We start from the raw sequence: 230,686 nt of genomic DNA on the forward strand, positions 1-230,686 counted from the left end.
TCAGCTCAGCAATCAACAAAGGCCTGAAGAATTATGATGTGGGCATGCTCAAGGGAGCATCAATACTCCTGACCGCTTCGGATCTGAGGGTGGACCAGAGTTTAAATGGAGATGTCATCAATCAGCATATGAAACAGGTCGTTGCCGGTTGGTTAGGAAAACAGGGAGTGATCATTCGGGAAGAGCAAGAGGATGCGACGTACCATGTGCATTTAATCGTTGAGTCTATAGGGACGACCCAAAACGCGAGGTTGTTTGGGCTCCCGGCCACCCAGGCCACGATATTTCCCATAGCCACACCCGAATTGGCTATCTATAAACGTGTGCAAAGCCAGGGCTATGTGCGCTTTTATTTTGATATTTTCGAAAGAGCATCCGGTCGTTTTTTTGCCTCAACGGAGCCGCAGGTAGGATCGGTCACTCAAACGGTCTATACGGCCTTTTTCTTTTTCAACTGGAGAAAGACCGATATGGAGGCCCCTCCGATATTTGAAAACAATTAGAAAACAATGAGGGGCATGCCAACCTCACGACGAATTTGAAGCGATACCGATTATTTACCAGAAGATCACCTGGGAAGTCATGAGGGACAGGATCCGAGTGGCATTCCTCATCGAAACCTCCGACTTCCTGGGCTAAAAGGGGGAATACCTATTTCCACTCGCATCTACACAATGTGAGATGGAATATAGAAACGTCAAAAATGAAAAGGCAATTTGTATTTATTTGTGAGTGTGAATGAGGCTTAATGGTACAGTTTAACTGCACCAAAATTCAGATTTTTTAATTCCCGGCCGTGATGAAAAACGAGACCAACTTTTCATCGAAATTCTCCCAGGATACTCTACCCACCCTTGCCCCATCTAGCTTTGGGAATATCGGATCCCGTACGCACCAGCGAGCCTAATATTTCTTTTGCTTGCCTATGTTTTCCTCAAACAACAACACCCGACTCCGTGAGCAGTCAGGCTGACGAGAAGGTCAATGGTTGGATTTTGATTCTTTGGCTATTCCAGACAACGAACGCCATGCCGGGCATGGTGGCTGCATAAAAGCGTAGCGCTAGCTTAGCCACTCGCGTAGTTCGGTGGGATTGAGGGCTTTCGACCACAACCACCCTTGCCCCTTTTCGATCCCTATAGCACGCAGAAAGGAGGCCTGTTCTGCGGTTTCAACACCCTCGGCCACAATATCCACCTTCAAGATGGTGGCCAGGGCTGCAATCCCACGCACCAGTCGTTCCGCCGCAATATTTGTCCCCAACTGCCGAATAAAGGATTGGTCAATTTTAATGGTGTCCACTTCCAATCCAATGAGTTGTTGTAGTCCTGACTGACCGGTCCCAAAATCATCAATGGCAACTCGGGCGCCCAGTTGACGAGCCTGGCGGATGGCCTCCCGACCTTGCTCATTGAGTGCTTGCCGTTCAGTGATTTCTCCGGTGAGCTGCGGGAGATGGGGCATCAACCCTAATTTTTCCAGCACCGGCAGGATCTTGTTTTTGCCCATGACAATAGGGGGAAGATTCACGCTCACGGAAAATGTGGGATGTTCAATCAGCAAAGTGCCTAGATCCGCTTTAAGACACGTAAACATACAGGTGGTTAACTCTAAGGCTAAGTCTTCCTGCGATTCGAGCTCGTCAATGACCGGTTCTATGCTGGTCTCACAACCATCATCCGCTCGCCAGCGGGCAAGGGCTTCACAGCCAACGATTCGATTGGTGGAGAGATTGATGATCGGTTGATACTTGGCAAAAACGGAAGACCGAATAGTATGACGAGAAATAGCAGACATAAGTGGTAGGCGTGTGTTTGTCGAGGGATCGTATCCTAAAAAAACCAGTAATGATGCCATCACGGCTGATCAGCTCAGAGCCATGGTACCTTACCTCAGATAGGGAGGCTACGACGAACGGTCGCTTCTACTCGAACCCAGCACACACAATCAATCCTTGGGGTCATGCAGACACAACGCCTGCCTTGTTCAAACCGGTCTCTCAAACTGAGCTAGGAGCGTAAAGATTGACGTTGCTAACCTGATCGTGAAAATCAAATGGGAATCACTGAAGAATTTGGTCGGGGCGAGAGGATTTGAACCTCCGACATCCTGCTCCCAAAGCAGGCGCGCTACCGGGCTGCGCTACGCCCCGACTATTTTGCTAAATGGCGGTCTGCGGTGAGAAGACTCTTAGCATTGGTGACCGCTTGAGCTCGATGGCTGATGCGGTTTTTTTCTGCAAAGGTCATCTCGGCTAAGCTTTTTCCTAGTTGAGGAACATAGAATACTGGATCATACCCGAATCCACCTGTCCCATGAAACTCCTGGGTGATAATTCCCTCTAATATGCCTTCAACGGTTTCTGTCTGCCCATCAGGATTGGCCAGCGCCACCACGGTGATAAATCGGGCGGTTCGCTGGTCTGAAGGCACCCCATGTAATTCCTGCAACAGTTTTTTACAATTCTCTTCGTAGGTGGCATGCTCCCCGGCGTATCTGGCTGCATAGACCCCTGGACGTCCCTGTAACGCATCCACTTCCAATCCGGTATCGTCAGCCAAGGCCCAGTGTCCGGTATATTTTGCTGTGGCCACGGCCTTTTTGACGGCATTGGCTTGACAGGTGTCCCCGTCTTCTTCCACCGGGGGAAAATCAGGAAATTCATTTAATGTGAGGATAGGAATGCCCACATCATTGAGAATGGATTGAATCTCCTCAACTTTATGTCGATTTCCTGTCGCCAGGACTAATGAGTCGATGACCGGCATGGGGACCAACATTAGGAAATAGAGCCGATGAGTTCCTTCTGCAAGGTAATCAATTGTTGAATCCCTTCCCATCCCATTGCCAAAAACTCATCCAAATCTTTTTTCGAAAAGGGAGACTGTTCGGCCGTTCCTTGCACCTCGACCATCCGGCCATTCCCCGTCATAACTAAATTCATATCCACGTCAGCTTTGGAATCTTCGTCGTAGGCCAGGTCTAACAGGATTTCCCCGGCCACCTTTCCGATACTGATAGCCGCCAGATAATCCAGAAGCGGGCATTGCTTGATCAGACCTTTCTCCTTCAAAGTCGAAAAGGCATCAGCCAGGGCAATGTAGGCGCCAGTGATAGAGGCAGTCCTGGTTCCCCCATCCGCCTGAATCACATCACAATCAATCCAAATGGAGCGTTCCCCCATTTGACGCATATCCGTGACGGCTCGTAGGGCACGACCTACCAGTCGTTGAATTTCCAAAGTTCGTCCGCCCTGCTTGCCTTTGCTGGCTTCACGGGACATCCGGTCATGGGTCGAACGAGGCAACATCCCATACTCAGCGGTAATCCAGCCTTGCCCCTTGTCCCGTAAAAATGGGGGGACTTTTTCTTCTACTGAAGCCGTACAGACGACCTTCGTCTCTCCCATTTCAATGAGCACTGACCCTTCCGCATATTTGGTAAAGGGACGGGTAATTTTGACAGGTCGGAGTTCATCCGCCCGTCGATTATCTGTTCGCGAAATTCCAAGTGTCGGTAACATCATTCCTCACATTAAAAAAAAGGGTTTGAATTATAAAGAGGGCTCAGACAAAACACAAATGCGCCAGACACGTTAACCTCAGGAAGTTTAAAGAATGGCTGAGCTAATTGGATGGTGATAACGTACCATCTGCATTTTTATTTTCGTTAGCAACGGGAATCATTTCTTACGATTCTGAGTTATATACCAGCGAAAAAGCAGCAATCCCGCAATGACCAAACTCACCAGGACCACAAACACGTCTTCAGCAGGAAAGATATAGGGCATGAGTGCTAGGCTGCGGCCGGAATGAGAAGGATTTTCAGGTTTTCATTCATTGACTGAGATGGGGACTCATGATAGATTCGATTTCCCTGCCAGGCCACCATGCACGATATCCGAATCCTTAGCGACCAACTCGACTCTCTCCGCTCCCAACTCGGTGCTAGAGCCGACGATATTCCCTGGGAAACCGTCCAGACCCTAGCGGCACAGCGACGGGTGCTCATCACCCAAAGCGAAGAACTTCGCCACCAGCTCAAAAAAGGATCGGATCGAATTGGCGAACTGAAACGTACCAAACAACCCAGTGAGGATGCCACAACCGCTCTTCGCGACATTCGTGACCGCATCCAGACCATGGACGTAGAATTACGCACCACCGAAGAACAACTACAAGACCACGCCCTCAGAATTCCCAATATTCCGCATGAGTCGGTCCCGCCGGGGAAGGACGAACACGATAACGTGGAGGTGCGACAATGGGGCACGCCTCAGAAATTTCCTTTTGAAGCCCGGTCGCATCAAGATCTGGGTGAGGCACTCGGCATTCTCGATTTCAAACGGGCCACTAAAATTGCCGGAGCCAGATTTTGCGTGTCGATGGGCCTTGGCGCGCAATTGGAACGGGCCCTGGCCAATTTCATGCTTGATTGCCATATCCAAGAACACGGCTATACCGAAGTGCTGCCCCCCATGCTCGTCAACCGGCCCTCCATGACAGGCACCGGCCAGTTACCCAAATTCGCCGAAGATCTCTTTCATCTTTCTGAAGAAGATTTCTTTCTCATTCCCACGGCAGAAGTTCCCGTCACCAACCTGTTTCGAGAAGAAATCTTGGATTCAGACCAGCTCCCGATTCGCTTCGTCGCGTATACCTCCTGCTTTCGCCGAGAGGCCGGATCATACGGAAAAGACACACAAGGTCTGATTCGCATGCACCAATTTCAAAAAGTGGAGCTGGTCAACTTTGTCCAACCAGAGGATTCCTATGACCAGCTGGAACAACTGACCCAAGCGGCCGAATCCATTCTCCAAAAATTGGCACTCCCCTATCGTGTCGTCGCCTTATGCTCCGGCGACCTGGGATTTTCCGCCGCGAAGACCTACGATCTTGAAGTCTGGGTTCCCTCGCAGCAACGGTATCGAGAGATTTCATCCTGTAGTAATTTTGAGGCGTTTCAAGCCCGCCGAGCCAATATTCGCTTCCGCTCCAAAAAGGACAAGCCTCAATTCCTCCACACGCTCAATGGCTCAGGTCTGGCTATTGGTCGAACCGTGGTCGCAATTCTGGAGAATTATCAACAAGCCGACGGGACCGTAAAAATTCCCCCCGCATTGCAACCTTATATGAACGGGGTTAGCGTCATCAGTCCGGGTGCTATTCCAGCAGGAAAATGTTGATGTTCCCCAAACATGCATGTGATCTTCAGACTGGTGAAATGACACAATCTTTCCACCAACTCTCAACAAATTTGCTTAAGCCGGAGAGTTCACATTCCCGCCTCAGTCGGCTACTATAGGCTTGTATGGAGATGAGCGTGGTGAGATTCAAGTCATCTTCCTTTAAAAGGAGCCTCTTGTCGAGCAATAAGAGCTAGGTCCGCAATGAGGTGAGAGTCAGTCCTCCCAACAATCCTCAAGTTTTTGACTCTAAATGATTCGGAGGGGTGCTAGAGTGGTCGAATAGACCGGTCTTGAAAACCGGCGTCGTGAAAGCGACCGTGGGTTCGAATCCCACCCCCTCCGCCAGCCTTCGCCAAGGCTTCGGCTGGCAAGCCAGCACAGAAGAGAGCCAAAATTCCACCAAGTAAACTACCGAAGTAGAAAGGACGAAGGCTGTCCGCCGAAGCTTTAGCGAAGGAGGACACAACCACCCTTCCAAATAGAATATACCGTTCACTATAGCCTCAAAAAGGAGCACATATGTCGAAGACTCTTCCATCCTGGGACCTTCAAGGTCTCTTGCGCCATCCGACCAAAGACTTCAAGCGGATCACCAAAAAGCTTGACTCCCTGATTTCTGAACTCGAGGCCGTACGACCGCATTTATGCCCCGATATTTCTGCCGCCCGTTTCAAAAAAATCTGGGAGCAATACGAAACCGTCACCGAGCACATGACGACGTTGCGGGCTTTTTCGTCTTTATGGTTTTCGGAAAATACGAAAAATCAGGAAGCCCGGGCGTTTGACACCCAGGTACGGAACCGACTGACAGATTTTTCAAATCGACTGGTCTTTCTTGACCTCTGGTGGCAAAGCCTCGATCCCACCAACGCGGCCCGGCTGACCGAAAAAGCCGAGCGATTTCGATATCATCTTGACACCTTGACTCGATTCACACCGCATACCTTGAGTGAGTCTGAGGAACGAATTTTAACCATTAAAAGTACGACCGGTCGCCAGGCTCTCGAAACATTGTATGGCGTTACCACGAATAGTTTGACATTTCCCATGAAAATAAAAGGCCGGACTACCCGTCTGACCCGCGAACAACTCATGGGATATGTCCGGCATCCATTAGCTTCGGTTCGTCGAGAAGCCTACCATGCCCTCTTTAAGGTCTACGGTGAACACCGTGATGCTCTTGGAGAAATGTATAAAAGCCTGGTTCAGGATTGGGGTAATGAAGGTCTCACCTTGCGGCATTACGCCTCGCCTATGGCCGTGCGCAATGTCACAAATGATGTCCCCGAAAAAGCCGTTGATGCTCTGCTCAAAACCTGTCGAAAGAATGCCGTCATTTTCCAGGAATATTTTCGGTTAAAGGGACGGCTGCTGAAGATGAAACAATTTCAACGATACGATTTGTATGCTCCCTTCACGGCGAAGAAATCAAAATATTCATTTGCCAGGGCGAAAGAACTTGTGATGGAAGCCTATCAAGCCTTTTCCCCTGAATTGGCTCAACGGGCGAAGCAGGTTCTTGAAGAAAACCATCTTGATGCTGCGATTCGACCAGGGAAAATGGGTGGGGCCTTTTGCTATAGCGTCCTCCCGACACAGACTCCCTACGTACTGGTGAATTTTACGGGAGAGCCACGTGATGTCTCGACGCTAGCCCATGAACTGGGACATGCCGTTCATGCCATGATGGCAAAGGAGCATTCCATTTTCACATTTCATTCGTCGCTCCCTCTGGCGGAAACGGCCTCTGTGTTTGGCGAGCACCTGCTTTCGGATTTACTTCTCCAACAGGAAAAGGACCAGAAGGTCAAGGCGGGACTTCTTGTCGATCAACTCGACGATGCGTATGCCACCATTATGCGACAGGCCTATTTTGTTCAATTTGAACGGCAAGCTCATCAGATGGTTCAAAAAGGCGCGACCATTGATGCTCTTGCTCAAACCTACCTGGCACTCCTTCGTGAGCAATTCGGGCCTCGCTTACCCGTGGACCAGGAGTTTCAATGGGAGTGGCTAGCCATTCCCCATATTTTTGGCAGTCCGTTTTATTGCTACGCCTACAGCTTTGGCAGTTTATTAGTACTGTCGCTTTTTCAACGCTATCAAACAGAAGGATCCTCCTTCGTCCCTCGATATTTACAATTGCTTTCAGGAGGTGGGTCGGCCAGCCCACAAGACTTGCTCAAACCCCTACAGGTGGATATCAACTCCACGACTTTCTGGCAAGCGGGATTTACAAGAATCCAAGGACTGGTCAATGAACTGGAACGAAGTATGCCGTGAAGGATCTGGCTTCAAACGGGGTCAATCCGTGGGATTAAACAACAGTCAGTGTTCCCACTGATGGCCATGGTGACAGAAGAAAGCCGAACTGGACGACGCCCTGGGATGCCTTAGGAAATTCCTGCTTGGCGTTGAAGCCACCTGATGTAGCCAATAATCTGCGTGACATCATCGGCGGTCACGCCTTCGATCTTCGGCATGTTCCCGAACTTCCAATGGTGGGCTTTGACTCCCTGGGCCGCAGCCCGCTGAAAAGCAAAATCCGCATGATGACTGGGTTCATAAATCTTATGAACTAATGGAGGACCTTGACCCGTTCCCGAGGCTTGGGAACCATGGCAGGGAGAACAAAAGGCATTAAATTTTTCCTCGCCTTCTTTGAATTCTGTTGGAAGATCTTTTACTACCGATATTTGTGCGATGGATGCGGGAGCAGAAGATTCCCCGGCACTCGTCCCATTCTCAGAACAGCCAATAACAAACCAACAAAGAAGCCCTGCAAAACCCCGGAGAATTGTCCCTTTAGAATGATGGTTCATGTCCAAATTCCTTTACACCCATACTCGGTCACAATCAGACGTGGCCACAGCCTCATATTTATCCGGCCAGTAGCGGATCGGGAAGTTGGGCCTCTTGAAATCCCTCTTGACGAATCACGCAACTATCACATTGTCCGCACGGTTGATTATGTCGTCCTGGATTATAACAACTATTCGTCCATTGAAAAGGCACCCCTAAGGCATGTCCTTTTTGGATAATTTCACGTTTGGTCAAAAAGAGCAGCGGAGCGAGAATGTCGATCTGTCTACCTTCCAATCCCATTTGTGTGCCGAGACGGGCCACCTCCTTGAACGCCTCAATAAATGCCGGCCGACAATCCGGATAGCCGGAATAGTCACGAATGTTGGCCCCAAAAAAAATACTGGTGGCACCCAACACCTCGGCATAGGCCAGCGCCAAACTTAAGAAAATGGTATTTCTGGCCGGAACATAGGTGATGGGAATCTGCCGTTCACGATCCCGTGCGGGCTGATGGGCGGGAACCGGTATCTGATCGGTTAAGGCCGATCCCCCAAACGTTCGTAAGTCCAGTTGGACTATTTTGTGTTCTTTGACCTCAAAATATTCAGAAATTTTATGCGCACAATCAATTTCCGTTCGATGACGCTGTCCATAATCAATAGTCAGGAAATACAGCTCATGTCCTTCTGATTTGGCAATGGCGGCCGTCACCGTGGAATCCAACCCGCCACTTGCTAGAACAACAATTCTTGACTTAGGCATACGAGAATGTTCCCTGAACCCTTTTCCTCTCGCCTATCAGATGGCTAGCAGAGGGGTATAAGGAAAAATCAGTCACGGCCTCAGGTTTTGTTGGAAAGAAAGTTGAAGGCGCAAAACGCTTTTGTCGAATTGGATGAGTGTATGCCACTCCCAATTAGACAGGGTGAGAGAGCAGATGCAGCAATCCTTCTGATTATTGCCGCTGTTCCGATCGTTCAATTTTTTCCATCAGTTCTCGTTTGGATTTACACTCGACACACAAACGCGCAAACGGAAGCGCTTGCAAACGCTTTTCATTGATCTCGCCCCCACATTCTGCGCACACACCATAGGTGCCCTCATCCAAACTATCCAAGGCATCATCAATCAGTTGTCGTTCGCGATTTCGCATTTCTTGAAGCGAAATCCCCATTTCGCGATCCAAATCCACCAGCGCCTGGTCCCCGCTGTCCATCGCCGCTTCCAGCCGGCGTTGTTGTTCTTCTGTCACTGACTGACCAAGCTGTTGTTTGATTTCTTGAATCAGCGCTTCCCGTTTGGCCAAGAGAATTTCCTTTAACGCCACATGACGATCCTCTGTTTGAGCTTTCGCCGGCTTCCGCGGAGCAGGGGTTGCGGAAGTGGCTTTTGCTGTGGTTTTTTTCGTCCCGGCGGAGACCGTCGCTTTCGTTTCTTTCTTTACTGGTCTTTCGGCCATACTACATTCCTTTCTTCCTTCGAAAGTTAACCATTCTCTCACACGACTGGAGGATCAATGTCTGCGGACACCTTCCCCGTTGCATCATGCAATACGAGTAAAGTCTGTGTCCTTATTCATACGTAATCAGGGAGTGAATTTCACACCCGTTTAATTTGTTTCGTCCTTCAAGCCCAAGTAATTCCACTAAAAACACCACGCCGGCAATATCTCCACCCAGTTGCCGAATGAGATGGACTGTCGCCCCGGCCGTTCCTCCAGTCGCAAGGAGATCGTCAACCACAAGCACTCGCTCTCCCTCTTGAATCGCATCACGATGAATCGACAACGTCGTCGAGCCATACTCTAAATTATAATTGACCTCAAACACATCGGCCGGTAATTTGCCAGGCTTCCGGACAGGGACAAATCCGGCATTCAAGTGATACGCCAATGGGCTTCCTAAAATAAACCCTCGTGATTCAATCCCAACCACCCTGGTAATACCGGCATCCTGGTAGTGTCGAATGCATTCATCAATAATGGAACGAAAGCAAACAGGATTATTTAATAAGGGCGTAATATCATAAAAGAGGATACCCGGCTTAGGAAAATCAGGAACCTCTCGAATATGCGCTTTATAGTCCATAGATAAACTACTCAATCTTGATAAGACCTGTGGTTTCTTCTAACTTTTAGATCGGAATTATCCGATCCGCACCGCCCTCTATCCCTTACAGAAAAGTACGAAGGATTTGGAACCCTTCAGTTTGCCTGTTTGGGTCTTTCCAGTCAACTATTACCTGAAGAACTTGAGAGAGAGGAGGCCCTTTGTGGAGAGTTTGGAGAAAGGTCTGAACAGAGGCGTGTGGCCCCTCAACTTCCAATTCGACTTCTCCTCCAGCGCGGTTGCGCACCCACCCATGCAATGACCTCTTGTTGGCCTGCATTTGTACAAATGCTCGAAATCCGACTCCTTGAACTGTTCCACTCACACAGGCATGAGCCCGAACAATCTCTTCCATCTGCTCTTTCAGTTCCTCCTCAACCGGATACCGTGCGTCAAGATTTCTTTGCTGAATGGTGAGCAGCATAATCCTGTAGTAGCTGTTTTCCAACCCTCGTGGCTTCTCGGATACAATCAGGGATACCGATTCCATACATTCCTGCTCCTGTCACATAGAGACCTGGCGAATGAGCTAACTGTTCCTGAAGCTTCGCCAACCGGTCCCGATGTCCGAGCACATATTGAGGCATTCCCTGCTTCCATCGATAGACTTCTGTATAGGTCGGAGCGGTCGTGATCCCGACCAAAGACGTTAATTCTCCCCGAACACACTCCACAAGTGAGTCATCATCCTGCTCAAGAACCGACTCTCGCCCTCGACCACCGATGTAACAACGAATCAGAGTTTCGCCAGCCCTGCTCCTATCCGGCCACTTTAACGAAGTCCAGGTTGCCGCAAGCAATGGGCGTTGTTCTTTTCGGGGAACAACAAATCCGAATCCTCGAATCTGCGACCTAATGGATTCAGGGGGATAGGCCATAGAAATCGTAGCCGTCGAGGCATAGGGAATGCCATCTAACAGACTCGCTGCTTCAGGCTGAATGACACGAAGTAACTGAGCGGTCTGATAGGCCGGAGTGGCCAACACAACGGCATCAGCTGGAAGCCGATCTCCATTATCCAACATAACGTGAAATACGCCAGACTCAGGAGCCGGAGACTGAATTTCCTGACACTCGGCACCTCCAATTAAATCTACTCCACGTCTGCGCAATGCCTCCACTAAGGTTCGAATGAGCTCCCCTAATCCCCCTCGAAGCGACATAAACATCGTGGGAGTATCACCGGAGGAACGCGGGGCGGCTGGCGCGGCGCCGAGAGCCTTCCGCATTCCTTTAATGACACTGCCATGTTCTCGCTCTAATTCGCGAAATCGAGGAAAGGTCGACTCAATACTCAGTTCATCTGCATCCCCGGCATAGATGCCTGCCACCAATGGTTCAATGAGGTTCTCGAAGGCTTCGGTCCCAAACCGTCGACGAAAAAACTCGCCCATTGATTCGTCTGCCGGCCAAGGATTCCGCCTTGGCCAAAAGCGCTCGGCCGCCATCCGAAGCATTCCACCCCAGGACAAGAGTCCGCTAGAAACAAGGGTATCAACCCGTCGTGGCCGAAAGGCCAATAAGCCTTGTGGAAGTTCTCTCAAGGCACCCCGGCAAAATGAAAACGTTTGATTGTGTTGTGAGTTGGTAGAAATTAATTGATCTTGAAGCCCCAGGGTCCGGCACAATTCGAGCGCCCACGGCTTTGAAGTGAGAAAGGAGTCAGGTCCCCCTTCAATCAGATACTTGTCTGTGACATGTGTCAGAATTTTCCCACCCCATCTGGGATCTCGTTCAACGACTGTGCATTGTACGGCCGTCTGGGTTTTCTCAGCTTCTTCCATGATGGCATACGACGTGGCGAGGCCGGATATCCCTCCTCCCACAATAACCACTTGGTACGGTGTCTTCCTCATGAAGTCTCGAGCAATCAACGAGGAAATGCTAGAACGTGGTGAGAAATTGAAATAAACAGGTTTTCATGGAGGGATGGGGAAAAGCTGACAGGAAAAAGCACCTACGAGGAAGCCGTGGAAAACCGGCGAACACATTCAATGGCAAATTCAACGCTGTGCAAAGGGGTATTAGGAAGAATTCCGTGACCTAAATTAAATATGTGACCGGGTCGGCCGCCAGCTTGCTGCATAATATCCTTCACCCGACGCTCGATTTCTTTTTCAGGGGCAAACAGTACCAGGGGGTCCAAATTACCTTGAATACTCACATCAAACCCAATGGTCCTCCATGCTTCATCCAAACGAACACGCCAGTCGACGCCCATGACATCGCTTCCAGCCTTTCGCATAAGTGGAAGAAGCCCAGTCGTCCCTGTTCCAAAATAGATAAGGGGAATCCCTTCAACGCGTAGGGCTGAAAAAATATTTTGAACATGAGGAAGGACATATTCTTCATAATCGCCAGGACTTAAGCTTCCGACCCAACTATCAAAAAGCTGAATAGCTTGGGCGCCTGCTCGACTTTGCACCCGTAGATATTCCACGACAACCACAGACAGTTTGGACATTAATTGATGCCACACGGTTGGCTGCGAGAACATCAAATGTTTGGTTCGGGCATAGTCACGTGAGCTTCCGCCCTCAATGGCGTAACTGGCTAACGTGAACGGCGCCCCGGCAAATCCAAGTAAGGGGACTCGATTATCGAGGGCCTGAAGTGTCTGGCGAATGGCTTCCCCGGCATAAGCGAAGGCCTCCCCATCGACCTGACGCAGGTCCACAATGCCCATCTCACCTCGTATCGGATTATCAATAACCGGACCCTTCCCCTCAACAAATTCCAGGTTTAATCCCATGGCTTGGAGGGGCAATAAAATATCCGCAAAAATTATTGCCGCATCCAGATCAAAGCGATTAATCGGTTGAAGGGTGACTTCGGCAGCTAACGCCGGTGTTTTGCATACTTCTAAAATCGAATACTTGCGTCGGATAGCCTGGTACTCTTCCATGTACCGCCCTGCCTGACGCATAAACCAAACCGGGGTCCGGTCTACAGGCTGTCGCATACAGGCTTTTATAAATCGGTCATTCATGGCTGGCATTCTACGAAGGGAGAAAAAGTGAGTCAATCAATAACGTTCACAAAGAGATGCTGGTTGTCATTATGTTCGGCAGATTGTCTTTCTAATCAAAAATGATCTCCCTCTCTTACCTGTTAAATACGACGGGATACCACCAATCCATTTCCCTTCATGGTAAAAGAGTTGCCAGCTCTTGGCGAATTCTCTGGGCCTGACCCTCCACAACATCTCGTTGATCATCAGACATGACCCACGCCTCATCCGGTTGCAGTTCAATGCGATAATGTTGTTGATCAGTCGAAAACCATTCAAAGTAAGGATGAGGGTCAAGAAGAGGGTGCGGATCAAACGACATGAGACTGACTTTGCCTAGTTGAGGGATGGAAAAATCATATAGCGATCCTCCGGCTTGAGGATCATCTAAAAATCGTGGGTTTTGAAAACCCACGATTTTTCCGGCAATCTCTCCAACAAAATCCCCAACCAAATACACATCCACGGTTTCCAGTCCAGCTAAGGTGATTTGCCCAACGACCGATCCGACAATCCGATTGTCTAAAAAACCTTCCTTCACCCACCGGGCGTTAGCAAATGTTTCCGCCATAACAAATACTATTTAAAAAAGAAAAATCCCTCTCACGGACTGGTTGTACTGAAAGTCACAAAATCAGAACCCACGAGCTACGGTTTACATAAAGGACATTTGAGTTGGAGGGTGGCATCCGTATTTTCCAAATTTTCCAGAGCCGTATCCTTATCTGGATATTCGGTCCATCCGCCTTCCCAAAAGTCCGCCCGATGCGGGCCTGAAGGCACCTCCGGGCAACGATCCCGATGGATCATCGCTTCATCAAGTGATCGTTTCAGATGGATCCAATACCCCATAGTCGTGATGCTCCTTCACTGGATGGTACGCCGAGCCTGCCCCACAGGCACGATCAAAGATTTACGTGAAAACGACCTGTCAGGAATATTAACGAAGAGGGAGCCTGACCTGCAGGAATTCAGTTATCGACAAATTGCCATTCATCTTTATCTAAAAAAACTTTTTGCCCCGCATCAAGCTTGGCTTGCTGTTCCTTATCAAAAAACTGCATATACCGCTCAATGCGATCCGGATCGTCAATACGTTCCTCCTTGACCATTCCAGTGGGCAATTTAAATTTCCTAATTAACACCGACATGACTCATTCCTCCAAAATTTGACTGTAAAAAGACCAACGAAAAATTATAGTGAAATCATAAACTTGCCGTCAATATTTTTTTTGGACATTTCCATAGTCACTACGTTTATCCATTGGCCACGCCTAGGCATTCTTCGATATACTGGGGTCCTGACAGACTCGATATTAATCATGTTCATCGTATAATTTCAAAGGAGTCCGGTATGCCATTGTATGAATATGTCTGCGAAGGTTGCGATCATCGTTATGAGGCCATGCAAGCGCTTAGCGTTAAACCAGAAGAAACTCTTTGCCCCAAATGCAACACCACCAAAAGCCGACGCATCATGTCCTCGTTTGCGTCGAAAATTGTGGGAACACATAAACCAGGATTTGCAGAAGGCAAAGCGTATAACATGTTGAATGAACGAATGGATAAGTTTTCCAAACTCCCTCCTATTATGGGCCAACGCGCAGAGCCGACCGAGTCAAATTTTAACCCCCCAGCAGGAGAATAGGATGAGGCTTGGGCGGACATGTATAAAGCTGACCGCTCAAGGTATTCTATCCTCCACAATTCCCGCCCCTTGACATTTATTTCTATAAACCGGAAAGATGTGCCCGTTTTTTTATTCTTGGTCATATCGTAACCTGGTTTTTCGACCACTGGCGTGGCCGTTGTTTTTGGTAGGGATGATAAAAATTATGGCGGCCATCAGGCTTTGTAAATATAATGCGGTCAAGATAACTTCTCTGATCGGAATCGTTTTTCTCTGTGGACTGATATTTCCCTTAGGCCCGGTTCATTCCAAGGAATCTACTAAATCGGAACCTCCGGTTACGGATTCAGGGACGATTTCCGGAACGATTCTCATTGTTGGCAATGGACCTGAGCGATATCTTCTGGAAATTCTGGCTGCGGGGTTTGAGTCCCGCCATCCTTCTGTCTCCGTTGATATTTTCTGGCATCCTAATGCCAAACCAATCAGAACCATCGAACTTAATGAAGCTGATATTGGGATCACGGGCGAGGAGGTCCCTTCGCTCCGATCCACGGTCATTGCCAGAGACGGAATTGCCGTCTTAACCAATTTTTCAAACCCGGTAAAAGAAATGACTATCCAGCAAGTTGCGGATGTCTTTTCCGGGAAAATTCGTTATTGGTCTCAGGTCCATGAGGAAGCCCCTCAAACCAAAATTGTGCTAATCAATCGCACCCCTAATGAAAATATTCGACAAGGTTTCGAAAAAACATTACATATTCCAGATGGGATTCCGCGTTCCGCTCATAGGGCGGGAACCGAGAATGAAGCCATTAAAGCAGTGAGCGGAAATTTAGAGGCCATTACCTTTGTATCCATGACCCCAGCTCTCCGGGCCAAAGAAGATGGGATCGCGATAAATCTTCTGTTTATCAATCGGGTGGAGCCTGAAGTGCAAACCATATTGGACAATCGTTATCCACTCCAACGACCGGTGATGCTCATCACTCAATCCAGTCCCTCACAGCAGGTTCTGGCCTTTGAACAGTTTGCCCTTTCCCCAGAAGGCCAAAACCTAATGCGAAAAGGGAAATATTATCCACTTCTAAAGGACCAATAATTCGCGGAATCCCTGATTCGTTAGCTTATCTTCTGATACCATCTGGCCTCGAAAAATTCAGAACACGATCGGCACGGTCATGCATTCCTAAAGTTGAGACACGAACACTAGAATCGTATGTTAAAAAAAGTTTTGGTTGCCAATCGGGGAGAAATTGCGATGCGCGTCATCAGGGCATGTCGAGAATTCGGCATTGCCACGGCGGCGATTTATTCAGAAAGTGACGCCACCGCCATTTACGTCAAAAAAGCGAATGAAGCATATTTAGTCGGTCCGGGTCCTGTGCAAGGCTATCTTGATGCTCGACAGATTGTAGGATTAGCGAAGCGTATTCGAGCCGATGCCATTCATCCAGGGTATGGATTTTTGGCTGAAAACGCTGATTTTGCCAGGCTTTGTGAAGAGGCAGGCATTCTCTTTATTGGCCCATCTCCGCACTCACTTGAACTACTCGGCGATAAGGTCCAGGCTCGAGCACTGGCCATTAAAATCGGTGTTCCTGTTGTTCCCGGGACTGACGGCAGTGTTGGCACGTTGGAAGAGGCACTGACATTTTCCCATAAGGCGGGATACCCGGTCATGGTCAAAGCCAGCGCCGGGGGTGGAGGGCGAGGCCTTCGCGTCGTGCGATCAGACGATGAATTACAAGAGGCAATGGAAGCTGGGGCTCGAGAAGCCCTCGCCGCTTTTGGCAATGGTGATTTATTTCTTGAAAAATATGTGGAACGTCCACACCATATTGAATTTCAATTGCTGGCAGACAAAAACGGCTATGTGATTCATTTGGGAGAACGTGATTGTTCTATCCAACGGCGCCATCAAAAATTGATAGAAATTGCCCCGTCACTTGTATTAACCCCTCGTCTAAGAGCAGAAATGGGAGAAGCCGCCATCGCCATCGCTCGCGCCGCCCAATTCTATAATGCCGGCACCGTGGAGTTTCTGTTAGATCCCGATGGACGTTACTACTTCATGGAAATGAACCCTCGTATCCAAGTGGAACATACTGTCACGGAACAGATTACTACCGTTGATATTGTGCAATCCCAACTATGGATTGCGGCAGGGCGTCCTCTGGTCTTCGGGCAGCATGAGGTCAATCTCCAGGGCTATGCCATTCAATGTCGGGTAAATGCTGAAGATCCCCAAAATGGATTTCGACCATCATCGGGAAAAATTACCGCCTATTTGTCCCCGGGTGGTGTTGGAGTTCGGATTGACGGAGCGGTGTACAAGGATTATACCGTCCCTCCGTATTATGATGCCCTCCTCGCCAAGTTGACCGTTCATGGTCGGACCTGGGACGAAACTGTTCGCCGAACTCATCGCTCCCTTGAGGAATTTGTCCTGCGAGGTGTCAAAACTACCATTCCATTTATGGCAAAACTCATGGAAGAACCGGATTTCCGGGCCGGGCGATTTGATACCTCCTATCTTGAACGCCATCCCGAACTTTTTGAATATGAAGAGGCGGAAGAACCGGAAGATCTCGTCATTGCCCTATCCGCAGCTATCGCCGCATTTGAAGGATTATAACACCCTTTATGAAACGTTATGATCCATTGCCCATGTGAAAGGTCTCCTTATGTCACGAAAAACATCACACACCCATAAAAGCAAGAAGCCCAGTCGTCCGGTACCTACCCGGATGAAATTGGATGCCGCTCCGGCCCTGGATATCGAAGCGTCTCCGAAGCGGCAGGTCTTTTTAACAGATGTGGCTCTACGAGACGGACACCAGTCCCTTTTAGCGACGCGTATGCGCACAGAGGATCTCTTATCCGTTGCTTCAGAATTAGACGAAGTCGGATTTTGGTCATTAGAAGTGTGGGGCGGCGCAACCTTCGATTCGTGTCTCCGGTTCCTTAAAGAGGACCCTTGGGAGCGCCTTCGAGCCTTTCGTGAAGCCATGCCGAAAACTCGTCTTCAAATGCTCTTGCGTGGCCAAAACCTTGTGGGGTATCGACATTATGCTGACGATGTCCTTGAAAAATTCATCGAATTATCGGCGCAAAACGGTATTGATGTCTTTAGAATCTTTGATGCCCTGAATGACATCAGGAACATCAAACCGGCCATGGAAGTTGTGAAGGCCTGCGGCAAGCATATTGAAGCGACTATTTGTTATACGGTCAGTCCGGTCCACAGTCTGAATCACTTTGTGGAACAAGCTAAACAACTCGAGGACCTCGGGGCAGACACCATTTGTATAAAGGATATGGCTGGACTTCTTCCTCCCTTTGAAGCCTATGAATTGATCTCTCGCTTGAAAGCCACTGTTCGGGTCCCGATTCACCTGCACACCCATTACACTTCGGGAATGGCTTCCATGTCTTCTCTCATGGCCATTATGGGCGGGTTGGATATATTGGATACCGCATTATCCCCCCTCTCCGGCGGCACCTCTCACCCCCCGACCGAATCATTTATTGCCGCCCTTCGCAACACTCCCTATGACACGAAATTAAATCTTGAACAAATCGCCCCTGCTGCAGATAAATTACGCAAAGCCCGTAAACGCTATCGGCAGTTTGAAAGCGATTTCACCGGTGTGGATACGGACATTCTCCTCTCCCAAGTGCCCGGGGGAATGCTTTCGAATTTAGCAGCCCAACTGGCCGAACAAAATGCGCTGGGAAAAATCAAAGAAGTGCTGGAAGAAATTCCACGCGTGCGAAAAGATATGGGATATCCCCCTTTGGTCACCCCCACGAGCCAAATTGTGGGAACGCAGGCGACGCTGAATATTTTGACCGGCGAGCGTTATAAAGTGATTACGAATGAAACCAAAAACTATTTTCAGGGTTTGTATGGGAAACCACCTGGTACCCTCAACTCGAAGATTCGGCAAAAAGCCTTGGAGGGCGACGTGCCTGTAGCCGGTCGTCCCGCTGACAACCTTGATCCTGAGCTGGGAGATGCAACGCAGGAACTCGTAGGACGGGAAATGGCTGAAGAGGACATTGTCTCCTATGCGCTCCTCCCGTCCGTGGCCTTGCAATTTTTTGATGAACGGGAGCGAGGGGAACTCAAACCCGAACCCCTTCACGCCTCCCCGGAGAGTGGGCCGGCGGTGGCTCACGATCTACATTTAGCTCCGGTAGAATTCAACGTCACCGTTCACGGCGAAGCCTATCATATTCGCGTGTCGGGATCCGGCCAGACAGTAGACGGCGTGAAACCCTATTACATTAAAGTGAATGACAAACTTGAAGAAGTGTATCTTGAACCGATTCAAGAAGTCTTAGCCGGATCACCTGACCCTCCACCATCCCAGGCATCAAAGACGGAGAAACGTCCCAAGCCATCACAACCTGGAGACGTGACCACACCCATGCCCGGCCGGGTGGTCAAAGTCCTGGTGACAGAGGGTTCCACTGTCAACGTGGGTGATTCCCTGCTGGTAGTGGAAGCCATGAAAATGGAGAATCGAGTCCAATCGCCGATTGCCGGTTCCGTCATCACCATCTACGTCAAAGAAGGAGATGAAGTGAATCCTGATGAAACGCTGATTCATCTGGAATAATAATGCGGGGCTGTTCTCACTTTCGATTATTTCTCCTTTTCATGATCGTGCTAGGATGCTTGACGATTTTGGGCTGTTCTTCCCTCAAGACGCTCCCTTCCGGAATCGACTTGATCCAACGTGTGCCCTATCAGACCACCAGAGTCAACACCCATCGCATTGCCTATCTTGACGTTGGGCAAGGTCCGCCGCTTATCCTCATCCACGGATTTGGCGGATCGATATGGCAATGGGAGCATCAATATTCGGTTCTAGCCCAAACTCACCGGGTCATCATCCTGGATTTGCTCGGTTCTGGGCTCTCTGATAAACCCGATGATGCGTATACGCCAAAATATCTCGTGGAGTTTTTTCGCCAATTCATGGATGCCCTCAATATTTCACGAGCGACGTTAGTCGGAAATTCCATGGGAGCCGGGTTGGCGATGGCCATGGCCCTTGACTATCCGGAACGAGTGGATCGACTTGTGCTCATCTCGGGATTTCCCGCCCACGTTGAGAACAGCATCGCTTCACCACATTACCAACGCTTTCTCCACCACCGCCCTCCCATTTGGCTCGCAAAATTAGGAAACTGGATGGCCGGGAGAAGGACCACAGAATATATTCTCAAAGAAATTATCTATAATGCCGCACTCATCTCCCCTGCCATTATTGACCGTTCATTTCACAATCGACAAAGAGGCGATTTTCTTGTCCCTCTTTATTCATTGATGGACAATATCAAAACATGGGAGGGACAATATGGAAATAGGTTTCAGCAGATTTCTCATCCTGTCCTGCTACTCTGGGGAGATCAGGACCGAGTGTTTCCGCTCGATGTGGGTGAACGGGTAAAAGACCAATTACCTCATGTCGAATGGCATGTCATCCCGGAAGCGGGGCATCTTGCCCAGTGGGAAGCACCCACTATGGTGAATCAATTTATCCTCTCATTTTTAGAACGAGATTTCTAAAGGACACATCACTCAACCGGCTATTTATCCCACGCGTATCTGAGAAAATGGTATTTTTTATATAATACCGATAGCTTAACCCGGATCATCAAGTTGGATAGAAGGAGCATCATCATGCAAAAAATTTCCTCCATTATGTCGTTACTTTTTATCCTAGCGGCTTCCTCATTAGCTGGATGTTCCACCCTGAATGGGCAATCAGACCAGAATTTTTCCTATAAAAACATTCCGATTGATAAAGAAACCGCCAGGACAGGAGAAGGGTCGACCATTCTTTTTCGAGGTACCCCCTTGCCGCTGAGTGGTATGGAAGTGAAAGCCGGGGAGACTCTTCGTGCCGTCCCATTGGCAAAAGGTGACTTATCACTCGTGAACATCCATGAGTCCCAAGGGAAAGTCCGCATCATCAGTATCGTGCCTTCCCTCGACACGAAAGTTTGCGAACAACAAACACATTACCTGAGTGAAAAAAACAAGGGTCTTGATCAGCAGGTGTCACTGATAACCATTAGCGTCGATACGCCTTTCGCTCAAGAACGATTTGCGAAAGAAGCAGGAATTGCCAATGTTGAATTTCTGTCAGATTTTCGAGGTGGAGAGTTTGGCATCTCCCATGGATTACTCTTGGAGAGACCCCATGTCCTGGCCCGAGCCGTCATGGTTGTCGATGCGAATAATGTGATCCGCTATCTCCAGGTCACTCCCGATCTCGGCCATATGCCGGATATGGAGAGAGCCTTTCAAGTAGCGCGATCCGTGCTACAAAACTCGTGACACCACATACCTCAATAAACATTCACCACTCACTCTCATGACGTTTTCAGAACAATTACGAAATCGCGCCGCCCCTATTTGGGCTGCCCAGTTAAGGCATCCTTTCGTCGTGGCATTGGGGAAAGGCACGTTACCGGCAAAAAAGTTTCAATATTACATCCTACAAGATGCAAGGTATTTAGAAGAATTGGCCAGAGTCTTTGCTCTAGGATCGGCCAAAGCGACGGATGGAGATACAGCCCTCCGCTTTGCAAAATTAGTTGAAGATACCATTACCGTCGAACGAGGCCTTCATGAATCCTATGGAAAGCAATGGGCTCTTTCCGCCAAGGACATGCGATCCACCCCCCTTTCCCCGACGAATTATGCCTATTGTCGGCATATGAGAAGCGTGGCTCAAACCGGGACACTCGGTGAAATCACCACGGTGGCCCTACCCTGTGCATGGGTCTATTGTGAAGTCGGACAACATCTTTTAGGGAAAACAACACCCAAACGCTCACATCCGTATTATGAATGGTTACAACTCTATGGGTCACCCGAGTTTGCGGAAGTCACCCGATGGATGCGCGAAGTCGTCGATCGATGCGCCAAGACAGCAGGCCGGGCAGAAAAAGCCAGAATGGAAGAAGCCTTTTTAATTAGTTCACAATACGAATGGATGTTTTGGGATATGGCCTGGCGGGAAGAGAAATGGCCCATATAGGACATTACATTCCTTAATCTTTAAACAACATGACGTGGACAGCATTCACTGCTTTCAAAACTCTGCCCGTTCATTCACGCAATTTCTCCCGGTGACAACGCAAGCACATGAAAAAAGTCCAATTCCCCTTTCTTTATATTCTGGTGTTATTCAATGTATGTGCAGGGATTCAATTTCCGGTCCAGGTCAATGGACAACCTCACATTGCAAAAGGAATCCAACCCCTTATCCAACTGGAAGGCCAGTCCTTGCATCAACTGATCCCCAGGGATACCCGTCCCCTCCTCCTTCCAGAAGAACAGGAAGCATTTCTTCAGGAACTTGAAGGCCATCCACCGGATTGGCCCACCTTACAGAGCCCGGATCACACTGAGCAAAGCGAGCGTCTATTCCAACTGAATCGCGCTCGGGACGAGGCCCGCCTCATCCACAAAAATATCCTTCAAAAACCCATTGCCTTTCTATGGTCAGGCTTTCTCCGGCAATATATGCCGGAATACGAGGGATATTCCGTGGCCTTAGGTCCAGAACTCACATCGACATCGTGGGGTATTGTGCGCTTTAAGCCTGTGGGCTTGCCCGACTATTTGGTGGCCATCCCCTCTCTTGAATTGGTTACGCAAATTCGGCGTCAGCAACAAAATGGTGAGCAAATTGCCATCGGCATCCTTTTTTTGGGTACTCTGGTTGCCGATGAATCACTTATCTATAGCTTTTCTCATGATCAGAAGGGGGACGGAATGATTTTACCCGTCGTCCAAATCGAGGATGTAAGGTATTTCCTCTTCCCCCCGAATCCAGCATCATCACATTAATCCACTGTTAACAAAGGACGTGTCAGATTTCTCCAACCCAAGCCATATCTAAACCATTCGTGCTATTAAAGTATTGGGGGCCAGTCGTCCTCTATGCTCTTGTTATTGTATATCTCTCCTCCCAATCCAATCCTGCCCAACAACTCCACATCCCTTCATTTCTTTTTAAAATTAATGATAAAATTTTACATGCCTGCGAATATGGCGTACTCGGGATTTTGCTCTATCGGGCATTCAAATACACAACCCCGATGGCTGGAAATATGGGCCTCGCAATCATCTGCGTCATCGCATTCGGGATTTCCGATGAAATTCATCAGTGGTTTGTCCCCCAGCGTCAGGCCGACATTTGGGATCTCGTCGCCGATACCTTTGGCGCCGCCTTTCTGATTCTTGGATGGGTGCTCATTACCGAGAAAGGACGAAAACGGCTGACTATCTTCAAGTAACACTCACCCAGCACCATGGCACAGTTGTTACCAAACTGATATCCGCACTCAACAAACAGACAGCATCACTACATGAGGAAATCTATCAAGAAATCCCCAGATGACCGGATGGCCATTCTCGGCAACCAGAATGGAGTCACCTATCTTTTCGTCATGATGCTGGTTGTCGTCATGTCCATTGGAACGATGGAAGTCACCCAACAGTGGTCGGTTATAATGCAACGGGATCGAGAGGCCGAACTACAATTTCGTGGAACTAGTATTGCAAAAGCCATTGAGCGATTTGTGGCGGACTGGGAAATTCAGAAAAGCACACGTCCCAACCAATGGCCGCGAACGCTTGAAGAATTAACGAAGAAGTCACCAAAACGGTATCTCCGGAAGGCCTACGCTGATCCCATAACCGGAAACAAATTTGCGTTGATAAAAATTGGCCAGGAGATACATGGAGTCAGAAGTACCAGCACCGATACCCCATATAATCAGAATGACTTCAAGGGTGCCAAAACTTACCAAGCCATCCGCTTCGAAGCCAAGGGAAACACCAACTGCCAGATCAATCCGCTCAATCCTAATGCGCCAACCAACTGTGCCCCTGCGGCCAACACACTCCCTTCTGGAGAACCTTCCCTAGGGAATACCCCTTCGACAAATTCCCCGATTCAATCTCCATCTACAGAAGCCCCAATCGAGGAAACTTCACCTTTACAGTAATCCTGAACCCATTCGAGCCCGCAGGGACGGGACTCAATATTGACGAAGGGATATCCGATACAGAAATTAGAGTAGCTTAAAGAAACGAGCAAGTAACTCTAGCCCGTATTTGACAAATATGCTAGGGTAAGGAGGATTTGTGAGATCTTCGTCTTACCCCCCCAGTCATTCTCATTACATATAGTGAAGGATATAATGCCTAGAATTAAGCCGTTTTGCGTGTTGGCCATGGTTTTTATGATGCTTCTGATGTCCTGCACTCTTCGTGAAACCCAGCTTGGGGATGAACTTGAACAAAAAGGTGATTTTGATGGAGCCGTGGCGGCTTATCGGGACGCCCTGAGGAAAGACCCCTTCAATAAAGAAATTGAGGATAAATTCCAATCGGTTAAAATCCGTGCAGCAGATCAGCATTTCTCCCGTGGAAGGCAGATGTTAAAAGAGCGGAAAATCGGTGACGCCCTTCAAGAATTTCAAATGGCTCTGGGGTTCGATCCACAGAACATTGAACACCATACGGCCCTCAACGATGTCTGGCGTTTAAAGACCGCTCATCAAAACTTGTTGGATGCCAAACACATGGAAGGTCTTGGCCGATATGACGAAGCCATGACGCTGTATGAATCATCTGTGGAATTCGACCCCTCCCTGTCAGAGGCGGTTGAGGGCATCACGAGAGTGGTCCAATTACAGAAAACCACCCAAGCCATCGGTGGCTCGGCGGAACCCGTGACCCTTCGGTTTCAGAATACCCGTCTTAAGCAAGTTTTTGAAATTTTGGCGAGAACCGCCAATATCGATATTTTATTTGATAAGGATGTGCGGGATGATCTCGTGACCATTTTCACCAAAGACACCCCCTTCGATGAAGCCCTAAATCTTATATTAACGACCAATCAACTGTTTGCCAAACGCGTCGGGCCTGACCGACTGTTGGTCATCCCCGATACCAAGCAAAAACGGGAACAATATGATGACCTGCAAATCCGCACGTTTTATCTTTCCAATGCCAAGGCCAAAGATATCGCGAATCTTCTCCGGACGATACTGGAAACCAAGCGCGTCTATGTGAATGAACCGTTGAACACCGTGGTCATACGAGACGAACCGGCCAAGGTCAGCCTGGCCGAGCAGATCATCCTGGCCAATGATCGTAGCGACTCGGAAGTCCTGTTTGAAGTGGAAGTCCTGGAAGTCAACCGTACCAACAAACAAAACCTGGGCTTACAGTTTGCCAAAGAAGCCGGATTTGGTATTTTCCCGCCCGGCACTGAGTCTCCGTTATCTCCCGCATTTTCTCTTCCTTCAACATTTTCGTTCAAACAATTAACAGACATTGGTCAGGAATCGTTTATGTTTCGGTTTCCCAGCAGTGTCCTACTGAATTTTTTCAAACAGGAATCTCAGGCCAAAACCCTGGCTTCGCCTAAAATCAGAGTGCTCAATAATCAGAAAGCCTCCATCAATGTCGGGGACAAACAACCGATTCTTCTGTCCACCACGAATGTGTTACCAGGTCAGGCATCCACAGGTGCAGTTCCCACCACTTCGACCGTGACCTCCATTGAATTTAAGGATACGGGCATCAAACTCACCGTCGAGCCGACCATCCACTTGAATAACAGCATTTCCCTGCGGTTGCAGATAGAAGTCACACGCCTGGGAGCCAGGGAAATACTTCAAACATCTCCCTTAATTACCCAATTCAAGTTTGGAACCCGTACTGCGGACACCGCACTCAATATGCGGGATGGTGAGACCGTCGTGCTCGGCGGGCTCCTTTCAGAGGATGACACAAAGACGCGGGATAGCGTTCCCGGGGTCGATGACATTCCCGGCCTTGGTGACCTCCTCAGTAACACCAATAAGGAAAAAATTACGACTGAAGTCATTTTGGTGATTACCCCCCATATCGTCCGAAACGTCCAACCTCAGCAGTTAGCGAAACAGACTCTCTGGTCCGGGACGGCCAATCAGTACACCACCAAGCCGCTGTTTTCACAACCAAACCCGGCTGTGGCCCTTATGAACACCCAGGACTTCCCTACAGAAATGACCAATTCTTCGGACTCGTCCGCATTTCCGCAAAATCCGCAATTCACTGAGGGCAAGACGCCCACCCAAGAATCTGTAGAACAGGATACGGCAGAGGCATCTCAGCCGATGGCCGATGAACCTCACCTTCAAATACTACCGTCAGCCGCATCGATTAAAATGGGGGAAGAAATTTCCGTTACTCTTCAAGGGGAAAATTTCTCCAGTACCGGAAATTCGTCTCTCACGCTATCGTATGATCCGGCCGTTGTGACTTTTAAAAATGCAGTGGAAGGTCCCTTCTGGAGCAACCAGTCGGTTCCCTCCAGTCTCACGGTTTCTGTCGTCCCCAATATTGGTAAAATCGTGCTCCAAATGGGGCAACAAGGAAAGTCTGTACAAGGAAGTGGCTCGCTAGCCACGGTGGTATTCGAAGCCGCAGGAGCTGGGAATTCAAACATTGATATTCAACAAACAACGGTCTTGGGAGCCAATGGCCAACCTATCCCGGTCATGGTCCAACATGGCAGAATTTTGGTGGAATAAATCCTCGCCAACTCAAGGCGGGGTAACCTTAATCGAACTATTAGTCACGTTGGTCATTATGTTTATATTAGCCTCCGTCGCCCTACCCATTGCGAAAATCAGCATTAAACGATCGCAAGAGTTAGAGCTGCGCCATACCTTACGAACAGTACGAAGCGCCATTGATGCGTTTCATCTGGATTGGGCGAGAGATGGGACCGTTCGTACAGGGAAGCTCTGCGTGGAAAACGTGACGTCATGTCAGGAGGCCACCGGAGCGACCGGCTATCCTAAGACGCTGGAAACACTCTTGAAGGTTAAATTAACAGGGGAGAAAGCCCAACTGGGTGAGGAATCGGAAATTAAACGGTACCTCCGGAAAATCCCATTTGATCCAATAACAGAGTCCACCGAATGGGGGCTCCGGTGTTTCCAGGATGAACCAGACGAAACGCGGTGGTGCGGGGAAGATGTGTTTGACATCTATACCACCAGCGAAAAAAAGGCAATTGATGGGACCCCCTATCGTGAATGGTAATGACCCACTTTGTAGTTATTGGCAAAAAGGGCTACACTTTACTTGAACTCATGATTGTTGTGGCAATCGTGGGGATTCTCGTTTCCATCGCGATTCCCACGTTTCAACACACGGCAATCAAAGCCAAGGAAGCGGCTCTGAAACAAAATTTATTCACAATGCGAGCGGTCATCGATCAATTTTATGCGGATAGAAAGGAATATCCCGCAACCTTGGAGGACCTGGTGGAAGAGAAGTACCTTCGAGCCATCCCGGTAGATCCATTTACCAGGTCCTCGACCACATGGTCCGAAATTTATGAAGAACAGGAGGAGGGCGAGGACTCTCCTGCTGGAATTTTTGATATTAAAAGTGGGAGTAACGGCCAGGCGCTGGATGGCACTCCCTATACAGAATGGTAGGTAGCATATGAAACGTAATAGTTGGACACACATGGTACTGAGCGGCACATTTATCCTGGCCTTAGGCGGGTGTACTCAGAAATTGACGAAACCGGTCGCGGTCGATTCATCAATAGGGCATGCCTCCCAGCCTTCTCAACATCAGATTCTCCTTCAGGAGGCTAGAACCGAAAACGAAAATTTACGGGCTGAGATTGGGGCAATAAAAGTTCTCATGGCCAAACAAGCCGGTGAATTGCAATCGCTACGAGGCCATACTCAATCCATTCAGCATCGAGAACAGGATCAAGGGGTTGAACTGCAACACCTTCGTGGAGAACTTCTGAACTCTCAAGCGGAGCGGGATGAACTGCGAAGACACAACATGGAACTTGAAGGCCGGGTTGCCGGTATTCCGGACACCACGCAACTCATGGCAGACATTCAGACCCTCAACCAATCTTTTCACCAGATCATGACAAGCATAAAACAGCTTTCCACTGATGTAACTCTTATTAAACAACAAATCCACAAGCCCTCAGGTAAGGGACAGCCTCTTCAAACGAAATTCCCAATCTCCCAACCACCGGTCTCTTCCGGAGATAAACGCATGCCAGATTCACAGGGACAGATCGTCATTCAAAGTGGCGACTCACTCTGGAAACTCTCGGAAATGTATCAAGTCTCTATAGCCCAATTACGCGAATGGAATGATCTCGATTCTGATGTAATTATGACCGGGTTGAAAATTCAGGTCACCTCCCCGACAGTCCCCCAGTTGAAATCGGTAAATACCTCGAGTAGTCCAAATAAGGTGCCGACTTCCCCTGCTATCCAAGAGCCCCTGACTGAACCGGTACATGAAACCATTCCCCTAAAGGACAATCGTGTGGAAAGTGTCCCTGAGCCAAAACATATACTCTCGCTTGGCAATCCCCATTCGCCTGAGTCACCCTAGTGCCCCGGTTTCATTACAAAGCCGCTCGTCCGGATGGAACGATTATTGAAAACGATGGGGAAGGCGAATCACCTCGAACCCTTCGCTCTCAACTCGAGGCACAAGGACTGCTTGTTCTTGACCTGGCAGACTCTGGCACCAGAAAGATCGTCTCAGGTAAAAAACGGCAACGCCCTTTAGCGCTCAGAGATTTCCTGATTTTCAACCAGGAATTTTTAGCGTTACTCAAAGCCGGATTACCCATGTTACGGTGTTTTGATCTCCTGGCAGAACGGAACACCCAAGGGGGATTTCAACAAGCCTTACAATCGGTCCGAGAGCATATTCGAGGAGGATCGGCCATTTCTGAAGCCATGACCCATCATCCAACCTATTTCCCCGAACTCTACCAGGCCTCACTACGTGCCGGAGAACAGGCAGGCAATCTGCCGGAAGTCCTGAGCCGATATATTGCCTATTTAAAAATGCTAATCGGAGTTCGAGAAAAAGTCGTCAAAGCCACTATTTATCCCGTATTCTTATTGGGATTTGGACTCCTGGTGACCATCGGCCTGTTATTTTTTGTCCTACCCTCATTTGCGGAAGTCTATAAAGAAAGTCGCGTGGAATTGCCCTGGGCCACTCAGCTCCTGATTGATCTGACGCAATCGGCTACCCAATGGCTGATGGGACTTCTAATCCTCATGGGACTTGGGGGCATCGTAATCTATTGGTGGAAAAACACACCTCAAGGTCAATGGCAAATACATTGGTTATATCTCCATGCGCCAATACTTGGTCCCTTGTTTTTGAAGAACCAGGTCATTCGTTTGGCCAGAACGCTGTCAACCATTCTTGGAGGTGGAATCCCGTTGTTATCTGCGCTTCAGGTAACAGCGAAATCCATGCCCAATAAAGTCTTTGCCCAAGCGCTCCAATCAGTCATTGTTCATGTTCGAGAGGGTACCAGCCTCTCATCGGCATTGAAAAAAGAGAATTTTCTCCCACGCCTCACTCTGGAAATGGTTGAAGTGGGAGAAACCACCGGTTCACTTGAAGCCATGCTCTTTGAGGTCGCGGAGTTTCATGAAGGGGAATTGGACTTTCAATTATCCCGACTCATGACTTGGATCGAACCTATGTTCATTATTCTGATTGGGGTTATTTTAGGAGGAGTGGTGATTGCCCTCTATCTTCCTATTTTTCAAATGGCAGGGGCCGTGTAACGACCAAGTGGCCTTAACGAAAGAATACCCATGACCACACCCGTCAAACGCATGCCATTCGAAGACCTCTTGGTGGAAAAGGGTCTCATCCGGGAACGGGATAAGGAGACTCTGCTCGAAACCGCACGCACGACGAACCAGACCATTGCGGCCATTTTGTTGGAACAAGGTACGCTCACGGAGGAGGTGATCGGCCAGGCTTTGGCTGATCAATATGGATTGCCCTGGAACAACCTCAAGGAATTTCGTATCCCCTCATCGCTGATGGAGTCCATCCCGGTCGAACTCATGCATCGGTATGAATTTGTGCCCATCGAACAAGAAGGCCCGATTCTGACAATCGCAATCGCCAAACCACAGGACCTGCGAATCATTGATGAACTGGAACACCAATTGGGATTTGAGTTGCGATTGGTCGTCTCGTCTCACTCAGCCATTCTTGAAGCCCTGGGCAATAGCGAAGGCAACAGCCAGGTGCTCACGCGCATCAAAGCCGAACTGGATCCGGTCCTGATCAAAGAAGACGAGAAAGGGGAGGAAGTCCTATCCGTTGAACGGATCACCAAGGACCTCAGCCCGGTAGTCAAACTGGTGAATACGATTATCTTAACCGCCCTGCAAAAGCAGGCGAGTGATATACATATTGAGCCCACCGAGCGCACGGTCGATGTGAAATTTCGTATTGACGGAGTTCTCTATTTAGCGATGGAACCATTTGATACCGGCATTCACCCCTCTCTTATTTCCAGACTCAAAATCATGTCCGAACTGGATATCGCGGAACGTCGTACGCCGCAAGATGGCCGGTTTAAATTACTTCTAAATCACCGAACCATTGATTTCCGGGTTTCCATTCTTCCAAGTGTGTACGGGGAATCGGTGGTCATCAGAATTCTGGATAAACAACATATTTCGGCGGGCGTCCAAGGGCTGCGCCTGGAGGCCCTGGGGTATACCGGCGAGGATCTACGGCGTTTCCGCCGAGCCATCATTCGACCCTATGGCATGGTCCTAGTTACCGGCCCCACGGGAAGCGGAAAAACCACAACCCTGTATGCCGCTATCAATGAGGTGCACTCCGATGAAGATAAAATTATTACGATAGAAGACCCGGTGGAATATCAATTAAAGGGGATCGTACAAATTCCAGTCAATGAAAAGAAGGGGCTCACGTTTGCCAGAGGGCTTCGATCCATTTTGCGACACGACCCTGATAAAATTATGGTTGGAGAAATTCGGGATGTAGAGACGGCACAAATTGCCATACAATCGGCTCTCACGGGGCATTTAGTCTTTAGCACCGTGCATGCGAATAATGCCTTTGATGTCATTAGCCGGTTTGTGAATATGGGCATTGAATCGTATAATTTTGTCGCTTCCTTGAGTTGCATTCTCGCCCAGCGTCTGGTCCGATCCATTTGCCCAACCTGCCGTGTGCCAATCCAGATTCACCCTGAGCAATGTGAAGAATCCGGCATTGAGTATGAGGACGTCAAACACCTGACCTTCTATGAAGGCAAAGGCTGCAATGAATGTCACGGCTTGGGCTTCCGCGGCCGAAAGGCCATTACAGAATTCTTAGATATGACCGATTCCATCAAGGAAATGATTTTAAACGAGAAATCCATATCTGAAATTCGCACGGCTGCCATGGCCCAGGGGATGAGCACCTTACGGCAAGCAGCGCTTGAAAAAGTCTATCGAGGAGAAACCACGCTCAAAGAAATTAATCGGGTCACTCCGATCGAGGAAATCTGATGCATTTTTTTCCCATTTCGGCACCCACCGTGGCACTCTCCATTTGTGAGGATGGGTTATGCCTGGTGGAAATCAAAAAATCTTGGCGAAAGAGGTCGCTCCGGCACATCGCCCGACTCCCGCTCTCGCCGGAAGTCCTCACCCTCTCATCGGCAAAACCCAACATTGCCAATCCGACTGAATTTCTCACTCAACTTAAGGCACTGGTCAAGCCCTATCGTCGCCCGCTCTCCATTGCACTCAGTCTCCCCGACATATGCGCCCGGACTAGCATTTTTGATTTTGCATCCTTCCCCACCAAAAAACCGGAGCAAACGGCACTGGTGAATTGGCGTTTTCAACAGGACCTTAAACTCGATACCTCCCAATCGCGCCTAGCTTTTGGCCTCTACGTGCCTTCATCGGTCAGGGATTCCTCCCCAGGCAACAGAGGCCAGGTCCGAGTGTTAGGCACGGCTATTCGCCATGAAATCATTGAACAATATGAAAACATGTGCTTAGAAGCCGGCCTGATCCCAACTTCTGTGGGAATGTCGGGGCTCGATATCTTTGATCTGTACCGTCACAACATCCAGGACATGCTCACGGCTGAAAATCCCTCTCAGGCCTCCGCGCCCCCAGTCGTTATGTTTCTCTTCATAAGTCATTGGGGGTTTACTTTTTTAGCTTGTCAGGAAGGCAGTCCACGCTTCGTCCGCACGAAAGCTCTTGGCATCAAAACGGAAGCCCATCACTCTAAAGATTCTTCCGTGAATCCTGAGGCTAAGGAGGACAGGGAAACCAGAGAACATTGCACAACAACGTCAGAAGATCTGATTTCTAACGCACCCCAAGAATCCGACACTGGGAATAATCCCTATTCTTCGTACATTGCCATGAAGGTAGAAAAGGAAATCCTGGCAACACTGCAATATTATTTCGAGATGTTTCCCATCTCTGCCACGGCATCTTCTCCGGTTAATCTGTTCATGACAACCGATCTGCCCTACGGACAGAGCCTTATGCCGCCTCTCGACCACATTCAACAGTCCCTGAAGGCCAGTGGAGGACATGAGCCACAAATTCGAGTCACCTCGCTTTCTCATGCCTCACATTTTCATTTATTAAACAGGCACCTGGCGGCGAGCAACCGGGAAGAAGTGGCATTGCCAGGCTATGCCAGTCTGATGGTGGCATGATGATTCCACGTGTACATAGGAATTTGTCTGCACCCGGCATTCATTTTCTTCAATTGTCCCAACTCGGGCTCACCCTCCTCACAGCCGGGACACTCGCTCTTACCGCTTCATTCTGGTGGCAGGGAAAGTCATTACATGAACAGATTGATATCCTAGAAGACCAAGCATCCAGTATCAAGACGGCCAACAATCAATTGGTCTCTCAAGCCAGGGTGGCGGGGCTTGATCTTTCGCATCAGGCCATTCGAAGCATTCCATCAAAAGTCAATTTTGTGAAACAGGTTCGTGAACGGGTTGGATTTTCCTGGACGCAATTACTGACCGATCTGGAAACAGCCGTTCCTTCGGATATTACCGTGAACTCGGTGTCTCTCGATGAAAAAACCGACACGATTCTTCTTCAAGGATCGGCAGCTTCCCTTCCAGATCTCAACCGGCTCATTCATCAGCTAGACAAGCACGCAGCCTTTCAGAATGTCTTGCTATCGCAGCATTCCACAAAAAACACCAAAGAGGATCAAGGTGGCTCCCATAGCGTGTTTACGCTCACAGTCACGTATGATACCCGACACTCGACCTCTCACCTGACAGGAGTTTCCAGGCAACGATGAATTCCTTTCAGATTATACAACGATCAAAAACGACGATTCGGATCACAAAATTTTTAAGTCCGTTGTTCATCGTGACAATCCTTGCAGGACTGTCATCGGTCGGGATGTTTGCTTTCATCTTTTACCCGGCCCAGGACCGTTTTGAACATATCACAGCTCTGAATCAGGCTTCCCTGCACACACAAAAAACCATGCAGACGGCCAGGCAGACCCAGACCATTCTATCCACCATATGGAACGCGCTTCCGGATTCCGGAGAGTTCACAGATTTAAGTTTAGACATTGCCGATTTAGCAAAACGAAATCGCGTACAAATTCCAGGTATGGGATACGACTTCAAACCCCTCCCCCATAAACTGGCCACAAAAGGCACGTTTGCGTTTGAAGCCGTAGGACCCTATGAGGCTATTCGTAAATTCATTTTCGAACTAGAGCAACGCTGGCCCTACCTCTTTATTGAAAAACTGTCCGTTGAAACATCTAAAAAACAGAAAGGGGTCATCTTTAAGCTAAAGGTCTCTACCTTTCTGAAAGAATTCCCTGAACCGGTCAAAAAGACGAAAGCCTAATGACAAATCAACGAAAATGGCTAATGTTGGGGGGCTTACTATTGGCTTGGGGAATGGTGACAATCTTCCAATTGTGGGATTCGGAGCCAACAGATCCCATGCTTCACTCTGCCACGTCCGAAAACCCACTTCCACCACTTAAAGATTTGAAGTTAGACCCGGATTTTCCTAATCCTCGACAAACTGTCACGTTCTCTCTCCCTCGAAATATTTTTGCACCTCTGGGCATGGCCCAGATCGCCCGACAAGACACAAACAAAGCCACCACCTCTCGCCTCGCCAAGGCGGCACCCTCCCCGACGCCACCTCCACCCCAACCGCCGCCCCCAGGTCCTTCTTTTGCCGATCTTGCAGGACAGCGAGCCAGGGAACAACTCAACCAATTCCGGTTCCTGGGGTATTTAACCAAGGGGGGGGAAAGCCAGGCCTTCCTCACCAATGGGCAGGCCATTTATATCGTCAAACAGGGAGAGATCTTGGACGGTCGTGTGCAGGTGCACAGGATCGAACCAGAAACCGTGGTCCTGTCCACCCAGGTGTGGGAAACCGGCTCTCATGTTCAGGCCACCATTCCCTTAACACCCGACACCAGCGGGTAATCGGCTTCATAGCGTTTTCCCCTCGCATATTGGTATCCTTTTCCCATTATGTTTGAAAGTCGCAGTGTTTTTTTTCTTAGGAATCCTCCGGACACCGCCTTGTGGTGGCTTGTTGGAGTGTTGGCATACTGTGTTCTATGGGTATCTCCAGTCTTTTCAGCGACTTATGACTGTCTCGATGAATCCGGGGCACGTGTATTAACAGACAACCCGGTCCAACTATTCAACTGCACGCAATTGCCATCACAGAGCTCGACTCTCACCAATCAAACACCATCCACGGTTCCAACACTTCAAGCTACCACCAAATCCATTCCTAATCAGGCACCTCCTGACACACAGATCTCTATCGGCTTGTCCTCCCTGGATGGGCATGGGGAGAATCAGGATGGGCCTTTCAATGAGGATATCACCATCCCCCTCACCAAAAGTGGAGGATCATTCATCGTTCCGGTCGTGTTGAACCAGGAACGATCGGCCCAACTTATTGTGGATACCGGTGCCTCCATGACAGTCCTTTCAAATCAGGTCGCCATTGATCTCGGAATCCTTGGAACCACCGACAATGAACTCTTGACCGTCAACACGGCCGGGGGGTCAGTCCAAGTCAACATGAATTATCTCTCCTCAATCTCGGTAGGAACGGCACAAGCTACCAATGTCGCCGTCGCCCTTCACGATCTTCCCGATATTCCGGAACACATTGAGGGTCTTCTCGGCATGTCCTTCCTTAAACACTTTCTCGTGACGCTGGATGCGGAGCATGCTCAATTGATTCTCCGTCCCAAGCAAAAACCCTAATCTCATATACCGTCGTTCCGGGATGTTCAGAATCTCCGGGTCTGTGTGGCATAGCTGTTGGTGTTAGGCGAAAGAGGGGCAGGTTATGAATTTCTGCGTGAACGATGCCCAAACCACAAAGAAGACTCTTGAAGGTTTTAAATATTCAGTCTTCCCATTCACACATGGGTAAAAAAAGCAACCGGAGAACATTCAAGGAGTGTTGAAAATGACTCGTCCCGTAAAGCACTGAGACCTCTCGAAGAGAAGGCCGCAGACACTTGGACAGACAAAACTGAAAAGGAATTTACGGGTTGGAAGAAACCGGAGGCAGAGCCCCTAAATACGGGAAGGCACCAACCTGGATCAAGGAAGAATCGGACTGAAGACGAAAATCCCCGTTTTCAGGACTGACAAATCCGGGAGCAAATTGTACATCGGTTTTCCCTGCCCTATCCGGAGCCGGCGTGGGTGGAGTTCCGGTCATGACATAATCCCCCTGGTTGCTGGACAAGGCGTTAAAGGCCAGCGTGGTGTGACTCCCCGGAAAAAATAAAAAACCTACTGCGCTCTGACTAATAATATTTCCCTGCACATCGGCTTGCGCATCGTCATGAAAAGCAGCCCCACCTCCATTTTGAGCCAGGGTATTTTGAATCAACCGGGCTTTGGACTGATCAGTCATCAACACGGCCTCATAAAGGCTTCGGGTTATCACATTCTGTCTGAGGGTCACATCAGAGTTGCCTCCGATAGCCACGCCATGGTCATTATGGTAAATCAGATTGCCGGATAGGGTGCCTGTAGAATCCGCAAATGCCACACCTGTTGTTTCACTGTCACCAATCACACAGTCTTCCAAAAGAACATCCTGCACCTGTTGACTAAACACCATGCCATTGACACGTATCCGTGTTAATCGCACGCCACTGCCATTAAAAATGCCAACCCCCAATCCTCCATGTTGAATCACGGACAGATCTTGAATCGTCACATTCGTTGCCCCATAGGGCCATTTGCCAATATGAAGAGTCCCGACACGCTTTTTTCCGGTCAGAACTACCAGGTCCATGCCTTCACCGATAATCGACAAACCCTCCTTGCTATGCACAGTAACGTCCTCGGCATAGGCTCCCTGTTTAATCAAAATCGTATCACCTGATGCAGCCTGATCAATCGCTTCTTGAATCGAGGTGAAATGCCCAGACCCATCCAAGGCAACCTGCCATACGGACGAGGCAATTGCCTCGGAAGGGGAAAGTTCCTCAGTATTGGCAAACGCCAATCCAGGCAGGACACACAGAAACAGGGCATAAAAAAAGAGAGCTGGTCGAAAGGTGGTCGGCATGTGTTGAACTCTCACGGTGTTAATTCCCCCTTGTCAAGCTCTTGGCAGTCGATCGGCTCACCCAAAGGAAAGGACTCTCATCGAGTCAATAACCCAAGGGGTTTGGAACGGTCAAGCAAATGTCAAAAATTTTCCTCATTTATTGTCGCTCCCAACCCCCTATGCTAAGGTTGGTTATGGTCGTTGTCGGGTTAACTGGAGGATTGGCATCAGGAAAAACGACCGTCGCCAAAATATTTCAATCACTTGGAGCCAGGATTATTGACGCCGACGAACTGGCCAGAGCCGTTGTCAAACCTGGAAAACCTGCTTGGAAGAATATCGTCAAGGAATTCGGGCCACAAGTGCTTGCCAAAGACCACACCATTAATCGCCAAGCTCTCGCCGAAATTGTGTTTAAATCCCCTAAGAAATTACACGTTTTGCAAGCGATCATCCATCCCCGTGTCGCCCGCGAACAGGCCAAACAGGTTAAGAACATGCGACACGAAAATCCTCATGCGGTTATGATTTATGATGCCGCGTTATTATTGGAAGCCGGTGCACACAAGCGTATGGATCATGTCATTGTGGTCACCGCCGACCGGACCACTCAACTCGCTCGCGCCTGCCGTCGTGATGGCCTGACCAAGGCCCAAGCCCTCCGGCGAATCAGACAACAAATGCCCCTTCGCCGCAAGCTTGACTATGCCGACGCCGTGTTGGATGGAACTTGGTCACGTACCCGGTTGCGCCATGCGGTCCAGTCATTGTATAGGACATATGACAGTGAGGCGAGGTCACGAACGACCCGTCGCAGCCTCAATACCCCATAGACCGTTCACCTACATGTCTAACTGTAAGGAGTTCACGCATGGTGCATGACGTCATTATTCTGGGTTCGGGCCCGGCTGGATTAACCGCCGCCGTCTATACCGCTCGAGCCAATCTTTCCCCCTTGCTCATTGATGGTTCGCAGCCTGGCGGACAATTAACCATCACCACCGATGTGGAAAATTTCCCCGGATTCCCCAAAGGCATCATGGGCCCTCAACTCATTCAAGACATGCGGGCCCAAGCCGAACGGTTCGGCACCCAATTTCGCCAGGGGCATGTCACCAGCGTAGATCTCCAGGTGCGCCCCTTTAAGGTCACGGTTGATGATGAAGCCACTCTGGAAACTCGAACTCTGATTATTGCGACCGGAGCCTCGGCAAATTTACTAGGCCTACCCTCCGAAAGCCGCCTCATGGGTCATGGCGTCTCGACATGTGCCACCTGCGACGGGTTCTTCTTTCGTGGCAAAGAGATTGCGGTCATCGGCGGCGGTGATAGCGCCGTAGAAGAAGCGACATTCCTGACAAAATTCGCTTCAAAAGTCACGCTCGTTCATCGTCGCGATAAATTGCGCGCATCAAAAATCATGCAGGACCGGGCCATCAACAATGAAAAGATCGCCTTTCAATGGAATAGTGCTCTTGAAGAGGTCCTGGGTGATGAGGTCGTGAAGGGAATCCGGGTCCGCAACGTCCAAACCAACCAGGTTGAAGAGATTCCGCTATCTGGCGTCTTCGTGGCCATCGGCCATACGCCGAACACCAGCTTGTTTACCGGACTCATCGATATGGACGAGCAGGGCTACATCCGCACTCAGCCAAATCGGTCTACCACCAACATCCCCGGCGTTTTTGCATCAGGTGATGTGCAGGATTCACATTATCGCCAGGCCATTACGGCTGCCGGATCGGGATGCATGGCGGCCATCGACGCCGAGCGATACCTAGAATCACTCCACTAATGCTTCATGTCCTAGTGCATTATCATGAACTCGCCCTCAAGGGAGGCAACCGGAAACATTTCGAATACCGGTTAGTCCACCATCTACGAGGGGCACTGAAACCCCTGGCACATGTGCATGTCGAAGCACTCCAGGGACGAATACGGGTGAGCTTCGAGGATGAGGCGGCATGGCCGCGCTTGCAGGAACAGATCAAGCGCGTATTCGGTATCGTCAATTTTTCTTTGACCAGAGCCGTGCCATTGGCCTACGACCAATCCGATCTCGCGGTTCTCAAAGATGCGATCGTTGCGCACCTGCCCACTCATCCTTATGCCACCTTTCGAGTCAGTGCCAAACGGGCAGACAAGCGATTCGTCAAAACCTCCATGGACGTGGAACGAGAAATCGGGGCCGCCGTCGCCGACCATACCGGCAAGCGAGTCAATCTTTCACACCCCGACATGACAATTTTCATCGAATTAGTCCCGCCCTACGCCTACTACTCCTGTCAACGAGACGCGGGACCCGGGGGACTACCGACGGGGACCGGGGGAAAAGTCATCTGCCTCATTTCCGGTGGTATCGATTCTCCAGTGGCATCCTATCGCATGATGAAACGTGGCTGCAAAGCCGTCTTTGTGCATTTTCACGGTCGGCCATATCTCTCACGGGTTTCTGAGGAAAAAGTCCGCGATCAGGTCGCGTTGCTCACGAAGTACCAACTTTCTTCCCGTCTTCATCTCATTCCCTTTGGTGATATTCAAAGCCAAATCGTCATCAACACGCCGCCACCCGTTCGCGTCGTGCTTTACCGTCGCTTGATGCTCCGCATCGCCACACGAATTGCCGAGCAGGAAGAGGCATGGGCCCTCACGACCGGGGACAGCCTGGGTCAGGTGGCGTCCCAAACCCCGGAAAATATTTCTGTCATTAACGAAGCGACGTCACTTCCCATTCTTCGTCCGCTTATCGGGATGGATAAACTGGAAATCACCCAACAGGCTCAAGCACTGGGATCATTCGAGACCTCCATCGAACCTGACCAGGACTGCTGCACCCTCTTTGTCCCAAAACATCCACAAACACGATGCCAGCTAACCCATATACTCAAAGTCGAGCAAGCCCTCGACATTCCCCAGCTGGTTCAGCAAAGCCTAGAAGGGAAAGAATTGGTCACTTTCTCCCATGCAGAGAGGATGGATCGAAGGGCGCCACAGTAGAATGCTGCTTCACCGGTTCAAACGATCGCACACCAGTGACGTTAACCGTCCATACTCTGGATAAACGATATGACCAGTCCTATTTAGCGAAATACGCGAATTCTATTTTCCAGTTTCAGCAAAACATAATTCTCCAACCGTCCTACATTGGAAAAACCATAACCAAAGGAAAATCTTCAGTGAGGAACACGTGAGCATCATGCCTCCTACTATCCTGTTTACCTGGCTCTATCGGGTTTTTTTCGGGTTACTACTAATTCAAGGCCTATGGGAACCAATAAACCACAAGCTGTACCCTGGACTACCTTCCGCCTGGGCCGAACCACACAACATTTCGGAGGAAGACACTCACCACAAGCACACCGTCCACCATCCGGACGCTGCTCCCCAGGTCGGACAATGGGAAGGCTCCCCGGAAGGGATTGCCTATAGCGAATTCAACCATGCGTTCGTTGGAGTCGGTGTCATTCTGATGGGTCTCAGTGAATGGCAAAGAGTACTGGGCTGGCAGGCATTCATGTGGGTTCGTTGGCTCTTGCCGGGTTCACTGATTGGATCAGGAATCTTCCTGTTAATCTGGAGCGATCATTTGGCATGGCCCATTGGCTCATGGACATTAGCCGAAACCTTATCCGGAAAAGATCCTGAAATGCTGCAACATAAAATATTCGGCATCCTGGCCCTGGCTGTCGGCCTGGTGGAAGGGTTCCTTCGGGCTGGAAAATTTTCTCACATGTTCTGGCGATCACTTCTGCCGAGTTTTGCCCTGGTCGGTGGCTTTATGTTGTTTCGCCACATGCATGGCCTCCATCCAGGTGGCCACGACATTCAGACTCACCATAACATCATGGGCACATTGGCTTTAGCAGGTGGGCTAGCCTGGTTTGTCGGCGAGTTCATACCCCGATCCCAGGCCGCGTTGCAGACGACCTCCCGCGTCAAATTTGGATGCAAAATCCTCTGGGCTCTCCTGGTCATCACAATCGGCGTGCAATTACTTTTCTATTCTGAGTCCTAATGAGAGTTCCCTCCCTACATATCAATAAAGGAGAACCCACTCATTGATCAGCTTCTTACCGAATACCAACACAGCGAATGAGTGACATCATTCGGGGCGTGAATCAACGATTCGGACCAACCTCGAATTCAAGGGCAGTCTGATGAGCGACCAATACCCTACCGTATTCTCAAACAGTACTCCTTCACCCTGCATCCTCCCCACACCAAATACACAACGCCCCGCTCACCATGAGAATCAGGACACATTTCGAACGCCATGAATTTCCGGAATTCTCTCACCCAACCTCATGGTGTTCTGGGAACCAGTGAAAGGCCTGTGCAGTCTTCTCATTTTTGGGACGGTTTAAATATGGCGTGCGCCTTCTAAAGGACATCCTAAGCGCCATCAGCAGCGCAATACAGGCTATGGCAATTCCCGATAAAATGTCCGGGACGATATGAGTATGCATGAGACGGATCCGTGGCCGGGAATTAAAATCCGCCAATTCCGTTCGTAGTATATTCCAACTCACGAATGTAAATTTACCGCTTGAACAAGCCATAAAGAGAATGGTGAGATCTGAAATCGTTTTTTGAATTTACTCCTTCGGGGAGAGAGATTGAATGAGGCATAAGGAAATATTTTCTGGAAATCATCAGGAAGCGGCTTATGGTATTTGCACACGAAGCGAGGGATGAATTTCTTCTTCTCCGAGGAGTTCCAACCCGAATCGTGGATTCTCGGCCATTTCATGGACACTTCTTCTCCCCTGGGGAGCCTCGAATACTAACTGAACTGAGACCGACTGATTGGCTAATACCGTAACAGATTGATCAATGAAGGTATTGGCACCAGGGTGCCAGGCGGAAAGGGTGTATTCTCCAGGGGGGATATCACCAATTGCAAATTTCCCATCCCCTCCCGTGATGCCATAGTACGGGTTATCCACGACCAAACCCCAGGAGAACATATAAGGATGAAACCCGCATTGCATGACAAAGACATTGCGGCCTTTTCTGAGATGAATTGATTCCACCATGGGCTCCCCGGCCAGATGTTGATGCCCCAGGAACCCTGCGGCTTTATGAAAGGGATTCATCGGTAACGGCCGGTTAAAGAGGACCCGCGCACCGCGGGTGCGAGCCGTTTCATACCCCTGGATATCATGTTCGATGGGATCCATATTGACAACCGTAATTTCCGATTGATCCCGCACCACATTCACAAACGGGAAAAAATCACAGTCAATGGCCTCAATCCTTGTTGAAACATCCTTAAAGGGTTTGCCTTTTGAAACCTCCTTGAGCACAACGACGACATCTTTAAGAGCCGCGTCAGGCCCAATGACGAAATCCTCCACCAGACGCCAACCGGTTCCCGTCGAAATTCTCCCGCAATACACTGGATCAGGAATCGTGACCAAATTAAAAGCCATCGGCCGCGGTTTCCCTCCTTCAATGGTCACGGTTCCGGAAATCGCACCTCCATTGGAGACGTGGATCTCTTGATAGGCCCAGGACGGACCGACACCGAGAATCAAAAATATGGCAAGTACGGGTAATAATACGCGCATGATATTCCCCCAAAAGTTAGAGACCCCTTAAAATCCGGCAGCCGGCCACTACCGCCCTATTTAAAATTGTTTTTTCTGGCCACAGAAAAATCCTTGTGAACAGGTTAACCGTAAATGTCACAACTTCTTCATGGTTCTCCCGAGAGTTTTCTAAACCACCTGGTAAAGGTCGTTTCGCCTTTCCGAAGCTCCGTCAGAGCCTCAATAATTTCGGCCGGGCGGGGAGGACATCCGGGGATGCGAACATCAACCGGAATATGTTGATCCACCGGACCAGTCACTGCATAGCTTCCTTTGAAGATTCCACAATTGATTGCACAATCACCTAAGGCGATGACTAATTTTGGATTGGGCGTGGTTTTGTACACATCCTTCAGCGGACCTTCCATGTTCACCGTAACCGGACCAGTCACCACCAAGGCATCCGCGTGACGAGGAGACGCGGCAATATGAATTCCAAGGCGTTCGATATCATAGACAGAATTGGCTAAGGCATTCATTTCCATCTCACAGGCATTACACGAACCGGTATCCACTTCACGAATGGTGAGCGACTTTCGAAACAGTTCAGCCTTCTTTTGAGCTGTTGGCGCAACAGAGATTTTCTGTCCGGCAGGAGCAGGAGGATATTGGCCGGTCACTATTCCTGTTTTGAAACTTTTTTTGAGAATTTCAAACATGGTCTCTCCTCATTTTTGCGGGTCAAATCCCTAAGCCGTCCAGTGGAAAATAGGGCTCCCCCGTCGTTCTTCCATGTCATCACGGTGGTTGGTTTCCCTGCTTCCCACCCATTCCCCTACCCTCCACACTGCACCTCTTGCAATGTATTACAAATCATTCCCCGCATAAGACAGACTGAAGCTTTTATTAATGAGAGGAAAGTCTGGAATAATATTCCCAATCACTGCCAATTGAATCGCCGGCCAATTGACAAAGGAAGGATCACGGACCTTACAACGATGAATCCCTTCGTGTTCCCCCGCCATGAGGAAACACACAATTTCACCACGCCATCCTTCAACAGCAGAAAGCGCCCACGCTCCGGGATCAGGAACCACCTGGCGACTACCCTTTAGCGGGCCATCAGGGAGGGTACGCTGAATCTCTCCAATCAATCGAATCGATTCGTGGATCTCTGCCATCCGAACCTGTACCCTGGCCCGTACATCCCCATTTATAGAACCCGCCACACGGACGGACAGCTCATCATAGGCTGCAAAAGGCCGATCTCTTCGAAGATCCCGGTCAATCCCCGACGCCCGGCCAACCACACCCACTACCCCATGGTCCCAGGCGGTCTGTTTCTTAACAATACCCGTGTTCTCAAACCGATCGATCAGCGAAGCATTGACGGCGATAATCTGTTCCAGTTCGGAAAAATCTTTTTCAATACGTTCAAGTTCAGTCACGGTGTCGGATAATTGAACCGCCGGGGGATCGATCCCCACTCCTCCCACGCAGTTCACCCCTCGAAGGAACCTGGAGCCCGTCAGATGGTCGTTCAATTGCATCACCCGTTCTTTCAATCGACTGCAGTGGGCATGGGCCAGCGCATAGGCCGTGTCATTGCAAATACCTCCCACATCACCAATGTGGTTGTGGAGCCGCTCCAATTCCAGGAACAAACTCCTGAGATATCTGGCCCGTCGAGGCACATGAATGTCCATTAACGATTCCACAGCCTGGCAATAGGTCAGGCTATGCCCAAAGGTCGTGTCCCCTGAAATTCGCTCGGCCAATACCACGCCATCGGACAGCGTCTGTTGTTCGAACAGCTTTTCCACACCACGATGTTTCCAAAAATGTTGGAGATCGAGGTGCATAATCGGTTCTCCTGCCACAGTAAACCGGAAATGTCCGGGTTCAATGATTCCCGCATGAATGGGGCCCACCGGCACTTCGAAAACGCCTTCCCCGTGAATAAAATGACCATCAACCGATCCGGGAGGTTGGCGCCATTGCAAGACCGAATTGCATGGGAAATTTTTGTGTAAGGGGTGAACCCCTTTGGGCCAGTGATTGTGCCGGACCAGACGCCGAAGATCCGGATGCCCTTGTGCGATGAGGCCGAACATATCCCGGATTTCCCGCTCATACCAGTTGGCCGCATGAATTTTGGGTGTGATGGACTCAAAGAGCCGTTCGTCCCCCAGAAGATCCGTGGAGACAATAAGCCAGTCCTTGGAATCACCGAGCGTAAATAAGTACCAGAGTTCGTAGCGCACCTCACGAGGACGGTGATCGACAGCCCATAGCAAGGAAAGAGTTCCTCTGAATTCCTCATTGATATGAATATATCGGGTAATCGGCAAAATTTGATTGGTGTTCACATGGACCACAGGAACACCGTGGTCGGTGGAGACACGGTTAATCGCCGGACCGAATATGCTTTGTAAATGTTCAACTGGTTGAAATACCGTTTCCATGTTTGGTTATCTTCCTATCACCACGTCGGTGGCCCGTTGTAGGAGAGTTTCAACCTGTGCGGGAAGAGAAAACCCCATCCACACCAACGCGAGGACGGATAAAGCAAGAGGGAGTTGTCCGATGTGCCAGGCCTCCCCTTGCCTGACCCCTGCAGGTGGGGTGCCCCATACCATGCCGGTCAGCCTGTAGATAAATCCTCCGAATAACGCCACCGCAAACAGTGCGATTATCATGATGATTCCCAGGCTCCGAATTTCATGTGATACGGTAATGGTCAGAAATCGCCCCAGATGAAACGAATCAAATTGAAAAGTCATTTGCGCCAGTGAAGTAATCACTAACAGCTCACTGTTAAATAGTGAAAACGGGGGCATCCCCACCAAAGCCAAGCCACCGGCGAGAAAGGCGATTGCGGTAATGGGTTGGACTTTGGCCATGCCCTGAACCTCATGAATCTGTCTGGTTCGATAACGGCGAAAAATATTGCCGACGGCAAAAAATCCCAGTGATTTGGCCAATGCATGGTTAAGGAGATGCCACAGACCACCGAAGGTTCCTAGTGGTCCCCCAATACCAAACCCCAACATGGCCAAACCCATATGCTCGATACTGGAATAGGCAAAAAGCCGTTTGTAATCGCGTTGAATCAGGATAAATAGCGCTGCCGTCCCAAACGAGACCAATCCGATTAAAATCAGGAGGTTCCCTGTAAATCCCGGCGAGACGGCCTGATCCACGATGGATTTACTCCGCAGGACAACATACACCGCAACGGTTTCCAGGACTCCGGCCAGCATAGCTGTGACCGGGGCAGGCGCTTCACTATAGGCCTCAGGCAACCAGGTATGCATCGGGACAAGACCAATCTTCGTGCCGTACCCGACCAGAATAAAGATGAAAGCCAACTTAAGGACGTGTCCATCCATCTGAGCAGCCACGGGCAACAGGCTGGTCAGATTCAATGCGGCGTTTTCTTCCCCAAGCACACGAATTGACGAATAATAGGTCAGGACCGTTCCGAACAAATCGAGGGCAATGCCGACCGAGCAAAGGATGAGATATTTCCATCCGGCCTCCAAGCTTTCCCGGCTTTTAAAAAATGTAATGAGGAAGACCGTTGCCAGGGTCGTCGCCTCTACGGCAACCCATTGCACACCCAGACTGTTCGCCAGGGTCGCGACGATCATGGCAAACAAAAATACGTGATACAGAGGGAAAAAAGTCCAGAGACGATGAGGTTGAACTAACTGTTGAATAGCCTCATCATCAAAATACGACCACAGATAAATCGAACAGGAAAAACCAATACCCACCACGATTGAGAGAATGAAAATCGAGAGGCTGTCAATAAACACCACATTTCCGAGTGCCGTGAAGGATTCATCACGAACTACGGTTGCCCAAAGAACCAGAGCGGCTACCACCAGGATGACCATAGTCATCACGTTCAAGCCGTGAAGCAGACGAATATTTTTGATGAATAGACTGAGTGTTGCGGCGACAACCGGCGCAGCCAGGACCATCAGCGTCACATGGTTCTCGTCCGGCATTTAGAAATACTCTCCTTCCGCATGAAAAAATGGCAGAATCGCCCCGATAAGATCATGAAGGCCGGCAGGGACATGGAGCCCTAAAAAAATCAGGGCACCCAGATTCACTGCAATCGCGGCGGTCGAAAAGGCCCGGCACCGTGGCCCCACGGTGGAGGTGGCCGTTTCCATGGGCACACCGAGGACCATTCTCAAAATTTGAAACAACAGCGTCGCAAAAGCCAGAGTCAATACAGCGAGGAACCCATATGCGATCGATGGGGTTGTGTTCATGGCGTTCGCAGCGATCGTGATTTCACTCACAAACAATCCGAAGGGGGGCATGCCGGCAAGAACAAGCCCTGCGACGAATAAGGCCACTCCCGCAACTGGATGCTCACGTAGCAGGCCAGGGACACGAGCGATAAACTTATGTTCATGCGTAATCAGGACAAGGCCAGCGCCATAAAACGCGGCGGATTTTGCCAAGGCATGATTCAGCAGATGCCACAATCCTCCAAATACTCCCAAGCCCCCCAGACCAAAACCAATTAATGCGATACCGATATGCTCGATACTGGAATAGGCTAGCAGTCGTTTGAAATCTTCTTGAAGCAACAGGACAATCGAGGAGAGCGCGACGGAGAAAAATCCAAATCCCAGGAGCAAGGTTCCTGTGAAATCCGGCCCCACAGCCTGATCGGTCAGGATCTTGAACCGGAGAATCGCGTAGATCGCCATGGTCAACATATTTGCGGAAAGCATTGCACTAACGGGAGTGGGGGCTTCTCCATGCGCATCGGGTAACCAGGTATGCATAGGGACCAGACCCGCCTTGGTCCCGTACCCAACCAAAATGAAAATAAAGGCAATTTTCATCACGGAAGGATCGAGTTGGTCCCCAACCTCATACAGTGTTGTCCAGTGTAGCGCTTCTTCGGTAATCCCAAGGAGCTGCTCCGAGGAGTAATACACGAGGATTGTCCCAAAAAGGGCCAACGCGATACCGACTGAACTGAGAATCACAAATTTCCATCCCGCCTCAAGACCTCCCATGTTCCGCTCAAATCCGATCAGCAAGGCGGCCGACAAGGTCGCTCCTTCAATGGCAATCCACATCATCCCAAGATTTTCAACATTGACAGCCAACAGCATGACCCCCAAATACAGATCGAAAAACATAAAAAATTGACGAAACCGTTTAAGCGACATGTGCCCACGGTCATACTGCTCCCCCACATACCCTACGGCATATAAGGTTCCCGTCCCTGCCACGATCCCGATCACCAAATCAAACCATGCGCTGATGGCATCGACATGCAGAAAGTATAAAAAAGAAACAGGTCCGCTCAGGGACACCTCATCGACCAATAATATTGACGAAACCACCATGATGCCGGCTTGCACGCAATGCAGGACGTCCAACGTCTGCCGATGACGTACGACAAGCCCACTGACGCCAATCAAGAACGGAGTCGCAATGAGAAGAATTATCGGCCAAATCATAAGACTTACTCTTTGAGGGCCTTCATTCGGCTCGTATCCACACTGCCGAAGGTCTCCTGAATCTGATGGGTATAAATACCCACGATCAAGCCGGCGACCAACACATCGAAAAAGATTCCCAACTCCACCATTAACGGCATCCCATAGGCGGCAGCGGTAGCTGCGAGAAATAGCCCGTTTTCCATCACGAGAAACCCGATCACTTGGGTGACGGCTTTTTGCCTGGACACCATGATAAAAAATCCGATCAGCACGATGGCCAGGGCAATCGCCAAAGAATCTTGAGTCAGAAGGAAACCGAGATGAACAATCGGTTGAGTAATAAAAAATGCGAGAATCACCAATCCCCCGCAGATCAACAAACCCGTTGGAATGTTGACATACATGCTGACCTCGCGCTGAACATTTAATTGCCTCACGATCTTCTTTAAAATCCGTGGCAGGATAATGGCTTTAATGGCGATAGTGAGTATTGCCGCCAGGTAAATATGGTGGATGCCGGTCAAATACGCCACCAGCGTGGCGGTCACTGCCAAAAATCCTGACTGCAACGCGAACAAGTCCACGCACGCCATCAGGCGCCGTTGTGCGACGATGGCAAAACACGTCAGCAACAGGAGGGCCGAGCACAGATTGACCAGGTACGAACCGATATTGACCGGGAGAGTTGGCATGTCAGACCCGCAGGATATAAAAAAACACCAAAGCTAATAATGACAGAATAAAGGCTGCCCCAAGTAATTCCGTCACGCGAAACAACCGCAATTTGGCAAACATACATTCAAACACACCAATCACAACGGCCAACCCCACCACCTTCCCCACAAAGACCAACACCCCCAAGCCCAGAGCTGACGGGGACAAGGTGGTGGCAATGCCCCAGGGCGCAAAAATGTTGACCAGCAAGGTCAAAAAAATCATGAGTTTCATTCCGGCTGCCCACTCAACCAGGGCCAGATATCGCCCGGAGTATTCCAAAATCATCGCTTCATGAATCATGGTCAATTCCAAATGCGTGGCCGGATTATCCACGGGCACTCGGCCGGTTTCGGCCAGCGTAATGATAAACAGAGCCACCAAGGCCATTAAATGAGGCGGAGGATCCAGCACAATACCCTGCAAGATCGCCGTCTTGTACACGATGGCGCTGATATTGGCTGAGCCCGCCGTGAGGGCCACGGCAAATAAGGACAGAATCAGGGCCGGTTCGGTTAGCGAGGCGACGATCGCTTCGCGACTGCTGCCCATTCCACCAAAGGCGGATCCGGAATCCAGGCCCGCCAGCATCAGGAAAAAGGTCCCTAGGGCCAGAAGATAGACCAGGGCAATAATATTTCCCGCAAAATTGAGCGGCATGGGCGCAATGATGGTGGGCACAAGCAGACTGGCAGCCAAGGTTGAGGAAAACAGGATGTATGGCGTAGCTGGAAAAATCCACGAGGCTGTTGTAGAGATCACCGGTTCCTTGCAAAAAAGTTTGGCAAGATCCGAATAGGGCTGGAACACGTTCGCTCCATGTCGACATTGCATGTGGGCTTTCACTCGTCGAATGACCCCCACGATCAAGGGAGAAAGCCCTAAGACCAGAAACATTTGCAGAATAATCAGCAGGAAATCTATTGCGCTCATGAATACGCCCTATCCCATTACCACCAGTAAAACCACCAACGTCACAAAAATATAAGCCAGGTACAAAGACAAATTTCCTCCTTGGATCACCCGGGAACGATCAGCCAGGGTTGAAAAGAATTTCAGGATTGGATGATACAAATACTTGAGGAAAATGGGTTCGATGGAAAATTCGAAATGTCTCTGCTTGGCAAAATAATGCGATTCTTCAAGAAATTCTGTTTCGAGTTTGACCGTCGGTTGATAAATGGTGCTAAACACCCGTTTAATGGGCTGCACGAAACCGGTTGCGGTGTATTCCATTCGTGCGGTCACATTCAACCCACACCCCCATGTTTTATAAAACCGGGTTTTCCCTTTCCCTCCCAGAACATAGGCGAGCCCCCATCCCAATCCTGTGAGACCGGCCAGGATAATCGCCAGAACTGGAGTGGAGAGACTTGAAAACTCTCCACTCACCGGTGCGAGTGTCCAACCACCCATTTCAAACATCCTCCCGGCAATTGATATCCCCGCAAAGGGTTCACTCACCCGATCCAGGAGGGGCACCACGACTGCAGGGGCCAATCCTAAAACCAGACAAAGGCCGGCGAGAATTCCCATCCCGACGCGCATAGGGACATGAACCTCTTGAGCTTTTCGTGCGTGGGGGCTTCGCGGAAGGGCCAGGAAGGAAATCCCAAAGGCCTTAACAAAGCACGCCAGAGCCAACGCGCCAGTAAGCGCAAGCAAGGCCGCAGCGATGGGAAGCATCAATTTCAGAAAAAGAGAGGGGAGTTCCAAGCTTAAAAAGAGCCCCTGAAACACCAGCCATTCACTGACAAATCCATTCGTCGGCGGGAGGGCCGAAATGGAAACGGCCCCAATTAAGAAAAACAGGCCCGTCCAGGGCATCCGTCGAAGGAGTCCCCCATATTCTTCCATGTTCCGGGTGTGGGTGGCATACAGGAGTGAACCCGCGCCCATAAAGAGCAAGGCCTTAAACACCGCGTGATTGATCGTGTGGTACAGCCCGGCGATGATTCCCAATGCTGCCAGATGGGGCATGTCATAGGCATAGAACACCATGCCTGTTCCTATTCCCATTAAAATAATGCCGATGTTTTCGACGCTGTGAAAGGCTAAAAGACTCTTCAAATCATGTTCCATCAACGCATACATCACCCCGAGAAGGGCCGAAACCGTGCCCACCAACAAGACCACAAATCCCCACCACCAGGGAAACGGTTCGCCAAGAAAATCAAAATACATCCGAAGGAGGCCATAAATCGCCGTTTTAATCATGACACCCGACATCAACGCAGAGACATGAGATGGTGCGGCGGGATGGGCATAGGGTAACCAGACATGAAGTGGCACAATGCCCGCTTTGGTTCCAAAACCGATGAGGGCTGTCCAAAAGACCAGGGTCCGCAACCCTTCCGGCAGGGCTTGGTCGGCGCTTCGAAATGCCTCAAAGGCAAACGAACCCGTCTCCTGGTAAAACATGAGAAACGTCACCAGAATAAATGCCGTGCCCACATGGGTCATAATTAAATAAAACAATCCAGCAAAACGGACGTCCGGTTTTTCATGCTCCGATACTACGAGAAAATATGAGAGGAGGGACATCAATTCCCAGACGATTAAAAAGAAGAAGGCATTATCCGCCGTGACCACCAACAACATGGATAGAAGAAACCCGTTATAGAGAAAGCCGAGAAGACTGACAGGAATACGTCCGTAAAATTCCCGGACGTAGCCACTGGCAAATACCGACACCGCCAACCCCACAATGGAAATCGTCAGGACAAAAAAGGCACTGAGGGAATCGAGCCGGAGAGAAAACGTCAGAAGAGGAATCGAAGAAGACCAAAACCAAACCAGCGGCTCAGAGGCCAAAAGCCCAATCAGACCAAGGGCTATCCCCAGGCCACAGGCCACGGACGCTGATCCATGCGCAATCACATTCTGAATATGCGGTCGACTTGGGAAACAAAGTGGGAGAAGCATCCCACACGCATAAGCCAACAGCAGAGCCAAAAACAGGATTGTCGTCATGCCTTGATTACGGTGTCACTTTCAGTGACCAAACGGGCAAGCGGAAGTGTCAAGACAATTGGCCTCACCTGATTGAGAGAATAGGAATATCCTAAGGAATGTTGGTCATCAGATCGTTTCATGACCGTCGCATAAAGAGACACATGCTTAAAGGAGAAACCACCAAATTTCTTGGTGAGTAGACGTTGGGTGCAAGGGGGTTTTGGTTTCCTTGAAGGGGTGACCCACGCAAAAATTTATTCGGGATTGGGGAAATATCCACGCTAGGAAAGAAACAACATGCTGATGGCCTGAGTCGAAGTTTGGCGTTCTCACTAGTATCTGTTTAACCGTCCCCTCAAATTCTCTAATGGTGTTTTGACTTTCATGCACACATCCATGTCAGTGCAAAAGCTATACCTTGAATATTTATTCTGTTCTTGCTCCCAGGTTCTTGGAAACACGGCAAAAGACCCTAGAAATAGCTCGAAGTCGGTTAAGGAATTTTAAAGAAACAACGCATTTCCGCATCTCTTCTGCAAACTTTGCAGGTCTTGGGTCAAGATGATTCCTCCAGCTAACGTGCAACATATTTCCAGCCATGCCACCACACCAATAGGAATGCATGTGGCCTTCAAATCGATACAAGGTTCCAACAAGGCTTTCGTCAATAGGAATCGACCTCCTCCTGTGCCCATTGCCTTTCCTTCAAAACGACCACGACAGACGTAGTCCACATCGCCATATACGCAAAAAACCAGTGAACCCTTAATCCATGTAAATTCTATCTTCCTGAAAAACTTCTTCAGTCATGATGCAAAATTTGCACATCTATAGTTATGCCTATTCATCAAAACTTGGTAAAGATTAAAGGCTTTTCAAAATACCTTTCTCCTAAGGCGATCTTCCTCATGCAACTTTTGCATGAACACCCTGCTTGAAAGGCGAGTAAAAAATCATCCAATCCGAAAAATTTGAGGAAAAGCTCAGTTCTCCTTCAATAAACGATGTTCGACGTCTCATATGGCATTTGGCATGTCCATTGCTCAGCCTAAGGTTCAAACACTGTTATGAAATCCACATGACCATGCCAAAGCCCAAAATAATATGAAGAGAAGGACATTGGGGGGAAATAGTTCAACGCAAGCACATTAACTATGATGACCGGGGGGAAGGGATGTCGTGCTACGGGGTTATCTTTGAAACTCTAACGAATTGAAATACCAATAGGAGAATATTTCAGGAAATATCCTTGTCCAACCAACACTGCTCTTGTGTATATCTTTATTTTCGATACGTTCTGTCAGGGTACCTGCAGTTTGCGATTAAGGTAATGCAGAAATTCCAAAGTGTGACCAACGATGAATGTTGTCATTCACTTCATAACCTTTGTTCTGCAAACGAGGTCACATTCCTTTGAAGATCTCTGAATAAGTCATGCCTTGGATTGCCAATAAAAGGTTTTGGGATATGGCCGTCTACTATTCTGCCAAACATGTGCTGGTCGTTGACGATACCCTTTCCATCCGGCGATCGATTTGCAAAACCCTGCAGGCAGAAGGGTGCGAATGCCGTCAGGCTGTGAATGGAACTGCGGCTCTCGAATAACTCAAAAATGAGCATTTTGATTTGGTACTCACGGATTACCACATGCCGATCATGGATGGAATGGAATTCCTGATCAGTTGACTGAGCAGCAAAACTCAGACGACTCTCCGCTGGTCACCATGATGCGCAGTGATTGGGATGAGACCCTACAAAAGCAGGCAATGAAGGCTGGCGCGTGCCTGGTACTCAAAAAAACCTATGACCTTCAGCAATTGGTTGCTCAGGTCATGAAGGTTCTGGGATAAAAACCTGATCTATAAGAGATATGCCGCAATAATCAAAAATGGGCAAGAGACCCAAAAGACCATGAAACCGCTTCTTCGTAATCCTGGAATGACCTCATTTATCTCAGAAAGGGAAAGGCCATGTTCTCAACTCTAAACATGAACCCCTTGTATGAAGCCTGGGTCAATAGTCAGGAGACTATACTACGGAGGTTGATCAACAGAAAATGTACGGTGATCCAATATCGATATTTTCTCGTGTTTCTCCTAATAGCCAATCGACGGTATGGAAAGGCCAGGGAAGAATGTGAGCGCATCCTGAAAATCTACCCGAATGACCTCATGGCCAGAGCTGTCATTGACAACTTTCGGATGAGAGCCCGTGCCCATGTGCCGCGAAAGCGGCATCGCCGCAATCAATATATCCCACGGATTAAAAAATGCGTCAGATGTTTTCCGGATCATGAATAAAGAATTTCGGGAATTACGCTTTTGTATCCCGATATGATTTCGAACCCACCCACCGATTCACTCCTCCATGACCACAATATCGACCATTGCGCCTCTCTTGTTCCTTGGCTATGGTAAATGTGAAGGATAGATAAGGATTCCACAGGAGTTTCTTGAAGGAATCAGAAAAAAAAAGAGATTAAGAATGTTCCGTCCTCACCCTGAAACACCACTTATTCACAATCTCCTCATTCGCCAAATCGTGCCCATTCTTATCATTGTGGGGGTAGTAATTGGCGTGTTATTGGTCTTTAGTCTTGAGCATCAAAGTATGGTGGTGGTTGGCCTCACAGAAGGCAAAACCGTATCCTCGGAATTAAATGCCGCAGTCGGACAATCCCGTCGGGATTTAATCGCCATCACACTTCTGCTCTTCATCGTCGGTGGGGTTGGTATTTCCGCAGTCGTCACCTATCTGCATTACGCCAACACCAAACAAAACCTTGAAGAGGTCAAGGGGCTCGCCCGGCACATATTGGAAAGTATCCCGACCGGTGTGTTAACAGTCAGTGAGGATGGAGTTCTTACCGCAGCCAATCCAACAGCTGAAACCATTCTTGAGCGCCCTGCGGCTTCTCTATTGGGCAAACATTATGAGGTGGTGTTTGGGGAAGGGCATCCCATTCAGGTGCTCCTTTCCCAAATCCTCCACCATGGCGGATCCATGCATTCGAAAGAGATTACCTTCGATTCCAAAAATGGAGAGATACGAACGATCCGCATTACCAATGTTGATTTGACGGAAGATAATGGCAAACCGGCAGGAATGATTTTTCAACTACACGACGTCACAGAGTGGCTAGCCCTCGAAAAACAGGTGAACGAAGCCCAAAGATTGACTGCGCTTCATACGTTGTCAGCTGGTGTCGCCCATGAACTCCGCAATCCTCTCAGCGCCTTGGATCTCAATCTTCATTTACTTGAAGAAGAACTCCGAGAGACAACCGACTTGTCCAGTCGCACCAATGACTATTTCCAAGTACTGAATACCGAATTGAACCGGCTGTCGACAATTTTGGACAATATCATGCGATATGCACAATCACGGCCTGCTCAATTTCAGAAAGTAAACATTCAGTCCCTCGTGTCGCACGTCACACAGTTATTACAACATGAGGCCCAGGACAGGGATCAGCAGCTTCAGGTTTCAGTACCCACGAACCTTCCGGATGTCCAGGGTGACGAAACGCAGATCGCACAGGCGCTCATCAATATCGTAATTAATGCGTTCCAGGCCATGTCGGCAGGTGGGGTCTGCCGAATTATCGTCCAGGAACGTGAACGACAAGAGCGTCACTGGGTAGAGATCGCCGTTCACGATACCGGACAAGGTATTGATCCTCAATCGCTTGTCCATATCTTCGATCCTTTTTACACGACAAAGGAAACCGGGACCGGCCTTGGCCTGGCGGTCGCACATCGGATTTTACAAAATCACGGCGGTCGCATTGACGTGGCCGCTCTTCCCGGTGATGGCACGTCGGTCACGTTGAGCTTACCAGTGGTGATGAATGCCCCTACCATCCTCCTGGAGGGTGCGTGAAACAAGACACTCGCATTCTGGTTGTCGATGACGAAATCAATATTCGTAATGCGTTGGTGACGATATTGGAGAAGGCTGGTTATCGCGCCCAGGGCGCAGACTCCGCCGAATCCGCCCTGACTCTGATGAAAGAGTCGCCCAGCAACCTTCTTATTACGGATGTAAAAATGCCAGGTATCGGTGGAATCGCTCTCGTCCCACAAATAAAATCCCTTTGGCCAGCCACCGAAATCATCGTCATCACGGCCTATGGTTCTATTGAGACGGCTGTGGAAGCCATGCGGTTGGGGGCATATGATTTCCTCACCAAACCCATTGACCGCGATCGGTTTTCGATTGTGGTTCAAAAGGCCCTGGACCGCCACAGGCTTGCAGCCGAAAATCAGGATTTACGTCACCAACTCGAGACACGAAAACGAATCGAGGAAATGATTGGCGAAAGTGAAGCGATGCGTCGCATACACCATGTTATTGGAATGGTTGCCAAAAACGACGTCACAGTTTTAATCGGCGGCGAAAGTGGAACAGGCAAAGAGTTGGTGGCACGCGCCATTCATCAACAAAGCCAGCGGTCCCATGAACCTTTTATCACCATGAATTGTGGTGCCCTTCCCGAGTCTCTTTTCGAAAGTGAATTATTTGGATACGAAAAAGGGGCATTTTCCGGGGCGGTTGGAACCAAGCCGGGGCGATTTGAGTTGGCCGATGAGGGAACGCTCTTTCTGGATGAGTTGGGGGAACTCCCCTTAAAAGCCCAAGTAGATTTTCTACGGGTCTTAGAGACCGGTGAATTCCGGCGGCTTGGAGGAAAAAACCTGATCACCGTCAATACCCGGATTATTGCCGCCACCAACCGTGATTTGGCTCATTTGGTCGAAACCGGACAGTTCCGTGAAGATCTTTTCTATCGTATAAATGTGGTGCCGATTCATCTGCCGCCCTTGCGAGAGCGTCGTGAAGATATCCCTGTCCTTCTTGACTATTTTCTCAAGGAATTTGCACAGAAGCACCGGATTCCACTCAAAAATCTTTCTTCCGCTTCGCTGAGATTTCTCGTTCAATACCACTGGCCTGGTAATATTCGTCAACTCAGGAATGTCATTGAACGTCTGGTCGTCACGGTGAAGGAGCACTCCATTCAGCCCGATCAACTTCCAGATGAAATTCGAACAAGTGTCAATCCCGCAAACAGGATGGTGATCTCCCTCGGAACCCCTCTCGAGGACATTGAACGGGAAGTCATCCGCCGAACACTCGTGGAAGTCACCCATCACCGTGAACAGGCTGCGAAACTCCTCGGGATCAGTGTGAGATCGCTCCAATATAAAATCAAAGAATATGGGATAGAGGAGTAGAACCCCTAAGCCCACAAGCGGAACCAGGACAAAAGGAGGAACCTGATCTTTTAGGACTTGCGTATAAAAAGAACTAAACAATGGTGACCTCGGGATCGCTTCCTGTGTGGTTTTAACATCGCTAAAGACCTCCAGACGTTCCACAGTACGAAAAGGGATGATTGATGCCCGGGAAGAAATCCACGCGAAATATTTCGTCGTTCTTTCAACTTCACAGCGCAAAAGCAAGAGCAACAACTCCCGATCCATTTTTACCTCATGTACCTGTGCTGGGGGGCTCTGTTACCCGGATTTGCGGTAATAGGTGGCATATGCTGTTTACCCAGATGCACGGGCCCCATCCGAACAGCCATCACATACAGAATCACCCCACTATCATGGGTTCCTTGTCCTTGCTTGCTGGGGGACAGACCTGGTTCGGTAGAGCGTACCTGTCCACGTTATAGGTCTCCGCCCATACCCCATAAACATTGCCGTGTGGAGATTAAGGATGTAGCGGACGAGGCCGATAATTCCTAAAGATACACCAGGAGAGAACTGAGATGGAAAAAAGGCAGACCAACATCAACATGGCATATTTATGGAAAATGTTGCTCTAGAAAAGCAAAACCAAATTTCCGGAAAAGTCGTGGTCGGCGGATTCGGAATGTTGTTCGTATTAGTCGTTGGGATGGTTTTGGCCTTGGCCACCGGCATAATGGAGACCTTGGGCTATGAATCTCGTAACATCAAGGGAAATGGAATTACCAATACTCAATCAGGCTACTCATGGGGCCTTAACACATTTTATTTTACAAAAGGCCAGGAATTTTTCGCTGAGTATGAGACGGTGATACACAAAGGGTCCCTCACCATCCACCTGTATAAAATTGGAACTGCGCCATCTGGCGACACGCCCTACCATAAGATGGTTTCTCAATCCGGGAGAGGCACAGTAACATTTCCCATACAGGAGAGTGGCCTCTATCGTATTTCGTTCAGCGGATCGGTATTGGGAGGGACTCAAAATGAGTGGGGTTATGATTTGTCTTATCAGATTCATTGGGGCATCCGGTAAGACAGTATGCCTGGAAGAGAGTACCTACTCTCATTGCCATTTATCGGCCTCCCTTTTTCCCTCACAAGCTTCCTCCAAAATATTGTGAATTTTCGTCCTTCACGGTAACCTACCTTTTACAGCTTGTTCCCCACTTCAATCCCTTCAATATTATCCTCTGACCTTCTATGCCGCAGGAAACGCGCAATCTCACCTCTCAACCCTCATTTTTTGACTCAGACTTTATCATGAACCATGAACTGCCTCCGCTTGAGGAAGCTGCGGCAAACGGACACATCCGCATGTTTTGTGTGCCGATCAGTTCCAGTTCGGCGGGACCCACGGGCCTAGACAAATATCAATGGGCTTGTCCACCACAAGAACCGTTGGATCTATTCTCAGAACGAGAACAACATGCGGCCCTCATGATAATTTCCCAAACCCTCGTAGAGACATTTCAAAAGTAGGGGGATGTATCGCAGTTCATTCCCAGGCCGATCAAAGTCATATCTCCATCACCAGTAGAGATCCACCCAGTACCCTCACTCCCCCTGTGCCCCTGCGGATATTTCCCGGACCGAAAACTTTGAATCAAGACGAAACGGCTCCCCTTGGCATGCTGTATGGCGTGCCCTCCGAGCGTCCACACTTTCAGGAACGGCCAGAGTAGCTTAATTGTCTGAAAACCACTGTCGTAGGGGGATATTCCCCGTGCAATTATCGGTTCTAAACAAGACAAAGGTCTCAACCGTCTTCAACGTCAGATTCCACAGGACGCCCATCTGTTTGCTGGCCAGATCTTTTTGGAAGCCGTACTCACGACCTGATTAAACCCGGTACAAGACGAATTCTCTTTGCAGGAGGAAGCGAATCTGCTGGAAGAAACGTTTGTTTTTTCGTATCTCAAGCCACAGTGACCGATACCGGATCTGCTCGATCCGGCATTGCTCCGGACTCTGGAGGGGCATACAGGCTGGGTCAGCAGCTGTGCCATTGATCCGATGGGCCGCTGGGTGGTCTCAGGGACCGGGTATGGAGGGATTCGGGTGTGGAAAATAGCCAGTGGAAATCTTATTGCATTACATCGCGTCATTGGCCAGTGAATTCTGTGGCTTAGGTTCCCAGTCGCCTACAGCTTGCCACTGTGGGCGCCAGAGATATCACTGATATTGAATTGTTTCCTAATCCAAGGGGGGAATAATTTCCCGCCGGTAGTCCTTCTTTCGTTTTCCAACGAATCTTCAAAGCTTAGAGGAAGCAGAACTAGACATCCTGAGTAAGTTGGGGAAGACTACATTGTTTTCCTCAAACTGTGTTCTGTTCCTCCATATTTGATTTTCAGCTCCAACCCTACCAGTATATGATCCTCACCCGGCACTCAGGCCGAGTGCATAGGCCTATCAAGGAGATCAAATCATGGCAGATACCCGGATGGAATCCTTATTCAATGAGCAAAAATGGGAGGAACTCCAGAATCTTTTAACAGACAAACCCTCCCCCGAAATAGCCGAAATGCTCTCTACCATGGCGAAAACCCATCGCGTCCTTCTTTACCATGCGTTGCCTTTCCCCCAATCGTTTGAAGTGTTTTCCTACCTAGAGCCGGACATTCAGGATTCTCTCTTAACGGAATTAACCGATCAAGAAGCGCGCGAACTCTTAGCGAAGCTTCGTCCGGATGATCGTACCGTTTTGCTCGAAGATCTGCCTCGTCAGACCACCATGAGACTGCTGAATCTCCTCAGCCCTCCTGACCTGATCGAAGCAAGAAAACTTCTGGGATACCCTGAAGAAAGCATCGGACGTCTCATGACCCCTGACTTTGTCTCCGTCCTCCCAAGCTGGACAATCGAACGGGCTTTACAACATATTCGACGAAAAGGAAGAGAAGCTGAAACAATTGGCATCATTTACGTGACCGATGCTCAAGAGAAACTGTTAAATGCCTTAGGATTGGAGCGATTAGTCTTGGCCGCTCCCTCAGCCACCATTGAAAACATTATGGATCATTCCTTTGTGGCCTTGGCTCCGGAAGAGGATCGGGAAGAAGCCGTGAGAATCATGCAAAAATACGACCTGTTTGCGTTGCCGGTTGTCGACACCAATGGGGTACTCCTCGGCATTGTCACAGCCGACGATGTCTTTGACGTGGCCACGGAAGAAGCCACCGAGGACATTCAGAAAGGGGCGGCCGTTGAACCACTCAAGATGAGCTACCGTGAGGCGAGTGTCTGGGGTCTGTATCGAAAACGGATTCCCTGGCTCATCGGGTTGGTTCTGGTGAATCTGGGCGCATCTGTGGTGCTTGCCGCATATGAAGAAATTCTAACCTCGGCCATAGCCCTCGTCTTTTTCATTCCATTGTTAATGGCCAGTGGCGGGAATACCGGAACTCAAGCCGCCACATTAATGGTCCGCGCCTTGGCCACTGAAGATGTCAAAGGCAGCCAATGGATAAAGGTTTTGGGCAAAGAATTCGGCGTGGGAAGTCTGTTGGGCATTACCATGGGAATGGGGGTGGGTCTCATCGGCGTTGGCCGAAGCGATTGGAGTATTGGACTCGCTGTCGGATTAGCCACGACGGCTATTGTCCTCGTCTCCAATCTGATTGGCGTCTTGTTTCCTGTCGCGTTGAATTTTTTCCGAATCGATCCTGCCGTTGCAAGTAGCCCCATGGTCACCTCGACTGCCGACGTGACCAGCCTTCTTCTCTACTTTTCCATTGCTACAGTTATTATTGGTGGGGGCACAGGATGGTGGATGTAAGAAGAAAGCCTTTCCATCCAAAGTCATTTCGAAAAAGATTGTCTTCTTTTCCCACATGGCCCCATACAGGATCGAAGGTTCTCCCCTCACTAAAGATCTTGACTGGATTTCCCCTACTTATATTTGTGTAATGGAGCTTGATCGCTTTAGTCTGAATCATTCCGATATGTTGGTTGGCACATTCCCCTCTTCGTCTTTGTTGCCTATCCAACACCAGGTACATGAACCATGAAAAAACTGTACGTCTCGCAAAGCCTCATCGACGTGGAATCCCGAAAAGAACTGTTGGATCAGGCCCAGATACCGTCCACGATCAAGAATCAACGCTCAGCGATGTTGGGAGGGGAAGTGCCATTTGTTGAGGTCTTCCCGGAACTGTGGGTGCTGAAGGACGAGGATTTTAACCGGGCCAACAGATTACTTGAAGACTGGGAACAAGCTCAGCCTCTCGAAGCAACGCAATGGACCTGTTCCGGATGCGGAGAATTGCATCAAAAAGAATTTACTACATGCTGGAAATGCGGCCTGGAAAGACGGTAAAAGAATTCAGCCGGGGCTCGCCAAGGCTATATAGGTTCCAAGTGATTCCAGCATTCTGCGCTCTTGGCACACACATGACAAGTTCCATAATGGATCTTGCTAAATTCCGGCGGTTTAACCTTGCCCCACATTCTTGGCTGTTGGCTCAGGAGGCAAGCCTGGTTTAAGCTGAACCAAGGCTTCATGTGTGCCTTCAATCTCTACACGTGGATTTCTGTTTTTTACATTCCCATGTCTTCCACAAAGGTAATCAACGGCAGCATTCTTATTTTTTTGCTTCTTGGGCTGCCTCCTCTGGGTATTGTGCTATCTGGCCAACCTCTTCCCCAGGATTTGGCTCTATTGCCCATTCCTCTACAGTCAGGAAACGCCTCTCTTTCCTGGCCGATATTTGGACTCCTGGCCCTGCTCATTTCCGCAACGGTTACCCCGTTTCTTTGGCGTTACGGGAAAACCCGGTGCCACAGCCCATACAAATCCGGTTCTACCAAAAAGTTTCCCTGGTGGGGTTGGATGGCCGTAGGATGGACGACTCTAGCTTCAATCCTCGCGTGGACACGTTTTTCCTGGTTCCAGGAATGGCAGCCCTATACGTTCCCCCTGCTCTGGCTTGGCTACATCGCGGTCATCAACGCCTTATGCTTTTCTCGAACCGGCAGGTGCATGATCACGCATCAGCCCGCTTATCTTTTCAAACTCTTTCTCCTCAGTGCAGGCTTCTGGTGGACGTTTGAATATCTCAATCAGTATGTACAGAACTGGCACTATGTCGGTCTGGTACCAACTCAACCGCTTCTGACCTATTCCTGGTTCACTCTTTCATTTTCGACGGTTCTACCCGCCGTTCTGGGTACCTATGAACACCTGTCTTCCTTTTCCTGGATAAGAGCACCATTTGAAAACTGGCTGGCCATCTCTTCAGTCAATGAATCGCACACCGGATGGCTGATGTTCAGCCTTGGTTGTTTCGGGCTTCTGATGATTGGGATTTGGCCCACGCTGCTGTATTCTCTTCTCTGGGTGAGCCCGCTTCTGATCATGTTAGGAATACAAATAATTCGGAGGGTTCCAACCATCCTGTCCCCATTGGCCAAAGGAAACTGGAGTCCCGCGATTCTTTCCGCTCTGGCAGCTTTGGTCTGTGGAGTATTTTGGGAGATGTGGAATGCCTACAGCCTTGTCCATTGGGAATATTCAATTCCCTACGTCCACGCAGTCCTAATGGGGGAAATGCCGATCCTCGGGTATGCCGGCTATTTACCGTTCGGCCTGGAATGTCTGACGGTCGCAGCCTTTTATCTGGGAAATCTGAATTTCCGAGGTGAGACCTATAGAGGAACTCCCTATTCCCCATAAACCGCTCATACACCTGGATCGTATGGACTAAAATATCGGATCGGTATTTTTTACAACCTGGTTTTCTTTTGACACCCTGACATCTCTCAACCATATATAATGGGAAAAGAAGAAAGAATCAGGAGACAGCAAATAATGAAGTCGCCTCTACGGAAAGCGTTTTGCCCATCTTGTGGTAGCCCTTTCGGTAATTTTCTGGTTTTTCAGATGATGGCCGCACCAGAGAGTTTTGTTAGGTGCCGACAGTGTAGACATATAATTTATTTATCCGGCTCAATATACTTTTTGTTCTCAATGACCACAGCATTGATATGGTTAGCGATGGTTGTGGTTACCATTCTACCTATTCAAATTTTCTTTGCCTCTGCCCCTGAGTGGGTAAGAACTATGCTGCTTATCGTTGGAGGAATTGGTGGATTTTTTATTAGCGAAATTTTAGGTTCTCAAGTCATTTTACGATGGATAGCCAATCAAAAAAAATGAAGTCTCTTAAATATCTCCAAAAGATCGTTGAGATTTTCACTCTCTTTCGACTACCGCGCCGAACTCCGTGCTCAGGCGAACAGATTATTATCAACTGGTGCAGGCCGTAACAGACTGTTCTGCAATACTACCCCATATGCCGTCCTCAGATTCATAACGGTGTTCATACCCTTTAAAGGTAATGGCCACAGAAAGAGATTGAACGGTTTTTTATGAAAAAGTTTCACTCGACTCCTGGCGCATCCATCCACAAAGCTTCGTTCCTCCCTCCGGCGATCGAACCGGCTTCCACCTCAACCGCGGCCATCATCGGTTCATTTCCCAAAGGGTCGATGACGTCTCCACGACAGGTCCGGAACTGGTTGGCATTTGAGAAAGAATACGGGGGACTCACAACAGACGCTCTCTCCTCCCACTGCATCAAACAGTTCTTTAATAATGGAGGAAAGGTCATTTGGGTGGTACGCATTGGAACGAGACCGATCAAAGGCGTGTCTCCATTTCTCCGAGGCCTTTCCCTTCTCGACCGGATAGGGAGTTTCAATATTTTGTGCATTCCTCAAACCGAGCAACTTCCGGATACCCATGCGGTCAAAGTCATGCAAGCAGCCATTGCTCTTGTTGCCAAACACCGTGCGATGTATGTCCTGGATGTCCCCCAACGCGATGCCCCCCGACAAACGGTCAGAGCTCTGACAACCTGGGTAAATCATCAATCAAACATTCACCATCCGAATGTGGCCATGTACGTTCCGCGTGTCCAAGTCCCCCAGTCACTTAAAAACGCAACTCAGCAGACCATCTCCGCCGGCGGAGCCATGGCTGGGGTCTTGGCCAGAACCGAGCAACAACGAGGAGTATGGAAAGCCCCTGCAGGAACGGAGGCCATCCTTCATGGCGTTCAGGATATCGAACAGACACTGACGCAATCGGAAATGGGGCAACTTACTAAGATGGGAATCAATCCTATCCGGCAAACATCTCCGTCACAATTTGTCGCGTGGGGGGCAAGAACCCTGTCACCTTCCAGTGAGTGGCAATATCTTTCGGTCCGTCGTCTAGGGTTGTTTCTGGAAGCAAGCATACAACAGGGATTAGGGTGGGTGGTGGGTGAACCGAACGACGAACCCCTGTGGGCTCACATCCGCCAAGCAATTGAAATATTTCTCCAATCACTCTTCCGGCAGGGAGCTTTTCAAGGACAAAAAGCCCATGAAGCCTATTTTGTCAAATGCGGACGGGATACCATTTCGGCCTCTGACCAGACTGCCGGCATCGTCAACATCATGATAGGATTCGCACCACTCAAACCAGCTGAATTCATGATTCTTAACATCCAACAGAAAGCCAAACCTTTTGGCGAAGTCTGATTCCCCCTTTTTCACGGGAATTGCGGATCCCCTGTTTTTTAAGGTTCGAAAATATGGGAAATAACGGTGCTTGCCCAAACAGGATTCAGGCTGCAATCTCAACCGAATCCCCTACCGATAAGGCAAAACCAAACAGTCCCAAATAGTGCGCGGTAAAGACGACCTGTCTTGAAGCATCCCCTTCGGTATGAAAATGTTCAGAAACGAAGAAGGGAAACCAGAAGCTGGTCGTAATGACGACTCGTGGATAGGCTTCCTGATCGGAGTCAGAACGCCACACAGTATAGGGGGCATCGACAGCATCCAAAGCTCGACGAACGTGATCCTGCCCCGGCTCCAATTTCAGAAAAAACGGCTGACTCGACATCATCACATGGGAGTACCAGAACGTGGCATTCTCAAGACAGGCGGGTTGACTGGACACATTGGACACATACCCGACAATCACCGCCACCAACAGCAGGAGGATTTTACGCCACATTCTGATTCATTCTTTCTCGATGCCTATTGATTGTAGATATTCTAGAAGCCCAATCTTTCCCCACCCATGGCAGCTCATGCCAAAGGAGGCTCTCCGATTGTAACGGTCAGATGAGAAAAAACTTAATGGGGATTAACTGAAAATCCAGGGGAGGAGCAAAGGTCAAAGTCCACTATCTACGGAGTAACGACTGACAAATCCCTTGCATATCCACTGGAAGATCCACTGAATATTCCTGAAGTATCCCGGATACGGGATGCTGAAACCCCAGTGTGCGTGCATGAAGCATCACCCGTGGAATGTCGATTTCCGTGACCCGACAGACGTGCTGACCGCCATACGTCTCATCCCCCAAAATCGGGCACCCTAGAGACGCCAGATGAACTCGAAGCTGATGTGTCCGCCCAGTGCGGGGTGATAACGTCACCTGTGAGGCAAGGTCACCCAATTTTCTCACAGTCCGATATTCCGTGATGGCCCGTTGTGGATGCGCGGTATTGGATGAAACCTTTTTCGGTTCTCCCCGATCCCGACCGATGGGCAACTCGATCACTCCCTGCTCATTCCGGGGTGCCCCCCAGACGAGTGCCTCGTACGTTCGATCGATCGAGTGTGCTTCAAACTGTGCCGCCAGCATACGATGGGCATGATCGGTCTTGGCGACCACCATCACTCCGGAGGTATCCTTATCCAGTCGGTGCACCAGTCCTGGTAGCGTCGGTTTCCCATTGGACATTTCTGTATCACCAGGATTTGGAAAATGGGCCAACAGCGCATTGAGCACGGTGCCCACCCAGTTGCCTGACGTGGGATGCACCACCACTCCCGCAGGCTTGTTCATCACCAGAAGGGCTTCATCTTCGTGAAGAATTTCCAATGGCATGGCTTTCCCATTGACCAGGAGCGGTCCAGGCTGGGGAACATCCATCGTAATGTGATCGCCTGGTTGAATGGTGTGACTCGGTTTGACCATCCTGTCATTGACACGGATCCGTCCCAACTCGATCAATCGTTGCAATCGGGAACGGGATATGTCCCGCTCCCGATTGACTAAAAATTGATCAAGGCGTTTGCGGGCTTCACCCGCCGTCACGACAAATTCAGTAATCATAGGAGTCAATCAGAATTGGTGAACGAGTGGAAGATCGGACGTATGGCTATGAGCACCATGCAGAGACCGATTAGTCCACCAGTCGTATGCGGTCACCGCAGTGGATCATACCGCCCTGCGTGACTGAGGCATACACTCCAACATTGCCGGAATTGTGTTGGACAGCGGTACGAAGAATCCCTGTGTCCTTCGGAAGGTCTCCTTGCGCTAATGTCGTCATCACGCAACGACCGCAGGAGCCGGTGATCTTCAGGCGCACCTCGTCCCCAATACCCAGTGTATGATCGATCCAGCCTTGTTCGATAAACCCTTCCTGCCCATCCCCTGCAGATTCCACTACCAGGTTCGGACGAAATCGCGGCTCCTCGAACCGCCCTTCCGGATACGCACCACGAAGCTGGTTGAGCGTGGAAGTGGTCAGTAGATGCACCATGGCAGCGTCGAAAAACGTGCCGGCCGGAAGCGAGAAATCCGTCACCGTGTCCCGCTTCTCCCGGCCATCCATATCGGGCCAGTATTCTTCCGACTGGGGTATCCAGGTTCCAGCCATGGCTGATTGAACTCCGGTCACCCGGCCCTCTTCGATGACTGCCAGTGAGACCTCACGGTTCAGGGCTTGAGAGAGGGCCTGAGATAAATCCTTTTGCTCGCTGGTGACAATCGTGCCATCTGGCAAAGTGATGCGGACGCGAGGCACCAATTCATTGTCACTGACTCCCTCCATGAGGCTCGATTGAAAGGCAAAAAGATTCGGCCATTTTTTGGGATTTTTGGCGGTGGCCACTTTGCCATCGGCCCCATCCAGAATGGCGTAGACCCGATCTCCTTGAAGTCCATGGGCGGTGACCTGAGCAAGGGATAAGGCCTCTCCCCTCATCGACTTGACTGGATAGCGCCACAACGACTGAACGACTCCTATTTCGGTTTGCGAAACATTCCTCACGTTGAATTCTCCTTGTTGAATAGTAACCTCCCGGCACGATGACACAGCCCTTCACAGATATCGCTGACTCTGAAGCAAGGCTCCTAATGCTCTCTATAAGGCTAAGCCAGGATACTTGGGAGGATGAGACACATCCCCCCAAGAATATCACAGAGCGAATTACCCCAGGTAGAGTTATGGAATTTCGACAATATCGGACTTCATGGATCCGAGCAACCCGAGTAGCTCCTTCTGTTCCGCCTGCGGAACCTTGAATGTATCGAGGGCAGCAACCAGGTCCTCCACCATCGCCGTAAAGTCGGCATTGCTGATGCGCATTCCCGCATGCGTCGTCTTCATATCCCTGCCCGTATAGGTGCAGGGTCCACCAGTCGCTCCACAGACTTGATCCACCAGATGTCCCTTCAGTTTCGGGATATCGGTAGTGGCAAAGCGACCGTTGATGCGCTGATCGTCGGCAACATTGCCGACAAATTCATCGATAACGGCTGTGATAGCCGGCTTTCCTCCTAACCGGTCGTACAACGATGCCGTCACTTTTCCTGACGGGGTTTCAACCGCTGAACAGGCAACCCCACTCAGGAACAGCCCGACAGCTAACCCGAGATACAGACCCTTCACACAGACACGCATACCATTTTCTCCTTTCGTTGCTAACTGAGAGCCGGTTCAGACGATTTTTCGCAATCCGTCTCACTTCTGTAAAATTAAGTTATTCGGCTTAAAGACTGGCTTTCACATCACCCATGGACGCACCAAAATTCACGTGAAACACCTGCCCATCTAAGACCAGCGCCGGAACAGACTTCACCCCTGCCGTTTCGGCCTCACCCACCCGATCAGGTTTTTGCGCAAAATGCACGATTTCCAAATCGTATTGCTGACGATCAATGGCCTGAGTCACCATGGTTTCCGCAGAAACACAGACCGGACACCCTGCATGATAAAATACGGCTTTCTTCATACCCTGCCTCCTTTTGAAAAATGTAAATTAGTATTGAGTCGAAACTATATGGAATTTAGCAGCGATATTTTCATTTGTCAAATCTGTATCGAGGCGATACAATTGGCCTATGAGCGCCCAAGAAGCCAATGAGGTCTTAGAGCGATTGTGCAACCTGCAACGGATGGAGGCACGGGCGTTTGGTCTGCGTTACGGATTACAGCCAGTGCAGATGGAAGCCCTCACATATCTGACGCAATGCAACCGCTATTCAAATACGCCGCAAGCCGTAGCGGAGTATCTGGGACTCACGAAGGGAACCGTCTCACAATCGCTCAAGGTCTTAGAGCAGAAGGGATTCCTGCGGAAGCAGGCGGATAATGAGGACAAACGAATCGTACGCCTTGCGCCGACTACCAAGGGGAGCAATCTCAGCAAAAAGGCCCTTCTCGCCAGAAGCCTGGAACCGGCACTGGCGATGACGGACCCCATGAAAATCGCTGAACTGACTTCTGCTTTGCGCTCAATCCTGCGAGGGATGCAGCAGGCCAATGGACGAAAAGCCTTTGGTGCCTGCCACACCTGTCGTTTCAATGAAGATCATGGGAAGAACGGGTATGTCTGCGGTTTGACACGAGAACCATTAAGCATGCAAGACGTTCAATTGATCTGCCGCGAGCACCAATATCCGCAGTAGCACATCTTGCACCACATCATCTGGGATCGCCCCCCATACAGACGGGTGTCCAAAACCACATCCTCTCCCCCTCTTGTGTGCCGACTTCAAATGCTTCCTGCGGCATCCGCGTATTTCCGGCTATTCGGAAATCGTCTTGAACAGTTTGACCGGGGCCCGTTTTTTCCGCATGCGAATATTGAGCATTTCCACCGTGACGGAAAACGCCATCGCAAAATAAATATAGCCCTTCGGGACATGCACCTCGAACCCCTCCACCATCAGGGTCACACCCACCAGAATGAGAAATGAGAGGGCAAGAACTTTGATGGTCGGATGCTCATCGACAAAATCTCCAATCGCTTTTGCAGCCATCAGCATCACGAGCACGGCCAGGATAATGGCGATCGCCATGAGAGAAATCTGATCAACCAGACCGACCGCCGTAATGACTGAATCCAGTGAAAACACAATATCCAAAACCGCAATCTGGACGAGAACCATTCCCAAGCTGGCCGCTACAGTTACGTGCCCGCTCTCTTCTTCCAGCCCTTCCAGACTGTTATGGATTTCATGCGTAGCTTTTGCCATGAGAAACAGCCCACCGCCGACCAAAATAATATCGCGCCCTGAAATCGCCTGGGTGAACACGGTCACTAACGGTTCGGTGAGTCCCATGACCCAGGAAATTGAAAACAGCAATCCCAGGCGCGCCACCATGGCAAGGCCAAGCCCTGCTCTTCTGGCAAACGTCCGCTGACTCTCGGGAAGACGTCCGACAAGGATGGAGATAAAGATAATGTTATCGATCCCCAGGACAATTTCTAACGCGGTTAACGTGCCTAATGCGATCCATGCTTCAGGACTTGTCAGCCATTCAAACATCAGATTCTCCTCTTTTTTCTTGTGACCATCGAAGGTGTTGAGCCATAGCCGTATTCCTGCACGACGTTACACGACCGTACAGGATCCGCAGGTATGAACATGCGGGCTTTTTTTATAGGGTGGATCTTGATCACTTCTTGGTTCGTAAACAGGAAACATTGCTGACGGGTCTTCTCACGATGAGCTGTCCTAAGCCTGACATTCTCGAAAGCCGTCCATAGATGACACGATAGAGCCCCACATTCAGCATGAGAGATATTTGAAAATATTAATATATAAATTAACTAGTTACGAGATTCACACTCGACGCAATTTGAGTGTATCTCTGGCCGACCACCATCCTTGACACCTCTCATGTCGCTATGTAACCATTGGTTACGTGACGCCTGAAACCTTTAAGCACATTCGGCAACGCCTCGGTTTAACCCAAAACCAACTCGCTGAACGCCTCCGCACCACCCGCATGACCATTACCCGCTATGAGTGCGGGATGCGCCGGATTCCTGGAGTAGTCGAAGCCATCCTCTCCCACCTGGACTCTCCGACACAAATTCCCATGGCCGGTATCGTCGCTGCCGGCAACCCGATTGAACCCATACCCCAAACCGAACTGGTGGAGGTTCCACCCTCCATGCTGCGAACGGGAGATAATTTCGCATTACGCGTGAAAGGTGAATCGATGCGGGATGAAGGCATTCTCCCCGGCGACCTGGTGATTGTACACAAGCAAAAAATGGCGCGAAATGGACAAACTGTGGTCGCGCTGGTGAATCAGGAGGCGACGATTAAGAAATATTACAATAAAGAAGGGCAGATAGAACTGCATCCGGCAAACGTGACCATGGCTCCCATTCTGGTGACCCCGCAGGATGAATTTGCGATTGAAGGAGTGGTGATCGGGGTCATTCGGCATTGTGGCTAGATGAAAAATAATGGATCGTCAGATTGTCTGTTTATGTATTCCTCGATTCGAAGTGGCCTTGGCGCGCCTCGATACCCCCTCTTTACGCACCAGACCTGTCGCCGTGGCTTCTGCGCATGCGTCCCGCGCCATCATCCGTGAAGTTTCCCCCGAAGCCGAAGACGCGGGAGTGATACCGGGACTTCCGGCCGACCGGGCCAGACGACGCTGTCCCTCACTTCAACTCGTGCCTCCCAACCCTACCCGTGTTGTCCAAGCCCATCATGCCCTCGTGTCGTTCATGACACCGATCGCACCCGTTTGGGAGTCGTTCAGGCCGGGACATTTTTATTTGGATTTGACCGGGACCACTCGACTCTTTGGCCCAACCCGTGACACCACGATGCGCTTAGAGCGCGATGTCACATCACGGCTTGGGCTCCAAGCCGTCGCCGGTATCGGAACCAACAAACTTGTCGCACAAATGGCCAGTTCCATCCTCACGCCGCCTCAACTCTGTGATGTCCGGGCAGGCTCCGAACAGGACTTTTTATCGCCGTTACCGGTCTCAATCCTTCCCGGCCTACGAGGCCCTGGAGGGACTGCACTCCAGACACGTTTGGCCGATTTGAATCTGCAGACCATCGGCGATGTGGGCGACGTGAGCTTGGAAGCCTTGGAAGCCGTCTGCGGTCGATGGGGCCATCGGCTCTACCAGTGGGCACGCGGGATTGATTTCTTGCCGGTCGTGGCTCCTGAGACCTCGTTATCGTTGACTCATTCCTATCGCTTTGAGCCGGATACGATTGACCAGGACCGGCTCCTTGGAGGCCTGTCGTGTCTTCTGGATGCTCTCTGCCATGATCTACGTCGGCAACAGCGCCTGTGTCATCGCCTCAGACTGACACTACTCTCTAGTGATCAGCTCATGGTTCACCGCTCATCTATCTTATCCACACCCACACATTGGGAGGTTGATATGTTTCCATCAGCTCAGACCTTATTGCGTCGTTGCTTTCAACGACGCGTGCGTGTTCGCTCACTGACCATTCGAAGCAATAGCTTTCGTCCCCCGCCCGAACAACTGTCGCTCTTTCCATCACAGGACCAGGAAGAACCTCAGGCACCACCCCGTCCCCATCGCTTGGCATTAGCCCTTGATCGTTTGCATACCCGGTTCGGCATGAAAGTCATTCAATGGGGACGCTCACACATGGCCTCTCGTTTAGATTAAATATCCGAATCTTGAGGAATTCCCTAGCGATGCTCTCGCCTATCTGGCGAGAGCATCGCCTTTTTTATGGCATTGCTTAACATGAAAAACAATCAATGGATAATAGGCTTTTTACATTTTTAAACACTAAAATCTAAACAATAGTATTAATTATTAAGTTACCCACAGATAGAAAAAATAAAGCCTTACTTTCATCAACAAGTTATCAACACACACATAAAGTAAAGTAATACTTTAATTAAAAAGGCGCGCAATTAATCGTCGAAGCCCTACTTCTCATGTCAGCCTTTGTCCATTTACACGTTCATTCGGAGTACTCCCCGATGCAAGGAGTGTCCACGTTGGAAGCTTTGTGCCAGACGGCAAGTGGACAGGGAGCCGAGGCACTCGCCCTGACCGATACGAACGGACTGTACGGCGCCATTCGCTTTATCGAAGTCGCCCAGGCCCATGGCTTACACCCGATCCTGGGAGCCGAACTGACCCACAACCGGCACCGCGCCGTGCTCCTGGTCAAAGATTCTTTTGGCTATACCAACCTCTGCCGCCTGCTCTCCCAACGCCATTGCAATGCTGACTTTGACGGCATCGCCTCAGTTCAGGAACACCGAAAAGGACTGATCATTCTCTCTGATGACCTTCCCGCACTGACCGCTTGGAAACGTCACTCACCTAAAGATCTATACGTAGAACTCTCGCCTGGCGCACTCATGCACCAGGCCCTGGCCTTTAGCCGCCGCACACACATTCCTCCCGTCGCGACCAATCGGGTGCATTTCGTGACCCCGCAGGAGTTCCCTCTCCATCAAATCCTTCGCGCGATCGACTTGAACACGACTCTCTCTCAATTACCGCCGGACGCCTGCTGTGCACCCAACCATTGGTTGGTGCCGCCTGCGATACTGGCTCCCCAGTTTCCCCATGTGCCTCACGCGATGGCCAACACCTCGAAAATCGCGCAGCAGTGCCAGACCGAGTGGTCGTTCAAAGAGACGATTTTTCCGAATTTTCGCCAACTCTCCGACCCACATGCCTTCACTCTGCTACGCGAGAAGACCTACAACGGAGCCCGATGGCGGTACGGTTCACTGACATCGGTCGTGATCGATCGAATCGAACGCGAGTTGAGCGTCATCCAGGATAAAGGCTACGCCCATTATTTTCTGGTAGTCGACGAGATTGTCCGCCAGGCGCCTCGCACCTGCGGCAGAGGATCGGCTGCGGCATCCATCGTGTCCTATTGCCTGGGCATTACCCATGTGGATCCCATCCGTCACAATCTGTTTTTTGAACGATTTTTGAATCCCGGGCGTCACGATCCACCGGATATCGACGTGGATTTTCCCTGGGATGAGCGGGACCGCATTATAGATTTTGTCTTCGCGCGCTATGGCAGCCAGCAGGCCGGCATGGTGGCCAATCAAAATACGCTCGCGCTCCGAGCAGCCGTGCGGGAAGTCGCTAAAGTCTATGGCATGCCTCCGGCGGAAATTCAGCAGATGAGTCGACTGCTGACCCGCCTCCCGCTCACCGATTTGCCGGCTCAACAGTCCTCCGCATCCCCTTGCCCCCAATCTGGAACCCGGCAGCCTCCCCGTCCTCCTACCAGTCGAGAAAATGGAAAACCTCGCGCTTCCCCATCCACAACGTCTTCAATGCCACCTAATGGCAAAAGACCACATTCACCCCTTGATGGAGTCTCGGCGTTCACCGATTTGCGCGAGCCATGGCCGGAAATTGTCAGACTCGCTCTTCAACTTCAGGGACGCTTCCGTCACCTGTCGCTGCATTGCGGGGGTATCGTGATTGTCCCTGACGACATCCGCCGCTATGTGCCGGTGGAAGTGGCGGCAAAGGGTATTCCGGTCATTCAATGGGAAAAGGATCAAACGGAGGATGCCGGCTTGGTCAAAATCGATCTCCTGGGCAATCGGTCTTTAGCCGTCATTCGGGATGCTCTTGCGGCAATTGCGGAACATACCGGTCGACACATCGACTATGCCACCTGGGACCCGTTAACCGATCACCGGACGCAACAGTTCATTCAACGAGGCGAAACGATCGGGTGTTTTTATATTGAATCACCCGCCACCCGCCTGCTTCTGAGAAAACTCTGGACAGGCATGCCCGCCGATCAGCGCGCGCGCGCCGACGTCTTTGAGTATCTGATCATCGTCTCATCATTGATTCGTCCAGCCGCGAACCGGTTCATTCAAGAATTTGTCCGGCGGGCGCATGGCGGTGCTTATCGACCCTTGCATTCGTTAGTGGAAGACGTGCTCGTGGAAACCCACGGCATCATGGTGTATCAGGAAGACGTCACCAAAGTGGCCATGGGCCTGGCGGGGTTTTCCGTAGAAGATGGCGATCAACTCCGGAAAATCCTCAGCAAAAAACATAAAGAACGACGACTTCGTGATTATCAACGTCAGTTTATCGACGGCGCGCGCGCGCGCGGGGTGGATGTCCGGACCATTGAGCAGGTGTGGGCCATGACGATGAGTTTTGCGGGCTATAGCTTTTGCAAGCCTCATTCAGCCAGCTATGCGCAGGTGTCATGTAAGTCAGCCTATCTCCGTGCCCATTACCCTGCTGAATTCATGGCTGCCGTCATCAGCAATCAGGGTGGATTTTATTCCACCTTCGCCTATGTATCAGAAGCCCGCCGGATGGGGCTGACCGTTCTCTCCCCGGACGTCAATGCCAGCACATGGGCATATGAGGGAGCGGGAACGACCATTCGAATGGGCTTGATGCAAATCAAAGGCATCGCACGAGGATTTATTGATCGGCTTCTCGAAGAACGCCATCGCCACGGCGCGTTTCAGTCGTTGCATGATTTTCTGTGTAGGCTCGCCCCCGAGCCGGCACAAACGCGTCTATTGATTCTGGCAGGTTGCTTCGATGCCATTGCCGGTGAGGTGACTCGCCCCGGCCTCCTCTGGCGGGTCTATGCCAATCATCCAAGCGGCGGAATCTCCTCACCCAGAGCAGTGACACCACACGCCACCCCACTGTTGCCTGCGGCCCGTCTGCTCCCGATTCCCCACGAATATGCCACAGACCGGCTGATCCAGCATGAGATTGAGCTCTTCGGCTTTCCGCTCCGTTGCCATCCATTAACGCTCTACGCGAAACACTTACAAGACCTGCAGATCACCCGCGCGACTGAGATGGCCATGCATATCGGCCGTCGGGTGAAGATGGTTGGCTGGCTGATCACGGAAAAAGCCGCATCGACCAAACACGGCGAATCGATGGAATTTATCACGCTCGAAGATACCACGGGGCTCTATGACGCCACGCTGTTCCCGAAAATATTTCAACGATACGGACCGTTACTGACAAACGACCGGCCACTTCTTCTGGAGGGCTTGGTGGAGGAAGACTTTACCGCGACAACACTGACCGTGCAGCATATGCAAGTGATCGGTTACCCCCCCTCATCTGTCTAAATATACATTCGACCATTCAAACATGGACCGAACGTTACGGGCTCAGGAAAAGCCACAACAGATTATCACCCTTGGCCAACGACGGAGAATTTGTGTACAGACAGAGAAATTAGTGATCAGGAGATATAACAGTCGGCGCAGGCTACCTCGCCCTTGAACGAATAGGTGAGGACATTGAATGCGGTTAGGATTCTTCTTTCTTTGGCGGGTCGAACTCTTCCAGCGGCTGAAAATTCAGTGGGAGTTGAAATAAATAGTCGGTCACCGGCCGCAACCTCACATGTCGGTACTCCACGCTCCAGCTCCCGTCCTTCCTGGTCAACTGCATCGGGAACTGAATGTCGGTGGCGAACCATTGGTAGTAGACATCGGTCTGATCGCCCTCCTTCACTGTCACCTCGTATAAGATCGTCGGGTGGCCTTCGCGCGTCTCCCTTCCAATCTCTTCCCGCGAGACTTCCCCCTCCAGATGCTCGCTCAATTTCGGTTCCTGTGCAGGATCATAGGGGAGGGTCTTGAAGTGCCTCACTCGCGAGAGGAGCAGCCAGATCACCTGTTTGTCTTTACGCACAATGGTGACGTTGACCGGACCCATCGACTGGTGCTCTAACCGCCACCGGTCATCCCGATAGTACAGGTTGGCCTTTTGGGTCTTCCGCCCAACCTTCACGATCTGATCTGCAGTAAATTCCAATCCCCACGCCTCAAGGCCTGAGAAAATACTACTCGCAATCAATACTCCACTAAGGATCCAACAACGCATGCATTGATTCTAGCATATCAAGGCTGGTGCCTCAAAAATAAATAGACCATTTCCGAAGATTTTGAAGCGGTATTTTTTCCATTCAGACAAGAAAACAATCAGGGTGCAAGCGACTGATTCTTGTTTCACGTCTTCAGAATAAAGCATTTCTTCCATGACATCCCCAACAACCATCTGGTGCCACGACTCTCCCCCTTCCAAATTGTTCATTCCCACTACCCTGATTTCAAGAGATGATTGATTTTGCCGTGAGCACACTGTGCGATTTTGATCCAATAAGTGCTCGATCCGCCTCTAAGAAACCCCTTCTCACCGTGATATTTTTACGATTGGTTCATGACCAGAAACAATTCTTGGTCGCGTTATAAGGAATAGAGGAACTCATCCCTGCCACTATGTCAATATTTATGATTACAAAATTTTCCGGCAGAGATTCTGACCTGTTCTCAGATGTAACAACTTTTCAAGTTAAACAGCATGGGCTGCTCATTTTATCCCGCTCAATGATGGACAGATTAGAAAGTGTGTACCCTTAGAAGATGATTTTCGAGTTCTTTTCAAATTCTCAAAACGTGTCATTCCACCAATGAAATATCAGAATCTTGTGCTAATACCTCAATGCCGGTTCTTTGGGCCTGGAAAATGCTATTCATAATGAAGAGCCCGGCAGCAAGCTGACGGGGTTTCTTCATTGAGATGCCTTAAAGAAAAGATGAGATCTGTCATCACACCACCCAGTATGGCAACCACGCGTATTTTTGAATTATAGGCATCGCCTGAAATTCCAAATTCTTTGATGGAGGAAACAGTTATGTATGAGGACTATTTTTTTCGGGAGGATCGCGGGAAAATCCTCCTTGAACGAAGGAATGAATCTCAAACACATTTAGTCCGTTCGTGGAGGAAACAACCCCCATCTTTCACGGAACGTATAATTTTAATTGTTTTTGGGGTATTGTTTTTTATGTTTGCTACGTTCTATCTGGAATTCAGGGCCACGCCGGAAAGCCTGTCGGCATATCATTGGATTTGGCAATAGGCGTTTAAAATTTTGTTGGCTAAGGATGGGGGAAGGCCCCCATCCCTTGAGTTAAAACGAAGGGCACGCAGAGATGAACAAGGTCCATTGGGCAATTTTTTCCTCTCATGTATGACCAAGGAAACTCCCATAAAAGGAACAAGCCCAAAGGTCCCCTTTACTTCCTGAGCCGCCTCCACGCGCTGCATATTTTTAATCCATTTCAACCGAAAAGGTATTCTTCATTTAACACTCATTCGATTTTCAATCAGGCCCACTCCCTCCACCTCTCTCGATAAAAGGATCGCATGGTCAATTTGCCTCATTTCATCCACGAACCCGCTGAGTTGAACACGATTTTTAAATGTTTCGACATGAACATCGGTACCCGACACCAGGGGACATCGGAGAAGAGCGGTCTTCACTTTCGTCGTAATGACGCTATCATCAAGGAATTCTCCCGTGCTTTCATGAAGAGGACTGCTTGCACACCCCATGGACATCATCATGAAAGTGATCCCACCGATAACCAGGCCATTTTGCATTTTCTACGGTTCCTCGTAGTAAAAACCTTTGATATTCAAGTTGAACTCATCGTGACATGGTTCATTTACTTGATGGACAGATTGTTTTCGACTGCCTGGACCCCACCGACCCGCCGTGCCAATTGTACAGCCTGATCAATTTGCTGAGCGTCATTCACAAGACCGTTTAATTGTACCCGACCTTTGAAGGTCGTCACATTGATATCCGTGCCAGACACTTCGGGATCACTGAGAAGAGCGGTTTTGACTTTGGTCGTGATGACACTGTCGTCAATATGTTCCCCGAAACTTTCCTTTTGAGGACCACCCGCGCATCCCACCGCCAAAAATACAAAGAAAAGACAAACAACCATTTTCATCTTGATTGAATATTTCATAAACCTTTACTCCTTATTTTAAATTCATTCGTGAATGAAACAATTCATCAGAATGTCTCGTTGAAAGTTTGTAAGATCAGTACTCCTTCGTTCCTTCCCTGTTCCTCGATAAACAGGTTACCGCTTATCGACCGGGTTATCCTTCATGCGTCCGTCATTAGACCGGCTGGATGCGTTAATCGAACTACCAAAGAAATTACTTCGGGCATCTTGAAATCTTTCTCGGGCACCCACAAATTTGTCCCGTGCCTCTAAATACCGATCGCGGTCTCGGCTGAATTTTTCATAGGTTTTATTGAACCGATGCTCTTCCTGTTCATATATGGATCGCGATCGATCAAATTTTGCCCTGGCTTCGTTGTACCGCATCCGGTCATTCATAAATTGATCAACATTTTCATTGAAATTGTCCTGTGCTTCTTCATACCGATCAATGTCCCGTTGGGCTTCCCCTAGTTCCTGCAGGGAAGGCCCCACGTCCGAAAATGCTGCCGAATCTTTCGAGGATTCAGATTCTTGAGCAGAGGTAGACGTCCCCCACATACCCAATGAAAGCACCAGAAACATGGTGAGCGACCAAACTGACTTCGACGTATGCATTTTCATAAAACCTCCATCCTTGACATTTATGGTTAATTCCGATCGGGGAATGACACTGTGTACACCCTATGAGTACCACGGGGGAATGTTCAGACCAACTGACAGAAACCCTTGCTTTCCCGGTCTTTAAAAAAGATCCTAAAAATGGAACGGCATCGTATAATGCCCGTCTACACGAAATGGGAGGGATTCGTAAGAGGCAGGGAATCGTGACGTGTCATCACCATGACCCGACGGTTTTTTCAAAACGGAGCTAAATGGTTTGGATAGACAGTGGATGCAGGTCGGCGTTAGTGGATTTTTACCGCATGGGGGCATACAAAAAAAGACTTAATTCAAGAATCAGATTGGTCATTTCCTCTCTTTCATCTGAATGAGAAAGAGCGGGATTTGACCAGTGGGGCGACTAAATGGGGTTTATACACTCGGGGCGATCATTTCTGGGATTATTCACGAGTTGACTGACGGAGTAGGCTTCCATCTCTTCGGGAGGAAATGGTCTGAGCAACGTATTGACTCGCTCAACAGCTTGCACAGTTGGATCAAGCCAGTCAGCAAAGTCCTTGGAAGATAATATAACCGGCATACGATGATGGATAGGTTCCATCACCGCATTTGGAGTTGTCGTAATAAGTGTGCAGGTTTCCAAAGTATCCGCCTCGTTTTGCTTCCACTGTTCCCACAAGCCTGCGAACGCAAAGAGCCTATGATTTTTGAAGCGAACGTAAAAAGGTTGCTTTGTTTTCCCTTCCCGTTTCCATTCATAAAAGCCGTCGGCCAAGACCAGGCAGCGCTGCTGTTTAAACGCTTTGCGGAAGGCTGGCTTCTCCGCGACAGTCTCTCCGCGAGCATTAATCAACGTATTTCCGATGCCGGGATCCTTGGCCCAGGAGGGCACCAGTCCCCATTTCAATTCCGTACATTCTCGTTGTCGAGTCTCAAGATTGGTGCGTACACAGGCTATGAACTGCGAGGGAGCGATATTATAGCGAGGACCCATTGGGGGGACGACCTGTAGCCCCAATTGTTTCGCCAAATGCTGAAAATTCTCTTTGCGTGTGAAGCGACCGCACATAATTGGGTCCTATGAAGTTTCCGGTTGAACCCAACCCTACAAAAAAATGGGAATAAATGGAAGAAAATTCATAAAGGCCGCCATTAACGAAAAAGAGTCGAGGGTCTGTTTCACGGTTATTCAACTCGACCATATGTATGTGGGATGACTGAACCTCGTTTTTTCTTTAACCAATCATGGATGTTAAATTCCCTGGTTCCTGATATCATTCTTTTCATCGCGGTTGTTGAGATTTTTTTGAGCGTAATTTTTCCAGGTCACAAACTATCTGTTATTCACGGATGTGGAACCAAAAAATACAGGACCATGTTTTCATTTTCCAGGAAACTGCAGCAAATACCTCTTCATTGCGAAAGATCACCGGAGGCCCCAACGATGACCGACCAGGAACACATTCGCATCTTTGATTCCCAGGGGGAGGCCTACAAGCAGGCCTTTCAAATTTTCTTAAATCATACCGACCAAAAACGGAACGCAAAGCGTTGGCTGCAGCAAGCCATAAACAATCTGCCGGGGCGACAGGTGTTTGTCGATGCCGGGGCCGGGAACGGCGAACTCACCCGCGCCTTCACCGACGCCTTCGACCGCACCATTGCCATCGAACCAAACGCCTTTCTGCTGAATCAACTACAACAGGCCATTCCCACTGCAGAAGCGATAAGTCTGCCAATACTGTCCGCCCAGCCATCCACCCCTGGCGATTTGGTGCTCTCCTCCCATACATTTTATTACATCCGTGCCGATGAATGGCTCGCGCACCTCGAACGCCTCGTATCCTGGATGTCCCCGACGGGCGTCACCATCATCGTCCTCCAGAATCGCGAGAGCGGCTGCATGAACATGTTTCATCATTTCTTCTCCCACAGGTTTGAACTCCGCCGGACCGCCGAACAATTCCGGGCCAACCACGGCAACCAGTACGAGGTCATGACTACCCTCGATCCGGCACATGTCGACACCCCCGACCTCTCCACCACCTATGCCGTCGCCGAATTCATGCTCAATCTGCTCGAAATCGAGCATGCTCCCAGCCGAAAAGACGTCGAAGCCTATATTGAGGCCCACTTTGCCATTCCCGGTGGAGGCTATCGCATTCCCGTACATCAAGACTTCCTTCAGATCCGAGCCAAAGGGCAGGGCTGCGGCAACGGTCAGTCGCCCGGTTAAGTAGACACAGTCGGGTGATGTAAGATGGCAGGATCGGATCTTTTTCGGGTTACGTTGGCCTCAAAGTAACCAGTCCCCATTTACATGTAGCCTTCACTAACTTTCGAGTGTATTTGATGTGAAACGTGGAACCCATTCCCTATTTATTTTCTCCGGTTCATCTTCTCTTTGAGGGAGATGTGGAACGCAGAGCGGAAAACTTGAAATGATATTTCAAGCCACATCCCGTTTGAGGGTCAAGGCCGGCCTTCTGGTTGGAAACCAAAATGACCAGTCCGGGATAGGCCTTCAACTTTTTCAAAAAATAACTGACTTCGATATTCGCATACCCCTCAGCGGTATCTCTCACCTCACTCCGTTTCCCAAACAAGGCATCAGCTTCGTCAAACAGCAAGACCGCCTTTTTGTTTTCAGCAGTCTTCAGCGCGCGCGCCAGATTCTTTTCCGTCTCCCCGATATACTTTTTCACGACCTTGTTGAGATTCACGGGATAGATCGGAAGTCTTAACTCTTTGGCCACGATTTCCGCTGCTATCTTTTTTCCAGTGCCACTTGGACCCGAAAAAAGGGCCAGAGTTCCTTGAACGGTCTCATCTTTTTTATTGCGAAAGAGAGCCACCTTAAACCTGCTCCTGAAATCCCGAGCCATTTGTCTTAAGAGGCCAATCTGCGCCTTTGCAAATTTTAGATCTGAGCCGGTTCCAACAGGAACAAGTGTTTTGGGTTTCGATGGTGGACACGGATTGGCCATAGCTCCCCTTCAATGACGCTTCAGAGCAAGAAAAAGAGAATGCTCTCTCAACGCCAAACTATTTCTGTAAAAAATAAAAAAAATGGCGTTGAATGGCCATTCTCGCTCATTTCCTTTCCGGAATGCTAATAACGTTTAAGTGCCGGGTTTCGGCCAGGCAGCCGAGGTCTCCTTCGGCAGGGCTCAGGACAGGTTTTTTGTTTCGGCAAAAGGACCCAAACCAGCGACGCCCCGTTCGGCCTCATAAGATTGGGCGGATGCAGGGAAAAAGGCGGGCCAACTCGCCAAGCTCAGACAAGGCCCGCCAAGAAAAAGAGCATCCTCCCATGGAGCCGAACGGCAGGCTTCGAACAATAGAAAAAATGGAGACCACAGAAAAATCCATATTACTAGATATCCTATATTGGCTTGACTCCAAGACGGGAATGCTCGGGAAACAAAGTGGAATCACTATAAACCCCTTGTCTGGCTGACCGTATCACGTCATCTTTTTGAATGTGTTGGGGGATAGGTGATCCTTTTTGTTTCGGCTTGGTAAAGCAGAAAGAGGAGAGTCAGCGGCGCAGAAATACGAAGCGCACTTGTTTACATGTCCATGTTGATGCGCAGGTTAATCGTCCGAAAGGCCATGGTCGTAGAAATGTGGAATGGCGATACCCTCAAACTGGAACGGGGGATCAATGACTTCAATGCTCCCTTGTGCTCGTATTGGGGAGGGGTATACGGACGTAAGGAATACAAGGGTCACGCCTTCAAGAAAATTGGTAAAATGGTTAGCTGTTAACTGCACTTCTTCAAGGAATTTTTGCAGCGCGGCTGATTGATCACCTTGATTGGCGGAGTTGAGTACTGCTGTGTTCACGACAAGTTCAGAGGCCAAAGTCATATTGTTCCCAACGGTGCCACCTAGAACCACCTCGAAATTCGGATCGTCAGAGACCTCCAACCAATGGTGCTCAAACTCCTCAGCTGCATAATGAAAGGCGAAGGAATTGCGGACGCGGTGGATCAGGTTTGACTTGCGGAAGTAAGCCTTCAGGCTTACAAGTGCTTCCTGAGCAGATGGATGCAAAGACGCCTCGATCCGTTGCGAAATTTTTGTACCAAAAAACGACGTATTCAGTGCATTCCACGCTTCGAGTAGCTTGCCGGCAAGTAGACGGGCATAGAGTTGCGCCTGCACCCCGTTGACTAAGCTTTCGATTGGAGTTTTCGCTTGGTTTTGCAAACACCACGCAAACACCTTATGTAGCGAATTGAGCTCGTTCTGCATATGTCCAGCCAACAGAAAGAACGCGCGCTCAGCTTCGGGCAGCTGTTGTAGGGCAGCTCGTGGCAAACGCATTCGATAAATCTGCATGTTGCCTCCCCTTCTATATTAAAATGCCTAACTCCTGAATTTAGCCTACCCGCGAAGCTTCTGGAAATCGACGGTACGACTGACCTTGTTGGTGCTTTTCTTGATCTCAATAACCAGATAGTTCTGTTTCTGCCCACGAACGTGAGCCACAATGTCAGGGAACACAGTCTTACCCTCTGTGTCCTCTGCGTCCGGACGCAGACCAAGATGGCCGATGCGCTTTGGCTTAATTCCTTCTCTGTTGTACTCACAGTCAACGGAATAGTCGATTAGCTCTTGCTGCAAATACATGCCAAAACGGTAGGAGATAGAGCGTTCATTGGCATCGACCTTGAGCAAGTATACATCCTTGGTTAGAAGCTTTTGCAGCGCGACAATAACGTAGCGGCCAGGTGCGCAGACTTCCAGTTGCTCTATGACTTTGCGAGAAATTGTTATTGATGCTTAAAACCTGACGATCTCAATGTAGGGGATTCTTTAACAAGGAAGGAACAATGTCAAGAAACACTTGATGGGTATTGGTACAAATGGTTCTGAGGAAGGGAGGGATTATTTAGAATGTATGGTTCTGGCCTTACAGCTTTACGATGTGCGTCAGAAATCTTTCTTGGGGTTTGCCAGTAAAAAGCGCTGGTAGGTGAAAGCATCGCAGGTGCCTACCCAGCTCTCGTGTCAACGTGATGTTCTGTGTTACCGGGTTTCGGCCCGGCAGCCGAGGTCCTTTTGTTTCCGCAAAAGGACCCAAAATCATTGACGCCCCGTTCGGCCTCAGTGGATTGGGTGGATGCAGGGAAGAGGGCGGGCCAACTCACCAGACTCAGACAAGGCCCGCCAAGAAAAAGAGCATCCTCCCATAGAGCCGAACGGCAGGCGTCGGACAATGGGAGAAAGAGAAACGACAGGGAATTCCAAAGACAAGGTGACCTATATTGGCTTGACTCCAAGAGGGGAATCCTTGGGAAATAACTTGGAATCACTATAAACCCCTTGTCGGGCTGACCGTATCACGTCATCTTTTTTGAATGTATTGAGGATCATGTGACCCGTGTCGATTCGGGTGGATGCATCAGAATCTGGGGCTGGGAAGCGGTCCCAAACGCGGACGCCGTTCAGAAGGGGCGCTTAGGCGACGTTCCGCTACAAGCGGAAATTCCCCTGTCTTAGTCATAGTGTGTCCACATTCTGATGATTTTGACGGTTTTGATGTCGTCGAGAACTTGGTAGACGAGACGATGTTGAATATTAATTCTTCGGGAGCATGCTCCCGCAAGGTCACCGAGAAGCTTCTCATAGCGCGGTGGGGTTTGGTAGGGATCTTTGGACAAAATCCCAAGGAGCCTTTCTGCTTGGGGTTTAAGACCCGCCCGCGAGACCTTTTTCGCATCGCGCCGGGCCTGATTAGTATAAACAAGCGTCCAACTCACCAATCAAGGTCCGGTTTGCACTTCGCAACCGGGGTTTTTAATCCCTTGGCAATCGATTCGCGCATGCCAGGGACCGACGTGAGATACAGCGTTTCCTGAATGGCACGCCAATCCTCTTCCGATACGAGGACCGCGGAATGGCGTTTACCGGCAATTTGAATCGGTTCATGGGAATCCGCTATATCGTCAAGCAACGCGTAAAGTTGCTTTCGGGCTTCCGTGGCAGTGATGCTTGTCATCGTGATTTCTCCATTAATTTGCGTACGATTTAACGTACGACATTTTGCCAGATGCGTCAAGTTCATATATTGGTCAACAGAGTCCGCAGCTGAGTGGGGGGCGGAGCACCATTTGGCCATTCACAGCTGTAACCATTCCAGTCTTGCGGTATGCCGACTTGATTCCCTTTGGCTCCACCTTTTCAAAAAAAAGCGCTAACAGTTTTGTTCTTGTCTGACAAATTATTGATTCCGTGTCTGGACAGTCTTATTCAATCAGGAATTTCAGGGCATCCACAGGAGCGGATTTTAATGAGGGGGATTTTTTAAAAAGGGACAGCAAAATATCAAAATTTTTTAGCGGTATTTTAAAATGATTGAAGAAGGGAGGGATCCTTCAGAAAAAAACACCACGCCGGTACAACCCGCCTAAGCTTCATCCTGAAGAGGAAAAGATTCTCTCCACAAGGAAACGCTTCCCTTATATTTCTCCACAATACATCAGGCGATATCCCCTTCTGTTATCCCTACCTGTCGTCAGTAGAGATTTTCCCCTTTTTGCATTTGAATAGAAGTGAAATATCTCTTTATCTCACGCTATACAATATACCTGGTCTGGCACCATTTTAGGGTAGCTTTATGGTGAATCTGTGGCTATAATCCCAAAACTTTTCGGGTACTGTGCACTGTTAGTGGGCTCCATCTCAACGTCCGCTCATGCCAATTTTTTCAGTTGCAGGCCCAATTTCTACACAGTGTTTCGTAACATAGTCCGAAGTCACATTTAATAGGATGTGATTATTGATTGTCCGTGATTTGTGATGAAGCATCCGATTGATCACGCACAAGGTTATTTTCTCTACCAAGGAGAATCATGACATTGAGATTGAAACTCTTCATCGTCCTTTTTAGTATTACGCTAATAAGTGCGGGCGGTCCTCTTTATGCAGCAGTCTCAGGACAGATTTCTCTCAAAGATGGCACCATTCTCCAAGGCAAGATATTTGGCATGACGAATGGTGTCCTCCGGGTGAGAGCGTCGGCGAGTATGCACAATCCTATTCCGCTTCGTTGGAAAGAGGTGACAGGGTTGACGACTGAAGAGCCGGTCAGGGTGGTTCTGGATACCGGCGAGATTTATGAAGGCCGACTCCAATTGGCTGAGTCCGGGACAATCCAGGTGTTGAGAGACCAGGACTCGGATCCCCTGATGATCACCCTTAATTCCGTAAAGGCTATCAAAAGCTCAAAAGAGGAAGCCATGGCGGGTGAAGAGAGTGAAGAGTTAGATGAGATCACTCTCAAAAATGGCATACATCTGGTCGGAACCATTGACTCTATGGAAGACAAAGCTCTTACTCTCAAAACTGCTTATGCGGGGGATATATCGGTTCAGTGGGATGAGGTAGAACAACTCCAATCCCGAACACCGTTTTCTGTTCAAGTTTTTGAAGAGGAGAAAGATTCCGATGGAGATGGTTTTCTCAAAACCTCCCGTACGACTATGAACGCGTTAGGCGGAAGTGGAGGTTTATCGCCGGCGCGTGTGAAGACCATCAATATTCCAGAACTTCGCTATAAAGGAAACTTCGACCTGGGAGGTAACCGCACGAAGGGGAATACGGACACCACGGCTGTGAACGCCTCAACCGACAATACGGTGTGGACAGAACGACACCGTGGCCTCTTGAGCGGCAAGTATGCCTTTGCCCAGGCGGATGGAGATAACACAGCCAAGAATGCCAGAGGCACACTAGGTTATGATTATTTTTTCACCAAAAGGTTGTTTGCCAACAGTTACGAATTCCTCGAATATGATAAGTTTCAGGGATTGGATCTCCGGAGTACGACCGGCCTGGGTCTCGGGTATCAATTTTTCGATACCCCAAGCCATAGCTTAAGTGGGTCCATTGGTCCGGCATTTGTTTACGAAAAATTTCAAGAGACCGGGACGACCAAAACCGCTACCGCTGCGTGGGGAGTGGATTGGACTTATGATCTGATTTCAGATCGATTACGAGTGTATCACCGCCAAAAAGGATTTCGCGATCTGGGAGTAGGGGGAAGTACCGCTCTGCGGTTGACAGCGGAGCAAGGAGCTCGCATAGAAGTGTATGGAAATTTGTTTTTGAAGGTGGCGTTCGAATACCGGTATAACAGTGACCCGGAGCCGGGGAAAAAGAAATCGGATGATGCGTTCATCTGGGCATTGGGGTATGAGTTTTCGAATTGATTTACGGTTAGTCTTCCGCCTTTCCTCCCAACCTCTGCGGACCACATCTGAGGCCGCCGGCACTCGGAAAATAAATCCATAAGATCCCTGCCTTGATCTTGATATACATCCGCTAATGTGGGCAAAACTCAAGAGTTCGTGGGTCCTTTTTTGACATACTTCATGAGAGAAAAGAACACGCCCAAGTTGTGTACCCCAGTGGCTTAACAAACTACACCGCCAGAGTTGCATCAGAACAAACTTCTGAAATACAAAGGCTATCCTCTGGAGTGAGGTGGCCTATCCAAATCTCAACGAAGTTCGTGTGTATGGGGGAGAGGATTCGTCAGCAAAACAAACCACATGGATTCGCTCTCTTAAATGGCGGGGCAGTTTACTGAAAAGCTCCACTTGTTGTTTGGCTCAACAATCATTGGCATCACCTGTTTTATCTGTAGAGTCGGGACAGATTCAATCGTCTGTTCCGGCCCCGGCTTTATCATAGTATTGTTCAGTGCGAATGGGACAGAGGCCTTTTTTTCTCACAATGGCCGTCGTGTCCCGTATCATGCCGCCATTTCCGCATAGATAAAACGTCACATTGCTCACTGATGCAATGTGGTTCTCCACTAATGTTGTCACTCTTCCGGTCGATCCTTTCCAAACATTTTGGGGACGGGAGAGAGTGGTCATAAATCTGAAATTGGAATACCGCTCTGCAAGGGTTCCCAATTCATCTTGGTAGTAAAGGTCTCGCTCGCTCCGCAACCCCCAAAATAACGTCAGAATTCCAGCTTCCGGCTGTTTTAGGAATGTGGAAATCATCGAACGAAACGGGGCGATACCGGTGCCGGTGGCCACAAAAACGAGGTCTCGTCCGGGTTTCTCTTCGAGATAAAACGACCCATTGGGCCCTTGAAATGTTACGGGATCCCCTTCATGAAGCCCAAACAAATAGCTGGAGGCCGGGCCATCGGGTACCCGGTTAAAGAGGAGATTGACCTGATGGGACTGACTCGGAGGCGAAGCAATTGAATACTGACGTGCAACATGCTGTTTCAAAACCGGATGCCAGACGTTCAGAGAGATCCACTGCCCGGCCTTGAATTCAATTGAATCCGGAGCGGTAAGGTTGAGTTCCAACTCCCGGACATCATGGGTCAAGTTCTTGATTCGACTGACATGGGCCTTAAACTCTTGCATAATTTCGGGATCCTGCCGTTTGAGCTCACTCTTTAGAGAGCCACATTACACATTACTAAACCAAAATCCCCATACAAAAATTTATGGAAAAATGCCGCGCTAAACACCAATGATGACAATTGTCCGTCATTGGCTGATTTCGCAAGGCAAAGAGCACTCATGCATCTGGAAATATAATAAGGGGAGAAAGAGATGAAACTCCCCTTAGCCAACTGGGCGGAGTTTCACTTCTCACCGGTTTCTTTTTGCCACACATGCCTTTTATCCGGTTTGGGATATTTGATGCTGATTCTTCCTTGGGTGCGTTTTATCCGATTCATGCAGGTTTTCTGAAGATAGCCCTCTATTTCGTGTCTTTTTGCTTATCTCACCCAAGCCCAGGTCGCAAGCATTTGGCTTCCCTACCGACAAAGGGTAATGAAAGGGAAGTTTGTCAAATAATTCGGCAGAGAGAAGGAGTCCTGACCATGACATTACCGGAAATAGGCGCTATTCAATTTCTGCAACCCGCCTCATCAGGAGGGGATCATTCACGAAAGCAGGTGACTGCCGTTAATTCTGATGAGGAGAGTGGCAAATCAAAAAGCCATCGGGAACGAGGCGTCGCCTCACCCATTCAGGACCAGGTGACCTTGTCGAAGGAGGCTCACGCATTAGCCACATCAAGGAACCCGGCCTCAAAAAGCAATTCATTTCAGCAGCCTCCATCTCCATTTGATCGCTGAAATTCCTGAAACTGCGATCGCCCGGCAAATGGGGCACCCCGTTTGCTGGCTCCGATCTTTGAACAAGGCTTGCCTCATGAGTCCATCATTCCCCTATCCTTAATGCCTTGACGATTTTCTCAATATATCCGGCCTGATTACCTGCGCTCGTATAGCAGTTCACAAGCTTGTTCGTACCCTTGAACCCATCCTTCCTGATACGCCTTCGCTAAACTTCGTCGAACCTGATCCATTTGATCTGAGCCTCGAATCGAACCTGGAACCGCCGAGCACACCATCTCCACGGCTATCTCCACAAGGCGCTCTTGACGTTGCTTGAACTCCTCAGTTACCAGCTCATCTACCACTTCCCGGCCTCGCTGAATGACAATTTTCTCCAGAAAGGTATCGTACCCCTGGGCACGAATGACCCGTTCCCGAATAATGACTAATTCTTCTTTGATTTTTTGTGTATTGCGTATCAACACCATAAAGAGTTGCTTGCGGGATTCTTCCCGGAGAGTTCCTTCCATTCGTTCCAGGACCACTGAAGGAGAAACGGATTCATCCGGCTCAGGTTCAGGATCTCTATCCCTCCGATGCGCCATCGGTTCCGCATAGCCCAGTCGCATTCGATCGTACGTTTTTCGGGCATCCAAATCTCCTAAGATTTCGTAGGCCGCATTGACTTCACGGATTTTTTGTTCAGCTTGACGATTCCCTCGATTGCGATCAGGATGATATTGAAGGGCTAAAGTGCGATACGCTTTTTTAATCTCATCCTGCGAGGCTTGAAGCGCGATTCCAAGAACCGCATAATAATCAACGACTGCCATTCACATGATTCCTTACAGGAGGAAATTCTTTTCCCAAGCTTTTGCACAGTTTCTTGGGAACATTCACTTTCACTGGCCCCTGCATCGGGTTTTTAAAAAACAATTTTTCTTTCATGACCATTTTTTCAAAATTCCCGTTCCTTGGAGTATGGATTTTTGTCCTGTTCGTTGGTATGGGTTATGCGCCTATACCGGCAATTTCTTCGGAAGCTACCCAGGAGTTCACAACTTCTGCGCCATCGAAACCCAGTCTCTTCTGGCCCCTTTCTCCTCCACTCACCTCCTCCACTTTTACCACATCACCCGAACAGGTCTCCATTGCCATGCTGCTGAGTAACCCGGCTTCCTATCATCAACGACTCGTGGCCGTTCGAGGAGTAGTCACCCAACCGGAGTTGCACATTGATGAATCCGAGTTAGTCATGCGCTTTGTCTTTCGCCTTGCCGATGGTGAACAATCCATTGTCATCTTTGGTGAACACGATCGGACGCAAGGTCCACCGTCAATTTCCTTGGATCTTTCCGTGGAAGTGATCGGAGTTTTTTGGAAAGAACGAGAATTGAATGGATCACACGTTATCAATACGATTGAAGCCCATACGGTCGCCCCCTATCCCTCCCTGATACCAGACAATGCTTGACCAGATCCGCTACAGGCATCCCTTAGCACGCCAAATATGGTTTCAACTGACGAACAACATCACCCGTGCCCGGTGACGGGGGAGGCTCAGACGGAAACTCTACCGCAAGCACCTCTCGAAGCGTAGCTTCCCAATTGCCTGATTCAAAGTCATCACGGGATAACTCCGCGCCCCGGCCGTACCGATGGGTATAGTCCACTAAACTCTGTTCGTCAATAAAATTCTTGCGACGGACGTAGACGAGGGCCGTTTTATCCTGGACTGCGGCAATCACGGTACCATATCCCGGCTTGGTCATAATGATATCTACCTGTTGACTGATCTCCCCAAATGGCATCTCAAGATTTTCTACACGATGCACACGGGCATAAGAAATCGAAGATGGCAGCCCGCTCACTAAAAAATGAAATCCGGACATTGCGGCCATCTGCTCTAGCGGAAGATGGTTGAGCGGTACACCCCCAAAGGCAATAAGAACAATCAATTCCTGATCTCCCACCTCCAAGGATTTCCGGAGATCATAACCATTCGGTTTCCTCACGAGAGCAGAAGGTCCCACATCAACTATCGAACGAAACGCCGGCATCTCGATACCGGGATGAAGACGGATGAGAGAGTCTGCCAACGCATAGCTGTTACGGATGATTTCGAGAATCACATGATGACCGGGAACATCGGCTTGCACATATGGCTCTAACACCCGATCCCAGGATAGCGAGGCAACCCCCACCACCGGACATTTCGCCTGGAAAGCGCCAGCGATGGCAAGAGGCGAAATATTCGATATCACCAGACTCGCCCTGGCCAATCGGATGGCCTGAGCTTCTTTCTCGACCCTGGACTTCCAATCTGTGTGAAATTCGGTGTAGGCCTCCCATGTGCGCACCACATCAATGTCCAAGGGCCCTCGCTGGACACAACCAACATCTTGTTGGACATCTTGCAACTCCCAGCTGACCTCCTGAAGATGCCGTTGAAAGAAATCAGCCGGTACTTTCGTGCGTAGAATCACATGCAGGTCATCTACCACCCCATCTAATTCATTCAGGATTGGCATTAATTGCGCCGCATGCCCAAAGCCATGGGCCGAGATCGAACACCATAGAACCGTCATCGTTTATTCTTCTCCCTTTAAGATCACCATGAGATAGTTTATTTTGATAAATACAAACCGGGGAGTTCACTTGCGAGAACAGCCTCAGAGTTCATAGAATCACCTCTGATTTTCTTTTCATGTCTTTTTTTAAATGCGTTGATCGGGGTGTTCCATGAACAGGAGTATACGATGTGCTTTTGGAATGCTGTGGACCTTCATCCTCCTGATGGTCCTGCTCAACGCATGTACCTCCCCGCCAAGAAAACACTCTCCCCCTTCTAGATCCTCGCTTCCGGCAATAACCGGAGAGTCACAGACCCCGGACCTGGAAAATCAATTATTGGCCACCGTTAAACATGCTGAAAGCTTAGGACCGGGGAACCCCCTGCTCTTAAGTAGTCTGTATAGCTTGGCCACCTATTACGAAGATCGGAAAGAATATGACAAAGCTGCTGTTCAATACGAACGGGCTCTTAAATTAAAAGAAGCCTCGAGTGGCCCAAACCATCCAGACGTGGCTGCCATTCTTCAACGATATGCACGACTGCTGCAAGCAGCTAACCGACAATCGGAGGCCGCGAATCTCCTTCTTCGTTCTGAAGCCATCCTCGCTCAAACCTCGACTCCTTCTTCCAGTCAATGAAATTTAGCCGGACGACGGCTCTCCAGGTCAGCATTTTTGACCCTGCTCTTTCGGAAAATTTTACCCAGTGTCCGCTTCCTTCATCCTGTTTCTAGGCTATTTTTTGACTTTCCTGCTACTTTTCCCTGTTTAAGTTTGGCACAAGAATTGGTTATATCCAGATGAGTTCTTCTAATAACTTGACCAAGGATTCATTCATGAAAAAGTCAGCACAGCCAGACCAACCCATCGGCAGGACAGCCAAAAACTCTCCCAAAAAGACCATGACAAAAAAGGCCTCCACGGAAAAGTATCCTCGTTGTTCTCGATGTGGGTCGAGAACAGTGCATTTAGAACAGTTGGAGCAGGAACTTCTTGTCACACTCAGCTTGCACTGCCTGATCTGTGGACATTACACCTTCCTTGGTCGCCCTGTGATTCGTTTATTACGCCGTCCTAATGTCACGATTCCAGACTCCATTACAAGGCCCGCAGGGGAATAGGGAATCATCCCCACCAATTTTCCGGCTTGTCATGACGATTTTGTTACCAGGACTCCGTGCGCACCGTTAGCGGAATTAGCCCTTCCTGTTCAAGGCCCAGTGTGAGCTGTCGGCAGGCCGTGACGCTGCCACATACGCGAAGATGCGATTGGGTGATATCCGGCACAATAGTTTGGAATGGTATAATATCGATTTGATCCTTCCCCTCCACGAATTGCGCTACTCGCAGGATTCGTCCTTTCAGATAGGCCCAGGCAATCGGCCAGGATCGAGTGAGCACTGGTTGATATCGAAAATGTTGGGGAAATTGTTGTTCAAGATCGGCCAACTCCTCATGAAGCATTAACTGACCCTCATGGCGAACACTCGCCACCAGCGTCATGTGGGCTCCAACTCTCGCCCCCTTTCGACCAAAATTGTTGGCTTTTAGATAACGGGCATAGGATAAAAATGGCGTAATTCCCGTGCCGAAGGCCACACAGACCATTCGCATCCCTTCCCATATCCCATCATCTTCCAAACGAAGATTCGCAGGCGTACAAACCTTGGTGTTTTCATAAACCAACGCGACGCCCCTTTCCTCGTCCAGTTGGAGGCGCACCTCCACCGTCTTTCCCTTCTCAAACCAGTCGGTTGCCATTTCTGATTGCCACCAGCCTGAGGTATCCGATTGCTCTCGATGAGTATAATTGATGAAGGTCTCCAACACGCGCGGCTCATTAAAGGAGGCGTTTGACCGTGTATACATTCGTCTTCGATACTTGCCAGTCCGGTCTCCCCAGGGCTTGGCGAGAAACGCTGTTCCTGGACGCATCGTATCCTGGATGGCATATATCTTTCCTGCTATCTCGATCTCCTCAGGCAGTGCTAACCGGACCAAGCGAATTTCTCCTGGATCAATGGTCCGTAATTGCTGAATCCGAGCGCCCACAACATGTTCCATGATCAGCTCATTCCTATATGAGAACTCTCAAAAAGTGCCGAGTAATTTCATAGGGAGAAGTTCACCGCCAATAGAGCAGAGTTAGCGATGTCATTGATTCTTCCATTTATATTCTTTAAAATTTCTTCTCGACCTGAGACCACCCAATATAATGGATCCAGTTTCTTCCATCTCCCCAAAAGTACAAGGAGAGAGGCCATCACTTCCTCCTAAAGTCACAATTTCGTCATCTCCTGATGAGAACAGCAATGTATCCGCTATAGCATCAAATCCAGCCAAAGATGAGGGACTATTATCTTTAACTCCGCCCCCAGAGGTCTTATCTTACCTCGAGCGCATGTCTCAGATTCCGGATGTTCGACAAGCCAGAATTGCACAGATTCAACAAGCCATTGACTCACAGACCTATGCTATTGCTGCTGAAAAGTTAGCAGACTCACTCATTCAGGAACTTCATCCTCACCCACAAGAAACTCGCCCGGCAACCAAGTCATAATTTTTTCGCCTCTTAACGGCCTAGTGCTTCACTCATTCCCATCCCGAGCTGGTGGAAAACTCTGTCGCCGCATGAGCACTTTTGGAGAATATTGTAAAGTTTTCAACCTGTTCCTGTACATTGTGGGTGGTATTTTTTTGTTATCCCTATATCATCTTGCGGGCTGAAGTTTGGGCTTGTAACATGACCTCACGCTACCGAAAAGGATCTCATGAATACGTCAAATTCCTACCTGGCAATAGGGTCAAACACAATTTGGTTGACCTTTTTCTCAACACCAGAGAAATTCCTAATCCAAACCTATTTATTGGGGCTGGGAGCCGATCACTCCCTCCTCTGTGCCCTGCCTAATGATCCGGCACTCCTCAAACTAAAATGTGGGACATCTTGTAAAGGTCGTTCATGTATCGATGGAGACATTTATGAATTTAAAACAGTCATCCAAGAAACACTCACATTGCCTCCGATCATTAGATTAGCTGCCCCACAAAACGTTTCACGACAACATCCTCGCACTTTTCCGCGTTTGACGGTCAATATGACTGGAGCCGTCCGGCCTCTCAGTGACAAAGGCAGAATCCTCGCTGTACTGCCTGTTCAGCTCTGCAATCTATCTCCAACGGGTTGTCAATTTCGTGTCTCCCCTTCCGCATGGCCACTCGTCTCTTCGGCCCATCTCCACATAAGTTGTCGTTTGCCGGGATTCGACCATTTTTCAAAATTTTCCGCATCTATTGAGTGGGTTGACCCCACAACGGAATTAGTTATTGGCACCAAATTTTCATTTAGCTCTCTTCAGGACCCCGCCAATCGAGATGTCATGGAATGGTTTACCTCTCAACAAGCCAGTCTAATCAACACCACTGCCTGACGCGCTATCAAGCCTCAATTGAACTCTTTCATTCCCCAAACAGAACCCGGGGCTCCCAATAACTTCCCATTCCAATCCCAAGGATTCTTACATGATTCATACTCTTTTCCTCTTTGCACGGCCTTAATAGCAAATCTACCAACCCTGTTCACAAGTCGAGTATGACAGACTGCCATTAACTGGTTGCCTGGATATAGGGTTTCTTATTACAATGACGCCTATTCCGGCATAATTTGTTTACGGTCTTTCATTCTGCAGTTTCAGATATTCTCTCTTTTTACCCAGGACGTGTCACATGGCAGAACCCATTAATAACCGAAACATTATCGATATTTCTCCACTTCCTACCCCAAAACAGATGCAAAGTTCACTGCCCTTGCCTGAAAGCACCGGACAAATGGTTCTTCAATCCCGGCAAGCCATTCGAGATATTCTTCACGGGCAGGACTCACATCGCCTGCTAGTTATTATTGGCCCATGTTCAATCCATGACCCGGATGCGGCCATCCTCTATGCCGAACGCCTCAAACTGGTCGCTGACCGCATTCAGGAACATGCCCTGATCGTCCTTAGAACCTATTTTGAAAAGCCTCGCACGACGGTGGGTTGGAAGGGCCTTATCAACGATCCCCATTTAGATGGATCCTGCGAAATTGGAGGAGGATTTGAACTGGCCCGTTCTATTTTACTCAGGATTAATAACTTGGGGTTGCCCTGTGCGACGGAGTTTTTGGATCCTGTCACACCCCAATATATTTCAGACTTAATCAGCTGGGCGGCAATTGGAGCACGAACCACCGAAAGTCAAACCCACCGGGAAATGGCCAGTGGTCTCTCCATGCCTGTTGGCCTGAAAAATGGAACGGATGGTGGGCTCCAAGTCGCTCTCAATGCCATGATTGCCGCACGACACCCTCAAAGCTTTATAGGGGTAAATGCGGACGGTCTCACTTCAATTATTAAAACAAATGGCAATCCAGACCGACACCTAGTTCTTCGTGGTGGCGGTGGCCGAGTCAACTATAACCCGGAAGATATTTCCGAGGCGGTGCGTTGTCTAACGAAAGAAGGCATTCGTCGCCCGATCATGGTTGACTGCTCTCATGGCAATTCAGAAAAAGATCATACGCGTCAGGTTCCGGTGGCTCGATCCGTGGTCGAGCAATTCACCAATGGGCAAAACGCTATCCTTGGCCTATTAATTGAAAGTAATCTGAAGCCGGGCAATCAAAAATGGGAAGCGGGGAAACCCCTGGAGTGGGGAATATCAATTACAGATGCCTGTATCGGGTGGGAAGAAACCGAACAGCTTCTTGATGATTTGGCTGAAACAATGGATAAGTCGGCTAAAAGTAAGATTTTGACTTCTTAACTTATTTGATACTCTTTAACGAATATCAAAGACCCTCTCATGATTCCTCCTGGCATGGTCTGACACCTGTCCTCAAATGATAAGAGTGCCATTTCTGCTGTCCCTTATTTATGGCAAAGCTTTGCATAAAAAGGTCGCAACGCGCCTCACGAGAATTTCAAGATAAAAATGCCTTTAATGGCGCCGGCAGGAACCGAACTTGAGATATGAAAGCTTAAGAATTTGAGGATAAATCGGGAAGAGGTTGAATTTTAGGACTGCCAGCTTCATGCGTATGCTCATGAGTATGGCAACCCAAATGGTGGCATAAACGTCGATTCCAAAACCCGGCCAGTGCGATCATGGATGCTCCAATCACATCAAGAACTATCTCCACACCCCCGCCTGATTCAAAAAAGAGATGGGCAGCCATTAACACCACGAGTCCGCCAGCAGTCAGAAGAGCAGGACGGCTATCTCGGTGCCTAGGATAGGTCGCCAACAATCCAAAACCTGCCAATAAGGCTATCACCCCTAAAAACATCCATTCGGTGGTATCCGCCCAAAAGGCTCCTAAAATTCCATCAAGACCATCCCACGAATGTGCGGCAATGACGGGAAGGGCAATCAATGCCAGAGGCGTTAACGCACAATGCACGGCACACACCAGAGAGGCGATAGAGCCAGCTTTTGAAAGTCTCGGTCCAAGAGTGTTGATCATATTATTGACATTGTGGACACAATCCCGTGAACTCCAACGTATGATCATCCACGATAAATTGCGTCTGTTGTTCAATCAATTTTGTGACTTTTTTTAATGGGCATAACAACAAGTCCACGATAAGACCACAGATCTGGCAACGAATATGATGGTGATGTTCCCGCCCTTCTTTCAGTTCATACCTTGAGAGACCTTCCTGATGAAGGTCCAATTGGAGAACCAAGCCCAGTTCTTTCAGCACGTGCATGGTTCGGTATACGGTCACCAAATCAATTGCCACTTTTTCCTGTTGCAATTGATCAAAAATTTCGTTGGCACTAACTGGTTGGCGAGTCCTTTGCAATAACGCCAATACCGCTTGGCGAGTACGGGTCATGCGTCGCCCGGTGGCTCGCAGATTCTTTTTGATGTTAGTTTCAGATTTTACCAAAAGATTTGAACCTTTATTGTGACTCATTGTTGCAAGTCTATTGCAAATACCATATCGGCAAATGATTGTCAATTACAAGACAGAACTTCAGGGGGCCGCTTAAATGGGAAACGCCCTTGTTGATAAAAAAAATACAAAAAACAAGAATAGCTAAGAACCAGGCCCACATGAATTGTTCGAAATTTTGAAAATTTGGGAGGAAAGACTGGAAGAGGGATGAGAGTGGAAAATTACAAAAAGTCAAATACACTCGTCTTAACTAAAGTCAGCAGGGTCAAGAGCAGAGAAGAGCAGGGAAATGAATTATTCCAGCAGCAAGTCTGCACGTCGATTAAATTGATGACATTGATGCTCATCATCGATCTCGCACAGAACCAAGGTATTCCCAAAAGAAACCACATCAAGACGTTTGCGTGAAATTCCTAGATCCGCTAGATATTCTTTGACGGCTCTTGCTCGTCGATCACCAAGAATCATGTTATAACTTTCTGTCCCACGTACATCGGTATGCCCCTCAATAGTGAGGCCATAATTCGGAAAGCGATTCATCCAATTAGCAGTGGCATCCAGACGGTCTTGAACTTCTGACGAAATCTCCCAACTATCAAAAGGGAAATACACAGTGGGGAATGGGTCTATTATGTCTTTTTCCTGAGATAATCCGTTCTTCGCGGCTTGAGAAATGCTCACCCGTTGGGTAAGACTCGAGGAGCCTTGAAGTTCCGATGTCGAAAGAGAGGTCATGGTGGCCTGGGGTGGCCCTGTAGTCAAGGTATCAAAAGTCTGATGATTCATCGAATATGATTCACAACCCCATGTGGCGCACACCATAAGGATCACAAGAAATCGTACTAACATATATACACTCCCTTCTTTTTCTCAATTTATTCGGTAAGCCACCCCCTAGACTTAAGATTTAAAGAAGATCGTTGTATTTAAATCGGACTATTTGGCCTCATTTACTAGAAATTTTAGCAGGAAAAGCTGCTTTCCTACCCTCGAATGATTTCACCAATTTTTTCAAAAATTGGCGACTAACAGAACTAGAAATTTGTTTCAATATACAGTGCCGAAAAGCACAAGGAAGGTACCCCCTTAGGTCGCAGAGGGTTAAGGTATGGTATGTACTTTCTCCCTAGGGGTGAGGCAACGAGTCATCCTTTAATTGGGTCGATACAAAAACCTGATTCATCATCGAAAGACCATCAAACACATTGGCGCCTAATAACTGAAGAGATCCGATAACGGCCATCCCGATTAAACTTATAAGTAGGGAATATTCTATCGCTGCCGTCCCCTGGTCATTGGTAAAAAAATTACCCATGCTCGCAATCTCCTTCTAAAACCACTTTTTGTTCTGTAGGCTTTGCTGTTTACAACTATAATGCAAACGGTAAACCGAATTCCCAGAACGCCTCGTTTGCATTACTTCCACTTACTTGTCTGAATTCTCTTCTCCCAGCTAGTCCTTACGAGGAAGAGTCCGAAACACCCGTGCCTTGCTCAGTTGACAAACACCTCGACACATCCCGGAAAGACGCAGGTAATTCCGCCAACATCTAAATAAAAGTTCCTCATAGTCAACAAAACAGATGCAAAATTTGTCAGCGAATATGACAAATTTGAAATAAAGGCCAAAAAGATCTAACAGATTATGGATTTTTCAAATAAGAGTAGATCAGAAATTGGAGGTATTCTTGATGACCAGTCGGAACAAGGCTCTAAGATAATCCCTGATCCAATAGTATCGAATTTTGACTATCCCAACTTTTTTGAATAGGAAGGTTCATCATAGGCTCATCGACTCGTTATGGTAGGGGTACTGCAACCCACGCCGGCAGCTAATTGGGATGAGTTCGAATGGTCTCACCAAGATTTCGGAGTTAATCGAAATTTTCCACCTCAAGAAGGCATTTTCAGAGGGATCCTCAGAACTTGTCTCCCTAACCTGCACGGTAGCAAAACCCGAGATGCCTGATTTGAGAGGCACAACAAAAAACCCTTAATTCTCTTCCAACCCCTTCAGACCTTATTATTGCGGAGAATGAAAAGAACGCCGTAAAATTCAAAGGTAAAAAACACTCCCAATATTATTGTTTAAAATTGCACTTATTTAGAAAAAACTGGCTTCACGATGTATGCATCAGGAGCAGAAAAGAAATTCCCTCATGACTCTGTGGTTCCGTCTGGGGGATATCCCTCTATCATGTTCACAGAAGGAGGATGCCATGTTAGTCCAAGAAGTCATGTCCACTGGAGTCGTAACCGCGTTCCCAACAGATTCAGTACGATCAGTCGTCATTAAAATGCTCAGCCGCCATTGCGGAGCAGTACCTGTCATTGACGAACATCAAAACTTAATCGGACTCGTCGCCCTTCGAGATGTCATGCTTCCCCTCTTCCCTAATTTTGGGGATTATATACATGACAATGTTCATAGCCGAGATTTCACGGAAATGGAGGAAGGATACCCGGACATCCTTCGAAAAAAAATCGAATCAATTATGAGCAAAAATCCCCTTACCGTAGCCCCACATACCCCAATTCTTGAAGCCGCCTCATTTATGGGGAGAAAACATTTTCGTCGCATCCCGGTTGCTGAAAATGGGAAGCTTCTGGGAATGATCAGCATTGGAGATATTAACCGTGGCTTGTTTTTCCAGAGAGGGTTTCTGGGTCAGTAACCTGAATCAATCGTCAAGCAGCTTCAAATATAAGATTAGGAACAACATGTGACAGAAAAATAAATCAAAGAAACAATCACGTGTCTTGAAGAGGATAAGAGCAAAAGCGATTTAACTTGGAGCGTCTCCGCTCTATCGATTATTTAGCACGTGGACAAATACCCTTGGAGACCCATCGCAAAAAGTTTTTAGTTATTCATTGTAGAACGAAATCCTGCCGAGGAAATAACAGAGAGTTCTGGACATTTCCTCATGACCTGATGAGCCAGCAATTCAGCTGGCTTCCCATGCATGGATTGATCCACCACAATCACATCAAATTAATCAGTATACTTCTTGAAAGACTGCAGAGCGTTTCAGGACCATTTGGAAATCGGTTTCTAGCCATCTGAGGGAAACTGATCTGCAACTTGTCCTGCAGTTATGGGACAGGAATGGCTTATTGAGTGCGGAAGTGAATGCGGAGTGAGACTTCACCATCAATTGGTTCATCTCCATCCATTTGAGGTAAGAACGTCCATTGTTTGAGAGCTGCCAATGAAGATTGAGTGAGTTCTCGATGCGTGGCAGGTTGAAGGATCACGACCGTCACCTCGGAAGATTTACTAACCAAAATTCGAGCTTTGAGCCAATCATCTAGGACCTGCCCATCTAAGGTGGAAGGAACCGTCGGCCAGGGCGTCAGCTGAGGAACCGGCCCGGCTTGCTGATCTTTATTGAGTCGTAGCCCATGGACATGGACGGTGTCGAGGGTTTCCACCTGTACGTCTTCCTCATGGTCAGATAGATGCGTTGCAGAATCAGATTCGGCCGTATAGGAAAGCGACGGACCACTCAGAAGCCAGAGCACGGACATGCAGAAACCAAGGTTCCGGAAAACGCTCATAGAATTACGCACCAAAGAAAAATTGTCCACGAAAGAAAAATGATCGAGGCATATTAGCATGTGCCACACCAAGCCCAATACTCCCCTCTCCATCATTTAAAAACACATGTTGGTCGAGCAGATTAATGACATCAAACCCAAGCAACAGTTTATACTTATCCCACAGAGGAAGCAGATGCTCAATGGAAAGATTATAAGTGGTATACGACGGGCTATGGGTGGCATTGGTTTTTCCTCCCCCGTCTGTTGTCCGCATCCCCGACCCAAATAACATTTGCCCAGTGATAGTTGTTTTCGTGAACGGACGATAAGTTAGGACAGCCGAACTGGTGACCAGTTGCATATGATCACAATATACTCCACTGCTGGAATTGATATCATTAATTTCTTCCTGCTCTAACAACATAAAACCTGATTGAAGCTTTTTCCCTCGACACTGGCCCCATGCGACATTCCCACGCCCATATAGATTTTCTAAAAACTTGGCTTTCACAGCCAAGTCGATTCCCCGCTGCCAACCGCGTTTAAACGCAAAATAATTAAGAAGCGGGGTTGTTCCGAATTGTCCGGCGTCGGATAAATTTTTACTTAATTTATAATAACCGGTCAATTCTATTGACAAAGAATCCCCCAAGGCATGGGCAGAACCGACCTCAAAATAATGAGCCCGTTCGGGTTTCACCGTGGTATTAGTCAAATTCTCTGGCTCCGCCGTAGTTCCAACCGTGTTCAGTTGAAGAAAAGGCACACTTTCTATATTTGGCGGAGTAAACAATCTCCCGTAGAAGGCATGAAAGACATGATTTGGAGTCATGGCGTATGTAGCACCTATCCGCGGACTCACCTGCATATCATTGGTTAACGCCTGGATTTGATCGAAGCGTACACCAAGATTAAAGGTCCATTGAGCCCAGGGAGTCCATTGATCCTGAATCCAGAATTCCTCGCGCCATCCAATGGTGCGATTATCGCCATTCCGAGAGATGACTCCCCCTACCGGATCACCGGCTTCATCTCTCAAAAATGCCGATAGCCGGGTTTTATTCACAGCTTGGGTCCTTTGAATCTGAAATCCCGTTTTCACTAAATGATTCGAATTTAATCGATGACTGTAATCAAACCGTATCCCTCCAGTATAGGCCCATCGGTCCTGATCTCCAGCCGAAAAAGGTTCGTCAGGATCTGCTGTATACGATAAGGCATTGAAGGGGTCGGTTGTGAATGTGGCTCGGGAATGCTGAAAAAACCCTGCCAGACTGAAAAACCGATCATGACTCCAATCCTGGCGCCAGACGAGCTGGGAATATTGATTATTCTCCTTTTGGTATTCATTTATATTTTGAGAATTAACCGGCTCAAAACCTGGATTCTCTCCTTGGATCAGTCCAACTAAGGTAGGATTGGCCGCTAGGCCAGGTTGAGTGGGAATCTCAAATTTGGCAATCGAATTCAGGAACAAGACCGTGACACTGTTCTGATTATCAATCTGCCAATCTCCACGGAAAAGGGATTGGTTTTGGTTACTTTGATCATGAAAAACGCTTTTCCCTAAAGTGGGAGGATTAATTCCTCTGTTTGTAGAGATAAAGCTATTCATCAGGTAATACCGAAATTCCGAGCCAACGGTTCCCCCATATTCAAAAGCAGGGTTCAGTGTTTCGTTTGAGCCACCAAAGAATTGCAATGAGCCAGAGTCGGGTTGGGTCCCGCTTTTCGTCGTTATGTCAATTACCGCCGCGGTTTTATTCCCGAATTGCGCTTCCGGCCCACCCAAAATAATGTCTGCGCGCTCCCAGGTACGTGGGGAAATGACATCCGTAAAGACAGAAGATACGGTATCTGGAACGGGGACCCCATCAATCCGAAATTGAAAATTAGCGTGATCCTGACGAATATGCACTTGCTTCAGTCCCCCGTCTACAGCACTGGGGAGGGTTAAAAGCAGATCATTAAGGGCAATATTATTCCCTCGGGGTAATTCCTCGATATCTTTCCGACTCACCGAATAGGATTCTCCGGAGAGACGACGCTGAATTGGAGGCAATGACGCCACAACATCAAGAGTGAGTTCCTGGCGATGTGCCAGGGTTAACTTGACTTCAAGGAAAGGATCATTTTCAATCTTAAGAATAGTGGACTCGCTCGATAAGTCTGACTGGGTTGCTTGAATAGAATAAATACCAGACTCAGGAGGAGCAAAAATAAACTCCCCCCCTTCATTCGACACCTGAGTATCAATGATGGTGCCTTCCTGATCGCGCAATTCCACCGTTACCTGAGGAACTCGGCGAAAATCCTCGTATTGCACTATACCGGTTACAATCCAGACTTTTTTGTCATTGTCTTGTTCCACAGCTTGGACAAGACCAACACCCATAAACGTCCCCAAACCGAAAATCCAGAGTACAAGGGCACACCACTCCACCCATTTATCATCCCCGATCAACATACAGAAACCTCCAGCATCTAATAATCAATTAGGCGTATTCTCCCCTTGCGTCATCACAGGCAACCCCCCGTTAGGGGGGCCGCGCAAGGATGAATCGACGGTGGAAGACCGTTGTAAAAAAGAAAATTAGGAGAAGAAGGAAGCTGGAGGACCGCGAGGGTTACCGAGGGGAATGGTGAGAGAGGGATACCTCTCTTCTCGATCAGGGGATAGGAAACCGGCAACTACAGAACAATGAGATAAACCCGAGGCATCCCAAATTAGGGAATTGGAAGTATGGTGCTGTACCCATTGGCACAAATCATCATCAGAATGTTGATGCCCATCATAATCCACCTCAGCAAATACATGATGGATTTCTAAGGCCTGCACAAACGGTATTGAACTCAACAATACCAAAGCAAGTGCTAGGGACAAGTTGATATTACATCGATAGGGAGATGGCGGCATTCGGATCATGGATTTTTAAAAGCCTTGCGGCCGAAAATACCAAATGGCCCTAGGAGAGTCAATATTAATTGCAACTAAATTGCAACAAAAATCTACTCGCCTACGGTAACTAGACTATTGCTTTACTTACAGCATGGGTCTGTGACCAATTTCCGACAACCGTTATAAAAAAAACAAAACTCTCTACACCACTCCATCGAGAAAACTAGAACCATTTCACTGTTCACTTCAGTCTTTAAGGCTATCCCCGACCCAACCGACAAACGTTCTGAGGTCCATACAAAGGAAAGAATCATTAACACATGCTCCTTCAACAAGGGATTTAAGCATTGGGGACTGCCAACAAACTTTTCATCACCTTTTTGGGAATAGCGATCGTGACAGTGGTGGGTAGCCAGGCAATTTTCAGTCGACTATCATTAGACCAATCCCCCTTCTCCATTCGCTTACCTTCATCCAAATCAAGCACAATAACTGCTGAATCCAATGATTCTGTGATTCCCCTTGAACATTTAGGAGGTGTTTGGGTGGCACGAGTGGAATTAAATGACTTCCATGAATCCAGACTCATTGTTGATACGGGGGCAACATATACGACCATTTCTGAAAATTTGGCATTTGATGCAGGAATTCGCTCAGATTTGGCAAATTCGCGGATTACCCTCTTTACTGTTGGGGGAAAAGTACAGGCCGAGTTAGGCATCGCACGAAAAATTCGTGTGGGAAATACAAGAAGGGAAAATGTCCAGGTAGTCATATTTACCATCCCGGACCTCCCAGACGGGATTGATGGCCTACTGGGTCTCAGTTTTTTTGATCATTTCCTTGTTCGTCTGGACCATTCCAACCAACAGTTACATCTCTCGCCAAGGACTTAGGCCTAAGAGCCCGGTCCATCTCTACCTTGATGTCCATTTTCCATCAATCTTGACCTAAGTCCCATCCCCAATCCTTGGTTTGAGAGTTTTATGGCCAGGTCATAAGCTCTGCTTCAGATCCTTCCCGACCATACAAAATACAGTTACCGCCCTTAGGATATCGAAAATCAGTTCTTGACAGTTCGCGAAGGCAGTATGGTAATACTACCTTTCCCCTAAACAGACAGGACTTAACCCATGCGCTTTTTCATTTATGCAGACAATTTGAATCCCACGCAGCTTAAACGACGTGCTCCTGAAGCACATTTTTTATTTAAGGCATACGTGCCAGACCACACCATCAAATTTGGGCGCTGGTCTAACCAATGGCGCTGTGGATTGGCCACTATTGCCCCTTCTGCTGGTGAACGAGTGTGGGGAGGGGTTTTTGAGCTTACCCCGGAGGATGTCCAGGAAATGGACAAGTTCGAGGGAGATCTTCCCGAAGGAGCTTTTCGTCATGTTGAAGTACATGTGTTCACTGAGGATGGAGAAAAGGAATTCGTCAGCACACATGTAGCCCAAAGCATTGGAAAATTTAAGGCCAAAGATAATTATTTAGATTGGATTCTCGCGGGAGTCAAGCATTGGAAGTTGCCGGATGAATGCGTGGACATGTGGGATTTGTTTCGCTCAAAATGAGCCTTTTATCCATTTATCATTGAATTTCCATTCACCTTTATTTTTTCATTAAGAAGGAGTTTCTATGCCAAAACCGAAGTATCATATTCTAGTGTGCACGAACTCCCGTCCTCCTGGGCATCCCAAGCCTTCATGTGGAGCTGCGGGCGCTCAAAATTTATTAATGGCACTTAATATGGGCTTGATTGAACGTGGGGTTCAACCTGGCGAGGTATTAGTCACCGGGACAACTTGCCTCGGGCCTTGCGAAAGTGGCCCAAACGTGGTCATCTATCCGACAGGAACTTGGTACTCCCAGGTCAAAGACTCCGATGTAGCGGTTATTTTAGATGAGCACATCAAAAAAGGAGAGCCTGCTGCACAGCTCAAACCGGATTCCGTTTGGGCTTAAGCCAGGTTTAGCCATTTTGTTAACCATGGGTGACCACCAACATCATGAAGGGCAAGGATCCCATACCGCCGCCCCATCTCACCTCACACACAAAACACAGGGAGCACCCTCTTTATCCTGCATGGTGGTCACCTGTAGTGATACTCGAACACCAGATTCTGATACCAGTGGAAAGTTAATCTGTCATCTTTTAAAAGAGCAAGGACACAGCATTGCAGAATACCGGATCATTAAAGATGAACCGACCGAAATTAAGGCCCTCCTTCTCCAAGCCATTGGTCAAGAGGCCATTCAGGTTATCATTATCAATGGCGGGACGGGTATCTCACGGCGAGACTCCACATTTGAAGCCGTTGATGACTTTTTAGAAAAACGACTTGATGGATTTGGGGAGATTTTTCGGTTTTTGAGTTATCAAGATATTGGATCCCCCGCCATGTTAAGTCGGGCCGTGGCGGGGACACATGGAAAGCTTGTCGTTTTTTCTATTCCAGGTTCTCAGGGGGCGGTCCGCCTAGCAATGGAGCAACTTATTCTACCTGAAATAGGGCACATAACTGGAGAGCTAACGAAGTAGGCAAATCTAGGCATCTTCTTGAAAATTCAGTTTTTTATCTTCATTATGGAACATTCAGAACACCTCTAACGCGAGCGGGGGAGGAATTTTACACGCTAGTAAACCATCTTTCCTTCCGCCACCATTACCACCTGCCCTCCCACTTTAATTTCCTTAATCACATCATCATCAGAAAAAACCTGCACCAAAATACGGGATGGCCGGTCAATTTCATACCCCTGCTCCATAACTATTTCGGTGGTTGGACCAACTTCCACGACTCCATTCTTGACTAAATAGGCACCAAGGGCGCCACTTGCGCTGCCGGTTGCAGGATCTTCTGAAATACCTATTGGATCGGCGAACATTCTGGTGTGAACAGTGGCGCTTTCCTCCACTGTCATCGTCGTGAAGATCATAATTCCATTGGCCCCAAAGCGAGCACAAATCTCTAGAACTTCAGAATGATCAACCTCCATGGATTTTGCGGCCGTCAAGCTTCGTATAGGCACAACGAGCACCGGCAATCCTGTCGAGACCACTTCAACAGGGAAAATTGTGTCGGCAATGAGCGATCTGTGAATTCCCAAAGCCTTGGCAATATCATAAATGGCTTCCGCCTGTGTGATGACATCGATAAATTGCGGAGAGGGTTGCGACATGATGACCTGTTCAATTTGCCCCTTCAGAACAATAAGGTCAAGCGCATACAATCCTAGGGTACATTCATAGAAAACTTTAGTCACAGGCTCCTGCAAGGCCAAATGTTTCATTGTTCCGAGAACATAGAATGTCCCCAAAATAGGATGGCCCGCAAACGGAATTTCCTGAAGAGGAGTAAATATTCTGACCTTAGCGGCAGCTTTGGGATCGGTCGGCGGTAGGACAAACACCGTTTCAGACAAATTCATTTCACGCGCAATTTGTTGAAACTCCCGTTCACTAAGCTCTCCCGCTGAGGGAAACACCGCTAAAGGATTCCCGCCAAACGGCTCACTTGTGAATACATCAACCTGATAAAATTGCAGCCAGTTTTTAGGAGAATCCATAATCAACTAGAGAAACATTTCAGGACGGATTAGAAACATGTCACACGAATTTCAAATCCACAAAACCTTACATGGTATTACATCGTACCCGAACACTTTTACTGCCCTCCCGTGACCATGCATTCTTCATACACTCGTTGCCAGTCAGGAACGCCCCTACCCCCTAACCTCGCATTAGTCATTTCTTCACATCTGAAAGAATCATTTTCATTTTTCTGCAGATTAAACGTCTCTTGGCTTTCCAGATTTCCGGAACACCCTATAGCCCCAAGTAGCAACAAAAAAAAGAAAAATCCTCTTAGTCTTTTCACCGGCATAATCTCAGAAATTTTTATTTGTCGGGTAGCTTTGGACCACCTACCCTCCCATCAAATTCCTTTACAAAACTTTAAGGCAATTTACACTATGGGCGCGATCGCTTCATACGAACGAACCAAGGGATTACGCACATAATCCTCCACATAGTTTTGCAATGATCCATTGCGATACAATCGATTATTGGCAAACTTAGTACTAATTTTTGGGAGAATCCTTATTTTCACTCCGGTCTTACTTACAAAGTCGTCAATGTGAACCCCCGCAATATCGCGACCTGGACCTCTTCCTGACTCCACAATACATTGAGGAACATAGATAAATTTTTCCTTTGTCAATCGTTTGGCTATGTCATTCAGGGTCAGCAAGACCGTACAATCAGAATCTCCTCCAAGCGTGGCATTCGGAACAGAGAGGAACCTGGCTCGATTTTTCCTGAACATGGCTAAAATCCGATACACACTACCCGCCATGACAATTGAATCACGCTTTTCCAATTCCAAAGAATCAAAGAGACTAACAATACGCTTCCGATTCAAAAAAGCCGTCACATAGGCTTCCGTATGAATTGTCGTAAAATTTGGAAGGTCCGCATCGTATATTTTTTCCGCTTCAACAGCAAGATATTTTCTACCTTGTCGCATCACACGAGCTGTTTCCTCTTTAATCCCGCCCACGGGCGTCAAACATCCCATCCACAGTACGCATCGAGAATTGATCCGGGAAATCGTTTCCGCATCTGTGGACATCGTATTTTTATCAAAAGCATAAAAGTTTGCCGAGGAAACCGCTGGGCCATCCAAGACCTTCATCAGATGTTTCACAGATGGAGCATGCGGCATCAGTTTTTGTCGATACTCTCCAAGGGTAATGACAGATAACTCAAAATTAATTCTTCCAGGGTATTGGTCAACCAACCGATGAATCTTGGGAACATGGACAAAACCAACCGTAAAAAATTGAATGTTTTTATCGGTAAATTTCAAAAAATCTTCGATCCACTCCATTGCCTTTGGATGAAGAAACAAATCGGTCCATTCCATGTATTCATTACCACCAAGGCACCAGAACTGAAGAGGATCCGTTGGCTTGGAGCTAATATAATTTAAAATGAACTGCCAGTCCTCTTGGGAGGTTTTTGGTGGGTCCAGCGTTTCTCGGTAGGAATGATCTAATTCATAACAAAACGCACATTTGACAGGACATTCTTTTCCTAGGCTCAATGGAATTTTTCCTGCATCCATTTCCCGCTTCAACACGTCCCGGTAATCGTGTCCGGCAAATAGCTTTGGAGCTTCTAATATTGGAAGTTCACGCAATATCGTCAACCCTTTCTAAAAAAGACCGACTGTGGGTAGCCTGAAATCCAATTGACAGTACCACTGCTCCTTTGAAACACTTGAGAATCTTAATCGGCCTGCTGAGTATTATAAGACCTTCTGATAAAAAATTCATACCTTCTCAAGGGATTCAAACTTTATGACCCTAGAATACGCACTGCTTCTCTTCAATCTAAGCGAGCCGTTTTCGCATGATGTCTTACAGCAACGCTATGAAGAAGCCAGGCGAATCTGGTTCCCATCACGTTACGCAGGCCTCACCAATAATCCAGCGAAATATATGGAAATGTACAAAAAGGGAGAGACCAAAACTAGAGAAATTCATGCAGCCTATCAAATTCTATCCGATCATCTGCGGAATTCCGGTTCCTCTCCACAAAAATATGATCACGGAGCAGAATGACTGACCACCCGGGACATTCCGGGCTCACCTTTTGAATTTTTCTCGGAGGGCGCATGAGACACAGGCCAAGTAATGAGACCTTGAACCCCATCGATTCGCGGTTCATCCTGCCCGGCTTTCATCGCATAGATCTGAGGTAGGTAATTCGTACCGAATTTAGAAATGTAGAGGAATACATGCTCACGAGCATTGACTCTAACAGCCCATGGTTCAAAGTCCTTCTGATAAAACTCCTCTGCCAATTGCATGGCCTCTAAACAAGTGATCCCACCAGGTTCCTTAAGCGTGTAATAGTAATCGAGAGGCATATCATACTCTTCCTGCTTATGAATGGTGATACCAAACTTATCGGGATTCCGAACCATTGGCGTATGCCGGTAGGCCACAAAATAGAATAATTCCACAGAATGAATATATCGCTTATTATCAAGAAGAAATTCCCGTGTCTCCTCCGCCTCATCTCGTGTTTCACCTGGAAATCCATAAAAAGCCATGACATGATTCCAGATCCCGGCTTTGGCAGCCTCCCGTAGATTGTTTTCAATCACAGCCTTTTTCGCATGCTTATCCATGAGCTCCAAAACACGCTCATTTGCTGATTCCATTCCATAATACAGGGTGCAACAACCTGCTTGAACGGCTTGCTTCCAAATTTCAGGATCCTGCAATGATTCCTCAAACCGGATTAAAGTCGTCCATTTTATCCCCACCTGCTCCTCAATCAACAATTGCGACACTTTTTTCAATAACGCGGGAGGATAGGATTCATCTGAAAATAAAAAGTGCTCTGCCTGATATTTTTCTTTCAATGCTTTGATTTCTCGGACTACATCATGCGCGGGTTTTCCACGATACTGGTCGAAATATCCCTGTCCATGATCACAAAAGGTACATCGTCCCCAGTAACACCCTCGTGTGGCTAGGTAAGGTAAAATTCGAACCGGGACGAAATAGGCATCCAACGGCAATCCCTCAAAGTCCGGAAGAGGCAAGGCGGTCGTCTTTTCTGTATATATTTCCTCATTCACACGAATCTCCCCCTCTTGATGCCACATCAAGTTAGGGACCTTTTCCCAGTCTCGTTCCCCCGCCAGAGCTTCCAGCAACCAAACCAACGCATGCTCGCCTTCATACAAAATGGCCGAGTCAAAGACTTGCGTAAAAAATTGCTTCCGTTTGGGAAGATCATCTTTTAACCGGGTAATCACGTTGCCACCCACCGTCACATGAATGTCAGGGAATTCCTCTTTAATCATTTTGCAAAAGGTCATGCCCGCCAAGAGTTGCATTTGGGTTCCGACGGAAACTCCTATCACTTCCGGTTTCTCTTTCTGAATGGCAGGGAGCACTAACTGGCGGCACACATCCCGATACACGTTGACAAGATCGTCATCCAGGCATGCCAACACTTCAGTCGAGACTCCCGAGCGATACCCCAGATTACTTTCCATGGGATAGAAGACGAGGGAAGCAGGAAAATAGGCTGCAGAAATAAATTGCATAACATCTCTAAATATTTTTAAGGCCCATTCCAATTTTTCTGCATCATAAAATGCCTCGCCTCTCACGATGACTTTGGCTTCAATAGCTCGTTCAGCCAATTCCATCACGTCTATAGCATCTTGGGATCTCAAACAGGCCAGTCGGTCTCGTTCAAAATCAGTCAATTCATTTCGGGCGTCCCGTTCGTTCAAAGTTCGTCGCTGCTGATCCATTCGAAGCTTGACCCAGATTAGAAAGGTATCACTAAAAAACCAGTCATACATTTCGATGTTGACATCTTTCTGTATCACCTCATGTCCATATGAGCGAAGAACGGCAGTTAGACTTGGCAGGGCAAGATAAGGAGCGGTTGGAACCCATTCCGGAGGAAAGAGCAACATCGTTTTAAAGGTCCGTCTGGATTTATCGACGGAACCACCACGCTCGATTTCAATTAAGGATTCAGTCATATGATCAACACTCCTGACATTAGACAGAGGCTAATTTCGATGAGGAATCATGTGAGTCGAGGCGAAATTGCAGAGAAGGTAATTTATTGGTTCCGAAGTGGGTCACGTATAAAAACACATATTCCCGAATAAAGATTTTCAAATCCCACCCCGCATAATGATTTTGTTCAAATTCTTCGAATACCCGTTCGGCATCCTCAACACTCAATCCTTCTTTCACCGTAAAATAATAATCCAAGGCCAAATCCCATTCCGGATTTTTATAATAGGTAATGCCGAATTTTTCAGGATTTTTCGCGACGGGAGTATGCTTGCTCAAATCAAAGGTACCAAATCCAATTGAATGGACGTGTTCTCGATTATCTTCTAAAAATTGGATAGAAAATTTCGCATCTTGGTATGTTTCCCCTGGGAACCCAAAAAACCCCATGACATGATTCCAAACCCCATGTTGGGAGGACAACTCCAAGCTTCGCTGGATTACCTCCGTCGTGGTTGCCTTGTCCATAAGTTGAAGCACACGCTCACTTCCGGATTCATAGCCCATATGGAGAAATTTGCATCCAGAAGTCTGGGCATCCGCCCAGACTTGATCCTCAAGAAGACTCTTTTCGAAGCGGATATGTGTGGTCCAGGCAATATCTAATTTCGACTCAATCAATTTCTTCGTAAGCTTCCTGAATAAGGCGGGTGGATAAGACTCATCCGTGAAATGAAAACTCCGGGCATGATACTTATTTTTCAAATAGGTGAGTTCTTCAATAATCTGCCAATCCCTTTTGGTCCGGTACCCTGCCGTATAACCCTCACCATGGTCACAGAACTCACACCGTCCCCAATAACATCCCCGAGTGGCTAAATAGGGAAGAATCGGCTCAGGTACAAAGTATTTCTCTAATGGCAATCCGTCGAAATCCGGGGGAGGCAACTCGCCCATATTTTCGGCGTAGGATTCGGAATTCACATGAATTCCCGCTGCATCTCTGAATAGTAAATTAGGAACATGCGATAAATCCCCATCCGAGCCTATGGCTTCCAACAATCGCAACAGGGCAGTTTCACCTTCATAGACAATCGCGCTGTCAAATAAGGCGAATAACTTTGGAGTATCTGGAAGCACTTCCCTCAGGCGGGTTACGGTATTGCCTCCAATGGTTATATGAATATCAGGGAATTGCTCCTTAATGAGTGCACAAAATGTCATAGAGGAAAACAATTGTTGTCGAAGAACAATTGAAATCCCAATGACATCGGGCTTTTCAGCTAGAATGGCAGGCTTCAGGATTTCCTCAAATACGTCCCGATAGACATTGACTTGAGTATCTTCAACGGCTTCCAGCACTTCGGACGACATAAACAGCTTATAGGATAAATCAGTTTCCATGGGAGGCATGCAGATTCTTGCGGGGGCATACACCAAGGATATTGTGGCAGTCACCTCCCTAAAGGTATTCATCACCCATTCCAGCTTCTCACTTTCATAAAACTCTTGGCTTCGAACAATTTCCTTTGCTTTCTCAGCTCTTTCAGCTAAATCGCTCATATAGCCTCGGGTACAATTGCAGAGAGCTAACTGAAGATCCACTTCCGCATCCGTTAACTCACGACTCTTCCCAATCTTTTTGAGGCGATCAAGTTGCTGAGGAACTTTTTTAAGAATGCGACGGAGGAAATCCCGACTAAAATACCAGTCGTACATTTCTAAATTAACATCTTTTTGAACGACATCATGACCGGCAGATCGAAGAAAAGCCGTTAGGGTTGGAAGGCTCAGATAGGGTTCAGAAGGATACCAGTCCGGGGGGAAGACCAACAGGATTTTGGCCTTACTGGATGACTCTTTAAAGTTGGTTGATCTTGGTAATTGAATTTTATCAGGGCGAATCAAACCACCTTTATCATAATTTATCCTCATTTTTACACCCTAGGTAAAATGGTTTACTCGCGATTAGGTCAATCAAACCAGAATGATGATAAACCTATTCATCTATATTCACATCTAAACTAACCCATTGATTTTAAATATTTTTTACATCAGATAGATTCACCATTCTAAGTCCTTGAAAAAACCATGGTCAAGGGCAATTGCATAGGAGAACCGTAATAGGAAAATTTAAAATATTTGACCGAATAATTATTTGACCGAATAATATCTTCATATTAAAATCACTTATCTGCCCTTGGAATTCCTTCCTTGTCTGGTAGCGTACCCTTCATCAACAACTCTTAAATTTCTTAGGATCCCTAGAAATGAGCCGTGAGGAAATGACAATGAGCAATACAATCATGCCTGGATGCCGGAATTGGATGTCGTACTTAATGGATTCACTAGTCAATGCTGGAACAATGCCCTCATGGGAAGCCCTCCAATATCTCGTGACTAACCTGCTAGGTGAGGCACCCAATCCGCATCTCCATCAAAGCAAATCCCCTTATGAAACCATACAACAATTCCTCCACCGTATTTATGGACCAATCGTTGAAGCCGCCTCCCGCACAGTTAATATTCCAGGCCAAGCCATGATTCATATGTTTACGGATATCAGTCTCATGGGAAAATCGGCAGTTTTGGTCGTGTATTTTCCAGGACAAAACGCTCCGCACCAATTGTTACTATTAGACTCGGTGCCAGCCTGGGACTTGGTATTTGAAAATTCCTCTGCGTTCGATAACTGGGCTGAAGAACGATATCAATGGATCGTGAAAGCCCTTCAGAGCATTGGACACCCCATTGAATCTTCCATGCTTGAATGCTCCGACACCCTCCAACCGATACTGGTCTAAAGACTAAGCATACTTGTTAGGGCACAGGCGGAAGAGCCAGGTAGGGCACAACTACTCCCATCTTGGGCCATTAAAGAAGGCTCAATTAAAACGCGACCATCCCAGGACAAAATTTTTCGTGGGGTTGCTTGGAAGGAAAGCACCAAAAATACAAGAAAGGGTCTCACTTAGATGGGACTTTCATTGCCGGCTACCCTAGCCAGACAGTCTTTCCTTCCATCAGACTTGACAGTCCAAGTGACGAGGCGCTATCCATGAAACCTTACGAAACATTATGAGGTAAATATGCCAATCAATGTATTACTTAAAAATTCACCGCGAGGAAGGGGCCCGGAACCAGACCAAGCCCGTTCAAAAGAATTCCAGAAACTACCAGAAGTGGAAAAGCGGGCAAAGGAAGCAGAGTTGGCAGCCCAAGAAATGCAGGACTTATGGGAATCTCAAGAGGTCGGAATTACCAAATGGTCGGGTGAACGGGGCCAACGATATTCTGATCCAGATTAGCACTTGTAGCTTTCAAACCAGCATCATCGCACTCCTCTTCCGGTTTTTTCCTTGAGGTTTTAATAGAACGATCCCGTAAAGTCAAAAGCTGCACACCACAATCCTCAAGTAGGGTCATACCCTAAATTTGAGGAGAGCCACCGTTCTACATCCGATACATCCATCCCTTTCCGCTTACCATAATCCTCGATTTGATCTTTCTTTAATTTACCAACAGAAAAGAATTTGGCTTGGGGGTGAGCAAAGTAGAAACCACTAACAGACGCAGTGGGATACATCGCGTACGAATCGGTCAATTGAATACCTACCGTTTTCTCTACCTGAAGCCAGTCAAACAGATGCTGTTTCTCCGTATGGTCGGGACAGGCCGGGTACCCGGGTGCTGGACGAATTCCACGATATTTTTCCTGAATGAGTTCGTCGTTTGTCAATTGCTCATCTTGGCCAAATCCCCATACCTGCCGGACCTCACGATGGAGCCATTCGGCAAAGGCTTCGGCCAAACGATCAGCCAAGGCTTTAGTCATGATGGCATTATAATCATCATGGTCTTTTTCAAAACGCTGACAAACAGCTTCGATGCCGATTCCGGCCGTAACCGCAAACCCACCAATATAATCAGCCATACCGCTGGACTTTGGAGCCACAAAATCGGCCAACGCATAGTACGGGTCACCTTTGGGTTTTTCTACTTGTTGTCGCAAGGTATGAAAGACCGATACCGCTTCCGAACGGGTCTCATTGGAATAGATGATGATGTCATCATCCTGACTGTTAGCTGGAAATAATCCATAGACACCTTTTGCCGTAAGCAGCTTTCCGTCCATGATTTCCTGCAAAAGCTTTTGAGCATCATCAAAGAGTTCTTTGGCTTTGGGCCCGACAACCGAGTCTTCAAAAATCATTGGATATTTCCCACGTAATTGCCAGGCGCGAAAAAATGGAGACCAGTCAATTAGGGGGACAAGGGTCTCGAGGGAAACATCCTCAAGAACTTTAATACCAATGAAACTTGGCTTAGCAATGCTCGTCGTTTCCCAATCGATGGCGAAACGCTGCTTTCTTGCTTCCTCCAGTGATACGAACTTTTTGGCCGTGTTTTTGGACAGATACGCATCTCGCGTTTTCCGTTGTTTTTCTTGAACTTCCTGCACAAATGCATCCTTCTCGTCCGGACTCATTAATTTGCGCACGACATTGACCGCCAAGGACGCATCTAAGACATGTACAACCGGGCTGGTATAGCCTGGCGCAATTTTTACGGCAGTATGGGCCTTGCTGGTGGTCGCTCCCCCAATTAACAGAGGGATAGAGAAACCTTCTCGAGTCATTTCTCGTGCATTATGAGCCATTTCATCCAACGAAGGTGTAATCAGTCCGCTGAGCCCAATCAGATCAACTTTTTCCTGACGAGCTGTCTGCAAAATTTTGTCACAAGGAACCATCACACCCAGGTCAATAATTTCATAATTATTGCAGGCCAGTACAACTCCAACGATGTTCTTCCCAATGTCATGCACATCACCCTTTACTGTGGCGAGCAGGACTTTACCCTGGCTTCTGCTCTCGCCTTCAACTTTTTCCGCATCCATAAACGGCAATAAATACGCCACCGCTTTTTTCATGACCCGCGCGCTTTTGACTACTTGAGGCAAAAACATTTTCCCCGCACCAAATAGCTCTCCGATCACATTCATCCCATCCATTAATGGACCCTCAATGACATCCAGAGGCTTATTGAGCTTCTGACGGGCTTCCTCCACATCAGCATCAATAAATTCAACAATCCCTTTAATCAAGGCATGGGCCAGACGTTCCTCTACTGTTCCCTGCCGCCACGCATCATCTTTCACAATCGTTTTGCCCTGTTGCTTGACTGTCTCAGCAAAGGTCACTAATTCCTCAGTGGCTTCTGACCGTCTATTCAACAGGACATCCTCTACTAAATTAAGGAGACCTTTGGGTATTTCTTCGTAGACTCCTAACTGACCGGCATTCACAATCCCCATGTCCATTCCCGCTTTAATGGCATGGTAGAGGAACGCAGAATGAATGGCTTCGCGCACTGTATTATTTCCACGGAATGAAAACGAAATATTACTGACCCCCCCACTGACTTTACAGAAAGGTAATGTGGCTTTGATTTGTCTAGTGGCTTCAATGAAATTCACAGCATAGGCGTTATGCTCTTCCATGCCTGTTGCAACCGTCAAAATATTCGGATCAAAAATAATGTCCTCCGGCGGAAAGTTGAGCTTTTCGGTCAAGAGACGATAGACCCTAGTACAGATTTCCACTTTTCGATCAAGCGTATCGGCTTGACCGGTTTCATCAAATGCCATGACGACAACAGCGGCCCCATAGCGACGAATCAGGTGAGCCTGCTCAAGGAATTGAGCTTCGCCTTCCTTGAGACTAATGGAATTCACCACACCTTTTCCCTGAATACACTTCAGGCCAGCTTCAATGACGGACCATTTAGAGCTATCAATCATGATTGGCACACGAGCGATATCAGGTTCGGATCCGATGAGATTCAAAAATTCCACCATGGCTTTTTCCGAATCCAGAAGGCCTTCATCCATATTCACATCGATAATTTGCGCACCCCCTTCGACTTGTTGACGCGCTATAGCCAAAGCTTCTTCAAGTTTTCCGTTTAAAATCAATTTTGAAAATTTTGGCGAACCTGTCACATTCGTACGTTCTCCAATATTGACAAAATTGGATTCCGGTCTGATGGTTAAAGGCTCAAACCCACTTAACCGAGTCATACGGGGAACATGCGTTTTTTTGTGCGGGGCGCAATCCTTGACCCCTTCGGCTATGGCCCGAATATGCTCGGGTGTGCTCCCGCAACACCCGCCGACAATATTGACCCATCCCTGGCTGGCGAAATCCCTGAGATCCGCGCCCATGCGTTCTGGTGTCTCATCGAACCCGCCAAAGGCATTGGGTAAACCCGCATTGGGATAGCAACTAATATAGATGGGCGCCACATTAGAAAGTTCCTCAATATAGGGCCGCATTTGTTTGGCCCCTAATGCGCAATTAATCCCCACACTCAAAAGATTGGCATGGGAAATAGAATTCCAAAAGGCCTCGATAAGTTGTCCTGATAACGTACGGCCACTAAGGTCCGTAATGGTTACCGATGCCATAATGGGCAATTGACGCTGAATTTCATCACAATACCGGGCAATTGCATAAAAGGCGGCCTTGGCATTTAGAGTATCAAAAATGGTTTCAACAATAAGAAGGTCAACACCCCCTTCCACCAAACCCCGCACCTGCTCATAGTAAGCTGCTTCTAAATCATCGAAGGTAACTGCTCGAAATGCTGGGTTATTCACATCCGGTGACATCGAGGCCGTTCGATTTGTAGGACCAAAAGCTCCGGCGACCCAACACGTCCGCCCAGGTTGTTCAGCTTGCACCCGAGCAACAGCCCGCTTTGCCACCTGCCCCGCCGCCAAATTCAATTCATACGCCAACCCCTCCATCTGATAATCAGCCAGAGATATCGAATTGGAATTGAAGGTATTTGTTTCAATGATATCGGCTCCGGCTTGCAGATATTGCACGTGGATATCTTCAATAATCTTTGGTTGCGTCAGAGTCAGCAGGTCATTATTCCCTTTGACATCACAGACATGGTTGGCATAACGTGTCCCGCGAAAATCAGATTCACTCAAATTATGGGCTTGAATCATGGTTCCCATGGCACCATCCAGCACAAGGATCCGAGATTCTAACGCCGCTTCTAGTGTGTTCATTCTTACCCCCTCATCAATCAAAATACATCTCAACTCACGGTCAACAACTGAGCCCTATTCCCTCATTTTCAAGCATCATTAATCTTGACTTCCAGGAATTTCAAGAAATAGGATGACAAATCTGCCATTCATCCTTTTATGACATTTTTCTTCTCACTTTGTAAAAGGCCTACTTCATGGGTAGCCTTTGCTATTTTGGCCTCCCTACTTTGTAGCACAGGGGGATTCTTATGGCCTACCCCCGCTATAGCCAAACCCTACTTCGAAGATGGTTATTTAGGTTTAACCCAGGAAGAACTACGCCAAACATTAGGAATACCGATGGCAGTTCGATCACGAAAGGCCGCCCTTCGTGTTTTCAGCTATTATACGTTCCCCGATTGGGAAAAATATTTCAAAAGTTTGGTTTCACCAGGAAATGGCGAGGATGTGTACACCTACGTTCGGAATGGTATCCAAGTTCGGTATTCCTTCGCTTATATTCCTGATTTAAATGAAGGCAAAACCATTCCAACCCTGTATGTGCAACGATGTGAAGTGGAATTTTCCCCTTCGGTTCCCCTAAAAAGCATTCCTTCGCTCGTCCCTGAATTTATCCCCCCAACAGAACAATCGGCCCCAACCTTTCGATCCAATCTCTGGGTCCTGATTTTTAAGGGTGAGCCTTCACGAGAGGCCGATTTCATCGTCAAAGAACAGGGAAAAAGAAATCTCGCATGGTCTCTAGCCTATCAATTATTTGCTATTAATGGAATTCCCAGCGTTCTTTCAATTGACACGCCGATCGACCGCCTCGAAATCACCACTCAAAGCCTTCAAATCGTGAGGACCCAACAACGATTAACCCATGAATCCACCCTCAATCCCTATTCACCTGAATTTCAGGAACGTCTTTCTCCTCCTTCGCCACCGATCAAATCCGTTCCTCAACCTCACTATGATGATTGACCTTCTACAAAGATTTTTTCATGGAACTTGACCACTCCTCAGCGTTACTCATATCGAAGATCCCGTTCTTCTCCTATTGATAAATATCCCTCGCCCCATTGATTGGGGTCTTCAATATTCCAATTATTGGTATCGCTTTCTAATTTCAATCGAATCCCCCAGTTGCCTCCAAAAACAATAAATGTTGAACCGGAACCGGAATCTTCTACCCTTTGGGCATAAGCAGGTCGGATTGGTTGATCAACATCCTCACACCACCCCGTCACCGCACACCATTCTCCCTGGGAAATCCGATCATAGGATTTCACGTGTGATACACTCCGAGGAGGCCCCAACTCCTTAAACCGTAGGAAATATGATCCTTCAAAATTGGGGTTCTGTTCAACTTCGAGAAACATACACCTTTTCCTTGACCCACCTTGAAATCCATTGCTAGAGTAATGAGTAAATTACCTTAATTATGATAACACACGAAAATATAAAAATTTCTCCTCCGTCTCTATCTGAAGATGGAAGCATTTCCCCCCAGGAGACTGAAGGGTTCTCCAAGCCGACAAGCAGCGAATCTCAAGTTACGCCATGGATCTGCCGACGCCCAGTTCGGATCACAATTTATGGGTTTTTGGTAGCCTTTGCGCTATGGATGCTCGGATGGGGTGTCGTACCTCGATTACTCGACCCAACCTTCGAACAGCACCTACAAGATAAATCTGTTATGGCTGGCATGAGTCGTGAGCAAGTAATGGATGCCTGGGGCTCCCCCTATCAAATGAATGTCAGCTATACGGAAAAAGGGATCAGACGAGAAGAATGGGTCTATGAAGACTGGCTGGATTCAAGCACAATTAAGCACAGATATCTCTATTTTGAAGAAGGGAAATTAATAGGAGGTTGGTATTGAGAAATGTGCTTGGCAAACAGATTCTGTGGTCAAGCACGACTCATCAGAAAAGGCCAGGGCACTCCCCTTTCTTATCTAACCCATGATTGGAATTTGCTTAAGGAGTTTCGGTAATTTGAGCTCGCCTTATCTTTCCTGTTCCTCCAGAAATAACTAAGACTCGTTTCCATTCACGGATTTGATAAATTCCCCAAGCATTTGGTTGCCCCTGGTAAAATGCCAGAGAATCTTCCCCTTTGGCACTTAAGTAAGTTGGCTCGGTAAATCCTTCATCCATCACATATTCCATTAGATTCTCTGCAGTGACCCCTTCGCCACGCAAAGTCACGTTTGCTAATAATTCTAAAATGGCACCAGGATCCGCAAGATTAATGGGTTGCATTGTTACTGACTCCTTTAATATGTGATAATATAATTTCATTACATAGGCACTTACCATGTCTACCATAATCCCATGCCTATTCAAAACCTACCTTTTTCTTTTCATGAAAATAGACCGTAATAAGGGATAACCCCTCAATATGAGAAAACTTTCACCAGAACAATTTCGTGATCGCATATTTGATGTGCTTCGCCGAAAACACCATTGGGCTACTCCATTTTTGGAAGGAAGCACGATCACCAAAGAAAAATTGAATATTTACTTTCATCAGGAATACGTCGTCTATGTTCGAGATTTCTCTGTGCTTCTTGCTCAAATTCTCGGGAAAAATCCTCCTTGGGAAGCTCGCCGGCTGCTCGCCACAATAATTTATGAAGAAGAAACCGGTGGGTTTTCACTTGGCCAGCCTCACCAGGAACTGTTTCTCCACATGATGAATGGACTTGGGTTTGATCGAGCTGGGTTTCGGGATGTGGAATTGTTGGCATCGAGCCGTGGATATCGAGAATGGTTGAATCAAATATGCCAAGAGGAAGATTGGTCGGTGGGAGCGGCAGTGCTCTCAATTTTCATTAAAGGGACTTCCAACGATCCGGAAGAAGTGCTTTATCCGAAGCCGGCACAAAACCAGGAGGAGATTGAAGATATCGTCCGAAAACATTATTTAAGTCAGTACCAAAGCTTATCGCCGGCATTTATGGATTATATTCGTGCACAACATATGTTTTCCGCAGGATCCCGCAAAACTGTCTATGACATGGTTACCCATCACACAGATGAAAGCAATGATCAGGTCAAAGTTCTCTCTCTCCTCGAAGAAGCATTGAACTTGTGGTCACGATATCAGGAGGGAATTGCGCGTGCCTGTGGAATTCGACAGATTTAAGCACCATCAACTTTCCTTCTCCATTGCTGTCCTAAAAATTCTAGATCCTTACTTCTGAACCACTGGTGAAGTGATCCAAGCATTTCTACAGGCATTCACTCCTTCATTACATCATTTCAAGCCGAGAGGATTTACCGGACGATGTCTGCTTATCGCTACCCTAACAACCTTCAACCTGCAGTGCTCTTGGACCCCTGAAGTAGAAACAGTTCTCCAGGACGGGCCCGAGTGCATTATTTCACTAAAAACATCCCACATTCTAAAGAAGACCCCCAGTCATCCAGCAATTCTTTCAGAGTCTCTTATCGCCAAAATTCTAAAAGGAATAGCCATTAGTCAAGAGGAAGGCATACTCCAACAAATCCTGCTTTCAACTCTTGACCCCATTCCAGCATTCTCTCCCTCACAAATAGATTTCTTGCCACATCATATATCCATGGCATTTTCTCAAGTCACCCCTGAGGAAGTTATCCATTTCAAGTGCCCACCGACCGATGAGCAGCTCTTTCCGGTCCAGGGAACGTTCGCCAACTTTTCTCCATCCTCTCTACTGGTGACGTTAAAAGATTCGAAACCCAACCCTGCCGTATCTCCAAAAATGCAACCTTCCTTTCGAAATGTCCAGACAACCTCTCTGACCTTTTCCCACCAGGAAGCTGTCATAAGGGTTGAGGAAGTCCAAGCTTTCATGACAGTTCCATCAACGTATCATAGGATTGCCATCAATTATCAAAATCTCGAACCCTCAAATCCAAACAACAAGGAGAATCAAGTAACCCAACCTGGTCCAAAGACAAGCCCTAATAATAAGGCTGAACCACCCATGACAATGGATTCACTGAATTCCCAATTACGAAAACTCCAAAAAATAGTGGACCAACAAGCTGAAGAAATTCGACGTCTTCAGGACAGTTCCTCTCGATAGAATAAATCATTTTCCTACATCCATTCATTTACTGCCATGAATGAATTCAATCCGGCCTGGGCATGACCTCTCACCCGAGCTCGGAGGAAAATTTGGTAGATTGGCATCAAAGGGCGACCTTTCTTGATGAATCATGGACCGCTTTTCTGAAGCGCCAAATAAAGCCCGGTCCATTGTGAGAAATGATAAGAGACAGTTGAGCCTGAGCCGTGCAATCCCAAAACTGGCGAAGCATTTCCAGGTCATTGTCGACATTCCAATTAAACCCCACTTGACGTAACACGCCATCTGAGAAAGCTAAGATGTCAATGACCACAATTCGACTGAAGGTTCCATGTAATATAAAGCGATAGAGCGTTCACCGCTCATTTCCCTTATGGATTCATCCTTCGTATTTCGCAACGGCAAAAAGGGAAGCTTCAGGGTGAGGAGCAGCCATGGGGGGAGACAAGAGACCATTCCCTAACAATTTCATCTATCCTGGCTGAATAGCTTGAGCAAGTTAGATATTAAGGACAATCTTCATGTCCTCATAAAACCTGGTTATGAATGGAAATATACTGATTCGTCTGAATTTCAAATTTGCATAATTTTGTTTATGACTGGAATATCTGCAGGAGGAAACTCATAGGAAATCAATTCATGCTTGCGAACCCAAGTAATTTCAGCGGATTCTAACGCTTGAGGAATCCCCAGAATGATTGAACAGGTATAAAAATACAGCTCCACCATTTTTTCCGGATACTGATATTGAAGAGAATGGAACCAAACAGGCTCACTAATCTCTACCCCTAACTCCTCCTTCACCTCTCTGCGCAGGCAATCCTCCAAAGTCTCTCCAAATTCTTTTTTTCCCCCAGGAAATTCCCAAAGCCCCCCTAAATAGGATTCCGGTTTTCTCCTTGACAGGAGAACCCTATCTTTCTGCCAGATAATTGCGGCCGCCACAACAATAGGTGGCAATTCCTGAGGCTCATTACTTTTCATCTAAAGAGACGGTAAGGCAAATATTCCGCATGGGACATAATAAACAAACCGGCTTCCTGGCCGTACACACCATGGCCCCAAAGTCCATTAACGCCTGGTTAAAATCATATCCTTTGCCTCGGGGAATGAGTTTTTCAGAGAGTAACCATAACTTCGCCTTTTGCTTCTTAGCCTCCCCTTTCCCAATAAATATCCGATGCAATACCCGCATCACATTGGTGTCTAAAATGGGCGCATCTTTATTAAAGGCAAAAGATCTGATGGCTCCTGCGGTATAGCGACCTATGCCTTTCAGGGAAAGGAGTTCCTCAGGTTTATGGGGAATAGCACCCCCATAACGCTCAATCGTCTCACAGGCAATGCCATGAAGACGATATGGTCGAATATTGTACCCTAGGGGATACCACGTCTTTCGAACATCCTCTGGCTGAGCTTCCGCCAGATCCTGCAGAGTGGGATATTTACCAAGGAACTCGTGGAATTTAGGAATAACCCTGTCCACTTGCGTCTGTTGCAACATTACCTCAGAAACCAAAATTTTATATGGATCGGATGTTCTCCTCCATGGAAGATCCCGACCGAATTCCCCATACCACGCCAGGAGGCGTTTCTGAAACTGTGCTTTTTTAGTTTTGGGAATGACATAAACAACCCTAACACTGGGATTAGATTTTTTTTTACCTGTTATTTTTTTCATCTTTGCCATCGACAAAAATTATTTTTTACAATTTGGATTTTAGCGACCATAGCGGAAGCCCTTCCCTCAATCATGCCGATTTTTTCATACCACGAAGGAATCAAAAATTAAACCAAAAATTCAATTTTAGCCAGCAGACCAAAAAGTATAATCCGTTACTTTAACTTTTACGGAAAACTCAAAACTCACAGAAATTTTTCTAGACAGGCGTCTTTAAGATCGGGTAATGTCCCGTCCACTAATTTGGATCATTCCATCCATTTTCATATGCTCTCCCTCCACATATCCCTTCATTTTATAAGGTTTGGCAGAATAGACGAAGTCCGATGAAATATCCGAATCTTTATTAGCGGTCAACCTTCAGAATCCCGGGTCTTTGTCCTACTATGCGGACGAATTCCGGACCAGGAACTACCCTTTCCCAGTCCCCCCATCATCAGGGGATCATTAAGATATTTTTCGGTTCACAATCTTTTCCCATTGTCACGCTGTGCATCCCCCACCCTACCGTCTTTGACGTTCCAGGGAATTTTCAACCATCTGTTTTGTTCAAACACCAAAAGGAGGTTTCCTATGTTTCCACACACTATCCCACTTTCCCAGTTTTTCCCAAGGAGTGCCACCGAAATTCAAAAACTTTCCCAAAGCACGATTGAACTCATTTCCGGGTTCTCAAAAAAAGGAGGACCTGATCCAACAGACTATCCCATTCTAAATTCGCTTCTTGGACAATTTTCAGGAGAAAACATCCACAAGGTATTTTCCGCTGATCAAATAAGATCCATTCGATCTGCCTTCGGAGAAGCCCTTTCCCCCGAAACCATTCAAGGGTGGGCGTACCATAAACCGTTAGGATATGCAGGAGATTATCAAATCATTGAAAAAATATACAATTACTACACATCTTCCAACCCTTCTTTAACAAAGTGGGACCAGTTTTTTCATTCCCAAAAAGCACCCAAGGCAGTCAGAAATCGATTATCTTTTTTCCTTGATCAATTATGGAGGACCAAAATGGAAACCCCTTCAATCAGCCATATTCTCAACCTAGCCTCTGGCCCTGGACGGGATATGTATGAAGCCCTCAAGGTTCTAGGGACCTCAAAACTTGAGATCGATTGCGTTGATCAAGACGCGAATGCCATTAATTATGCCAAGAACCTTTGTCGTGACTTCCTTGCTCACATTCACTTTACCCACAAGAATGTGTTTCGTTTTTCACCAAACAAAACATACCACCTTATTTGGTCGGCTGGTTTATTTGACTATTTCAATGACAATATCTTTAAGCGTACCTTAAAAAGGTTCTTCACTCTTCTGAAACCAAATGGGAAAATGGTCATTGGAAATTTCACGACTGACAATCCCAGTCGAGGCTATATGGAACTTTTTAAATGGGATTTATTTCATCGAAGCAAAACGCACCTTCGTAGGCTTGCGCAGGAATGCGGGTTTACAGAGAATCAAATTCGCATTGAACAGGAACCCGAAGGAGTCAACTTATTCTTGGTTATCATGAAGAATTAGTCAGCAGACCAGGTCCCCAACCTCATTTCGTAAACTGTAGGCAGAGCATCACTAAAATCAGTGGCCACAAAAAAGCGGGAATCCTTCACAAATGAGGATTCCCCTTTTTTGAGGAACAATGATGCAGAGACCGAGGACCTACCCTAGGCCAAGGCGCATGAGGTCGTTTACTCTAATACGGAATGCAGCACAACACTCAGATCCACAAGATTAAATGGCTTTGCCACTCTACCCTTGAAACCATATTCTTGATAATTGGCAAGGACAGGATCATTTGAATAACCACTCACCACAATAGCTTTGACTTGGGGGTCTATAGTTAACAGCCGACTGAGGACTTCTTTTCCTCCTAATCCTCCGGGCACGGTTAAATCAAGAATGACGGCTGAAAATGGAGAACCAACTTTCCACGCCTCACAAAAATCCCTCAAGGCTTCTTCCCCGTCCTTGGCTGTCTGGTAACTGTATCCACACGTTTCCACCATCTCACCAAGAACTTTCCGGATTTGAATTTCATCATCCATAATCAGAATTTTGCCTTGGCCCATTTTCACCCGCCTCTCAGGCACTTCGTAAGCCATTTTTGGGATGGGAATAGCGGGGAGAAATAAAGAAAAAGTACTACCTTGCCCGAGCGTTGAATTTACAGCCAACACTCCTCCATGATTCCTAACGATGGAGTAGGAGGTTGCAAGACCGAGCCCTGACCCTGTTGACTTTGTCGTAAAATATGGATCAAATATTTTCTCTAGATTATCCTTAGAAATCCCAACCCCTTTGTCCATAAATCGGATTTCAATCCATTCGTCATCGTGTAAAGCCATTGGTCCAAAACCCGATCGTTCGACCATATCTCCCTTAACATTATGGGCTTGAATGATACATTCCCCACCCTTTTCCATCGCCTGTCGGGCATTTATCACAAGATTATGAATCACTTGGCAAATTTGTCCTGCATCGATAGTGACTGGCCACAAATCATCAGCAATGTTAAAGATTGGACGAACATTGGATCCTGACAACACCAACTGGACATTCTCTTTTATGATTTCTTGCAAAAGGACCGTCTTTTTTACCGGAGCCCCTCCCTTAGAAAAGGTTAGAAGTTGCCGTGAAATATCTTGCGCTCTTAAAGAGGCATGTTCGGCCTCAGAAATCCGATTAAATAAAGGATTGGTTGAGTCCAATGAAAATTTCGCAAGCGACAGCTGCCCTAAAATTGCCGTCAGCAAATTATTGAAATCATGAGCAAGTCCACCAGCCAAGAGCCCAAGCGATTCGAGTTTGGCCCCCCTCAATCTTTCCTCTTCCCATTTCTTTCTTTCTGTCACATCCTGAGCAAGCCCAATGACCCGGTGAATCCTGCCTGATGAATCCTTCACTGGAAAGGTTCGGTTATGGACCCATCGGAGCTCATCGTGACGAGTAACAATTCGATATTCAATATCCAGGCATTTCACATCAATTCTTTTCAAGAACAGATTTTCAACTTTGGACTGATCTTCTGGAAAGACGATGGTCAGCCAATCAAACGGATTACTCATGAGTTTTTGGGGGTCTCCCCCCCAATGGCGTTTATAAGCGGGACTCACATAGACTATTTGTTGTAGGTCTACATCCCAGATCCAAAACACACTATCCACAGCTTCAGCCAATTGGCGAAATTTTTCATCACTTTCTCTAAAAGCCAATTCCGCCATGCGAACATCTGTCACATCACGACAGATCAACAATACGGTTGAAATATGTCCGTTAATTTTAGGCTCGGGGCAAAATCGAATTTCAAAATTTCTCAATCCCTGCTTAGTGGGATGGGAAATCTCCAGAGAATCTGATCTGCCATTTGCACAAACCGATTGAATTTTTTCCTCAAAAATATCTGCTACCTTTTGAGAGATCCCCAACTCGATGAGTTGCTTTCCCAAATACTTTTCTGGGGGAAATGGTTCCACGCTATCCCACCAACGATTTAAATACATCACACGATTTTTTCGATCAAATCGTCCGACAATATCGGGAAGATTGTCGGTCAAGGATTGAAGCTCCCGGTCCCACCGCTGCAGTTCCTCTTTAATCTGCTGGTGATGAGGCATTTCAATTAACGCACCGTGGCAGACTATTTCATTTTCAATACTCCCCTGGGATATCACACTATTTTCTTGAACCCAAATCACCCGATTCCCTTCACCGAGCATCCGATACTCTAACCGAATTGTCGCGGGCAAATTGGTGTGATTCTCCCAACCTCTCAAAAACATGTTCCGATCTTCCGGATGTATTCGACAAAAAAACGCTTTAGAATCTTGGATGAGTTGCTCAGAAGTTAGGTTAAGCAACGAATAGACATACGGGGTCACAAATTCAAACCTTCGGTCAATCCCCTGTTGAATACACCGATAGACAACCAGTGGCACCTGGTCAAATGCGGCATGCTCATTTTGCAAAAAACTATTCATAAACAAAGAATGACGCTATTTCAACGATCTGACTCAACGAAAGTCAGCTCTCAACTGTTCCTATTCTACCAATTTTTCTACGAAAAAAGAGGCCCAGACTCCGGGGACACCTTCACTGGCTTGAGAGGAATGGCGGGATTACGAAGGGAAGTCAAGGGATACACATTGTTAGAGGGGAGGCTAAGAGGCAGTTGGATTTGAAATCCGAGAATGCCACGCTTATTGGTCCACACCTGAAACCGTCCAGAATGGCGTTGAATAATTTGATGAGCGAGGATTAATCCTTGGGTGGCGGAAGGATCAGGCTCATAAATAGAGGAATCATCAAAGCCCCATTCCTCCATTGAAACCAGCTCCGAATCCATTACCGCTTTTTCAGCTTTCCACCACACCGAAACTTGAAGCCAATTCTGTCCCCTAACAAATCGATCAGCTTCTGTTTCAATTCGCAAAGTTCCAGACAATTTTGAGGGATCCTTTAAAAGAAATAACAGTCCATTGAAAATGGCCTGCATAAGCCCTTGTCGATCTATAGAGACCATCGGGACATCGGAACTAAAGATCTTCTCAATCATCGTCTTTTGGTAAGAAGGATTGCTTGCCACAAACATCAGACAGGAATCAATAATATCGTGAACATGGGTTTTTGCATTTAAGGAACCCGATAACGGCTTGACATATTCTCTGATTTCTTTTGTTAATGCATCTATCTTCGCAAGATCTTCTCCAACTATACGATGAAGCCTATCCATAAATTCTCCGTCATGCCGTCGCAATTCAGCCACTTGAACAAAGGCTTTAATCGAGACTAATGGATTATGAAGTTCTTGAGTTAATCCATTTGCCATGGCTTCAAGAGACCGTAGACGATCCACCTGGCAAAGCAAATTTTGAGATCGGTGAATTTCTTCTCGCAAAATGGCATTTTCTAAAGCTAGGGCGGATTCCTGAATAATCATATTCCAAAATGTTTTTCCACCCATCATCCGAATAGCTTCACTGGAGGTGGGGCCAAGCGCCAAAACTCCCAATAATTGGTTATTCCCAAAAATTGGATAAAACACCTCCAATCCGGCTTGTTCTAATATTTGAGCGATACGCATCTCTCCTTCATTGGAGTCTATTCCCTTTAACTCCTTAATGGAGACCCTTGACTGCGTAAATAGTAATAATTGTGGCAGATTATCGGAGATTGCCCATCCATTCTGGATAACAGGATGATCATGGGAAAATCCGAAGCTTGAAACAGCTCTATACCGATTTTCTTCGACCTGCAAAACAAAGAGAGCGGCTTTCGATGCTCCAGCACTCCTTCCAACGGTTTCTAGAATGGCCTGCCCCAAATCGTCAATATTTTGAATGTTTGCGACTTTCGACGAAAATCTGGAGAGAGCCTGAGTCCTCAATTCCCTGCCTTTGAGAATAGTTCTCGCGACGGCGCCTTTCGTGCCTACTTTCATCTGATAAACACCCACAACTGTCATGAGATGAAGCACAAGTTGCACGACTGAAAATCTGACATTAATGGCACCCAGGAGGGATTTCTGAGCAAGGAGCAGCATGGGGTAAACAGGCTGGGACACAAATAATAAAATAGCAAAATAGGACAATCCTTTTTCAACATACACCGAAAATTCCAACCAGTGAAACCGCAACAGGGTATAGGCTACGATTGAAATATATACCGCAAAACCAATCGTCCCGTAGGGCAGAATTTCAATCCCATACCAGAGGGGATAATTTGTCGCCCCACCAATGTATCCAATGCCAGAGCCGATGAGAAGATACAAAAACTGCCTACGACGCAATCCCTTTTCCCTCACATAGGCTTGAGTGAGAAGAAAATGAGCAAAGATTACAAGACCAACCCACCAAATCAAACAAAAATGAAAGATCAAGCCAGGCACACCCCAAAACGGAAATACAGAAATTTGACGGACACCTTCAATAAAAAAAGGCGTGAAATCGGTAAGAAGAAAAACCCCACCCAGAAGATAATTCCATTTAATGGTGCCACTAAAAGCAATTTCTTTCCCAAGTAAATACAGAACATGATGCAGGAAGGTGATGGGAATAAAAATGGCTCCTGCCATTAAAATGCGGAGATTGAGAAGCGCATAAAACTCTGAATCTGATACTTGCCAAGCAAAATACCCAAAACTCCATAAGGCAGTGGCGATTCCAAACAACCCAAAGGTCCAATGCCTGGGATCATAGGGAGCGCGAAAATAGACAAAGGATGCCAACCCGCTAGCGGCTAATCCATTTAATAATCCGCTGATGGCAAAAAATTCCACGGGTTTCGTGTTAACGAAGGAGTATGAACTTAAGGATTCCGCACCAGGAAAGAGGTCATCATGAAATAAAAGGCCGCACCAGCCTTGATGGGTCCAATTTGATTTTAAACCGTAACCTGAATGGCCAAAATGGTCAAGTATTCAGTATTTTGGACACCGGTTACGTTTGAATATAACAGCAGAAAAACTCAAAGCATTGTTGCTATGGTTTATAGGTTATGATCTGGGACAAAAGCCAAAACATAATATATTGGTCTTTCATGAAAACCGAAAATTCTCTCCTTATCACCGGCTAGCAAGCTTGATATGCTTATAACCTTCGTTTACCTCATCCTATCTAAGGGCACCCCTAAAAACTCACAGTTTCGGGACCTCCCTTCCCGTGCCTGCTTGAGCGATGGGCGGAATCCCCTGAGCATCGTGTGCATGCGAGGGCGGGGTTGTCTGGAAACCGTTTAAGGCCTTCCCCGCTCCCCGTATGAGGCCCCCTGCTGCCGACTGGCAACCGTAAGAAACGGCCCCCTTTGGACGTTATTACCCAGATTCTTACGTCCGATCTTTGGTCGAGCTCGCCCCCCACTCGTTCGAATGAGCGTGCCGTCCATCGCGGGCGCGTGGTGACCGAAGACCTGTTTGACGCGAACGAGCGTCCGCACTCGAGGCCGATTCCGGTCCGATGGCTTCGCCGGCAGAGGTTTGTCCCGATTGCCGTTTTCCTGCATATGGGAGCGGGGATCCGGGGTGTTGATCCAGACGTCGGGCTCTGTGAGCAATGAGCGGAATACGCCCCCCTCGCCTCCTCAGCTTGGCTCCGGGGGCCACCCGCGCTGGGAAGCTCTTGCCCCCTTTCATCGGCCCGGTTTCTACTCGGCTATGCAATTGCTTCTGAGCTCTTTGACGATTTTATCCCACAACTGGCGTTGGATTTTCTAAAAAACTATCCAACCCCGACCAGGCTGATCACGCTTGATCCGAGTCAATGAACGCGGTTTGCACGCGAGCAAAGGATTGAACCGGCTAGGACGATCGAATGGTGGGCCCAATTCAAAGCCCCCCAAGTCTCCGTGCCCAAGCATGTCCCTCGGACCAAAGCTCGCTTGGTGAATATGCTGATCGCGCAGGTGTTGGTGGCCTCCCGTTTCATGAGGGACTATCAGGCGGAGATTCCACGTTTTTCAAGAACCTCCCAGCGGCTGAGTGAATGCAGACGCTGTCGGGAGGGCTCAGCTGCACCATGATCCCTCGCTTGTGGGCCGAACTGGGGGAGGCCCTGGGTCTCTTTGGACCTCGTGGGGCCAGAAACGAGCCCAGTCGAGCCATGTGCAATTAACGGGGTAGAGTGGGAAATGATGTCACGGCAGGCTCTGTGTCGCAGGCAACAAGCACCTCCGGCAAGCGATTTGGTAATTGGCCTTTCAGTCGCTGAGACGCTGTGAATGGGCGAAACTTCATTTTCAACAATGTCGCGCCCGGTCGCAGCCGCACAACCACACACTGCGAGTGTTAAGGGCGAAATGGTTGAAGATCATTTTCCGCATGTGGCAGCACCAGGTGCCATACGACAAACCCTATCATCGGGCAAATATCAATCAGGCAGGACCTAATAGCCACCACATCATAAAAGGACCGAACAACCTCATAGGAGGTCTGTCATGGGATTCACAATAGTAAAGTGTTGTAAGGAAAATTTGAATGGAGGGGATGTACTTTAGGAATTCAAAAGATCATATGAAGAGAGTTGGGTCAAACTTGAAAGTGTGTGTGGATGAGAGGCGGCATTCGAAGAACGATCAATCAAGACAGCATGAAGACCAGCCTGTCGAGCCCCATCGAAATCCTCAATAGGATGATCTCCCACATGAAGAGCTTCTTGAGGGACTAACATGTGTTCATCAAGTGCATGACAAAAAATCCTTTGGGCCGGCTTTGCAGCTCCGACCAGGCTGGAAATGGTCACAGAATCAAAAAACGTATCGAGGCCAAGCCCACGGGAAACCTGAAAAAACCTGCTATCAAAATTGGAAATGATTCCAAGTTCAAATCCCTGACGCTTTAGATGACCTAAGACTTCATATGTATCAGGGAATAGTTGCCAATGGGTAGACTGCCCAAACGCTTCAAATACCTCTTCGAAAAAATCATCGAATCCCTCGAACATACCCACCCGATAAAAAACGGCATGTACGACATCAAACCACCATAACCGCTCACATTGTTTAAGTTTTTCCGGCCGCTCCACCGAAAAAACCGGAAGAGGCATCTCTCTCATCGTTTGCTTAAAAGCTACATTCAATGCCTGTTGGGTCTGTTCGGTGTCTGGAACGCCGTATTTTTTGGCATAGGTTAAATACACCTCCCCTACTGATCCCTTCACATCAAATAAGGTCCCTACCGCATCAAAAAAAATGACTTTTATGGGAGATGAACTCATTAGGAGTAAGATGAGTTACCAGAGGATCAAAACTAAAAGATCGGTGGACCGACCTTTGCCTCAAACCAAAGGTTTCATGAAGTTGTTCAATCAGAACAAACGCAAGGAAGGAAATTAGGAAGTGAGGCAATCTTCTATTAAAAATTCAACGACCACCACAAGAAATTAACCTATTATTTCTTTTTGCCTTTTTCGCGCCGGGCAACTTCCAAACCTTTTACCCGTTGTTGATTTTTTCGATGTTTTCTTCGCAAATCACGATCTTTTTGCCGACCACGTGGCATGAGCAATACTCCTGAGTTAATTGAGATTGTTAAGACTCCTGTGCCCCACTTTTACCATAGGCATCATGAGGGGAACAAGAGGTTGTATTTGCAGGGCCATAGAGCCCGTGATAACATCGGACTTTTTTCGCCCATTCAAGATACCATTATGGCATTTTCACAATTAGAAAAAACGTACAATCCCGGTGAAGTCGAGAACCGATGGGGGTCATACTGGATTGAACACCAACTTTTCCAGCCTGACCCAACCAACCCCGCCCTTTCCTTTAGTCTGGTCATTCCCCCGCCAAACGTGACGGGTTCCCTCCATATAGGACATGCACTCAATACGTCTATTCAGGACATTATCGTTCGTTGGCGACGCATGCAGGGATTAAACACCTTATGGATTCCCGGAACAGACCATGCAGGGATTGCGACCCAAAATGTGGTTGAACGGCAACTCGCGCAGGAAGGTCAAACACGAGAACACCTTGGGCGCCCAGCCTTCATCGACCGAGTTTGGAAGTGGAGACATCAATCCGGAGATACCATTATCGAACAACTCAAACAGTTGGGGGCCTCCTGCGATTGGACTCGCCTTCGGTTTACCATGGATGAAGGCCTTTCCCTGGCGGTTCGAGAAGTGTTTGTTCGCCTGTACGAGGAAGGCCTCATTTACCGTGGGGAACGCTTAATTAATTGGTGTCCTCGCTGCCTGACGGCCCTTTCCGACATTGAAGTTGAGCATGAACCAACAAAGGGAAAGCTCTATCACATTCGGTATTCCCTAGCTGACGATTCCACGCAATTTCTCATAGTGGCCACCACCAGACCAGAGACCATTCTGGGAGATACCGCAGTGGCCGTCCACCCTGAAGATCCTCGCTACCAGAAGTACATTGGAACGAAAATTCGGGTCCCTTTGACGACACGAACCATTCCGATTGTGGCTGATCCGATATTAGTTGACCGGGAATTTGGAACTGGGGCCGTAAAAATAACCCCTGCGCATGACTTTAATGACTTTGAAGCAGGCGAACGTCACGGGCTTCCACGCCTGGTTATACTTGACTTCCAAGCTCGTATGAGTCCCATGGGGCTCCAGGAAGCCCAAGCCAATCCCCCGCTTCAAGCGGAGCTCCACTCCAAGTCCGTGCAGGAAGCCCGGGCCATTGTGATAGAAGCCCTCGATAAACAGGAATTTCTCTCAAGGGTCGAAGATCACGCCATGGCCATTGGCAAATGCTACCGATGCAAAACCGTTGTTGAGCCGTATCTTTCCCCACAATGGTTCGTCAAGATACAACCCTTGGCGACTCCAGCTATCCAAGCAGTTGAAGCGGGTGACATTCGTATTATTCCCGATGAATGGAAAAATAATTACCTGGGCTGGATGCGCCAGATTAAAGATTGGTGTATTTCTCGCCAAATCTGGTGGGGACATCAAATCCCCGCCTGGTATTGTCGAAATTGCAACACAGACCATTTGCCAAAAACCAGCCAAGCTGGGGAAGCACCTGACCAGGAGGTTATTCCTCCCGCCCAGCCCACAAGGAGTTGCTTTATAGCTTCAGATGCTCAACCCATCGTATCAAGAACCCCACCTCAATCATGTCCAACATGTGGAGGGACCAACCTTTTTCAAGATCCTGACGTATTAGATACCTGGTTTTCCTCAGCTCTCTGGCCATTTTCTACCCTCGGATGGCCAGAAAACACAGAAGATCTGAAAACCTTTTATCCAACAGCGACCCTCGTCACGGGATTGGACATCCTGTTTTTTTGGGTTGCCAGAATGATCATGATGGGCCTGAAGTTTACAGGAAAAGTCCCATTTCGCGATGTGTACATCCATGCCTTGGTTCGGGACGCTGAGGGCCAGAAGATGAGCAAATCAAAAGGAAATGTCATTGATCCCCTGACCAAAATGCGCCAATACGGAACGGATGCGCTGAGGTTTACCCTGGCCTCAATGGCCTCACCGGGACGAGACATTAAGCTTGCCGAAGAACGCATCGAAGGATATCGAAATTTTGTCACAAAACTTTGGAATGCGGCGCGATTTATTCATCTCTACGCTGAGGGACCACGTGTATCACTCTCCACAGGACTCCGGCCTTTTCCGGATCGGTGGATTCTCAGCCGACTGAACCATACGATCCATGAAGTAACCAAAGCATTTGAAGACTATCGCTTTGACCAAGCCGCCTCCGCGCTCTATCAATTCATATGGCATGAATACTGTGATTGGTTCATAGAACTCGCCAAACCCTGCCTCCAGCAGGAAAATCATCCTGATGCACCCGCCACCCGCCAGACGCTCTTGGAAACATTTAAAATCATCCAACGACTGTTACACCCCGTGATGCCATTTATTACCGAAGAAATCTGGCAATCCCTCCCGCACGAAGGGATATCAATCATGACGCAACCCTTTCCCACCGAAAAACCGGAATGGGCCAATGCTGAAGCCGAACAGGCTTTCTTGTTTCTCCAAGCGTTTGTCAACACGGCCAGAACCGGACAAAACTTCCTGAATATTTCCTCCACTCAAACACCTTTGATCTACGGGGCGAGTACCCAGGCCAACCATACGGCCACGCTGACCTTTCTTGCGCCTTATATTGAGTCAATTCTCCGCTCATCGGTCATCACAGACCAGGGAATTCCTTCTCTCCGCACATTACAATTGCCTTCAGGTTATTTTAGTACCATCGGTATTCCCGTTCCCAGAGAGATTGACCTCCATGAAGTTGTCAAAAAAATCCAGAAACAAATTGGAGAAAAAGAGAAGGAAGTGCAACGACTTGGCAATCGGTTATCCTCTTCTGAATTCAGGGAAAAGGCAGAGCCTTCCGTAATCCAGGATTCAGAAGACCGTCGTACCAAACTGGTCGATGAGTTGGGAATTCTGAATATGACCGAACAACAACTGGCTTCAATGAAGACCTGATGAGCGCACCTTCTCTTGCCTCGCCTCCTCCCCTTTCCTCAATGCGGCGCGTAATCAGTGCTGCTCTGGAAGAAGACCTTGCCTACGGAGACCTGACCTCGACCCTTCTCATTCCACCAACCTTGTTAGCTCAAGCCGACATTGTCGCAAAAAGCCACATGGTCGTGGCAGGCGTGGCCGTTGCCAAGGAGGTGTTTCAAGCAGTCGATTCAACTATCGCATTCACCACGCATTTTGACGATGGAACAAGGGTGCCCCCATCAACCCCTGTCCTCACCCTCAAAGGGAAGGCACAGTCGCTCCTTCAAGGCGAACGTATCGCCCTGAACTTTCTCCAACGGCTTTCGGGGATCAGCACGCTCACCTTTCAATTTTGTGAGGCTGTTCGCGATTATCCGGTCGCAATAGTGGACACAAGGAAAACCACCCCGGGACTTCGGGCCCTAGAAAAATGGGCCGTCCGCCTAGGCGGAGGGAAAAATCATCGCTTCTCCCTTTATGATGGTATGCTCATTAAGGATAATCACTTAATGGTCATGGCATCCCAAGGTATGAACATCACCCAGACTTGTCTATGGGCCAGGCAACATGCCCCGCATGGCCTTCGAATTTGTGTGGAAGTCGAAACGATTGCTCAGGTCCGACAGGCCTTGAAGGGAAAAGCCGATGTCCTTTTATTGGATAACATGACCCCCGATCATGTCAGGCAGGCCATAGACATCATTCAAAAACAGGCCTTGGTTGAAGTATCAGGAGGCATGACCCTGGACAATATTCGAGAAATGGCAGAAGCCGGACCGAACTTCATCTCGATTGGAGCCCTCACACATTCCGCCCCGTCCATGGACCTCTCCTTGGACATGACTCCGCTTCGAACCAAAACCGTTCCTCAAAAGCGAAAATACCGAGCCTGACTTTTACTCTAACCCACTGTCGCATCTGTGTTATCCGCCCAAAAACTAGCCCGACTTCTTCCTTTAAAAAAAATTGGCGAGGCCCTTTATATTTTTGACGAGTTAGCTTCAACCAATGCATTTGCCATTGAAAGGGCCAGGGACCAGGCACTGTCTGGAACCGTCGTTCTGGCCGACAGACAAACCTCGGGGCGAGGTCGATTAGACCGGTTATGGTTTTCCCCAGGCAAGTCCAATATTTACGGATCTCTCCTTTTGGTTCCTGAAACAACTATTCAATATTTAGGATGGATTCCCCACATGGCCGGCGTGGCCATTGCCCAGGCACTTGAACAACAGACAGGAATTCGTATCGATCTTAAGTGGCCCAATGACTTATTAATAGGAGGACGTAAACTTGGTGGCGTGTTATGTGATTCCTTTCGGAATGCAGGACACCAGACATGCGTCGTGATCGGATTCGGGATTAACGTTAACCTCTCTCAATCCGAATTCCCCTCAGAACTCCAAACCAGTGCGACTTCCCTTCATATCCACTGCCATTGCCCTCTGGATAGAGAAGCTCTGATCACCAAAGTGATCACATCCTTGGAAGAAAATTGGGAAAACCTGAGGTCCAATGGTCCCCAATCTTTACTTGAAGAATACAACCATTGGTGTATTACCATTGGACACACGATTCAGGTTCAGTTCCCTGATGGAAGCCAACTACAGGGACTGGCCCATTCCATAGGAGAACATGGCCAACTCCGAGTCATCCCCTCCCCTTCCGATCCAAACGAACAATCGTCTAGGATGCGAGATATTCATTCAGGGGAAATCCTTCATCTACGCACAACCGCCCAACAATGACCCATCTCTGAAGGATGGCTCAAGAGAAATGGCAATTTTTTATGCTTTTAGCCATCGACATTGGTAACTCACAAATTGTGTGTGGCATTTTTCAGGGCAGCACGCTGATCTCACACTGGCGCTTATCCACCGACCATTCCAAGACCCCTGATGAATACAGCATAGTTCTTCGCTCCCTCCTTCAATTTCATAAAATCCTGCCGGAAGCCATTTCAGGCTGTATAGTCACGAGTGTGGTCCCCCCACTCACGCATATTTTTGACATGTTGGCCCAATCCTTACTTGGACAACAACCCCTTATGGTCACGAGCGCATGTCCTCATGGGCTCATCCTTCAATACAGTAATCCCGATGAAATTGGGACAGACCGTCTCGTCAATGCGGCTGCGGCCTTTGCCCGCTATCGACGATATCTGATCATTGTGGACTTTGGGACCGCCACCACATTCTGTATCGTCACCCAACTTGGCGAGTACCTAGGCGGAACCATTGCCCCTGGCTTAAAAAGCGCAGCAGATACCCTTCACACTAAAACAGCAAAGCTTCCCAAAGTTGATCTGGCTATCCCGGCCTCCGTAATTGGCAAAGACACAACCTCCAGTATGCAGGCAGGAATTATGTATGGATATGCTGGTTTGGTTGATGAAATCGTGAGGAGAATACAACATGAAATTGGAGATTCCCCGCTTGTCATTGCAACAGGTGGACTGGCTCAGACGATTGTTCCAATTTCTCGGACTATTCAGGAAGTTAGACCAAACCTTACATTAGAGGGTTTAAAGCTCCTCTATGATCGCATGACTCCTTCCTGTGGATAACTTTTCTCCCTATTTTCTATTGTTTTCTTTATACCAAAAATCATAAGAAATTTAAGAGGATGGGTTGACTTGCCAGAGGAAGTGACTATCTAACTTCGATAAGCAGCTTGAAATGTCTCTCTCTTCATATTGGTCATTCATGACGCAACAAACGGGAAAAGGTAAATCCATGTCTTCCACAGATGAAACAACTGAAGAAGTGACTGCAGAAGAAGTCGGTCCTCAAGAAGATCCAACGGAGGACACAACAGGAAATACTTCGGAATGTGGCGAAACGCCAGAAGAAGAACTCCAAATCTCCCAAGATAAATATTTGCGTCTGGCTGCAGAGTTTGAAAACTACAAACGTCGGGCGCAACGGGATCAAAGCGATTCGATACGATTTGGCAATGAATCATTACTGAAAAATTTGCTTCCTATTATAGACAATCTTGAGCGAGCTATTCAGTGCGCGAAAGATACAGGAACCAGCGGGCCATTACTGGAAGGGGTAGAGCTTACCCACAAACAATTCCTGGAGACCGTGGGTAAAGTTGGCGTTCGACAACTACGTACCACGGGAAATTCATTTGATCCTGCTATTCACCAAGCAGTGACCCAGGTGGAATCCGAAGGCGTGGATCCAAATACTGTCATTGAAGAATTTCAAAAAGGATATTTATTGCACGATCGCATCTTACGCCCGGCTATGGTAAGCGTAGCGAAAGAAAAATCAGAACTGACACAACCATGTTCTACGGAAGAATCTGGTGAAGAGGGAGGAATACAGGTATGAGCAAAATTATTGGGATTGACCTAGGAACAACAAATTCTTGCGTTGCTGTGATGAGTGGGGGAGATCCTACTGTCATCGCCAATTCGGAAGGCGCACGGACCACACCATCGGTCGTGGCCCTGACGGACAAAGACGAACGATTAGTCGGACAGATTGCCAAACGGCAAGCCATTACCAACCCAGAAAACACTATTTATTCGGTAAAGCGCCTTATGGGGAGAAAGCATTCCTCTCCTGAAGTCAAAAATGCAGCAAACCGGCTTTCCTATAAAACAGCGGAAGGTTCTAATGGCGATGCCCACGTCACCATTCGAGGAAAAAGCTATAGCCCAGCAGAAGTTTCAGCCATGATCCTTCAAAAAATGAAGCAAACGGCTGAAGATTATTTAGGGGAAAAGGTGACAGATGCTGTCATAACGGTTCCCGCCTATTTTGATGATAGCCAACGGCAAGCCACCAAGGATGCAGGAAAGATTGCAGGCTTAAATGTCTTGCGCATCATTAATGAACCGACGGCAGCGTCACTCGCCTATGGGCTCGATAAGAAAAAAGATGAACGTATTGCCGTCTACGACCTGGGTGGCGGAACCTTTGACGTTTCAATTCTAGAAATTGGAGAAGGGGTCTTCGAAGTCAAGTCCACTAATGGTGACACCTTTTTGGGCGGAGACGACTTTGATCTTCGTGTGATGGATTGGCTGGTTGAAGAATTCAAAAAAGACCAGGGAATCGATTTACGGAATGATCGAATGGCCCTTCAACGACTGAAAGAAGCGGCCGAACGGGCAAAGATCGAGCTTTCCTCCTCCCAAGAAACCGAAATAAATCTGCCCTTCATTACCGCCGATGCCAGTGGACCAAAACACTTGGTGCTTAAGCTCACCAGATCAAAATACGAGCAACTGGTGAATGATTTAATTGAGCGAACTATGGAACCCTGCAAAAAAGCCCTTGCCGATGCTGATATGACCACCAGCGACATCAATGAAATCGTCCTGGTGGGTGGGATGACTCGGATGCCAAAAGTCATTGAACGAGTCAAGCAATTTTTTGGGAAAGAACCTCATCGTGGAGTGAATCCTGATGAAGTGGTCGCAATCGGTGCAGCAATTCAAGGTGGAGTACTGAAAGGCGACGTCAAAGATGTCCTGTTGTTAGATGTCACACCACTTTCGCTCGGCATTGAAACACTAGGCGGAATCTTCACGAAACTCATCGAACGCAATACCACGATACCCACCAAAAAAAGCCAAATTTTTTCCACCGCAGCCGACAACCAAACCGCCGTGACCATCAGAGTCTTCCAAGGTGAGCGGGAGATGGCCAATGATAATAAGCTATTGGGACAGTTTGATTTAGTGGGGCTTCCTATGGCTCCAAGAGGCGTTCCCCAAGTTGAAGTCACCTTTGACATTGACGCAAATGGAATTGTGCATGTCTCAGCCAAAGATATGGCGACACAGAAAGAACAATCAATCAAGATCACGGCTTCGAGTGGATTAAGTAAGGAAGAAGTTGAGCGTCTCGTTAAGGAAGCTCAAAGTCATACCGAAGAGGACAAAAAGAAGCGAGAATTGGTTGAAGTCAAAAACCAGGCCGATACTCTTATTTATAGTACCGAAAAGAATTTAAGCGAACATGGAGACAAGATTGAGGAATCGGAAAAGTCTAATATCACCGAGGCAGTGGATGCACTCCGTAAAGCCATGGAGGAGACCGACCTGGAAGCGATAAAAACCGCCATGCAAAACCTCACCACAGCTTCGCATAAATTAGCTGAAGAAATGTACAAGAAAGCCTCTACTGACGCCTCGTCAGGTGGGACCGGACCGGAGGACGGCCCTGGACCATCCGGTGGCGAAAGTCCCGGCAATGAGGAAAAAGTTGTGGATGCCGAATTTGAAGAAGTTGATAAAGGCAAGAATTAAAAATTCTTCAAGCAGACTGATGTGCATGCTTAAACATTACGGCCAAATTTTTCCATCCTTTGGACAACACTGATGGCACAGACCGGAAAACGAGATTATTACGAAATTCTCGGGGTGGACCGCAATGCCTCGGAAGAAGAAATTAAAAAAGGCTTTAGAAAGCTGGCCAGGCAACATCACCCGGATTTGCATGCCGACCCCAATCACAAAAAAACAGCGGAAGAAAAGTTCAAAGAAGCCGGAGAGGCTTATGAAGTGCTCAGCGATCCAGATCGCCGAAAAAAATATGACATGTTCGGACATGCAGCCGCCGGGCAAGGAGGTGGAGCCGACGGGTTCGGGTTTGGAGGAGGCGGCTTCGGAGATGTGTTTGGGGATATTTTTGAAGATTTCTTTGGTGGTGGCAGAGGACAAAATCGAGCCGAACAAGGCAATGATCTTCAATATAATCTAGAAATATCTTTTGAAGAGGCCATCAATGGCAAGGAAGCCAAACTCAAAATTCCTCGTTGGGAAGTCTGTGAAACCTGCCATGGAACCGGTGCGAAATCCGATCAGGCCGTCAAACCCTGTTCTGCATGCCGTGGAGCTGGACAAATTCGTCTGCAACAGGGGTTTTTCACCATCAATCGAACCTGTGGGCAATGCCAAGGATCAGGACAAGTCATTGCGGACCCATGCAAAACCTGTAGAGGGCAAAGACGCGTTCACAAGGAACGGCTCTTGGCGGTGACCATTCCAGCTGGGGTCGAAACCGGCATGAGACTTCGCCTTTCCCACGAAGGGGAGCATGGGATGAATGGCGGACCCCCCGGTGACTTGTATGTGGCACTTAGTGTACGGCCCCATCCACACTTTCAACGAAAAGGCCAAGAGATCCTTTATGACTTACGCTTGGATTTCGTCACAGCGACTCTTGGAGGAAAAGTTGAAGTCCCAACATTAAATGGAACCACCATGGTGAAGATCCCCGGAGGAACCCAACATGATCAAATTCTCCGCCTCAAAGGATTGGGGGCCCCTGGGCTTAAATCCCAATCTCGTGGTGATCAACTGATTCGGACTAAAATAGAAATTCCTACTAAACTGACTCCAAAGCAACACGAACTCCTTACCGCGTATGCGGAGGAGTGCGGAATTTCTACGGACACACAAGGAGAAGGCCTGTTCGATAAAGTCAAGAATATGTTCGATTAACCTTCCTCTCATCTTTTCTCCCCATTACGTCTAGAACATATGCCAGTTTATTTCATCCATTCAACCCAGGTTGAGGATGAAAGGGTCATAATTGGCAACCCTTTATTCACCCATCTGTCAAAAAGTTTACGAACGAGACCAGGAGACCGGCTGATTCTCAATGATGATCGAGGTCGACGGTACCAGACAACAATCCATCAGATAACCAAACAGGCTATTTACGCCAATGTTCTAAGCATTCAAGAATCCTCACCCTCTTCCACTCCCCCCATTACCTTGGCACAAGCTCTTTTAAAAGGAGAGAAAATGGCCTGGGTTATCCAAAAAGCAACGGAACTCGGAGTCCATACGCTTGCGCCACTCGTGACAGAGAGGATCATTCCTCGAGTGTCTCCAGTACACGCACCCAAGTTCCAGGAAAGATGGGAACGCATTGCTTTGGAAGCAGCGCAACAAAGTGAGCGATGGAACGTGCCGACGATACTTCCCATTCAGACATTTCAGGAATTTTTACAGCGGGAAAATGGAGGGATACTAATCATGTTAGCTGAGCGGCGGGAGGACATTTCGCTATCCAAAATACTCTTACCACCGGAAATTCAAGGCGGAATCACCCTGTTCATCGGCCCGGAAGGCGGTTGGACGAAAGAAGAACGACAAGCGGCTCAATCTCTAAATGTAGTTTTTGCCACCTTAGGTAAGGGAATTTTGCGAGCAGAAACTGCCAGCCTGGCTTCATTGGCCATTCTCCAGGCCAGACTCAATTATCTTTGATGCCCGCGCCGGACAAGTCCACAATTAGGGTCGTGGTGACGCGGTTTCAAAATGAATTATTGTCCCATGGTCTCCCACGGCAAAACCATGAGAAAGATCAGGAAATGATTGAGCATATAGGGTTTCAGAGTTTAGTGGCTCAATTTCCTGCCAGGTAAATCCAGCGTCTTGAGTCTCCAAGATTGTCCCACGCTCACCAACAATTCGACCAACCAGTGAATTCAAAAACTGTATATTGACCAAATCAGCGGGCTTAATGCATGGACTTCCACAGGGTCGAGTGTGATCCACCCATACCTCCCCACCATTCAACGTTTGGAAGATGGCTCCCTGCGTCCCAACAGCCCATCCCGACACATTATCCGTAAACACAATATCAAAGAATGTTGCGGGATTATTGGTGGATTGGAGCCCCCAACTCTTTCCCCCATCAGTAGTGGCCAATATGACACCAAGAGCACCCACGGCCCACCCCCGTTTTTCATTCAGAAAATGGACGCCGAAGAGATCTGCCGTCGTACCACTGACTTGATCGGCCCAGCTCTCTCCCCCGTCTTCCGTGTGCAGAATTACCCCACGGGAACCAACCACCCACCCATGATCGGTTGTGAGGAAATCAGCCGCGTAAAGAGTTCCATTTGTCCCACTATCTTGTGGAATCCACTGTTTTCCACCGTCGACAGTATGCAACACTGTTCCGTTTTGTCCAAGAATCCATCCGTGCATCGCATCCGCAAAGGTCACCGCAGTCAATAAGGCGTTAGTCCGGCGTGGGTTCGACTTCCATGAGGCTCCGCCATCATCGGTATGGAGTACGGTCCCACCTGCTCCAACAACCCATCCCTTACTGGCGGTCAGGAAATGCACACCAAGAAACGTCACCTTGGTAGGACTTGATTGCAGGGAAAGAGCAGAGGGAGGCGATTGAGGAAAGGCTGGCTGAAGATTTACAAAAAAGCCTAAACTTGCAAAAACTCCCAACGCACACAGGCTTTTCACCTTTTGATTCCACGCATGGCAAGTTTTCATAAAATCATTGTTCCAAATCCAAATTATGCCATTAGTCATTACTGCGTTCGCCATTTTTTTCATTCCAATAACCCTTGTTAGGAAGGCCTCTTTGCAAAATCGTAAATGGCCCCGCAACGATCGAAATATACTTTTTAGGTGTACAACATTCTCCGGAATCCAGCATATCCCATGAACCCCGTTTAAGAATCAGTTCTCCTTTGCTCAGATCAGCCTCAAAACCTTTTGGATTTCCAAAACCATAGGACGGACGGCGAGGGACACGGATCGTGATCTCGGTATCGGTCCAAGTCTCGATGTGCGTGGCAACTCCATTCACCAATACCTCACTACGAGACACATCTTGCCCTAGCTCGTAGATTTTCCAGTCATGAGCATACTGGTTGAGCGATAAGCGAGTCGCTTCTGAAATTTTAAGGAATTCACCGAATCCTTTGCCCGTAATAGTCACGACCTCATCCAAACCGGCCTCTTTCGGAGAGTAGGAATGAATTTCCGGCTGAACAACAGTAAAAGTTCCGGCTTTTAGCGTCACAATCTCTTGTTGTTCACAACAGGTGCCATCAGTTTTAGGGATGGCTCCTCCGCGCTTTACAATCACCGGTCCACTTTTCGCGCTGTAGGGCACCCAGACATCGATTTGTTCATCAAGCCATCGGTGAATGACAGCAGGCACTCCCCCAATTTCCACCCCATTGCCCCCGGAAAGGAAATCAAAGGCATAGGCAGTGCTGCCGGCTTCTGAATATAATCCAAAATTTTTTCCCTTTATCGTCACAAGCGTCCCAATTGGTCCTTGAGCAGGATTCATCCCTGATACCTGACTGTCCAATACGGTAAAAGTTCCAATCTCTCGCTCCTTTCCTTCCCGTTGAAGCATCAGGAAACCTGATTGAGCATTTAACGGCACATGAGCCACGATGGTTCGATCAGACCATTGCGCAATGATCGCAGGCTTTCCCCCAAAAAATATTCGTCCATCTTCAGGGCGGCTTTCCCCAAATCCCTGACCGGACAATACGACCTTACTCCCGATCGGACCCTCAGTAGGATCAAAGGCAATAGGAGGAATCACCGTCAAATGGACGGCATTACTGACCGCATACTCGACAGGAGCACAGCACGAACCATCCGGTAATGGGTCGCTTGAGGCCAAACGCACTTCTACATCTCCAGTCTTAGCATTGGCCGGAATGAGAACTTCAATTTTGGTAGGACGCCACCGTCGAACCTCTGCGCGAATCCCATTGATTATCACTTGATTGACCCCGAACATGGTATTGGGATCACGAGATCCGGCAGTGTTGCCGAAGTGTTCACCAACAATCGTGAGCAAGGAACCCGCTTCGGCTTGTGAAGGATTCAAGCTGGAAATACGAACATCGGTGACGGAAAAAATTCCGGCTTCCCGTTTCGCTGAACCGTTTATAACCATCACCGGGCCGGAACGAGCCTGCAAAGGAACCTTGACCAGAATAAAATCAGGTTCCCAGGATTGAATGAGCGCCGAGGCACCCTGAAATTCTACTCGGTTAGCCTGAGTATTTCGGAATTCTCCAAATCCTTCCCCACTAATCGTCACTGTTGTGCCGGGAGGACCATCGGAAGGGAACATTTCAGCATGGGCTATGGATGAAAAAAGAAGAAAACCTAAAGCGACGCTCATGAGACTTCGAACTCGTTTCATAAGTACCAGACCTTGCTTAGAGATTCTAAAAATAAATTAGGTATGAACAATGGACTTCTTCATTCAAATCGAACCGGGAAGAGAAGCCAACCCAACTTCGTGGCTACCAACACAGGGGATGGAACCAAGTCAGAGCGGTTGCCCAAAAGACTATATCAAGCGATCTTTTCAGGCGTCAATTTTGTAGATCCGCTCAGGGAGAAAGATCAACATTCACACTTATATCATAAGATTTTTATGAAAATTCTTCGTTCGCCAGGCCCATCAGAGACCAATTGGGTAAGGGAAAAAGTCTCACACCACATTTAAATTTTTTCTACCATTTCAAAATGAATTTTCAGATAGGACAACCGCAAAGGAGGAAAACCTAACAATTTCAAAAAGCGAGCCAAAGCAAAGGGTGAAATTTCAAATGAGATTGCTACAGGATCAGGAGGGGTGATTCCTGACGAAAAGCATAGGCGGGCTTTGAACTTGTTAAAAGATGAATACGTTTTAAGGACCGGCTTTTGGGGGAAACACTTGAACGATCAATTCAAGTTCAATTGGAGCATGAAGAGGTAATTCGAAAGCCCCAAGGGCCAATCTGGCATGACGCCCGGTATCTCCAAACAGTTTGACTAACAAATCCGAAGCCCCATTAATCACCGTAGGCTGATCTACAAAACCTTCAACAGACGCCACATGCCCCGTGAGACGAACCACCTGATTGAGACACGAAAAATCTCCCATCATCTCCTGGAGAATGGCCAAGCCATTTAGCATGGCTAATTGAGCGGCGGCAGCCCCTTCCTTGACCGTCAATTCCCGCCCTAGTTTTCCAGGTTGTTCAATTTTCCCGTCACGGAAAGGCAGCACACCACTCACAAAGATTAAATCTCCTGCCTGACGAGCCGGGACATATGACCCGACAGGACAAGGGGCTTCTGGAAGCGTTAATCCTAGTCGGCTCAATGTTTCATGAATACCCATAAAATGACACAATCCCCCACTTACGATGCACGCTTACCGATCAATCGTCGTTGATAGATATCCACCGCTTTATTATGGTCCGCTAACGTGACAGAAAATTGATGACTCCCATCGTTCCGCGACACAAAATACACAAAATCAGTCTGAGTCGGATAGAGCGCCGCATGAATGGCCGCCAAACCCGGATTGGCAATGGGTCCAGGAGGAAGGCCGCGTACCTTGTAGGTGTTGTAGGGACTATCGACCGACAAATCGGTCTTCCGAATATTTCCATCAAATGATTCGAGAGCGTAGATAACGGTGGGATCGCTCTGTAAAGGAATACCTAGCCGGAGGCGATTATGAAATACCCCGGAAACCAATGGTCGTTCGGCTGCCAGCCCCGTTTCCTTTTCCACCACGGAGGCTAGTGTCAACACCTCCTGAAGGGTCATCCCCATGGCCGTTGTCCGAGCTTTGAGTTCTGGAGTCAGAACATCATGAAACCGGTTCACAAATGTTCGAATGATCGTCTCTGGTGGAGTAAAGCGAGAAAAATGATAGGTATCAGGAAAGAGATAGCCCTCCAGGGTTGGCGCATGAACATTCAGACTTTGAATAAATACCGGGTCACGACTTAATCGAAAAATATCCTGCTTCAAAGCAAGACGTTTGTAATCAAGGATGTCCGCAATTTGTGCCACGGTAAACCCTTCGGGAATAGTGATGGCATATTGATACACTTTACCTTTCACAAGCTTATTCAGTAATTCAGTTGGTTGCATTCCCGCATCCAGTTCATATTCGCCAGGAATAATATTTCGATCAACCCGTTGCACTCGCCCCAAAAAAGTGAAAAACCATCCTGATTTAATAAGGTGATGTTGATCGAGAATGTCGGAAACCTGTGTAAATGGAGTACCCGGTGGGATTTCGACGAGAACTGGCTGAGCTGGTCCACCAACGGGTTGATTCAGCCACATAAATCCAACCATGACCAGAACTACACCCGATAAGAGGCTTACTATTCTCCGGCGAACAAGGATCACGTCACGACGCCCTCTTTCCTACTGCTCCCGGTCGGTTCATGAGGGGGGGGACATTTCAAGCACACCATTTTGCTGAAGGAGTTTACTCCTCCGTCAAGGCACCTATCTGTGAGGCAACATAGTCATAGACGCTCTGCAACGCCACATCTAACTGTTCGGGTTGATTTCCACCCGCCTGAGCCATATCCGGTCGGCCGCCTCCAGAACCTCCAACGAGTTGAGCCACATGTTGAGCCACTTTCCCCGCAGGAATTTTGTGAGTCTGGTCTTTGCCCACAATGACCAACAACGAAACCTTTCCCTCTTTAACCGATCCCAGAACCAAAAGACCAGAAGGCACTTTGTGGCGGAGCTTATCGGAAAAGATTCGCAATTCCTGAATAGTCAGGCCATCAATCCGCTGGATAAGGATCGGCATCCCACCGATATTCCGAATTAAGGTTTCCTGACCAGCACCTTGCTGATCAAGCAATTTTTGTTTCGTGCGCTCTAGTTCCCGCTCAGTTTCACGAAGAGTTCCAACGAGTTTCTTGGCTTTTTCAACGACCTCATTTGGACCGGCTTTCAACACAGCGCCCAATTCTCTCCATTCGGCTTCCTGATGCTGAGTCTGAAGCACCGCTCCTTCCCCTGTGAGTGCCTCTATGCGCCGGACGCCTGCCGCAATTCCTCCTTCGGATAGGATGCGAAACAGGCCGACATCTCCGGTTCGAACGCAATGCGTTCCCCCGCATAATTCCTGACTAATAGACCCCATTTCTACGACCCGAACCCGCTCACCATACTTATCACCAAAGAAAGCCAACGCTCCACGACTCAGAGCATCCTGAATTCCCATTTCTTCAACCATAACAGGCAGGTTTTGACGGATTTGTTCGTTCACCAGTCCTTCGATTTCTTCAATATTTCTGGGAGTCAATCCTTTAAAATGCGAAAAATCAAACCGCAATCGATTTGGGGCTACCAAAGACCCATGTTGCTTCACATGGGGACCTAAAATTTCCCGCAAGGCAGCATGAAGAAGATGAGTCGCCGTATGGTTTCTCGCCGCATTCTGCCTCAATTGACCCTGTACCGTCGCGATGAGAACATCGCCAACATGGACAGATCCTTCGATGACACGGCCCTTATGGAGAAACCACCCCTTCGCCAGCTTAGTGGTATCCTCAACGGCGATTCTTGCCGACGGACCCACCAACGCGCCTTGATCCCCGACCTGTCCACCCCCTTCGGGATAAAATGGAGTCGCATCCAAGATACACTCCACCGTCTCACCTTGCTTAGCCTCCTTGATGACATGCTCATCCTGCACCAGAGCAAGGAGCCTCCCCCTGCCTTCCTGTTGGGCATAACCCACAAATTGCGTTAAAGGAAACTGTTCAAGAGCACTCACCAATGCGCTTCGAGAGTCCCCCTGGCTAAACCTCGCAGTTTTCCTGGCTCGATCACGTTGCGCCTCTAGTGCCTGTTGATAACCGTCATGGTCGATGGCTAGCCCTTCTTCCCGGGCAGCATCTTCCACCAAATCAAGCGGGAACCCGTACGTATCATACAACTTAAAGACCGCTTCCCCATCTAAGATTTGGCTCCCCTTTTGCTTCGCCTCCGTCAGGATTTGATTAAGAAGAGGCAATGCCTGTTCTAACGTTCCAATAAAGCGCGCTTCCTCACCCTGGACAATCTCGCAAACCGTATCTTTCATTGAACGAAGGTCCGGATAGACCGAATCCATGCGATCAACCACGGAAGGCACAAGGTCATATAAAAATTCCCGCTCCATGCCCAATAATCGACCATGCCGGGAGGCTCGACGCATGATCCGTCGCAAAACATAGCCACGCCCCTCATTCGACGGCAACACGCCATCAGTGATTAAAAATGTCATCGCCCGCAGATGGTCCGCAATGACTCGCATCGACCGATCAGCCGCCAAGGAAGCACCATACTCCTGGCTAGTGGCTTTCCCTATTCTTTCCAAAATAGGAAGAAACACGTCGCTATCATAATTTGAGGATACTCCTTGAGTCACCGCAGCTAACCGCTCCAACCCCATCCCCGTATCAATGCTGGGCTTCGGGAGAGGATGAAGAGTACCAGCCAGATCCCGATCAAATTGCATAAACACCAAATTCCAAATTTCGAGATATCGGTCGCAGTCACACCCAACGGCGCATGTCGGTCGACCACAACCGAATGCCTCTCCCTGATCAATGAGGATTTCGCTACAAGGACCACAGGGACCCGTCTCCCCCATTTGCCAAAAATTATCCTTTTCACCCAGACGAACAAGACGACTCTCTGAGATGCCCATTCGTGTGTGCCAAAGGTCATAGGCTTCCTGATCATCACGAAACACCGTCACCCACATTCGGTCCGCCGGCAATCCGGCAATCTGAGTGAGAAACTCCCACCCAAACGCAATCGCCTCTTCTTTAAAATAATCTCCAAAGGAAAAATTGCCCAGCATTTCAAAAAAGGTGTGATGGCGGCGGGTAAATCCCACATTTTCCAAATCATTGTGCTTACCCCCGGCCCGCATACATTTTTGAATGGAGACGGCCCGGCTATACGGTCGAGATTCCTCGCCCAAGAACACACCTTTAAATTGATTCATGCCCGCATTAGTAAACAAGAGAGTAGGATCTGCTTGTGGAATCAGCGGCCCGCTGGGAACCACGGTGTGCCCACGGGTCGAAAAATAGCTGACAAACGCCTGTCGAAGTTCAAGTGATGTTGCAATCATATCATTGGGTTTCGGTCAAGATGAATGTGCCACTCGGCCAGATCAGTCACGATCCCCTGTTGATTTTTTTCCACTAGAACTGGCAGGGGGAGATGATTCCTCTTTTTGTTGAGCCTCCACGGAGAGGCCATAGCTGTTTCGTAATTGCGTGTCGATATCCTTGGCAATATCCGGATTACTTTTCAAAAATGTTTTGACCGCCTCCCGGCCCTGCCCCAACCGTTCCTCCTTATACGAATACCAGGCTCCGGCTTTATCCACGATTCGACGCTCAACGCCTAAATCCACTAATTCCCCAACTTTAGAGATACCTTCCGCAAACATGACATCAAATTCGGCTTGCTTGAAGGGTGGGGCCATTTTATTTTTAACCACTTTCACTCGTACCCGACTCCCCATCACATCCTGACCATCTTTAATCGATTCAATCCGGCGAATATCCAACCGCACTGAAGAATAAAACTTCAACGCGTTGCCGCCGGTCGTGGTCTCAGGGCTGCCAAACATCACCCCAATTTTCATACGAATCTGATTGATAAACACTACCGACGCTTGAGATTTTGAAATGGCCCCGGTTAATTTTCTCAAGGCCTGTGACATCAATCTCGCCTGAAGCCCCATATGGGAATCGCCCATCTCCCCTTCAATTTCGGCACGAGGAACCAGGGCTGCAACTGAATCCACGACAATGATATCTAACGCTCCGCTTCGAACCAACGTTTCGGTGATTTCCAAAGCCTGCTCACCCGTATCCGGCTGGGCCACCAGCAGATCATCCGTCTGCACACCCAGCTTTCTGGCATAGGAAATATCCAACGCATGCTCAGCATCAACAAAGGCGGCCGCCCCTCCGGCCTTCTGAGCTTCAGCAATCGCATGCAAGCACAGCGTGGTTTTCCCGGACGATTCCGGCCCGAACACCTCAATGACGCGACCTCGTGGCAACCCACCGATTCCCAGCGCCATATCAAGCCCAAGAGACCCTGTAGAAATAACAGGAATATCATGAGGAACGTTGTCCGTCCCTAGCTTCATGATCGCCCCTTTGCCAAATTGCTTTTCAATTTGGGTCAGAGCTAAATCCAATGCTCGTTTTTTTCCGTCTTTTTGTGTTTCTTTTTGAGGAGTTACGCGTTCTGCCATTAGGTGTCCTTTTGTTCAATATCCCTGGTCGTGCAAAGTGGCGGCTATCTTACCCCACCCTCTCTAACAGGTAAATGGCTATCTTAACTTGAGAAATTTGATACTGCCTCATTTAATGGCACCGCCCACAGAGGAATATATTCCACACCGATCGTGGTCACATTACTGCGAAAAAGAGTGATCCGGGCAACAGGTAATATCCCAAGATTCTGAGGTTGTTCCAACAAGCCCGAATGAGTCAGTACCTTACCCACCTGAGAATTGTCATGTTTAATCCTGGCCAGGGTCAAATGAGGAACATAGGGCTTCTCCTCGGAGGGAAAGTCTAACGGGTCCAACGCGCCCTCGACCCCGGAAACAAGATTAAGCAAGGCAGGAATGTCTCCCGTGCATCCAATCCACAATATCCGTGGACGTCGAACGTGTGGAAAAACCCCCAGGCCCTGAATCTCTAATGTGAAAGGCGGCTGACTTTTTCCGATGGGCTCAAGAGCGGTCAAAACCTGGTCCACCATGCTAGCGTCAACATTACCAAGAAATTTCAGGGTGAGATGAATCGATTCAGGGCGAACCCAATTGACATGTGGCAAGAAGTTCTGAAGCTGTTGTTGAAACTCACTCACTTTCCGGCACAGGTCCAAGGAGAGTTCCACCGCAAGAAAAACTCTCAGACTATTCCGGTTAGAATGAAGCTTCATTAGCATATCGACGAATTAAATCCAAAACAGCCTGAGATGTCTTCAGTGTAATTTCCGCGCGGTCCCCATGAAACTGCCAACGATACCACCGCGGACCTTGCGGACCATCAATCGCGCCATATACCAGACCCACTGGTTTGTCTAGGCTACCTCCATCAGGACCGGCAATTCCTGTGACCCCCACCCCTACATTGACCCGGCTTCGCCTTCGTATTCCTTTGGCCATAGCCAAGGCTACCTGCGAGCTCACCGCCCCATACCGCCGAAGGGTCGATGCAGGAACCCCCACAAGTTCTTGTTTCGCTTCATTACTGTAGGACACGACTCCCCTATCCACATACAGCGAACTTCCAGGTACGCCGGTTAGGCGATGAGCCACTAACCCTCCGGTACAGGATTCGGCGACCGCAACCGTCCAGGAAAGACCTCGCAGAGCTTCTCCGACGATTTCCTCCATGGTGCGTTCACCTTCCGCAAAGAGCCATGGTCCTATACATTCACGTACCTGACGGACTAGGTCAGCCCATTCCGGAAAGAAGGGGGACCTTTCCTTCGCAAAAGATTGGGAGTCGCTGACCATCCAACAACTCACCGTCACCGTCACTCCCCTGGGCGAGGCCAGGAGGCCAAATTGGATAGGTCCATCTTCCCTCAAAACAGCACTCAATGCCTTTTGGACATCGGTTTCCGGTAATCCAAAGGTATGAAAGGTATGCAACCAATAGTGTCTTTTGCTCTTAAAAATCTTCCTGAGTATCGGTTGAACCTGATCAATCATCATAACTTTGGCTTCGCGAGGAACACCTGGTAACACAACAATGACCGTTTGCCCCTGGCGCATTAAAAAACCTGATGCCGTGCCCACGGTATTGGCCAACATCGTGGCTCCGGAAGGAAGAAACGCCTGTTTGACCAATATTGGCGTGACCGGTCTTCCAAATCGTCGATAGCAGGCTTTGAGATTGTCATACGCTCTTTTGCGTTTAATCAACGGACATCGAAAGGTTTCGGCTACAGCCTCTCGGGTACAATCATCGAGTGTTGAACCGAGTCCACCGGTCAAGACAATTACATGAGCGCGCTTCAATGCCCCACGAAGGGCTTCTTGAATCTCACCTTTCTGATCACCAACAGAGATCTTTTTCCGAACCTCAATCCCACATTCCGCGAGAAGATGTCCAACAAATACCGAATTACTATCGATTCGCCCGCCCAGAAGCAATTCCGAGCCCACGGCAATGATTTCGGCATGAAAAAGCTTCACGTTCAAGGGATTCCGTCAGATGGCATCAATCGGTTGTTTATTCATCCAATGACCCTCAAGGAATGTCAGCAAAATCCAGATCAAAGGTCACTTCGCCTCCCGCTCCAGGGAAAACCTTGATAGTGGTCTGAGCCAGGGCATCAAAAGCATCATAGTTAAAGGACGCCACAATCTTTGCACGAAATATGGGAAGTTCTTGGCTTTGGCTGATCTGGGAAGCTCTGGCATCAAACCGAATATGATCAGGCTTGATCAACCGATTTTCTTGTTTGAGCAAAAGATAGCTGTTATTGGCAAACGTGGGTGAATCCCCGAAAATTGCCACCACGACTTGCAAGGCTTTTTCGTCCAGGACTCGTTGAATATCCTCTGAGCCGGGATTTTCTCCTCGAAGAGCAAAATGACAGGACAACACCGCAATTCCATTTAATTTTGTCATAAGAAATCCCTGGGCCTGAGGAACATCAGAAGAAGACCCACCGAAATGCCGATACAATATATTGGGTGGAGTTCGACTACTTGCTCCCTCTTGACCAATATGAACGGCTTCAAGAATTTGGGATTGCGAGGGATCTGAAACAATGCCCCACACCGGAGAGGAAGCTAAAATGACCAATCCCACTTCAAAAAGCATCAAAAAACCGGCACATCTTATCGATCTACCCATAGTCCCCACAGGTTTGAGGAATAGTTGAAATAACAAGATTGGCATCAATAACCATGAACTACAAATGTTGCTCCCTCCGGACTAAGGCCCTACTCCGCACTCCTCCGTGTCCAAAAGGATCTTAACAGGCATCACGCAACGTGCGCATTGACAATATTGCGGTAGCGATGTTAAGACCTATTTTTTTAAGTGATTAAAAAAACACGTGTTTTCATTTCAGGGGAGGTATGAATATGGCCGGTGCCGAAGAGGCTGCCAAACAACAATTTGTCAATTTTGCTTTCTATAAAGTCGACCCTTTATGGAGACGTCTTCCCAAAGAGGTGCGGGACCAGGGCAAACAAGAATTTGTCCGCGCAGCGGAAGAATATACTGGTAAAGTCATTGTCGTGCCTTACACCACAACAGGCATTCGAGGCGATTGCGACTTTCTGTTGTGGCGAATTAGCTATGACCTGGAAATGTTTCAAGAAATGAGTTCAAAACTCTTGGCTACAGGCTTGGGGCAATACCTTACTACCCCGTATTCCTATCTTTCCATGACGAAACGATCCATATACGTAGACCATCATGTGCATGAGGGCCAGGAAAGTCGAAGATTGAAAATTTCTCCCGGCCGTGCGAAATATATCTTTGTGTATCCATTTGAAAAAACCAGAGAGTGGTATCTGCTCACCAAAGCTGCCCGCCAAGGCATGATGGATGAGCATATTGCAATTGGGCATAAGTACCCCTCGGTCAAACTCAATACCACCTATTCCTTTGGTTTGGATGACCAGGAATTTGTGGTGGCCTTTGAAACCGACTCTCCCCAGGACTTTCTGGACCTCGTCATGGAATTACGCTCTACCGAAGGCAGCCGTTACGTCAAACGTGACATCCCAATTTTCACTTGTATAATGAAAAGTCTTAAAGAAGTTGTCGAAACCGTGGGCGGGTAACCTATCTCAATCAATCTCGAACCGCATGTTCGAACAGCCACTCGGCACTACCCCAGGATAACTCTTTCAAACAGGTACCCTTACCGAAGGGTACCTGTAAATGCTTCCCAATATACGTCCCCTAATCTGAGGACGTAAATTATCACTGCTAGACAGAAAAACAGGAGGACGGAGCATTCGGTCATTTGATGGTTCATGACAAACACCGTTTGCTAGGTAATTTCTACTACACGCAACCTGGTTTTTTCACCTATCTTATCCTCTTACCTGCGACATCCAACAATTTAAAAGTTTCTTGGATTTTAGAAATTATTGGTTAGGCCCACGACCCCATTTTGACAGGTCTCAAAGCGGTGTGTTATCAAGAAAACCAAAGCCTAATTTTCATTTTTGGAGAGTCAGAATGGAAGGGGAAAAAGATGTTCTTTTCGTGCGCCGAGACAAAGATGGCGCAGTGACCTTATTTATTGACGAAGATTGGGCGGCAGAACGGGGGGTTGATCCATCGCAATTGGTCAAAATTGAAATCCCCAGAGAACTCTATGCCAACGGAACGGTACAGCAACTAAGGGAATACGCAGCCACATGTCTCGAATCTCTTGATAATGGCACTCCATAAAACTTTTAAGGTGAAAAATCCGAACTCTTGCACTTGAGTTCATTAATGCTTATGCCTACAACTCTACGTTTTGAACATATCGAGTCAGCCATTCAGACACTTCCAACTCAAGGCCGCACCATGCTGCAACTTCTTTTGTTGCAGTACCTGGACCTGAGTCCTGAATCCATCGCCTATATGGTCAACGATCAACCCGATTCCCGATTTCAGGCAGGCAACCAGCCAAAAGGGAACCCGCTCTCCCTGGAAGCCGAACGAAATATCACATCACGTGCGAACCAGTACAGGGATTACTACCGGCAAAAACGTGAGCGCCCAGGAATGCACATAGAATTCCTGACTCAAGAATTAAAAATCCTTGATAAAACCATTCAGATTGCAGAGCGGTTACTCACATCAGAATTTGGATTGACTCAGAATGGCTTGCAGGATGCTAAAACCCAAGCACCCTCGATCCTACTTCGCCAGGAACTCCGAAAATTAGATCGTGGATGGGATAATCAGGAACTGTCCACAAAGGAGTATCAGGCACAACGATTGGTCCTGGAATACCAGTCTTTATTGCGACGACGTGGGATATTCAGGCGTCGCCTGAAATTTGCTCAAAATGATTTCATCGTTTCAGGAAATTCCCCATTGCAGGATCACGAAATTGCCCATATATGGGGAATTCCTTTAGGGAGTCTCGTTGCCAGAAAGGTCAAAGCCCTTCAACAGTTTCTGACTGAATTACAAAAGCATCAGGACAAACACTCAGCGCCGGATGAGCCGTTGCAACCCATAAACCTATGGAAAGAAGCCCTTGACTTCTTGTCCCAGCGTCCCTTTGAAAAGTCAATGGTTGAATACGATGGCTTGGGAAAAACAGAGGAAGCGTTGCTTGATCAATTGCGAGCATTTGTCGAGGGAAGTATGTCAGAGCCTGAAGAATCCAAGTTTTGGACAAGTATTACCAAAGTAAATGATACGGAATTTTCCGGAACATGGCTTTCCCAAGCCCGTTCCATTTTAGCTTTCCAACGATTAAACGCTCTGCTCAATGATATGGATTTTTCAGATGAAGGATTGGAAGAAAGCTTACGTGTTAAAATTTACCCCCAACTCCCTGATGATCAACTGGCCCCCGAATCCGATGATAAACCTATTGAGCTTAGTGAAAAGGGTGTCGGTGTCTTGAATTATTTTGCAGGAGAACAGGACGATAAACGAAGGGGATAATTCTGGCCTTCAAGCCTTTCCCCGTATCCTTTCCCGCTAGATACCGTCCCCCGCCCCTAAAGTCGCTTTCATAACATCATTGGCCCATTCGGTACTGAGAAAATACTCATGGCGTACTACGTGGGGCTCAAATCGACTATCCTCAATCTGATCCCAATCTCCTCGTTCGTAAGACATCACGCAGGTTAAAATTTCTCCAAAGCATCCCTGCCGTTCGGTCAGAGCAAGCAGAACTTCAGACGCAAGAGGAAGACCTGCAAGAAGTTGTTTCATTTCACAATCAAAGTAGGCATCCAATACAGAAAATAGGCCAATGGTAAAGCCTTGGCTTGTGGACTCCCCTTGTAGCCGGCTCAACCCTTGACACATTCGTCCCCGGATCAGCGCAATGCGCATCAGTTCGCTTGGCTTTCCGCCGGTATTAGCCAGCACAAGCAAGGAGGCCCATTGCCGCATACGTTCGGTCCCTACCATCCCAACGGCTTGTCCAATTGAATTGACTACTCGAGGAAGGCCCACAGATGCAGAATTCACAAAACGAAGGAGCTTGAGACTCAGCGACAGATCATTTTCAACCAACGCCTCAAGATCTTCCATTTTAATATCGGGATCTTGCAATTTGGCCAATAACAGCACGATCGCCATACGATTTCCGGAAAGCTTGACTCCCTCCATGATCTGCGGTTTACAAAAGAAGTATCCTTGAAAATATTCAAATCCCTGTTCATAACAGAACGTATACACCTCTTGATTTTCAACTTTTTCTGCAAGCAATCGAACGGGATATTGCTTCAACACATCAATTTGCTCCAGAAGCTGTTCACTCGTTAAGGCCAAAATATCCACTTTCACAAAGTCAGTAACTTCTAATAATGCTCGGTGAGAATCCCGCACGATAAAATCATCCAGCGCGATTTTATACCCAAGTTGCCTAGCCCTGACAAGAGATTGGAGGACGAGGGGCGTTGGCTCAATGGACTCCAATACCTCGAGAACCACATTATTCTTTGGCAGGACTTCATAATTTTGACTTAAAAAGAAATTCGCTGTCAGATTGATGAACGCCTGACCCGTTCCAGCAATCTGGTCAATTCCCATCTCTAAAAACGTATTCACCATGACCCTGGCGGTAGCCTCATCCCCGTCAATCACTTGTGCACTATTGGCTTCACCATCTCGATATAAGAGCTCATAGCCAAAAACACCTTTTTCACGATCAAAAATGGCCTGTCGCCCAACCAGAACGGAGTGCTTGATGTTTGGAGCAGCCGTTAAAGTCATAAAAACCTTTCAAGGTTAAAAATCACCAACTTTAGAGGTATCCCCACGATTACCAGGTCCTCAAACGAATAAGTAAAGGAGGTGCTACACTGAATCCTGCGCACCACCACTAAAAAATTCAGCCAAAAATTTTGATCATTTCCAGAAAAAGAATTGTCCAAAGTTCTTCAGCTATGGTATAGATCTTTTCGTTCTTGGTGAAATTCGGCGGTGTAGCTCAGGTGGTAGAGCAGCGGACTCATAAGCCGCGGGCCGGGGGTTCAAATCCCTCCACCGCCACCAAGTTTCTTATTTCCCTTCCTCTCCCTTGATCCCAGGAAACAGCCGACGCTTCCCCGTTGGGACACATTAGGACACAAAAGTTATCCGACCGGAACGCGTTGGGTCGCATTCGATGAGGAATCTACGGGTGATGCCGAATGACGATTCTCAGCCGGCGCTTCATTTAATGGAACTTCAATGAATACCGAAGTTCCTTTAGACGGTTGACTGTGGATTTTCAAACGAGCCCCTATCTTCTTTGCCCGATTGACCATATTTCCTAATCCATGTCCTTGAGCCCGGACAAGATCAACTTCAAAACCCTTCCCATTATCTGACACCTCCACAACCGTGTCTGTAGCCGTCATCTTCGCAGACACCTGTCCCTTCTTCGCGTGCGAATATTGTATGCTATTTAGAACGGCCTCTCGTACAATATGTAGCAGCTGAGCACCCTGCTCGCGTGACAGTTGATCCTCACAAGAGGGATCGACATTGACCAGTATCGGGAATGAAGCTTCTTGACTCAAATCTTCTACCAGTGTCTTGAGTGCCACCTCGAATTTATTCCCCAACAGAACTCCGGCCTTGAGATTTTCCAAAAACCCCTTGAGCATCTCTGACATTTCGGCCACTTGATCAATAATGCAGTTGGTGGGACGCCCTACCTCCATAGCCATTTGAATTTTTTGCAAGGCGCGGGCGATACGTTCATAAAAGTGCAGAATAATGACATTTCGTTCCTCAATGACGGCTAATAGCTCCTTATTGCGTTCAAGCAGATACAGAAAGGGACCCAACCGCATGATTCCAGCTAACAATAATCCGGCGACAACAAAACCCAGCCATGTACTCACAAAATTCACTGGAGGAGGATTCAGTTCAAGGTAGGGAATGGTTATCCCATAAGTCTTCTGAATAGCCAGGAGCCCAACTGCCACACTTAAGAGATTCCATACCAGGGTATTTTCAGTCGAACGTACACGACGAAGAAGCAAAACAACCGTCAACCAATGCGTCAGACAGGTTGCGAGCAACATCCAAAACAAAAGTGTCTCACCATTCATCTAGCTAAGACATCCTTCCCCCGTAATACATAGACCTTCCTTCTTCACCTAAAGCGGGTTGACCCTCCCTCTATCGTGTTTGGTCACCCCCAATATTCTCGGCTATAGAACAGATTAAGGCAGTCAATAAAACCATTAGCGAATGCATTTCACAGCCTCGCTCTTCTTGTCGGAAATTTCCCAGACCATCTTAAGAAAACCATTCTTGAATAACCTTGATTTAGGCTTTCTGCTCTAGTGATCTCCTCCAATCCCATCTCCTTCTACAGACCCTGGTGCGCTGTCATTTCGTGATTCCTCGCCTCCTCCCTCTGAGGTATTTACCGGTAGGAGTCGGTCAGACAGACTCCTCACAGTATTGGGATATAGTGAGATGCGATTAGCCATAATTTTCTTCTTAAGCCTTCTCTTCTGGTCGGTAACCATCTCAATCGAGTATGGGAATCGGAACACAAACACCACTTTCACAGCCCAAGCCTGTTCAGGGGAAGTCAATGGAGACGTCCTCCTTGATTATTTACAGATAGGAAGAATTAAGGGAATAAGAGATAATGGCCGCATACTTACGGTTGGCCTCACTTCCGATTGGGCAACCCTTCCCTCAGACATTCAGCAGAAAACATATGAAGCAGTCGCCTGCTATGCCAAAACGCAACAGCGCAAATTACAGGTTATTGAAACTCCATAAAAAACCAACCGAAGACTCGGATTGAAGGAACTCAGGCAGGTGGACCGTGTCGATGCTGGAGGGACTCTCGATAATGTTCACTTAGAATCTCAGCTCGACCTTCATCCATAAGTACAAGCTGACGTTGATCGAAAACATTGGCGAAATAAAGATATGTCAGATGGGTTGTGGTCCCCAACTCGATATGCATTTCCCCTCTCTCACCATCTTGAAAAGTCGACTCCCGTTGAACGTGTTTGGAGGGAAGTCCTTCGTAGATGATTTGTGCAGAGGAATGGTGATTTTCGTAACAAGGCGCGGATTGATCCTCCCCAGCGTGAATCATGCCGCCCCAAAAGTCATGAACCAACTGTTGAAAGTCAGACTCGGTTATGTAGGTAACAGTTTCAACCAATTGATGTAATAGATCCCGATCCGCCCCAGCTCCAATAACCAGGCCTGTCAAACCGGAGGAATACTGACACAAACCCCAAGCAAAGATTTCCTTCCACAGTCCGAAGCGAAACATCCAGGACCCCATACTGGAGTGAACACCCGAAACACTGGCACTCACTTGATCTGTAGCCAACACCCGCCCCATCTTTTCGGCAGCAATCCCGATGCACCGATAGAGTGTTTCACCTGATGCCCGATATGGTTCCTCATTCCATCCAAGAGTCTCCACACCCTGTGTGATCCGGGCAACCTCATACAGGGGTCCATCGGTCACCTCATCATCCACTGACCGATACCGGCAGAAAACCGGCGAAGATATGGGAAACAAGCCTCTGGCACCTAACGCACGTTGAAAGAAAATACGCCGACCAAGATTCCAGGTTTTTTCAAAAAGGAGCATTCTCCCAATCGACCCTAATACCAACATCAAGGCATCCAAACGTCCCTGTACTCCCGTCAGAACTTCCAGCTGCTCCTGTCGTTGATGGTCATTGGCACGTTGAAACGTTTCCCAGGTTCGGCTTGGAAGCCCAGGCTCCCGTTCCGCTTGAAACAACGTATGCGTCGAAAGAATGAGATCGTAAGTTCCGGAAATCTGTTGTGGTGGCACATGAGAGATCTCAAAGCGAACATTTCTGATTTGTCGTTTTTCTGCCTCAAGACAAGCCATTTCAACCGATCGAGGCGATCGATCGATTCCCACAAATTCAACGTCAGGATGCTGTAGGGCAAAAAATATAGTTAGAATGCCAACCCCACAACCATAGTCCAAAACCTGTTGAGCCGGTGCGATCCGGCGACACACAGCGGTTCCTATCGTCAAAAAATATTGCAACCGCTGGGAATACAAAATGGGCATAAGATCCCGACGTGCCAATCCATCATAAAACTCAATGTCGCCCTTTCCGTTTTCTTCACGGTATCGATGTTCGATCAATCGTTGAAAATCGTGTAATTCCTCTTTAGAAAGCGTCTCCCGTTGCCAGCCATAGTATGACGCCTCATCACGAAATTCTCGCAACCCCCAAGACTGCAAATAAGGGAAAAGCTCCGCATGATATTCAGTATTTTCTTCCATTTCATATCCCATAATGAACCCGAGTAAGAAATTCACTCAAAAGAAAATTGAATACCGGAAACGATGGCAGACCGGAGGAACGGAGAAAAACGATCAAGGCAAACAACGGGATTTGACTAACGAAGGCATGGGAATATGCATAGCCAACACACCGGTACCGGCCATGCATATTTCATCAAAAAGCCGACTAGAACTTGGCAGATAACATCATCGCATCCTGGTAGGCCTGAGGTACTGGGTGTGGCTGTTGGAGTTGTCCAGTTCCCAATACCATATATTTTTCAATCGTGAGCTTGGAGAGAATAAGAGGACCTCGCCCTTGCATTCGAGTGCTATTACTCCCGATATCCGGACCAAGACCGAACTGAGGTCCTCCATGAAGGCGGGTCGAAGCATTTACCATAACGGCGCTCGAATCAACCTCTCGGACAAAGCGCATGGCCAGCTGATAATCCCGGGTCACAATCGTATCCGTATGTCCTGGGGCATAGGTCCCAATATGATCGATGGCCTCCTGACTATCCTTCACCACTTTAATATTCAGGGTCAAGGATTGATATTTTTTCCCCCAGTCGGTTTCCTCCGCCACCTTAATCCCTAAATGCCCGCTCATTTCCAAAACACCCAACATGGAAACCGTTTTAGGACAGCCATGCAAGGTCACCCGAAATTCCTGAAGAAGTCTTCGTGTTAATCCTGGCAATAAATGCCGAGAAACGCCCTGATGCACCAGAAGGGTGTCCATAGAATTCGCTTCGAATGGCGATTGAAGTTTGGCATTGACTGCAATCGTTTGTGCTAGGGGAAGATCAACATCCTGATCAACATACACATGACACAGACCTCCCTCAAAGCCAATGACAGGAACTCTGGACTGCTCCATGATTCCATTGCGCAAACCAGCGCTCCCTCGGGTAATCACAGCTTGAACGTATTGAGGATATCGCACCATTTCCAGGGCTGCCTCCGGGGAACTCCGGTCGAGAAACGTTAATCCCCCTTCGGGGACCCCATTGGAAACCGCAGCCTTCTGGAGATAGTGAACAATTGCACCATTCGTATGAAACCACTCGGTTCCCCCACGAAAAACGCAGACATTATTGGTCTTCATGCACATCCCAAACGACTCAACTGTCACCAGAGGACCCATATCCGACACCACCGCCACAATACCCAGGGGGGAACGTACCGTATGAACCTGCATGCCATCAGTAGTCAGCCAGGCATGACTCACTTCTCCGATTGGATCAGGAAGAGCCTGTAAATCTAACAACCGTTGCTGCATAAGGTGAATCGTGTCTTCTGAAATTCGAATCCGTTCTGACGCCTCACGATGGGCTTGTTGATCAGTTGCCTTGGAAATGCCAGCCAAATCTTTTGCATTGGCCTCTAAAATTTCCTGAGTATGATCGACTAAACTCTCGGCCATCGCCAGTAACGCCTGATTTTTCGCACTAGGAGATATGCAGGCCATGGGGCGAGCAACTTCCTTCGCTCCCTTCAGAAGCGCTTGCACATACAATTTCAGAGGTACTTCAACCATCCTTCGCACTCCTTCATCATAAAAATGTTTGAAAACCGGTTTGACTATAGCCATGAAGACTCATGGAGTCAAAAATTGCATTGATTCAAAAAGATTTTTTACATGTCCTTCCTTATATTCTACGATGCCCGCCGAGGGCCAAGCTCCCGTCGCATACCTATTAAAAGATAATCAGGGTTGAATTAGAATTTCCACCTATGCTAACCTCGTTTGGTTTAATGGAAAATTATTAAGCATCAATTAAATTGCATGAATGTCTCTTCACTTGGAACAGCCTGCCTGATAAGACAATCCGCCTTTATTGTCTCCTGCCGGTCCCATTTGAGCCAAATTACTGTTTTGAATTTCGTTAAAAAATCCACTGTTTCGTGTTAAATCAGTATATCTCTGAAAGGGGGTGGGAAGGTCCGTTATGGTCACGATTAAATCGTTATTAGAAGCTGGGGTTCACTTCGGGCATCAAACAAATCGGTGGAACCCGAAGATGAAACGCTATATCTTTGGGGAAAAAAACGGCATTTATATTATTGACCTCCAAATTTCTCTTCAATGTTTCCAAAAAGCCTACGAATTTACCCGAGATACGGTGGCTGCAGGGGAATCCGTCTTATTCGTGGGGACGAAGCGGCAAGCCATGGGCATTGTGGAGGAAGAAGCCAATCGTTGTGGAATGTTTTTTGTCAACCAGCGATGGCTGGGTGGCATGTTGACGAATTTCCAGACCCTCCGTCGCAGCATCAATCAACTAAAAAAACTCGAAGCAGCAGAAACCGACGGCACATATGAACGACTGAAGAAAAAAGAAATCGTTCGTATGAAAAAAGAGCAAGCCAAACTTGAAAAATATTTGAGCGGCATCAAAGGCATGAACGATATTCCTGGGTGCATTTATATCTTAGACACCCGTATCCAACATATTACGGTCAAGGAAGCCAATCGTCTTGGCATTCCGGTTATTGCCCTCGTGGACACCAACTGTGACCCTGAAGGCGTAGACTTTCCTATTCCTGGGAATGACGATGCTATTCGATCCCTCAAATTATTCACGGGACAAATTGCCGACGCTTGCATCGAAGGTACTGAAATTCGCCGGAAGCGACAGGAGTCAGTCGCAAATGGCGAGGGGTTCCTTCCAGACAACCCTGAACAAGGTCAACCATCCGTTGCGGCAAACCAGAATTCCCAGCCTGTCTAAGGATCCCGGGTTCATCAATTTGAACCGAAATTTATAATACAATACTCAGTAGGAGAGCATGCATATGTCTAGCTTGAGTGCCTTGGTGAAGGAGTTGCGAGGCAAAACAGGGGCAGGAATCCTTGATTGTCAAAAAGCCCTTCAAGACACAGAAAATAATGTTGAAAAAGCCATCGATCTGTTGCGCCAAAAAGGGTTGGCTGCTGCGCAAAAAAAGGCAGGACGAGAAACCAAAGAGGGCATTATCTCCTCCTATATTCATTCAGGATCAAAAATCGGAGTCCTGATCGAAGTCAATTGTGAAACAGACTTTGTTGCACGAAATGAAGAATTTCAAGCGTTCGTCAAAGAAGTGGCTCTACAAATCGCGGCCTCCCATCCTTTGTATATTAAACGTGAAGACGTTCCGGCTGACTTGATTGAACGGGAAAAAAATATCTATCTCGCGCAGATAAAGGAATCGGGCAAACCCGAAGCGAGTTGGGAAAAAATCATCAAAGGGAAATTGGAAAAATACTTTCAGGAACAATGCCTCCTGGAACAAGGCTTCATTAAGGATCCCAGCATCAGCATCCAAGATCTCCTTTCGCAGAAAATCGCAAAATTAGGGGAAAACCTCACGATCAGTCGCTTTACGCGCTACCAACTCGGCCAGGACTAATGTCGCTCAAATATCGCCGGGTTCTCTTAAAGATCAGTGGAGAAATGCTTGCTGGGGAACAAACCTACGGCATTCAGCCTTCCGTTTTACATAACCTCGCAGACGAAATTGCCGACGTCCTGACCATGAAGGTGGAAATCGCCATTGTGATTGGAGGTGGCAACATTTTCAGAGGCCTCGCTGCGAGTGCCTCTGGCATGGAACGAGCTTCGGCCGATTATATGGGCATGCTCGCGACCATGTTGAATGCTCTGGCTTTGCAAAATGCGTTAGAGAAAAAAGACGTCCCCACCAGGGTCTTATCGGCCATTGAGATGCGTCAGTTAGCCGAAAGCTACATTCGTCGTCGGGCTATTCGGCATTTGGAAAAAAAACGTGTGGTGATTTTCGCCGCTGGCACCGGCAATCCATACTTTACCACCGACACGGCCGCCGCACTCCGAGCCATGGAAATTGGTGCGGATGTGATCATGAAAGGCACGAAGGTTGATGGAATCTACGACGCGGACCCGATGACGACACCCACGGCAAAACGCTTTACGGAATTACCATTTTTATCGGTGCTCAATAAAAGCCTGAAAGTCATGGACGCTACAGCCATCACGCTGTGCATGGATAACGATCTGCCTATCATTGTCTTCAATCTGACGTCCTCAGGAAACATCAGAAAAATCCTTGAGGGAGAACCGATCGGCACCATTGTCTCCAAAAATGCACTTGTCACTTAACGTGGGGAATGATCATGAACGATCCAACCATTCTTAAAACTACTCAGCGAATGGAGGGAGCCATCGAGCACCTCAAGAGAGAATTCACGTCTCTCCGAACCGGTCGTGCTTCATTAGGACTACTCGACCATATTACCGTTGATTATTACGGGACGCCAACTCCCCTCAAGCAGGTTGCCAACCTCGCGATTCCTGAGAGCCGTATGATCACCATTCAACCCTGGGATACCTCCCAAATCCGGGAAATTGAACGTGCCATCATTAGTTCGGAATTGGGACTCACTCCCTCCAATGACGGAAAACTCATTCGGCTCCCCATTCCCCCATTGAGCGAAGAACGACGGAAGGATTTAGTCAAACTCAGTAAAAAATATGGGGAAGAGACCAAAGTACAGATTCGTGGATTTCGTCGTGAGGGCAATGACGAACTCAAACACCTTCACAAAGAAAGCTCACTGACAGAAGATGCCAAGGGCCGGCTTGAAACGGAGATCCAAAAACTCACAGACAAATTCATACAAGCCGTCGATGACCTCACCAAGAAAAAGGAGGAGGAAATACTCGCGATCTGAGGAATATTTGTGATACCGATCAGGCCACCTTCACCTTCCGACCTTCGACACCTTCCGCCTCCGATCACCGTTTCTATCCGTCTTGATGCGCTAACCAGAAATTTCCAACAAATCCGGCAATCGATCACTTCGTCGACAAAAGTTCTGGCCGTCATTAAAGCCGATGCCTATGGCCATGGGGCAATCCCTGTAGCTCAAACCCTGGAACACCTGGGCATCTTTGGATTTGGCGTCGCATCGGTCATGGAAGGCATAGTCCTTCGAGAACACCACATCCGCTGCCCCATCCTGGTCATGGGACCACTGCTACCGGAACATCTACCCGAAATTATTCGGCATCAGCTAACACCGGTGATTTCACGGGCCGAAATTGTTCAACAACTTCTGGAGCTACTTTCTCCTCGGGCCACCCCCTTTCCCATTCACCTCAAAGTCGACACAGGATTACACCGACTCGGCTTCGAAACTGATCAAGCCCTCTCTCTACTCACCGGACTATCACTCTCAACTCCTCTCATTGAAATACAGGGCCTCCTGAGCCATTTTGCTGATGCCGACAATCATGACCCCACATTAACCAATAGGCAAATCCAATCATTTCTGGCATTTATCGACCAGGCAAAGCAATTGGGGATCCAAAAACCCATTCTTCATATGGCCAATAGCGCAGGAATCCTCTTTCATCCCACTGCCCATTTGGGCATGGTCAGACCTGGATTAATGTTATATGGATACGCACCGCGGCAGGAGAGTTCGCCACAGTCCCTCCCGCTTGAACCGGTAATGCAAGCCACCACATACGTGGCCCATCTCCGCTCACTTCAGCCGGGCGAAATTGTGGGATATAATGCTTTGTTCCGCACACGGAGACCATCTCAAATCGCCGTCCTGCCGGTGGGTTATACCCACGGATTTCCCCGTCATCTCACCGGCGTCGGGCATGTCCTACTCAAGGGAGAAGCGGCCCCAATTATTGGAAAAATTTGCATGGATATGATGATGGTGGATGTCACGGACATCCCCCATCCAACTGTTGGAGACGAGGTCATGCTATTAGGAAAACAGGGAACGCGGGAAATAACAGCCGAAGATCATGCCGGATGGTTAAAAACGATTCCCTATGAAGTCTTATGCGGGATCGGAGGAAAGGCAAACCGGATTTACCTTCCCCACATTCCTGACTCTTCTCCGTCACCAGCACCAAAACCGTCAGCAAAAAAAATCCTAGAATGACCACCTAGCTGACGGATTCATTCCCCACACGACCACATTGACTCAGGCAAAGGGTTTAGCATCTTAGGTTTTCAACTTACGCTTTAAATGTTTCTCGACACTTGCCACCTTGCCAGCCAACCGGCCTTTCTTCCCACGCCGATAATCAACCTTAATCACACAAGAAATCCGAGGGCAATCCTTTTTCATTCTGGTATAGCAATCTTTCACGACGCGAAACACGTCATCCCACTCGCCTTCCAACACGGTTCCCATGGGATTGAGGCGATAATCCACTCCGCTTTTATCAATCAGGTCTAGTGACCGGGACACATATTTTCCGACACTCTCGCCTTTACCAAGAGGCGACATGCTAAATTCCAACAGCACCATTACCCACCTTCCTTTCCAACGGGTTCCACCTGCTCCTCACTGGACAACTTCCAACTATTGGGATACTCCATTTCCCCGGTCAATTGAAAACCATTGACCGCTTCCGCCAACCGCTCACGGCGCCGACGGTCGCTCACTTCCGTACTCTTTAGCTCTTCACGCAGGGCGCCCAACCAATCCAGGAACTGGTCAAATTCATCATCAAACAGCAATTCAAGATTTTGACGAAGCACCTTCGCCAGAGCCGGAGCGGTCCCGCTCGTACTAATCGCTATTCGAAGATTCCCCCGCTTGACCAGCGCAGGCATAATGATCGTCGAATATTCTGGCAAATCCATCGACCACACTAGACAGCGTTCCGTTTTCGCCAGTTCGAACAGGGACTTGACCAAATCCAGATCGTCCTTCAAGGCATTTATAATCAGCACAACCCCTTGAGCATCACCGGATCGAAAGGTTCGTCCCCGATGAATAATTTTCCCTGAGGCAGTCAATTTCCGCAAATCGACATGAAGGGTAGGACTCACTACCGTAACTTTTGCTCCGGCATCCAACAACCGATGCACCTTTTCAACGGCCTCTTCATCACCACCAATCACCATACATTGGCGACCATCCAAATCAAGTGTTACCTGAAACCCTGCATTCTTCGTCATGAATATCCTCCTTTAGAACCCGACACATCTTACCCAACATGCACCACAGGGGGAAAGGGTAAAATCCCCAATCCCATGGCCCACAAACTTGCATAGGTCGCAGGCGCCAAAACGCACGAAAAAGAACACGGAGAACAGGTCGAGAGAACTGAGAGACGGAATGCCTATTACAGGGGTGTTGAGAAACAGACAGGAAAAATCAGGCAGGGTTTATTCAACCGGATGCTGAAGACTTTCTGAACTTTGAATACCGAGAGACTCATAAATTTTCAAGGTTGCCTTCGATTTATTCAAGGTATAAAAATGAATACCCTTCACTTTATGATCAATCAGATCCACCACCTGTTCGGTCGCCCAATGAATGCCCACCCCTTCCGCATAAACATCATTCTCCGCTCGATCCATTGCCCGCAAAAGTTTTGCCGGAATACGGGCCCCAAGCGCCAGCTCAGACATGCGAGCCATGCCCTTCCTGGAAACAATCGGCATAATGCCCGCGATGATCGGTACTTTAATGCCCACAACTTCGCAACGTTCACAAAAATCAAAAAAGTCCCGATTATCAAAAAACAATTGGGTACAGATATAATCAGCACCCGCATCAACTTTTCGCTTCAGATTGTCCATTTCCTGTAACCGGTTGGGCGTACCGGGATGTCCTTCGGGAAATCCCGCCACTCCCACGCCCATTTCAGGAAACTGCTGCTTAATAAACCACACCAGATCAGACGCAAACTGAAAGCCATCCTCAGGAATCTCCACAGCCGTGCATCCCTTGGGAGGATCTCCCCGCAAAGCCATAATATTATGAATACCACTGGCCTGGTATTTTGAGAGAATCTGATGAATTTCCTGACGGCCTGAGCCCACGCAGGTTAAATGCGACACAATCGTCAGATCGGTTTCCCTTTTCAGTTTCACAACCAAATCATGCGTGCGTTCCCTGGTAGACCCACCAGCCCCATAGGTAACACTGACATACGCAGGCTTTAACGGCATGAGAGCGGAAATCGCTTCAAACAGTTCTTGAAACGTCCGTTCCGTTTTTGGGGGAAAAAACTCGAAACTAATCGCAGGATGATGCGTCCGCAACACCTCAGAAATATGCATGGTCATACCTTAAATCGCTCACCCACATTTGTCTAGTCTCTATCACAATTCCACCTTGGCATGAAAGGCAGAAAGAGGTCTCACACACCAACGAACGAGAATTGCGCCCACAAGACCGGTCAAAACCAGAACGGTCAGAAGATGAAACACCGTCACATTCCCAATCGCAATGGGAATCCCCTGCCCCTCTAGGGTGCTCAAAAACATGACATACCGGACCATCCCCATCAGTACCAGGGTGATCACCGTACAAATAATTCCTCCCCAAACCAGACCTTTGACATGCGGCACCATAAATGAGGCATTTAACAACACCATGGCCAAGAGAGCTGCCATCACACCTACGATGAAGAATGCAGAGGCCAAGCCGGCGCCATCAATCAGGCCACCTCTCGGCCCCTCACCCAAGACGAGAAACAACCAGGGACCGATAAACATTTGCGGAACCAGCCCCGCCAACATCCAACCAACCCCGTACCGAACCTGTCCATCGGAGGGGAGGAAGCGTGAACGAGAGATGGAGTCAGTGGCAACCGGCTCGCCTGACCATCCCAGCAGCCCCAGCAGGGTCACCACCAATCCCCCTGCAGCCAAACCGGCAAAAAGAAGATGGAGGCTTTTGGGAACCACTCGGGTCCAATCCACAGTCGACAATCCGAGTACAAACCATCCTCCAGCCACATGTCCTTCATGCGCCATGACATCCCATCGGGCTAACCATAGGACACCCGCTCCAAAAAACAGGACGCTCGCACATCCCAGCCAGACCATCCCCGAAGGCTTACCGGAACCATTTTTCTGCAGGCTTTTCCAAAGGCAGAATCCGCCCAACACAAAACCCAACATTTCCTCATAGCTCCACGGCCCCACGGCAATATGAGATTCCGGCAGAGGGAAACCAAGAATGGCCGGCACAAGAAGTCCGACAACTGAAGATATCACCAGCAAACCGACCGTCAATCGAACGACCAAGGAGTTAAGAACCTCCCGGAGCCCTCTTTGATAGGAATCGCCTTGCCAGCGACACAGCAACTCCGTCACGAGCAACAGAAGCGTCAATCCTAACGGCAACACCATCCGCCACACATCCAAGACCGCAAACAGCAGGAACCCGTCAACCATATCCGTTCTCTTTTCTTAACACATGATGAGAAAAAAATTAAAAAATTAGGCCATGCCGGATAAACAAGGATACTCTAGCAGGCTGTTGAAAAATTCAAAATTTCGCTGAGAGCGTTCGCAATCCAAAATTTTGTGATCTCCCATGAGCGAAGCAGGATGTTCAAAAAGACCCGTCCAGAATTGGCCTGAGGCTTATCGAAGAAAAGGCTGCTTCCGCTTGAACGGGCGAAGCGTACAGAGAAGTACGTGAGCACGGCCAAGGGGCGAAAACGCCGCTATTAACACCCTGCTAGGGAATAGAACACGTCCTGGAAGGCAAAGTCATCCTCATCCCTTCAAACGGTCTTCAAAACCCGACCTTAGTCTGGCGAGGCCTGGACAATCTGGAACCATCCCCGGTTATGAAGAAGGTGAACGGGAGTCTCAAAAAGGACGGATAGCCGGTGATCATTCAGCACATTCCCCTTAAGACCATCTTCCATGATCCGGCCCTGTTTCAACAACACAACCCGATCAATCTCCGGAGGAATTTCATGGACATGGTGCGTCACTAAAATCACCGTTCCTCCCCGGTGAATAAAATCTCGAATGATCTGAAGGTATTGAAAACACGCCTGCACATCCAGTCCGGTGGTTGGCTCATCTAGCACAAGGATCTGAGGTTCGTGCACCAAAGCCCGACCTAACAAGGCTCGCCTTTGTTCTCCGGTAGACATCTCCCCAAATGGGCGATCTCGAAGATGGTCAATCCCAAGCCTGCGCATCATCTCAGCGCTCTCGTTACGGTGTCGGAGACTGATGGTTTGGTGGTCATACACAGCCATACTAGAGAAAAACCCCGAAAGAATAATTTCCAACCCTGTGGTGTGGCCCGGATAGGCCTGTTGCATATCCGAGGAAATTATCCCAATCTGGGAGCGTAATTCCCACACGTTCCAATGCTCCTTCCCCATCAGCCGGACAAATCGATCCGGCCCGACGACCGGATACAGTTCCCTCGAAAGCAACTTCATAAATGTCGATTTCCCTGACCCATTGGGACCCAGGATGACGGTCGAACTCCCCTGACCAATTTCCAGGGACAGATCATGGAGGACAGGCTGAGTTCCCCGATACACCGTCGCATGGTGAATCTGAATGAAAGGGGATATTTTCGCACTCATCATGTCCTCCGCCATCCACACCCTCCTGCCACGGAAACAATCGACCAAGGCTCACAGACCACCAAGACACATGACGGTCTTCCACGAATCAACAGATTTCACCTCATGGGTAGGACACGGCATATCCCACCACATCCTCTTACCCGAAAAACAGGACAGCTAACCTTTAGCAAAAACAACCCGTCCCACACAAAGACAAATTGCTCCATTTTGAAAAAATGAACGAACAGTAAAATCCACATAACGCCCACAATCAGACTATGGTTCACCATGAACAGACACAACCATCACTGGCACATCAGTTGCTTCTGATATAAAAATTGAGTGAGAGTCCGTAAGCCGTACAGAACGGCCAACATTCACCAGGCTAGGTTTAAAAAAGGGAGGTCGAAATGAAATTGATGTCTTCAGGGTGCGCAATCGGGACCATGGCATTTGTGTCCGGAATTACATTGGGAATCGCAGCAGGCCTCTTGTGGGCTCCACAGTCCGGGAAACGAACCAGAGAAGACCTCCATGATCTGGCCTCCGATACGTTGGATCATGCCGAGGACTGGATAGACAATACCAAAGACACAGTTGACAATTTTGTCAAAAGAGGTAAAGCGGCCGTCATGGGCGCCTAATAGGTACAAAGCACTCAAGGGTTCAGAAGCTGTTCCGGGTATAGCAAACCATGAATGGAGAGAACACCCGGTGGAAAACTTTGTCGGCCTGAGTCGCCCGACAAGCCTGTCCCGGATGCAGTCGGATTGGCTCAGGCCATGATCCACGAAGGACCTCGCTTATCTATGCCATTCTCAATATGGGCACAGAGCCTTCCTCAGAGGTCTGGGATGACAAATGGGTGAAAGAGTTGCCAATGAGCATGTGTGTTCCCGACCTGAGTGAGGATACCTTTGTTTGGACACGAAACCCAGAAGACGCTTTGAAATTTGAATCCGAGGACACCAGAAAAAATCAGAAAAAGTCAAGGAACAATTTGCCCCTTCTAGACTCTTTCTACCCAGACGACTACAATTGGATCTCAGGAGTCTATCCCATTGACCTTCCGAGATTCTGATCTCTTGTGAACGTATTTCCACATTACAAGTTATTCGAGAAATTTTGAGCGTGATACCCCGCAGTGATCTGCCGTACAGTCACCAAGCCCAAGCTTATTTAATTCGCAGGAATGGCTCTTCGCAAACGGAAGGTTCCTCCAAAGGAAGTATCCACGAATCCGATAGGACATCAGACACGAAACCCATTCCGTTCCCCGACCACCCCAACAGATAAGGACATCCTATCTTGCTATGGCAGGCATAATACGCATCCCGTTTCATCAACGAATCGTCATTGGCGTCGAAATCGAAGCGTACAGTATTAATGTCACCGATCACAAAATCGGCAGACGCCTGTCCAAACCCCGGCCCGGTCTTTCCGAATCCGGAGAACGTTTTACCCGGGATGCCTCCATCGGCAGCGAATATAACAGTCGTCCCTTTAGCACGGTCAGAGAGAGCTTGTTTTTACTCAAGGCCGGTTTGCGAAAATACCTGCGCGGACTGTATCGGAGTCGGGAAGACGAACAGGACTATCGCGTGCCGTTATTTGTGGGAGGCTGGACGAACCGGTTTGCGGGCACCCACTTGCACATTTCTGTTGCCAATCGCAAACTCACCAAACAAGAAGCCACAGCCCTCAGTTGGCATCTCCATGACCAACTCCCCCTGCTCATCGCGACCGGAGCCAATTCACCCATATGGGACAAAAAAGTCACAGGGAAAGCCTCCAACCGGTTCCTTCGGGGAAATGCCACCTACTTCACGCCCACGAAACGAGGGGATCTCACTTCGGTCGATACCAGGGAGCTGGTCTATAGCAAAGGGCGAAAAACCAAACCGCCCACTTTGGAAATCAGGGTCTTCGATTCCAATATTCCGGAATTTGTCGTGGCGAATTTATGTCTGGTGAAAGCCGTGTGTTTGCGATGGCTCAGGGGGAAGGCGGCTGCCAATCGAATGAGCCATGCCGATTACCTCCTCGCCAGAACAGAAGCCGCGACCAAAGGCATGAAAGCCAACATCCCCTGGAAACGGGAATGGATCCCAGCTCCGGAATATTTGGATAGATTCCTCTGGGAACACCGGGAAGAAATCGATGACATGGATATTCCTGAAGAAATCTATGAGGTTCTCCGGCTGTTCAAACGCAGATATAACGGCACTAGGCTCATTCATGATGCAGTCGCCCTGGCCATTCGTGAGCACCCGCAAACCTGGCAACGGCGGTTTGCCAAACGCTATCGCTCAGGATTAGGCCACTTGCTCAGTGGCAACACCCTGCAGGATTTTGCCACTGAATTAGGGGTCCCCTTTCCCAGTACCGAACGAGTGTGGCTGGGCCGGAAGCGAGCCTCCATCGATGAGTAAACGTTTTCCCGCCCCGTTAATCGGCATCACCTGTGAAGCCGTATCCAACCGCAAGGACTTCGCCAACTACGATTTGTTATGTGATCACCGCTATGCCGCCGCAGTGACCGAAGCGGGCGGTCATCCGGTGTTGCTCCCGATTAATCACAGGGAAACCCTTCGCAACCGTTATCTGGAAGGCATTGACGGGTTGGTCATTGTCGGAGGCGACGATCTTGACCCAAGCTGGTATGGAGAACGCCCTAAAAAACGCACAAAAGTGGCGTTCAAAAACCGGTCAAAGTTTGAAGCTTGGCTCTACAAGGCTGGAAAAACACGGCGGTTGCCCATTTTAGGAATCTGCTATGGGATGCAGTTGATCAATGTCCTGGAAGGAGGAACCCTTCATCAACATATTCATCCACCTAAACAGGGCTATCATGTGGATCATGAAGGCAAGAAAAACGGGCTGCATCCCATCAAGGTCATTCAGGGCACACGATTGGCGACAATCCTCGGAAAGGGTCGAAAGGTGGTCGCCACCGAACATCATCAGGGCGTCCGGACCCTCGCTCCCGATTTCATTCCTGCCGCCATCGCCAGCGACGGACTGATTGAAGCGATGGAACATCCCAGGTACCCCCATATTTTTACCGTGCAATGGCATCCCGAACGACAACTACGAAGCCAAACCACACAAAAGCTCCTGCGGGCGTTCGTCCGATCCTGCCAACACTACCAACGAACAAGAAACCCTTAATCGGCCAGGTTCATCACCAATCGTCAAACACACAGATTCTACAATACAACAGACAATGAGCCCGAAATAAGATGGGAAAGAGTGTCAAACGCTATCGCGTGGTAATCTAAGAGGCCCCAACCCGACATGAAACATTGGTAAGGTGATCCGATAAGCCCGCACCACATGGTCATTTTGAGCCGGGGGCAAAGAATCTGTGCCCAAGTCAATCTGTCCCACCCCTCAGCGAGATCCTTCGATTCTCTCAGGATGACAAGAACGTTGCTGAATAGAACCATGGGACACACGTCTTCACCACATCCAATCAGCCATGTGGCAATTGGAATTCAGACGATTCTTTCCGGTATAAAAACGATAACTCGAATATTCAAAACATGATTTCCTGGCACCATCCCTGGAAACTCCAAGCCAAGGCCTCCCTCATCATCATCCTCATTGTGGGCGGGGCCATTCTGGTTACAGAACTCTTGCATCAATATTATGTGGCGGAATTGGCCAAAGATGTCATTCACTCCAAGTCTCTCGTCCTCCTTCGCCAAATCGGCGCACGCTTTCAATCAGAAAAGCATTTTCACAATGCGACATTGCGAGAGAAATACTTAAACGATTTGATGAGCCGGAATCCCGATCTCATCTTCCTCCGCGTCTATGGGAAAGGCACCAAGGCCGATGATCCGCCGATCCTGCTCACGCAAGTTGGGAACACCGAGGATACTTCATCCGAAATTCCGTTGATGGTCACCCACACCTTCCAATTTGAAGAACCCCAAGGCCGCTTTCACAATCAACCTGGCGATGATCGGCTCAAATTATCCACGCCTCTTGCCATACAGGGGAAAACCACCGGGGTCATCTATGCCGAATACTGGACCGGGCAACTCACCACCATCACGCGATTTTTCCTCAATTGGTCACTCATCATCAGTCTAATCATGGGATTCGGCATCGTGGTGGCGTTAAACTTCTTTCTCTATCGACATGTGATCCGTCCCCTTGGGCGGCTCAAAACCGGACTGGCTGAAGTCGAAAAGGGCCAATGGGCCACTTTGGTGTCCATCGAAAAAACAGACGAAATAGGCGATTTAGCCCGCCAGTTCAATTCAATGGCACAACAGATCCAAGAGGTCATGAGGGAAAATGCCTCATTGAATCAGGCGTTAGCCCAGGCACGGGATGTCCTACAAACCAGAGTGGAGGATGCAACAGCAGAACTCCGGCAACGGAACGAAGAGTTGGCCGCCGTCAACGAGCGCCTCTCCATTGCGCAGCGTGACATTCTCCGGCAACAACGGTTAGCCGTCCTGGGTCAACTGGTTGCCACCATTGCCCACAAGATCGGCACACCTTTAACAGCCATCTTCGGACACCTCCAACTTCTCCAGGAAGATCCACATCTTCCCCAGGAAGTCCTGGAACGAGTGCGAACCATGCTCAAACAAACCGATCGCCTCACCCACAGCATCCAGGACTTACTCACCTTCACCCGAACACCCACCATTTCCGTCGAACAGGTCTTCCTCCCGACCCTGATCGACCAGTCACTGTTATTATTTCGCCCGCTTCTCCAAGAGCACGGCATTCAAGGGCTCACCCACTTTTCGCCGGATCTGTGGCCAATTCAGGGAGATGCCTTTCATCTTCAGGAGGCCATCAACAACCTCATCGATAACGCCATCGATGCCATGCCGGACGGCGGGCATTTGACCATTCAAGCCCTAAACGCCGAAGATACCCCTCACGCGGGACCGGAGGTAATCGTCGACATTCACGATTCGGGACCGGGGATTCCGCGGGAACACATCGAAAAAATCTTTGACCCCTTCTTTACCACCAAAAGTGTGGGATCAGGAACGGGATTGGGGTTAGCCATTACCACCGAAATTATTCAATTACATAAGGGCCACATCACCGTGCAGAGCGAAGAGGGCCAGGGCACCCGCTTTCTCATTCGGTTGCCCGCCTGGAGGATCCCGGATCATGCATAAAGCCACCATTCTCATCGTCGATGATGAACCGGACACGCTGACTCTGCTTCGGGAAATCATGGAAAAAGAAGGCTATCAGGTGCACACCGCCACGAGTGGGCAAGCCGCCTTACACACCTTCGTCGATCAAACGCCGGATGTGGTGTTATCGGATATTCAAATGCCACACATGGACGGGTTGGCTCTCCTGGCCGAAACACGAAAACGCAGCCCCCTCACCCAGGTCATTCTCCTCACCGCCTATGGGTCGTTGTCCACGGCTGTGGAAGGCATCAAAGCCGGAGCCTTCGATTACCTCTCCAAACCGTTCGCATTGGAAGAAATTCGTTCCGTCGTCCGCCGGGCCTGTGACCATAAACACACCCTGGAAGAGGCTCGGGTATCGATTCAGCCACTCCTGCCAAAAGGAAATGGCATCAACCAGATACAAGGCAACAGTCCGCCGATGGTGGCCGTATACAAACTCATCGCCCGCGTCGCACCGACGGAATCCACCGTCCTCATCAATGGGGAAACGGGAACAGGAAAAGAACTCATTGCCCGTGCCATGCATGCCAACAGTCTCCGAAGCGACGGGCCGTTTATCGCCGTCGATTGCGGCACGCTCACAGAAAATCTTCTGGAAAGCGAATTATTCGGTCACGAACGCGGCGCCTTCACGGGAGCCATCACACTCAAAAAAGGACTCCTGGAATCGGCCAATCGAGGCACCTGTTTCCTGGATGAAATCGGCGATATCTCTCCAAACCTGCAAAGCAAACTCCTCAGAGTTTTGCAAGAGCATGAAATCCGCCGGGTGGGCGGCATGGAATCGATCAAAGTCGATGTCCGCATCATTGCCGCCACCAACAAACACCTCAAAAAACTCGTGGAATCGGGAAAGTTCCGGGAAGATCTCTACTACCGGCTCAACGTCGTCACGCTGCACCTGCCCTCGCTGCGGGAACGGGTCGAAGACATCCCCACACTCATCGACTACTTTCTCACCAAATATACGCAGCTCAACAATAAGGTCATCACCGGAGTGCACCCGCAGGCATTAGCCCTGCTCACCAACTATTCGTGGCCGGGAAACGTGCGTGAACTCGAACATACCATTGAACGAGCCGTGGTCATGACTCCACATTCCCTCATCATGTCTCACGACCTCCCGTTAGCGCTCGTCGCACCTCCCGCGCTACCCGACCAATCGCCATCCCACCCAGACTGGAAAACGCTCGGACAGCTCGAACGGGAACACATCCTTAAAGTCCTCGATGCGCAACAAGGCGACGAAAACCGCACCTCGGAACTCCTGGGCATCCACCGGAAAACCCTCCAACGCAAACTCAAAGAATACGGCCTCCGCTAACCTCAATCCGCCCTCCCCGTCATCCGCATCCGATATCCACCTAGGTTTCTCACCATAAGAAAAGGAAACCAGCAGGAAGCAAAAAATATAAAGAAACTTCACTGACCTATCACCTTCAGGTCAGCAAACTGGCCTGACGTTTGCTGGTGACCCTACTTCACCCTTTCCTTGCTCGAGATCATAGGGGGTAAGTTCAGGCCTTGCCTTCACACGTACTCCCAAACCCCTTCCCACCTTCCTGCTGATTCAGAATGGTTTCCCTTTCTCTGCGGGTTCTTCCGGGAGAAAAGTTTGAGCCCTTCGGCATGCCTCAGTCCAGGCATCGCGAGTTTGATCGCCCATCACCCATGAGCAGGCTGTCTTAGGCCAGATTGTTCATTAATCCCAATCCGCTGATGAGGACGAGCATTCCTCCTATGACCTGCTTGAACCACTGATCGTTTTTCAAAATCGCATTATGAAATTTGAGTCCGATCACATGGCCGATGGCTGCAATGGGGAGGAGTACAAGGGCGGTGAGCAGATGTAGCTCGACGCCGAGAATCACGAAGGTACTCATTTTAATCGTGACAATGGTAAACCAGAGAACGTACAAGGTGTTACGTAGTTGATTGGTCGCGACATTTTTCATGGTGACCGCAACCATCAGTGGTCCACCGGTCAGTGACGTTCCCGCCACATACCCACCAAGCGCAAGCAACAGCACGTCGCTCCAGCTCTTCCTGCTATTGATGGAAAGATTCAATAGCCACATCAATCCATACGCGAGTGAGATGGAATAAATAAAGATGAGCAGCCACGCAGTCGGCAACGTAATCAGGCCGAACACACCAATCAAGGTCGTGGGGATGACAAAAAGCGTGGCATGCCGCAAATAAGTCCAATCGACATCGTGAATACCGGTACGCAAGGTCAGAGAAGAAAAAAACAGGAGATGCGTTCCGATGACCGGCAACCAAAATAGTGGTTGGTCATAGAGAAACAGCATGAGTGGGAGTCCAAGCGCAGCACCACCGAACCCAAGCCCGCTGCGTACAAACCCTGTCCAGATAAACAGAACTCCCACGAGGAGTAGCTGAGTGATCGTGAAGTCAAAGAGGATGTTCGTCATGGATCGTGCGTTTACTGAAAAAAGCCGCCAACGGCCTTCCCTGCTTTCACGTTCGCCCCTGAAGCCAGCTTTGGCGCGCAAGCGCGCAGGTCGGTCGCCAATTTAGAGTGCCCACGTACTGTCCGAAATACGGGTCAAGTCAGTTTATACAGTTTATATCATGCGACACATCACAAATTTTTGCTGGAAGACTTCTCAACGTAACATTGTCAGATCTGTCATCCCCCACCGGCAAAGATGGTCACATGAAATTGTAGTGTTACAGGTCTATGGGGTCCGGCCGGGCATAGATCCTTCGCCACTGGCTCAGGATAACAACTTGGACTCGATGACTGCCGTCAGGAACGACCGAGAAGTGTAGATGGACTCACGCTTACTACTGGCGGAAATGACTGAGGCGAGAAAGATTAGGAATGCGGAATGAAGAGTAGAAGAGGGAGGGTCCTCGTCCAAGCGATCCTTTCATCCAGTTCCGAGTAAGCCCAATTTTTCCTTCTCTGGTCATGGCTTTGATTACCGCTTCTCTTTTGAGCGCCTGGCCTCTCGTCTCCTGAATTTCGGTGAACACCACCGTGAACGGCCCACGGTGTCTGGTATATTTGGCCCCCTTACCTTTCGAATGCTCCTTAAGACGGCGCGCCAGATCCACGGTGATCCCCGTGTACAAACTGGTATCGGCGCATTCCAACATATACACTGTCCAAGCCATCAACACCCTCCCCCTTCTCTTTTTGCTGCCCCCGTTTGCCTGTGAGTGACATGAACCCTACCCATTCGAGGCCACAGGGATCTCACCTGACAAATCGTGCTCTTCCCCCTGAACGACTAATCGTCAAGCAGCGGATGCCCCACCCCCGAAAAGATGCCGATCATGATTCCGGTCACAAATTGGGCATGCACGACATAGGAAACCTTTTTCAACTCCTGAGGAGAAAATCGCCATGGGAGGAAAACCCAAACACACCTTGCCACAACACCAGGGCCAGGACGGCTGGGACAAATAAAATGTCTGCATGCAGGCAGGCCGACCATCGCGAGGTGCAATAGGATGGCCGCAATGGCGGCAGTCGCCACATAGATGTGCGTGCTAATTAAAAAATTGAGGAGGGTTTTGAATGGGGGGATCGCCGATACGTCATACGCGTCCAGGACAAGTCGTTGCGCAATCCCACCCTGACCAACCGTCAATTTCACCAATGTTCTTCAATACATAATGCCCAGAGCCCAGACGCCGAGGGTCACGAAGACTTGCCCATTTCGCGCAGAAACGTTTCGTGCTCGGGATGCTCAGGTCGATTCGGATAGATGGAGAGGAAGTTTCGGACAAAGGACCCAAAACCATATTCACCTCGATCGGGCTGATGGAATCGAGCTCCCGTAGATCCCAAGTGAGGCAGCCCGACTCGCCAGGCTCAAACAACGCCCCCCCACTGTTGATCACGGCAGCATGGGTGACCGACCTGAAGGTGGTGGAGAGAGGAATTTATTTATTTTTTCTGCTACCCGATAAGGAAGGTCGAGAATAACAATCTGGACTTCCTTTGGGCGGACTGCAGGAACCTGTCCCGCCATTTCCATGGGAAAAATGCGCTCCGAGGACAAGAGGGTCAAAAGGTTTCCGGCACATCTTCCGCCTAACTACCCGTTTCTGTCCTTACCCGTTTTTATGATTTGACTGCGGCTTCGTCCGAAATCGCAATATCCTCTGCATTCTCATTTTTAAAGATCGTTTTGGCACAATCCGTAGTATCTGGATTTTCTGAATGCACCGAGATCAGAATTTTGCCTTCTTTAATCTTCCCTTCATAGAGCTTGGCTTCATACTCCGGGATACCCATACCGACAAGCCCGCCGGTCAGGCCTCCTACGGTAGCTCCCACTGCCACTCCTCCCAACGCAGCCATAATTGGACCGGCAGCCACAAACGGACCTATGCCCGGCAGCGCCAGTGCCCCGATCCCCACCAACCAACCAAGAGCCCCGCCTAACACCCCCCCGGCTCCGGCTCCCGTCACAGCCCCCTCCGGAGCCTTCGTGTGCTTTTCGTGTGCTAAATCCTTGGCCCCATGGGTGTCCGGAAAAAGCACAGAGATATCCGTACTCGCAAATCCTGCATTTTTGAGTTTGTCGACAATTTCCTCGGCTTGCAAAAAAGTTGTCGCAATACAAAATACGGCTTTAGCCATCGCGCACTCCTTTTCCGGGGGATAAAGAGGTTATTTAATCGTTTTCCACTTCAAGCAGATTTATGACATTGTTCAGACCAACAATTAACGTGGCGATTTTCAAAATCCGCCTTCGCTCATCCTGAGTATCCACCGGACCGCGTAGGGTGGCTTTTCCATTCAACGTGACAATTTTAATATTATGGGCATTCATGGATAAGGTGGTATCGGCCATAAGGGCCTGCCGAATACGCCGGGTCATTTCCACATCCTCCTCACTGCCTTTGGACTGGTCGAAGGGAGTCAATGTATTGTTATCATCGTCCCGAAGGTTTTGTTCAGTATTCTCACCCGAGGCTAAGGCGACAACGACGGCGCCCGGGAGTGTATGACCGGAAACGAAGGTGACATCCCCTAGCCCTGCCAGACCAACACAGACCAGAATCATCAGACAACCTGTTACATGCTTCATCCTGTCTCCGCCATGAAATAAGTGTAGTCGCCATCAAGGGAGATGAGCCGCCTCCGATCAGCTTGATGAAAGTGACCGTCGTTTCCCTTAGCTCGGTGGGCGTACCTTACCCAAACCTACCTAAAAATGCCACCCTTTCCGGGCCATAAAAACACCAACATGTAGAGTCACGATGGATAACCGCTGAGGAAGGGAAAGCCCTGAAAATTCGGCCTAGCTGGCAAAGGAAAATGCAAGGATATTGTCGTCCACAAAGATCTTTCGGTGAAGGTATCAATGACAGCGTATCATCCTTGCCCATTCCCACTTGCCCTGTGGGCCGGAAAAGGTCTCAATCGCGGTGACCTCGCGACGACCGAGCGGCCACATGTGGTTTCACAAATCGTCCGCTCTAATTCTCGCATAGCCTAGGCTAAAAGCAACCGTCCGTGGAACTGGAGGGCCAAGCCATCTTTGGTGTCAGTCGTTGGCTTGTCGATCATCGTTTTGGGCATATCCTCACATTGGTTTTTTGGGTAGGCCGATAGCGTTCGCCCCTCAATTTCGCACCATTTGATAAATTAGGTCCGCTAAATGGAACCGGGGCGACGGAGTCCCCCGGTGGCCGTTACAACTCGCAGGGGTAAGGGAAGATCGGCCCATTGATTGGCACGTCAGGTCATTCGGCTAACCTGAAGGGTGGATGGATAGGGGGAATCTATTCATTTTTTCTGCTACTCGATAATGAACTTCGGAATTTATTGTATGGCCCCCTTTGTGCGAAATGAAAACAAGAAGCAGAAGGAACGAAATCGATACCGGCCTTAATTAACAGCATGCAGGAGGCACACCCCAGGCCAAAGGTCGGCTGATCAGACCGTTCTTTACGAGTAGGGTGACGTCACATGTAGGGTCTTGATCAGACGTCTAAATGATTCCGGCCTGGATTGGCTCGCATCAAAAATATAGCCATGCTGCCGTTGTGCGGATTGTAAAAACCGGTCTCGGGAATCCGGGGGGACACCCATTAACATCGAAAGCGAAACCAGATATTCTCCGGATCCCCTGGCGATATCCTCTTGCAAATTATCAAAGTTCACGACCACAAACGCAATCTTTTTATGGTCAGCATTGAGCATGCCATCTGCATTGAACCAGGCCCCCGGTGTCGTGCTGGAGAGGAATTCTCTGGTGGGCTCGGTGAGATCGCTCGTCGCTTGACTGGTCCCATCGGTCAGTCTGGTAAATGAATCTGTCGAAGCGTCCGTGAGCTCGGTGGAAGCATCAAAAGGAGCTTTGGTCAGGTCAGTGGTGGCATCGGTAATACATCCCGTGAGAAATCCGCCTAAAAGCATGGCGACACACAAACATTGTATGGCAGGGCAGGGAGACGGCTGATTGGGGCTATCACAGGACTCTTCTCCCGAAACGGTAACGGGCACAGGACAGAGAGGGGATGTCTGTGGAATCCAAAACCCTATGGTGAAGCGATAGAGGTGGCGAAAATAGGTAATCATGCGCGGTTCCCCCTTGAATAGGAAATGAATGGATAGATGAATAGAAATTATATCCAACCACCCTGCTCCCGTTCGTTCCCCAAATTCATGCTGGAAGGATGGAATTTTGTATTCTTGACTCGCCCATTCATTTTTTCTGTAGCAGGTCTTCATGCCGGATGGACCGGGCGGAACTCACCACACCCACCCCGGGTCAGGTGGCCGATCGGGACTTTCACGGCTCCTTACTGACATTCTCCCGGTGTGAGCTTATTGCGAGAAATCCGGAATTTTAAATAGACCAGACGGCATGGATTTCATACGGCCACGGTCTCCCCGATTCAGATAGATGGCAAGAAATGACGACGAGGAACCAGCCCGATTTTTCCTATTGGTAGTCTACTACCCGCACGCTCAAGGCATATTGATTGAGGCGTTCCGCTCTGAGCGATGCGATCGCCTCCGCTTTTTCCCTCATGGGCTCTTCTATGGATCCACAATTGAGGCACCGCACGGCATCATACATCCAAACAGATCCATTGTTTTCCATGCCGTAGAACTGGTCCAACATCTGAAATCCTCCGCAACGTACACAATTCATCATAACCTCCTGGTTATCTTTGATCATTCCCACAAGATGGCCCTCTCTGCAGGCCTCTTCTGTACAAACTCGGCCTATGATCGGCCTACCCGATATCACTACCCGATATCATCACCTCCATAAAATTATAGGCCCCCGGGCAAGGCCTGTCTGGTCAATATTGCTCAGGGGTGAGAACGGAAACGGAGGCTCCGCTAGAGGTGTTGCGGCTCACCTTCATTGAACCGAAGGAGGAAACCTAGTCGTGGAGGACGACATTCAGAAGAGACCTGTGCACGTGCAACTCCTTGTCCAATCCGCTGTCGTATTCAATGAAGCCCAGTTTTCGAAACTTATTCATAAAGAAACTCACGCGAGAGCGCGTGGTGCCGATCATATCCGCAAGCGTTTCCTGACTTAATTTCGCAATGACGGTCTCCGGTTCGCTTTCTTTGCCGAAATGGGCCATGAGGAGCAGCAGGCGCGCCAGCCGCTTCTCGCTGGAATTAAAGAGTTGATCGACCAGATCCTCTTGGATGCGGAGGCTTCGAACCAGGAGATGGGCCAGGAAGAGTTCGGAGAAGGTGGGTTCCTCGTGAAGCACCTTAATCATGGCCGCTTTGCCAATGCGTACGATCTTTGCGACACCTACCGTCGTCGCGGCCTCCAAACGCATTACCTGCCCGGTGAGACAGGCTTCCCCAAAAAAGGTCGCCGGCTCTAGAATGGCCACAACGGCCTCTTTGCCGCGCTTGGACACGACCGTGAGCGTGACTTTTCCCTCCAGAATGTAATAGACGGCATCTGCCGCATCTCCTTGCGAAAAAAGAACACGGTTTTTTTTACACGATATAATGGTTTTGCCGTTCCCGACTTGTCTCAGGAAGGTTTTGGGATTGAACGAGGGTCTTCGTTTAGATGCCATACATTTTTTTGATATGGAAAAGGCGCTTAACTCCGGGTAACAGGCGCTCGGAGACCATCTTCCCTATGAAGCCGTGCCGACCGAACAACGAAGGATGTCTTCCAATTCCACCCAATTAAAGGGTTTATACAGACAGGCCCGCGCCCCTGCCGCGATCGCTTGGCCCTCAATGTGGCAGCCAGAATGGCCGGTGAGCATCACCACCGCTAGGGAAGGATACCGCTCCTTGATGTGCTCTAAGACCGTCAACCCCGTGGTCCCAGGCATCATATAATCAAGGAGGACGAGGTCATAGTCCGCCTGTGCGAGCATCATCAATCCTTCACCACCATTTTCAGCAAGATCTACCGTGTGCCCGGAATATTCCAGGCGGATTTTTAGCAGATTACGAATGGCAGCGTTGTCGTCGACCACGAGAATGTGTTGCTTGATCATTTCAAGAGGACCTTTCCTATTAGAAATGGATTGGCATGCGATTGCGAGGTATCGCCCCTTTTAGTTCGAAATAGATCATGTGCTTCCCGATACGTGAGTCATTCTCGTTTTTCTGAGATACTTTTCCGTGAACACTACCTCCTGAGATCGACAGGCTGTCCTCGATCCCTTGTGCAACGGATCAGAATAACCTGGACCTCGCTCGTGCATGATGTCCCTTATGCTTTGGTCTGGGGAATCATATGAGCATTCATGGCCATCCGCTCCGTTACGCAGGCCCTAATGGCTTCATCGAAAGAAGACACAAGGAGAAGATTGCCAATTGTACACGGCTGACATGAAGCCGACTGGGATGAACGGACCGCCCCCTGTCGTCGAACTCCACCGATGGGTGACTCTTCTCCGGTGCCTGGTGGTTAACTCCATCGTGATTGACCGTGCGTTTGAGCCCTGCTTGTATATAAGTGGTCTCGTCTTGAATCGGCCACCCGACGCCCTCCCTCGGGTCAGTAATCGATGTCTTCTCACCCGCCTTGCCTATGATGTCCGTTGATCCGACGCTGATGGCCCCGCTGACAAGTAAAACAGTGCACACGATTATGAGATAGGGTATTTTCATAATTTTTTCTTTTCTGAATTGGATGCTTCCGCAATGCACTCTTCTTGGAAATTTCTCGTCAGGGTATATTTGGGTGTGCCGTCTCGGCCGTAGACGAGTTCTGGCCTTGTTTCTCCCACTTCATGAGTGCATCTTTTTTGTCGCCGTACCGTTCCTGCACCTTGCCGATAATGGTGTCGTCAATTCCTTTGATCTGCCGTAAGGCATCATTGGTGAACTTGCCATACTGCTGCTTGAATTCACCTTTGAACCGCATCCATTTTCCTTTGAGTTGATCTGCGTTCATGCGTTTACCTCTCTCTTAATGGAATTGAAACGCCAAGGTACCGCCTTGATCGGCCCCTGATATTCTTAATCTTCCAATGATGGATCACTATGGGGGGAAAGCTGGACGATGTCTGGTCAATATTGCTCACGTTAGAAAATTTACCTTAAGGAAGGGATTTGGAGGGAGCATTCAAAAAAAACGGCCTGCTCAGACACAGACTGTCCTGCATCCGACTGGAACCCTGCCAATCGCAGGGGTGACGGACGCGAGCTGCTACTGTAGACACGGCCTGGAGTTGAATGGTGAGGTCATTCACCCACAAGGAGTGTAAAGTCCCGGATTCGGGGCCGATAGGCGGTCATTTGCCAATGGACGTACTTCCTTATCCGTACAATGTGTTCCTGGCATTCGTAAGAATCGCCTTTCTCATCCATCATTTATCAACTGCCCATACCCTTTGCCTATGCTTCTTACATGTCTCCGGGGCACTGGGAGTGACTGCTCCCGGAAGGAGAAATGTTCCCCGGCACGGAAAGTCGGCGTCTCGTTTCTTTTTTCAGTACATAGGGGGAGATATGCAGATGGAGTTGTGATGGTATGGTGGCATTGAGCCAAAATACGTCTCTAAACTTGGCAATTGTGTTCATACAGGACTGGCATAACGGTAAATGCCACATCCGGTATTCACATCCATACCCTTCCCTGAACATCTCATACCATTTTTCTACTTCCACACACCGGTTAAACTGAGGTTCACTTTTGCGACAGAATGGCGATAACGTTTTCAGAATTTTTCGGACGTCCTCATGGAAGACTTCAGGTTGACTCCGTTGCGTCTCGGCTAATGAGAACAATTCCCGGTCGGTCAATCCGATTTCTTCAACCGCCTGGTTCCAGCCTTTTTGTCTCCACCGTTCGAACCCCTTATAGATCTCCAGCGTTTCTCCTTTTTCCAATCCTAGAAAAAGACCCACCTCGGCGGGTTTCATACCATAAAAATGATAGAACAGACAGATGAGGGAATCACGGCTTACCGCAGCACGACGGAGCAGTCCTTCAATGAATCGGTACAAAATGGAATTTGAGGTCAGCGAAACGTTTGATTTCTGAAATCTTTCAAGGAAATCCGAAATAAATCCGTCCAACAACACCGTAGGATGACCCGGCAATTGAGATGGGCAATACTCAATAAACCAGACAACCAGGTCAAAGGACAGCCTGCGAAGTGATTTTTCATGTGAGGTGTCGTCGACCCATTGCCCCATGTCCTGTAAATTTCGTTTGATAATGCCCGATGACCGTTCCAGGAAAAACGGAAAATCGGCCGAAATACTTTCCTGGAATTCGTCCTGATTTGTCACCAGCCTCTTGACTGAAGAAGTAAGCGTTTTCACGTCGTGCTCCTTTCAACCGAATAAGACCATATATAAAAATCCATGGTGTTCGGAGCCCCTTCAGCTGAACCGTCCTGGTTCGAGATCACCGAGGTGCTCATTCAACGCAAACGTAAATACATGATGTTGGACTTTTTTGGAATGAGACTTGGTTCGGTGATACCTGTTCCGGTTTTTGAACATTCTGGCATCCCTCATCTTCAGATGACTGTCCAGTATGGCGGGAAGGCCTGGCCCTGTCTGTTCAATATTGAACAGATTGCAAAAATTTAGTTGAGTACGTGACCGCGGTTGTTTCCGACCGGAGAAGCGGCCCCGCAGCCGCATGGGGTTCAATCAAGCGTCCGATGGGGAACAAGCTCCCGTGCCGCACATAGCTCAGGAACGTACAAGTTCACGCAATGGCACAGGGCCAGATTGCTTTGCCGGTCCCAACTCAATCAGGGACCGGACACAAATCAAACACATGTGTGGTCCAAAGGTTTTGGATGTACAGGACAGTTCCAAATCGGTCGAGCCACACATACGGCAGTAGACCAGATTCAGGGGGGCAGGGTTTAAAAACAGTCGAGCAGATCGGCAGGTCATAACGTCTCCTCCTACAGTTAAGGATGCGAGAGGGGTTGTGTTTGTTTGTCCATTCAAATCCTAGCAAAGAGACAGCATGAGATCTGGTCAAAATTGCTCACTGATGCGAAAGGCCACAGTGCCGCCATCTGGCATCGTATCCCAACCCCGGTTGAAATCCCACTCTTGATAGGCGATGAGCACTTTTTCTCACTGTGCGGTATGGCAAGCAGGAACGCTGATGTGGGGAGAAGAGGTTGTTTCCCGATTTCCTTCAGAGGGTGCAGATTGTTTACATGAACCCACTCGTGGCTAGAGCCGTCCCTCCAGCAGACTTCGAACTTCCTCCATTCGCTTCCGGTTAACCCCAAAATCGGAGTAGCCCACCCGAGATGCCGACCGGAAATGAATAGTCTTTGTGGCGTCATCAAACAGAATTTCGACATCATCAACAAAGCGAAACAGGAAACTTCGGACTTCGTAATGAAGGGAGATCTCCTCTTCCTGAACCAACTCGGTGCGACTCAATTCCCCGAAAACCTGTTTCAACATTGCTTTGGCCTCAGCCAGCGTTTTCTCATAGCGATAGGATCCTATGGAATGTTTTTCCGAATCCTCGAGGCTGGATACGCAATTGGGGCTGTCGGGGCACGGGGCGAGTCGATGATTCTGCACCGGCAAGTCCCCCTCAGTTGATCCATGAGCCGTCATGCCCATGAATAGGAAGAACATCACAACCGTTTCCTGAAAAACTATTTTCGTCATGAGAGCATTCCCCTGATATCCGACGATAGGCTCCTAGATAAGTCAGATTTCGGTCCGACCGAGGATTGGTCCTGGCCAATAGCGAAGTTCATTCTGGCAGGATAACCTCCAGAATTCTGACCAAAATTGCTCAGTCTAGAGGAAATAGCCGTGCATGCCGCCGAAAATTAACGAAGGGAGGTACGCATCTGATGCCGCGAAAATAAAGGAAAATCCTAGTCGTGGAGGACGACATTAAGGAGGGAGCTGTGCACATGCAAACCGCCGTTGTACTCGATGAACCCCAATTTTCTGAATCTATTCATGAAGAAACTGACGCGGGAGCGCGTCGTGCCGATCATCTCGGCAAGCATTTCCTGACTGACCTTTGCAAGGACCGGTTCCGGCTTGCCCTCTTTCCCAAAATGGGCCATTAACAGCAGCACACGCGCCAGCCGCTTCTCAGCGGAATTAAACAACTGATCCACCAAGTCCTCCTGAATACGGACGTTGCGAGCCAGAAGATGTTCCATGAAGAACGTGGAGAAGGTGGGTTCGTCATGGAGCACCCGGATCATCGCCTCCTTTGAAATTCTAACCAGAGTGCAGTCCTCCAGGGCTGTCGCCGTAGCCATGCACACCCGCTGCCCGGCGAGGCAACCTTCCCCTACAAACCCCGCAGACTCCACGATCCCGACCACGGCTTCTTTCCCCTGCTTCGAGACCACCGAAAGTTTGATCTGGCCGGACTGAATATAGAACACAGCATCCGCGACATCCCCTTGTGAAAAGAGCGTCTGCTTTGGACGGAATGTCAAAATTGTTTTCCCGTCACCGCTTTGCGTCAGGAATAACTGGAGATTAAAGGGAGATTCCGACTTGCCTTCCATAGGCTGCCTCCTTTGAGAGCCTTAAGTAGAATTTTTATAAGGAAGGGGGAGATTCGAGCAAAAACCTGGTCAATCAAAATATTATTCCCTAAATACAATTTGAGCAAGACATATCTTGAAGCCTGAAGCGAGGGCTCAGGAGTCTTTCCTGGGACGATAGGGCCAACCTTTTGACCAACCGTTCTACCCACACCCCCCTGGTCATTTGCGGCCATTCCACTCTGAAAATGCCAAGGTACAAGCAGAACCACAGATTTCCCTGGCACCTCAGGAAAACCCCTCCCCCTCCCCATGGCAACCGGAAATTCCCTGGTGAAGAATCACCACACCACATTCTGTGACTCCTTCTCCTTCCAAAATCAGACCCGGACAAAGGTTCCAAACAGGAGCCAAGGTGTCCAAAATCCATGAACCATTTCCTAAAAAACAACTGTAAAATCAGGCATCTACCAACAGCTTTCTTCATTCACCATTGGCGTAGGATTTGCTAGATCAGACTTTGATTGCGATGAGAAGCCTTTCCGGCCTTCCCGAAAATTTTTCAAAAACAAGGTCCATTTTGTTAAAAGAGAACCCCGTGATAAGGAAATGTGTTACGAGGGCTTGCAGACTCTCCCGTGGGGAACTGTATGTGGTCTTGTTCGGCTTGAGTCTTTTAATAACCGGCTGTCAGGATCCACCCATCCACGAATTGCAGGTAGCCCGTCAGGCAGTGGAAAATGCCAGGAGAGAGGGAGCCTTGGTCTTCGCGCCTGATCTCTACAGTTTAGCGGAAAGTGAGCTGACGATCGCGGAAGAAGAATTTCATGAACAATCCAGAAAGGTATTCTGGGCTCGGGATTATTCCATGGCCACTCGGTTAATGATGTTGGCACAAACCGATGCCCGTGAAGCTCTCTCTCTGGCACAAGAGGAAAAACAGAAAACTTCAATGTCAGACCAAGACCCTCCACCTCTTCTTTCGCACCATAGCGACCATGAAGAATTCCGTCTGACCAACGGAGACGACCCCTTCCGGAACCACAGGAGAAGGGGTGGGCCTTCAGTTCCCTAACTCAATCAAACCCCTTTGTTTAGGAGAACAAATACAGTATGATCTGAGCAGGGTGGTTGTTATTTTTGAACATGATCTGCCCCCTGACTGCTCTTGAATATTCGCCTTCAGCTTGACCCGTTGGATTGTGATTCACCTGTATTTCGTTCATCTGCCAGCTCTTGGACTTTCGCCTTTTCCCAATCGATCAGGTTGGAATTATGCCTGAGAATCTCATGAAGTTTCTGTTGATCTCAACCCGTCCAGTTCATACATCAGTCTTGAGGAGCCACCCGTGGAAGACATCGTAGATCCGACCGGCAATATGGTCATCCGTTACGGCCTGAGTACGTTCTTCCTCTTCTTAATCATTGTCATCGTCAGGATGGGGATCCATCACAGTCTTTTCCGGACAACCGAGCTTTCCGTCGAAACACAGAGACGGTGGGCGGTCAATCTCAGAAATGGCCTGCTCTTTCTGTTTATTCTCGGGATGATTTTTATTTGGGCACCGCAACTCCAAACCTTTGCCGTCTCCGTATTTGCTGTGGCCGTGGCCTTCGTCCTGGCCACCAAGGAAATCATTGATTGCTTGAGCGGATCGGCCCTTCGAGTGCTGACCAAAACCTATTCGTTGGGTGATCGCATCGAAATTGGAGGTATTCGAGGAAACGTGGTTGACCACAACGCCCTGACGACCACGGTTCTGGAAATCGGACCAGGCCAAACCTCTCATCAATATACAGGGCGGGCCATGGTCATTCCCAACAGCTTTATTTTCGATCACCCCCTAACAAATGAAACCTATTCAAAGAAATACCGTCTCCATATTGTGACGGTTCCCTTGAGTACCGATGATGATTGGAAAACCGCCGAACGCTTGCTGCTGCAAGCCGGAGAAGAAGAAGCCGCCCCGTTTATCAATGAGGCAAGGACCTATCTCAAAAAACTCGAAGGCAAGCTGTGGTTAGACGCCCCCTCCGTTGAACCACGGGTCACCATTCAGTTGCCTGAGCCCGGCCGCATCAATTTATTACTCCGCGTCCCCTGCCCCACTCAATATCCTTCACGCCTGGAACAAGCCATCCTTCGAAAATTCCTTGCTGAATTCTCCTTTGCCCCCCGTCTCATCACACAAGAAACGCATTCCACCCATTAACAATGGATTGGCATTTCCATCCATTTATATGGTAAATCAGTGTTACTCGTTTATCTTTTTCAGCATTCTCGCTGAACAGACGTCCAGCCAAATATTGCGACATCACAACCCATATCGAGACCGCACTTCCTGTGTACGGCCGGGAAACAATTAGTATAGACAGGATTGAGGAAAGGCCTATCCATGATTGTCGACACACTCGAGAATGATCCGCTGTGGTACAAAGATGCCATTATTTATGAACTCCATGTTCGAGCGTTTTGCGATAGTAACGCCGATGGCATCGGTGATTTCAAAGGGCTTACCCAAAAACTCGATTATCTCCAGGATTTGGGTGTGACCGCGATATGGCTTCTCCCCTTTTGCTCATCTCCCCTCCGGGACGATGGCTATGACATTTCCGACTACACAAATATTCATTCACAGTATGGAACCAGGCGTGACTTCCAGGCGTTCGTCCGGGAGGCCCACCGCCGTGGATTACGGGTGATTACAGAATTAGTGGTCAATCACACCTCAGACCAGCACCCCTGGTTTCAGCGCGCACGGAAGGCTCCCCCCGGCAGTAAATGGCGGAATTGGTACGTCTGGAGTGAGACCCCTGAACTGTATTCCGATACCCGCATTATTTTCAAAGATACCGAACATTCAAATTGGTCCTGGGATCCCGTGGCCAAAGCGTATTTCTGGCATCGGTTTTTTTCCCATCAGCCTGACCTGAATTACGACAACCCCGAGGTGCGAAAGGCAATCTTTGGGGTCCTTGATTTCTGGCTGGAATTGGGTGTGGACGGCTTGCGGCTGGATGCCGTGCCTTATCTCTTCGAGCGGGAAGGGACCAATTGCGAAAACCTCCCGGAAACCCATGCGTTTCTCAAAACGCTGAGGACGCACGTCGATAAAAAATTCAAAAACCGGTTTTTTCTCGCGGAAGCCAATCAATGGCCGGAAGACGCCGCAGCCTATTTCGGGCAGGGCGATGAATGCCATATGAACTTCCATTTTCCCTTGATGCCCCGCCTATTCATGTCGATGCAAATGGAAGATCGCTTTCCCATCATCGATATTTTGGACCAGACGCCTGCGATTCCGGAATCCTGCCAATGGGGGCTCTTTTTGCGCAATCACGACGAACTCACCCTGGAGATGGTGACTGATGAAGAACGGGATTACATGTACCGGGTTTTTGCCCATGACAAACAGGCCAGAATCAATTTGGGGATCCGTCGACGCTTGACCCCCCTCCTCGGGAATGACCGAAAAAAAATTGAACTGATGTACAGCCTGTTGTTTTCGATGCCCGGCACTCCATGCATTTATTACGGGGAAGAGATCGGGATGGGCGATAATTTTTATTTGGGCGACCGGAACGGGGTCCGCACTCCCATGCAATGGAGTGCCGACCGCAATGCCGGATTTTCCTATGGCAATCCGCAAAAACTCTACCTGCCCATTATTATTGACCCCGAATATCATTACGAAGCCGTCAATGTCGAACTGCAACAAAATAACGCCCAATCCCCTCTCTGGTGGATGAAGCGCATCGTCTCATTGCGGAAACGCTATAAGGTCTTCGGACGTGGATCCATTGAGTTTCTCCATCCCTCCAATCGGAAAGTCCTGGTTTTCCTCCGGCGTTATCAGGACGAAACCATTCTGGTTGCCGTGAACTTATCCCGCCACGCCCAATGGGTCGAACTCGATCTCGCGGAATTCAAAGGACGGCGCCCCATGACCTTGTTCGGACGGAGTAAATTTCCGGCCATCGGCGATTTGCCTTATCTGCTCACCCTGAGCGGGCACGCATTTTACTGGTTTGCCCTGGAACCGGTTGAATCCAAACAACTCGATTCTCAGGGGAAGACCGAACAGGGCTTACCAACCATTACCATCCCAAAAGATTGGGATAACCTCATCCATAAACGGGAAAAAGTCAAACTCGAAAATGTGTTACCTCAGTACCTGCAAGGCCGCCGGTGGTTTGGAGGCAAAGCCCGCACCATGCAATTCGTGGAAATCACGGAAGCGATCCCCCTTCCGCAAGAGGATCCCTTGGCCGTCCTCGCCCTCATCCGCGTGGAATACACCGAAGGAGAACCCGAGACATACCTTCTACCCTTGAAGTATCTCCCGGCCGAACATATGGCCCCACTGGTGGATTCTCCGGCCGCTATTGCACGGGTGCGAGTCAAAATGAAAGACGGTGACCAGGAAGGCCTACTCATCGATGCCATGTGGGATCGGGAGTTTCAAAAAATGCTATTGGACAGTATTTCCCGAAATCGCCGATTTACCGGTCCAGTGGGCGATTTGGTCACCCAAGCCACGAAAATTTTCCGGCGGCAACTTCAGAAAGAGGTCCCGACACTGGAACCCACCTTGCTCAAAGGTGAACAAAGCAACTCCTCGGTTTTGTTTGGACATGACTTCATCCTCAAGCTCTACCGACGGGCCGAAGTCGGCGTGAATCCTGACTTTGAAATCGGACGGTTTTTAACGAACAAAGGATTTCCGCACATCGCGCCCCTGGCTGGAGCCATCGAATATCAACGGGACAATGGCGATCTCCTGACGTTTGGCATCTTACAAAAATTCATGCAAAATGAAGGAGACGCCTGGAAATTCACGTTGGATGAACTGAGTCGATACTTGGAAGAAGCGCTCACCCACTCCACAGCCATCACCGACTCGTCAATTCCTCAGAAATCTCTTATGGCCATGGTGGACGAGGAGATTCCGACGGGCGCCCGCGAATGGATTGGTCCCTATCTGGAAGAAGCACGGTTGTTGGGCCTTCGAACAGGAGAACTGCATGCTGCGCTGGCCTCCGACTCTGATGATTCCGAATTTAAACCGGAACCATTTACAGATTTTTACCGGCGGGGCTTGTATCAGAGCATGTTGGGCACGGTGAACATGAACTTTCCCCTTCTTCGCACCCAGGTCAAAGGGCTCCAGGAACCCGTGCAAACACTGGCAAAACACGTGCTGGAAGGAGAAGGCCGCTTACGCAAACGTCTCTTAAACATACGGGACCGGAAACTCACCTGCACCCGCATCCGATGCCATGGCGACTACCATCTCGGTCAGGTGCTCTATACCGGAAAAGATTTCATCATTATTGATTTTGAGGGCGAACCGGCCAGACCATTGAATGTCAGACGACTCAAGGAATCTCCGCTGCGCGACGTCGCGGGCATGTTGCGATCCTTTCATTATGCGGCGCTTGCCTCCTCAATTGGATTGGTCGAGGGTGTTCGACCGGAAGACTTTTCCTTACTCGAACCTTGGGCTCGCTACTGGCAACGATGGGTCAGCGTCAGCTATCTCAAAGCGTATTTGTCAATCAAGGAAGTCCGTGACATTCTGCCCCCGTCCTCCGACGATATTCAAATTTTGCTGAATGGCTATTTACTCCAAAAAGCGATCTATGAACTCGGCTATGAACTCAATAACCGGCCCGATTGGGTGCGTATCCCCCTGGACGGCATTCTCCAAATTTTAGAAGTTGACTGATATTCCCAAAACGGTGGCTTAAACCGGATGTCCAGCTGACACCCAGCAATGGTTTCACTACATCAGATCTTCCTGACGGGGGACAAACTCACACTATCCGCTACACGAGTAGTCAAAAAGCCAATTACCAAGGAGTGCTCATGTCCAACATGCCTAAATCGTTACAAACCCTGATCATTGAACATGTCGAGCCGGAATTGGATGCGGGACGCTATCCGGTCAAACGGATCGTCGGGGAGATCCTGGAAGTCACGGCTGACGTTTTCAAGGAAGGACACGACACCATCGGAGCCGTCCTTCGTTACAAATTGCTGGGGCAGAAGGAATGGTCGGAAAGCCCCATGCATCATGTCGATAATGACCGGTGGGCTGGATCATTTCTCCTCTCAGAAAATACCCGATATCTCTATTCCGTGGGAGCCTATGTCAAAAGTTTTGAGACCTGGCGGATTGAACTGACCAAGAAACACGGGGTGCTTCCGGACCTGTCCAGTGAATTATTGGAAGGAGAGGCGCAAGTCAAAGAGGCCATGACCAGAGCCAAAGGTCCCGATAAATCCGAGCTGAAGATTTGGTTGGGAAAATGGAAGTCTGCTCCGGACCAGGAAACCCGGATTGCAATCGCCCTGGATCCCATTGTAGCCACACTCGTCGACCGGCACGAACAGCGGGCTGCCTGGTCCACCTATGAGAGGGAATTAGAAGTGATCGTCGACCGTGAGCGCGCCCGATATGGCGCCTGGTATGAAATCTTTCCCCGGTCAGAAGGAACCGAGCCCGGGAAAGGGGGAACGTTCAAGGATTGCGAACAACGCCTACCGGCTATCCGGGATATGGGATTCGATGTGCTCTATCTCACGCCGATTCATCCCATCGGAGAAACTAATCGCAAGGGCCGCAACAATAGCTTGAAGGCCAAACCTGGCGAACCGGGTAGTCCCTGGGCCATCGGGAGTCGACATGGCGGACATGATGCGGTCGAGCCGGCTCTCGGGACAATGAAAGATTTTGACCATTTCCAGCAAGCGGTCAGGAGCCACGGAATGGAAGTCGCCATAGATTTCGCCATCAATGCCACGCCGGATCATCCCTATGTCACACAACATCCGGAATGGTTCAAGCAACGACCGGACGGGACCATTAAATTTGCGGAGAACCCTCCCAAAAAATATGAAGACATTTACGGATTTGATTTCTATACCGAAGCTTGGCAGGGCATCTGGCAGGAAATGAAGCGGGTTCTCCTTTTTTGGATTGAGCATGGAGTCAAAATTTTTCGAGTGGATAATCCCCACACCAAACCCGTCATCTTTTGGGAATGGCTCATCCGGGAAATCCAGTTGGAACATCCTGATGTATTGTTTCTGGCGGAAGCCTTCACCCGGCCTAAAATGATGCGGGTCCTGGCGAAAGCCGGTTACACGCAGTCATACACGTATTTTACCTGGCGAAATTCAAAAGGAGAAATGACCGAATACCTGACCGAATTAACCCGAACCCAAATGCGGGACTATTTCCGGCCGAACTTTTTCGCCAATACACCGGACATCCTTCCGGAAATTCTCCAACAGGGAGGTCGACCGGCCTTTAAATTCCGGCTCGTGCTGGCCGCCACGCTCTCCCCAACTTACGGTATCTACAATAGCTATGAACTGTGTGAAAATAAGGCAATTCCCGGAACCGAGGAATATCAGGATTCGGAAAAATATGAAATTCGACATTGGGATTGGGATCGTCCCGGAAACATCCGTGACTATATCACCCGCATTAACCAGATCCGACGGGATCATCCTGCCCTGCACACCTTTACCAATTTGGAGTTTTACCAATCCGACAACGATCACATTTTGTTTTATGGAAAAATGAATGCCGACAAGACGGACATCCTCTTGTTCGTGATCAATATGGATCCCTATACCGTACACGAGGCTCGTCTGAGTATTCCGATTGAAGAATGCAGCATTGGTGAACAGGACACGTATCAACTGCATGAACTCATTCAAGATTACCGCCATCAAGTTGTGGGCGGTGAGTACACCATTCGATTGGACCCTCACGACGAACCAGCCGCTATTTTCGCGGTCCGCCGCCGGACCCATCGTGAAAGCGAATTCGACTACTTCATGTAACGTGAACCTAAGCACGATTTTTCCCCGTTCGGGGAATCGGCCCCTGTCAGACATCGGCAGGGGCCTCAATCTTCATCTGTTCTCTAACCATTCAGGAAGTAATTCCTCTCGCGTAGCAACCTTCAGCGAGACCTGTCCAAAAGAAAAAAGACAGATTGTCTCCGATAGAGACAACATTTCTCCCTTTCTTAGGCCGTCACATGTTCTTCCCGGAATCTTTTTTCCGGCAATTCCAAAAATATCTGTAAAAACCGTTTGATAAAGGGGTGCCCTCTAGCCCATATGACAATAGGCTCTGAAGAGCATTCTGGAATATCCCTTGCAGATATGTTGTCCTACACATGGAGTTCTCCCAGGATATGGATATCCTTGTATAAGACTCATTGCCTTCTTTTTCTAAACATCGGACGATTATCCTGGTTGAGAATCAACCAGACCCCAGATGGCTGCTGAAACTCAGGCTTGAAATCAATGGGTACACATGTCTGGAAGCAGGGAATGGGATGGAGGCCCTCTCCTTGATTCAGCAACACCCCTCCATCAGCCCGATTTTGTCTGACGACCTGATGCCAGGAATGAATGGGCTGCAACTTCTTCAAGAACTTCGACTAAATTTTATGAACCGGGCCATTCCGTTCATTCTGATTACCGCAACCTGGTCCGATGAGTTCCGACATCAGGTCCTGAGTGAAGGAGCGTTCGCGGTCCTGCCCAAGCCCTATCATCACAGTGACCTCCTCCAACTTCTTGAGCAAGGAATTTTCCCTCAGGCCGCCTGATGCTTGCCCCTCTTGACAGAAAAACTACACCTCGGACAAGATTGCCCACTGGTTTTCTTGCAATATGCTCTTCTCCCCTTGTTTCCCCCTGGAAATCATGTCGCCCATGAAGACAACCTGCGGAGGAGCCCATTCGCACAATTTCACTCTAGATTCGCGGCCTGAGTTTTCCCACGGTTTTTTACCCCCGCCTCCAGTGAATTAAGTCCACTTCCCTGGCTTCCATAATGCCTCCATTGCCACTTCCAACTCCTCGAAGCTCTTGGATTCCGAGCACCATAATTCGGCGGTTTTTTCCCCACCACCACCTCTCAGCCGGCCAACTCGTCACGCTGGGCGCCATGGGACTCATCGCCGCAGGAACCTTCTTGTTGAAAACCCCATTGGCCACGACTCCCGGCAAGCCATTAAGTTTTCTCAACGCCCTCTTTACGGCAACCTCAGCCGTCACCGTGACGGGCCTAATTGTGGCGGACACGGAAAAAGATTTCACCTTATTCGGAAAGATCGTCATTCTGACACTCATCCAATTAGGCGGGTTAGGGTATGCGATGCTCGCGACGCTCCTTCTCATCGCCGTGGGCCAACGCATTGGATTACGAAACCGCATGATGGTGGCCGAGGCGTTCAGTTCATTGGATTTGGCTGGATTGATTCGTTTTGTGAAAACAATTCTGATCATTACCTTTACTCTTGAGGGGGTGGGGGCCTTGATACTCGCCGCACGGTTTTCCCAGGACATGCCCGTATTAGACGCATTGGGGCATGGTATTTTTCACGCCATTTCTGCCTTTAACAATGCAGGGTTTTCGACATTTTCTCGAAACCTGATCCCCTATGGTGGCGATTTCATCGTGAATGCCTCCATCACCCTCCTTCTGGTTCTAGGCGGCATCGGGTTTATTGTCTTCCGCGACCTCTTGGAATTTTACCAGAAAAAGCGGTATCGGATTCAAACCCATACAAGACTGGCCTTACTCATTTCGATAGGTTTATGGGTGATTGGTACGATAGGATTTTTCCTATTGGAAATGAATAGTCCTGCCACGCTTGGCTCACAAACTCCCTCAGCGGGAGCCATGGTTGCCGCCTTTCACTCGGGAGCGGCCCGGACTGCAGGATTCAATACGCTGGATCTGAGCCTCCTCCGCCCCAGCACATTGTATATGTTGATTTTGCTAATGATCATCGGGGGATCACCAGGAGGAACCGCTGGAGGAATTAAAACCACCACATTCGGCATTGTGTGTTTATCGGTCTGGGCCGTATTCCGAAAACGACTGGATGTGGAGTTTCATTACCGGCGGATGCCTTCCCATCTCGTCCTACAAGCTCTGGCTATCATGTTCCTGGCCATTGGAGCCGTCACCACATTAACGTTTTTCCTCGCCTTTATTGAAAATAAACCTTTTTTGGCTCTGATGTTTGAAGTGGCCTCCGCATTGGGAACGGTTGGGTTTTCCGTCGGAAACGGAGGCGTGCTCAGTCTCTCGGCGACCTTAACGGATTTCGGAAAAGTCATTATTCTATGTAGCATGCTCCTTGGAAGATTCGGACCCCTCCTGGTCGGGCTCGTTTCCCTCACACCACCTGTTCGCATGCTTTATCGTTTTCCTCAAGCCAAAGTGGCGATAGGTTAGGAAGAGACGCCTCGAAAAAACTCCTCACACAACCCACGCTTTCAGCCATTTCCTCCAAGTTCTGCAATCCGGAAAAACCCATAAATATTGAAACCAGCCTCCCCTTCACCATTCTTAGCGTTTTTCATCTGCGATGACCAGGCCTCAAGTGGCCGGTCACATTCAAATCTAATTTCAAATCAAACAAGATTACAATTCCTGAAATTGAGCTATTTCGCTCCGTGGTTAAAGTGCATTTTCGCGCATTCCATGATGGCTAAAGTGAATGCCTTCGATGACTTTTGATCCTCAAATAAGCGTACGTCGTGTAACCAATTCATTACTTCATGTTCCACAAAGTATGAACCAACCAATTTGTTTTATATTGAAATGATTATCTTTTATTTTCCATGAGCAAAATGCCGCCATCGCTGGCATTTGGCGGAAATGGCCAACAGGGACAGATAGCTCGGGGGCTGTTGGTACCGGGTGAACGTATCATCCTGGGTACTGTCCAACTGGCCATGTCGAATGTCATCCAACTCACGGTTGGGCACCCGGAGCCATTGTTTCTCTCGTTGAGAACTGGGGCGGAGAAAGGATTTCAATCGATTCAACGGGGCGACCAACTTACAATCGTAATCAGTGACAAGAACCAATATACCGATTTCCATACGGCTGATTTTCCAGAGGAGAGCAGGGCACTTAAGGGCCATTTACTCCAACCCCTCATGGGTGATTGTAAGTGGGTCGTGATTCAAACGGAGAGTGGGATCAACCAAACCCGCGAGGTGGATGAAAATACGAGGCATACCGTCATGAACATTCCGGTGAGAATGCCGGCCGTCTTTCTTCTCATTAAGGACAATATTCTGATTGATGTCAGGTTCGGAAATGAAGACGTGTATTTCATGCCCCTGGCCCAATGATCGAAGAAACGCCACCGCCTGCTTCATAATTAGTGGTAAGGCTATAGAATCTCCGGTTTGATTGTGTTGCCTCGTTTCTTGTGAATTCTCTCCGGGAAGTCTTGGATATCCATAAGATTTTGGCTTTTCTTTCGAGAAGCGAATCCCCCATTCCATGTTGGCCTTTGGGGCTGAGGTCACAGATCATTTGGCTACCACCGGAATTTTCGTAATAATTTCTAACCGGCTTAAGGAGGAACCATGGATCAGTCACAACCCCATTTCACGACCGTTGGTCAGCTCATCCACACAAATCCCTTACGGTTTGACGTGGCAACCACCTGTATGGAAGTGGCCATTGCGCTGTTGTCGTCCCAACTGTCTGGTGGGCCTGTCTAAGATGAGACCGGAGCCTATCTGGGTTTTGTCAGTGAGTTTGAATATTGAAAGCCCTGGATCATTCGCAGGAACTTAGGAAGATCACCACTCAACACATTATGTCGAAAGAGGCCTATCTCATTCACGATGATACGACAATTAAAGATGCAATCAGCATCATGAAAGAGAAGAAACTCCTGAATCTCTGTGTCGAAGAAAATGGAGTTGTCACGAAAACCTTAACCCGACATGACCTTCTGCGAGGGTATCTTGGGGGGATTTAGGGATTGATGAGGAATAATCCTATAACAGCCGTCAACACGTGAAGAGGATCAACATGACGAACGATGAAAAAATGGCCACGATCACTCGGTGGCTTAACCCGGAAGAGCGAGTGACGGTGCAATTCCTGGATGCTCAGGATCTAAACACCGAAGTCACGGGCTGCCCCGAGCAATTGGTTGATCTCTCGATTGAAACTCAGGTATCACATATAAAACAACACCTTTCCATCCCCCTCAGCAAGGTTGAGTTGTCGGAGGATTTCTCGCACTATACTCGCGATCCCGAGCGCCCCCTTCAACCAAGCCGATTGAAATTAGTCATCAATGAAAAGCGCTCCCCCATCATTTATTAGAACACGAGGAGACCGGATCTCTGTCAATCCAACTCTCTTTTGACAAGGAAATGAAATCGCAAGAAACCCGTAAAAGCCAGATAGGAAAGATAGAAAGAGGGATGGACCAGGACACCTGATGATTTCCACTCCGGCTTTGGATCAACCCTGTCATGAATCTGTTCTGCATGTTCTTGCTGATGCGCAGCAGTGTATAGAGTTTTTCCTTTATCCGAACCTCCAGGGGAACTATGAGGCGTTCCCATGACCGCGATCCTGAACTTGTTTCGGCCGCTCCCACAGACACGATATGTCGTCTTCAACGCATATCATCAAGCGGAGTATGCGCCAGACCCCTTTAACGAAGTCTTGACGCCGGAAGGAATCATCGGCTCGCCAACCATGCTGGGCTATGAGACAAACCGGAACTCTCTGTTGCTCCCCCATATAGCGCCCATCCTCTTCCCATGGAAATCAAAGCCGGCTACCAGATGGTGAGGTATGATTGTGTAATTGAAATGATGGACAGCTTTGACAAGAACGGAATAGGGTTGGGAGGATGTCCAGATTTCGGTATTATGACAAAATCGCTGCCATATGAGAAAACATACGAACAGGGAGACAACGAAGAGGTTCTTGGCCAAAAGGTGTACACGCGAAGATCATGGTGAATGGACATGGGAAGCCGGAGGAGATCGTGGCATCATCGTCAAGAACATCATGGCAGACTTCTGCCTCCAAGAAATGCACCATGCGACGAAAAACAAAGTGAGCCCGCTACCTAGACTTCGGAAAGGCCTTTCTTCCGATTGCCTTCAAGCATACTGGCACTTGAAAACCCATGCGGCCGGGGGAATAAACAGGAACGGCCATGTTGTATTCTCTCAACGAAAGAAGGAGTACCTATCATGAATAAAGCACCTACATCCGTTTCCAGTTCCGAGCAGTTGGATCAATTGTCGATTAATACGATCCGTTTTTTGTCGGTAGATGCGGTGCAAAAGGCCAAGAGCGGCCACCCAGGCCTCCCGCTAGGTGCCGCCCCGATGGCCTATGTCCTGTGGACACGATTTCTTCAACATAGCCCCTCCAATCCGGACTGGTTCAATCGGGACAGATTTGTTCTCTCGGCGGGCCACGGATCGATGCTGCTCTACAGTTTGCTATATCTCACGGGTTATGATCTGCCGCTCGATCAACTCAAACAGTTTCGCCAATGGGGCAGCCGCACCCCCGGACATCCCGAAAGAGGAATGACCCCCGGCGTGGAAACCACCACCGGCCCCCTCGGTCAGGGTTTCGGCAATGCAGCGGGCATGGCCATTGCCGAAGCCTATCTGGCCACCCGGTATAATCGGCCAGGATTTGAGATTGTTCGTCATTTCACTTATGCCCTGGTCAGTGACGGCGACCTGATGGAAGGCGTGGCGGCCGAAACGGCCTCGCTCGCCGGTCATTTGAAACTCGGCAAACTGATCTATCTGTACGACGATAATCGAATCACGCTCGCCGCATCAACACAGCTCACATTTACCGAGGACCGCGCCCAACGATTTGCCGCTTATGGCTGGCATACCCAATCGATCGAGGACGGTAACGACGTGAACGCCATTGATCGCGCTATCCAAGAGGCACGTCAGGAGACGGAGCGTCCCTCACTGATCCTCGTACGGACTCATATTGGTTACGGTTCTCCTAACAAACAAGGCACATTTGCGGCCCATGGTTCCCCGCTCGGCGAGGAAGAAGTGAAGCTGACGAAAGAAAACCTGGGCTGGCCTGTTGACCCGCCATTTCTTGTGCCGGAAGAAGTCGAGCAGCATTGTCGCCAGGCCGTTGACCGTGGCCGTCAAGCGGAGACGGAATGGAATGCCACCTTTAAGGCGTACGAGACCCAATACCCCGAGCTTGCGGGCGAACTTCGCCTGCTCATCAAAGGGGAACTACCGCCAGGCTGGGACACAAACATCCCGCAATTCCCCGCCGATGGCAAAGGCCTGGCCACCCGCGAGGCCTCGGGAAAAATTATGGACGCGGTGAACCGGACACTCCCCGCCTTGATTGGCGGCTCGGCCGACTTGAATCCCTCCACGTATACTGAATTGAAGGATGCAGGCAATTTTGAACCCTCCGACATGGCGGTCGGGGATCTGCAAGGTTCTGCCGGCGGCGGCTGGAGCTATGCCGGCCGGAATCTCCAGTTCGGGGTCCGGGAGCATGCAATGGGGGCGATCCTGAACGGCCTCGCTACGCACGGAGGGATCATCCCATTCGGGGCAACGTTTTTGACCTTCTCCGATTACATGCGCCCGCCGATCCGGCTCGCTGCCCTGATGGGGATTCAAGTGGTGTATGTATTCACACATGACAGCCTCGCACTGGGTGAGGACGGCCCAACCCATCAATCCGTGGAGCAGATCGCCTGTCTGCGAGCGATTCCCAAGCTCATCGTGATCCGTCCCGCCGATGCCAACGAGACGGCCATGGCCTGGCGGGTGGCGATCGAAACGCGGGATCGGCCCGTGGCATTAATCCTGACACGACAATCTGTGCCAACGCTCGACCGTGCACAGCTCTCCGCTGCCGATGGCCTGAAGCGTGGGGGATACATCCTGGCCGAGGCCCCGAATGGGCATCCTGACCTGATTCTGATTGCCAGCGGCTCTGAAGTCGCATTGATCATGGAGGCGCGGGAGAAACTGCTGGAACAAAAACTCCAGGTGCGCATCGTTTCAATGCCCAGTTGGGAACTATTCGAAGCCCAGTCAGAAGAGTACCGTAACACCGTGCTTCCGCCGGTGGTCGGCGCGAGGCTCGCCGTCGAAGCCGGAGTATCACAAGGTTGGTATCGCTATGTCGGCAACAATGGTGATGTGCTCGCCGTAGATCGTTTTGGCACATCGGCCCCGGGGAAGATGGTCATGCAGGAATATGGCTTCACCGTCGCTAACGTATGCAGGCGGGCCCTGGCTCTTCTGGAACCCCACGATGAAGTGATCACACACGGATAACCATTAAAAAAAAGGAGAGACAAAATGCAACTTGGCATGATCGGTCTTGGACGAATGGGGGCGAACCTGGTCCGGCGCCTGACAAACGCCGGCCACACATGCGTGGTCTACGATAGGAACAGCGCTGAGGTAAAGAAACTCGAGGGCCGGGATGTCCAGGGGGCCGCCTCGCTTGACGAGTTCATCGCGAAACTATCCAAACCGCGCGCGGCCTGGGTGATGGTGCCCGCCGGCGTGGCCGGCGAGACAGTCAAGGAACTGGCCTCACGCATGGAGACGGGCGATATCATCATCGACGGCGGCAACACCTACTACCGCGACGATCTTGAGCGAGCGAAGGCGCTCAAAAGCCGCGGCATTCACTATGTAGACTGCGGCACAAGTGGCGGAATTTTCGGACTCGAACGCGGCTACTGCTTGATGATCGGCGGAGAGGAAAAAATCGTCCAACATCTGGACCCGATATTCAGCAGTATCGCGCCGGGAGTCAAGGCAGCACCCCGCACCCCGGGCCGGACAGGCGCATCCGGTCGCGACGAGCAGGGCTACCTGCATTGCGGCCCGACCGGTGCAGGACATTTCGTGAAAATGGTCCACAACGGAATAGAGTATGGCCTGATGGCGGCCTATGCCGAAGGACTCAACATTCTCAAGCATGCCGACGTCGGCCTACGAGACCAAGAGCATGATGCCGAGACGACTCCCCTGCGCGACCCCGATGCGTATCAGTACCAGATCGACATCGGCCAGGTGGCCGAGGTCTGGCGCCGGGGCAGTGTCGTGGCATCCTGGCTGCTTGATCTCACCGCCGAGGCTCTGGTCGAGGATCCGGATCTGACAAGTTTTTCCGGACGCGTGTCGGATTCCGGAGAAGGGCGGTGGACAATCGCGGCTGCGGTCGACGAGGGAGTGCCCGCGCCGGTGATCAGCGCGGCTCTTTTCGGGCGATTTGAATCTCGCGGGAACGCGGACTACGCCGATCGGATCCTTTCCGCCATGCGAAAGCAGTTTGGCGGACATGATGAGAAAAAGGAGAAAAGCTGAAATGGGCAGGACGAACAGCCGACCAAAGCAGTCCGACGCCCTGGTCCTTTTCGGGGTCACTGGAGACCTCGCCCACAAGATGATCATACCGGCCCTCTATGCGATGACCAAACGAGGGCTGCTCAACGTTCCGGTGGTCGGTATCGCCGCTCCGAAGTGGAGTCTGGCGCAATTGCGTAAACATGTAACGGACAGCATTAAGCAGGCCGGCAAGATCGATGACCCGGAGGCTTTAGACCACCTGCTTTCCCTTCTCCAGTATGTAGGCGGAGATTACAACGACCCCGTGACCTTCAAGGCACTCAAAAAGACTCTGGGCAATGCCAAGCGTCCGGCGCATTATCTGGCAATCCCTCCCTCGCTCTTCACGGCGGTCATCCAGGGACTCGGCGGCTCAGACTTGGCCAAAGATGCGCGCCTCATAGTCGAAAAGCCCTTCGGACGCGACTTGGCCTCAGCACAGAAACTCAACCGAATGGCACAGTCGGTGTTTCCAGAGGACTCGATCTTTCGTATCGACCACTACCTCGGGAAAGAAGCCATCATGAATATTCTCTATTTTCGCTTCGCCAATTCGTTCCTGGAGCCGATCTGGAACCGTGACTGCATAGACAGCGTGCAGATTACCCTCTGCGAAGATTTCGGCGTGAAGGCTCGCGGGGCATTTTACGAAAGTACCGGATGCCTCCGCGACGTCATACAGAACCACCTCTTTCAGATCGTCTCACTGCTGGCCATGGAGCCACCCGCCTATCAGGGCTATCGAGCCGTCCACAGCGAAAAAGCGAAGGTGTTTCAAGCCATGCGTCCCCTGCAGCCGGACGACGTGGTGCGCGGCCAGTACACCGGTTACCGGAAGGAACCGGGCGTCGCGAAAGACTCCGACGTGGAGACATTCTGTGCCCTGCGACTCTTCATCGACTCGTGGCGCTGGGAAGGAGTGCCGTGGTACCTGCGTGCAGGAAAGTGTTTGGCGACAACGGCAGCCGAGGTCCTCGTGGAACTCAAGCCTCCACCGCAACGACTGTTTGACGATTCAAGACCGGCAGCCGGACGAGGCAATTATCTGCGTTTTCGACTCTCCCCCAGTTCGGCTGTCGCCCTCGCTGCCCGCGTCAAGCGGCCGGGAAAGGAGTTCATCGGCGATCAGCAAGAACTCTATCTTCTGGAAGAACAATCGGGAGAGGAAAAGCCATACGAGCGACTAATAGGGAATGCCATGGCAGGCGACGGGGCGCTCTTTACCCGCGAGGACGCGGTGGAAGCCGCCTGGAAAGTTGTCGATCCGGTTCTGGGAAAGCACCACCCGGTCCGGCCTTATAAGCGAGGCACCTGGGGGCCGAAAGAGGCGGATGCCCTCATTGCAACAGACGGAGGCTGGCACAACCCCTTATCCGAGGAGACATGAGCATGAACGCGCCGGACAATGTGGTCTTCCTGCCGGATGTCGATAACACTCTGCTCGATAACGATCGAATTGGCATCGACCAACATCTTGTGTAGGAGTTTAGCGAGGAAAGCCCGAATCGCTAATGGGATAATTTTAAAGGGTGGCGACATGACCTCGGCTATGCGACCTGTCTGGGAGCTTTGAAACACTACAGTGTTGAAACCATAAAGGACCCGCGGTTGCTGTTGATGGCTTCATTTCTGGTGGACTATCCGATTGCGGCTCGCCGGTATCCTTGGGCACTACGCCGTGCACAGAATTTCATTTTACTCAGACGGAAATACTTAATATTTTACAACAAAAAGGGGGCCTCTTCGATGAAGGGGGCCCCCTTTTTTAAACCGACTCGTCCACGACCTTTGGGGGTTAAACTTTAATGTTCAAGTACAACGCCCCTTTCCCGCGATGGATAAAGATCAACGCGGATGAATTTTCATTCAAGTAGGACACCGCCTTCACGAAATCTTCTTCAGAACGGACTGGCTTACGGTTGATTTCACTGATCACATCGCCCTGCGCGAGTCCGGCCCGTGCAGCATAGCTTCCCTGGGCCACATCCATGACTACCACGCCATTGACATTTTTATCCAATCCCAATTGTTGTGCAATGCCACTATCCAGATCTTGAACAGCCACCCCGGCTAGGGGGCCTTCTTTCTCCACAGGGCTGGCCTGTGCCACCTGAGTGGGATTATCTTGTTCACGAATCACGGTCTTCACGGATTTCTTATGACCATTTCGCATAACCACCATGCTCACTTCAGACCCCACTGTGGTCCGGATAACCTGGTGCTGGAGGCTGCGTGGATCCAAAACGGGTTTACCCTGGAATTCAACAACCACATCTCCCCGCTGAAGACCGGCTTCATCTGCCGGACTCCCCGGTACCACATTCGTAACCAAAGCCCCCTTGGTTCCATCTAATTGAAAGGACTGTGCAAGATCGGCATTCATTTCTTGAATACCGACTCCCAGGAACCCTCTGACAACCGTGCCGGTGCTGATTAAACTCTCGTATACCGGCTTGGCAAGATTGGTGGGAACCGCAAATCCCACGCCCTGGTATCCGCCGGACTGCGAAAAGATTGCCGTATTTATTCCGACAAGTTCTCCTCGCGTATTCACCAACGCTCCGCCGGAATTACCCGGATTGATGGCGGCATCGGTTTGGATAAAATCCTCATATTGTGTAATCCCCATTCCCCCTCGACCCAACGCACTGATAATTCCCATGGTGACAGTGGAGTTCAATCCAAAGGGATTGCCGACTGCCAGAACATATTCACCTACACGAAGACTTGAGGAATTTCCCCAAGGGACAAATGGAAGATCTGTGGCATCAACTTTCACCACGGCTAAATCTGTCTGAGGGTCAAGGCCCACAACTTTTCCGGTAAACTCTCGTTTGTCCGGAAGAGTCACCGTAATTTCATTTGCACCATCAACCACATGGTCGTTGGTCAGTACATACCCATCACTGGAAATAATGACACCGGAACCGGCTCCCTGCGCTTCCGGAGCAGGAGGCCCGCCTCGCCTTTTCGGCATTCCTGGCATCTCCGGCATTCCTGGTATACCAAAAAATTCTCTCATCCGATCAGAGGGCACTCCCGACATAGGAACCGGTGCTTCTTTTCGAACCGTAATATTGACCACTGCAGGTGTCACCGCCTGGGCAATGTCAGCAAACCCTCCTTTCTCCATATTTGGTGGAGATCCAATAGATGCTGAAGCTACTGGCTGGGAATTTGCCGCATGAGAATAAAATGGCATATTCCAAGACCCGAACATTATTAGAATGCCAGCCAGAAATCCGATGCCAGCCAGACCTGCCTTATTGGCGTTCATACGGGTCAAAGATAGAAAGCGATTTTTTGTGACCATGGACATTCCTCCTTGATAGTTAAGAAGACCACCTCAATATGATGTTGCAAGCACATCCTAGCCCCCCGGGATAAAAGGGAGATTAAGGGGCCATTAATTTTCACTAATCTTAGAAAAACGTCTCTCCTCTTCCATGCCTCTTGGGAATGTAAGAACCGGGTGAACCGAAGAATCCGGCATTCGGGAGTTGCCAGATAACTGGTAATTTTCAGGTATCAGGATACACTCATGACGTATTGGCATATTCACCCCTCAACGAATCACCGGCCAAGAAAACAACCTGTCCGCGAAGGCAAAATTTCCATTCATTCAGGGATCCGATTTCGACGCTGAAGAAGAGGATTCCATGCCAAAACTGCCCGTAATCCCACTCAAGGAGGTCACCCATGCTTTGGACGGCCGGTTTTTATTCTCCTGGAAACCCTTGGAGTTTCTCATTGAATTTTTCATCACACGGTAGGATTTCTCGTATGAGTCTTCCAAGCGGAGGAGGACGCGAATGAATTATTTCGGTAAAAGACAAATATCAGCAAATCCTTGGTGGGCACCGGTTAAGGAACGAAAGGTACGGTCAAATCATTATTCACCCCGTTATTGCCCGCGTTAACATCGATCCCCCCGGCGGGAGATGGTTTGTCAAGATCGACATATTGGAACGTACCAAAGGGTTGGATCTCCTCATCAGTGGGTAATTGGTTGGGGTTCCAGCCTCCTCCGAGCGCGCGGACGAGGGCCACCGAGGCTCTCAGCAGTTCAGCCTTGATAGCTACCAAGTCGATACGCGCCTCGAGTGTGGCGACCTGCGCATAAATGAGTTCAAGGCTGGACGCCAGCCCGCCCCTATAGAGCTCCGTCGTCAGATTTTGCGTCTTAAGTGTGGCTCCCACGGCGGCTCCCTGCCGATTGGCCGCCAGCGTCAGCCGGTTGGTCAGGCTCAAATTGTTCTCGACCTCGCGAAAGGCGTTCAGCACCGTCGAACGGTAGCGATCTTCCGTCTCGCGATAGGCCGACCAGGCCTGCTGCAATTGAGCGCGGCGATATCCACCCTGAAAGAGGGGCAACGAAACAGTGGACCCGTAAGACCAGAAACTACTGGCGAGCTTGATCAGACTGAACCCGGTATCTTCGAACCCGCCGCCGGCCGAGAACCGGACATCGGGGAAAAAAGCCGCGCGGGCAATGCCGATGACCCGGTTGGCCTGTGCCATCCGGCGCTCCATTCCGGCGATGTCGGGCCGCCGCTCCAGCAAGGTGGAAGGGATTGTCTTGGGAATTTCGAAATCCGCCACCCGAAGATCATCGACCGGTTCGATCGTGAAGCTGCTCGGTGCCATGTTGACGAGAATGGCGATCGCCTGTTCCGTCACTTGGCGTTGGCCTTGAATCTGAGCTAATTTCGTTTCCGTGCTGAACAGCAGCGATTCGACGCGGGCGACATCGAGCGCTGACGCGATTGCGCCGGCAAACTGGGCCTTGACGAGGTTGAGCACGTTTCTATAGAGGTCGATCGATTGGGTATAGATTGCCGCCTGTGCGTCGAATCCTCGGAGGCTGAAATAGTTCGCCCCGATTTCCGCCTGCAGGCTGAGCCGCGCGAGCCCATACTCCGCGGCGCGCTCTTCGGCCCGGTAGATTTCGGCACGGGTGGCATTGCGAAGCGCCGACCAAAAATCCGGTTCCCAGGACGCGAGCCCCCCGGTGGTAATAGACACTTCCCGGTTGTCCTCGCCAAGACCGCGAAACAGACTATTATCGGATTGTCTATTGTTCGAAGCGCCAAACCCCAGACCGGCGTGAGGAAGGTACTGCGACCTGGCCCTCATCATCACATCGCGAGCCTGAACGAACCGTTCTGCGGCGGCCTGCAAATCCGGATTGGCTGCCATTGCCTGTTCTTCAAGGCTGTTCAGGATTGGATCGTTAAAAAGTTGCCACCAATCCGGGCGTAATTCCTCATCCGATGGATTCGCCTCGACGAAGGGACTTGCCCCCTTCCATGAGGCGGGGACGACGTATTGAGGCGGTTCATAGCTGGGCGCTAGATCGACAGCCGGGAACCAACTACACCCCGGCAAATTGAGGGTTAGCAGTAACAAAGCAAATCGCCATGGATGACTCCGAAAAATGTGCGAGGCTTCCGGTCTCGTGTCTAAAGATTGGCCCATCCTCTGTATAGGGAATTTCATGGTGAAGAATGTTCCTTTGATGGCCCAGTCTCCATGGGCACCGACGGGCCTGTTGGGAGGGGCGCTTCTGGAGCGCCTGTCGGCGGGAAAGTTTCCATGGGTAGGAGAGCTTGCGTTGGCGCAGCAGCCTTCGTTGGAGCTGGCGCGTTTAATTGGTCATAACCCGGCGCCGGCGTCACGATGCGCACCCTGTCCCCTTCGAGCAACGCGGCGCTCGGGTTGTTCACGATGCGGTCGGTGGTGGAAACCCCCTCGGCCACTTCGACGGCACTGTCCAGGAGTTTGCTCACGACAATGGGGTTAAAGTGGACCTGGTCGTCCTCTCCCACCACGGCCAATTGGGTGCCGTGCTCCTGGAACACCAATGCGGTGGAGGGAATCATGAACACTTCCCTGTCTACCGGCGCGGTAAGGTGAACCTGGGCATAAGAGCCAGGCCAGAGGGCTCTGTCCTCGTTTTCGATCGTGAAGATGGTGATCGCGGTGCGCGTGCTTTCGTCGAATCCACGAGCGACGGTCAGGAATTTTCCGGTAAAATGACGATTGGGCAATTGCGGCACAGTCACGTCGGCCGTCAAGCCAGGCTGGAGGAAGGGTCCGAACGATTCCGGCACGGAGACAAAGAGGCGCAGCATACTCACGTCAGCCACAGTAAAGAGATTGCTGACCGAACCGGGGGAACTGATCGTGCCTTCTTTGTTCACGTAATCACCGACATTAATGTTACGGACGGTTACCACCCCATCATAGGGCGCGACAATGGTTTTGAATCGAATCTGCGCCTCGAAGTTCCTGACGTTCTGTTCTGCTGCCCTGACCTTCGCCAATTCAGCTTTCGCCTCCGCCACCTTTACCGAGATCGACTGTTCGGAAACTGCATGGTTTTTGCGCAGGGCCAACCAACGCTTTGCGGTGATTTCGGCGAGGGCATAGATGGCGCGCACCGATTCCAGGTCCGCTTTGGCCTGTGCATATTGTGCGTCGAGGGCCGGCGCGTTGATTTCAGCGAGGATATCGCCTTTTTTTACCAGGGCGCCGTAGTCCTTGTACCACATCTTCACATAGCCCGAGACCTGTGCGTAAATGGGCGCCTGAAACCAGGCCTGAATATTGCCAGGAAGCGTGATGGTCTCGGTTGGCGGCACCGGCTTTGCGTAAATGACTGCCACGGTGGAGACGGCGTTTTCGTGCGTCTCCTCGCGTAGTAAAGAGGCGTCGCTTTTGCTTTCATAAACCCGATAACCAAGGTAGAGGACACACAGAAGTGCCGCTGAGATGACCATGAGCCTTCCACGTAGGGTCTTATTCATTTTGTATATGGTCCTTCTGACGAGCCGCTCGCCTGTTGTAAACAATTGCGTAGACGCAGGGCACGAAAAACAGAGTGAAGAGGGTGGCCATGAGCAAGCCGCCGATGACGGCCCGACCCAGCGGCGCGTTCGCAGAATACCCTGTTGCCATGGGGACCATCCCGAAAATCATGGCCGAAGCCGTCATAAGCACCGGACGGAAGCGGGTCGTTCCGGCTTCAACCGCCGCCCGTAACGCGTCGCCGTGCTTTTTGAGCTGATCGCGCGCATAGGTCACAACGAGGATCGAATTGGCGGTTGCCGTGCCCATGGTCATGATGGCGCCCGTCAGCGCGGGTTCCGAAAGACGCGTATGGGTCAGAAATAATGCCCACGCAATGCCCGCCAATGCGCCGGGCAGGGCCGTAATGATGATGAATGGATCCAACCAGGATTGAAAGTTGACGACGATCAGCAAATAGATCAGCACGACCGCGGCGAATAGTCCGACGATCAGCTCGAAATAGGCGTCGTGCATCAGGGAAGCCTGGCCATGGATTTCGAGCGCGGCGGTAGGAGGCATCTCGTCCTCCATGTCCTTGGCAATCTTTTCGACATCCGCCAACACACCACCGAGGTCTCGTCCTTCGGCAGAGACATAGATGTTGAACAGGGGCATAATGTTCCCATGCGTGATCACCCCCGGCGTGCCCGTCGCGGTAATGTCGGCTAAATTGCCGAGGAGCTGCATTTCCTGCCCTTCCGGATCCTTAGAAGAAGTGCTTGAGGCCTGGACCGGGATGGTCTTGAGACTATTGACGCTGTTGATCTGCGGCTGCGGCGTATAGACATTGATCAGGTACGACATGCCGGTACTGGGATCGAGCCAATAGATCTGGTCGGTCTGTTGGCTCCCGGCAGTTGTCATGAGTACGTTGTCGGCCATATCCTTCAGGGACCTGTTAACCCCGAGTCCGAATGTGCGATTGCCTTCGACCATAATGGTCGGCGTGGCCATTGTCTGCTGGATCACCACATCCGCGGCGCCGGGGATTTCGCGAAACTTGCCCACCAGTTTTCGGGCATACTCAAAATTGGGGTACATGTCCGGGCCGTTGATTTGCACATCGATCGGCGCAGGCGCGCCGAAGTTGAGAATTTTTGCGGTGAGATCGGACGGCTGGAAGGTGAATTCGGTTCCAGGATAGCGATCCCTCAGGCCCTTTCGGAGAATTTTCCGATACTCCCACACCGGTGACTTTTCATCATTCAGGAGGATCGTGAGGTCACAATCCTGGGAGCCGATTGTCGGCGTCGGAATGAAAGCGAGATTGTGCGGTCCGACCGGCAGGCCGCAGTTACTCACGATATTTTCGACATGACCGGGCAGCAACTCACTGATGCTGTTGGAGACAAGCGTGGCAATGCGTCCTGAAACCTCAATGCGCGTCCCGAGCGGTGCCCGCATATGCATTGTCATGATGTCCGACCTGATCTCGGGAAAGTAATCCCGTCCGAGGAAGAAGAAGAGGGACAGGGAACTCACCGCGATGGCCAGAGCGATCGCAACGAAGACGCCACGGTTGGCAATCGCCTGTTCGAGCAGCGCACCGTAACCCCCGCGGAATCGATTGAAGGCGCGTTCGAACCCATTCTGAAAGCGGACAAAAATATTCCGCGACCCTTCCGCACTGAGCTCTCCGTGAGGTTCATGCGGCTGTGACATGGTGATCCTTCAGCATATATTTGGCCATAGTCGGCACCAGTGTGCGTGAAAAAATAAAGGAGGCGAGCATCGCAATAATGACCGCCTCTGCCATGGGCTTAAACAGGTAGCCGGCAACCCCGCCGAGTTCAAAGAGCGGGAGCCAGACGATCGCGATGCAAAGGGTGGCAACGAAGGTCGGGACAACGATCTCGTTGGCAGCGTCGATGATAGCCTGTTCGAGCGGCTTGCCCATTTCAATATGGCGATCGATATTTTCGATCATCACAGTCGCATCGTCGACCAGAATGCCGACGGCCAGCGCCAACCCGCCCAAGGTCATGACATTAATCGTTTCTTCGAGCAGATGAAGACCGATGATGGCGGTCAGAATGGACAGCGGAATCGAGGTCCAGACAATGACCGTCGCACGCCATGAGCCGAGCAGCAACAGCACGATGAGGCCAACCAGCCCACCGGCCATCAGCATTTCATGCAAGACGTCCGAGATCGAATCCTTCACGAACGTCGAGGCGTCATTGACGAGCTTAATCTCCACGCCCTCCGGAGAAATCTGCTCGGCGCGCGGGATCATTTTCTTGATCCCATCGACGACGTCGAGAGTCGAGGCCTCCGTGCTTTTCATCGCGACCAGAATGACGGTCTGTTTGCCCTTCACCAGGACAGAGTTCTGTTGCACCCGCCCCATGAGACGAACAGTAGCAACGTCGCGCAAGTAGACAAACGCGTTGCCTTCCCGCTTGATCGGGAAATCGGCGAAATCCTCAATCTTCAACGGTGACGCGTTCGTCATAACGATCCAGTCGGTCTCCTTGATCTTCACATCGCCGGAAGGCAGCACGAGGTATTGCTGTTGGAGGGCATTGTGAACGTCCGCCGGAGTGAGCTGACGGGCAAGCAGTTTCTGTTGATCGAGATTGACCATGACCTGCATGTCCTGACCGCCGTAGGGGTGCGGTAGAACGATCCCGGGTACCGTCACGAGCAGGGGGCGGATTCGCATATAGACGAGATTGTAAAGTTCCGCGGGCGTCAAGTGGTCGGAGCTGATTTGGAGCATGGCCACCGGGATGGAGGATGGAGCGAGGCGCATGACCATGGGCGGCGAAATATCGGGCGGCAGGGCCTTGACGACGTTTTGCGCAATGCCCACGATATCCGCTTCAGCCCTGCCCACGTCGACATCGTCCTGGAGAAAAATATTCGTGATGCTACTGCCGAAGTAAGAGTGGCTATGGATATACTTGATGCCTTCAACCGTCGAGGTCAAAAAGCGTTCGAACAGATACGTGATGCGCCCTTCCACCTGCTGCGGGAGCATGCCGGAATAGTTCCAGACAACCGAGGTGACGGGAATGGTGATATTGGGGAAGATGTCGGTCGGCATGTGACGTATGGTGTTGACCCCCAAAAGGACAATCAGGATGGTCATGACGACGAAGGTATACGGCCTTCGCAGGGCAATGAGGACAATCTGATTCATGCGCGAAGCCTCCAAAAACCGATTTGAGTTTCTGCCATATTGGACACCATATACCTATATGAACTCATTGGTTTCTGTGATCGTAGGATCATTCCCTGTGCAAAACGTCTTCCCTAGCGATTAGCAGGAGCTAGCAAAATCCCTACCAAATTAAATGCGCTCCACTTTTCAGTACGCCATGGCAGGATGTGAGCGGGTTATTGGCTCCGTGTCGTAGACCTCAGATCTACGTTGAACGTGTTGAACGTCAAAGTTTAAAGATTGTGGTGTGGATTTCTGCACTGAGCGTACCGTGCGTTATCTCACAATTTGGCAAGACGTTGGGATCAGACAATGGGAGAAGAAATCACGAGGAATTCGTCAGAATGCTTAAGTTGTCAAGGCTTTCTTTGTTCCATAATATGTTTCGCGTAAGGGGTATTAATTTTGCACTAAATCTCATTTAGTTTATGCGCCTCTTCAGCGGTCATCAAAGAAGGAATCGATGGGCATGGTAACGGACTCAGATGTTCTGCTGAGACATCATTTATTCAATCTACCGGTAAGACCCTCTAACGAGAGAGTCGGAAAGTTGAGCATCATGAGAGGAATTCGGAAACTTGGTATGGCGATAACGCTGGTAGTTGGCATCCTCGGTATCGTGGCAACCGGAGAGCCTGTTCAGGCTGAAGCTCTGACCATTGGGGCCGCGCCAAGCTTGAGGTCGGCACTACGGGAAATTGTGCCGATGTTCGAGAAAGAATATGATGCGGCCGTAAAGGTCGTGTACGGTCCGTCACAAACATTCCGGCGGCAAATTGAAAAGGGAGCTCCGATCGATGTGTTTCTCCCTGCGGCAGTTGGGGAAGTCGAAAAACTGCAAAAGAAGAAACTGACTCTCAATGGAGGACCTCGGGTCTACGCACAAACCTCTCTCGTACTCGTCATGTCAGCGAGCTCACACGTATTGCCGATCTCCTTTCGTGAGGCGCTGCCCAATGGAGCGATCCGCATGGCCCTTGGCGATCCGAAAACGTCGTCATTGGGAGAAATCACGGCACAGGCACTCGCCAAGGTTGATCCCGCCTATAAGAGCCGATTCAAGCTAGTCCATGCGGCGCATGCTGAGGATATCGTGGACCTGATTCACACAGGGAAGGCGGACATGGGCATCATCTATCGCGTGGATGCGATCAACAACGCAAGCGTGCGCATCATTGATGAAAATCCTGCCGGAATGCATATACCGGTTCTGTTCGGGGAAGCGGTCGTGTCGACTTGCCGAGAGGCATCCCTGAATGTCGCGGAGGAGTTTTTTGATTTCATCATGAGTCCTCGCATACAAAAACTCCTGGTCAAATATGGCTTTGATCATGGCTTTGATTCCGTGTCATCGAATGGATGACGAGGGGAGAAAGAATTGAGCGTATGCCCTAAAGGCCAGTTTAGGGGATGCTGAAGAAGAGCCCTGAGCCTGTTACACCATTCTCCCCTCTCGTCGCGATGGTGGGTTATCCGACGCCTGCTTCGCAGAAAACGTACTTTATGTTCATCGAAGGAAAAAAGAAAGTTCGCTTTGACCCAGAAACCAGAGTACTTCTGCTACTCCGTTTAATATAAGCGGATTCATCGGGGCTCTGGAAGCCTGTGGACTTTCGTCAAGACTTAGATTGAATACAGAGGCAGCACAGGCGGGACAGGCAGCGGTATGCTAATCGGGAAGCGTGTTGCCTTGGAAATTACGATTCGTCATTCTCTCAGGCCGTCGAAACTGTGTGGCCTCATGACTCATGTCATTCTCGGGCAGGAAGCAGTGTCTGCCGGTCATAGCGCAACACATCACCAATTCGCTCAATGATGAGGTCTACCGTTGAAAAGTTCGGAGTACTTGGAGATCCCCCGCCTACTACTGTCCTACACATGGAATCACATTTGGAGATATGGTCCTCCAGGTATGGCGGACCTTCGAAGAACCGGTATGTGGCGACTCCTGGTTCAGAGACTGATGATAGAGGGACCCTGATCGCGAGTCCGGGGAAAGGGATCATACAGAACAGAAAAATTTATTCTGCGTCAATCTTGACCTTTCCCCAGAAGGCCTGATGTGCACAGGCTTGATAGACAAGTAGCAGAATGAATCCAACGAGAAACCACCAAAGGCCGATCTGCATGCCATAGACGCCGGCGGTGGCGTTGGTCACGGTCAAGCTGTTCGCCGGCTCACTCGTCGCAATCAGGATGTTCGGGTATGACCCCCAGGCTGTGCTGGCCAGCATGGTCAGAATCAAGAGACTCGTTGCGGAAAATGCTCCCGCATCCCATTCACGCCTTCGTATTTCAAGAGCCAACAACAATGTCACCATGGTGAGAACAGGAAAGACATACCCCATAGGATGGGCGGCATAGTTGAGAAAGAATAAGGGTTGGACAAAGGGAACGGCGGTCAGGGCAAGAACGACCAGAATTACCACGGCCGATCCGGTCAGCCAGGCAGCACGTCGCGCCCGTTTTCGCAACTCGCCCTCCGTTTTCATCGCCAGGAAATTGGCGCCGTGCATGGCGAGGATCGCCGCGCTTGTGGCTCCGATGAGAATGGTAAACCAATCCAGTATCCCCGGCTCCGGTCCTGTCATGAGATTTGTCCAGAGCGCCACGAAGAAATAGCCTTCAGGATTCAAGGGCACGCCGCGAATGAGGTTACCCAGGGCCACACCGAACACGATAGCCAGGAGAAGGCTCGCCCCAGCAAATGCCACATCCCAAAACTGCCGCCACAGGGGATGATTCACGTGCGACCGGAGTTCGAGCGCGAGTCCACGGGCAATCAGCAGCCACAAAACCAGATGCAAGGCCAGATAGAAACCACTGAACCCAGCCGAATAGGCCTTGGGAAACGCAAAAAATAACAGACCACCCGCAGCAATCAGCCACACTTCGTTGCCGTTCCAAATAGGGCCGATGGCGGCCAACGCCGCACGCCGGTCCGTTTCATTTTTCGCCACGAAGCCATAGACGATGCCCAGGCCGAAGTCAAAGCCGTCAAGGACAACATAGACCGCCAGCATGAACGTGACGGCAACATACCAGAAGGTTTCCATTTGTACCGGTTCCTACGGGTTCGCAGACTTAGGAATAGAACTTTCCGGGCCATGCCTGATTATATCAGCGATCAGGAATAAGAAGAGTAATCCCAATACGAGATAGATTCCGAGATATCCGAGTAATGTAAACAGTGCATTCCCTGAATGGACCAGCGGTGAGACACCGTCAGCCGTGCGGAGCAGACCATACACCAGCCAGGGTTGGCGGCCGAGTTCGGCGGTCATCCAGCCGGCCGTGGTGGCGAGATAAGGAAACGGGGCGGCAAGCATGAGCAGCCAGAGCAACCAGTTCGCGGTAAACAATCGTCCCCGCCAAAGCCAGAGCAGCGCCAGTCCCATAACCGATACGAGTATGGTTCCAAGCCCGGCCATCACATGGTAGGCATAATAAAGCAGCGCCACATTGTCCGGCCACTCTGAACGTGGAAAGGCATCGAGTCCTTTTACCTCGGCATAGAGTTCGTCAAAGAGCACAATACTCAACGCATCAGGCACCACGAGTGGATTGTCGATTGTCATGGTTTCGATGTTCGGCTGACCGATGAGCACCATACCCGCGCCGCGCTCGGTCTTGAAGAGCCCTTCGAAGGCGGCGCCTTTGACCGGTTGGTGTTCAAACACCTGCCGGGCATTTTCGTGGCCGGTCGGAAAGATCATCAGGGCGGTGGCGATGGCCCCCGCTACCACGCCGGTGCGGAGGAACGTCTTTGCCTCCTTCACATGCAACCCGGACAGGAGATAGAACGAACCGAGCGCCGCCATGACGAATGAGGCCGTGACGACGGCGGCCGTCATATTGTGGGCGAATTGCCAGAACAGCCAGGGATTCGTGAGCAGGCCTGAAAGACTGTCGACGAACAACCGTCCATCCGGGGCCACCGTATAGGCGACCGGATGTTGCATCCAGGAGTTTGTTGCCAGAATAAAATAGCCGGAAAGCCAGGACCCGAGAAAGAGCATCAGCGATGCGGCCCATTGCACCCGCCGGCTGAATCGCCCTTCGCCGAACAGCATGATGCCGAGAAACGACGATTCCAGAAAAAACGCAAACAGGCCTTCCATCGCGAGTGTCTGGCCGATCACTCCGCCGGCGAAGTTGGAGAATTTCGCCCAATTGGTGCCGAACTGGAATTCCAATGGAATACCGGTCACGACACCAAAGGCAAAACTCAAGGCGAAGATCTTTGTCCAGAACCGAGCGATCTGATGATAATGCTCGTCACCGGAAACGAGTGCACGGCTCCTCAGATAAAGGAGGAGCAAGGCCAGCCCGATCGTCAATTGGGGAAAGAGATAATGAAACGTGACAGTGAAGGCAAATTGTAGACGGTCGTAAAGTAGCGCACTGGCCATAAAATTCCTTTAAACTGAACCGTGACGCCTCGGAACGGGAACCGGCCGGCTGAAAAACGTCTTCTAGGAGTCTGGTCTCTCCCTTATCTGTGTTGTCATCGTAACAGATCCGGCAGGTGGAGTGGAGCGTCCGGGAGGGGTGGCCCGGAAACCACCCCCTATACGCAAACAGCTTGCCAAACATGTTCGGACCTTGTGCGGGAAAATATCGGACATGGCCACGATTTTCCGATAGCTCATTGTTTATTCGAATCTTCCAAAGAAAGGGACGTTCAATGCGGCCATGGCTCTCCAATATAGCCGAGTCAACACGGGTTGAATGCCGGTTAAGGAATGGAAGGTGTGGTCAAATCATTATTCACCGAGTTATTGTCCGCGTTGACATCGATTCCCCCGGCGGGTGGGGGTTTGTCAAGATCAACATATTGGAACGTATCGAAGGGCTGGATCTGTTCATCGGCGGGCAATTGATTGCGGTTCCAGCCCCCGCCCAGCGCACGAATGAGGGCTACCGAAGATTTCAGCAGGTCGGCCTTGATTACCACAGCGTCGATACGCGCCGCTAGCGTGTTGACCTCGGCGTAAATGAGCTCAAGGCTGGAGGCCAGTCCGCCAAAGTAGAGGCTAGAGGTCAGGTCTTGCGTTTTGAGAAAGGCCCCGACGGCCGCGTCTTGTCGTTTGGCTGCAGTGGTGAGCTGGTTGGTCAGGCTCAAATTGTTTTCGACTTCGCGAAAGGCGTTGAGCACTGTCGAGCGGTATCGGTCTTCCGTCTCGCGATAAACGGACCAGGACTGCTGCAATTGGGCGCGACGAAATCCACCCTGGAAGAGCGGTAGCTCAATGGCGGACCCATAGGACCAGAAACTATTGGCCATCTTGATCAGATCGAAGCCCGAGTCTTCGAACCCCCCGCCGGCAAGAAACGTCACATTAGGATAAAAGGCGGCGCGAGCGATGCCGATTGCGCGATTGGCCTGGGCCATCCGGCGCTCCATCCGAGCGATATCGGGTCGTCGTTCCAGCAAGGTGGAGGGAATGGTTTTCGGGATCGTGAAATTTTCCACACGAAGGTCGGCGACCGGGTCGATCGTGAAACTAGCCGGCGCCCTATTGAGAAGAATGGCGATCGCCTGCTCCGTCACCTGGCGCTGGCCTCGAACCTCGGCTTCTTTCGTCTGAGTGCTGAACAGCAGCGATTCGACACGGGCAATGTCAAGTTGTGACGCGATTCCGACGGTGTACTGGTTCGTGATCAGTTCCAGCGAGCCCTTATAGAGGTCGATTGATTTGGTATAAATCGCAAGCTGCGCGTCGAAGCCGCGAAGCGTGAAATAGTTTGCCGCAATTTCCGCCTGTAAACTGAGCCGCGCAAGCCCATATTCAGCGGCACGTTCTTCGGCCCGGTACATCTCTATACGCGTGGCGTTCCGGATCGCCGACCAGAAATCGGGTTCCCATGATGCAATCCCTCCAATAGAGACCGTCGATGCGGTGTCCGAAATATCGGGATCGCGAAACAGATGATTGTCGGATTGCCGATTGCGGGAGGTGCCGAATCCCAGGCCCACTTGAGGGATGCGACGTGACCGGGCTTTCATCATCATATCGCGAGCCTGGACGAACCGCTCAGCGGCCGCCTGCAAATCAGGATTGGCCACCATGGCCTGCTCTTCAAGCGTATTCAATACCGGATCGTTATACAGCGTCCACCAGTCCCGTCGTAATTCACCATCCGATGGTTTTGCTTCGACGAAGGGACTGGCACCATGCCATGAAACGGGGACGACAAATTCGGCCGGTTGATAGTCCGGCGCCAGATCAACGTGAGGCAAGCATGCCGATAAATTGAGCACAAGGAGTAGGAAACTGCTGCGCCAGGCACAAGCCCGAAAGATGCGTGATCCTTCTAGTCTCATATGTAAGCGCTCGCCCATTGAGTGTATAGGGATGATCATGGTGGAAATTATTCCGTTGAGGCCGCCGCCTCCGTTGGCGCAGGATTGTCCATCGGCACAGAAACCTCCTTTGCCGCAGGGCCATCGGTGTTGAGGCGGTCATAACCAGCTGCTGGTGTGACGATGCGCACTTTTTCGTTTTCGAGCAATGCCGCACTGGGATTATTCACAATGCGGTCGGTGGAGGTAATCCCCTCTGTGACCTCAACCGTGGCGTCGAGGATTTTTCCCACGGCGATCGATTTAAAGTGAATGCGATCCTCATCCGTCAACACGGCTACTTCGGTGCCATTCTCCTGGAACACCATCGCGCTGGTTGGAATTGTGAGAAAATCCGAATGAACAGGCGTCGTGAGACTTACCTTGGCATATGAGCCAGGCCAGAGAGCCCTATCTTCGTTGTCAAGCACGAATTCGGTAACAGCGGTGCGTGTGCTCACATTGAATCCACCTGCCACGGTAAGGAATTTGGCAGTAAAACGACGACTGGGTAATTGCGGCACGGTTACTTCAGCAGTCAGACCTGGTTTGAGGAATGCACCAAAAGATTCCGGCACAGAGATAAAGAGGCGCACCTTGCTGACGTCGGCGACAGTAAAGAGGTTGCTGATCGCAGTGGGAGAACTGATCGTGCCTTCTTTATTAACATAGTCACCGACATTGATGTTGCGATCAATCACCACACCATCGAAGGGCGCCACGATGGTCTTAAACCGAATCAGCGCCTCAAAATTTTTGACATTCTGCTCCGCTGCATTGACCCTTGCCGCTTGGGCGTTCGCCTCTGCCACTTTTACTGAAATCGACTGTTCGGAGACGGAATGTTTTTGGCGGAGCGCCAGATAACGTTTTGCTGTCAATTTGGCAAGACCATATAAGGCGCGCTCGGACGCCAGATCCGCCTTGGCCTGCCGATATTGAGCGTCAAGAGCCGGCGCGTTGATTTTGGCCAGAATGTCGCCTTTCTTCACCTTCGCTCCGTAATCCGTGTACCACATTTTCACATAGCCCGAGACCTGCGCGTAGATCGGCGCCTCAAACCAACCTTGAATATTGCCTGGTAGAGTAATGGTCTGGGTTGGTGGTAAGGGTTTGGGATTGATGATGGCCACGATTGGAACGGCGTCTGCAAGTGTCTCCTCGCGCAGCGTAGCGGCGCCGCTGTTGTGTGCATAGATTCGATAGACCATGTATAGAAGGCTCAGCAGAATTGCGAAGATCACAAGGCCTCTTCCACGCAGGATCTTCATATTATCCATGGTCCTTTTGGCGAGCCCCTCGCCTGTTGTAGATGATGGCATACACGCAAGGCACGAAAAACAAGGTGAACACGGTCGCGACAATCAGACCGCCGATGACAGCCCGACCCAACGGCGCATTGGGGGAATTGCCCATCGACATCGGCAACATGCCGATGATCATGGCCGATGCCGTCATCAGCACCGGACGGATACGGGCTTTCCCGGCTTCGACAGCCGCCAGCATCGCGTCTCCGTGCATTTCGAGCCGTTCGCGGGCGTAAGATACGATAAGAATCGAATTGGCGGTTGCTGTGCCCATCGTCATAATGGCCCCCGTCAGCGCAGGCACGGAAATATTCGTATGGGTCAGGAATAATGCCCATGCAATACCCGCCAAAGCCCCGGGCAATGCGGTAATAATGATAAAGGGGTCCAGCCAGGATTGAAAGTTGACAACGATCAGGAGATACACCAGCACGACGGCAAAGATGAGACCGACAATCAACTCGACATACGCCTCATACATGGTTTCGGCCTGCCCATGAATTTCAAGTGCTGCACTGCGTGGCAACTCATCCTCCAGATTTTTGGCAGTCTTCTCGACATCCGCCAGAACACCTCCGAGATCGCGCCCTTCGGCAGACACGTAGATATTAAACAGCGGCATAATGTTCGCGTGCGAAATCAGGCCTGGCGTTCCAATCATTGAATGCGTCGTCACATTGCCGAGTAGTTGTACGTCATCTTGCGACGAGTCGAGATTGTTCTGATCGACAGGGACCGTCAAGAGATTTTTGATGCTCGTGAGCTGAGGCTGGGGCGTATAAATGTTGATCTGATAGGAGATACCCGTTTTGTGATTAAGCCAATATTGCTGGTCAATCTGTTGACTACCCGAGGTGGACAGCAGCAGATTGTCGGCGATTTCCCCCTCGCTCAGGTTTGTGCCGAGACCGAACGTGCGTTGGCCTTCAACGAAAAGGGTCGGCGTGCGCATCGTCTGCTGTATCGTCACGTCCCTGGCGCCGGGAATCTTGCGAAGCTCTCCTGCCAATTTTCGTGCGAACTCGTAGTTGGCGTACATCTCCATCCCATTAATCTGCACATCGATCGGCGCAGGCGAGCCAAAATTGAGAATTTTGGCGGTCAGATCAGCCGGCTGAAATGTGAATTCGGTTCCCGGATACCGCTCACTGAGACCTTTGCGGAGAATACGCCGATAGTCCCAAACCGGTGACTTTTCATTTTTCAGGTCGATCGTCAGGTCGCAATCCTGCGACCCGATCGTCGGCGTCGGAATAAAAGCGAGATTATGCGGTCCGACCGGCAGGCCGCAATTGCTGACGACCCCTTCAACCTGCCCGGGAAGCATTTGCGCGATGTCTTTCGAAACAAGGGAACTGAGACGGCTGGAGACCTCAATACGCGTACCAAGCGGTGCCCTCATATGCATTTGCATCGTCCCCGACTTGACCTCAGGGAAGAAATCCCGCCCGTTGATGAAAAACAGGCTAAGGGAGGCAAGCGCGAGGGCGAGAGAGATGGCGACGAAGGTGCGACGATGGAGGATTACCTGTTCGAGACGGGCATTATAGCGCTCACGGAACCGGTCAAATCCGCGTTCGAAACCCTGCTGGAAGCGGACGAAGAAGCTTTGGGGTTTTGCCGGTTCGCCTCCTCCCCCAGCTTCAGTGGCCTGCGGCGCGTGGTGATCCGCGAGGATATATTTTGCCATGGTTGGCACCAGCGTACGCGACAAGATGAACGATGAGAGCATGGCGAAAATGACCGCCTTTGCCATTGGTGCAAACAGCCAGCCGGATACGCCGCTGAGTTCAAAGAGCGGGAGCCAGACGATCGCGATGCTTAACGTTGCCACCAACGTTGGGACGATAATCTGGTTGGCGGCGTCCACAATCGCCTCCTCAAGGGGTTTGCCCATGGCAATATGTGTATCGATATTCTCAATCATCACCGTCGCGTCGTCGACGAGGATGCCGACGGCCAGAGCCAATCCGCCTAACGTCATGAGATTCAGCGACTCTCCTGCTAAGTTTAAGCAGATGAGTGCGGACAGGATGGAGAGCGGGATCGAGGTGGCGATAATCACCGTCGGCCGCCATGAGCCCAGCAACATCAGGACGATGAGAGCCACCAGCGCGGAAGCCGTCGCCATTTCTTTCACCACATCTGCGATCGATTCCTTCACGAACAGCGAGGCGTCGTTGAGAATTTTTACCTCTACGCCCTTGGGCACGATCTTTTCAATGCGAGGAATCGCCTTCTTGACCCCATCGACCACCTCCAACGTCGAAGCCTCCCCGCTCTTCATGACGACGAGGGTGACGGCCTGTTTGCCTTCCACCAGCACGGCATTCGTTTGTGGGGGGCCGGCGAGGGTCACGTTGGCCACATCACGCATATAAATGAAGGCATTTCCCTCTCTCTTGATCGGAATATCGTTAAAATCCTCGACCTGCAACGGCATCGCGTTTGTCTGGACCATCCAGTCGGTGGCCTTAATCTTTTGGTCGCCCGCCGGCAGCACTTTGTTCTGCCTGTCGAAAGCATGGAAAATATCTGCTGGGGTAAGGTTACGGGCGAGTAATTTCTGCTGATCAAGCGAGACCAGAAGCTGTTTCGGTTGTCCCCCATATGGATGAGGCAAGATGGCCCCGGGAATCGTCACAAGAAGGGGACGTATTTGGGTAAAGGCAAGGTTATAGAGTTCTGCGGGTGTCAATGTGTCTGAGGTGACCTGCAGCATCGCGACCGGCACGGAGGACGCTTCCAGACGCATGATCATTGGTGGGGAAATATCTGGTGGCAGCGCTTTCACGACAGTCTGCGCAATCGCCGCAACCTCGGCTTCGGCCCCGGCAAGGTTGACTCCCTCCTGAAGAAAAATATTAATGATGCTGATGCCGAAATAGGACTTGCTGTCAATCTTCTTGATGCCCTCGACGGTCGAGGTCAAGGCCCGTTCAAAGTAAAAGGTGATACGACCGGACACATCACTCGGCAGCAAGCCTGCATAGGACCAGACGACGGAGATGACGGGAATCCTGATATTCGGAAAGACATCGGTCGGCGTTTGGAGCACCGACTTGGTCCCGAATATCACGATTAAGATGGCAAGAACGACGAAGGTTAAAGGCCTTCGGAGGGCAATAAGGACAAGTTGGTTCATGCGTACACTCTATTAAAAGCCTTTCAATTTTTCATCATTGATGCTTTGCTGACCCAAGAGAGATACCATCTTCCAACCAAAACACCTCCTCTCGCGTCCTCTAGGGAAATAATAAACAGGGAAATACTTATCAAATTGAATTAGCGAATAGCAAAATACCTAACAAATTGGATGGCCTCGACATCCGCCTGAGCCTTGGCAAGATGCGCACACGATATGTGTGTCAAGTCGTAGCCATCTCATCCTTTAGAGAGTTTTGAACCGCCAATCATGAAGAATTCGGAGCGGCGGCTTAGGCTGTTGGACAGGAAATGTGAGAGAAATCTTCAGTCGGGTGAAAATGTGGGATTTAAAAGGTTTTCCTGATTCCTTTTTCAGGAATCATAAAAAAGGCATTGATCTTGCTTTGGTGGATTTTCTGAATATCATTGTCGACTTCAATTTCTGGTCGACTCAAGACCCTAACCTATTTGTGAAAGTTTATTAAAGGCATTTAAGGCGGCCACCTTGTAACATTCGGCCAGTGTCGGATAATTGAAGACGCGGTCAAGAAAATAGTCCAGCCCACCCCCTAATTCCAGTACCGCTTGCCCGATATGGATGAGTTCCGTGGCACCCGTACCGATCACATGGACGCCGAGAAGCTTCCGGGTCTCCCGGTGAAACAACATCTTGAGCAAACCATTGTCATCCCCCATAATTTGTCCACGGGCGATTTCCTTATAGCGGGCCACACCGGTTTCATAAGGGATTTTTTTCTCTGTCAGCTCATGTTCATGCGCGCCGATCATAGAAATCTCCGGAATGGCGTAGATGCCGAAGGGAAAGTGGGTATCCATCGCACCGGCACTGACTCCAAAGGCATGGCAAGCCGCCCGTCGGCCCTGCGCGGCAGAGGTTGAGGCGAGACTGGGAAACCCAATCACGTCCCCGGCGGCAAAAATATGGGGGACCTGGGTTCGAAAATCTTGATCAACCGCGAGGCGCCCCCGAGCATCCGCGGTCAAACCCGCTCCAGCCAAATTCAATCGGTCGGTTGCGCCGATTCTCCCGGCGGAATACAAAACCATGTCGGACACGAGGCGCTTCCCGGACTCCAGTTGGATCACCGCTTGTTTGGGCGGGCCTTCAGCGATGGTCAATGCGCCCACGGTTTCTCCCAATCGGAAGGTCACATCCCGGTTTCTCATTTGATGAATGAGTTCCTCAACGATTTCATTGTCGAGGAATTCCAGTAAATGCTCTCGTTTGTCCACCACGGTTACGTCGATTTCGAGTGCGGCAAACATGGAGGCATACTCCATACCGATGACGCCCCCTCCGACAACCACTAATCGTTTGGGCAGAGATGTGAGGTGAGCCATCTCATCACTGGTAACAATGATTTCACCATCCACGCCGGTACCAGGCGGCGGAGCGGCTAGGGTTCCGACGGCAAGCAGAATATTCTCAGCAGTGACCGTTTTCGTTCCCTGTTCTGTGTGAATAATGAGGGTATGGGCATCTGTAAAGGCGGCTTCGCCGGAAATGAGTTCGATATCATTCCTCCAAAGCTGGTCCTCCACGACATCGACTTCCCGGTTGCGGACAAATTGCACACGGGAAAAGAGTTGTTCCGCTGTGGGACGGTGCCGTTCCCGATTTCTTGTCTGTTGGACAAACGGATGGTTGGTAGCCATGAAGGATAACACGGCCTCGCGTAGGGTTTTGCTGGGAATGGTTCCGAGTTCTATGCATACCCCCCCCGCGCACTGCCGACGTTCAACCACTCCCACCCGCTTCCTGAACTTAGCGGCTTGGATCGCAGCCCGTTGGCCTGCCGGGCCGCTGCCGATGCATAAGAGATCAAAATCGAATTGATGACTCATCGGAATCCAAAATATATCAGGCCACAGTTGATGCCATGAAAAAAAATACAATAGGGAGGTTACATGGCATCCTTAATGTGGACATGTAATAGGTAAGAGCCTCAAACTTGTTCACGATATCGCTCCCTCAATGCTACGACAATTATTTTCCAAATTACTGAGTATGATTGTGCCCATATCAACGGGTTGGCAATGCTTTATTTGCCGTTGTTTCTATTCCGGATTGAGCCCCATCAGGGCCAGGAAACTAACATTTCTGGAATTATCTTCTCAAGACATTAGCATTTAGTCTGCGCATAATTCGTATATCGTATAGCGATTCCGGTTAGTGACGTGACAGTATAATTGTAGGGAATCGCCATGCCTCTACCGTAACCCATTCCGTAACCCCAACCAGGATACCCATAACTTCCCATACCCCAGGGTCCTCCCATCATCATGGGGCTTTGGTAGCTGACTCCATGCTCCAAATATTTTTCAGATTTGGTAAACACGACCGCATCACCGCCTAATGAAGCCGCCTTTTTAAGAATATCGGTCTGCTCGGTGGCATAACTGCCCGACCCACTACCTTCCATACTCAATTGTGCAATGTCGATATGAGCACAGGAGGGCTCCCGAATTAAAATTTCAACTTCCTGCCATGAGGCTTTGGGTGGAAACGTCTGGGAAGTGAGAAGAAGCGTGTTGACGGACGTACATCCGGCCATGAATATTCCGGAACCGAGGAGCCCTATGAAAACCAGGTCCCGCCACACAGGCATGTGCTTGGTGGCATGACGTTCGCTCATGGGAGGTACCGCTCAAACATGCGCCCTTCTGTGATCAGGCGGCGTTCTTCGATCGTATCCCGTTGTCGGCGATAGCCTTCAAGGCTCGTCCGGTACTGGCCTTCATGGAGGCGCCAGGCAGCCCTTAACTCATGCGGTTCACCGGAAATTCCCTGCACTTTTCTTAGCATGGTCTCCACAAATCGCAAATGTTCCAGTTGCAGTTCCCATTGTTCCCGGTGCAGTGTCCATCCTTGAAGATCAAGGGCTCGTAATTCCTGAATGACTGGATCATGTGTGACAGGGAGATTCTGCAAAAAATCTATCCGTTTTCTGATGTCATCCAGGTTGATGGTCAACTCTCCAATGTGTCTTTCCACATCACTGAGAATGGAGGGTAAAGGCCGAATTTCCTCGGCAAGCCCAGACTTGGTTCCCATTCCCGTGAAGATCACGGTCAAAACCACCAGAAGCACCCTCAATCTTTTTGCCATAGACATCATGTTTCCTTTCTCTTACCTCCAACAGTGCATTCCCCTATCTATACCGGACAGACCGAACTCTTCCCATTCTGAATCACCTTATCGAATTGCCATAAGGCCCTATACACTCGTCACCGTCATCCCATCGTTCAAAGTTTTTTCATGGGTCCATTGATCACAGAAGCCATTCACTAAAACACCGCAAAGCACCGAATAATTATTACGTTCGGAAAACTGCGTCGATTGGTAGTGCATGGCCCTCAAGCTAAAGGTTTCGATGGGTAGGGGAAGAGACACGACTATGCGCGGCATCCCCATTTCCCCTAATACCGAGACATTGTAGCTTTGGTATCGGGAATGATTGGATTATAGACAAGCCACCCACATTTCAAAATACCAAAGGCCGGAATTTTCCCAACAGCCCCTCGTCCATGCTTCCTCTTCTACGACTGCAGAAATACAACTCATCTACTTCAATGGCCACAGCGAAGGGCATTTCCTCTGCCAAGACCTGAGTTCGCAGACATAGGAAAATCCTTAATGAATCACTAAAGCAAAAGCTGGTCTATTCTTACATTAGCCGTGGCCACACCGTCTTGAGCATGGATAGGCGGCGTTTCAAGATTGCTCAGCCCACCGAGGTGGAAATCGAGTTCACCATTCGTCAGTCCCAATATTTTATTACAAAATGGGCTCCCCCCTACGGAACGTTCCTCGGTATCGGGATCGACCATGGTATTCAACACCGGTTCGCATCTCAATTATTTCAAAGTTTACGGGTTTGCACCTTCTCGAATGGCGTGCAGATCTATGGGAAAAGTCCTGAGGGCTTATACTTTTCCCAGGGAACGATCATTCAAATGGGATTAAGATGCTAAGGCCAGATGACTACAAATTCAACTGCGATCTCCCTTCATGCATGAGAGGAGAATTGTTACCTCG

At 49.3% G+C, this 230,686-nt stretch carries 210 protein-coding genes, 3 tRNA genes and 1 pseudogene (1 of these 214 only partly in view); 105 read left to right on the forward strand and 109 right to left on the reverse strand.

Annotated elements, in window-relative coordinates; translation table 11 throughout:
* Nucleotides 1–503, forward strand: partial view of a hypothetical protein gene (locus ACWHYD_RS10275; protein WP_447961946.1) — the 3' portion only. The gene continues 124 nt to the left of window position 1, outside the view; the window shows 503 of its 627 coding nt (coding positions 125–627); its start codon lies beyond the left edge, outside the window; its stop codon occupies nt 501–503.
* 559 nt (nt 504–1,062) lie between these two features.
* On the opposite strand, the gene ACWHYD_RS10280 is transcribed toward ACWHYD_RS10275, so the two are convergent.
* From ACWHYD_RS10280 to rph, 4 genes are all read right to left on the reverse strand, one after another.
* The gene (locus tag ACWHYD_RS10280; RefSeq protein WP_447961947.1) at nt 1,063–1,857 is read right to left on the reverse strand and encodes an EAL domain-containing protein; all 795 of its coding nucleotides are present in this window, start codon (nt 1,855–1,857) and stop codon (nt 1,063–1,065) included.
* A 218-nt stretch (nt 1,858–2,075) separates the two neighbouring features.
* Nucleotides 2,076–2,152, reverse strand: a tRNA-Pro gene (locus ACWHYD_RS10285).
* A 1-nt stretch (nt 2,153) separates the two neighbouring features.
* Entirely contained in the window at nt 2,154–2,768 is a 615-nt protein-coding gene (locus ACWHYD_RS10290; RefSeq protein WP_447961948.1) for an XTP/dITP diphosphatase, read from the reverse strand.
* 11 nt (nt 2,769–2,779) lie between these two features.
* Nucleotides 2,780–3,505: a ribonuclease PH gene (rph, locus tag ACWHYD_RS10295; protein ID WP_447965856.1), complete on the reverse strand. Its 726-nt coding sequence runs from the start codon at nt 3,503–3,505 to the stop codon at nt 2,780–2,782.
* A 384-nt stretch (nt 3,506–3,889) separates the two neighbouring features.
* Here rph and serS point away from each other — a divergent pair, with 384 nt between their 5' ends.
* The 3 genes from serS (at nt 3,890) to ACWHYD_RS10310 (ending at nt 7,471) form a co-directional block, all read left to right on the forward strand.
* On the forward strand, nt 3,890–5,185 hold the full coding sequence (gene serS, locus ACWHYD_RS10300; protein WP_447961949.1) for a serine--tRNA ligase: 1,296 nt from the start codon (nt 3,890–3,892) through the stop codon (nt 5,183–5,185).
* Nucleotides 5,186–5,445: 260 nt separating this feature from the next.
* Nucleotides 5,446–5,533 (forward strand) — tRNA-Ser (locus tag ACWHYD_RS10305).
* A 174-nt stretch (nt 5,534–5,707) separates the two neighbouring features.
* Nucleotides 5,708–7,471 carry a M3 family oligoendopeptidase gene (locus tag ACWHYD_RS10310; protein ID WP_447961950.1) on the forward strand — a complete coding sequence of 588 codons (1,764 nt, stop codon included), beginning with the start codon at nt 5,708–5,710 and terminating at the stop codon, nt 7,469–7,471.
* Between the two features lie 110 nt (nt 7,472–7,581).
* Here the strand turns inward: ACWHYD_RS10310 and ACWHYD_RS10315 are convergent, their stop codons facing one another.
* The 10 genes from ACWHYD_RS10315 to ACWHYD_RS10360 form a co-directional block, all read right to left on the reverse strand.
* A complete protein-coding gene (locus tag ACWHYD_RS10315; RefSeq protein ID WP_447961951.1) occupies nt 7,582–8,010 on the reverse strand; it encodes a c-type cytochrome in 429 nt (142 codons plus the stop codon).
* A gap of 58 nt (nt 8,011–8,068) precedes the next feature.
* Nucleotides 8,069–8,755 carry a 7-cyano-7-deazaguanine synthase QueC gene (gene queC, locus ACWHYD_RS10320; protein WP_447961952.1) on the reverse strand — a complete coding sequence of 229 codons (687 nt, stop codon included), beginning with the start codon at nt 8,753–8,755 and terminating at the stop codon, nt 8,069–8,071.
* 193 nt (nt 8,756–8,948) lie between these two features.
* Nucleotides 8,949–9,452, reverse strand: coding sequence for a TraR/DksA family transcriptional regulator (locus ACWHYD_RS10325; protein ID WP_447961953.1), 504 nt, complete (start codon nt 9,450–9,452; stop codon nt 8,949–8,951).
* Between the two features lie 112 nt (nt 9,453–9,564).
* Nucleotides 9,565–10,080 carry an adenine phosphoribosyltransferase gene (locus ACWHYD_RS10330; protein WP_447961954.1) on the reverse strand — a complete coding sequence of 172 codons (516 nt, stop codon included), beginning with the start codon at nt 10,078–10,080 and terminating at the stop codon, nt 9,565–9,567.
* An 85-nt stretch (nt 10,081–10,165) separates the two neighbouring features.
* Complete coding sequence (locus ACWHYD_RS10335; RefSeq protein ID WP_447961955.1) at nt 10,166–10,525, reverse strand: acylphosphatase; 360 nt, start codon at nt 10,523–10,525, stop codon at nt 10,166–10,168.
* Nucleotides 10,494–11,957, reverse strand: a complete 1,464-nt coding sequence (gene hemG, locus ACWHYD_RS10340) for a protoporphyrinogen oxidase (protein ID WP_447961956.1) — start codon at nt 11,955–11,957, stop codon at nt 10,494–10,496. Before hemG ends, ACWHYD_RS10335 begins: the two co-directional genes overlap by 32 nt.
* 101 nt (nt 11,958–12,058) lie before the next feature.
* Complete coding sequence (hemE, locus tag ACWHYD_RS10345) at nt 12,059–13,090, reverse strand: uroporphyrinogen decarboxylase (protein ID WP_447961957.1); 1,032 nt, start codon at nt 13,088–13,090, stop codon at nt 12,059–12,061.
* 157 nt (nt 13,091–13,247) lie between these two features.
* Nucleotides 13,248–13,682, reverse strand: coding sequence for a hypothetical protein (locus ACWHYD_RS10350; RefSeq protein ID WP_447961958.1), 435 nt, complete (start codon nt 13,680–13,682; stop codon nt 13,248–13,250).
* Nucleotides 13,683–13,759: 77 nt separating this feature from the next.
* Entirely contained in the window at nt 13,760–13,963 is a 204-nt protein-coding gene (locus tag ACWHYD_RS10355; RefSeq protein WP_447961959.1) for a hypothetical protein, read from the reverse strand.
* Between the two features lie 119 nt (nt 13,964–14,082).
* Entirely contained in the window at nt 14,083–14,262 is a 180-nt protein-coding gene (locus ACWHYD_RS10360) for a hypothetical protein (protein ID WP_312641234.1), read from the reverse strand.
* Between the two features lie 203 nt (nt 14,263–14,465).
* Here ACWHYD_RS10360 and ACWHYD_RS10365 point away from each other — a divergent pair, with 203 nt between their 5' ends.
* From ACWHYD_RS10365 to ACWHYD_RS10465, 21 genes are all read left to right on the forward strand, one after another.
* The gene (locus tag ACWHYD_RS10365; RefSeq protein WP_447961960.1) at nt 14,466–14,759 is read left to right on the forward strand and encodes an FmdB family zinc ribbon protein; all 294 of its coding nucleotides are present in this window, start codon (nt 14,466–14,468) and stop codon (nt 14,757–14,759) included.
* Between the two features lie 187 nt (nt 14,760–14,946).
* Nucleotides 14,947–15,843: a substrate-binding domain-containing protein gene (locus ACWHYD_RS10370; protein WP_447961961.1), complete on the forward strand. Its 897-nt coding sequence runs from the start codon at nt 14,947–14,949 to the stop codon at nt 15,841–15,843.
* 117 nt (nt 15,844–15,960) lie between these two features.
* Complete coding sequence (locus ACWHYD_RS10375) at nt 15,961–17,379, forward strand: acetyl-CoA carboxylase biotin carboxylase subunit (protein WP_447961962.1); 1,419 nt, start codon at nt 15,961–15,963, stop codon at nt 17,377–17,379.
* A 112-nt stretch (nt 17,380–17,491) separates the two neighbouring features.
* Nucleotides 17,492–19,369 carry a sodium-extruding oxaloacetate decarboxylase subunit alpha gene (oadA, locus tag ACWHYD_RS10380; RefSeq protein ID WP_447965857.1) on the forward strand — a complete coding sequence of 626 codons (1,878 nt, stop codon included), beginning with the start codon at nt 17,492–17,494 and terminating at the stop codon, nt 19,367–19,369.
* 2 nt (nt 19,370–19,371) lie between these two features.
* Nucleotides 19,372–20,325, forward strand: a complete 954-nt coding sequence (locus ACWHYD_RS10385; protein WP_447961963.1) for an alpha/beta fold hydrolase — start codon at nt 19,372–19,374, stop codon at nt 20,323–20,325.
* A gap of 114 nt (nt 20,326–20,439) precedes the next feature.
* Nucleotides 20,440–21,099 (forward strand): thiol peroxidase, encoded by a 660-nt coding sequence (gene tpx / locus ACWHYD_RS10390; protein WP_447961964.1) that lies wholly within the window; start codon nt 20,440–20,442, stop codon nt 21,097–21,099.
* Between the two features lie 37 nt (nt 21,100–21,136).
* Nucleotides 21,137–21,805, forward strand: a complete 669-nt coding sequence (gene tenA / locus ACWHYD_RS10395; protein ID WP_447961965.1) for a thiaminase II — start codon at nt 21,137–21,139, stop codon at nt 21,803–21,805.
* 107 nt (nt 21,806–21,912) lie between these two features.
* On the forward strand, nt 21,913–22,620 hold the full coding sequence (locus tag ACWHYD_RS10400) for a hypothetical protein (RefSeq protein WP_447961966.1): 708 nt from the start codon (nt 21,913–21,915) through the stop codon (nt 22,618–22,620).
* A gap of 59 nt (nt 22,621–22,679) precedes the next feature.
* Nucleotides 22,680–23,069: a VanZ family protein gene (locus tag ACWHYD_RS10405; RefSeq protein WP_447961967.1), complete on the forward strand. Its 390-nt coding sequence runs from the start codon at nt 22,680–22,682 to the stop codon at nt 23,067–23,069.
* Between the two features lie 72 nt (nt 23,070–23,141).
* Nucleotides 23,142–23,783 (forward strand): hypothetical protein, encoded by a 642-nt coding sequence (locus ACWHYD_RS10410; RefSeq protein ID WP_447961968.1) that lies wholly within the window; start codon nt 23,142–23,144, stop codon nt 23,781–23,783.
* Nucleotides 23,784–23,978: 195 nt separating this feature from the next.
* Nucleotides 23,979–26,363 (forward strand): secretin N-terminal domain-containing protein, encoded by a 2,385-nt coding sequence (locus ACWHYD_RS10415; protein WP_447961969.1) that lies wholly within the window; start codon nt 23,979–23,981, stop codon nt 26,361–26,363.
* Nucleotides 26,341–26,880, forward strand: a complete 540-nt coding sequence (locus tag ACWHYD_RS10420) for a type II secretion system protein (RefSeq protein WP_447961970.1) — start codon at nt 26,341–26,343, stop codon at nt 26,878–26,880. The genes ACWHYD_RS10415 and ACWHYD_RS10420 overlap by 23 nt, the downstream gene beginning before the upstream one ends.
* Entirely contained in the window at nt 26,880–27,281 is a 402-nt protein-coding gene (locus tag ACWHYD_RS10425; RefSeq protein ID WP_447961971.1) for a type IV pilin protein, read from the forward strand. The genes ACWHYD_RS10420 and ACWHYD_RS10425 overlap by 1 nt, the downstream gene beginning before the upstream one ends.
* A gap of 7 nt (nt 27,282–27,288) precedes the next feature.
* Nucleotides 27,289–28,218, forward strand: coding sequence for a LysM peptidoglycan-binding domain-containing protein (locus ACWHYD_RS10430; protein WP_447961972.1), 930 nt, complete (start codon nt 27,289–27,291; stop codon nt 28,216–28,218).
* Nucleotides 28,218–29,423, forward strand: coding sequence for a type II secretion system F family protein (locus ACWHYD_RS10435; protein ID WP_447961973.1), 1,206 nt, complete (start codon nt 28,218–28,220; stop codon nt 29,421–29,423). Before ACWHYD_RS10430 ends, ACWHYD_RS10435 begins: the two co-directional genes overlap by 1 nt.
* A 30-nt stretch (nt 29,424–29,453) precedes the next feature.
* Nucleotides 29,454–31,181 (forward strand): GspE/PulE family protein, encoded by a 1,728-nt coding sequence (locus ACWHYD_RS10440; RefSeq protein WP_447961974.1) that lies wholly within the window; start codon nt 29,454–29,456, stop codon nt 31,179–31,181.
* Entirely contained in the window at nt 31,181–32,359 is a 1,179-nt protein-coding gene (locus tag ACWHYD_RS10445; RefSeq protein ID WP_447961975.1) for a hypothetical protein, read from the forward strand. The genes ACWHYD_RS10440 and ACWHYD_RS10445 overlap by 1 nt, the downstream gene beginning before the upstream one ends.
* Nucleotides 32,356–32,970 (forward strand): PilN domain-containing protein, encoded by a 615-nt coding sequence (locus tag ACWHYD_RS10450; RefSeq protein ID WP_447961976.1) that lies wholly within the window; start codon nt 32,356–32,358, stop codon nt 32,968–32,970. Before ACWHYD_RS10445 ends, ACWHYD_RS10450 begins: the two co-directional genes overlap by 4 nt.
* On the forward strand, nt 32,967–33,539 hold the full coding sequence (locus ACWHYD_RS10455; protein WP_447961977.1) for a hypothetical protein: 573 nt from the start codon (nt 32,967–32,969) through the stop codon (nt 33,537–33,539). Before ACWHYD_RS10450 ends, ACWHYD_RS10455 begins: the two co-directional genes overlap by 4 nt.
* Nucleotides 33,539–34,138: a hypothetical protein gene (locus ACWHYD_RS10460; protein ID WP_447961978.1), complete on the forward strand. Its 600-nt coding sequence runs from the start codon at nt 33,539–33,541 to the stop codon at nt 34,136–34,138. The genes ACWHYD_RS10455 and ACWHYD_RS10460 overlap by 1 nt, the downstream gene beginning before the upstream one ends.
* A 48-nt stretch (nt 34,139–34,186) precedes the next feature.
* Complete coding sequence (locus tag ACWHYD_RS10465; RefSeq protein ID WP_447961979.1) at nt 34,187–34,939, forward strand: retropepsin-like aspartic protease family protein; 753 nt, start codon at nt 34,187–34,189, stop codon at nt 34,937–34,939.
* A 286-nt stretch (nt 34,940–35,225) separates the two neighbouring features.
* On the opposite strand, the gene ACWHYD_RS10470 is transcribed toward ACWHYD_RS10465, so the two are convergent.
* Nucleotides 35,226–36,266 (reverse strand): pectinesterase family protein, encoded by a 1,041-nt coding sequence (locus ACWHYD_RS10470; RefSeq protein ID WP_447961980.1) that lies wholly within the window; start codon nt 36,264–36,266, stop codon nt 35,226–35,228.
* A gap of 176 nt (nt 36,267–36,442) precedes the next feature.
* Between ACWHYD_RS10470 and coaE the strand changes: the two genes are divergently transcribed.
* The 4 genes from coaE to ACWHYD_RS10490 all read left to right on the forward strand — a co-directional run bounded on the left by coaE (nt 36,443) and on the right by ACWHYD_RS10490 (nt 40,263).
* On the forward strand, nt 36,443–37,081 hold the full coding sequence (coaE, locus tag ACWHYD_RS10475) for a dephospho-CoA kinase (protein ID WP_447961981.1): 639 nt from the start codon (nt 36,443–36,445) through the stop codon (nt 37,079–37,081).
* Nucleotides 37,082–37,122: 41 nt separating this feature from the next.
* Nucleotides 37,123–38,043, forward strand: coding sequence for a thioredoxin-disulfide reductase (gene trxB / locus ACWHYD_RS10480; RefSeq protein WP_447965858.1), 921 nt, complete (start codon nt 37,123–37,125; stop codon nt 38,041–38,043).
* Entirely contained in the window at nt 38,043–39,245 is a 1,203-nt protein-coding gene (gene thiI, locus ACWHYD_RS10485; protein ID WP_447961982.1) for a tRNA uracil 4-sulfurtransferase ThiI, read from the forward strand. The genes trxB and thiI overlap by 1 nt, the downstream gene beginning before the upstream one ends.
* Before the next feature lie 199 nt (nt 39,246–39,444).
* Nucleotides 39,445–40,263 carry a hypothetical protein gene (locus tag ACWHYD_RS10490; RefSeq protein ID WP_447961983.1) on the forward strand — a complete coding sequence of 273 codons (819 nt, stop codon included), beginning with the start codon at nt 39,445–39,447 and terminating at the stop codon, nt 40,261–40,263.
* 649 nt (nt 40,264–40,912) lie between these two features.
* Here the strand turns inward: ACWHYD_RS10490 and ACWHYD_RS10495 are convergent.
* The 8 genes from ACWHYD_RS10495 to hyfB form a co-directional block, all read right to left on the reverse strand.
* Nucleotides 40,913–41,818, reverse strand: a complete 906-nt coding sequence (locus ACWHYD_RS10495; RefSeq protein ID WP_447961984.1) for a carboxypeptidase-like regulatory domain-containing protein — start codon at nt 41,816–41,818, stop codon at nt 40,913–40,915.
* 128 nt (nt 41,819–41,946) lie between these two features.
* Nucleotides 41,947–42,498, reverse strand: a complete 552-nt coding sequence (locus ACWHYD_RS10500) for an NADH-quinone oxidoreductase subunit B family protein (protein WP_447961985.1) — start codon at nt 42,496–42,498, stop codon at nt 41,947–41,949.
* A gap of 147 nt (nt 42,499–42,645) precedes the next feature.
* Nucleotides 42,646–44,244, reverse strand: a complete 1,599-nt coding sequence (locus ACWHYD_RS10505) for a hydrogenase large subunit (RefSeq protein ID WP_447961986.1) — start codon at nt 44,242–44,244, stop codon at nt 42,646–42,648.
* Nucleotides 44,245–44,250: 6 nt separating this feature from the next.
* Nucleotides 44,251–45,795 carry a hydrogenase 4 subunit F gene (locus ACWHYD_RS10510; RefSeq protein ID WP_447961987.1) on the reverse strand — a complete coding sequence of 515 codons (1,545 nt, stop codon included), beginning with the start codon at nt 45,793–45,795 and terminating at the stop codon, nt 44,251–44,253.
* Nucleotides 45,796–47,280: a proton-conducting transporter transmembrane domain-containing protein gene (locus tag ACWHYD_RS10515; protein WP_447961988.1), complete on the reverse strand. Its 1,485-nt coding sequence runs from the start codon at nt 47,278–47,280 to the stop codon at nt 45,796–45,798.
* Between the two features lie 5 nt (nt 47,281–47,285).
* Nucleotides 47,286–47,954, reverse strand: coding sequence for a hydrogenase (locus ACWHYD_RS10520; protein ID WP_447961989.1), 669 nt, complete (start codon nt 47,952–47,954; stop codon nt 47,286–47,288).
* A gap of 1 nt (nt 47,955) precedes the next feature.
* On the reverse strand, nt 47,956–48,909 hold the full coding sequence (locus tag ACWHYD_RS10525; protein WP_447961990.1) for a respiratory chain complex I subunit 1 family protein: 954 nt from the start codon (nt 48,907–48,909) through the stop codon (nt 47,956–47,958).
* Nucleotides 48,910–48,918: 9 nt separating this feature from the next.
* Nucleotides 48,919–50,949 carry a hydrogenase 4 subunit B gene (gene hyfB / locus ACWHYD_RS10530; RefSeq protein WP_447961991.1) on the reverse strand — a complete coding sequence of 677 codons (2,031 nt, stop codon included), beginning with the start codon at nt 50,947–50,949 and terminating at the stop codon, nt 48,919–48,921.
* Between the two features lie 1,416 nt (nt 50,950–52,365).
* On the opposite strand from hyfB, the gene ACWHYD_RS10535 reads away from it, so the two are divergent.
* From ACWHYD_RS10535 to ACWHYD_RS10590, 12 genes are all read left to right on the forward strand, one after another.
* Nucleotides 52,366–52,536 carry a hypothetical protein gene (locus ACWHYD_RS10535; RefSeq protein ID WP_447961992.1) on the forward strand — a complete coding sequence of 57 codons (171 nt, stop codon included), beginning with the start codon at nt 52,366–52,368 and terminating at the stop codon, nt 52,534–52,536.
* A 77-nt stretch (nt 52,537–52,613) separates the two neighbouring features.
* Nucleotides 52,614–52,781: a hypothetical protein gene (locus tag ACWHYD_RS10540; protein WP_447961993.1), complete on the forward strand. Its 168-nt coding sequence runs from the start codon at nt 52,614–52,616 to the stop codon at nt 52,779–52,781.
* Nucleotides 52,782–52,973: 192 nt separating this feature from the next.
* Entirely contained in the window at nt 52,974–53,231 is a 258-nt protein-coding gene (locus ACWHYD_RS10545) for a hypothetical protein (protein ID WP_447961994.1), read from the forward strand.
* A gap of 184 nt (nt 53,232–53,415) precedes the next feature.
* Nucleotides 53,416–54,813 carry a two-component system sensor histidine kinase NtrB gene (locus ACWHYD_RS10550; RefSeq protein WP_447961995.1) on the forward strand — a complete coding sequence of 466 codons (1,398 nt, stop codon included), beginning with the start codon at nt 53,416–53,418 and terminating at the stop codon, nt 54,811–54,813.
* A complete protein-coding gene (locus ACWHYD_RS10555; protein WP_447961996.1) occupies nt 54,810–56,168 on the forward strand; it encodes a sigma-54-dependent transcriptional regulator in 1,359 nt (452 codons plus the stop codon). Before ACWHYD_RS10550 ends, ACWHYD_RS10555 begins: the two co-directional genes overlap by 4 nt.
* Nucleotides 56,169–56,748: 580 nt before the next feature.
* The gene (locus ACWHYD_RS10560; RefSeq protein WP_447961997.1) at nt 56,749–57,225 is read left to right on the forward strand and encodes a hypothetical protein; all 477 of its coding nucleotides are present in this window, start codon (nt 56,749–56,751) and stop codon (nt 57,223–57,225) included.
* A gap of 923 nt (nt 57,226–58,148) precedes the next feature.
* Nucleotides 58,149–58,307, forward strand: coding sequence for a hypothetical protein (locus ACWHYD_RS10565; protein WP_447961998.1), 159 nt, complete (start codon nt 58,149–58,151; stop codon nt 58,305–58,307).
* A 313-nt stretch (nt 58,308–58,620) separates the two neighbouring features.
* On the forward strand, nt 58,621–59,970 hold the full coding sequence (gene mgtE, locus ACWHYD_RS10570; protein WP_447961999.1) for a magnesium transporter: 1,350 nt from the start codon (nt 58,621–58,623) through the stop codon (nt 59,968–59,970).
* Nucleotides 59,971–60,198: 228 nt separating this feature from the next.
* Entirely contained in the window at nt 60,199–60,510 is a 312-nt protein-coding gene (locus ACWHYD_RS10575; RefSeq protein WP_447962000.1) for a putative signal transducing protein, read from the forward strand.
* A 342-nt stretch (nt 60,511–60,852) separates the two neighbouring features.
* Nucleotides 60,853–61,866 carry a hypothetical protein gene (locus tag ACWHYD_RS10580; protein WP_447962001.1) on the forward strand — a complete coding sequence of 338 codons (1,014 nt, stop codon included), beginning with the start codon at nt 60,853–60,855 and terminating at the stop codon, nt 61,864–61,866.
* Nucleotides 61,867–62,160: 294 nt separating this feature from the next.
* Complete coding sequence (locus ACWHYD_RS10585; protein WP_447962002.1) at nt 62,161–62,349, forward strand: hypothetical protein; 189 nt, start codon at nt 62,161–62,163, stop codon at nt 62,347–62,349.
* Between the two features lie 212 nt (nt 62,350–62,561).
* Nucleotides 62,562–63,719, forward strand: a complete 1,158-nt coding sequence (locus ACWHYD_RS10590) for a phage tail sheath family protein (RefSeq protein WP_447962003.1) — start codon at nt 62,562–62,564, stop codon at nt 63,717–63,719.
* Nucleotides 63,720–63,804: 85 nt separating this feature from the next.
* Here ACWHYD_RS10590 and ACWHYD_RS10595 read toward each other — a convergent pair whose 3' ends face one another.
* From ACWHYD_RS10595 to ACWHYD_RS10615, 5 genes are all read right to left on the reverse strand, one after another.
* On the reverse strand, nt 63,805–64,200 hold the full coding sequence (locus ACWHYD_RS10595; protein ID WP_447962004.1) for a hypothetical protein: 396 nt from the start codon (nt 64,198–64,200) through the stop codon (nt 63,805–63,807).
* 172 nt (nt 64,201–64,372) lie between these two features.
* Nucleotides 64,373–65,311 (reverse strand): RluA family pseudouridine synthase, encoded by a 939-nt coding sequence (locus ACWHYD_RS10600; protein WP_447962005.1) that lies wholly within the window; start codon nt 65,309–65,311, stop codon nt 64,373–64,375.
* 70 nt (nt 65,312–65,381) lie between these two features.
* Nucleotides 65,382–66,254 carry an MOSC domain-containing protein gene (locus ACWHYD_RS10605; RefSeq protein ID WP_447962006.1) on the reverse strand — a complete coding sequence of 291 codons (873 nt, stop codon included), beginning with the start codon at nt 66,252–66,254 and terminating at the stop codon, nt 65,382–65,384.
* A 174-nt stretch (nt 66,255–66,428) separates the two neighbouring features.
* Nucleotides 66,429–66,887: a group I truncated hemoglobin gene (locus tag ACWHYD_RS10610; protein WP_447962007.1), complete on the reverse strand. Its 459-nt coding sequence runs from the start codon at nt 66,885–66,887 to the stop codon at nt 66,429–66,431.
* An 88-nt stretch (nt 66,888–66,975) separates the two neighbouring features.
* Nucleotides 66,976–67,218 carry a thioredoxin family protein gene (locus ACWHYD_RS10615; RefSeq protein ID WP_447962008.1) on the reverse strand — a complete coding sequence of 81 codons (243 nt, stop codon included), beginning with the start codon at nt 67,216–67,218 and terminating at the stop codon, nt 66,976–66,978.
* A 109-nt stretch (nt 67,219–67,327) separates the two neighbouring features.
* On the opposite strand from ACWHYD_RS10615, the gene ACWHYD_RS10620 reads away from it, so the two are divergent.
* Nucleotides 67,328–67,894, forward strand: a complete 567-nt coding sequence (locus tag ACWHYD_RS10620; protein ID WP_447962009.1) for a MarR family winged helix-turn-helix transcriptional regulator — start codon at nt 67,328–67,330, stop codon at nt 67,892–67,894.
* Between the two features lie 120 nt (nt 67,895–68,014).
* Here ACWHYD_RS10620 and ACWHYD_RS10625 read toward each other — a convergent pair whose 3' ends face one another.
* Nucleotides 68,015–68,758 carry a TerC family protein gene (locus tag ACWHYD_RS10625; RefSeq protein ID WP_447962010.1) on the reverse strand — a complete coding sequence of 248 codons (744 nt, stop codon included), beginning with the start codon at nt 68,756–68,758 and terminating at the stop codon, nt 68,015–68,017.
* A 379-nt stretch (nt 68,759–69,137) separates the two neighbouring features.
* Here ACWHYD_RS10625 and lexA point away from each other — a divergent pair, with 379 nt between their 5' ends.
* The 3 genes from lexA to ACWHYD_RS10640 all read left to right on the forward strand — a co-directional run bounded on the left by lexA (nt 69,138) and on the right by ACWHYD_RS10640 (nt 74,348).
* Nucleotides 69,138–69,680: a transcriptional repressor LexA gene (lexA, locus tag ACWHYD_RS10630; protein ID WP_447962011.1), complete on the forward strand. Its 543-nt coding sequence runs from the start codon at nt 69,138–69,140 to the stop codon at nt 69,678–69,680.
* A 10-nt stretch (nt 69,681–69,690) separates the two neighbouring features.
* On the forward strand, nt 69,691–70,893 hold the full coding sequence (locus ACWHYD_RS10635; protein WP_447962012.1) for a DNA polymerase Y family protein: 1,203 nt from the start codon (nt 69,691–69,693) through the stop codon (nt 70,891–70,893).
* A gap of 278 nt (nt 70,894–71,171) precedes the next feature.
* A complete protein-coding gene (locus ACWHYD_RS10640) occupies nt 71,172–74,348 on the forward strand; it encodes a DNA polymerase III subunit alpha (RefSeq protein ID WP_447962013.1) in 3,177 nt (1,058 codons plus the stop codon).
* A 184-nt stretch (nt 74,349–74,532) separates the two neighbouring features.
* On the opposite strand, the gene ACWHYD_RS10645 is transcribed toward ACWHYD_RS10640, so the two are convergent.
* The 6 genes from ACWHYD_RS10645 to ACWHYD_RS10670 form a co-directional block, all read right to left on the reverse strand.
* Entirely contained in the window at nt 74,533–75,111 is a 579-nt protein-coding gene (locus ACWHYD_RS10645) for a hypothetical protein (RefSeq protein WP_447962014.1), read from the reverse strand.
* A 9-nt stretch (nt 75,112–75,120) separates the two neighbouring features.
* Entirely contained in the window at nt 75,121–75,321 is a 201-nt protein-coding gene (locus tag ACWHYD_RS10650; RefSeq protein WP_447962015.1) for a hypothetical protein, read from the reverse strand.
* Nucleotides 75,322–76,371: 1,050 nt separating this feature from the next.
* A complete protein-coding gene (locus ACWHYD_RS10655) occupies nt 76,372–76,638 on the reverse strand; it encodes a BON domain-containing protein (protein WP_447962016.1) in 267 nt (88 codons plus the stop codon).
* Nucleotides 76,639–76,739: 101 nt separating this feature from the next.
* Nucleotides 76,740–77,051: a BON domain-containing protein gene (locus ACWHYD_RS10660; RefSeq protein ID WP_447962017.1), complete on the reverse strand. Its 312-nt coding sequence runs from the start codon at nt 77,049–77,051 to the stop codon at nt 76,740–76,742.
* Between the two features lie 117 nt (nt 77,052–77,168).
* On the reverse strand, nt 77,169–77,657 hold the full coding sequence (locus ACWHYD_RS10665; protein ID WP_447962018.1) for a hypothetical protein: 489 nt from the start codon (nt 77,655–77,657) through the stop codon (nt 77,169–77,171).
* A 400-nt stretch (nt 77,658–78,057) separates the two neighbouring features.
* Entirely contained in the window at nt 78,058–78,726 is a 669-nt protein-coding gene (locus ACWHYD_RS10670; protein ID WP_447962019.1) for an SOS response-associated peptidase, read from the reverse strand.
* Between the two features lie 375 nt (nt 78,727–79,101).
* On the opposite strand from ACWHYD_RS10670, the gene ACWHYD_RS10675 reads away from it, so the two are divergent.
* Nucleotides 79,102–79,893 (forward strand): class I SAM-dependent methyltransferase, encoded by a 792-nt coding sequence (locus ACWHYD_RS10675; protein ID WP_447962020.1) that lies wholly within the window; start codon nt 79,102–79,104, stop codon nt 79,891–79,893.
* Between the two features lie 157 nt (nt 79,894–80,050).
* On the opposite strand, the gene ACWHYD_RS10680 is transcribed toward ACWHYD_RS10675, so the two are convergent.
* The 5 genes from ACWHYD_RS10680 to ACWHYD_RS10700 form a co-directional block, all read right to left on the reverse strand.
* The gene (locus ACWHYD_RS10680; protein ID WP_447962021.1) at nt 80,051–80,644 is read right to left on the reverse strand and encodes an ATP-binding protein; all 594 of its coding nucleotides are present in this window, start codon (nt 80,642–80,644) and stop codon (nt 80,051–80,053) included.
* A 610-nt stretch (nt 80,645–81,254) separates the two neighbouring features.
* Nucleotides 81,255–82,004, reverse strand: coding sequence for a hypothetical protein (locus ACWHYD_RS10685; protein WP_447962022.1), 750 nt, complete (start codon nt 82,002–82,004; stop codon nt 81,255–81,257).
* A 45-nt stretch (nt 82,005–82,049) separates the two neighbouring features.
* Nucleotides 82,050–82,343 carry a hypothetical protein gene (locus ACWHYD_RS10690; RefSeq protein WP_447962023.1) on the reverse strand — a complete coding sequence of 98 codons (294 nt, stop codon included), beginning with the start codon at nt 82,341–82,343 and terminating at the stop codon, nt 82,050–82,052.
* Between the two features lie 821 nt (nt 82,344–83,164).
* Nucleotides 83,165–83,431, reverse strand: coding sequence for a Txe/YoeB family addiction module toxin (locus tag ACWHYD_RS10695; RefSeq protein WP_447962024.1), 267 nt, complete (start codon nt 83,429–83,431; stop codon nt 83,165–83,167).
* Complete coding sequence (locus ACWHYD_RS10700) at nt 83,425–83,667, reverse strand: type II toxin-antitoxin system Phd/YefM family antitoxin (protein ID WP_447962025.1); 243 nt, start codon at nt 83,665–83,667, stop codon at nt 83,425–83,427. The genes ACWHYD_RS10695 and ACWHYD_RS10700 overlap by 7 nt, the downstream gene beginning before the upstream one ends.
* An 853-nt stretch (nt 83,668–84,520) precedes the next feature.
* Here ACWHYD_RS10700 and ACWHYD_RS10705 point away from each other — a divergent pair.
* A complete protein-coding gene (locus ACWHYD_RS10705; RefSeq protein ID WP_447962026.1) occupies nt 84,521–85,879 on the forward strand; it encodes a DUF481 domain-containing protein in 1,359 nt (452 codons plus the stop codon).
* A 450-nt stretch (nt 85,880–86,329) separates the two neighbouring features.
* Here ACWHYD_RS10705 and ACWHYD_RS10710 read toward each other — a convergent pair whose 3' ends face one another.
* The gene (locus ACWHYD_RS10710; RefSeq protein ID WP_447962027.1) at nt 86,330–87,061 is read right to left on the reverse strand and encodes an FAD-binding oxidoreductase; all 732 of its coding nucleotides are present in this window, start codon (nt 87,059–87,061) and stop codon (nt 86,330–86,332) included.
* Between the two features lie 467 nt (nt 87,062–87,528).
* On the opposite strand from ACWHYD_RS10710, the gene ACWHYD_RS10715 reads away from it, so the two are divergent.
* The gene (locus ACWHYD_RS10715) at nt 87,529–87,786 is read left to right on the forward strand and encodes a hypothetical protein (protein WP_447962028.1); all 258 of its coding nucleotides are present in this window, start codon (nt 87,529–87,531) and stop codon (nt 87,784–87,786) included.
* Between the two features lie 137 nt (nt 87,787–87,923).
* Here the strand turns inward: ACWHYD_RS10715 and ACWHYD_RS10720 are convergent, their stop codons facing one another.
* A complete protein-coding gene (locus ACWHYD_RS10720) occupies nt 87,924–88,601 on the reverse strand; it encodes a DnaJ domain-containing protein (RefSeq protein WP_447962029.1) in 678 nt (225 codons plus the stop codon).
* 113 nt (nt 88,602–88,714) lie between these two features.
* On the opposite strand from ACWHYD_RS10720, the gene ACWHYD_RS10725 reads away from it, so the two are divergent.
* Complete coding sequence (locus ACWHYD_RS10725; protein WP_447962030.1) at nt 88,715–89,242, forward strand: hypothetical protein; 528 nt, start codon at nt 88,715–88,717, stop codon at nt 89,240–89,242.
* Nucleotides 89,243–89,264: 22 nt separating this feature from the next.
* Here the strand turns inward: ACWHYD_RS10725 and ACWHYD_RS10730 are convergent, their stop codons facing one another.
* Nucleotides 89,265–90,356: a hypothetical protein gene (locus ACWHYD_RS10730; protein WP_447962031.1), complete on the reverse strand. Its 1,092-nt coding sequence runs from the start codon at nt 90,354–90,356 to the stop codon at nt 89,265–89,267.
* Nucleotides 90,357–90,540: 184 nt separating this feature from the next.
* On the opposite strand from ACWHYD_RS10730, the gene ACWHYD_RS10735 reads away from it, so the two are divergent.
* Together ACWHYD_RS10735 and ACWHYD_RS10740 are read left to right on the forward strand one after the other, a co-directional pair.
* On the forward strand, nt 90,541–90,981 hold the full coding sequence (locus tag ACWHYD_RS10735) for a tetratricopeptide repeat protein (RefSeq protein WP_447962032.1): 441 nt from the start codon (nt 90,541–90,543) through the stop codon (nt 90,979–90,981).
* Nucleotides 90,982–91,178: 197 nt separating this feature from the next.
* Nucleotides 91,179–91,463, forward strand: coding sequence for a hypothetical protein (locus tag ACWHYD_RS10740; protein WP_447962033.1), 285 nt, complete (start codon nt 91,179–91,181; stop codon nt 91,461–91,463).
* A 43-nt stretch (nt 91,464–91,506) separates the two neighbouring features.
* Here the strand turns inward: ACWHYD_RS10740 and ACWHYD_RS10745 are convergent, their stop codons facing one another.
* Nucleotides 91,507–92,406, reverse strand: a complete 900-nt coding sequence (locus ACWHYD_RS10745) for a hypothetical protein (RefSeq protein WP_447962034.1) — start codon at nt 92,404–92,406, stop codon at nt 91,507–91,509.
* A 337-nt stretch (nt 92,407–92,743) separates the two neighbouring features.
* Here ACWHYD_RS10745 and ACWHYD_RS10750 point away from each other — a divergent pair, with 337 nt between their 5' ends.
* The 3 genes from ACWHYD_RS10750 to ACWHYD_RS10760 all read left to right on the forward strand — a co-directional run bounded on the left by ACWHYD_RS10750 (nt 92,744) and on the right by ACWHYD_RS10760 (nt 95,145).
* Nucleotides 92,744–92,902 carry a flagellar biosynthesis anti-sigma factor FlgM gene (locus tag ACWHYD_RS10750; RefSeq protein WP_447962035.1) on the forward strand — a complete coding sequence of 53 codons (159 nt, stop codon included), beginning with the start codon at nt 92,744–92,746 and terminating at the stop codon, nt 92,900–92,902.
* Nucleotides 92,903–93,113: 211 nt separating this feature from the next.
* Nucleotides 93,114–93,773, forward strand: coding sequence for a PilZ domain-containing protein (locus ACWHYD_RS10755; protein ID WP_447962036.1), 660 nt, complete (start codon nt 93,114–93,116; stop codon nt 93,771–93,773).
* Between the two features lie 295 nt (nt 93,774–94,068).
* Entirely contained in the window at nt 94,069–95,145 is a 1,077-nt protein-coding gene (locus ACWHYD_RS10760) for a 3-deoxy-7-phosphoheptulonate synthase (RefSeq protein ID WP_447962037.1), read from the forward strand.
* Between the two features lie 214 nt (nt 95,146–95,359).
* Here the strand turns inward: ACWHYD_RS10760 and ACWHYD_RS10765 are convergent, their stop codons facing one another.
* The 4 genes from ACWHYD_RS10765 to ACWHYD_RS10780 form a co-directional block, all read right to left on the reverse strand.
* Nucleotides 95,360–95,845 (reverse strand): MerC domain-containing protein, encoded by a 486-nt coding sequence (locus ACWHYD_RS10765; protein WP_447962038.1) that lies wholly within the window; start codon nt 95,843–95,845, stop codon nt 95,360–95,362.
* A 1-nt stretch (nt 95,846) separates the two neighbouring features.
* A complete protein-coding gene (locus tag ACWHYD_RS10770; RefSeq protein WP_447962039.1) occupies nt 95,847–96,221 on the reverse strand; it encodes a Fur family transcriptional regulator in 375 nt (124 codons plus the stop codon).
* A 357-nt stretch (nt 96,222–96,578) separates the two neighbouring features.
* Nucleotides 96,579–97,133, reverse strand: coding sequence for an OmpA family protein (locus ACWHYD_RS10775; protein ID WP_447962040.1), 555 nt, complete (start codon nt 97,131–97,133; stop codon nt 96,579–96,581).
* Nucleotides 97,134–97,410: 277 nt separating this feature from the next.
* Complete coding sequence (locus tag ACWHYD_RS10780) at nt 97,411–97,599, reverse strand: Flp family type IVb pilin (RefSeq protein ID WP_447962041.1); 189 nt, start codon at nt 97,597–97,599, stop codon at nt 97,411–97,413.
* A gap of 904 nt (nt 97,600–98,503) precedes the next feature.
* Here ACWHYD_RS10780 and ACWHYD_RS10785 point away from each other — a divergent pair.
* Nucleotides 98,504–98,959 carry a CBS domain-containing protein gene (locus tag ACWHYD_RS10785; protein ID WP_447962042.1) on the forward strand — a complete coding sequence of 152 codons (456 nt, stop codon included), beginning with the start codon at nt 98,504–98,506 and terminating at the stop codon, nt 98,957–98,959.
* Between the two features lie 439 nt (nt 98,960–99,398).
* Here the strand turns inward: ACWHYD_RS10785 and ACWHYD_RS10790 are convergent, their stop codons facing one another.
* The 3 genes from ACWHYD_RS10790 to ACWHYD_RS10800 form a co-directional block, all read right to left on the reverse strand.
* Nucleotides 99,399–99,845, reverse strand: coding sequence for an energy transducer TonB family protein (locus ACWHYD_RS10790; RefSeq protein WP_447962043.1), 447 nt, complete (start codon nt 99,843–99,845; stop codon nt 99,399–99,401).
* Between the two features lie 4 nt (nt 99,846–99,849).
* Nucleotides 99,850–102,294 (reverse strand): TonB-dependent receptor, encoded by a 2,445-nt coding sequence (locus ACWHYD_RS10795; protein ID WP_447962044.1) that lies wholly within the window; start codon nt 102,292–102,294, stop codon nt 99,850–99,852.
* A gap of 772 nt (nt 102,295–103,066) precedes the next feature.
* Nucleotides 103,067–103,231: a hypothetical protein gene (locus ACWHYD_RS10800; protein WP_447962045.1), complete on the reverse strand. Its 165-nt coding sequence runs from the start codon at nt 103,229–103,231 to the stop codon at nt 103,067–103,069.
* A gap of 40 nt (nt 103,232–103,271) precedes the next feature.
* Here ACWHYD_RS10800 and ACWHYD_RS10805 point away from each other — a divergent pair, with 40 nt between their 5' ends.
* The 3 genes from ACWHYD_RS10805 to ACWHYD_RS10815 all read left to right on the forward strand — a co-directional run bounded on the left by ACWHYD_RS10805 (nt 103,272) and on the right by ACWHYD_RS10815 (nt 105,271).
* Nucleotides 103,272–103,622 (forward strand): retropepsin-like aspartic protease family protein, encoded by a 351-nt coding sequence (locus tag ACWHYD_RS10805; protein WP_447962046.1) that lies wholly within the window; start codon nt 103,272–103,274, stop codon nt 103,620–103,622.
* A gap of 237 nt (nt 103,623–103,859) precedes the next feature.
* Nucleotides 103,860–104,303 (forward strand): gamma-glutamylcyclotransferase family protein, encoded by a 444-nt coding sequence (locus tag ACWHYD_RS10810; protein ID WP_447962047.1) that lies wholly within the window; start codon nt 103,860–103,862, stop codon nt 104,301–104,303.
* Nucleotides 104,304–104,815: 512 nt separating this feature from the next.
* A complete protein-coding gene (locus ACWHYD_RS10815; RefSeq protein WP_447965859.1) occupies nt 104,816–105,271 on the forward strand; it encodes a MogA/MoaB family molybdenum cofactor biosynthesis protein in 456 nt (151 codons plus the stop codon).
* Nucleotides 105,272–105,366: 95 nt separating this feature from the next.
* On the opposite strand, the gene ACWHYD_RS10820 is transcribed toward ACWHYD_RS10815, so the two are convergent.
* The gene (locus tag ACWHYD_RS10820; protein WP_447962048.1) at nt 105,367–106,299 is read right to left on the reverse strand and encodes a PhzF family phenazine biosynthesis protein; all 933 of its coding nucleotides are present in this window, start codon (nt 106,297–106,299) and stop codon (nt 105,367–105,369) included.
* Between the two features lie 398 nt (nt 106,300–106,697).
* Entirely contained in the window at nt 106,698–107,933 is a 1,236-nt protein-coding gene (locus ACWHYD_RS10825) for a hypothetical protein (protein ID WP_447962049.1), read from the reverse strand.
* 160 nt (nt 107,934–108,093) lie between these two features.
* On the opposite strand from ACWHYD_RS10825, the gene ACWHYD_RS10830 reads away from it, so the two are divergent.
* Nucleotides 108,094–108,357 carry a hypothetical protein gene (locus tag ACWHYD_RS10830; protein WP_447962050.1) on the forward strand — a complete coding sequence of 88 codons (264 nt, stop codon included), beginning with the start codon at nt 108,094–108,096 and terminating at the stop codon, nt 108,355–108,357.
* Here the strand turns inward: ACWHYD_RS10830 and ACWHYD_RS10835 are convergent.
* The gene (locus ACWHYD_RS10835) at nt 108,342–110,309 is read right to left on the reverse strand and encodes a B12-binding domain-containing radical SAM protein (protein WP_447962051.1); all 1,968 of its coding nucleotides are present in this window, start codon (nt 110,307–110,309) and stop codon (nt 108,342–108,344) included. The two genes, ACWHYD_RS10830 and ACWHYD_RS10835, sit on opposite strands and share 16 nt — an antisense overlap.
* Nucleotides 110,310–110,328: 19 nt before the next feature.
* Nucleotides 110,329–112,224: a B12-binding domain-containing radical SAM protein gene (locus tag ACWHYD_RS10840; protein ID WP_447962052.1), complete on the reverse strand. Its 1,896-nt coding sequence runs from the start codon at nt 112,222–112,224 to the stop codon at nt 110,329–110,331.
* A 356-nt stretch (nt 112,225–112,580) separates the two neighbouring features.
* On the opposite strand from ACWHYD_RS10840, the gene ACWHYD_RS10845 reads away from it, so the two are divergent.
* Both ACWHYD_RS10845 and ACWHYD_RS10850 read left to right on the forward strand, forming a co-directional pair.
* Complete coding sequence (locus tag ACWHYD_RS10845) at nt 112,581–113,093, forward strand: hypothetical protein (RefSeq protein ID WP_447962053.1); 513 nt, start codon at nt 112,581–112,583, stop codon at nt 113,091–113,093.
* 285 nt (nt 113,094–113,378) lie between these two features.
* Complete coding sequence (locus tag ACWHYD_RS10850) at nt 113,379–113,597, forward strand: hypothetical protein (RefSeq protein ID WP_447962054.1); 219 nt, start codon at nt 113,379–113,381, stop codon at nt 113,595–113,597.
* Between the two features lie 104 nt (nt 113,598–113,701).
* Here ACWHYD_RS10850 and metH read toward each other — a convergent pair whose 3' ends face one another.
* Nucleotides 113,702–117,373: a methionine synthase gene (gene metH, locus ACWHYD_RS10855; RefSeq protein ID WP_447962055.1), complete on the reverse strand. Its 3,672-nt coding sequence runs from the start codon at nt 117,371–117,373 to the stop codon at nt 113,702–113,704.
* Nucleotides 117,374–117,694: 321 nt separating this feature from the next.
* On the opposite strand from metH, the gene ACWHYD_RS10860 reads away from it, so the two are divergent.
* Nucleotides 117,695–118,321, forward strand: coding sequence for a hypothetical protein (locus tag ACWHYD_RS10860; RefSeq protein ID WP_447962056.1), 627 nt, complete (start codon nt 117,695–117,697; stop codon nt 118,319–118,321).
* A gap of 44 nt (nt 118,322–118,365) precedes the next feature.
* On the opposite strand, the gene ACWHYD_RS10865 is transcribed toward ACWHYD_RS10860, so the two are convergent.
* Nucleotides 118,366–118,719: a hypothetical protein gene (locus tag ACWHYD_RS10865; RefSeq protein ID WP_447962057.1), complete on the reverse strand. Its 354-nt coding sequence runs from the start codon at nt 118,717–118,719 to the stop codon at nt 118,366–118,368.
* Between the two features lie 62 nt (nt 118,720–118,781).
* Between ACWHYD_RS10865 and ACWHYD_RS10870 the strand changes: the two genes are divergently transcribed.
* On the forward strand, nt 118,782–119,222 hold the full coding sequence (locus ACWHYD_RS10870; RefSeq protein ID WP_447962058.1) for a hypothetical protein: 441 nt from the start codon (nt 118,782–118,784) through the stop codon (nt 119,220–119,222).
* 97 nt (nt 119,223–119,319) lie between these two features.
* Here the strand turns inward: ACWHYD_RS10870 and ACWHYD_RS10875 are convergent, their stop codons facing one another.
* On the reverse strand, nt 119,320–119,604 hold the full coding sequence (locus tag ACWHYD_RS10875) for a hypothetical protein (RefSeq protein WP_447962059.1): 285 nt from the start codon (nt 119,602–119,604) through the stop codon (nt 119,320–119,322).
* 139 nt (nt 119,605–119,743) lie between these two features.
* Between ACWHYD_RS10875 and ACWHYD_RS10880 the strand changes: the two genes are divergently transcribed.
* Together ACWHYD_RS10880 and ACWHYD_RS10885 are read left to right on the forward strand one after the other, a co-directional pair.
* Nucleotides 119,744–120,490 carry an iron-containing redox enzyme family protein gene (locus ACWHYD_RS10880; protein WP_447962060.1) on the forward strand — a complete coding sequence of 249 codons (747 nt, stop codon included), beginning with the start codon at nt 119,744–119,746 and terminating at the stop codon, nt 120,488–120,490.
* Nucleotides 120,491–120,926: 436 nt separating this feature from the next.
* Nucleotides 120,927–121,415 (forward strand): hypothetical protein, encoded by a 489-nt coding sequence (locus ACWHYD_RS10885; protein ID WP_447962061.1) that lies wholly within the window; start codon nt 120,927–120,929, stop codon nt 121,413–121,415.
* A 576-nt stretch (nt 121,416–121,991) separates the two neighbouring features.
* Here the strand turns inward: ACWHYD_RS10885 and mutT are convergent.
* Both mutT and ACWHYD_RS10895 read right to left on the reverse strand, forming a co-directional pair.
* Nucleotides 121,992–122,378 (reverse strand): 8-oxo-dGTP diphosphatase MutT, encoded by a 387-nt coding sequence (mutT, locus tag ACWHYD_RS10890; RefSeq protein WP_447962062.1) that lies wholly within the window; start codon nt 122,376–122,378, stop codon nt 121,992–121,994.
* 13 nt (nt 122,379–122,391) lie between these two features.
* On the reverse strand, nt 122,392–122,922 hold the full coding sequence (locus tag ACWHYD_RS10895) for an A/G-specific adenine glycosylase (protein WP_447962063.1): 531 nt from the start codon (nt 122,920–122,922) through the stop codon (nt 122,392–122,394).
* A gap of 1,191 nt (nt 122,923–124,113) precedes the next feature.
* Here ACWHYD_RS10895 and ACWHYD_RS10900 point away from each other — a divergent pair.
* The gene (locus ACWHYD_RS10900) at nt 124,114–124,626 is read left to right on the forward strand and encodes a class I SAM-dependent methyltransferase (RefSeq protein ID WP_447962064.1); all 513 of its coding nucleotides are present in this window, start codon (nt 124,114–124,116) and stop codon (nt 124,624–124,626) included.
* A 167-nt stretch (nt 124,627–124,793) separates the two neighbouring features.
* Here ACWHYD_RS10900 and ACWHYD_RS10905 read toward each other — a convergent pair whose 3' ends face one another.
* The 4 genes from ACWHYD_RS10905 to ACWHYD_RS10920 form a co-directional block, all read right to left on the reverse strand.
* Nucleotides 124,794–127,070, reverse strand: a complete 2,277-nt coding sequence (locus ACWHYD_RS10905) for a hybrid sensor histidine kinase/response regulator (RefSeq protein ID WP_447962065.1) — start codon at nt 127,068–127,070, stop codon at nt 124,794–124,796.
* Between the two features lie 89 nt (nt 127,071–127,159).
* Nucleotides 127,160–129,379, reverse strand: coding sequence for a histidine kinase N-terminal 7TM domain-containing protein (locus tag ACWHYD_RS10910; RefSeq protein ID WP_447962066.1), 2,220 nt, complete (start codon nt 129,377–129,379; stop codon nt 127,160–127,162).
* Between the two features lie 455 nt (nt 129,380–129,834).
* Nucleotides 129,835–130,152 carry a hypothetical protein gene (locus tag ACWHYD_RS10915; RefSeq protein ID WP_447962067.1) on the reverse strand — a complete coding sequence of 106 codons (318 nt, stop codon included), beginning with the start codon at nt 130,150–130,152 and terminating at the stop codon, nt 129,835–129,837.
* A 935-nt stretch (nt 130,153–131,087) separates the two neighbouring features.
* Nucleotides 131,088–131,810: an HAD-IA family hydrolase gene (locus ACWHYD_RS10920; protein WP_447962068.1), complete on the reverse strand. Its 723-nt coding sequence runs from the start codon at nt 131,808–131,810 to the stop codon at nt 131,088–131,090.
* A 432-nt stretch (nt 131,811–132,242) separates the two neighbouring features.
* Here ACWHYD_RS10920 and ACWHYD_RS10925 point away from each other — a divergent pair, with 432 nt between their 5' ends.
* The 8 genes from ACWHYD_RS10925 (at nt 132,243) to ACWHYD_RS10960 (ending at nt 142,287) form a co-directional block, all read left to right on the forward strand.
* The gene (locus ACWHYD_RS10925) at nt 132,243–135,029 is read left to right on the forward strand and encodes a valine--tRNA ligase (protein ID WP_447962069.1); all 2,787 of its coding nucleotides are present in this window, start codon (nt 132,243–132,245) and stop codon (nt 135,027–135,029) included.
* Nucleotides 135,029–135,943 (forward strand): carboxylating nicotinate-nucleotide diphosphorylase, encoded by a 915-nt coding sequence (gene nadC, locus ACWHYD_RS10930; RefSeq protein WP_447962070.1) that lies wholly within the window; start codon nt 135,029–135,031, stop codon nt 135,941–135,943. The genes ACWHYD_RS10925 and nadC overlap by 1 nt, the downstream gene beginning before the upstream one ends.
* A gap of 27 nt (nt 135,944–135,970) precedes the next feature.
* The gene (locus ACWHYD_RS10935; RefSeq protein ID WP_447962071.1) at nt 135,971–136,795 is read left to right on the forward strand and encodes a biotin--[acetyl-CoA-carboxylase] ligase; all 825 of its coding nucleotides are present in this window, start codon (nt 135,971–135,973) and stop codon (nt 136,793–136,795) included.
* Nucleotides 136,796–136,836: 41 nt separating this feature from the next.
* A complete protein-coding gene (locus ACWHYD_RS10940) occupies nt 136,837–137,613 on the forward strand; it encodes a type III pantothenate kinase (protein ID WP_447962072.1) in 777 nt (258 codons plus the stop codon).
* Between the two features lie 112 nt (nt 137,614–137,725).
* A complete protein-coding gene (grpE, locus tag ACWHYD_RS10945; RefSeq protein ID WP_447962073.1) occupies nt 137,726–138,388 on the forward strand; it encodes a nucleotide exchange factor GrpE in 663 nt (220 codons plus the stop codon).
* Nucleotides 138,385–140,316 (forward strand): molecular chaperone DnaK, encoded by a 1,932-nt coding sequence (dnaK, locus tag ACWHYD_RS10950; protein WP_447962074.1) that lies wholly within the window; start codon nt 138,385–138,387, stop codon nt 140,314–140,316. The genes grpE and dnaK overlap by 4 nt, the downstream gene beginning before the upstream one ends.
* A gap of 72 nt (nt 140,317–140,388) precedes the next feature.
* Nucleotides 140,389–141,513, forward strand: coding sequence for a molecular chaperone DnaJ (gene dnaJ, locus ACWHYD_RS10955; protein ID WP_447962075.1), 1,125 nt, complete (start codon nt 140,389–140,391; stop codon nt 141,511–141,513).
* A 39-nt stretch (nt 141,514–141,552) separates the two neighbouring features.
* Nucleotides 141,553–142,287 (forward strand): RsmE family RNA methyltransferase, encoded by a 735-nt coding sequence (locus tag ACWHYD_RS10960; protein ID WP_447962076.1) that lies wholly within the window; start codon nt 141,553–141,555, stop codon nt 142,285–142,287.
* Between the two features lie 24 nt (nt 142,288–142,311).
* Here the strand turns inward: ACWHYD_RS10960 and ACWHYD_RS10965 are convergent, their stop codons facing one another.
* The 9 genes from ACWHYD_RS10965 to ACWHYD_RS11005 all read right to left on the reverse strand — a co-directional run bounded on the left by ACWHYD_RS10965 (nt 142,312) and on the right by ACWHYD_RS11005 (nt 153,485).
* A complete protein-coding gene (locus ACWHYD_RS10965) occupies nt 142,312–143,286 on the reverse strand; it encodes a WD40/YVTN/BNR-like repeat-containing protein (RefSeq protein ID WP_447962077.1) in 975 nt (324 codons plus the stop codon).
* A gap of 61 nt (nt 143,287–143,347) precedes the next feature.
* Nucleotides 143,348–145,003, reverse strand: coding sequence for an IPT/TIG domain-containing protein (locus tag ACWHYD_RS10970; RefSeq protein WP_447962078.1), 1,656 nt, complete (start codon nt 145,001–145,003; stop codon nt 143,348–143,350).
* A gap of 495 nt (nt 145,004–145,498) precedes the next feature.
* Nucleotides 145,499–145,975, reverse strand: coding sequence for a RidA family protein (locus ACWHYD_RS10975; protein ID WP_447962079.1), 477 nt, complete (start codon nt 145,973–145,975; stop codon nt 145,499–145,501).
* Between the two features lie 20 nt (nt 145,976–145,995).
* Nucleotides 145,996–147,003 carry an endolytic transglycosylase MltG gene (gene mltG / locus ACWHYD_RS10980; RefSeq protein WP_447962080.1) on the reverse strand — a complete coding sequence of 336 codons (1,008 nt, stop codon included), beginning with the start codon at nt 147,001–147,003 and terminating at the stop codon, nt 145,996–145,998.
* An 82-nt stretch (nt 147,004–147,085) separates the two neighbouring features.
* Entirely contained in the window at nt 147,086–149,746 is a 2,661-nt protein-coding gene (alaS, locus tag ACWHYD_RS10985) for an alanine--tRNA ligase (protein WP_447962081.1), read from the reverse strand.
* A 42-nt stretch (nt 149,747–149,788) separates the two neighbouring features.
* Nucleotides 149,789–150,889: a recombinase RecA gene (gene recA, locus ACWHYD_RS10990; protein WP_447962082.1), complete on the reverse strand. Its 1,101-nt coding sequence runs from the start codon at nt 150,887–150,889 to the stop codon at nt 149,789–149,791.
* A gap of 83 nt (nt 150,890–150,972) precedes the next feature.
* Nucleotides 150,973–151,587 (reverse strand): RNA 2',3'-cyclic phosphodiesterase, encoded by a 615-nt coding sequence (thpR, locus tag ACWHYD_RS10995; RefSeq protein WP_447962083.1) that lies wholly within the window; start codon nt 151,585–151,587, stop codon nt 150,973–150,975.
* A complete protein-coding gene (locus ACWHYD_RS11000; protein WP_447962084.1) occupies nt 151,571–152,851 on the reverse strand; it encodes a CinA family nicotinamide mononucleotide deamidase-related protein in 1,281 nt (426 codons plus the stop codon). Before ACWHYD_RS11000 ends, thpR begins: the two co-directional genes overlap by 17 nt.
* Before the next feature lie 55 nt (nt 152,852–152,906).
* Nucleotides 152,907–153,485 (reverse strand): hypothetical protein, encoded by a 579-nt coding sequence (locus tag ACWHYD_RS11005; RefSeq protein ID WP_447962085.1) that lies wholly within the window; start codon nt 153,483–153,485, stop codon nt 152,907–152,909.
* A gap of 266 nt (nt 153,486–153,751) precedes the next feature.
* Here ACWHYD_RS11005 and ACWHYD_RS11010 point away from each other — a divergent pair, with 266 nt between their 5' ends.
* From ACWHYD_RS11010 to ACWHYD_RS11020, 3 genes are all read left to right on the forward strand, one after another.
* Complete coding sequence (locus tag ACWHYD_RS11010; RefSeq protein ID WP_447962086.1) at nt 153,752–154,459, forward strand: chlorite dismutase family protein; 708 nt, start codon at nt 153,752–153,754, stop codon at nt 154,457–154,459.
* Nucleotides 154,460–154,862: 403 nt separating this feature from the next.
* Complete coding sequence (locus tag ACWHYD_RS11015; RefSeq protein ID WP_447962087.1) at nt 154,863–155,078, forward strand: hypothetical protein; 216 nt, start codon at nt 154,863–154,865, stop codon at nt 155,076–155,078.
* 51 nt (nt 155,079–155,129) lie between these two features.
* Nucleotides 155,130–156,296, forward strand: a complete 1,167-nt coding sequence (locus ACWHYD_RS11020; RefSeq protein ID WP_447962088.1) for a hypothetical protein — start codon at nt 155,130–155,132, stop codon at nt 156,294–156,296.
* A gap of 36 nt (nt 156,297–156,332) precedes the next feature.
* On the opposite strand, the gene ACWHYD_RS11025 is transcribed toward ACWHYD_RS11020, so the two are convergent.
* A complete protein-coding gene (locus ACWHYD_RS11025) occupies nt 156,333–157,577 on the reverse strand; it encodes an EAL and HDOD domain-containing protein (protein WP_447962089.1) in 1,245 nt (414 codons plus the stop codon).
* 206 nt (nt 157,578–157,783) lie between these two features.
* On the opposite strand from ACWHYD_RS11025, the gene ACWHYD_RS11030 reads away from it, so the two are divergent.
* Nucleotides 157,784–157,859: transfer RNA gene (locus ACWHYD_RS11030), tRNA-Met, on the forward strand.
* An 80-nt stretch (nt 157,860–157,939) separates the two neighbouring features.
* On the opposite strand, the gene ACWHYD_RS11035 is transcribed toward ACWHYD_RS11030, so the two are convergent.
* The gene (locus ACWHYD_RS11035) at nt 157,940–158,905 is read right to left on the reverse strand and encodes a sensor histidine kinase (protein ID WP_447962090.1); all 966 of its coding nucleotides are present in this window, start codon (nt 158,903–158,905) and stop codon (nt 157,940–157,942) included.
* 373 nt (nt 158,906–159,278) lie between these two features.
* On the opposite strand from ACWHYD_RS11035, the gene ACWHYD_RS11040 reads away from it, so the two are divergent.
* Complete coding sequence (locus tag ACWHYD_RS11040) at nt 159,279–159,593, forward strand: hypothetical protein (RefSeq protein WP_447962091.1); 315 nt, start codon at nt 159,279–159,281, stop codon at nt 159,591–159,593.
* A 31-nt stretch (nt 159,594–159,624) separates the two neighbouring features.
* Here ACWHYD_RS11040 and ACWHYD_RS11045 read toward each other — a convergent pair whose 3' ends face one another.
* On the reverse strand, nt 159,625–161,106 hold the full coding sequence (locus ACWHYD_RS11045; protein ID WP_447962092.1) for a class I SAM-dependent methyltransferase: 1,482 nt from the start codon (nt 161,104–161,106) through the stop codon (nt 159,625–159,627).
* 187 nt (nt 161,107–161,293) lie between these two features.
* Nucleotides 161,294–162,649: a glutamate-5-semialdehyde dehydrogenase gene (locus ACWHYD_RS11050; RefSeq protein ID WP_447962093.1), complete on the reverse strand. Its 1,356-nt coding sequence runs from the start codon at nt 162,647–162,649 to the stop codon at nt 161,294–161,296.
* Between the two features lie 412 nt (nt 162,650–163,061).
* On the opposite strand from ACWHYD_RS11050, the gene rpsB reads away from it, so the two are divergent.
* From rpsB to alr, 5 genes are all read left to right on the forward strand, one after another.
* Nucleotides 163,062–163,844: a 30S ribosomal protein S2 gene (rpsB, locus tag ACWHYD_RS11055; RefSeq protein WP_447962094.1), complete on the forward strand. Its 783-nt coding sequence runs from the start codon at nt 163,062–163,064 to the stop codon at nt 163,842–163,844.
* Nucleotides 163,845–163,908: 64 nt separating this feature from the next.
* Nucleotides 163,909–164,505 (forward strand): translation elongation factor Ts, encoded by a 597-nt coding sequence (gene tsf / locus ACWHYD_RS11060; RefSeq protein ID WP_447962095.1) that lies wholly within the window; start codon nt 163,909–163,911, stop codon nt 164,503–164,505.
* Nucleotides 164,505–165,233, forward strand: a complete 729-nt coding sequence (gene pyrH, locus ACWHYD_RS11065) for a UMP kinase (RefSeq protein WP_447962096.1) — start codon at nt 164,505–164,507, stop codon at nt 165,231–165,233. Before tsf ends, pyrH begins: the two co-directional genes overlap by 1 nt.
* A gap of 14 nt (nt 165,234–165,247) precedes the next feature.
* Nucleotides 165,248–165,805 (forward strand): ribosome recycling factor, encoded by a 558-nt coding sequence (gene frr / locus ACWHYD_RS11070; protein WP_447962097.1) that lies wholly within the window; start codon nt 165,248–165,250, stop codon nt 165,803–165,805.
* Between the two features lie 9 nt (nt 165,806–165,814).
* Complete coding sequence (alr, locus tag ACWHYD_RS11075) at nt 165,815–167,038, forward strand: alanine racemase (RefSeq protein ID WP_447962098.1); 1,224 nt, start codon at nt 165,815–165,817, stop codon at nt 167,036–167,038.
* 63 nt (nt 167,039–167,101) lie between these two features.
* On the opposite strand, the gene ACWHYD_RS11080 is transcribed toward alr, so the two are convergent.
* From ACWHYD_RS11080 to ACWHYD_RS11100, 5 genes are all read right to left on the reverse strand, one after another.
* Nucleotides 167,102–167,410, reverse strand: a complete 309-nt coding sequence (locus tag ACWHYD_RS11080) for an MTH1187 family thiamine-binding protein (protein ID WP_447962099.1) — start codon at nt 167,408–167,410, stop codon at nt 167,102–167,104.
* Entirely contained in the window at nt 167,410–168,066 is a 657-nt protein-coding gene (locus tag ACWHYD_RS11085) for a precorrin-2 dehydrogenase/sirohydrochlorin ferrochelatase family protein (protein WP_447962100.1), read from the reverse strand. The genes ACWHYD_RS11080 and ACWHYD_RS11085 overlap by 1 nt, the downstream gene beginning before the upstream one ends.
* A 210-nt stretch (nt 168,067–168,276) precedes the next feature.
* Nucleotides 168,277–169,176 carry a methylenetetrahydrofolate reductase [NAD(P)H] gene (metF, locus tag ACWHYD_RS11090; protein WP_447962101.1) on the reverse strand — a complete coding sequence of 300 codons (900 nt, stop codon included), beginning with the start codon at nt 169,174–169,176 and terminating at the stop codon, nt 168,277–168,279.
* A gap of 42 nt (nt 169,177–169,218) precedes the next feature.
* Nucleotides 169,219–170,298 (reverse strand): hypothetical protein, encoded by a 1,080-nt coding sequence (locus tag ACWHYD_RS11095; protein ID WP_447962102.1) that lies wholly within the window; start codon nt 170,296–170,298, stop codon nt 169,219–169,221.
* Nucleotides 170,299–170,657: 359 nt separating this feature from the next.
* Nucleotides 170,658–171,476, reverse strand: coding sequence for an ABC transporter ATP-binding protein (locus ACWHYD_RS11100; RefSeq protein WP_447962103.1), 819 nt, complete (start codon nt 171,474–171,476; stop codon nt 170,658–170,660).
* Between the two features lie 377 nt (nt 171,477–171,853).
* Between ACWHYD_RS11100 and ACWHYD_RS11105 the strand changes: the two genes are divergently transcribed.
* The 5 genes from ACWHYD_RS11105 (at nt 171,854) to ACWHYD_RS11125 (ending at nt 177,950) form a co-directional block, all read left to right on the forward strand.
* The gene (locus tag ACWHYD_RS11105) at nt 171,854–172,087 is read left to right on the forward strand and encodes a YtxH domain-containing protein (RefSeq protein WP_447962104.1); all 234 of its coding nucleotides are present in this window, start codon (nt 171,854–171,856) and stop codon (nt 172,085–172,087) included.
* 669 nt (nt 172,088–172,756) lie between these two features.
* The gene (locus tag ACWHYD_RS11110) at nt 172,757–173,875 is read left to right on the forward strand and encodes a glutamate-cysteine ligase family protein (RefSeq protein ID WP_447962105.1); all 1,119 of its coding nucleotides are present in this window, start codon (nt 172,757–172,759) and stop codon (nt 173,873–173,875) included.
* Nucleotides 173,868–174,614, forward strand: a complete 747-nt coding sequence (locus tag ACWHYD_RS11115) for a gamma-glutamyl-gamma-aminobutyrate hydrolase family protein (RefSeq protein ID WP_447962106.1) — start codon at nt 173,868–173,870, stop codon at nt 174,612–174,614. The genes ACWHYD_RS11110 and ACWHYD_RS11115 overlap by 8 nt, the downstream gene beginning before the upstream one ends.
* Before the next feature lie 374 nt (nt 174,615–174,988).
* Nucleotides 174,989–176,599, forward strand: a complete 1,611-nt coding sequence (locus ACWHYD_RS11120; RefSeq protein ID WP_447962107.1) for an ATP-binding protein — start codon at nt 174,989–174,991, stop codon at nt 176,597–176,599.
* The gene (locus tag ACWHYD_RS11125; protein ID WP_447962108.1) at nt 176,592–177,950 is read left to right on the forward strand and encodes a sigma-54-dependent transcriptional regulator; all 1,359 of its coding nucleotides are present in this window, start codon (nt 176,592–176,594) and stop codon (nt 177,948–177,950) included. Before ACWHYD_RS11120 ends, ACWHYD_RS11125 begins: the two co-directional genes overlap by 8 nt.
* Before the next feature lie 361 nt (nt 177,951–178,311).
* On the opposite strand, the gene ACWHYD_RS11130 is transcribed toward ACWHYD_RS11125, so the two are convergent.
* From ACWHYD_RS11130 to ACWHYD_RS11170, 9 genes are all read right to left on the reverse strand, one after another.
* Nucleotides 178,312–179,061 (reverse strand): TSUP family transporter, encoded by a 750-nt coding sequence (locus tag ACWHYD_RS11130; RefSeq protein WP_447962109.1) that lies wholly within the window; start codon nt 179,059–179,061, stop codon nt 178,312–178,314.
* 376 nt (nt 179,062–179,437) lie between these two features.
* Nucleotides 179,438–179,770 carry a GIY-YIG nuclease family protein gene (locus tag ACWHYD_RS11135; RefSeq protein WP_447962110.1) on the reverse strand — a complete coding sequence of 111 codons (333 nt, stop codon included), beginning with the start codon at nt 179,768–179,770 and terminating at the stop codon, nt 179,438–179,440.
* Nucleotides 179,771–179,886: 116 nt separating this feature from the next.
* Entirely contained in the window at nt 179,887–180,255 is a 369-nt protein-coding gene (locus ACWHYD_RS11140; protein ID WP_447962111.1) for a hypothetical protein, read from the reverse strand.
* A 470-nt stretch (nt 180,256–180,725) separates the two neighbouring features.
* Entirely contained in the window at nt 180,726–181,247 is a 522-nt protein-coding gene (locus tag ACWHYD_RS11145; protein WP_447962112.1) for a hypothetical protein, read from the reverse strand.
* A gap of 34 nt (nt 181,248–181,281) precedes the next feature.
* Nucleotides 181,282–181,698, reverse strand: coding sequence for a BON domain-containing protein (locus tag ACWHYD_RS11150; protein WP_447962113.1), 417 nt, complete (start codon nt 181,696–181,698; stop codon nt 181,282–181,284).
* An 863-nt stretch (nt 181,699–182,561) separates the two neighbouring features.
* Entirely contained in the window at nt 182,562–183,194 is a 633-nt protein-coding gene (locus ACWHYD_RS11155; RefSeq protein ID WP_447962114.1) for a DUF3015 family protein, read from the reverse strand.
* A 367-nt stretch (nt 183,195–183,561) separates the two neighbouring features.
* Nucleotides 183,562–183,777, reverse strand: coding sequence for a hypothetical protein (locus tag ACWHYD_RS11160; RefSeq protein WP_447962115.1), 216 nt, complete (start codon nt 183,775–183,777; stop codon nt 183,562–183,564).
* 235 nt (nt 183,778–184,012) lie between these two features.
* Complete coding sequence (locus ACWHYD_RS11165; protein WP_447962116.1) at nt 184,013–184,678, reverse strand: Crp/Fnr family transcriptional regulator; 666 nt, start codon at nt 184,676–184,678, stop codon at nt 184,013–184,015.
* 63 nt (nt 184,679–184,741) lie between these two features.
* Entirely contained in the window at nt 184,742–185,113 is a 372-nt protein-coding gene (locus ACWHYD_RS11170) for a response regulator (protein ID WP_447962117.1), read from the reverse strand.
* Between the two features lie 352 nt (nt 185,114–185,465).
* On the opposite strand from ACWHYD_RS11170, the gene ACWHYD_RS11175 reads away from it, so the two are divergent.
* Entirely contained in the window at nt 185,466–185,666 is a 201-nt protein-coding gene (locus ACWHYD_RS11175) for a hypothetical protein (RefSeq protein WP_447962118.1), read from the forward strand.
* A 124-nt stretch (nt 185,667–185,790) separates the two neighbouring features.
* Here the strand turns inward: ACWHYD_RS11175 and ACWHYD_RS11180 are convergent, their stop codons facing one another.
* The 4 genes from ACWHYD_RS11180 to ACWHYD_RS11195 form a co-directional block, all read right to left on the reverse strand.
* On the reverse strand, nt 185,791–186,018 hold the full coding sequence (locus tag ACWHYD_RS11180; protein ID WP_447962119.1) for a CsbD family protein: 228 nt from the start codon (nt 186,016–186,018) through the stop codon (nt 185,791–185,793).
* Nucleotides 186,019–186,470: 452 nt separating this feature from the next.
* Nucleotides 186,471–187,394 (reverse strand): hypothetical protein, encoded by a 924-nt coding sequence (locus ACWHYD_RS11185; RefSeq protein ID WP_447962120.1) that lies wholly within the window; start codon nt 187,392–187,394, stop codon nt 186,471–186,473.
* A gap of 879 nt (nt 187,395–188,273) precedes the next feature.
* Nucleotides 188,274–188,726, reverse strand: coding sequence for a DUF1499 domain-containing protein (locus ACWHYD_RS11190; protein ID WP_447962121.1), 453 nt, complete (start codon nt 188,724–188,726; stop codon nt 188,274–188,276).
* Nucleotides 188,727–188,941: 215 nt separating this feature from the next.
* On the reverse strand, nt 188,942–189,595 hold the full coding sequence (locus tag ACWHYD_RS11195) for a Crp/Fnr family transcriptional regulator (protein ID WP_447962122.1): 654 nt from the start codon (nt 189,593–189,595) through the stop codon (nt 188,942–188,944).
* A gap of 577 nt (nt 189,596–190,172) precedes the next feature.
* On the opposite strand from ACWHYD_RS11195, the gene ACWHYD_RS11200 reads away from it, so the two are divergent.
* The 14 genes from ACWHYD_RS11200 to zwf all read left to right on the forward strand — a co-directional run bounded on the left by ACWHYD_RS11200 (nt 190,173) and on the right by zwf (nt 207,195).
* Entirely contained in the window at nt 190,173–190,649 is a 477-nt protein-coding gene (locus ACWHYD_RS11200; RefSeq protein WP_447962123.1) for a DUF4398 domain-containing protein, read from the forward strand.
* A 274-nt stretch (nt 190,650–190,923) separates the two neighbouring features.
* Nucleotides 190,924–191,787 (forward strand): mechanosensitive ion channel domain-containing protein, encoded by an 864-nt coding sequence (locus ACWHYD_RS11205; RefSeq protein ID WP_447962124.1) that lies wholly within the window; start codon nt 190,924–190,926, stop codon nt 191,785–191,787.
* Between the two features lie 183 nt (nt 191,788–191,970).
* Entirely contained in the window at nt 191,971–195,303 is a 3,333-nt protein-coding gene (gene treS, locus ACWHYD_RS11210) for a maltose alpha-D-glucosyltransferase (protein WP_447962125.1), read from the forward strand.
* A gap of 149 nt (nt 195,304–195,452) precedes the next feature.
* Entirely contained in the window at nt 195,453–197,432 is a 1,980-nt protein-coding gene (locus ACWHYD_RS11215; protein ID WP_447965860.1) for an alpha-1,4-glucan--maltose-1-phosphate maltosyltransferase, read from the forward strand.
* A gap of 383 nt (nt 197,433–197,815) precedes the next feature.
* The gene (locus ACWHYD_RS11220; RefSeq protein ID WP_447962126.1) at nt 197,816–198,211 is read left to right on the forward strand and encodes a response regulator; all 396 of its coding nucleotides are present in this window, start codon (nt 197,816–197,818) and stop codon (nt 198,209–198,211) included.
* 236 nt (nt 198,212–198,447) lie between these two features.
* The gene (locus ACWHYD_RS11225; RefSeq protein WP_447962127.1) at nt 198,448–199,851 is read left to right on the forward strand and encodes a TrkH family potassium uptake protein; all 1,404 of its coding nucleotides are present in this window, start codon (nt 198,448–198,450) and stop codon (nt 199,849–199,851) included.
* Between the two features lie 389 nt (nt 199,852–200,240).
* Nucleotides 200,241–200,759, forward strand: a complete 519-nt coding sequence (locus ACWHYD_RS11230; protein WP_447962128.1) for a hypothetical protein — start codon at nt 200,241–200,243, stop codon at nt 200,757–200,759.
* A gap of 240 nt (nt 200,760–200,999) precedes the next feature.
* Entirely contained in the window at nt 201,000–201,137 is a 138-nt protein-coding gene (locus ACWHYD_RS11235; RefSeq protein WP_447962129.1) for a hypothetical protein, read from the forward strand.
* A gap of 44 nt (nt 201,138–201,181) precedes the next feature.
* Nucleotides 201,182–201,400, forward strand: coding sequence for a CBS domain-containing protein (locus tag ACWHYD_RS11240; protein ID WP_447962130.1), 219 nt, complete (start codon nt 201,182–201,184; stop codon nt 201,398–201,400).
* 53 nt (nt 201,401–201,453) lie between these two features.
* Complete coding sequence (locus ACWHYD_RS11245) at nt 201,454–201,753, forward strand: hypothetical protein (RefSeq protein ID WP_447962131.1); 300 nt, start codon at nt 201,454–201,456, stop codon at nt 201,751–201,753.
* 243 nt (nt 201,754–201,996) lie between these two features.
* Complete coding sequence (locus ACWHYD_RS11250; RefSeq protein ID WP_447962132.1) at nt 201,997–202,230, forward strand: hypothetical protein; 234 nt, start codon at nt 201,997–201,999, stop codon at nt 202,228–202,230.
* A 410-nt stretch (nt 202,231–202,640) separates the two neighbouring features.
* A complete protein-coding gene (gene tkt, locus ACWHYD_RS11255; RefSeq protein ID WP_447962133.1) occupies nt 202,641–204,743 on the forward strand; it encodes a transketolase in 2,103 nt (700 codons plus the stop codon).
* Nucleotides 204,744–204,767: 24 nt separating this feature from the next.
* Complete coding sequence (gene gnd / locus ACWHYD_RS11260; protein ID WP_447962134.1) at nt 204,768–205,787, forward strand: phosphogluconate dehydrogenase (NAD(+)-dependent, decarboxylating); 1,020 nt, start codon at nt 204,768–204,770, stop codon at nt 205,785–205,787.
* A gap of 1 nt (nt 205,788) precedes the next feature.
* Nucleotides 205,789–207,195, forward strand: a complete 1,407-nt coding sequence (gene zwf, locus ACWHYD_RS11265) for a glucose-6-phosphate dehydrogenase (protein ID WP_447962135.1) — start codon at nt 205,789–205,791, stop codon at nt 207,193–207,195.
* A gap of 408 nt (nt 207,196–207,603) precedes the next feature.
* On the opposite strand, the gene ACWHYD_RS11270 is transcribed toward zwf, so the two are convergent.
* The 4 genes and pseudogenes from ACWHYD_RS11270 to ACWHYD_RS11285 all read right to left on the reverse strand — a co-directional run bounded on the left by ACWHYD_RS11270 (nt 207,604) and on the right by ACWHYD_RS11285 (nt 215,805).
* On the reverse strand, nt 207,604–209,121 hold the full coding sequence (locus tag ACWHYD_RS11270) for a DegQ family serine endoprotease (protein WP_447962136.1): 1,518 nt from the start codon (nt 209,119–209,121) through the stop codon (nt 207,604–207,606).
* 551 nt (nt 209,122–209,672) lie between these two features.
* Nucleotides 209,673–211,286, reverse strand: a complete 1,614-nt coding sequence (locus tag ACWHYD_RS11275; RefSeq protein WP_447965861.1) for an efflux transporter outer membrane subunit — start codon at nt 211,284–211,286, stop codon at nt 209,673–209,675.
* 17 nt (nt 211,287–211,303) lie between these two features.
* Nucleotides 211,304–212,590: an efflux RND transporter periplasmic adaptor subunit gene (locus ACWHYD_RS11280; RefSeq protein ID WP_447962137.1), complete on the reverse strand. Its 1,287-nt coding sequence runs from the start codon at nt 212,588–212,590 to the stop codon at nt 211,304–211,306.
* A gap of 19 nt (nt 212,591–212,609) precedes the next feature.
* Nucleotides 212,610–215,805 (reverse strand): annotated as a pseudogene (locus ACWHYD_RS11285) (efflux RND transporter permease subunit).
* Between the two features lie 604 nt (nt 215,806–216,409).
* On the opposite strand from ACWHYD_RS11285, the gene modA reads away from it, so the two are divergent.
* Nucleotides 216,410–217,189 (forward strand): molybdate ABC transporter substrate-binding protein, encoded by a 780-nt coding sequence (gene modA / locus ACWHYD_RS11290; protein WP_447962138.1) that lies wholly within the window; start codon nt 216,410–216,412, stop codon nt 217,187–217,189.
* A gap of 658 nt (nt 217,190–217,847) precedes the next feature.
* Here the strand turns inward: modA and cydB are convergent.
* From cydB to ACWHYD_RS11340, 10 genes are all read right to left on the reverse strand, one after another.
* Entirely contained in the window at nt 217,848–218,882 is a 1,035-nt protein-coding gene (gene cydB, locus ACWHYD_RS11295) for a cytochrome d ubiquinol oxidase subunit II (RefSeq protein ID WP_447962139.1), read from the reverse strand.
* Nucleotides 218,883–218,894: 12 nt separating this feature from the next.
* Nucleotides 218,895–220,238 carry a cytochrome ubiquinol oxidase subunit I gene (locus ACWHYD_RS11300; RefSeq protein WP_447962140.1) on the reverse strand — a complete coding sequence of 448 codons (1,344 nt, stop codon included), beginning with the start codon at nt 220,236–220,238 and terminating at the stop codon, nt 218,895–218,897.
* Between the two features lie 326 nt (nt 220,239–220,564).
* Entirely contained in the window at nt 220,565–222,154 is a 1,590-nt protein-coding gene (locus tag ACWHYD_RS11305; protein ID WP_447962141.1) for an efflux transporter outer membrane subunit, read from the reverse strand.
* A 47-nt stretch (nt 222,155–222,201) separates the two neighbouring features.
* Nucleotides 222,202–223,452, reverse strand: a complete 1,251-nt coding sequence (locus ACWHYD_RS11310) for an efflux RND transporter periplasmic adaptor subunit (RefSeq protein WP_447962142.1) — start codon at nt 223,450–223,452, stop codon at nt 222,202–222,204.
* Entirely contained in the window at nt 223,445–226,624 is a 3,180-nt protein-coding gene (locus ACWHYD_RS11315) for an efflux RND transporter permease subunit (protein ID WP_447962143.1), read from the reverse strand. The genes ACWHYD_RS11310 and ACWHYD_RS11315 overlap by 8 nt, the downstream gene beginning before the upstream one ends.
* A gap of 461 nt (nt 226,625–227,085) precedes the next feature.
* Nucleotides 227,086–228,492 (reverse strand): Si-specific NAD(P)(+) transhydrogenase, encoded by a 1,407-nt coding sequence (sthA, locus tag ACWHYD_RS11320; protein WP_447962144.1) that lies wholly within the window; start codon nt 228,490–228,492, stop codon nt 227,086–227,088.
* A gap of 278 nt (nt 228,493–228,770) precedes the next feature.
* On the reverse strand, nt 228,771–229,283 hold the full coding sequence (locus ACWHYD_RS11325) for a hypothetical protein (protein WP_447962145.1): 513 nt from the start codon (nt 229,281–229,283) through the stop codon (nt 228,771–228,773).
* Entirely contained in the window at nt 229,280–229,756 is a 477-nt protein-coding gene (locus tag ACWHYD_RS11330; RefSeq protein WP_447962146.1) for a hypothetical protein, read from the reverse strand. The genes ACWHYD_RS11325 and ACWHYD_RS11330 overlap by 4 nt, the downstream gene beginning before the upstream one ends.
* 108 nt (nt 229,757–229,864) lie before the next feature.
* Nucleotides 229,865–230,056 (reverse strand): hypothetical protein, encoded by a 192-nt coding sequence (locus tag ACWHYD_RS11335; RefSeq protein ID WP_447962147.1) that lies wholly within the window; start codon nt 230,054–230,056, stop codon nt 229,865–229,867.
* 236 nt (nt 230,057–230,292) lie between these two features.
* Nucleotides 230,293–230,490 carry a hypothetical protein gene (locus ACWHYD_RS11340; protein ID WP_447962148.1) on the reverse strand — a complete coding sequence of 66 codons (198 nt, stop codon included), beginning with the start codon at nt 230,488–230,490 and terminating at the stop codon, nt 230,293–230,295.
* Nucleotides 230,491–230,686 lie beyond the last annotated feature (196 nt).

The organism is Nitrospira sp. Ecomares 2.1 (assembly GCF_965152585.1).

Bases quoted from the DNA above. Each gene is read 5' to 3' on its own strand.
- ACWHYD_RS10280 (WP_447961947.1), bottom strand. From the start codon at position 1,857: ATGGCATCATTACTGGTTTTTTTAGGATACGATCCCTCGACAAACACA.
- ACWHYD_RS10290 (WP_447961948.1), bottom strand. From the start codon at position 2,768: ATGCCGGTCATCGACTCATTAGTCCTGGCGACAGGAAATCGACATAAA.
- serS (WP_447961949.1), top strand. From the start codon at position 3,890: ATGCACGATATCCGAATCCTTAGCGACCAACTCGACTCTCTCCGCTCC.
- ACWHYD_RS10310 (WP_447961950.1), top strand. From the start codon at position 5,708: ATGTCGAAGACTCTTCCATCCTGGGACCTTCAAGGTCTCTTGCGCCAT.
- ACWHYD_RS10315 (WP_447961951.1), bottom strand. From the start codon at position 8,010: ATGAACCATCATTCTAAAGGGACAATTCTCCGGGGTTTTGCAGGGCTT.
- queC (WP_447961952.1), bottom strand. From the start codon at position 8,755: ATGCCTAAGTCAAGAATTGTTGTTCTAGCAAGTGGCGGGTTGGATTCC.
- ACWHYD_RS10325 (WP_447961953.1), bottom strand. From the start codon at position 9,452: ATGGCCGAAAGACCAGTAAAGAAAGAAACGAAAGCGACGGTCTCCGCC.
- ACWHYD_RS10330 (WP_447961954.1), bottom strand. From the start codon at position 10,080: ATGGACTATAAAGCGCATATTCGAGAGGTTCCTGATTTTCCTAAGCCG.
- ACWHYD_RS10335 (WP_447961955.1), bottom strand. From the start codon at position 10,525: ATGCTGCTCACCATTCAGCAAAGAAATCTTGACGCACGGTATCCGGTT.
- hemG (WP_447961956.1), bottom strand. From the start codon at position 11,957: ATGAGGAAGACACCGTACCAAGTGGTTATTGTGGGAGGAGGGATATCC.
- hemE (WP_447961957.1), bottom strand. From the start codon at position 13,090: ATGAATGACCGATTTATAAAAGCCTGTATGCGACAGCCTGTAGACCGG.
- ACWHYD_RS10350 (WP_447961958.1), bottom strand. From the start codon at position 13,682: ATGGCGGAAACATTTGCTAACGCCCGGTGGGTGAAGGAAGGTTTTTTA.
- ACWHYD_RS10355 (WP_447961959.1), bottom strand. From the start codon at position 13,963: ATGGGGTATTGGATCCATCTGAAACGATCACTTGATGAAGCGATGATC.
- ACWHYD_RS10360 (WP_312641234.1), bottom strand. From the start codon at position 14,262: ATGTCGGTGTTAATTAGGAAATTTAAATTGCCCACTGGAATGGTCAAG.
- ACWHYD_RS10365 (WP_447961960.1), top strand. From the start codon at position 14,466: ATGCCATTGTATGAATATGTCTGCGAAGGTTGCGATCATCGTTATGAG.
- ACWHYD_RS10370 (WP_447961961.1), top strand. From the start codon at position 14,947: ATGGCGGCCATCAGGCTTTGTAAATATAATGCGGTCAAGATAACTTCT.
- ACWHYD_RS10375 (WP_447961962.1), top strand. From the start codon at position 15,961: ATGTTAAAAAAAGTTTTGGTTGCCAATCGGGGAGAAATTGCGATGCGC.
- oadA (WP_447965857.1), top strand. From the start codon at position 17,492: ATGAAATTGGATGCCGCTCCGGCCCTGGATATCGAAGCGTCTCCGAAG.
- ACWHYD_RS10385 (WP_447961963.1), top strand. From the start codon at position 19,372: ATGCGGGGCTGTTCTCACTTTCGATTATTTCTCCTTTTCATGATCGTG.
- tpx (WP_447961964.1), top strand. From the start codon at position 20,440: ATGCAAAAAATTTCCTCCATTATGTCGTTACTTTTTATCCTAGCGGCT.
- tenA (WP_447961965.1), top strand. From the start codon at position 21,137: ATGACGTTTTCAGAACAATTACGAAATCGCGCCGCCCCTATTTGGGCT.
- ACWHYD_RS10400 (WP_447961966.1), top strand. From the start codon at position 21,913: ATGAAAAAAGTCCAATTCCCCTTTCTTTATATTCTGGTGTTATTCAAT.
- ACWHYD_RS10410 (WP_447961968.1), top strand. From the start codon at position 23,142: ATGAGGAAATCTATCAAGAAATCCCCAGATGACCGGATGGCCATTCTC.
- ACWHYD_RS10415 (WP_447961969.1), top strand. From the start codon at position 23,979: ATGCCTAGAATTAAGCCGTTTTGCGTGTTGGCCATGGTTTTTATGATG.
- ACWHYD_RS10420 (WP_447961970.1), top strand. From the start codon at position 26,341: ATGGCAGAATTTTGGTGGAATAAATCCTCGCCAACTCAAGGCGGGGTA.
- ACWHYD_RS10425 (WP_447961971.1), top strand. From the start codon at position 26,880: ATGACCCACTTTGTAGTTATTGGCAAAAAGGGCTACACTTTACTTGAA.
- ACWHYD_RS10430 (WP_447961972.1), top strand. From the start codon at position 27,289: ATGAAACGTAATAGTTGGACACACATGGTACTGAGCGGCACATTTATC.
- ACWHYD_RS10440 (WP_447961974.1), top strand. From the start codon at position 29,454: ATGACCACACCCGTCAAACGCATGCCATTCGAAGACCTCTTGGTGGAA.
- ACWHYD_RS10445 (WP_447961975.1), top strand. From the start codon at position 31,181: ATGCATTTTTTTCCCATTTCGGCACCCACCGTGGCACTCTCCATTTGT.
- ACWHYD_RS10450 (WP_447961976.1), top strand. From the start codon at position 32,356: ATGATGATTCCACGTGTACATAGGAATTTGTCTGCACCCGGCATTCAT.
- ACWHYD_RS10455 (WP_447961977.1), top strand. From the start codon at position 32,967: ATGAATTCCTTTCAGATTATACAACGATCAAAAACGACGATTCGGATC.
- ACWHYD_RS10460 (WP_447961978.1), top strand. From the start codon at position 33,539: ATGACAAATCAACGAAAATGGCTAATGTTGGGGGGCTTACTATTGGCT.
- ACWHYD_RS10465 (WP_447961979.1), top strand. From the start codon at position 34,187: ATGTTTGAAAGTCGCAGTGTTTTTTTTCTTAGGAATCCTCCGGACACC.
- ACWHYD_RS10470 (WP_447961980.1), bottom strand. From the start codon at position 36,266: ATGCCGACCACCTTTCGACCAGCTCTCTTTTTTTATGCCCTGTTTCTG.
- coaE (WP_447961981.1), top strand. From the start codon at position 36,443: ATGGTCGTTGTCGGGTTAACTGGAGGATTGGCATCAGGAAAAACGACC.
- thiI (WP_447961982.1), top strand. From the start codon at position 38,043: ATGCTTCATGTCCTAGTGCATTATCATGAACTCGCCCTCAAGGGAGGC.
- ACWHYD_RS10490 (WP_447961983.1), top strand. From the start codon at position 39,445: ATGCCTCCTACTATCCTGTTTACCTGGCTCTATCGGGTTTTTTTCGGG.
- ACWHYD_RS10495 (WP_447961984.1), bottom strand. From the start codon at position 41,818: ATGCGCGTATTATTACCCGTACTTGCCATATTTTTGATTCTCGGTGTC.
- ACWHYD_RS10500 (WP_447961985.1), bottom strand. From the start codon at position 42,498: ATGTTTGAAATTCTCAAAAAAAGTTTCAAAACAGGAATAGTGACCGGC.
- ACWHYD_RS10505 (WP_447961986.1), bottom strand. From the start codon at position 44,244: ATGGAAACGGTATTTCAACCAGTTGAACATTTACAAAGCATATTCGGT.
- ACWHYD_RS10510 (WP_447961987.1), bottom strand. From the start codon at position 45,795: ATGCCGGACGAGAACCATGTGACGCTGATGGTCCTGGCTGCGCCGGTT.
- ACWHYD_RS10515 (WP_447961988.1), bottom strand. From the start codon at position 47,280: ATGATTTGGCCGATAATTCTTCTCATTGCGACTCCGTTCTTGATTGGC.
- ACWHYD_RS10520 (WP_447961989.1), bottom strand. From the start codon at position 47,954: ATGCCAACTCTCCCGGTCAATATCGGTTCGTACCTGGTCAATCTGTGC.
- ACWHYD_RS10525 (WP_447961990.1), bottom strand. From the start codon at position 48,909: ATGAGCGCAATAGATTTCCTGCTGATTATTCTGCAAATGTTTCTGGTC.
- hyfB (WP_447961991.1), bottom strand. From the start codon at position 50,949: ATGACGACAATCCTGTTTTTGGCTCTGCTGTTGGCTTATGCGTGTGGG.
- ACWHYD_RS10535 (WP_447961992.1), top strand. From the start codon at position 52,366: ATGCCTTGGATTGCCAATAAAAGGTTTTGGGATATGGCCGTCTACTAT.
- ACWHYD_RS10550 (WP_447961995.1), top strand. From the start codon at position 53,416: ATGTTCCGTCCTCACCCTGAAACACCACTTATTCACAATCTCCTCATT.
- ACWHYD_RS10560 (WP_447961997.1), top strand. From the start codon at position 56,749: ATGGAAAATGTTGCTCTAGAAAAGCAAAACCAAATTTCCGGAAAAGTC.
- mgtE (WP_447961999.1), top strand. From the start codon at position 58,621: ATGGCAGATACCCGGATGGAATCCTTATTCAATGAGCAAAAATGGGAG.
- ACWHYD_RS10575 (WP_447962000.1), top strand. From the start codon at position 60,199: ATGAAAAAACTGTACGTCTCGCAAAGCCTCATCGACGTGGAATCCCGA.
- ACWHYD_RS10585 (WP_447962002.1), top strand. From the start codon at position 62,161: ATGACCACAGCATTGATATGGTTAGCGATGGTTGTGGTTACCATTCTA.
- ACWHYD_RS10590 (WP_447962003.1), top strand. From the start codon at position 62,562: ATGAAAAAGTTTCACTCGACTCCTGGCGCATCCATCCACAAAGCTTCG.
- ACWHYD_RS10595 (WP_447962004.1), bottom strand. From the start codon at position 64,200: ATGTGGCGTAAAATCCTCCTGCTGTTGGTGGCGGTGATTGTCGGGTAT.
- ACWHYD_RS10600 (WP_447962005.1), bottom strand. From the start codon at position 65,311: ATGATTACTGAATTTGTCGTGACGGCGGGTGAAGCCCGCAAACGCCTT.
- ACWHYD_RS10610 (WP_447962007.1), bottom strand. From the start codon at position 66,887: ATGCGTGTCTGTGTGAAGGGTCTGTATCTCGGGTTAGCTGTCGGGCTG.
- ACWHYD_RS10615 (WP_447962008.1), bottom strand. From the start codon at position 67,218: ATGAAGAAAGCCGTATTTTATCATGCAGGGTGTCCGGTCTGTGTTTCT.
- ACWHYD_RS10620 (WP_447962009.1), top strand. From the start codon at position 67,328: ATGAGCGCCCAAGAAGCCAATGAGGTCTTAGAGCGATTGTGCAACCTG.
- ACWHYD_RS10625 (WP_447962010.1), bottom strand. From the start codon at position 68,758: ATGTTTGAATGGCTGACAAGTCCTGAAGCATGGATCGCATTAGGCACG.
- ACWHYD_RS10635 (WP_447962012.1), top strand. From the start codon at position 69,691: ATGGATCGTCAGATTGTCTGTTTATGTATTCCTCGATTCGAAGTGGCC.
- ACWHYD_RS10640 (WP_447962013.1), top strand. From the start codon at position 71,172: ATGTCAGCCTTTGTCCATTTACACGTTCATTCGGAGTACTCCCCGATG.
- ACWHYD_RS10645 (WP_447962014.1), bottom strand. From the start codon at position 75,111: ATGCGTTGTTGGATCCTTAGTGGAGTATTGATTGCGAGTAGTATTTTC.
- ACWHYD_RS10650 (WP_447962015.1), bottom strand. From the start codon at position 75,321: ATGAACAATTTGGAAGGGGGAGAGTCGTGGCACCAGATGGTTGTTGGG.
- ACWHYD_RS10655 (WP_447962016.1), bottom strand. From the start codon at position 76,638: ATGATGATGTCCATGGGGTGTGCAAGCAGTCCTCTTCATGAAAGCACG.
- ACWHYD_RS10660 (WP_447962017.1), bottom strand. From the start codon at position 77,051: ATGAAATATTCAATCAAGATGAAAATGGTTGTTTGTCTTTTCTTTGTA.
- ACWHYD_RS10665 (WP_447962018.1), bottom strand. From the start codon at position 77,657: ATGAAAATGCATACGTCGAAGTCAGTTTGGTCGCTCACCATGTTTCTG.
- ACWHYD_RS10670 (WP_447962019.1), bottom strand. From the start codon at position 78,726: ATGTGCGGTCGCTTCACACGCAAAGAGAATTTTCAGCATTTGGCGAAA.
- ACWHYD_RS10675 (WP_447962020.1), top strand. From the start codon at position 79,102: ATGACCGACCAGGAACACATTCGCATCTTTGATTCCCAGGGGGAGGCC.
- ACWHYD_RS10680 (WP_447962021.1), bottom strand. From the start codon at position 80,644: ATGGCCAATCCGTGTCCACCATCGAAACCCAAAACACTTGTTCCTGTT.
- ACWHYD_RS10685 (WP_447962022.1), bottom strand. From the start codon at position 82,004: ATGCAGATTTATCGAATGCGTTTGCCACGAGCTGCCCTACAACAGCTG.
- ACWHYD_RS10700 (WP_447962025.1), bottom strand. From the start codon at position 83,667: ATGACAAGCATCACTGCCACGGAAGCCCGAAAGCAACTTTACGCGTTG.
- ACWHYD_RS10705 (WP_447962026.1), top strand. From the start codon at position 84,521: ATGACATTGAGATTGAAACTCTTCATCGTCCTTTTTAGTATTACGCTA.
- ACWHYD_RS10710 (WP_447962027.1), bottom strand. From the start codon at position 87,061: ATGCAAGAGTTTAAGGCCCATGTCAGTCGAATCAAGAACTTGACCCAT.
- ACWHYD_RS10715 (WP_447962028.1), top strand. From the start codon at position 87,529: ATGACATTACCGGAAATAGGCGCTATTCAATTTCTGCAACCCGCCTCA.
- ACWHYD_RS10720 (WP_447962029.1), bottom strand. From the start codon at position 88,601: ATGGCAGTCGTTGATTATTATGCGGTTCTTGGAATCGCGCTTCAAGCC.
- ACWHYD_RS10725 (WP_447962030.1), top strand. From the start codon at position 88,715: ATGACCATTTTTTCAAAATTCCCGTTCCTTGGAGTATGGATTTTTGTC.
- ACWHYD_RS10730 (WP_447962031.1), bottom strand. From the start codon at position 90,356: ATGACGGTTCTATGGTGTTCGATCTCGGCCCATGGCTTTGGGCATGCG.
- ACWHYD_RS10735 (WP_447962032.1), top strand. From the start codon at position 90,541: ATGCTGTGGACCTTCATCCTCCTGATGGTCCTGCTCAACGCATGTACC.
- ACWHYD_RS10740 (WP_447962033.1), top strand. From the start codon at position 91,179: ATGAAAAAGTCAGCACAGCCAGACCAACCCATCGGCAGGACAGCCAAA.
- ACWHYD_RS10745 (WP_447962034.1), bottom strand. From the start codon at position 92,406: ATGGAACATGTTGTGGGCGCTCGGATTCAGCAATTACGGACCATTGAT.
- ACWHYD_RS10750 (WP_447962035.1), top strand. From the start codon at position 92,744: ATGTCTCAGATTCCGGATGTTCGACAAGCCAGAATTGCACAGATTCAA.
- ACWHYD_RS10755 (WP_447962036.1), top strand. From the start codon at position 93,114: ATGAATACGTCAAATTCCTACCTGGCAATAGGGTCAAACACAATTTGG.
- ACWHYD_RS10760 (WP_447962037.1), top strand. From the start codon at position 94,069: ATGGCAGAACCCATTAATAACCGAAACATTATCGATATTTCTCCACTT.
- ACWHYD_RS10765 (WP_447962038.1), bottom strand. From the start codon at position 95,845: ATGATCAACACTCTTGGACCGAGACTTTCAAAAGCTGGCTCTATCGCC.
- ACWHYD_RS10770 (WP_447962039.1), bottom strand. From the start codon at position 96,221: ATGACCCGTACTCGCCAAGCGGTATTGGCGTTATTGCAAAGGACTCGC.
- ACWHYD_RS10775 (WP_447962040.1), bottom strand. From the start codon at position 97,133: ATGTTAGTACGATTTCTTGTGATCCTTATGGTGTGCGCCACATGGGGT.
- ACWHYD_RS10780 (WP_447962041.1), bottom strand. From the start codon at position 97,599: ATGGGTAATTTTTTTACCAATGACCAGGGGACGGCAGCGATAGAATAT.
- ACWHYD_RS10785 (WP_447962042.1), top strand. From the start codon at position 98,504: ATGTTAGTCCAAGAAGTCATGTCCACTGGAGTCGTAACCGCGTTCCCA.
- ACWHYD_RS10790 (WP_447962043.1), bottom strand. From the start codon at position 99,845: ATGAGCGTTTTCCGGAACCTTGGTTTCTGCATGTCCGTGCTCTGGCTT.
- ACWHYD_RS10795 (WP_447962044.1), bottom strand. From the start codon at position 102,294: ATGTTGATCGGGGATGATAAATGGGTGGAGTGGTGTGCCCTTGTACTC.
- ACWHYD_RS10810 (WP_447962047.1), top strand. From the start codon at position 103,860: ATGCGCTTTTTCATTTATGCAGACAATTTGAATCCCACGCAGCTTAAA.
- ACWHYD_RS10815 (WP_447965859.1), top strand. From the start codon at position 104,816: ATGGTGGTCACCTGTAGTGATACTCGAACACCAGATTCTGATACCAGT.
- ACWHYD_RS10820 (WP_447962048.1), bottom strand. From the start codon at position 106,299: ATGGATTCTCCTAAAAACTGGCTGCAATTTTATCAGGTTGATGTATTC.
- ACWHYD_RS10830 (WP_447962050.1), top strand. From the start codon at position 108,094: ATGACCCTAGAATACGCACTGCTTCTCTTCAATCTAAGCGAGCCGTTT.
- ACWHYD_RS10835 (WP_447962051.1), bottom strand. From the start codon at position 110,309: ATGACTGAATCCTTAATTGAAATCGAGCGTGGTGGTTCCGTCGATAAA.
- ACWHYD_RS10840 (WP_447962052.1), bottom strand. From the start codon at position 112,224: ATGAGGATAAATTATGATAAAGGTGGTTTGATTCGCCCTGATAAAATT.
- ACWHYD_RS10845 (WP_447962053.1), top strand. From the start codon at position 112,581: ATGAGCAATACAATCATGCCTGGATGCCGGAATTGGATGTCGTACTTA.
- ACWHYD_RS10850 (WP_447962054.1), top strand. From the start codon at position 113,379: ATGCCAATCAATGTATTACTTAAAAATTCACCGCGAGGAAGGGGCCCG.
- metH (WP_447962055.1), bottom strand. From the start codon at position 117,373: ATGAACACACTAGAAGCGGCGTTAGAATCTCGGATCCTTGTGCTGGAT.
- ACWHYD_RS10860 (WP_447962056.1), top strand. From the start codon at position 117,695: ATGGCAGTTCGATCACGAAAGGCCGCCCTTCGTGTTTTCAGCTATTAT.
- ACWHYD_RS10865 (WP_447962057.1), bottom strand. From the start codon at position 118,719: ATGTTTCTCGAAGTTGAACAGAACCCCAATTTTGAAGGATCATATTTC.
- ACWHYD_RS10870 (WP_447962058.1), top strand. From the start codon at position 118,782: ATGATAACACACGAAAATATAAAAATTTCTCCTCCGTCTCTATCTGAA.
- ACWHYD_RS10875 (WP_447962059.1), bottom strand. From the start codon at position 119,604: ATGCAACCCATTAATCTTGCGGATCCTGGTGCCATTTTAGAATTATTA.
- ACWHYD_RS10880 (WP_447962060.1), top strand. From the start codon at position 119,744: ATGAGAAAACTTTCACCAGAACAATTTCGTGATCGCATATTTGATGTG.
- ACWHYD_RS10885 (WP_447962061.1), top strand. From the start codon at position 120,927: ATGGCATTTTCTCAAGTCACCCCTGAGGAAGTTATCCATTTCAAGTGC.
- ACWHYD_RS10895 (WP_447962063.1), bottom strand. From the start codon at position 122,922: ATGTTGCAACAGACGCAAGTGGACAGGGTTATTCCTAAATTCCACGAG.
- ACWHYD_RS10900 (WP_447962064.1), top strand. From the start codon at position 124,114: ATGGAAACCCCTTCAATCAGCCATATTCTCAACCTAGCCTCTGGCCCT.
- ACWHYD_RS10920 (WP_447962068.1), bottom strand. From the start codon at position 131,810: ATGAGTTCATCTCCCATAAAAGTCATTTTTTTTGATGCGGTAGGGACC.
- ACWHYD_RS10925 (WP_447962069.1), top strand. From the start codon at position 132,243: ATGGCATTTTCACAATTAGAAAAAACGTACAATCCCGGTGAAGTCGAG.
- nadC (WP_447962070.1), top strand. From the start codon at position 135,029: ATGAGCGCACCTTCTCTTGCCTCGCCTCCTCCCCTTTCCTCAATGCGG.
- ACWHYD_RS10940 (WP_447962072.1), top strand. From the start codon at position 136,837: ATGCTTTTAGCCATCGACATTGGTAACTCACAAATTGTGTGTGGCATT.
- grpE (WP_447962073.1), top strand. From the start codon at position 137,726: ATGTCTCTCTCTTCATATTGGTCATTCATGACGCAACAAACGGGAAAA.
- dnaK (WP_447962074.1), top strand. From the start codon at position 138,385: ATGAGCAAAATTATTGGGATTGACCTAGGAACAACAAATTCTTGCGTT.
- dnaJ (WP_447962075.1), top strand. From the start codon at position 140,389: ATGGCACAGACCGGAAAACGAGATTATTACGAAATTCTCGGGGTGGAC.
- ACWHYD_RS10960 (WP_447962076.1), top strand. From the start codon at position 141,553: ATGCCAGTTTATTTCATCCATTCAACCCAGGTTGAGGATGAAAGGGTC.
- ACWHYD_RS10970 (WP_447962078.1), bottom strand. From the start codon at position 145,003: ATGAAACGAGTTCGAAGTCTCATGAGCGTCGCTTTAGGTTTTCTTCTT.
- ACWHYD_RS10975 (WP_447962079.1), bottom strand. From the start codon at position 145,975: ATGGGTATTCATGAAACATTGAGCCGACTAGGATTAACGCTTCCAGAA.
- alaS (WP_447962081.1), bottom strand. From the start codon at position 149,746: ATGATTGCAACATCACTTGAACTTCGACAGGCGTTTGTCAGCTATTTT.
- recA (WP_447962082.1), bottom strand. From the start codon at position 150,889: ATGGCAGAACGCGTAACTCCTCAAAAAGAAACACAAAAAGACGGAAAA.
- thpR (WP_447962083.1), bottom strand. From the start codon at position 151,587: ATGAAGCTTCATTCTAACCGGAATAGTCTGAGAGTTTTTCTTGCGGTG.
- ACWHYD_RS11005 (WP_447962085.1), bottom strand. From the start codon at position 153,485: ATGCTTTTTGAAGTGGGATTGGTCATTTTAGCTTCCTCTCCGGTGTGG.
- ACWHYD_RS11010 (WP_447962086.1), top strand. From the start codon at position 153,752: ATGGCCGGTGCCGAAGAGGCTGCCAAACAACAATTTGTCAATTTTGCT.
- ACWHYD_RS11015 (WP_447962087.1), top strand. From the start codon at position 154,863: ATGGAAGGGGAAAAAGATGTTCTTTTCGTGCGCCGAGACAAAGATGGC.
- ACWHYD_RS11020 (WP_447962088.1), top strand. From the start codon at position 155,130: ATGCCTACAACTCTACGTTTTGAACATATCGAGTCAGCCATTCAGACA.
- ACWHYD_RS11025 (WP_447962089.1), bottom strand. From the start codon at position 157,577: ATGACTTTAACGGCTGCTCCAAACATCAAGCACTCCGTTCTGGTTGGG.
- ACWHYD_RS11035 (WP_447962090.1), bottom strand. From the start codon at position 158,905: ATGAATGGTGAGACACTTTTGTTTTGGATGTTGCTCGCAACCTGTCTG.
- ACWHYD_RS11040 (WP_447962091.1), top strand. From the start codon at position 159,279: ATGCGATTAGCCATAATTTTCTTCTTAAGCCTTCTCTTCTGGTCGGTA.
- ACWHYD_RS11045 (WP_447962092.1), bottom strand. From the start codon at position 161,106: ATGGAAGAAAATACTGAATATCATGCGGAGCTTTTCCCTTATTTGCAG.
- ACWHYD_RS11050 (WP_447962093.1), bottom strand. From the start codon at position 162,649: ATGGTTGAAGTACCTCTGAAATTGTATGTGCAAGCGCTTCTGAAGGGA.
- rpsB (WP_447962094.1), top strand. From the start codon at position 163,062: ATGGTCACGATTAAATCGTTATTAGAAGCTGGGGTTCACTTCGGGCAT.
- tsf (WP_447962095.1), top strand. From the start codon at position 163,909: ATGTCTAGCTTGAGTGCCTTGGTGAAGGAGTTGCGAGGCAAAACAGGG.
- pyrH (WP_447962096.1), top strand. From the start codon at position 164,505: ATGTCGCTCAAATATCGCCGGGTTCTCTTAAAGATCAGTGGAGAAATG.
- frr (WP_447962097.1), top strand. From the start codon at position 165,248: ATGAACGATCCAACCATTCTTAAAACTACTCAGCGAATGGAGGGAGCC.
- ACWHYD_RS11080 (WP_447962099.1), bottom strand. From the start codon at position 167,410: ATGGTGCTGTTGGAATTTAGCATGTCGCCTCTTGGTAAAGGCGAGAGT.
- ACWHYD_RS11085 (WP_447962100.1), bottom strand. From the start codon at position 168,066: ATGACGAAGAATGCAGGGTTTCAGGTAACACTTGATTTGGATGGTCGC.
- metF (WP_447962101.1), bottom strand. From the start codon at position 169,176: ATGCATATTTCTGAGGTGTTGCGGACGCATCATCCTGCGATTAGTTTC.
- ACWHYD_RS11095 (WP_447962102.1), bottom strand. From the start codon at position 170,298: ATGGTTGACGGGTTCCTGCTGTTTGCGGTCTTGGATGTGTGGCGGATG.
- ACWHYD_RS11100 (WP_447962103.1), bottom strand. From the start codon at position 171,476: ATGGCGGAGGACATGATGAGTGCGAAAATATCCCCTTTCATTCAGATT.
- ACWHYD_RS11105 (WP_447962104.1), top strand. From the start codon at position 171,854: ATGAAATTGATGTCTTCAGGGTGCGCAATCGGGACCATGGCATTTGTG.
- ACWHYD_RS11110 (WP_447962105.1), top strand. From the start codon at position 172,757: ATGGCAGGCATAATACGCATCCCGTTTCATCAACGAATCGTCATTGGC.
- ACWHYD_RS11115 (WP_447962106.1), top strand. From the start codon at position 173,868: ATGAGTAAACGTTTTCCCGCCCCGTTAATCGGCATCACCTGTGAAGCC.
- ACWHYD_RS11120 (WP_447962107.1), top strand. From the start codon at position 174,989: ATGATTTCCTGGCACCATCCCTGGAAACTCCAAGCCAAGGCCTCCCTC.
- ACWHYD_RS11125 (WP_447962108.1), top strand. From the start codon at position 176,592: ATGCATAAAGCCACCATTCTCATCGTCGATGATGAACCGGACACGCTG.
- ACWHYD_RS11130 (WP_447962109.1), bottom strand. From the start codon at position 179,061: ATGACGAACATCCTCTTTGACTTCACGATCACTCAGCTACTCCTCGTG.
- ACWHYD_RS11135 (WP_447962110.1), bottom strand. From the start codon at position 179,770: ATGGCTTGGACAGTGTATATGTTGGAATGCGCCGATACCAGTTTGTAC.
- ACWHYD_RS11145 (WP_447962112.1), bottom strand. From the start codon at position 181,247: ATGGCTAAAGCCGTATTTTGTATTGCGACAACTTTTTTGCAAGCCGAG.
- ACWHYD_RS11150 (WP_447962113.1), bottom strand. From the start codon at position 181,698: ATGAAGCATGTAACAGGTTGTCTGATGATTCTGGTCTGTGTTGGTCTG.
- ACWHYD_RS11155 (WP_447962114.1), bottom strand. From the start codon at position 183,194: ATGATTACCTATTTTCGCCACCTCTATCGCTTCACCATAGGGTTTTGG.
- ACWHYD_RS11160 (WP_447962115.1), bottom strand. From the start codon at position 183,777: ATGATGAATTGTGTACGTTGCGGAGGATTTCAGATGTTGGACCAGTTC.
- ACWHYD_RS11165 (WP_447962116.1), bottom strand. From the start codon at position 184,678: ATGGCATCTAAACGAAGACCCTCGTTCAATCCCAAAACCTTCCTGAGA.
- ACWHYD_RS11170 (WP_447962117.1), bottom strand. From the start codon at position 185,113: ATGATCAAGCAACACATTCTCGTGGTCGACGACAACGCTGCCATTCGT.
- ACWHYD_RS11175 (WP_447962118.1), top strand. From the start codon at position 185,466: ATGAACGGACCGCCCCCTGTCGTCGAACTCCACCGATGGGTGACTCTT.
- ACWHYD_RS11180 (WP_447962119.1), bottom strand. From the start codon at position 186,018: ATGAACGCAGATCAACTCAAAGGAAAATGGATGCGGTTCAAAGGTGAA.
- ACWHYD_RS11190 (WP_447962121.1), bottom strand. From the start codon at position 188,726: ATGACGAAAATAGTTTTTCAGGAAACGGTTGTGATGTTCTTCCTATTC.
- ACWHYD_RS11195 (WP_447962122.1), bottom strand. From the start codon at position 189,595: ATGGAAGGCAAGTCGGAATCTCCCTTTAATCTCCAGTTATTCCTGACG.
- treS (WP_447962125.1), top strand. From the start codon at position 191,971: ATGATTGTCGACACACTCGAGAATGATCCGCTGTGGTACAAAGATGCC.
- ACWHYD_RS11215 (WP_447965860.1), top strand. From the start codon at position 195,453: ATGCCTAAATCGTTACAAACCCTGATCATTGAACATGTCGAGCCGGAA.
- ACWHYD_RS11230 (WP_447962128.1), top strand. From the start codon at position 200,241: ATGAGCAAAATGCCGCCATCGCTGGCATTTGGCGGAAATGGCCAACAG.
- ACWHYD_RS11235 (WP_447962129.1), top strand. From the start codon at position 201,000: ATGGATCAGTCACAACCCCATTTCACGACCGTTGGTCAGCTCATCCAC.
- ACWHYD_RS11245 (WP_447962131.1), top strand. From the start codon at position 201,454: ATGACGAACGATGAAAAAATGGCCACGATCACTCGGTGGCTTAACCCG.
- ACWHYD_RS11250 (WP_447962132.1), top strand. From the start codon at position 201,997: ATGACCGCGATCCTGAACTTGTTTCGGCCGCTCCCACAGACACGATAT.
- tkt (WP_447962133.1), top strand. From the start codon at position 202,641: ATGAATAAAGCACCTACATCCGTTTCCAGTTCCGAGCAGTTGGATCAA.
- gnd (WP_447962134.1), top strand. From the start codon at position 204,768: ATGCAACTTGGCATGATCGGTCTTGGACGAATGGGGGCGAACCTGGTC.
- zwf (WP_447962135.1), top strand. From the start codon at position 205,789: ATGGGCAGGACGAACAGCCGACCAAAGCAGTCCGACGCCCTGGTCCTT.
- ACWHYD_RS11270 (WP_447962136.1), bottom strand. From the start codon at position 209,121: ATGGTCACAAAAAATCGCTTTCTATCTTTGACCCGTATGAACGCCAAT.
- ACWHYD_RS11275 (WP_447965861.1), bottom strand. From the start codon at position 211,286: ATGGGCCAATCTTTAGACACGAGACCGGAAGCCTCGCACATTTTTCGG.
- ACWHYD_RS11280 (WP_447962137.1), bottom strand. From the start codon at position 212,590: ATGGTCATCTCAGCGGCACTTCTGTGTGTCCTCTACCTTGGTTATCGG.
- modA (WP_447962138.1), top strand. From the start codon at position 216,410: ATGGCGATAACGCTGGTAGTTGGCATCCTCGGTATCGTGGCAACCGGA.
- cydB (WP_447962139.1), bottom strand. From the start codon at position 218,882: ATGGAAACCTTCTGGTATGTTGCCGTCACGTTCATGCTGGCGGTCTAT.
- ACWHYD_RS11300 (WP_447962140.1), bottom strand. From the start codon at position 220,238: ATGGCCAGTGCGCTACTTTACGACCGTCTACAATTTGCCTTCACTGTC.
- ACWHYD_RS11305 (WP_447962141.1), bottom strand. From the start codon at position 222,154: ATGAGACTAGAAGGATCACGCATCTTTCGGGCTTGTGCCTGGCGCAGC.
- ACWHYD_RS11310 (WP_447962142.1), bottom strand. From the start codon at position 223,452: ATGGATAATATGAAGATCCTGCGTGGAAGAGGCCTTGTGATCTTCGCA.
- ACWHYD_RS11315 (WP_447962143.1), bottom strand. From the start codon at position 226,624: ATGAACCAACTTGTCCTTATTGCCCTCCGAAGGCCTTTAACCTTCGTC.
- sthA (WP_447962144.1), bottom strand. From the start codon at position 228,492: ATGAGTCATCAATTCGATTTTGATCTCTTATGCATCGGCAGCGGCCCG.
- ACWHYD_RS11325 (WP_447962145.1), bottom strand. From the start codon at position 229,283: ATGAGCGAACGTCATGCCACCAAGCACATGCCTGTGTGGCGGGACCTG.
- ACWHYD_RS11330 (WP_447962146.1), bottom strand. From the start codon at position 229,756: ATGGCAAAAAGATTGAGGGTGCTTCTGGTGGTTTTGACCGTGATCTTC.
- ACWHYD_RS11335 (WP_447962147.1), bottom strand. From the start codon at position 230,056: ATGCCGCGCATAGTCGTGTCTCTTCCCCTACCCATCGAAACCTTTAGC.